Origin of the sequence: Micromonospora sp. KLBMP9576, assembly GCF_050941805.1 — a bacterium.
Taxonomy (GTDB): domain Bacteria; phylum Actinomycetota; class Actinomycetes; order Mycobacteriales; family Micromonosporaceae; genus Micromonospora.
In genome coordinates this window covers 2070845-2301530 of the sequence record NZ_CP194567.1, presented here as the reverse complement: position 1 = coordinate 2301530, position 230686 = coordinate 2070845, and the positions used below count along the sequence as shown (strand labels likewise).

Genomic DNA, 230686 nt, shown 5'->3' with positions numbered 1-230686 from the left:
CAGCGCCGGCTCGGCGCCGAAGGCGCGTACGCCGATCACCGGGTTGGCCGGGTTGGAGTTGACGTCCGCGTCGGGGGCGTAGTTGAGGGTGATGCCGAGCGCGGCGAGGTCGACGCCCAGGTCGCGGGCCACCTCCTCGGTCAGCGCCGGATCGTCCACCGCGCCGAGGGCGAGGTTGCCGGGCCGGGAGCTGCCCCGGGCCGACTCGATCCGGGTCACGTCGCCGGCCTCCTCGTCGATGGCGACGACGACGTCGGGGCGTTCGGCGCGCAGGGTGGCGGTGAGGGCGGCCACCTGCTCCGGGTCGACGACGTTGCGGGCGAAGAGCACCACCGAGCCGAGGCCCTCGCCGAGCCACCGGCAGATCCAGGGCGGCGGGGCGGTGCCGACGAAGCCCGGTTGCAGGACGGCGGCGGCGAGCGCCGGCAGGCTTCCGCCGGGGGCGCTCACGCCGGCACCCCGGTCCGGCGCGCGCAAGCGCGGGGCGGCGTCCCGAGGTGCGCCATGGTCGGCTCGCGCCCGTTCACGCCGGCCGGCCCGGGTGGTGGCTGTGGTGTCGCTCGCTCATGCGGTCGTCGTACCCCCGTCTTCTCCGCGTCCAGCGGCCCGCCAGCGGCGGCGGTGCTGCCATGGTCACACCACCCGCTTAATTAGTCAATAAACCTTACAGTTGCCGTCCGGCCGCGCGCTGGGGAGAGTTCCGAGGATGGAGACCCTGCTGCTTGCCGACGCCACGAGCCCGGCCGACATCCCCGGCGTACGCCTGCTCGGCCTGGTGGCCGGCGGCCTGTTGCTGCTCGTCGCGATCCGCGCGATGTTCCGACGCTGACCGGGGCGGCGCGCGAACCGAGCGACAGAGCCGCCGCTCGACCAGATCGGGACGGCTCACGTGAGCACCCACCGGATCCCGGACCGCTGCCGGGCCGGTGTGCCGGCGGGCGCCCCGACGATCTCCGGTGGGCGTTTCGCCGTGGATCACAGGGGGTACCTCCGGCCCTCGATGAAACTGTCCACGCACTCGACGACGCTGCGCCGCGCGGCCAGGAGCCTTTTCGGCTGGACCGCGCTGCGGCCCCACCAACTGGCCGCCATGCGGGCGGTGATGAAACGCCGCGACGCCCTGGTGGTCCTGCCCACCGGCGCCGGCAAGTCGGCGATCTACCAGATCCCGGCCAGCCTGATCCCCGGACCGACAGTGGTGATCTCGCCGCTGCTCGCCCTCCAGCAGGACCAGATCGCGGCGCTCAACGAGCGGCAGCGACCCGAGCTGCGCGCGGTGCGGATCAGCTCCAACGAGTCGGCCACCCAGCAGGCGCAGGCGATCGCCGAGATCCGCGACGGGCGGGCGGAGTTCCTCTTCATCACCCCCGAGCAGCTCACCAACGCCGACCGGATGGCCGAGGTGAAGGCGCTGAAACCGGCGCTGGTGGCGATCGACGAGGCGCACTGCATCTCCGCCTGGGGGCACGACTTCCGTCCCGACTACCTGGCGCTCGGGCACCTCATCGACGGCATCGGCCGGCCACCGGTGGTGGCGCTGACCGCCACGGCCTCCCCGCCCGTACGCGACGACATCATCGCCCGGCTGCGGCTGCGCGAGCCCGAGGTGGTGGTCTCCGGGCTGGACCGGCCGAACCTCTTCCTCGAGGTGGCGCACTGCCCGACGGAGGACTACCGGTGGCGGCGGCTGCTCACCCTGCTGCGTGACGACACCCGGCCCGGCATCATCTACGTGCCCACCCGGCGTTCCGCCGAGGAACTGGCGACCCAACTCACCGACGCCGGCCACCCGGCGCAGTACTACCACGGCGGGATGGCGGCCGGCGCCCGCGCCGAACTGCACGAGGCGTTCCTCGCCGACCAGGTGCCGATCATGGTCGCCACCTCGGCGTTCGGCATGGGCATCGACAAGCCGAACATCGCCTGGGTGGTGCACATGGCGCTGCCCGACTCGCCGGACAGCTACTTCCAGGAGATCGGGCGGGCCGGCCGGGACGGCGCCCCCGCCCGGGTCCTGCTGCTGTGGCAGGCCGAGGACGTCGGGTTGCAGCGCTTCTTCAGCGGCGGCCTGCCGAACGAGGGCGAGCTGCGCGACCTGTCCGCGCTGCTGCGCACGAAGGCGCGTACCCGCAAGGAGTTGCGCGAGGTCACCGGCCTCGGCCCGCGCAAGCTCGGGCAGTATCTGGCCCTGTTGGAGCAGGTGGGCGCGGCCGAGCCGAGGGCGCGGCAACGCATCGGCGCCCCCCGCTACTCCCCCGCGCCCGTGGACGCCGCCGCGGCGGCCCTCGCCGAGGCCGAACGGCAGCAGACCGTGACCCGCTCGCGTACGGACATGATGCGGGCCTTCGCCGAGACCACCGCCTGCCGGGGGCAGACGTTGCTGGCCTACTTCGGTGAGCAGATGACCGAGGTCTGCGGGCACTGCGACAACTGTCACGCCGGCACCAGCACCCCCGACGACGGCGCGGTCGGGCCGTTCCCGGTGCACAGCCAGGTCCGGCACCCCGAGTGGGGCTCCGGCCTGGTGCTGAGCTACGAGGAGGACCGGATGACGGTTCTCTTCGACGAGGTGGGGTACAAGACGCTGTCGGTCAGCGTGGTGTCCGAACAGGGCCTGCTGACACTCGACTAGCCTGAGCCGGGCACCGCTGGCGGGGCCGTCGACGACGAGCGAAACCAATGCGAGAGGGGCATTCGTGATCGAGGAGCCGGCGTACACCGGATTCGGATTCTCCGACCAGGAGTGGGGGCTGCTGGTCGGCCTGCCGCAGTCGGTGCTGACCGCGGCGAGCGCCGCCGAGTCCGACGGCACCCGGCGCACCATGGCGGAGAACGCGGCCGGTCTCGAGACCATCGCCGCCGGCCGGGGGTCCGCCAACGCCCTGGTCGCGGCCGTCGCCGGCGAGATCGTCTCGCGGGTGGGCGACCCGGAGGCCGGCGAGGAGATGCCCGTCATCGCGCCGTCCGATCCGCGCGCCTACCTGGAGGACGTGCTGGTGCGGGCCAAGCAGGCGGCGGCGTTGCTGGCCGACCGGACGGACGAGGGCGAGGCCGGCGCCTACAAGCTCTGGTTGGTGGACATCGCCGAGCAGGTGGTGGGCGCGGCGTCCAGCGGCGGGATCCTGGGCCTCGGCGGCGACGTCGTCAGCGACTCGGAGCGGCGTTTCCGTGACCGGCTCTCCCAGGTGCTCAACGACTGACGCGAGAACGACGGCGGCGGCACCGGACCTGGTCCGGTGCCGCCGCCGGCTGTCCCCCGCCCACCGTGGACAATGGACGGGCCATGGCGTCGACGACCGGGGAGGGGACTTCATGCTGTCGCGAACCACCCTCGACACCGAGCAGGCGCCCGCAGCCGAACGCTTCGAGTTGTGGCTCGACATGGTGGCGCGGACGGCGTCGCCGCTGCGGATCCGCACCGAACACGCGCACGACTTCGCCGCCCGGGCGGAGATCGTCGAACTCGGCCCGATCCAGGTGGTCAACTACCGGTACCCCTCGCTGGAGGGCGTCCTGACGCCGAGGGTGATGCGCGAGTCGGCCCCGGAGATCTACATGCTGGCGCTCACCGTCGACGGCGACGGCGCGGTCAGCCAGGCCGGCCGCAGCAGCGACCTGGGGCCCGAGGAGTTCATCTTCTACGACGGCTCCCGGCCGCACGGGGTGCGGCACGGCGGCGACGACGGCGGCCACGAGCCCGCCCGGTCCGTCGTGACGATCATCCCGCACGCCGCGCTGCCGCTGCCGCCGGACCGGCTGGCACCCCTGCTCGGTGCCCGGATGTCGGGCACCGAGGGGATCGGCGCGCTGCTCGCCCAGTTCCTGCGCCAGGTGGCCCACCATCCCGAGCAATATCACGCCACCGAGGCCGTCCCACTCGGCACCGTCGCGCTCGACCTGGCGGCCACCATGCTCGGCCGGCACCTGGTGGCGGAGGACGCGATGCCGGCCGAGGTCCGCCGGCGGGCACTCCTGACCCAGATGCGGGCGTACGTCCAGCGGCATCTCGGGGACGCCACGCTGAGCCCTCAGGTGGTGGCCGACGCCCACCACGTCTCGCTGCGCACCCTGCACCGGCTCTTCGCGGCCGAGGAGTCGACGATCGCGTCGTACATCCGCGAGCTACGGCTGGCCCGCTGCCGGCGCGACCTCGCCGACCCCGGCCTGCGCGGCCAGCCGATCCAGGCGATCGCCGCCCGCTGGGGCTTCCCCGACAAGACGCACTTCAGCCGGATCTTCCGCAAGGCGCACGGCGTCGGACCGCAGACCTGGCGGGCCGAGCAGCCAACCGAGCCGGCACGGATCGTCAACCCATCGGCGTCCGTGGACAACCGCGGCGCGGCAGACTGACACCGAGCGGCCCGATACCCACCCGCCCACGGCACCGTGGGGATCGGACCGTCAACGGGGGCCGTGGCGTGGCGTCCGCCGCCTCACCGGCGGCGGGCGACCGCCCGGTGACCACCCCGCCCCGAGCCCCGTCCCCACCGGCGGCGGGCCGCGTCAGGCCTCCTGGAGCAGTTCGAGGACGATCCGTTCGGCCTTCTCCCGGGGCGTCGCCGGGTCCACCGGGGCCACCACCCCGTCGTGGAAGAGGTCGATCACGCGCGGGTCGACGTAGGACGTCCGGGCCACCGTCGCAGTGTTGCCGAGCAGCTCCGCCACGTCGCGCATCACCGCCGCCACCGCCCTGCGGCGCGCCGTGACCGAACGCGGCGTCCCCGTCGTCGCCAGTTCGGTCGCGGCCAGCACCGTGGCGTGCCAGGTCCGGAAGTCCTTCGCCGTCATCTCCCCACCGCTGGCGTCGCGCAGGTACTCGTTGACCTCGTCGCTGCGCACGTCACGCCAGTGGCCGCCCTCGCGGTAGCCGAACAGCCGGTCGGCGTCCCGCCGCTGGCGGCGCAGGCTGGTCAACACCCGGCACAGCTCCGCGTCCTCGATGCGGCGCACCTGCTCGATGCCGCCCTTCGCGGGAAACTCGAAGACCACGCAGCCGCCCCGGGACCGGGCGTGCTCCGGGCGCAGCGTCGACACCCCGAACGTCGGTTCGTCACCGGCCGCGTACTGGTCGCTGCCGACCCGGAACATGCCCATGTCGAGCAGCCGGGTCACCGTCGCCAGCACCCGTTCGCGGTGCAGGCCCCGGCCGGACAGGTCCCGGCCGACCCGCTCGCGCAGCACCGGCAACCGGCGGGCCACCTCCAACACGTGGTCGAACTTCGCCTCGTCGCGCTTCTCCCGCCACCTCGGGTGGTAGACGTACTGCTTGCGCCCGGCCGCGTCGACGCCCGTGGCCTGGATGTGCCCGTTCGGATAGGGGCAGATCCACACGTCCCGCCAGGCGGGCGGGATCACCAGCTCGCGCAGCCGGCCGAGCTGGTCGGGATCGCGGACCGGCTGCCCGGACGGGTCCAGGAAGAGCCAGCCCCGGCCGCGCCGGCGTCGCCGGTAGCCCGGCCCACCCGGGTCACTACGCCGCAACCGCACCGGAGATCCGCACCGCCCGTTCCACCTCGTCCACGGCGGCCAGCACCTCGTCGACCCCGAGGGCCGCCATCGTCGGGTGGCTTCCTACCCCGTCCCACCAGGGACAATCCACCTCGCCCACCCAGAGCGCCCGGTGCCGGGGCCGCTCCGGCGGCGGCCCCCACGCCGCCGGGGAGACCGGGCCGAAGAGCACCACCGACGCCGTGCGGTAGGCGGTCGCCAGATGCGCCACGCCCGTGTCCCCGCTGACCACCAGCCGGGCGTACGCCACCAGCGCCGCCAGCGCGCCCAGGTCCGTGCGGCCGGCCAGCACCGCGGCGGCGGGCAACCCCGCGGCGGACGCGATCCGCTCGGCGGTGGCCCGCTCGTCGGGGCTGCCGGTGAGCACCACCCGGTGCCCCCGCGCGGCCAGTCGCCGGGCCAGCGCCACGAACCGGCCGGGCGGCCAGCGCTTCGCCCGGACCTTGGAGCCCGGGTGCAGCACCGTCACGCCGGTCGGTACGCCATCCGCCGGCGGGCGCCGCAGCTCCAGGTCGGCGCGGTCGGCGCGCACGCCGTACCGGTCGAGCAGCCGGCACCACCTGTCGACCTCGTGTTCGTCGACGCGCCAGGCGGGCCCGTCGTGGTGGCCGGCCTCCGGGTTGGCGTACGCCAACAGGCGGCCCGGGCGTAGGGCGGCGAGCATCCGGTGGGAGTCGGGGCCACGGCCGTGCAGGTTGACGGCGAGCCGTGGGGGCGGGCCACGCCAGGGCAGCGCGCCCAGGCCCGGGGCGTCGAGCAGCCGGTCGACGCCGCCGACGAGGTCGACCAGCGGGGCCAGCCAGCCGGGCGCGACCAGCACCAGTTCCTCACCGGGACACGCGGCCCGCAGGGCACGCAGGGCCGGCACGGCGGTGGCGAGATCGCCGACGCCCAGTGCGCGCAGGACGAGGATCACGGGTAGGAGGTCTCCTGATCGGCGCAGACGACCAGCTCCCGTACGGCGCAGCCCGCCGGCTGGGACAGCGCGAACATGACGGCGGCGGCGGTGTCGGCGGGATCGTTGAGCACGGCATCGGGCCCGGGTCGGTACGCGGCGTCGCGCTCGTCGAAGAAGGCCGTGCGCATGCCGCCGGGAACCAGCAGGGTGACGCCCACCCGGCCGGCGAGTTCGGCGGCGAGGGCCCGGGTGAACCCCACCACCCCGAACTTCGCGGCGCAGTACGCGGTCGCGTCGGCGACCGCCTTGACGCCCAGCGTGGAGGCGACGGTGACGATGCTGCCCCGTGACGTCTCCAGGAAGGGCAGCGCGGCGCGCACCACGGCGGCCGTCGCGAGCAGGTCCACGGCCACGATCCGCTCCCACGTCTCGCCGGGCACGTCCGCCAGCTTGCCGGGCACGTCCATGCCCGCCGCGGTGACGACGGCGTCCAGCCCGCCCGACCGCTCGGCGAGCTGCCGGGTGGCGGCCTCGGCGGCGCGGGTGTCGGCGAGGTCGCACTCCACCCACGGCACCCCGTCGGCGGGTGCCTGCCGGTCCAGCACCAACGGTCGGCCGCCGCCGCGGGCCACGGCCGCGACCACGGCGGCGCCCAGGCCGCTCGATCCGCCGGTGACCAGCACTGTGCGCCCCGCGCCGGACGCCCCGGCGCTCATCGGACCCGCTCCGCGGTGGCGGGCCGGGCGGCGGCGATCAGGCCGGTGGTGGAGCGGCCGTCCAGGTACGGCACCACGACTGTGTTCCCGCCCCACCGGCGCAACACCTCCGCCTCGGGCAGGGCGGGCTCGCCGCCGTCGCCGGCGTAGTCGCCGCCCTTCACCCAGACGTCGGGGCGCAGCCACGACAGCGCCGCGCGCGGAGTGGCCTCGTCGAAGATCATGACGGCGTCGACACAGCCCAGCGCCGCGAGCAGCCGGGCCCGGTCCCCCTGCGGGATCACCGGCCGGTCCGGGCCCTTCAGCCCCGTCACGCTCGCGTCGGAGTTCAGGCAGACCACCAGGCAGTCGCCGAGCCGTCGGGCCGCCTGCAACGTCGCCACGTGCCCGGCGTGCAGCAGGTCGAAGCAGCCGCCGGTGGCCACCACCGTGCCGCCGCCCGCGCGTACCGCCGACACGACGGCGGCGGTCGCGGCCACGCCGACGCGCTCACCGCCGGGGCTGGCGACCGTCGGCGGCAGGGGACGCGCCGGACGCGGCAGCGCTGTCGCCACTCCCCCACCCGCCACGTACGCCGACGCCTCGGTGACCGCCTCCTGCACCGCCTCGGAGACCAGTGCCCCCCGCGCCAGGGCGAGACTGGCGGTGGCCGCGAACCGGTCACCGGCCCCGCAGGTGTCCCCCTCGGCGGTGGCCGGGGCGGGCACCACCATCGGGGTGGCACCGGCGTGGCAGAGCAGCGCGCCGTCCCCACCCAGGGTCACCACGACCGCGCCCGCGCGCCAGCGCTGACGCAACCCCTGCGCGCCCCGCGACGCCGCCGCCAACCGGGTCGCCCCCGGCGCGACCGGCACCAGTTCCCGCACCTCCGACTCGTTGGGGGTCACGAGGTGCACCCCCGGCACCGCCGCCGGCCCCCGGGGGTGCGGGTCCCACACCACCGGCGCCCGGGTCGCGGCGAGGGCCGCCCGCAACGCGGGCTGCCGGGCCACGCCCCGGCCGTAGTCGCTGACCAGCACGGCGGAGGCGCGGGCGATCACCCGCAGCACCGCCTCGGACGGCTCGCCCGGCGTACCGGCCGCGCCGCCCCGGTCGTGGCGCAGCAGCACCCGGCCCCGGGCGCGCAACCGGACCTTCTCCGGCGTGCCGCCGCTCAAGCCGAGGGGATACACCTGCACGCCGGCGTCGGTGAGCAGGCAACTGAGCCGGGCACCCCCGACGTCGTCCGCCAACGCGGTCACCAGCACCACCTCGGCACCCTGCGCGGCCGCGAAGACCGCGGCCAGCCCGGCGCCCCCGGGCCGGTCCACGTGCGCGGTCTCGTCCAGCACCGGCACGGGCGAGTCCGGGCAGAGCCGGTTGACCACCCCCTCGACGTCCCGGTCGAGCAGGGTGTCACCGACCACCACGACGGGTCCCCTCACGCTTCCCCCCTCATCACGCCTGCACCTGCTGACCCGCACCGCCGTCGAGCAGCACCTCGACCCCGGCCCGCACGGGAGCGGCGGGCGTCACCGGCAGCGCCCGCTCGACGTACTCGCAGAGAAGATGGCTGGTCACCAGGTGGAGTTCCTGCACGACCTGGCTGTCGGGCGAGCCGACGGCCAGCACGTCGTGGCAGAGCGCCGCCAGCGGGTTGGGGGCGGGCCCGGTCAGCGCCCAGCAGGTGAGCCCGCTGTCGCGGCCGGCCCGGGCCGCGGCGAGCAGGTTGGCGCTGGCGCCGCTTGTCGACAGCAGCAGCAGGATGTCGCCGTCGCGGCCGTGGGCGCGCACCTGGCGGGCGAAGACCTCGTCGTAGCCGTAGTCGTTGCCGATGGCGGTCATCGCGGAGGTCTCGGCGTGCAGGGCGATGGCCGACAGGGGTTGGCGGTCCTCGCGCAGCTTCCCGACGAGTTCGGCGGTGAGATGCTGGGCCTCGGCGGCGCTGCCGCCGTTGCCGGCCACCAGCAGCCGACCGCCGTCGACCAGCCGGCGCGCGAGGGCCTCCCCCCACCGCGCCAGCAACGTCTCGTGCCGCCGGTACGGCACCAGCGCCGCCGCCAGGTTCGTCAGGTGCGCGTCGAGCGGCGTGCCGCCCGCCATTCAGGCCACCACCCGGGTGGGCCGCCGGACCGCCACGTCGCCGTAGACCTCCACCAGCCGCTCCGCCGTGGCCGCCCACGAGTACCGTCGCCGGGCCCGCTCCCCCGCCGCCGTCGCGTACGCGAAGCGGCGGATCCGGTCGTCGAGCAGCCCCTGGATCGCGTCGCCCAACGCGCGGGGGTCGCGGGCCGGCACCAGGTCACCGGTGACGCCCCCGACCACGGTGTCCTTGATCCCACCGACGGCGGTGCCCACCACCGGCACGCCGCACGCCATCGCCTCCAGCGGGGTGAGCCCGAACGGCTCGTACCAGGGGGCCGCCACCAGGATGTCCGCCGAGCGGTACCAGCGGCCCATCTCCTCGCGCGGCACCGCCCCGACCAGCCGCACCCGCTCGGCCACGCCGCAGCTCACCGCCAGGGCGCGCAGCCGCCGGGCGTACGGGTCGGTCTCCAGCAGGCCGGCGGGCGGCCCGCCCACCACCACGCACTCGGCCTCGGGCACGTACGCCATCGCCCGGACCACGGTCTGGAAGCCCTTGCGCTCGACGAGCCGACCGACGGTCAGGATCCGCGGCCGGCCGTCGACGCGTTCGGCGGCCGGTCCCAGCGGGGCGAACGTGCCCAGGTTGACCCCGGACGGCACGACGGTGATCCGGGACCGGGGCACCCCCATCCGGACCAGCTCACCGACCTCGTCGCGGCACTGGGCGACGACCCGGTCGACGGAGCGGCCCAGCTCCCGTTCGTAGCCGATGCGGCGGGCGGGGCTGGTGTCCTGCACCCCCTGGTGCCGCCGCTTGACCACCCCGAGGGCGTGGTACGTCTGCACGACCGGCACCCCGGTCTGCCGGCTGGCGGCCAGCGCGGCGAGGCCGCTCATCCAGAAGTGCGCGTGGATCACCTCGGGCGCCCAGTCGCCGCCCCGCCACCGGTCGACCAGCCAGCGGCTGAACTCCCGCATGTGCGGCAGCAGGGCGTCCTTGGCGACCGGCTCGGCCGGTCCCGCCGGGACGTGCACCACGTCGTAACCGTCGGCGCTGCGTACCGTGACCGGCAGGTCCACCGCGTCGCGGCGCGTGTAGACCCGCACGTCGTGCCCGGCGGCCGCGAGGGCGGCGGAGAGCTCGGCGACATGCGTGTTCTGGCCGCCGGCGTCCTCGCCGCCCAGGATGGCGAGCGGGCTGGCGTGCTCCGAGATCATCGCGATGCGCATACTTCCTCCTCCAGCAGCCGGTCCCAGTCGGCGAGGAAACGGTCGAGGCCGTAGCGGTCCCGGGCGGCGACGCGCGCCCGCTCTCCCGCCCGGCGGGCCAGTGCCGGCTCGTCGATGTAGCGGCGGGCGGCGTCGAGCAGGGTGCCGAGGCGGGTGGACAGCGCGCCCGCGTCGGGTGGCACCGCCATCGCCGCCTCGGTGGCGGCCAGCGCGACGACCGGCATTCCGATGGACATGGCCTCGATGAGGCTGAGCCCCAGCGAGGTCCACCGGCACAGGTGCAGGTACGCCCGCCGCCGCCCCAGTTCCGCGTGCATCCGGTGCTGGGGGACGTCGTCGTGGCTGACCAGCCGGTCGGCCGGCAGGCCCAGGTGCTCGGCCAGGCCCGCCACCTGCATGCCGAAGACGTCCAGCGGGGCGATCTCGGCGAAGCGGGGCAGCAGGTCGGTGCCGGTGACCCGCCAGCGACGTACCGGCTCGTTGATCACCACCGCGAGCCGGTCGAGCTCGCCCGTGTACGCCGGGGCGGGCGCGACGATGCCGTGGTCGATCACGGTGGTGCGGGTGGCGCCGGTGTCCCAGAACAGCTCGTTGAACCCGGTGACGTGGGCGATGAGCAGGTCGTCGCGGTCGGCCATGGGGTGGCGGCTGTTGGGGACGTCGCCGTCCTTGGGGGTGTTGTGCTCGACGTAGACGGCGGGCACGTCGCGGCCGGGCCGACGGCCGAGCCACCGCTCGGCGAGGTCGATCTCCTCCGGGCGTTGCAGGACGACCAGGTCGACGTCGGCGGTGCGCAGTTGCTCGGGTGTCACCTCGACGGCCGTGTCCGGCCACGGGTAGGTGCGGGCGCGGCCGAGGCCGTAGGGGCCGCGGTCCGGCGTGACGGGCACCAGGTACCGGTGCTTGCCGTGCACGAACGACGTGGTCCACGCGCCGTGCACGTGCCAGAGCAGCAGATTCATCGGCCGCTCCCGCCGACGCTGGCCTCCGCCGGCACGCCTGTCGCCCGGGCGACGGTCGGCGCGGACGGGGCCGGTGGGGTCACCCCGAGCAGCCGCAGCGCGTCGAGGACCTGCCCGGGTCGCACCCCGCTGAGGCAGGGGTGTCCGGGCACCGGGCAGCGGGCGGCCCGGGTGTCCCGGCAGGGTGCCTCCGCGTCGCCGAGCCGCACGGTGGGCACCCGCCAGGGCCCCCACTGCCCGAACGGGACCGTGGGGGCGAAGAGGCTGACCACCGGCACCCCGTGGGCCGCGGCGAGATGGGCCGGGCCGGTGTTGCCGACCACGACCGCGGCGGCGGCGGCGACCGTCGCGGCCAGCCCGGCGAGGGAGGTCCGCCCGCCCAGGTCGACGGCGACGTCGCCGGCCACCCACGCGGTCAGTTCCCGCTCGCCGGGGTCGCCGGTGACCACCACCCGGTGGCCGGCGGCGGCCAGGGCGCGGGCGATCCGGGCGGCCAGTTCGGGCGGGCAGCCCCGGGCCTGTGCCGCCGAGCCGGGGTGCAGGACCACGTATCCCGGCGCGCCGACCTCCGGCGGGGGCGCCGGCGCCGGGCGCAGCCGCAGGACGGGTCCGTCGTCGGCGGCGAGGGCGAAGCCGGCGGCGGCGGCGAGCGAGAGCGCGCGTTCCGGTTCGGGTACGCCGGCCGGCACGCGGTGCCGCACGTCGAGCAGGCTGCCCGGGTAGTCGTCGCTGATGGCGCTGACCCGGCGGACCCCGGCCAGGCGCAGCAACAGAGCCAGGGGCAACGGCGACTGGTGGTAACTGGTGAAGACGACCGCCTCGTCGGCGCCCACGGCGGCGAGGCGCGCGGTCAACGCGGCCAGGTCGACGGGGTCGACGGGGTCGGGTGCGGGGTCGATCCAGGGCAGCCGGTGTTCGATGACCTCGTCGATGCCGGGCAGGAGGTCCGCCGCCGCCCGGCCCCGGGGCCCGCACAGCAGCACCACCCGCTCGGCGTCGGCGGCCACCGCGCGGATGCCGGGGCCGGTGACCAGGACGTCCCCAGCCGAGTCGGCGCGTACCACCAGCACCGTGCCCGCCCGCCCGCCGGGGCGCGTGCGGGCCGGTCGGGCGCCGGGGTCGACCGCGGCCTGGCGGCGCAGGATCGCCGCCACCGCCGCCGGCAGGTCCGGTGCCACCTGCGGTGCGGCGGCCACCTCCTGGGGGCGGGTCACCGGCGTGGGCACCAGGATCGCCGACGCCCCGGCGGCCGACGCCGCGACCATGTCCCGCCCGATGTCGCCCACCAGCACGCACCGCGACGGCACCGTGCCGAGTTCCCGCGCCGCCGCGTGCACCAGCCCCGGCGCCGGCTTGCGGCATCCGCACCCGTCGCCGTCGTCGTGCGGGCACACCAGCCAGGCGTCGAACGTACCGAGCAACTGCTCGACCCGGGCGTGCACCGCCCGCATCTGCGCCTCGGTGAACAGGCCCCGGGCCAGCCCGGACTGGTTCGTCACCACGGCCAGCCGCAGGCCCGCCGCCCGCAGCCGGTCCAGGGCGGCCCGGGCCCCCGGCACCGGCCGCACCTTGTCGGGGTCGCCGTTGTACGGCACGTCCTCGATCAGGGTGCCGTCGCGGTCGAGCAGCACGGCGTCGAACAGGACGGGGCCGGAAGCGATCTCGCCAGCGCCGGCACAAACCCGGGCTGACCTGCGCTGATCCGGCTCCACCTGGTCCTGTCGCACAGCCGGCGGGTTCCCGGCGCCCCCGGGAGTAAACGTGCTCCCGAGCGCCCGACGCCGGTGGCGATACCCGTCGGCCGGGAGAAGCTAACCCGCGCGCCGTTACCCCGTGCGCGCCCGGGGTACGTGAGCTGGGTGGCAATCGTGGAGAAGGTGATCGAGGCTGCCCCGGAGCAGGTCTGGGCGGTTCTGGCGGACGGGTGGACCTACAGCGACTGGGTCGTCGGCACGGTGCACGTGCGCGACGTGGACGACGACTGGCCCCGGGTGGGCAGCCACCTGCACCACAAGGCCGGGCCGTGGCCGGTGTCCCTGCACGACTCCTCGACGGTGCTGGCCTGTGAGCCGCCGCGTCGGCTGGTCATCCGCGCGGGTCTCTGGCCGGCCGGGGAGGCGATCGTGGTCTTCACCCTGGAGGCGGCCGGCGCGGGCGCGACCCGGGTACGCATCGACGAGGACTTCGCCGCCGGACCCCTGCGGTGGGTGCGCAACAAGGTCAACGACCTGGTGCTGCACCAGCGCAACAAGGAGACCCTGAGGCGGCTGGCCGACATCGCGACGCGGCAGAAAGGCGTCGGGTGAGGGGCGGTAGGGGTGGCCTTTCCGACCCGCGTCCGGCAACTGGCTACGCTCACGGGGAGCCCTGTCCGCCGACCTAGGATGTCCGACATGATCGAACCCGTGCAGTTGCCCGTGCCATGGCGGGACGCACGCCTGACCGTCGTGGTTCCCACCTACAACGAGGCGGGCAACCTCCCGGTGCTGGTCGAGCGGCTGCTGGCCCTGCCGCTGCCGGGCCTGCGGATCCTGGTCGCCGACGACAACTCGCCGGACGGGACGGGCGAGGTGGCCGACAAGTTGGCCATCGAGCATCCCGACCGCGTCGAGGTCGCGCACCGGGCCGGCAAGGAGGGCCTCGGCCGGGCGTACGTGGACGGCATCGGGCGCGCCCTCGACGGCGGCGCGGAGTACGTCGCGCAGATGGACGCCGACCTGTCGCACCCGCCGGAGGCCCTGCCGGGCATGCTCGGCGCGCTGCTCTCCACCCAGGCCGGCGTGGTGATCGGCTCCCGGTACGTGCCGGGCGGCGAGTTGGACGAGAACTGGCCGCTCTACCGGCGGGCACTCAGCGGCTGGGCCAACCTCTACGTGCACACGCTGCTGCGGGTGCGGATCCGCGACCTCACGGCCGGCTTCAAGATCTGGCGGGCCGACGCGCTGCGCAACATCGGCCTGGAGCGGGTGCAGTCCAACGGCTACAGCTTCCAGGTGGAGATGCACTACCTGGCCACCAAGCTGGGGCACACCATCCTGGAGGTGCCGATCCGCTTCCAGGAGCGGCACGACGGCGCGTCCAAGATGACCACCGCGACCAAGATCGAGAGCGCGCTGATGCCGTTCAAGCTGCGCAGCAAGCACCGCAACATCGGCTCCTGAGCCGCGCCGCGACTGCGTAGCGTCACCTCACTCTCGGTGGTCGGCGAGCCGGCCCTCGGATCGCCACCGCCCGCCCTTTGCTCTGCACCCAGGGGCGCACCACTTCGCTGAACTGGGGTTTTGCGGCGGTGGCGCGGCACCGCCACTGGCGCACGGTCACGCACAGCAACCGTTGCGTATATGGATGCAGAGCAAAGGGCGGGCAGGACCGCCCACCCCTGCCACCATCCGCTCACGCTCCGTGCCCACAGTTGTCCGGGCCAGGTCCGCCCCGGGCCAGGTCCGCCCCGCCCGGCCAGGTCCACCCGCCAGGCCCGCCCGCCGCACCGCAGCCGGGCAGGGACGCTCAGCCGTAGACCGCGCGGTGCGCGGCGCCGATCCCCGCCGCGTACAGCCCGCCGGTCAGGGCACGGTCGCGGGCCAGGGCGGCGCGGGCGGCGTTCGCGCCCGGGGCGCCGTGCACGCCGCCGCCCGGATGCGCCGACGAGCTGGCCAGGAACAGCCGGTCCACCGGCGTGTCCGCGCGGCCCAGGCCAGGGATCGGGCGCAGGAAGAGCTGCTGGTACGCGGCGGCGGTTCCGCCGCCGAGCGCGCCGCCGACCAGGCTCGGATCGCCCTTCTCCAGGTCGGCCGGGCCGGCCACGTGCCGTCCCACGACGAGGCTGCGGAAGCCCGGTGCGGCCTCCTCCAGCACCCGCTCCATCCGCTCGACGTGCGCGGCGATCTCCTCGGCCCGCCACTGCCGGCGAAACGGCAGATGGGTGTACGACCAGAGCGACTCCGTGCCCGGCGGCGAGTGGCTCGGATCGGCCACCGACATCTGCCCCAACAGCAGGAACGGGTCGCGGGGGATCTCCTTTCGGGCCAGCGCGGCGGCGTAGCTGGTGAGGCCGTCCAGGTCCGCGCCCAGGTGCACCGTGCCGGCGGTCGCGACCGCCCGGTTGGTCCACGGCACCGGGGCCGACAGCGCCCAGTCCACCTTGAGCGTCGAGCCGTCCCAGCGGAAGTGCGCCAGGTCCTCCACCAGCCGCGGCGGCAGCGCCGCCGCACCCACCAGGTCCAGGTAGAGGGCGGGCGCGGGAACGTCGGCGAGCACCGCCCGGCGGGCCCGCCAGAGGGCGCCGCCGGCGCTGCGCACCCCCACCGCCCGGCCGCGTGCGGTCAGCACCCGGTCGACCCGGGCGCCGTAGAGGATCCGGCCGCCGCGCTCGGTCAACCGGGCCACCAGCGCGTCGGTGATCTTCTGGGCGCCGCCGTCCGGCACCGGCCAGCCCACCTGCTGGCCGAGCATCGCGAGCAGCCAGCCGTACACGCCCGAGCCGGCCTCCTCGGGCGACAGGTCGGTGTGCAGGGCGCAACCGGCCAGCAACGCCGGGCCGCCCTCGCCGTCGAAGAGTTCGTCGCCGAGCTTGCGCACCGGTACGACCAGCCGCCGGGCCAGCCGCAGCGCACCGGAGACCCGCAGCCGGCGCAGCAGGGACAGGCCCCCGCGCACCGGCGGGAACGGTGTGGTGATGGCCTCCAGCATGGGCTCGGCGACCTGGCGCCAGTCGTCGTACGCATGCAGCCAGCGCGTGCCGTCGCCCGGCGCGAACGCCTCCAGCGACGCCGCGGTGGCCGCCGGGTCGCGGTTGAGCACCGCCGCCCGCCCGTCGGGTAACAGGTGGGCCAGCACGTCCGGGGAGTGCCGCCAGCGCAGCCCGTATCGCTCGAGCCCCAGATCGCGCAGCACCGGCGAGGCGTAGCCCAGGGGGTAGAAGGAGCTGTAGAGGTCGCTGAGGTAGCCGGGGGCCGTCACCTCGGCCGAGCGCACGGCCCCGCCCGGCGTGGCCGTGGCCTCCAGCACCAGCACCTCCCAGCCGGCGTCGGCCAGCAGGTTCGCGGCGACCAGGCCATTGTGGCCGGCTCCGACGACGACGGCGTCCGCGCTCTCCGCGCCGGTCGAACTCATCCGACCCGCCTACCCGGCCGGCAACCGGGCGAAACGCGTTTGTCGCGCCGGGGCCGGGGCATGCACTGCCATGTACCAGGTTGCGCAGCTCATAGGCGGAGTGTGGGGCGCGGGCGGCGAAGGTGGCGAGCTGGTCGTGCGTGATCCGGCCGACGGATCGCCGGTCAGCTCGGCGCCGGTGGCGACGGCCGACGAGGTCGGCAAGGCGGTGGAGGCGGCGCGCGGCGTCGCGGCACAGTGGGCGGCGACCGCCCCCGCGGACCGCGCGGCGGCCCTGCACCGGGCGGCGGACGCCGTGGCGGCGGCGGTCGACGACCTGGCCCGGGCCACGACGGCCGAGATGGGCAAGCCCCTGCCGGATGCCCGGGGCGGGGTGGAGGCGGGCGTCGGCACGCTACGACAGTACGCGGAACTGGCCCCCGTGCGCGGCGGGCGGACCCTGCACGGCGCCACCGACGCCCTCGACTTCATGACGCCGCAGCCGCGCGGGGTGGTCGCCGCGATCACCCCCTGGAACGACCCGGTGGCGGTCTCCTGCGGGCTGCTCGGCGCGGCCCTCGTCACCGGCAACGTGGTGCTGCACAAGCCGAGTGAGCGCGCCCCGGCGACCGGCTGGCTGCTGGCGAAGGCGCTCGACTCCGCGTTGCCGCCCGGCGTGCTGTCGCTGCTGACGGGAGGCCCGGAGACCGGCGCGGCGCTGGCCGCGCAGGAGGTTGACGTCGTCGCCCACGTCGGCGCCACCGCCACCGGGCGGGCCATCGCGGCGGCGGCGGCGCGGACCGGGGCGAAGGTGCTGCTGGAGAACGGCGGCAGCGACCCGCTCGTCGTGGACGGCGACGTCGACCCGTTGTGGGCGGCCGGGCAGGCGGCCCTCGGCGCGTTCGCCAACGCCGGACAGATCTGCGTCGCGGTGGAACGGATCTACGTGCACCGGGACGTAGCGGAGGACTTCACGCAGGCGCTGGCGGAGCGGGCCGAGGCGCTGCGGGTGGGCCCGGGCGGCGACCCGCGCACCGAGCTGGGGCCGCTGGTGGACCGGCGACACCGCGACCACGTGCACGGGCAGGTGACCGCCGCGGTGGCCCAGGGCGCGCGGCTCCGCACCGGCGGCACGCTGCCCGACGGCCCGGGGGCGTTCTACCCGGCGACGGTGCTGGCCGACTGCCGCCACGACATGACCGTGGTCCGCGAGGAGACCTTCGGTCCGGTCGCCGCGATCGTCACCGTCGACTCGTTCTCCGAGGCGCTGCGGTGCGCCGCCGACTCGCCGTACGGACTGGCCGCGACGGTGCTCACCGCATCGATGAGTCACGCCCAGCGCGCCTGGCGGGAGCTGCCGGTGGGCGCCGTGAAGGTCAACGCGGTGTTCGGCGGGGCGCCCGGCGGTGCCGCCCATCCGCGTCGCGGCAGCGGGCACGGTTACGGCTACGGGCCGGAACTGCTCGACGAGTTCACCGCGACGAAGGCGGTGCACCTGGAGGCGCCCGGCGGCGGCCACTGGTGAGGTACGCGCGGAGGCTGCCCCTGCGCGGCAGCCTCCGGCGTCGCGTACCCCGGGGTGGCTCAGCGGCTGCGGGCCTTGGCGGTCTGGCGGTTGTTCGCCTTCTCGATGGCCTTGACCAGTTCCGCCTTGGTCATCGTCGAGCGGCCGGGCACGTCCAGCTTGCGGGCCACCTTCATCAGGTGGTCCTTGGTGGCGTTGGCGTCCACCCCGCCGGCGGTGGGCGCCCGGCGCCCCGGTCCGCCGCCGGCCGCCTGGCGGTCGCTGGGCCCCTTGCGGCCCTTGGGCTCCCAGTGGTCGCCCACCTTCTCGAACTCGTGCTTCACGGCGGCGAAGGCGGTGCGGTGCGCCCGCTCCCCCTCGCCGTACGTCTCCACGGCCGAGTCGTGCGTCTTCTCCCAGGTGCGCTGCGCCTTCTTCGGGGAGCGTCGCAGCGTGCTGGGCAGTACCTCGCGCCCGGGCATCTCGTCCTCCTCCGCGTCGTTGGGTTCCTGGTGACCGTTCCCCCAGGTACGGGTGACAAACCGGCCGCCGGGTTTGTCGATTTTCCGCCGGGGGTACCGGCGGGCCAGGCGAAGCCGGGTGCACCAGGTCATCCGGCCGCCGGGGCACAGGGGGCGGGCCATGCAGACGACGGAGCCCGACACGGCAGCCACCGGGCGGCGGCGTGCCCGGCTCCCCCGCCAGGTGCGCCAGCTCAGCTGGCGGACGTGGCGGGCGGTGCTGGTGGGCAGCGTGCGCAACTTCGTGAAGGACGAGTGCGTCGACCGGGCGGCCGCCCTGACCTACTACGGGGTGCTGGCGCTCTTCCCCTCCACGATCGTGGTGGTCGCCCTGGTCGGGCTGGTCTCCAACGGCGAGCGGACCGTCGACACCGTGCTGGACCTGGCCCGGGGCATGGGTGCCGGCTCGGTGGTGGCCAACGAGGGCTTCGTCGGCGTGGTCCGGGGCGTGGTCGACCAGAGCGACTCGGCGAGCGTGCTGCTGAGCTTCGGTCTGCTCGGCGCGCTCTGGTCGGCCTCCGGCTTCATCGGGGCGTTCACCCGGGCCTCCAACGCCATCTACGGGGTCGAGGAGGGGCGGCCGGTGTGGAAGCTGCGCCCGCTGCAGATCGGCCTGGCGGCGGTCATGCTGGTGCTGTTGGCGGTCGTCGCCACCGGGCTGATCGTCAGCGGGCCGGTCGCCGACGCGGTGGGCGACCTGGTCAACGCCGGCGGCCTGGCGCGTACGGCGTGGAGCGTCGCCAAGTGGCCCGTGCTCGCGCTGATCACGATGATGCTGCTGAGCCTGCTGTTCTGGATCGCGCCGAACGTGCGGCAGCCGCGCTTTCGCTGGCTCACCCCCGGCGGCGCGGTCGCGTTGCTCGCCTGGGCGCTCGCCTCCTTTGGCTTCGGCCTCTACGTGGCCAACTTCGGCTCGTACGACGCCACCTACGGCAGCCTCGGCGCGGTGATCGCGTTCCTCGTCTGGCTCTACCTCTCCAACTCGGCGCTGATGCTCGGCGTGCAGATCAACGCGGAGATCCAACGCGGCCGGGTGCGCCAGGCCGGCGAGGCGGACCCGGGAGAGCCGGTCCTGTCCCCGAAGACGCCGGCCAGCAGGTGATCCACCGACCCCGTCCGGGCGCCTCCCGCCGGTTTACCGCCGGTGCCACCGGGTAGCGCAGAAGGCATGGAACGTGGCAGCAGCAAGCACGGACCGAGGGTCGACGAGCAGATGAGCCGTGAGGTCAGCGGCCTCGTGCAGGGGCCGGGGACCGGCGGCTCGCGGGTCGACGAGTCCCGGGTGCCGGAGCCGGCGGGCGAGGACCAGCCGGAGGCGACCACGGCCCCGGCGGGCGAACTGCGTACGGGCGCGCCCAAGGGGATGAGTTCCGAGGACGTCGAGCGGCGCAGCCGGCTCGGCCGGTTCATCACGATGAGCGCCCTGCCCGGCGACCGGGCGGCGTTGATCGCCAACGCGCGCGACAACGAGGCGCCGACGGACATCGTCGCCGAACTGGAGCGGCTGCCCGAGGGCACCCGCTACCAGACGATCTCCGAGGTGTGGGCCGCGCTCGGCCACAAGAACGAGACGACCCGCTGGTGACCGGATCCCCGCACGATCCGGCCCGTCACCGGCGGACGAAGGAGGATGCCTGATGAGTGGCGTTACCGAACACGTGGACGTCTCCGTCCCGGTACGCACCGCGTACGACCAGTGGACCCAGTTCGAGGACTTCCCCCACTTCATGGAGGGGGTCCAGGAGGTCCGGCAGCTGACGGACACGATGACCCACTGGACGGTCGAGATCGCCGGGGTGAAGCGGGAGTTCGACGCCGAGATCACCGAGCAGCTCCCGGACGAGCGGGTCGCCTGGCGCTCGACGGGCGGCACCCAGCAGGCCGGCGTGGTGACCTTCCACCGGCTGACCCCGGACACCACCCGGGTCACGTTGCAGCTCGAGTTCGAGCCACACGGCGTGGTCGAGCAGGCCGGCGACAAGCTGGGCATCGTCGACCGGCGCGCGAAGGGCGACCTGGAGCGGTTCAAGAAGTTCATCGAGCGGCGCGGTCAGGAGACCGGCGCCTGGCGCGGCGAGGTCGACCGCCCACAGCCCTGACCCCCGGCCCCCCGGGTGCGAACCTTTCCGATGGCCGCCGGCTCGCCCGGCGGCCATCGTCGTGTCTCCGCGGCCACCCGCGCCGGGTGCGGGCTCGTGGCTCCGGCCACCCGCGCCGGCTCCGGTGCCCGCCGGGCGTCGGGCAGCTCACGACCCACGCGGCGGCCGGGTCCGGGTGCCGTTTGCGGGCACCGCGCCCGGGTACCGCGACAGGTATGACGAACGAGGACAAGGTCTGGCGGGACGAGGAACGGACTTCGCTTCAGGAACTGGACCGGGCGGTGGCGCGGTCGAGCCTGGACGGCCAGGCCGACGACGTGACAGCGAACGACGCCGGCGAGGAGGCGGCCTTCGGGCACGGCCCGGAGCCGGTGGACCGCAACGGGCAGGTCGCCGGCGCGGGCCGGGAGCCGACCGATCCGGAGCGCGCGTACCGACCCTCGACGACCGGCCGGACCGGGCCTGACAACATGTGAGCGCAGCGCGCCGGCCGGCCCCGGGCCGTTCAGCCGGGCGCCGGGGCCGGCCGGCGGGCAGCGGCGGCGTGCAGGGCGATCAGGGCCAGGGCGAGCACGACCAGCGCCGGCCCGAGCAGGTCGACCGAGGTGTTGCCGAGCAGCACCCCGATCCCCGCCGGCACCAACGCCCCGCCCAGTCCGGCGGCGCCGATCTGCAACCCGATGGTCCGGTCGGCGTGCGCCGCACCGACCCGCTCGGCGGTGGTGAGGGTGAGCAGCGGGAAGACCGGGGCGGCGGCGAGGCCGACGACGAACAGCCCGGCGACGGCGACCCACGCGGGGGCGGGCAGCGCGACCAGCACCGCCCCGACCGCCATCCCGAGCAGGCTGCCCCGCAGCACCACCGCCGGCCCCAGCCGCTCGGACACCACGCCCTGCACGACGCGCCCCACGAAGAGGCTCCCCCAGTAGCCTGAGACGCAGACGCCGGCGACAGCCGGCCCGAGGCCGCGCCCCTCGGTCAGCAGCAGGAACGCCCAGAGCCCGGCGGCCACCTCGACGGCCACGTAGAGGGCGAAGGCCGCCGCGCCGAGCCAGACCGCCGGCAGGCGCAGCGTCTCGCGTACGGGCGGGGCTTTCGGTGCCGCGACGGCCGCCGCGCCCGGCGCGGACCCGGCGGGCGCGGGCGCCGGGGTGCGGTCCCGCCAGGCCCGCACGGTCAGCGCGAACGCGGTCGCCAGCGCGACCTGGGCCGCCGCCACCAGCGCGTAGCCCCAGCGCCAGGAGAGCCCGGCGCTCAACGCCCCGGTCATGATCAGCGGTCCGAGCGCCACGCCGAGGCCGAAGAACGCGTGCATCCAGTTCATGTGCCGGGGACCGAAGGCGCCCGCCGCGTACGCGTTCAGGCCCGAGTCGATCGCCCCGGAGCCGAGACCGAGCACCAGCGCGCAGCCCACCAGGAGGACGAGCCCGGGGCTCAGCGCGTAGCCGGTGAGCGCGAGGCTGGCCAGCAGCGTGCTGCCCGCCAGCAACCAGCCGACGCCGAGGCGGGCCAGCGTGAAGCCGGCCAGCACGCTTGAGGTCAGGTAGCCGGCGGTGCCCGCGGTGAGTACGAGGCCGACGGCCCCGGTGGGCACGCCGAAGTCGGCCCGGATCGAGGGCCAGCCGACCCCGATCAGACCGTCGGGCAGGCCGAGGCTGACGAACGCGAGATAGGCCAGTAGGAGCAGCGACGCGCGGGGCGGGGTGGTGGACACGGGGGACCATCCTGCCCGGCGTCGGCGGCGGCGTGATCCGGCCTCCCCGGTAGGACGAAGATTACGGTCCGCACGGTCGGGAAAACGGACAGCTCATCCAGAATCGACCGTTCGGCTGACGGCAAGCCCTCGTTGGCGCGCAAGACTTTCGGAATGCATCAGGGCTCCGGCATCCTCTCCACGCGTCAGCGCCGCCTGGCTTGGCTCGGCTTTCTCCTCGCCGCGCTCCAGGCTCCCGTCTCGGCCAAGCTGAGCTCGGACGACTCCTGGTTGTTCAGCATCTGCGTCGCGCTGATGGTCGCCACCGTAATCATCGCCGACGACGCGGCCCGGCGGCGCCCGGCCGACGCCCGCCCCACAAAGTGACGCGGCGGCCGGGGGTGGCGTCCCGGCGGCGCACCGGCCGGATCAGGCCGGCTTGACGGCGATCGCGCCGTCGACGGTACGCAGGATCAGGCGCAGCACCTCGTGCCGGGAGGCACCGGTCTCGGCGAGGTAGGCCCAACCGGCGTAGAGCTGGGACCAGATCAGGCTCTGCACCCAACCCTCCGGCAGCTCCGGATCGATCGTGCCGTCGCGGTGGCCGCGCGCGACCATCGCGACGAACTCCGGATCGCAGCCGCCGCCGGTCGAGCCGGTGCCGGTCTCCGGCTCGCTGAAGATCAACGACAGCAGGTTGCCGAGGTCGAAGTATTCCTGGCAGAGCCGGCGCACGGCCGACGCGCCGGTGCCGTCGGCCATCCGCGCCTGGGCGGTCGCCCGGGCCAGCCGGGCGCCGGCCTCGGTGCCGATCGCGTTCAGCAGGTCGGCGCGCTCGGCGAAGTAGCGGTGCAACGTCGTACGCCCCACCTCGGCGGCGGCGGCGATGTCGCCGAGGGAGGCGGCGGGGTTGCGCCCCAGCACCTCGATCGCCGCGTCGACGATGGCCTGCCGGGTGCGGGCGCGGCTGCCGGAGACCTGCTGATCACTCACGTCGGCGAGAATAGCAACCCGTCTTTTCGGAATTCCGGTTGACTGCGACGGAACACCGATGTTCCATTCAGGGCATGACTTCTTCCGCCCCGGGTCTCTCCCGGCTGCGTACGCTCGTGTCGTTCCTCGCCCCGCACAGACGGACGATGCTCCTGGGCCTCGGGCTGGGGCTGGCCGCCAACGCGGCCGGGCTCGCGACGCCGATGGTCACCAAGTGGGTCCTGGACACGCTCGGCGCCGGCGAGTCGATGGCCCGCCCGATCGGCGCCCTGCTGGCGCTCGTCGTCGTCGGCGCGGCCGTCTCGCTGTGGCAGTGGCGGCTGCTCGGGACGCTGGCCGAGCACATCGTGCTCGACGCGCGTACCGCGATCGTCCGGCACTACTTCCGGGCCCGCGTCGGCGAGCTGCAGGGCCGACCCACCGGCGAACTCGTCACCCGGGCCACCTCCGACACCCAACTGCTGCGCGAGGCGTCCGGCAGCATCGTCGGCCTGGTCAACGCCGGCATCGCCCTGGCCGGCACGCTCGTGCTGATGGGGGTGCTCGACCTGTACCTGCTGGGCTGCACGCTGGCCGCCGTGCTCGTCGTCGCGGTGGTCATGGGCGCGCTGATGCCCCGCATCGCGAAGGCGCAGGCCTCGGCGCAGGAGTCGATAGGCGCGTTCGGCGGCACGCTGGAGGGCACGCTGCGCGCGATCCGCACCGTCAAGGCCAGCCGGGCGGAGGCCCGGTCGACCGAGCGGATCGTCGCCGACGCCCGGCAGGTGGCCGCGCACAGCGTACGGGCGGCGCGGGTGACCGCGACGGTCTGGACGATCGCCTGGACGGGGATCCAGCTCTCGGTGATCGCGATCCTGGGCATCGGCGCCTGGCGGGCCCAACGGGACCTGCTGGAGATCTCCAGCCTGATCGCCTTCCTGCTCTACACGTTCCAGCTGATGGGGCCGATCACCGAGCTGACCCAGAACACCACGGCGTTGCAGGCCGGGATCGCGGCGGCGGGACGGATCCGCGAGATCGAGACCATCCCCACCGAGTCGGCGGGGCCGGCGCCCGCACCGGCGGCACACGCCGCGACGCCCGACACGCGGCAGCCGGTGCTCGTCTTCCAGGGCGTCACCGCCCGGTACGGGCCGGACGCGCCCCCGGCGGTGCGGGACATCGACCTGACCATCCCCCGGCGGGGCCACACCGCGATCGTCGGGCCGTCGGGGGCCGGCAAGACCACGCTCTTCTCGCTGATCCTGCGCTTCCTCGAGCCCGAGCGGGGAAGGTTGCTGCTCGACGGCCGCCCGTACGCGGCCCACGGGCACGACCAGGTGCGGGCCCGGCTGGCGTACGTCGAACAGGAGACGCCCGTGGTGCCCGGCTCCATCCGCGACAACCTGCGCTTCACCCACCCCGACGCCACCGAGGAGGAGATCAGGGCGGTGCTGCGCGCCGTCCGCCTCGACGACAAGGTCGACTCGCTGCCGGCGGGGCTGGACACGTCCCTGTCGTCCACGGAGGTGTCCGGCGGGCAGCGCCAGCGCATCGCCCTGGCCCGGGCCATGCTGCGCACCCCCGACGTCCTGCTGCTCGACGAGGCGACCGCGCAGGTCGACGGGCTGACCGAGGCGGCGTTGCAGGAGTGCATCCGGCAGCGCGCCGCGGCCGGCGCCGTGCTCACCATCGCGCACCGGCTCTCCACGGTGCTCGACGCCGACCGGATCGTGGTCATGGAGCACGGCCGGATCCGGGCCCAGGGCACCCACAGCGAGCTGCTGGCCGGCGACGACCTCTACCGCCGCCTGGTCAGGGCGCTGCGCATCTCGGCCGAGGAGTCCGTGGTCGCGACGCGCTAGCGCTCCCCGCTCCCGTTCAGTGACCGCCCGGCTGGCCCTTCGCCCCCGGGGCGGGCCTCGTGCCCCGGGCGGCCCCGGCTGCGCCGCCGCTCCTTCATCTCCGCCTCGTAGAGGTGCCGGCGACCACCGACGAGTTCGTCCCGGGCGGCCCGGTCGAGGTCGCGGAAGAGTGCGTAGTAGCCGTCGTCGAAGTCCTCGACGATCTGGAACGTCCACCGCCCGGCGATGACGTTGCGACCGAGCAGCTCGGTGTCGATGCGGTCGGCGATCCGGTCGTGGCCGGCGGCGCGGAACGCCGCCACGGCGTCGTCGAGCATCAGGTCGGCGTGCCCGACCAGCTGGTGCATCGAATAGAGGTGACCGCGGACCCGCTCGACGCACTCCAGCGCCTCGCTGAGCTTGCCGAGCGCCGCCACCGTCTCGTCACCGACCCCGGCGGGTCTGCGGTGCCGCTCGTCCGGCCTGTCCCCGTGTCGTCCCATCCGTCCCTCCAGGTGTCGGCGTCGCCCGTCCGGGCGGTTCTCCTCCTGCCCCGCGCGCGCCGGGTCAATCCCCGCGCGTCCGTTGACCGTTCGGGGGAGGGCCAAAAACCCGCCGAGCGGCCGAGGTCGACCCCGGGGCCGGCCGGATAGCCTCGGTTACCATGCGTGTGCCGTTCAACCGGGTCGAGGCCCGTTCCGCCGCCAGTTCGGCGCGGGCCGCCCTGGCCCTGCTCTCCACTTCGGTCGGCGCCGACGGGCTGGCCGCCGCCGCCGCCCGGCCGGGCCTGCTCGCCCTGGTCGACCAGCACGCCGCGGCGGTGCGGGAGAGCCTGGACGGTGACCGCCGGCCACTGAGCGCCGCCGCGCTCGCCGGCTACGCGGAGGGCGTCCGCGCCGCCGCGCTGGAGCACGGCTGGCAGCTCCCCACGGCACCGGCGGACTGGTCCGCACCGGACTGGCTGCTCACCCGGCTGCTGGCCGTCTGCGCGCTGGCCCGTTCCCTCGGTGCCCCGACACCCGCCCCGCTCCCCCTGGTCTGAGCGGACGGCCCGGACCGGCGGTCCCGCCCGGGAGCGTCCGGCGGCGTCGCCGCGCCCCGCCCGGAGGTGTCCGGCGCCGGCGACACCGCGCCCCGCCCGGGTGGACGCGCCGGAGGGGCGCCCGCACGTCCGCGGACACCCCTCCCGTAACGCCCCACCGGCCGGTCAGCGACGGAACTGCTGCGTCTCGTCGCCCGCGTTGCCCGACTGGTAGGTGCCGCTCCCGCCGGTCGTCGACGCGGGCTGCGGCCCGCGCGGCATGACCTCGGTGCGCTCGGGGGCCGTCCGGTCGGCCATCTGCCGGCCGACGTCGGTCTGTCCGGCGTCCCGGGCCCGGCGGTGCTCCTGCACCGCCCGCGACTCCTCGGCCATCCGGTCCAGCCAGCGGTCCCAGCGGTTCTGCATCGGCCGCACCAGGCCGCCGCCGACGCCGACGATCAGGATGCCGGCCACCGTGGCGAGCACCGCGATCAGCACCCGCGTGGTGACCGTGGTGGCGATGCCGACCTGGTTCAGCGCGGCGATCACACCCAGCGCGATGATGAAGATCGCCGTCAGGTCGGCGAGGATCTTGCCGTACGAGAGCCCGCCCAGCGCACCGGTGACGATGTCGCGGACGGCGTTGGCGATGGCGGCGGCCACGACCACGACGATGATCGCCACGAAGGCGCGTGGCAGCCACGCGACCACGCCACCGATCAGGTCACTGATCGCGTTCGGACCCCACACCCCGAAGGCGAACTGCAGGGTGAACAGCAGCACGGCGTAGTACGCCAGTTTCGCCAGGATGTCGCTGGCGTCGTACTTGGTGCGTTCCAGCGCACGCTTGATGCCGCCCCGTTCCACCGCCCTGTCGAAGTTGACCCGCTCCAGCACGGCGTCCACGATCTTGAGCACGGCTTTGGCGATGAGCCATCCGACCACGAGGATCGCGATGAACGCGATGGCCCGCGGTATGAACAGCAGCACCGACCTCCACATGTCGGCCACGGCGTCGCCGATGTCGACCTGCCTGACCGCGAGGCTTTCCGGCATGATGTCCCTCCTGTCGCATGGACTGCGCCGCGCGCATACCCGGTGACCGACGCGGCACGCCGTACCGGTCACCGAGTTTTTTTCCGACATGTCCCCGCAGAAGGGCCCTGAACTGCCCGAACGTGCTGCCCCGACAACGCGGGGCGCACGATCGAAACCGGCGACGGAGCCTGCGGCTAGGCTGCGGTCATGCCAGGAACGGTCGGACGGGTCCCGAACCCACCAGCCCCGGTCTCGGGAGCACCCACCGCGTCGGGCACGGCGGCCACCGTCCGAGGCCACGACTGGGGCGGCACCGCGCTCGGCCCGTGGCGGGCGTGGGATCCGGCGGTACGCGCCGCCGCCGAACTGCTCCTCGCCTCGCCCATGCCGATGGCGCTCGCCCTCGGCCACGAGCACCTGCTGCTCTACAACGACGCGTACGCGGAGCTGCTCGGTGACCGGCACCCCGCCGCGATGGGCACGCCGGCGGCCGAGGTGTTCCGGGACACCTGGCTGCTGCCCGGCGTCGGCGACGCCCTCGGGCGCACCTACCGCACCGGCGAGCCGTTCCTGGAGAAGGAGGCCACCGTCGCGTTGCACCGCGGTCCCGGCCCCGTCGAGCAGGGCATCTTCACCCGGGCCTACTCGCCGGTGCGGGACGGCTCCGGGCGGACCGGCGGCGTGCTGATCGTGGTCGCGGAGACCGCCCAGGTCACGCAGCAACTACAGAGCCTCAGCGACTTCGCCGCGGCACTCGCCGGCACCCTCACCCTCGACGACGTGGCCCGGGTCGCGCTGCGCTACGCGATCAACGCGTTCGACGCCGACCAGGTGTCGTTCGCCGTCGACGAGGGCGGCGGCGGCTGGCGGATGGTCCGGCGCATCCGCGGTGAGCTGGTGGACGAGGCCGACGAGCGGCTTCCCCCGCTGTGGCGGCGCGTCGGGCCCGACTGGCCGGGTCCGGTGGTGACCGCCGCCCGCGGCGGCGTGCCGCAGTACGTCGACGACGACCGGCCGCTGCGGGACATCGCGGTGGACCGGCACGACCAGAAGGTCCGCTCGCTCGCGGCGGTGCCGCTGCGGGCCTCGGTGGTGCGCGGCGGCCTGACGGTCGGCTACCAGGCCCCCTACGTCTGGTCGGCCGCCCGCCGGGCGCTGTTGTCCGCCTCCGCCGAACTGGTCGGCCAGGCCGCCGAGCGGGCCCGCCGGTTCGAGACCCAGCACGGCACCGCCCAGCTGCTGCAACGCAGCATGCTGCCGGAGCACCTGCCCGACCTGCCCCGGATGCGCATCGCCGCCCGCTACGACCCGGGCGTCGACGGCAACGCCGCCGGTGGCGACTTCTACGACGCGTTCCTGCTGCCCGACGGTGGCCTGGGCATCGTGCTCGGCGACGTCGCCGGCCATGACGTGCAGGCCGCCGCCCGGATGGGACAGGTCCGCGCCGCCCTGCGGGCGCTGGCGCTGAGCGACCCCCGCCCCGACGCCGTGCTGGCCGGGCTCGACCGGCTGGTCACCAGCCTGGGCGCGGAGGGCGACACGTACGAACTCTTCGTGACGGTGGTCTTCGGGGTCGTCGACGTCGACCGGCAGCGGCTCACCCTGGCCAGCGCCGGCCACCCCGCCCCGCTGATCCGCCGGTGCGGGCCCGACGGCGTCGCGGTCGCCGAATACCTGGACGTGCCGGCGGGCGCTCCGCTGGGGCTCGGCTCCCGTCCGCCCACCGTCACGGTGCGCTTCGCCCCCGGCGACACCCTGCTGCTGTTCAGCGACGGCGTGGTGGAGCGGCGCTGGCAGGACCTGAGCACCGGGCTGGACGCCCTGGCCGCTGCCGTCACCGGCGCGGGCAGCGGCGACCCCCGCGCGTTGTGCGGGGTGGCCACCGCGGCGGTGCCCGGCGCCACCGAGGACGACGTGGCCGTGCTGGCGGTGGAGCACGCGCTGCGGCCGTCCCGGTCGACGAGCATGCATGGAGGTGCCGGCCGAGCCGACCGCGCCGAGCCGGGTGCGGCACTGGATGACCGCGCAGCTCACGGAGTGGCAGGTCGCCGAGTCGATCATCGGCGCGGCGGTGCTCTGCACCAGCGAGCTGACCACCAACGCGCTGCTGCACGCGGGCACCGCCGCCCGGGTGGAGATCGACCTCAGCCCGGAGCGGCTGCTGGTGTCGGTCGCCGACTCGGGCACCCGGGGCACGGTGACCCGCGCGCAGACCGACGCGCTCAGCAGCCGGGGCCGTGGGCTCGGGCTCATCGAACAGCTCAGCGACGCGTGGGGGACGGACCCGACGGTACGCGGCTCCACGGTCTGGTTCGAGATCCTCATCCCGCAGCGGTGACTTCGCGGCTCCCGTGACCCCGAAAGAGGAATACGAGAAGTCTTCCGGGGGCAAGGACTTGCACCACCTGCCCGCACGCCGTGGGCGAGGCGAGAGGTGGGGTCGTGGAGCCGGTAGACGTCGCGTTCGCGGTGGTCGGTCTGGGCGCGTTGCTGGCGGGGGTGCTGCCCCGGTTGCTCGAACACCGGCCGCTGTCCATGCCGATCGCCTTCCTCGGGCTGGGCATGCTGGTCTTCCTGCTCCCCGTGGGGCTGCCGGACCCCGACCCGCTCGCCCATCCGGAGGTCGCCACCCATCTCACCGAGATCGGTGTGATCGTGGCGCTGATGGGTGCCGGGCTGAAGATCGACCGACCGTTGAGCTGGGCCCGCTGGTCGTCGACCTGGCGGCTGCTGGCCATCGCCATGCCTTTGTGCATCGCGGCCGTGGCGCTGCTCGGCTGGTGGTGGGCCGGCCTGGTGCCGGCCGCCGCGCTGCTGCTGGGGGCGGCCCTCGCCCCGACCGATCCCGTGCTCGCCGCCGACGTGCAGGTCGGCGAGCCCACCGACGTCGAGGACTCCGAGGACGAGGTCCGCTTCGCCCTGACCTCGGAGGCCGGGCTCAACGACGGGCTGGCCTTCCCCTTCGTGTACGCGGCCATCGCCATCGCCACCACCAGCCTGGCGCCCGGCGAGTGGCTGGGCCGCTGGTTCGGCGTGGACGTGCTCTGGAAGGTCGCGGCCGGGGTGGCGGGCGGCTGGGTCGTCGGCTGGCTGCTCGGCAAGCTCTTCTTCCGGGCTCCGAGCAAGCTGCGGTTGGCCCGGCACTCCGAGGGCTTCCTCGCGCTGGCCGCGACCTTCCTGGCGTACGGGCTGGTGGAACTCGTCAGCGGGTACGGCTTCCTCGCGGTCTTCGTGGCCGCCCGGGCGATCCGGGCCGCCGAACGCACCCACGAGTTCCACTCCGTGCTACACGACTTCGCCGAGCAGGTGGAGCGGCTGCTCACCGTGATGCTGCTGCTGCTCTTCGGCGGCGCGGTCGTCGGTGGCCTGCTGGGGCCGCTGACCTGGCCGGCCGCCGCGCTCGGGCTGGCGCTGATCTTCGTGGTCCGCCCGCTGGCCGGGTGGCTGTCGCTGCGGGGGGCGCCCGGGCGGCCGGCCGAGCACTGGGTGATCGCCCTGTTCGGCATCCGGGGCGTCGGCTCGTTCTACTACGTCGCGTACGCGACCGCGAAGACCGACTTCCCCCAGGCGGACCTGATCTGGGCAACCGTCGGGCTCGTGGTGATCGTCTCGGTGGTGGTGCACGGTGTGGCGGCGACGCCGGTGATGCAGTTGCTGGACCGGGCCGGGCAACGCACCGCCGACCCGAGCGAGCGTGGCCGCGCCGACGAGCCCCTCACCGCCGCAAGCTGATGGTGCGCTGCGCGGGGCAGGGCGCGCCGCGCGGGCTGTTCGCCCCGGCGGTGGTCGGGGCCCTCCTCACGCCGGGATCAGGCGGTTGACCAGGGCGCGACCGAGGTCGCGGCCGGAGAGCCAGGCGCTCTGCACCCTGGGTTCGCCGAAGGCGTCGCCGGCCAGGCCGACGCCGTCGGCGTCGAGGTGGTGCGTCCCGTCCAGGCCGGCGGTCGGCTTCGCGTACGTCCAGCGGTGCACGTGCACGTGCTCGGCCGGTTCGGACAGCCCCAGCAGGTCCTGGACCGCCTCCTCGATGGCCGGGCCGGCCCTGGAGGGCTGGGCTAGGTGGCCGGCGGCGAAGCCGGGCGTGGTGTGCGCGACCAGCACCGGCGCGTCGTCGCCGCGCCGGTCGCCGTCGTCGCAGACGAGGCGCAGCAGCGGGTGGTCGTTGACGAAGGCGCCCCGGAAGGTGGCCCAGCGCCGGGCCGGAAAGCACAGCACCCCGGCCAGCGACGGCGACCAGCGCTGGGCCTGGGTGGCCCGGGTGGCGGCGTCCAGCGCCGGGGCGAGCAGCAGGGCCGCCTGCGGTCCCGGCATGGCCAGCACCACCGCCTCGCAGGGCCGCCCGTCCACCACCGGCCCCGGCTCGACGCCGAGCACGAGCCGGTCCACGGTCACCGGCAACTCCCGGGCCAGGTGCTCCACCAGCGAGCGCAGCCCCCGGGCCGCGGCCCAGCGCATCGGCCCGGGCACCTCGCGCCGGCCGTCGGCGCCGTACGCGACGAAGGTGTCGGTCCACTCGCGGACCAGTCCCGCGGCGCGCCACCCCTCGACCACCTCGGCGAAGTCCGGATCGCTGACGGTGAGGTATGCGGCGCCGAGGTCGACGGGCCGGCCGTCGAAGCGCCGGCTGGCCATCCGCCCGCCGGGCACCCGGGCGCGCTCCCGGATCTCCACGGGGACGCCGGCGCGGACCAGTTCCGTGGCGCAGGCCACCCCGGCGATGCCCGCACCGACCACGACCACACCCGCCCGGCCCTCCGCAATCATCCGGTGATGTTATGCGCACGCGCGGTGCTGGTGTGCCCGCGCCTCGCACGTGGACGAGCAGGGCGGCGCGGGCGCGGCTGCCGGGCGCGGGCGGCGCGCCCGGCGTCCGCCACGCGGGCACCCGCATACAGCGGCGCGACACGGGGTATTGGCACATCCGTTCGAGGAGAGGTGGGAGATCATGACGGACCGCATCAGCAGCGAGCCCCAGCCGCAGGGCGCCATCAAGGACCCGGACGAGTGGGTCACCGGCGAGGAGCCGCCGACCGCCGCCCAGGAGTCGTACCTGGCGACCCTGGCCCGGGAGGCCGGCGAGGAGCCGCCGGAGGGCCTCACCAAGGCGGAGGCCTCGAAGCGGATCGACCAGCTCCAGGAGGAGACCGGTCGCGGTCAGTGACCGGGCGGGCGGCGCGGTGGCAGGCGGTGCAGCTCGACCTCGTCGAGCCGCCCCGCCGCCACCCGCGCCGTCACGTACGTGGCGTACGGCTGGGCCCGGCGGTCGGTGGGCGAGCCAGGATTGAGCAGCCGCGGACCGCCCGGGGCGACCGTGTCCCAGGGAATGTGGGAGTGGCCGAAGACCAGCAGGTCGGTGTCGGGAAAGCGCGCCGCGCAGCGGCTCTCCCGTCCGGCCTTCGGACCGGTCTCGTGCACGACGGCGACGCGTAGCCCGTCGAGGTCCACCCGGGCGACCTCCGGCAGCGGGGCGCGCAGCGCCGCCGGGTCGTTGTTGCCGTACACCCCGACGAGGCGGCGGGCCCGGCGGCTCAGGGCGTCGAGGAGCGCCTCGTCGACCCAGTCGCCCGCATGCAGCACCACGTCGGCGGCGTCGATCGCCGCCCAGAGCGGCGCCGGCAGATCCCTGGCCCGCTTCGGCACGTGGGTGTCGGCGGTGATGACCAGGCGCATGCCGCCATTCTCGCCGATGACCACCCCCGGCGCCCGCGCTGCGGGCCGTCGCGCCGGGAACGGGGCTCGGTATCCGCCCACGGCGGCGTTACCCCGCGGCGGCGGCGGGAACGCGGTCCGTTGACGAAGGAGGAACTCATGACCACACCGTCGAGTCCCACCTCGGCATGGCGGCCCGGAATGTCGGGCGGCGACACGCTTCCGTCCGGCCCGACCGGCCCACCGGCGGCACCCGGCCGGGACGGGCACGGACCGGAGCACGGCCCGCCCACCGTGACGATCGGGTCGTACCCGGATTATCCGTCCGCCCAGCGGGTCGTGGACCATCTGGCGGACAACCGGTTCCCGGTCGAGCACAGCGCCATCATCGGCACGAACCTCGCGCTGGTGGAGACGGTGCTCGGCCGGCTGACCACCGGCCGGGCAGCTCTGGCGGGCGCCGGGACGGGCGCGTGGTTCGGTCTCTTCATCGGGTTGCTGTTCGGCATCTTCACCACCGGCAACTGGCTCGCGGTGATCCTGGTCGGACTGGTCGTCGGCGCGATCTGGGGCGCGGTGTTCGGGGCGGTCGCGCACGCGATGACCGGTGGGCGACGCGACTTCACGTCGGCCAGTTCGCTGCGCGCCGGCCAGTACGCGGTCACCGTCGAGGCGCAGTTCGCCGAGCAGGCCCGTCAGCTGCTCAACTCGATGCACACGATGTCGCCACCGACGTCCCGCTGACCACCCGCCGGCCGGGACCCGCCCGGGTCCCGGCCGGCGTCCGCACCGGTGCGGACGGCCATCGCCGGCGGCGCGGGGACTACCATCGCCGGCGGCGCGGCGCGGCGCGGCCGGCCCGCCCGGCCGGCCCCGGCCCACGGAACGCCCCATGCCGATGCCCGGCCCGGCGATGAGGCCCGACCTGGTGACCAGGCGCACCCGACCTGGCGGTGGCATCCCGACCCGGCGACCGACGCATCCTTCAAACCTGCAATAGTTCTCCCAATCACGAGAGTGGGCCGACAACGGCCCTCTCCCACCCCCCGCCGCGCCCCCCTTTGCTCTGCACCCACGGCCGCACCGGACACGCCGCGTGAGCGGTGCGTATCCGGCTGCAGAGCAAAGGGAGCCCGGAGGTGTCGGGGCGTCCCGGAGGCGCCGCGAAGAAGTGCCTGGCCAGCACCCACCCCGTGCCGCGCAACAGGTCCGGGCGGCTCCGTCGCGGGCTACGCCGGTTACGGGGAGTCAGGCCGGCGGCGTGGCCAGGATCCGGCCGGTAGGCCACGGAGTGACCCGGCGCACCGCAGACTGTTTCAAAATTGAAGAGATGCTACTGTCGGGGGCGTGACCGAGAGCCTGGACAGCGCCCGCCTCGCCGCTTGGCGGGCCTACATCGAGGCGAGCCAGCGGCTCTACACCCGCCTCGAGGACGACCTGCGCGCCGACAGCGCCCTGAGCTTCGCCGACTACCACGTGCTGGTGCTGCTCGCCGAGGCGCCGGGCCAGCGACTGCGGATGGGCGAGCTGGCGAGCCGCCTGGTCTTCTCGCCGAGCCGGCTGACGTACCAGATCTCCACCATGCAGCGGCGCGGCCTGGTGGCCCGGGAGTCCTGCCCGGACGACCGCCGAGGCAGCGAGGCCGTGCTCACCGCCGCCGGGCTGCTGGCCCTGCGCGAGGCCGCGCCGCACCACCTGCGTTCGGTGCGCGAACGCCTGATGGACGACCTCGACGACGCCGAGGTCGCCTGCCTCACCCGGATCTTCGAGCGACTCGGCCGGCGCCTGCGCGCGGACCACGACGCGTCGAGAACCCACCACCACAGCTGAGGAGCCCCCGATGCCCGCCATCACCGCCGACGACGTCCTCGTCCTGCCCCGCCTGCCCCGACTCGCCGAGTCCACCGCGTTCCGTCCGGTCCGCCGGCTCACCACCGCGCCGAGCGGCTACGAGGGTGAGGGGTTCCCGGTCCGGAGGGCGTTCGCCGGGGTGCCGGTCACCGAGCTGGACCCCTTCATCCACCTCGACCAGATGGGCGAGGTGGACTACGCGCCGGGCGAGCCGCGGGGCACCGCCTGGCATCCACACCGTGGTTTCGAGACGGTGACGTACATGATCGACGGAATCATGGACCACCAGGACTCGCAGGGCGGCGGCGGCACCATCACCGACGGCGACACCCAGTGGATGACGGCCGCGAGCGGCCTGCTGCACATCGAGGCGCCGCCGGAGCACCTCGTGCGCAGCGGCGGGCTGTTCCACGGCACCCAGCTCTGGGTCAACCTCCCCCGGGCGGCGAAGATGAGCCCGCCCCGCTACCAGGACATCCGCGGCAGGGAGGCCGCGCTGCTGACGACGCCGGACGGCGGGGCGTTGATCCGGGTGATCGCCGGCGAGATCGCCGGGCACCGGGGGCCGGGCTCCACCCACACCCCGATCACCATCACCCACGTGACCGTGCAGCCGGGCGCCCGTGTCGACCTGCCGTGGCGGCCGGACTTCAACGCCCTGGTCTACGTGCTGGGTGGGCGGGGCACGGTGGGCACCGACGGCCGGCCCGCGCACACCGGCCAGCTCGCCGCGCACGGCCCCGGCGACGCGCTGACCTTCGCCGCGGACGCCCGTCAGGACAGCCACACCCCGGCGCTGGACCTCTACATCATGGGCGGGCGGCCGATCCGGGAGCCGGTGGCGCACTACGGGCCGTTCGTCATGAACACCCGTGACGAGTTGCTCCAGGCGTTCGAGGACTTCCGCGCCGGCCGGCTCGGCGTCGCCCCCGCCGAACGGCTGCCGCACACCGACGACCGGGCCGGCAGGCCCTGAGCCCCACGACGGGCGGGCGCCGCCGGCAGGTGCCGGCGGCGCATCCGACGACGGCGTCAGGAAACGGCGAAGATGCCCGCCACCCCCAGGATCACCATGAGCAACACCGTGACCAGCGCACCCCGCTCACTCTCCACCGCCGGCTCGCGGTACTCGGGCACGGAGTTCGTCGTCTCGCCGGGCATGAAGTTGCCTCCTCGATGCTCGCGTCGTGCTCGGGTGGAGTGTCGGGGTCGTCCGAGCGGTCATCCGATGCCGGTCGGGATGCGGACCCGCGACAGGGGTCCTACCGTGAGGACGTTGTCGACCTCGGGGGGGCTGGAACGGTGGCACCGCGCAATTGGTTCCTCGACGCGGCCGAACGCGCCAACCCGGTGTCAGAGTTACCCGCCTGGACGAGCGGAAACCTTGCCGAGCCGTTAATTCACGGTGCCGCGTACTTCGATCGCCTGGTCGACGAGGTGGCGGCCCTGACGGCCGGCGACCACCTCTTCTTCACCGACTGGCGGGGTGACCCGGACGAGCGGCTGCGCCCCGACGGGCCGACCGTGGCGCAGCTCTTCGCGGACGCCGCGCAGCGGGGCGTGGTGGTCAAGGGCCTGATCTGGCGCTCCCACCTCGACGTCCTGGCCTACAGCGAGGCGGAGAACCGCAACCTCAGCGAGACGGTCTCGGCCGCCGGCGGCGAGGTGCTGCTCGACCAGCGGGTCCGCCGGGGCGGTTCGCACCACCAGAAGATGGTGGTGCTGCGTCACCTGCGGGCACCGGAACGCGACATCGCGTTCGCCGGCGGCATCGACCTGTGCCACAGCCGACGCGACGACGCCGAGCACCGGGGCGACCGGCAGGCGGTGCAGATGTCCACCCGCTACGGCGAGCACCCGCCCTGGCACGACGTGCAGCTCGCCGTGCGGGGGCCCGTGGTCGGGGCGCTGGACACCACCTTCCGGGAGCGGTGGAACGACCCGATGCCGCTGGACTCGGAGAACCCCCTCGCCTACCTGCGGGACCGGCTGCGCGGCGCGGACCTGCGCCCCGACCCGCTGCCGCCGCAGCCGGCCGACCCGCCGCCGTGCGGCCCGCACAACGTGCAGGTGCTGCGCACCTACCCGGCGGTGCGGCCCCGCTACTCCTTCGCCCCCGACGGCGAACGCACCGTGGCCCGCGGTTACACCAAGGCCCTGCGGCGGGCGCGACGGCTGATCTACCTGGAGGACCAGTACCTGTGGTCCGCCGAGGTGGCCGACCTGTTCGCCCGGGCGCTGCGGGAGAATCCCGACCTGCACCTGGTCGCCGTGGTCCCCCGCTATCCCGACGTGGACGGCCGGCTGGCGCTGCCGCCGAACACGGTCGGCCGCGAGCAGGCGCTGTCGCTCTGCGAGCGGGCGGCGCCGGAGCGGGTGCACGTCTTCGACGTGGAGAACCACGCCGGTACCCCGGTGTACGTACACGCCAAGGTGTGCGTGGTCGACGACGTGTGGGCCAGCGTGGGCAGCGACAACCTCAACCGCCGCTCCTGGACGCACGACAGCGAGCTGTCCTGCGCGGTGCTGGACGACACCCACGACGAGCGGGCGCCGGCCGATCCGGCCGGCCTCGGCGACGGCGCCCGCGTCTTCGCCCGGGAGCTTCGGTTGCGGCTGTGGCGTGAGCACCTGGACCGCGACCCCGACGGCGGCGAGGACGCCGACCTGATCGACCCGGCGGACGCCGTGGCGGCCATCACCGCCACCGCCGACGCGCTACGACGGTGGCACGACGGCGGGCGGGCCGGTCCCCGTCCGCCGGGTCGGCTGCTCCCGCACCGGCCGGAGCGGTTGCCCTGGTACACCCGGGCCTGGGCGCTGCCGGCCTACCGGCTGATGTACGACCCCGACGGCCGGCCCCTGCGGGCCCGCCTCTCCGGCACGTGGTGAGGCACCGACCGGATCGCGGGTGAGCTGTCAGGCGGGTAGGAGTGGGCCCGGTCCCGCGGTGCGACGGCGCGGCCCCGGCGAGGCCGGCGGCCCCGGTGTGCGCGCGACCCTTCGCGTAACCCGCCTCACAATCGGAGCCAGAATTGCCCGTTCTGCGGCATGGATGGCGGGAAATCACTTAAGTGCATCGTACTTTCGGCTAGATTTCGTCGCACCGATCGGGCTAAGGTGGCTCCCGAACGGACATCTGAAGTTAAACCTCAGCGTCACATCTTTCGTCCGGCGGACGAGGTGCAGGGAGGACCACCATGACCGCGCCAACGATCAGCGAACCGGCGACCACCACGCCGCCGGACGCCATCCCGAAGCTCGACCCGCGGGCGCTCACCGACAGCGCGGCGGATCTGCTCAACGCGATGGCCGCGCTGCCGGCCAACCACCCGTCGCGCGCCGCCCTGCGCGACCGGGCCATCGAGGCCTGGCTGCCGCTCGCCAACCACCTCGCGCACCGCTACAGCGGCCGGGGCGAGCCCACCGACGACCTGGCCCAGACCGCAGCCGTCGGCCTGATCAAGGCGATCGACAAGTTCGACCCCTCCCGCGGCGTCGACTTCGCCGGCTACGCGATCCCCACCATCATCGGCGAGCTGAAGCGGCACTTCCGCGACCGCACCTGGGACATCCGCGTCCCGCGCCGGCTGCAGGAGCTGCGGCTGGTCATCTCCGACGCCAACAGCACCCTGTTGCAGACCCTCGGCCGCTCGCCCACGGTCGCCGACATCGCCGCCCACCTCAAGCTCACCGAGGAAGAGGTGCTGGAGGGCCTGGAGGGCGCCCGCGCCTACAACGCGGTCTCGCTCTCCACCCCGACCGGCGACGGCGAGCGCGCGACCGAGCTGGGCGACATGCTCGGCGGCGAGGACGGCGAGTTCGAGCTGGCCGAGCTACGCGTCGCCCTCGGCCCGGCGCTGGCCACGCTCGACGAGCGGGAGCAGAAGATCCTCACGCTGCGGTTCTACGGCAACCTGACGCAGTCGCAGATCGCCGAGCAGATCGGCGTCTCGCAGATGCACGTCTCCCGGCTGCTGGCCCGCGCGCTGACCAAGCTGCGGGGGCAGCTCGACGGCACCTACTGAGCGGCGCCGCACGACGCCCGGTTCCCCGCCGACGGGGACCCGGGCGTCGTCGTTCTCAGCGCGCGGGTTCCCGCCACATCGGCCAGAACGGCGTGCCGTCGGGCAGGCGGAACGGCTCGGCGACCCGGTAGCCGTGCCGCGCGTAGAGGTCACGACTGCTCTCGCTGGCCGCCTCCAGGTAACCGGGAATCCCCTCGGCGTCCAGGACGGCATGGTGGTGCCGCAGCAGCGCGGCGCCCAGCCCCTGCCCCTGCCGGCCCGGAGCCACGGCGAGGAACGCCAGGTGGTGGTGGTCGGAGTGCGGGTGGTGGGCCTCGAAGAGCTTGTCCAGGTGCGCGAACCGGTCGGTCCACTCCCCGCAGGCCGCGGCCAGCCGGGCGTCGTAGTCGGCCGGGGGCGGGACCGCGTCGCCGACCGACGGGAACCAGACCGCCACCCCCGCCCGGTCCGCGGTCGCGTGCACCAGGCCGTACCGCATCGCGTGCTCCACCAGGATCGCGAAGTTGCCGGCCAGCACGGACTGCCGTCGCCCGGCGTCCGGCACCAGCCAGCGGGGGGCGTCGAGGGCCATGAAGGCCTCGGCGATCCGGCCGGCCACCAGCGACGTCTCCGCCGGCCCGAGCCGGTCGACCCGCGCCTCGCTCATCGCCGCGCCCCCGTCGGGACCGGCCCGTCGACGGCCCCGGCCGTCGGCAACGTCGCCGCCGTGCTCCCCGCGCCCAGACCGATCCGGGCGTACGTGCGGGGGCGGCTGGCGCGCAGCACCAGCGCCCAGAGCACGCCGAGCAGCGCGGCGACCGGGTAGACCGCCGGGACCGCCCAGCGCAGGGGCGAGTCCGGCGCCACCCCGAGCAGGTTGGCGAAGTTGGCCACCGCCAGGGTGACGATCACGGCGAGGGCCACGGCGGCGAGACCGGGGGCGACCGCGCGACGCCACAGCGTCTCGGCCACCCCGGCGCGGGCGAAGAATGCGATCACCGCGACGGAGGTGGTGGCGATCAGCAGCAGCACCCCGAACCCACCGGCCGTGCCGACCCAGTAGAACAGCTGCACCACCGGATCCCAGCCGTTGACCGCGTAGAGCACGATCACCACCAGCCCGAGCACGCTCTGCGCGAGCGAGGCCGCCCAGGGCGCCGCGGTACGCGGGGAGGTCCGCCCGAACACGGCCGGCAGCACCCGCTCACGGCCGAGCGCGAAGGCGTACCGGGCGGTGGTGTTGTGAAACGAGATCATCGCGGCGAGCACCGAGGTGAGGAAGAGCGCCTGGCCGATGGTGACGGCGGTGCCCCCCAGGTGCGACTCGGCCAGGTTGAAGATCAGACCGACGCTCTGCTCCCCCGCCTCGGCGGCGATCCGGTCCGGTCCGACGGCGACGGTCATGCTCCACGACGAGAGCGCGTAGATGCCCGCGATGATGGCGATGGAGAGGTACGTGGCCAGCCGCACCGTCCGCTGCGGGTCCCGGCTCTCCTCGCTGAACACCACGGCGGACTCGAAGCCGACGAAGCCCAGGATGGCCAGCACCAGCACCGCCCCGGCGCCGGGCACGACGAGGTTCTCCGGCGACAGGGCGGCGAAGCTGACCTCCCCGCCGGCCGGGTGGGTCAACTGCCCGAGGTCGAAGACGATGATCACCACCATCTCGGCGACCAGCAGCGCCGCGAGGATCAGGCCGTTGAGGTCGATCCGGAGCAGGCCGAGCACGCCGACCGTCGCCCAGGCCGCGAGCGCCACGACCCACCACGCCGGGGAAACCCCGAAGAGGCGGCCCAGCACCGGCTCCGCGGCGGCGCCGATGGTGCCGTAGAGCCCCACCTGCAGGGCGTTGTAGGCGATCAGCGCCACCCAGGCGGCGCCGACGCCGGCCGGGCGGCCCAGTCCCCGGGCGACGTAGGCGTAGAACGCGCCGGCGTTGGTCATCCGCCGGGCCATCGCCACGTACCCGATGGAGAAGAGGGCGAGCACCGCGGCCACCGCCAGGAAGGCCACCGGGATGCCGAGCACGCCGACGACCCCGTAGCCGGTGGTGACGACGCCGGCCACCACGGTCAACGGGGCGGCGGCGGAGAGGACGAAGAAGATCACCGACGGGACGCCGAGCCGGCCGCGGGCCAGGGCCTCGGAGACGTTGCTCGGTCGCTCGAGCGTGGGTGTCGACATGCGTGGACTCCGGTTCGAGGGAGGGGTGGGAAGAGGGCGGTCAGCCGCTCAGTACGGCGGCGCCGACCGCGGCCTCGGTGTGCGCCACGAGTTCGCGCAGCGGCGGGGGGAGCGCCGGGATGAGCACGCCCAGCCGGTGGTGCGCCCGGGGACCGGCGCTCCAGAGCACCTCGCGGCTCAGGCCGACGGCGACGACGAGGCCCAGCAGCAGCCCGTCCGGCACGGTCGGCGGGTCCGGCCGGTCGAGCAGGGCGCGCAGCCGGGTGGCCGGCCAGGCCGCCGCGTTGAGGTCGATCGGCCGGTAGCTGACGGTGGTGCGCAGCAGCCGCCGGCCTTCCTGCCGCCGCAGCACGCCGGCCCTGGCCAGCCGCTCCGCCACCGACGCGGTGGCGGTCTGCGCCAGGAAGCTCAGCCAGGTGCGCACGGGATGCTGTTGGGCCTCGCCGATCACCTGGTCGAGCACGGTGTGCGCCAGCGCGTCGCCCGGGGGGCGCCGATCGACCACCGTGACGAGCCCGGCGGAGACGGTGAGGTGCCCGTGCAGGACCAGTTCACCGAGCAGTCCGCCGGCGAGGCCGAGGCCGGTCGCCGTCGGGTGCAGCTTCGCCTTGCCCCGGCTGTCGTTGTGGGTGATCAGGAAGAACTCGTCGGCGATGAGCAACCGGTCCTCCCGCGCTGGTTGTCCACAGTGATCGCAACCGGGCAAGGATGCACCGGCCGTGACTGCAACGCAACTCCCGTTTATGACAGTTGCACTCCGTGCTGATGCGACCTGCGGATCTTGTCGTGACAGACTCGGAGGGTGACCGCGAGCCCCACCGTCCGCCGCCGCCGCATCGCCCGGGAACTCCGCCAGTTGCGCGAGCGCGCCGGCATGACCCTGGACGTCGCCGCCCGGCAACTGGACATGTCGAAGAGCAACCTGTCCCGCATCGAGAACGCCCAGATCGGCATCAAGCCCCGCGACGTGCGGGCCGCGCTGGCGCTGTACGAGGTGACCGGGGCCGACGCCGAGGCGTTGATCGAGATCGCCCGCGGGGCGCAGCAGCGCGGCTGGTGGCAGAGCTACAGCGACGTGCTGCCCGAGTGGTTCGAGTTCTACGTCGGGCTGGAGGCGGAGGCGGCGACCCTGCGCACGTACGAGGTCGAGGCGGTACCGGGGCTGCTGCAGACCGAGGCGTACGCGCGGGAGGTCTTCCGGCGCACCGCGGGCGAGGACGGCATCGAGCGCAAGGTCGCCGCGCGGCTGCGCCGGCAGGACGTGCTGCACCGCGACGATCCGGTCGAGCTGTCCGTGGTGCTCAACGAGGCGGTGCTGAGCCGCCCGGTCGGCGGCCACGCCGTGATGGCCGATCAGATGAGCCACCTCGCGAAGATCTCCCAACTACCGAACGTGACTATTCAGGTACTTCCATTCTCGGCCGGCGGGCACCCGGCGATGAACGCCGCGTACGTCGTGTTGACGTTCGCCGATGCCGCCGACGCAACCGTGGTCTACCTGGAAAACCTCACGATGGGGCTGGCTCTGGAGGAGGTCGGTCAGGTGCGCGGGTATAGCCTTGTGCACGAGGAGCTGTGCCGGATGGCGCTCGGTCCGGAGGCGTCTTTGACGCGCCTGACGGAGGCTTCTCGCTACTTTGCGTGACCGTCACGGCGGCACGCCGCACAGACGGGGGTACCGCGATGACCGCGCTCGACCTGACCCGGGCCCAGTGGCGCACCAGCACCCGCAGCGTGGGCAACGGCAACTGCGTGGAGGTCGCCGCCGCCGGGGACCGGGTCGCCGTCCGGGACAGCAAGGACCGGCCCGGCCCGGTGCTGGCGTTCCCCGCGCCGGCCTGGCGTGCCTTCGTCACCGGCGTGGACGCGGTACGCCCCGACTGAGCCGCGTCGCGGGCGGTGCGAGACTGGGCCGTGCTCTCGGACGTGCCACTGGACCTGCCCGTACGCCCGGTGCTGCCGGAGCTGGTCGCGGCCCTGCGCGCGACCGGCGCCGGGGTGCTGGTCGCCCCGCCGGGCACCGGCAAGACGACCCTCGCCCCGCTGGCCGTGGCCGACGCGGTCGCGGGCCGCGTGCTGGTCGCCCAGCCGCGCCGGATCGCCGCCCGCGCGGCGGCGCGCCGGATGGCCGCGCTGCTGGGCGAGCCGGTCGGCGAGCGCATCGGGTACGCCGTGCGCGGCGAGCGTCGCAGCGGGCCCCGGACCCGGATCGAGGTGGTCACCACCGGGCTGCTGGTCCGGCGGCTGCACCGCGATCCCGAGCTGGACGGCACCGGTGCCGTCCTGCTCGACGAGTGCCACGAACGGCACCTCGACGCCGACCTGGCCCTCGCGTTCGCCGTCGAGGCCCGGGCGGCGCTGCGACCCGACCTCTGGCTGCTGGCGATGTCGGCCACGCCCGAGGCGGACCGCTTCGCGGCGTTGCTCGGCGGCCCGGCGGGCCCCGCGCCGATCGTCCGGGCGTCGGAGGCCCTGCACCCGGTGACCCGGGTCTGGGCGCCGCCGCCCCGGCCGGTGGTCGCGTCCGGTGCCGGCCCGGTCGACCGGGGCCTGCTCGACCACGTCGCGGCGACGGTGCGCCGGGCGCTGCGCGAGCGCGACGGGGACGTGCTGGTCTTCCTGCCCGGGGCCGGCGAGATCGCCGCCGTCGCGCGCCGGCTGGGCGAAATGCGCGACGCGGTCGCGGTCCTGCCGCTGCACGGCCGGCAGCGCGGCGCCGAGCAGGACGCGGCGCTGCGCCCGGCCGACCGGCGGCGCGTGGTGCTGGCGACGGCGGTGGCGGAGAGCAGCCTGACCGTGCCGGGCGTGCGGGTGGTGGTGGACGCCGGGCTGTCCCGGGTGGCCCGGATGGATCTGGCCCGCGGGCTGGGGGCGCTGGTCACCGTCGCGGTGTCCCGGGCGGCGGCCACCCAGCGGGCCGGCCGGGCGGGCCGGGAGGCGCCCGGGTACGTCTACCGCTGCTGGTCGGCGGCCACCCACGAGCGGCTGGCCCCGCAACCGGAGCCGGAGATCGCCACCGCCGACCTGACCGGCTTCGCCCTGGAGCTGGCCGCCTGGGGGTCGCCGGACGGCGTCGGGCTGGCCCTGCCGGATCCGCCTCCGGCGGCGGCGATGACGGTGGCCCGGGACACCCTCACCACCCTCGGCGCGCTCGACGGGGACGGTCGGATCACCGACCGGGGCCGGGCGATCGCCGCCGTCGGCGCGCATCCCCGGCTGGCCCGGGCGCTGCTCGACGGGGCGGCCCGGGTGGGCGCGGACCGGGCGACGGAGGTCGTGGCGGTGCTCGCCGAGGACACCGTCGCCGGTCCGGGCGACGACCTGACCGCCGCCTGGCGTCGGCTGCGCGCGGGCGCGGACCCGGGGGCGACCGCCCGCTGGCGCGCGGAGGTACGCCGGCTGCGGGCCGCCCTGCCCGACGCTCCCGCCGCGCCGGCGGCGCACCCCGGCCGAGCACGCCCGACTCGCGCCCCCGGCGCGGCGCCGACCGGGGACGCGGGCCGGGACCGGCTGACCGACGATCTGGCCGCCGGGCTGCTGGTCGGGCTGGCGCACCCGGAGCGGCTGGCCCGGACGCGGCGCTCGGGCGGCTCGGCGTACCTGATGAGCGGCGGGACCGCGGCGGAGCTGGCGCCCGGGTCGCAGCTGGCGGGCGCCGACTGGCTCGCGGTGGCGGTCGCGGACCGCTCCCCCGGCGCGCCGACCGCCCGGGTTCGGCTGGCCACTCCGCTGGACGAGGCGACCGCCCGGGAGGCGGGCGGGGCGCTGCTGCGCACCGAGCGGCAGGTCGGCTGGTCCGGCGAGGACGTGGTCGCCCGGGAGGTGGTGCGGCTGGGTGCGATCGAGCTGGTCGAGCGGCCGATCGCCCGGCCCGACCCGGCGCAGGTGGCGGCGGCCCTGCTGACCGGGCTGCGCCGCAGCGGCCTCGGGTTGCTGACCTGGAGCCCGGCGGCGCGGGCGCTGCGCGAGCGGCTGGCGTTCTGCCGGCACGCGCTCGGCGGCGACTGGCCCGACGTCAGCGACGAGGCGCTGCTCGCCGACGCGCCCGCCTGGCTGGGCCCGGAGCTGGCCCGCGCCCGCCGCCGCGCCGACCTGGCCCGGGTCGACGTGGTCGCTGCGCTGCGCCGGCTGCTGCCGTGGGCGCTGGCGGCCCGGCTCGACGAGGTGGCCCCGGAGCGGGTCACCGTGCCGAGCGGGTCGCGGATCCGGCTCGACTACGCCGACCCGGCGGCGCCGGTGCTCGCGGTGAAGCTCCAGGAGACCTTCGGCTGGCGCGACGCTCCCCGCGTCGCCGACGGTCGGGTGCCGGTGCTGCTGCACCTGCTCTCGCCGGCCGGGCGTCCGGTGGCGGTCACCGCCGATCTGGCGTCGTTCTGGCGCACGGGCTACCCGCAGGTGCGCGGGGAGCTGCGGGGGCGCTACCCGCGCCACCCGTGGCCGCAGGACCCGGGCACGGCGCCGCCCACCCGGCACGCCACCCCGCGACGCCGCTGACCGGCCCGCCGCCGGGTTCACTCACTCCTGCACGACGTCGGCGACGACCACCGTGACGTTGTCCGGTCCGCCGGCACGCAGCGCCAGGTCGATCAGCCGCCGGGCGCATTCGGCGCGGTCCGGGTGCTCGGCGAGCACCTCGGCGAGGGTTTCCGGGCGGACGACGTTGGACAGCCCGTCGCTGCACAACAGCCAGCGGTCGCCGGCCCACGGCACCATCGTCGCGTATGTCGGGGAGACCTCCTCGCCCTGCAACGCCTGGGTCACCACGGCCCGGCGGGGGTGGCTGCTCGCCTGGTCGGGGGTGATCACCCCCTGGTCGACGAGCATCTGCACGAACGTGTCGTCGCGGGTGATCTGCTTGAGCACGCCTTCGCGGAACAGGTAGGCGCGGGAGTCGCCGACGTGGGCCAGGGCCAGGCAGCTGCCGGTGCGGGCGAAGAGCAGGGCGGTCAGGGTGGTGCCCATGCCCTGCCGCTCCCCGTCCTCGGCGACCGCCTGGCTGATCCGCGCGGTGGCCAGCTGGATGCCGCCCTGCAGCGCGGCCACCAGGGCGTGCTCGGGGGTCTCCACGTCCAGCGGAGCGACCGCGTCGATGGCGATCGCGCTGGCCAGGTCGCCGGCGGCCATCCCGCCCATGCCGTCGGCGACGGCGACGAGCCAGGTGCCGGCGTGCAGGGCGTCCTGGTTCCCACTGCGGATCAGCCCACGGTCGCTCGTTCCCACGGAACGCAGCTTCAGGGTCATGGGTGGCAGCCTGCCAGGCGGAGGGCGCAGTTGTCTCTAGGAGATCGGGACCTCGGCGCGTCGCGCGGCGAATCTCACGTCGCGGACGCGGCCCGGCGCACCCTCGGACCATCCAGCCGGATCGATTGACAGGGCACCGGGGGCACTGCCACCATCGAGACGACCTGGGAGCGCTCCCAGCTTTGTCCCCGTCCCGTCCCCGCAGTCGTCCGGAAGGAACACCCGTGCCGCGACCCCGCCGCCGCCTCGCACTGCTCGCCGCCGCGACCACCATCGCCCTGACCGGAGCCATCGCCGGCACCGCCCACGCCGAACCGCCCCCCGACGCCCCCGAACAGATCGACAACGGCGACTTCGGCGCCGGTGTGTCCCCCTGGTTCTCCTACGGCACCGGGGCCCTCGGGGTCACCGACGGCCGGCTCTGCGCCACGGTGCCCGGTGGCCTGGCCAACCCGTGGGACGCCGGCATCGGCCAGGACGGCGTGCCGCTGGTCGCCGGGGCCGAGTACACCCTCGGCTTCGACGTCTCCGCCACCCCCGGCACCGCCGTGAAGGCCGTGCTGCAACTGGGCAGCGCCCCCTACACGACGTACGCCAGCGTCGACGCCGCCGCCGGCGGCACCGCCCAGCGCTTCGAGAAGACGTTCACGGTCGCCGAGGGCAACCCGGCCGCCCAGCTGATCTTCCAGGTCGGTGGCGGCGCGGCCGAGCAGACCGTCTGCCTGGACGACGTCTCGCTGCGCGGGGGCGACCCGCCCGAGCCGTACGTGCCCGACACCGGGCCACGGGTGCGGGTCAACCAGGTCGGCTACCTGCCCGGCGGGCCCAAGAACGCCACAGTGGTGACCTCGGCGACCGACGCCCTGCCCTGGCAGCTCCGCTCCGCCGCCGGCGCCGTCCTGGCCAGCGGCAGCACCACCCCGCGCGGCGTCGACGCCGCCTCCGGGCAGAACGTGCAGACGCTCGACTTCTCCGCGTACCGGAGCACGGGCGCCGGGCTGACCCTCACCGTCGACGGCGAGACCAGCCACCCCTTCGACATCTCGGGCACCCTCTACGACCGGCTGCGCTCCGACGCCCTCCAGTTCTTCTACGCCCAGCGCAGCGGCATCGCCATCGACGGCGACCTGATCGGCGCCGAGTACGCCCGCCCCGCCGGGCACCTCGACGTGGCACCCAACAAGGGCGACACCAACGTGCCCTGCCAGCCGGGGGTCTGCGACTACAGCCTCGACGTGCGCGGCGGCTGGTACGACGCCGGCGACCACGGCAAGTACGTCGTCAACGGCGGCATCGCCACGTACCAGCTCCTGAACACCTTCGAGCGGACCCGCACGGCCGCCACCGCCGGGCACGGCGCGGCCCTCGGCGACAACACCCTGCGGGTGCCCGAGCGCGGCAACGGCGTGCCGGACGTCCTCGACGAGGCCCGCTGGGAGCTGGAGTTCCTGCTGCGCATGCAGGTGCCGGCCGGCAAGCCGCTCGCCGGGATGGTCCACCACAAGATCCACGACCGGAACTGGACCGGGCTGCCGCTCGCCCCGCACGACGACCCCGAGCAGCGCGAGCTGCACCCGCCGTCCACCGCCGCCACCTTGAACCTGGCCGCCGTCGCCGGGCAGTGCGCGCGGCTCTTCGCCCCCTACGACGCGGCCTTCGCGAAGCGCTGCGGCACGGCGGCGAAGACGGCCTACGCCGCCGCCAGGGCCAACCCGACGCGGTACGCCAGCCCGACCGACAGCACCGGCGGCGGCGCGTACGACGACACGTCCGTCACCGACGAGTTCTACTGGGCCGCCGTCGAGCTCTACCTGAGCACCGGGGAACAGCCGTACCTGGCGGACCTGACCGCGTCACCGCACCACACCGGCGACGTGTTCGACCCGCGCGGGTTCGGCTGGCAGGGCGTCGCCGCCCTGGGCCGCCTCGACCTGGCCACCGTCCCGAACGGGCTGCCCGCCGCCGACCTGACCCGGGTGCGCGCCTCGGTCACCGCCGCCGCCGACGCCCACCTCGCCGAGGCGGGCCGGCAGGCGTACGGGCTGCCGATGCCCGGTGACGCCGCCAGCTACTTCTGGGGCGGCAACGGCAACCTGATCAACAACGCCGTCGTGCTGGCGACCGCCTTCGACCTGACCCGCGACGCGAAGTACCGCGACGGCGCGGTGCAGGCGACGGACTACGTCCTCGGCCGCAACGCGCTGAACATCTCGTACGTGACCGGGTGGGGCGAGCACGCGGCGGAGAACCAGCACAGCCGCATCTTCGGCCACCAGCTCGACCCGGAGCTGCCGAAGCCCCCGGCGGGATCGCTGGCCGGCGGCCCGAACGCCGCCCTGCAGGACCCGTTCGCCGCCAAGCTGCTCGCCGGCTGCAAGCCGATGTTCTGCTACGTCGACGACATCAACTCGTACGCCACCAACGAGGTGGCGATCAACTGGAACTCGGCGCTGACCTGGATCGCCTCGTTCCTGGCCGACCAGGGTGACTCGGCGGCGGTGCCGGCCCCGACCTGCGCGGCCACGTACACCAATTACGGCGCCTGGCAGGGCGGCACCGGGTTCACCGCCCAGGTCACCATCCGCAACACCGGGACCCGCACCGTCGACGGCTGGACGACCCGCTTCGCCTTCACCGGCGACCAGAAGGTACGCGAGGCGTGGCTGGCGAAGACCACCCAGGCCGGGGCCACGGTCACCGCGCGCAACGAGTCGTACAACGCCCGGATCGCTCCCGGCGGCACCGTCACCTTCGGCTTCAACGCGCTGACCGGCGGCGGCGCCAACCCGGAACCGGGCCTGATCACCGTCAACGGCGCGGCCTGCACGCTCTCCTGACCGGCCCGGGGCAGGCCGCGCAGCCGGTCCCCGAGCCCCGGCGGCGCCGGTCCGCTCCGGCGACGCGTCCCCGGTGATGATCGCGCAGTCTCCGAAGTGGTGGCCTCCCCCGCGTGCGGGGGAGGTCACCACTTCGCCGGACGTGTTCGCGCGCGTCCGTGGCAGCGGCGTACGACCGGGTGGGCCTCTCCCCCGTCGCGCCGCTCGGCGGTCACGTCGGTGAGCGAGGCCCTCCGCCACGGCGACGGCGGCCCGACACGGCCCTCAGCCGGCGGGTCGACCGACCCGGCAAGGTTGCCGGCGGCTCATACCATCACGGCCATGGATGGCACGGGCTGGATGCTGATCGGGGTGGCGGGGGCCGTCATCGGGGTCGTTGCGGTCCTGCGGCGGCCTGCGTCGCCGCCCCGCGACCGGGACGCCGCCATGAAGGCGGCACGCAAGGCCATCGGGCAGTCCCGCCGCAGCGGGCGGCGCACCAGGCGGGGCGGCATCCGCGGCCAGGGGTACGGGGACGCCAGCACGAGGGACGCCGCCGGCAGCGACTCCGGCGGGACACCCTGACCTTCGGCGGGCGGCGACCCCGGCCGGCGTCGCCCGTCGACCCGCCGCTCAGCTGGCGCTGCGCAGCTTCGGCAGCACCTCGGCGCCGAACGCGTCGATGAAGTCCCGCTGCTCCTGCCCGACGTGGTGCAGGGCGATCTGGTCGAAGCCCAGCTCCAGGTACTCCTCCAGCCAGCCGACGTGCCGGCCGAGGTCGGCGGAGACGTTCACGACGTCGTGGACCTTCTCCATCGGCACGTCCTGCGAGACCGCGTCGAAGTGCTCCGGGGTCTCCAGGTCCCAGCAGATCGGCGGGGCGAAGACGTTGCTGCGCCACTGGTCGTACGCGAGCCGCTCGGCCTCGGCCTGCTCCGGCGCCCAGCTCACGTGCACCTGTAGGTGCAGCGGCCCGCGCCCGCCGGCCTCCCGGTACGCGTCGATCATCTGCCGCAGGTGGTCGATCGGGGCGTTCACGGTGATCAGCCCGTCCGCCCACTCTGCGCACCAGCGTGCGGTGGCCACGCTGACCGCCGCCCCGATCAGGGCCGGCGGCTGCTCCGGCCGGGTCCACAGCTTCGCCCGGTCCACCCGGACCAGGCCGTCGTGGCTGACCTCCTCGCCGGCCAGTAGCGCGCGGATCACGTCCACGCACTCGCGCAGCCGGGCGGCGCGCACGTCCTTGCGCGGCCAGCCGTCGCCGGTGATGTGCTCGTTGCTGGCCTCGCCGGTGCCCAGGGCGGCCCAGAACCGGCCCGGGTACATCGCCCCCAGGGTGCCGATGGCCTGCGCGATGATCGCCGGGTGGTAGCGCTGCCCGGGGGCGTTGACCACCCCGAACGGCAGGTCGGTGGCCTGCAGCGCGGCCCCCAGCCAGGACCAGGCGAAGCCGGACTGGCCCTGCCGCTCGCTCCAGGGCGCGAAGTGGTCCGAGGACATGGCGGCGTCGAAACCGGCCCGCTCGGCGTGGATCACCGCCTCCAGCAGGGCGCGGGGATGGATCTGCTCGTGGGACGCGTGGAAGCCGAACACCGTCATGGGATCACTTCCTACCCATGACGGTGTCCGGCTACGCCGGGCAACGCGAACCTGTGGGCTACTCCGCGTGCGCCCCGACGCCGGCCGAGGCGGCCCCCTCGCCCACCCAGACGGTCTTGGTGTTGCAGAACTCCCGCATCCCGAGCGCGGAGAGTTCGCGGCCGTAGCCGGAGTTCTTCACCCCGCCGAAGGGCAGCTCGGGGTACGACGTGGTCATCCCGTTGACGAAGACGTTCCCGGCGTCCAGGTCGGCGGCGAAGCGCTCCTGCTCCTGCGGGTCGCGGGTCCACGCGTTGGAGCCCAGGCCGAACGAGGTCCCGTTGGCCACCTCGATCGCCTCGTCGTACGACGACACCCGGTAGAGGCCCGCGACCGGCCCGAAGACCTCCTCGGACCACATCCGCATCTCCGGCCTCAGGTCGGTGACGACGGTCGGCGGGTAGAACCAGCCGGGCCCGGCGGGCGGCTCGCCGCCGCAGAGCACGGTGGCGCCCCTGTCGACCGCGTCGCGCACCTGGGCGTGGACCTCGTCGCGCCCGCCCTCGCTGGCCAGCGGGCCGACGTCGGTGTCGGGATCCATCGGGTCGCCGACCCGCAGGGCCGACATGTTCGCGGCGAGCTTCTCGGCGAAGGCGTCGAAGACGTCGGTGTGCACGATGAACCGCTTGGCGGCGATGCAGGACTGGCCGTTGTTCTGGCAGCGCGCGGTGGTGGCGACCTCGGCGGCCCGCTCCAGGTCGGCCGACGGCATCACCACGAACGGGTCGCTGCCGCCGAGTTCCAGCACGGTCTTCTTCAGTTCCCGGCCGGCGATCTGGGCGATGGAGCGGCCGGCGCCCTCGCTGCCCGTGAGCGTGGCCGCGCGTACCCGGGGGTCGCTGAGCACCCGCTCGACCTCGGCCGAACCGATCAGCAGGGTGGTGAAGGCCCCCTCCGGGAAGCCGGCGCGGCGGAACAGGTCCTCCAGCAGCAGCGCGGTCTGCGGCACGTTGGAGGCGTGCTTGAGCAGGCCGGTGTTGCCGGCCATCAGGGCCGGCGCGGCGAAGCGCAGCACCTGCCAGAGCGGGAAGTTCCACGGCATCACCGCGAGCACCGGCCCGATCGGCTGGTAGCGGACGAACGCGCGGGTGGCCTTGACCGCCTCGGCGTCGGCGGGCTCGTCGGCGAGGAACTCGGCCGCCCTCGCCGCGTAGAAGCGGCACGCCCCGGCGCACTTCGTGACCTCGGCCCTGGCCGACGCGTACGTCTTGCCCATCTCGGTGGTCATCAGCCGGGCGATCTCGTCGCGCTCGGCCTCCAGCAGGTCGGCCGCCGCGTTCAGCCAGCGTCCGCGCTGGGCGATGGTGGTGCCGCGCAGTTGTCGGTACGCCAGGTCGGCCCGCTCGATGGCGGCGTCGATCTGTTCGGCCGACATCGGCTCGTAGCTCTTGAGCGTCCGTCCGGTGGCGGGGTTGGTGGTGGCTATCGGCATCTCGTACTCCTGATCACTCGAAGAGTGAGTGGCGGGCTCCCGGCTCCTCCCGGCGGCGGGCGGCGCGGCGGCGCTGGATGATGATCAGGTCGACCACGGCGACCACCGCGAAGACCGCGCAGAGGACCCCCAGCCAGAGCAGGTCGGCGTTGATGGCCAGCACCGCGAAGACGGTCATCGTGACCAGCCCGAACCCGGCGAGCACGAGCCGCAGGTTGAGCGCGCTGTTGGCGTGACCGACGGTGCCGCGGGCGCGGCGGGGCTGCGATCTCGTCATCGCACCGACCTACCCCCGATCATCGCGCTTAACCCGTCCGGCGGGCGCCCGGACGGGTTGGCGCGGCGCGCGGTGGCGCCCGCCTAGCACGCCCGCCCGTTCGGGGGCAGCCCTCTGCCGCATAGCCGACAGCCCCGGCCACGCGAGCGCCCTTGCGCTTAGAGTTACCGCGCTGTCGCTCTCCGCTGCGGGACTGGGGATGTCATGCCTCGACGCTGGGTCACCGTGGCCGCCTGCCTGCTGGCGTTGGCCGCTCTCGCCTGTGAGGGTGCCGGGGAGCCCGGCTCCCGCCCGCCACGCGAGACGCCGTCGCCCGGCGCCGCCGGTGGGATCGCGGCCCTCGGCGACTCGATCAGCACCGGCTTCGGCTCCTGCCTGGCGCTCGTCTCGTGCGAGCGCAACTCCTGGTCCACCGGCGACGGGCTGCGCGTCGACAGCCTCTACCGGCGGCTGCTCGACCGCAAGCCGGCACTGCGGGGCCGCGCCCACAACCACGCCGGCAACGGGGCCCGCGCGGCGTCGCTGGCGGGCCAGGCCGAGCGGGCGGTACGCGACCGCGTCGACCACGTCACCGTGCTGATCGGCGCCAACGACGTCTGTCGGGGCGGCATCGAGGCGATGACCCCGGTGAAGCAGTTCCGCGCCGACATCGACCGAGGCCTGCGGGTGCTGCGGCAGGGCCGCCCGAAGGCCCGGGTGCTGGTGGTGAGCGTGCCCAACCTGTACCGGCTCTGGGAGGTCGGGCACACCGACCCGCGGGCCGTGCGGGCCTGGAAGCGTGGCGTCTGCCCGGCGCTGCTGGCCGATCCCGCCTCGACGGATCCGCTCGACCGGGCCCGCCGGGCGGCGGTACGGGAGCGCATCGTCGACTACAACGCCCAACTCGCCGCCGCCTGCCGGGCGTACGGCTCGCGCTGCCGCTACGACGGCGGGGCGGCGTACCGGGTGCGCTTCGACCTCGGCCTGGTCAACCCGCTGGACTGGTTCCATCCGAACGCGGCCGGACAGGACCGCCTGGCCGACGTGGCGTGGCGGGCCTGGGGCCTCGGATCCTGATCCCGAACGCGCCGCACCCCGACGCACCGGCCCTGCACCGGGTCGGCGCAGGGCCGTGACGACTCAGGGCCGGCGGGGTTCGGGGACGGCCGGCCCGCCGTGCTGGCGGTAGAGGGCCTGGGAGCGCACGGCGAGGTCCTTGGTGGCCGACGAGTTGGCCCAGGTGCCGAGGACGATCGCCGCGCCGGGCACCACCTTGGCGAAGATCCGCTTCGCCGCCCGCACCCCGGCCATCTGGGCCAGCCGTACGCCGAGGCGCAGCATCACCTTGCCGAGCGGGTTCTGCCCGCCGCCGCCGAAGAGGGCGCCGGCGCGCTCCCGCCCGGCGGCCACCCCGAGCGCGAGCCGGGCGCTCTCGGCGACCTTGTGCACCTTCTGCAACACCAGCAGGTCGGTGGCCCGGTCACCGTGCCCCGGGTCGACGCCGTACGCGGCCGCGACGTGCAGCACCATCCGGGCCTGCGTCCAGGCCAGGATGCCCACGTCGATCACGGCGCCGGGCAGCCCGGCGGCACCCGAGACCGCCCCGGAGAGCCGGGCGTGGTTGACGAACTTGCGTACCGCCTGTTCCGCCAGGGCCTCGGCGGACGCCCCGGGCTGCTCGGCCCGGGCCCGCGCGGCCCACTGCGCCGCCTCCGGGCCCAACCGGCGGACGGCCTCGAGGGCGAGGTGCTCCGGGGCGTACTGCGGGTCCTCCCGCATCCGGTCCCAGAGCTTCAGTGGCGGCGCCTCGGTGGCCTCCCGCGTCGGTGCCGGCGCCACGGCCGGCGGCTGCGGTGCCCCGGTGACGGGCTGGCCGTCGGCGGGCGCGGAATCGGTCACAGGGTCTCCCGGAGGTCGCAGAGGTCGTCGGCGGCGGTCAGCGGCGGTTCTGGAACTTGGCCGCGAGGCCCTTCAGTTTCTGCTGGTTGCCGGGCTTGGCCATCTCGCGTCGGCCCCGGTCGACGAGCTGCTGGCCCTTGGGTGAGCGCAGGAAGGTGGTGATCCGCTGCATCAGTGACATTTCGTCCTCCAGTCGGTGGTGCCTGGTCCATGTGTACCTCGGAGTGACAACCCATGTACCCCGGATGCGCGGACCGCAACCGTCCACTGTGGTTGACCGGAGCCTACTGGGCGACCTTCAGGCATGCCGAGACGACCTCGGTGGCGGGCGACTCGTGCTTGGCGTAGTGCTCCGGGTAGGCGGAGATCTGCACCGCCTGGGCGGCGTCGGTCAACCGCATCTGCTGCCAGCCGGGCACCGCCGCCAGGGCGGCGAGGAACTGGCGGGTGGCGAACTCCGGGTCCATCAGCCGACCCACCGGGCCCCAGCCGCTGCTGGAGCGCTGCTGGAACAGCCCGACCGAGTCGTGGTCCCAGCCGACCCCCTGGTGCGGGTAGTTGCGGGACTCCGGGAGCACCCCGCTGGCGATGTTGTAGAGATTGCTCTCCTGCATCGCGGTGGCGACGGCGATCACCAACGCCCGCCGGGGCATCCCCATCTCGCGTCCGGTCCGCACGATGGCCTCGGCGTTCTTCATCTGGGCCCGGTCGAGCCCGGCCACCGGGACGAGGACCGGCTTGCGCGTGGTCGCCCGCGGCGCGGGGGTGCTCGCGGCCGGCGTCGGGGTCGCCGTCAGGTCCGGGTCGGTGGCGGGGGTGGGGCTGGCGGTGGCGGCGACGGGGACGCGCTGGGAGCCGCGGGAGGCGGGGTCCGGCTCGGCACGCTCGGCGAGCGCGGCGGGGGTCGCGGCGTCGGGTTCGTCCCGCGCGCCCTGGGCGACGGCGGTCAGGCCGAGGCAGCACAGCACCCCGGCGGCGAGGGCGATCCGGGCGCGGGCCGGCCCGCGCGTCAACAGCGCGGCGTACGCCCCGGCCGGGCGGAGGTTGACTGTCCGTTCGTAGGAGGGGGTACCGTCCGAACGGTCGATCGGGTCAGCGGGGGTGAGCTGATGGTCGAGGGTGCGGTCGTCAGGCATCAGCCGAGGCTAGGCAGGCCGACTCGCCGATGGGCGAGGTGATCTCGTGGCCTTCCTCACGATATGGCCGGGATCGGGTGGACGTCGCGGCCCTGGCGGGCACCCCCCGGAACGAACCTCGCGGACCGGGCAGACCTCGGCCTCGCCCCGGGCCGTCCCCGCCCGGCCGTAAGAGCGACAAATCCCCACCGTCCTCGCCATGATCCCCAAACTCCCCCGTTCGACCGATACCCTGACGTCCTGACAGACATCGATCGTCGCCCGACGGCGGGCTCCCGAGCCTCCGTCCACACGTCGGGCGCGTGGGCGGCCCCCGGCGGGGTGCGGCGTGGAATGCACGAGGATGGCGGGTACGTTTCCCGAACCGGGTGCCGTCGCGCGGCGACCCGTACGCACGACCAGGGAGGTCCGCACCGGTGCTCGACCCACACGAGCTCTACGAGCTCACCGACGATCTGCCCGACCTCGGTCAGCCGGTCCTGATCCAGACCCTCACCGGCTTCGTCGACGCCGGCAGCGCCACCCGACTGGCCAGGGAGCAGCTACTCACCTCGCTGGACGCCCGCCCCGTCGCCCGGTTCGACGTCGACCAGCTCTTCGACTACCGCTCGCGCCGACCGGTGATGACCTTCGTCGAGGACCACTGGGAGGCGTACGACGCCCCGGCGCTGGAGCTGCACCTGCTGCACGACGACGACGAGACCCCCTTCCTGCTGCTCACCGGCCCGGAACCGGACCTGCAGTGGGAGCGCTTCGTGGCGGCGGTCGCCGGGATCTCCGCGCGGCTGGATGTCCGGCTCACCGTCGGGCTCAACTCGATCCCGATGGCGGTGCCGCACAGCCGGCCCGCCGGGGTGACCGCCCACGCCACCCGCCCCGAGCTGATCGCCGGCTACGAACCGTGGTTGCAGCGGGTGCAGGTGCCGGGCAGCGTCGGGCACCTGCTGGAATACCGCCTCGGCGAGCAGGGCCGCGACGCGCTCGGATTCTCCGCCCACGTGCCGCACTACGTGGCGCAGACGGAATACCCCGCCTCCGCCGAGGTGCTGCTCGCCTCCGTGTCCCGCAGCACCGGGCTGCTCCTGCCCCGCGACGGGCTGCGCTCGGCGGCCGAGGTGGTGCGGATGGAGATCGACCGGCAGGTCGCCCAGACCGACGACGCCGCCCAGCTTGTCCAGGCCCTGGAGGAGCAGTACGACGCGTTCGCGCGCGGGCGGGGCGAGAAGAACCTGCTCGCCGCCGAGGCCGGACCGCTGCCCACCGCCGACGAGCTGGGTGCCGAGCTGGAGCGGTTCCTGGCCGAGCAGACCCGCCCGGGCGACACCCCGGGCGCCTGAGCGCCGCGCCCGCCGCGACACCCGCGACGGTGACGCGGCGGCGCGGCCCGGGATGGGGCAGGCTGGTCGCATGCGCCTGGCGACCTGGAACGTGAACTCGGTGAAGGCCCGCCTACCCCGGCTGCTGGACTGGCTGGCCGGCACCGCGCCGGACGTCGTCTGCCTCCAGGAGACCAAGTGCCCCGACGGGGCGTTCCCGGTGGCCGAGGTGGGCGAGCTGGGCTACACGGTGGCCAGCCACAGCGACGGCCGGTGGAACGGCGTCGCCGTCCTGTCCCGGGTCGGCCTGGCCGACGTGACGGTCGGGTTCCCCGGCGAACCGGGCTTCCCCGAGCCCGAGGCCCGGGCCATCTCCGCGACCTGCGCCGGGGTCCGGGTCTGGTCGGTGTACGTGCCCAACGGCCGCGCGGTCGACGACCCGCACTACGCGTACAAGCTGGCCTGGCTCGCGGCGCTGCGCGACGCGGTGCAGGCGGAGCTGACCGGCGGCCTGCCGCTGGCGGTCTGCGGTGACTTCAACGTGGCGCCCACCGACGCCGACGTCTGGGACCCGGCGCTGTTCACCCACTCCACGCACGTCACCCCGGCCGAGCGCGCGGCCCTCGCGGCGCTGCGCGACCTCGGCCTCTCGGACGTGGTGCCCACGCCGATGAAGGGCCCGCACCCGTTCACCTACTGGGACTACCGGGCGGGGATGTTCCACCAGGACAAGGGCATGCGGATCGACCTCGTGTACGCCTCGGCGCCGCTGGCCCGGGCGGTCCGCTCGGCGTACGTGGACCGGGAGGCACGCAAGGGCAAGGGCCCCTCCGATCACGCGCCGATCGTCCTCGACGCCGACCTGGTTCCGGCGGTCGAGTCGTTCTGAGCCCCGGCGGCGTCGTTAGGGTGGAGCCATGGCAGTCGTGAAGATCAACGCAATCGACGTCCCCGACGGCGCGGGCGAGGAGCTGGAGAAGCGGTTCGCCGCCCGGGCCGGCGCGGTGGAGGGCTCCCCCGGTTTCCTCGGCTTCGAACTGCTGCGCCCGGTCGCGGGCGAGAAGCGCTACTTCGTCTACACGAGGTGGGAGACCGAGGAGGCGTACCAGGCGTGGGCGGCCGGGCCGTCCCGGGCCGCGCACGCCGGTGGCGAGCAGCGGCGTCCGGTCGCCTCCGGGGCGAGCCTGCTGGAGTTCGAAGTGGCGATGCAGGTCTCGCCCCGGCCCTGATCCCGTTCGGCGGCTCGGCGCGGCCGTCCGGTCGGCTGCGAAGCCGTGCGGCTCCGGCTTGGGGCGGCCGGTGGGGACGCGTGGGTGACCGGTGAAAGACCTTGGAGCGACACGGCCCCCGAGGGGCCGATTCCCGCCAGGATCTCGGGCCGTCTCCCCGCGTGCGGGCCGCGTCGGAGGGCGGGCCGGTGCGTCGCAGCCCTGTCGGTGAGCGATGACGAGATCGCCTCAGGGACGGCGGGTCTGCACCAGGGAAGCGAAGGCGATCACGTTGTCGGCGTAACCCGTCCGCCCGCCCACCCACTGGCCACCGCAGGTGATCAACCGCAGCTCCGGCGGCCCGTCGTCGCCGTACACCCGGTCGGCGGGCAACTCGTCCTTGCCGAAGTACTCCACCGAATCCACCGCGAAGACCACCACGCTCCGGTCGTCCCGGGTCACCTCGATCCGGTCGCCGACCGTCAGCGCCGCCAGCTCGTGGAAGACCGCCGGTCCGCTCCTGGTGTCCACGTGCCCGACGACGACGGCCCGGCCCGGCTCGCCCGGTGTCGGGCCGTGGTCGTACCAGCCGGTCTCGTCCGCCCGGGCCAGCGGCGGCACGTCGATGGAACCGTCGGGGGCCTGCCCGACCGGTTCCACGGGCGCGGCCACCCTGATCGCCGGCACGCTCAACGCGACCGGGCGGCTGGCCGCCAGCGCCGGCCCGTCGGCGGCCGAGGAGGAGGCGGGCCGGTCGGCGGCGTCACCGGCTGACTCGAACGGTCCCCCCGTGCGGCCCAGACCCGCGCCGGTGGCGAAGACGCCGACCAGCACCATGATCACCGCCACCGGCACCGACCAGGGCCGGCGGCCCGGCCCGGCCGGCCGGGCCACCCGCGCCGACGCCACAGCCGACGCAGTCGCGTCCCGCGACGCCACACCCGACGACGCCACGCCCGCAGCCGCCACACCCACAGCCGCCGGGGCGGTACCCCGCGACGCCGCACCCGACGGGGCCACATCCGTCGACGTCACGACCGGCCAGGTGGCGCGGGCGGACGCCACGGCCGGCCGGTTCACCCGCGCGGACGTCACGGCCGGCCTCAGCGGCGGGAGCCGGCGCGGGGCCGACGCCGCGTGAGCACGCCGATCGTCACCCCGGCCACGGCCAGGGCCACGCCTCCGGGCAGGAGCAGCCCGCCGGTGCCGTCCCCGGCGGTGCCGCCGAAGCCCGTGTTCGGCCCCCGGCTCGGGTACCTGCTGTCGGGACGCGGCGGGTACGGGGCCGGCCGGTCCGTCGGCCGGTGGGTGGGCGAGTGCGAGGGCATCTTCTTCACCACCTGCAGCATCGTCGTCGCGGTCTCCCCGTCCCGGCACTCCAGCTTCACCCGGTAGTTGCCGGGCCAGACGCGCTCACGGACCATCGGTGACGCGGTGAGCAGCCCCCGCTGCGGTCGCACGGCGACCCGGCCGAAGGCGTCGGACGCCACGATCGCCGGCACCGAGTTGTCCTGGCAGCTCGCCCGGATGCCGACCAGGTAGCCGGGCTGCACCGTGCCGGGGCTGACCTCGACGAAGACCCGCCAGCCGCCGGCGGGCGGGTCACCGCCGGGCTGCTCGCCACCGGGGGCGCCGGGCTGCTCGGGGGCCGGTGCCAACGCGGGCACCCGGGCGGGCACGAGGGCCGCCCGGCGGCCGGCGGCGGGCGTGACCTCCGACGGTCCCCCGGTCGCAGTCGCGACCCCCGCGAGCGGTCCGGCGAGCGCGGCGCCCACAACCGCCAGCGCGGTGCCGAGGCGTGCGGCTGACCCCATGGCCCCTCCCGGCGCAGTAGCGCTACGCCGGGCAGCGGCCGCCCGGCCTGCCGTACGGGGTGGTTCGTGCCATCCCCGTCGTACATCACATCCACTCCGGCGCGGCCGTCGCGTACGCTCGGGTCGCTGTGACCTCCACCGACTTCCCCGCCGCCGTGTCCACGCCGCCGTCTGCCCGCCCGATCCGGACGTTCCATCCGCGCCGTGGCCGGATGAGCAGCCGCCAGACGGAGGCCCTGGACCGGTTCTGGTCGGTCTACGGCCTGGACGTCCCGGAACGACCCGGCACCCCGGTGGACCAGGCCGCCCTGTTCGGTCGCCGGGCCCCACTGGTCGTGGAGATCGGCTCCGGAATGGGCGACACCACGGCCGAAATGGCCGCCGCCGACCCGGACCGAGACTATCTGGCGGTCGAGGTGCACACGCCGGGAATCGCCAACCTGCTGGACCTGCTGGACCGGCACGGACTGCGCAACGTACGGGTGGCGCAGGGCGACGCCCTGGACCTGGTCGCGGGGCTGCCGGCGGGGGCGCTGGACGCCGTGCACGTCTTCTTTCCCGACCCCTGGCCCAAGTCCCGCCACCACAAGCGGCGGATCATCCAGCCGGCCCACGTGGCGCTGCTGCGCTCCCGGCTGACGCCGGGCGGCACCCTGCACTGCGCCACGGACTGGGCCGAGTACGCGGCGGCGATGCGGGCGACCCTGGACGCGGATCCGGGGCTGGCCAACACCCACGACGGTTTCGCCCCCCGCCCGGCGCACCGCCCGGTGACGAAGTTCGAGCGCCGGGCCCTGCGGGCGGATCGCCCCGTCTTCGACCTGATCTACCGCCGCGCGTGAGCCGAGGGGCCGCTCCCGTCACCTCGACCGCCCCGCCGGTTGGCGCTCGGGGGCCTGCGGCAGGCACCATGGACGCGCTATGACGCTCACCGCCGCGCTGCCGCCAACCGCCGACCCCGACGCCCTCTTCGACGCCTTCGCCGGCTGGGCGAAGGAGCGCGGCCTCGACCTCTACTCCCACCAGGAGGAGGCGGTCATCGAGATCGTCTCCGGCGCGAACGTGATCATGAACACGCCGACCGGCTCCGGCAAGAGCCTGGTGGCGATCGCCGCGCACTTCGCGGCCCTGGCCGACAGCCGGACGACCTTCTACACCGCGCCGATCAAGGCGCTGGTGTCGGAGAAGTTCTTCGCTCTCTGCGAGGTCTTCGGCGCCGACAACGTGGGCATGCTGACCGGCGACGCCAGCGTCAACGCCGACGCGCCGATCATCTGCTGCACCGCCGAGATCCTGGCCAACCTGGCGCTGCGCGAGGGTGAGCGGGCCGACGTCGGCCAAGTGATCATGGACGAGTTCCACTTCTACGCCGAACCGGACCGGGGCTGGGCGTGGCAGGTGCCCCTGATCGAGCTGCCGCAGGCGCAGTTCGTCCTGATGTCCGCCACGCTGGGCGACACCACGCGCTTCGTCGACGACCTGACCCGGCGCAACGGCCGACCCACCGCCGTCGTGCGCTCCGCCGAGCGGCCGGTCCCCCTCATCTTCTCGTACGCCACGACGCCGATGCACGAGACGCTGGAGGAACTGCTCGAGACGAAGCAGGCACCCGTCTACGTCGTGCACTTCACCCAGGCCGCCGCCCTGGAACGCGCACAGGCCCTGATGAGCGTCAACGTCTGCACCCGCGCCGAGAAGGACATGATCGCCACCGCGATCGGCAACTTCCGGTTCACCTCCGGCTTCGGCAAGACCCTCACCCGGCTGGTCCGGCACGGCATCGGCGTGCACCACGCCGGGATGCTGCCCAAATACCGCCGCCTCGTCGAGACCCTGGCCCAGGCCGGCCTGCTGAAGGTCATCTGCGGCACCGACACCCTCGGCGTCGGCATCAACGTGCCGATCCGCACCGTGCTCTTCACCGGCCTGTCGAAGTACGACGGGGTGCGGACCCGGCTGCTCAAGGTCCGCGAGTTCCACCAGATCGCCGGCCGGGCCGGCCGGGCCGGGTTCGACACCGTCGGCCGGGTCGTCGTGCAGGCCCCCGAGCACGTCATCGAGAACGAGAAGGCGCTCGCCAAGGCCGGCGACGACCCGAAGAAGCGGCGCAAGGTGGTGCGCAAGAAGCCGCCGGAGGGTTCGATCGGTTGGGGGCAGCCCACCTTCGACCGGCTGGTCGAGGCCGAGCCGGAGGCCCTGACCTCCAGCTTCCAGGTCAGCCACTCGATGCTGCTCAACGTCATCGGCCGCCCCGGCGACGCGTTCGCCGCGATGCGGCACCTGCTCACCGACAACCACGAGGACGCCGCCGCCCAGCGCCGGCACATCCGCCGCGCCATCGCCATCTACCGGGCGCTGCGCGCGGGCGGCGTCGTCGAGCAGCTCGACGAGCCCGACGAGACCGGCCGGCGGGTCCGCCTCACCGTCGACCTCCAGCTCGACTTCGCCCTCAACCAGCCGCTCTCCCCCCTCGCCCTGGCCGCCATCGAGCTGCTGGACGTCGAGTCCCCCTCGTACGCGCTCGACGTGCTCTCGGTGATCGAGTCGATCCTCGACGACCCGCGCCAGATCCTCTCCGCGCAGCAGTTCAAGGCCCGCGGCGAGGCGGTCGCCGCGATGAAGGCCGAGGGCATCGAGTACGAGGCCCGCCTCGAACTGCTCGACGGGGTGACCCACCCGAAGCCCCTCGCGGAGCTGCTGGAGGCCGCGTACGAGATGTACCGGCAGGGGCACCCGTGGGTCGCCGACCACCAGCTCTCCCCCAAGTCCGTCGTGCGCGACATGTACGAGCGGGCGATGACCTTCACCGAGTACGTGCAGTTCTACGGGCTGACCCGCTCCGAGGGCCTGGTGCTGCGCTACCTCGCCGACGCGTACAAGACGCTGCGGCAGACGGTGCCCGAGGACGCCAAGACCGAGGAGCTGGTCGACCTCATCGAGTGGCTCGGCGAGCTGGTGCGGCAGGTCGACTCCAGCCTCATCGACGAGTGGGAGCGGCTGCGCAACCCCACGGACGCCGCCGAGGCGGCCGAGGCGCTGGACGACCGCGTGCCGGCGGTCACCCGCAACGCCCGCGCGTTCCGGGTGCTGGTGCGCAACGCCCTGTTCCGCAGGGTCGAGCTGGCCGCCCTGCGCCGCTGGTACGACCTCGGCGAGCTGGACGCCGCGTCGGGCTGGGACGCGGACGCCTGGGCCGAGGCGCTGGAGCCCTACTTCGAGGCGTACGGGGAGATCGGGGTGGGGCCGGACGCGCGCGGGCCGGCGCTGATCATGATCGAGCAGGGCCGGGAGCGGTGGACGGTCCGGCAGATCCTCGACGACCCCGACGAGGACCACGACTGGGGCATCAGCGCCGAGGTCGACCTCGCGGCCTCCGACGAGGCGGGCGCGGCGGTCGTGCGGATCACCTCGGTCGGCCAGCTCTAGGAATCACCGAGGCGGCGGGGCGCCCAGAGGCGCTGCGCTTGCGGCGCCGCTGGAAGAGCTCAGTCGCGGCGCAGGCCCCGGTCCAGCAGGTCGACCATCCAGGCGAAGCTCTCGTCGGCGTCCTCCTGCCACTGGAAGCCGTTCGCCTGCTGGAGCGTGGCGAATCCGTGCAGCGCGCTGCGCAGCGTGCGTAGTGCGTGCGTCTGCTCGGCCGGGGCGATCCGGTAGCCGCGCAGGACCGCCGACAGCGACGCGATCACCCGCTCCCCGGCGGCCTCGAACCCGGCGTCGGAGGCCGCGCCCACGGTGGCCGCGTACCGGCCCGGGCGCTGCGTCACGTAGCAGCGGAACACCCGGGCGGCGGCGGCCAGCGCGTCCCGGCCGGCGATGCCCTGCATGGCGTCGCGGAGGGCGTCGCCCAGCTCGGTCATCGCCAGCCTGGCGATGCCCTGCCGCAGCTCGGCGAGGCCGTCCACGTGCTTGTACAGCGAGGGGGTACGCACCCCGAGCCGCTCCGCCACCAGGGCCATGCTCAGCGCGGCGAAGCCCCGCTCGTCGGCGACCGCGGCGGCGGCCGAGATCACCGTGGCCCGGTCGAGGCCGGCCCTAGGCACGGGCGGTGGCGGCGAGGAACGGCAGCACGAGGGCCACCACCTGGTCGGGGAACTGGGTGTGCGGGTAGTGCCCGGCGCCCTCGACGAGCGCCACCGCGCCCAGGCCGGCGGGCAGCGCGGCGGCGATCGCCTCGCCCTCGGCGCGCGGGTCGCCCCAGTCCGGGTCGAGCGTCCCCTCGACGATCAGCACGGGGCAGCGGACGTTGCCGAGCTGCGCCCCGGCGTCGGCAGGGGTGCTCCGGCCCATCTTCTGCAACGCCTTCATCCGGCCGGGCTCGCGCAGCCGGGCCTCGATCCGGGCCAGCTGCGCGGCCCAGTCGGCCGGTCGCTCGCCGGGGAATGCGATGTCCAGGTAGCTCAGCCAGAGCCTGACGTCGCCGAGCAGGCCCGCGCCCAGCAGCCGGCTCATGCCCTGCCGGAAGCGCCTGACCCGCAGGTCGGCGAGGCCGATCGACTGCTTGCGGGTGAACGGCGCGAGTTCGACGACCCCGGTGACCAGCTCGGGCGCGGTGGCCGCGGCGACGGTGGCCGCGCCGCCGGAGATCGAGTGCCCGACCAGCACCGCCGGGCCGCCCAGGTGCCGGACGAGCGCGACCAGGTCGCCGGCGATGTCGGTGCGGGAGTACGACGGCCAGCCGACGCTGGACTCGCCACAGCCCCGCAGGTCGGTGGCGGCGACCCGGTAGCCGGCGGCGACCAACCGGGGAACGACGAAACGGTACGCGTCGCGGCTGTCGCCCATGCCGTGCGCGAGGAGCACGAGCGGGCCCTCGCCGGTCACCTCGTAGGCGATGCGCCCGCCGTCGACGGAGAGGTACTCGGTCATGGCAACCCCCAGGTCTGGCTAACTTCGTTAGCTAAAAGCTAATGGCGTTAGCCAGTCCTGTCAACAAGCAGCTCCCTGGGCACCGGCATGTGCGGGAAGCCCGGCGGCGGGCAGCGGAAGGGTCGGACATCCCGGGCCGTCGACGTGGATGCCGTGGCGCGCCGGGAATTCCGCTGCCAGTTCCGTCACCCACTCACGGTTGGCTGCGGTCAACTCGCGAGCTGGTCGCGGCGGCGGGCGAGGTAGGCCCGCTCCGCGGGGTTGCCGGCGAGATCGATGGCCCGGTCGTACGCCGTCCGCGACTCGCCGCCGCGCCCGAGTCGCCGCAGCAGGTCGGCGCGCGTGGCGTGGAAGGCGTGGTAACCGTCGAGGGCCTCGGCGAGCCGGTCGACCTCGGCCAGCCCGACGCCGGGGCCGTCGACCTCGGCGATCGCGACCGCCCGGTTGAGTCGCACGATGGGCGAGGGGTCGAGCAGCGCCAGGCGGCCGTAGAGGGCGACGATCGTGGACCAGTTGGTGTCCCGGGCGGACGGTGCCTCCGTGTGGACCGCGTTGATCGCGGCCTGGAGCTGGTAGCGCCCGGGTGGGTCGCCGCCGGCCGCCACCGCGGCTATCCGCTCGCGCACCAGGGCGTTGCCCTCGGCGATGAGAGTGCGGTCCCAGGCGCCGCGGTCCTGCTCGGCGAGGGTCACCAGCTCCCCGGTGCGGGACACGCGCGCCGGCCGACGGGCGTCGGTGAGGAGCATCAGGGCCAGCAGGCCGGCCACCTCGCCGTTGTCCGGGAGGAGCCCTCGGAGCAGGCGGCCGAGGCGAATCGCCTCGTCGGTGAGGTCGACGCGCACGGGGTTGTCGTCCTCGCCGGTGAGATAGCCCTCGTTGAAGACGAGGTAGACGACCGCGAGGACACCGGCGAGCCGTTCCTGGATGTCGCCGGCCGACGGCACCCGGTAGGGGATGTGCGCCGCCTTGATCTTCGCCTTGGCGCGGGTGATCCGGCGCGCCATCGTGGTCTCCTGCACCAGGAAGGCGCGGGCGATCTCGGGGACGGTGAGGCCGCCGAGCAGGCGCAGGGTCAGCGCCACCCGGGCCTCCGTCGCGAGCGCGGGGTGGCAGCAGGTGAAGAGCAGCCTGAGCCGGTCGTCCTCGATCGGCCCGGTCGGCTCGGCAGGGGTGTCGTCGGCCACGATCCGGGCCTCCTGATGCTTGGCGTCGCGCTGCGACTCGCGACGGAGCCGGTCGATCGCCTTGCGGACCGCGGTGGTGGCGAGCCAACCGCCAGGATTGGGTGGTACGCCCTCGCACGGCCACCGCTGCACGGCCGCCACGAACGCCTCGGCGGTGGCTTCCTCGGCAACGTCGAGGTCACCGAAACGGCGCGCGAGGCCGGCGACCATCCGCGCCCACTCCGCACGGTGGGCGCGGATGATCGCCTGCTCGGCTCCGGGGTCGGTCCCGGCTGACCCCGCGCACCGGGGCGCGCCCCGACGGGGTGGGTGCCCGGGCAGCCGGTTCACCTACCCCCGGAGCCGTTGCGCCGGGCCTGCCCGGGGCCGGGGAAGCGGTGCACCTCCTGCGGCCAGTCGAGCGCGGTCGCGAGCCGGCCGGCCCAGTATCGGGCCGCCTCGTCGTCGGGCACCTCCACGACGGCGAAGCCGCCGAGGTGCTCCTTGGTCTCGACGTACGGGCCGTCGGTGAATGTGGGTTTGCCGTCGACCGACTCGACACTGCACACCGCGGTGGAGCGGTCGAGCGCGCCGTTGCTGAAGATCAGCACGTCCGCCGCCAGCATGTCCTCCACCACGACCCGGGCGGCGATCGCCTTCGCGCGTATCTGCTCCGGCGTGTGGGCCGGCACCCACTCGTCGTTGAAGGTGATCAGGTATTCCGTCACGGTCGTCTCCTCCCGGTCCCGGGGTGCGGGTCGGTCCCGGCCCCTCGTCCGCAGCGACCGCCCGGCCGCCGCACTGATTCCACGAACGGCCGCGCCCCGATACGACACCGTCGGGGAATTTTCTCCGACGCGGGCCCGTCCTCGCTCTCCGCCACCCCGGCTCCGCCTAAACTTGACGCGTGCCCATATGGGCATATGATTGCGGCCATGGCACGGGCAGCGACGACGTCGGACGCGTTCAACGCGATCGCCGAGCCGCAGCGTCGGGACATCCTGACGCTGCTGCAGGCGGGTGAGCGGCCGGTGACCGAGCTGGCGCAGGAGTTGGGGATGAGCCAGCCGCGGGCGTCCAAGCACCTGCGGGTGCTCCGGGAGGTCGGGCTGGTGCGGGTCCGCGAGGCGGGCCGGCAGCGCCTCTACGGCCTGGACGCCCGCGGGCTGCGGCCGGTGCACGAGTGGGCCGGCGGGTTCGAGCGGTTCTGGAACGACAGCTTCGACCGACTGGACGCGTACGTGCAGGAGCTCAAACAGGAGAGGCAGGAGGAGTAGCTGGTGAGTGATCTGGGACGAGGCGCACCGACGCGGCCCGCGACGGCTGACCGCGAGATCGTGGTCTCGCGGGTCATCGACGCCCCACGGGAGCTGGTGTTCGAGGCGTTCACAGAGGTGGAGCACCTGTCGCGGTGGTGGGGGCCGGATGGATTCACCACGACCACGCGGGCGTTCGACTTCCGCGTCGGCGGGGAGTGGGACTTCGTGATGCACGGGCCGGACGGGACGGACTACCAGGAGTGGATCTCCTGGACCCGGATCGTGCCGCCGGAGGGGATCGCGCTACGGCACGGCGAGTCCCGTGACGACCCGAACGCCTTCGAGTCGGTCCTGACGTTCGAGCCCGACGGTGCCGCGACCCGCATCGTGATGCGCACGGTCTTCCCCACCAGGGAACTGCGCGACGAGGCGGTCGAGAAATACCACGCGGTCGAGGGCGGCGAGCAGACCCTGGGCAACCTGGCCACCTACGTCACCGAGATCGCCCGGCCGGGAGCGCGGGGCTGATGGCCGGCAGGGTGTTCTTCAGCGTGTCGATGTCGCTGGACGGGTTCATCGCGCCCGGGTCCCCCGGCGAGTTGATGGGGCGGCAGTGGATGGAGCTTCAGGCGTGGGTCTTCCCGCAGCGGTTCTTCCGGGAGAACCTGAAGCTCGGTGGGGGCGGCGAGGAGGGGCGCGACAACGACATCCTCCGGGAGACGTTCGAGCGCACCGGCGCGAGCGTGCTGGGCAAGCGCATGTTCGACGCCGGCGAGCAGATGTGGCCGGCGGAGGCGCCGTTCCACACGCCGGTCTTCGTCGTGACGCACGAGAGGCGTGACCCGTGGGTGCGTCCGGGCGGCACGACCTTCCACTTCGTGAACGACGGCATCGAGGCCGCGCTCGAGCAGGCGCGCGAGGCCGCCGGCGACCGGGACGTCCGCATCGGGGGCGGCGGCGCGCCGATCCTCCAGTACGTGAACGCCGGCCTGGTTGACGAGTTCTCGATCTCGCTGTCGCCCGTGCTGTTCGGCTCCGGGGTCCGCCTGTTCGAGGGCGTGGACGCGGACCGCGTGGGCCTGGAGCGCATCCGCGCGGAGTCCTCCCCCAGGGCGACCCACCTGACCTACGCCGTCCGGAGGCGGTAGGCGCACCACGGGCGGACGCCCGCCACACGGCAGCAGCCGGGACGGGACGAAGGAGCGGCCCGCAAACCCTGGGCGATGTCATACCCGTCGATTAGAATGTGTGTACTAATCGAGGTTCTGACCTGGGAGGACGCCCGTGACCACGCACCCCTCCGCGCCGCTCACGCCCTACGCCACCCTGCTCGGCTTCACCCGCTACGTCGACCGCACCGGGCCGACGAAGGCCACGTTCGTCGGGGGCCTGCGTAAGCAGCGGGCCAGCCGCTCCGGCTTCAACCCGCACGGGCAGTTCGTCAAGGCGCTGAAGGCCGACATCGCCTTCCACACCGGGGGCGCCCACCTCGACCAGGTGGTCGACGTGGTCAAGCCCCGCTGGCGCCCGCTCTACCAGGCCCTCGTCCCCGGCGCGACGGCCTGGCTGCACTCCCTCGGCGAGCCGAGGGCCGTCGACCTCGCCCAGACCCGCGCCGCGCTCGCGATGCTCGGCGACCTGCCCGTCAAGATCAACCCCCACTTCGGCGTACGCCACGCCGACGGTCGCGTCGAGGCCGTCCGGCTGCACTTCGACGAGGCCCCGCCCAGCGAGGAGGCGACGCTCGCCACCCTGCACCTGATGGCCCGGCACATGGACGCGGTGCTGCCGCACGCCGAGCCGGTCCTGGTCGACGTGCGGCGGGGCGAAGCCCACCGGACGCCCACCGACGCCCGCCCCGAGCAGATCGAACGCTGGCTCGCCGGCGAGGCGGCGGCCTTCCAGGCCATCTGGGCCACCGCCGCCTGACCCCACCCCTCCCACCAGCGGACCCAGGGGCCCGGCCCGGCCGGATACCGGCCGGGCCGGACCCGATCCACGCGACGCCCCGGCATGTGCCGCCCACGAAACGGCATCGGCCCAGCACGGTTTGTAGCCGTACGGTGGATCGACACGCCAGGGATCATCGTGAATCCTCCACATTCATGACCACCGGTTCCACGGACGCCCAACCGTCCGCCCGGGCCGCCGATCAGGACGATGCCCAGGCACCCGCCAGCGGTCCCGGCCGTGGGTCCCGATGGCGCTGGCTGCGGCACGAATGGACGCTGGCGGCGCTCGGCGGGCTGCTGCTGGCGGTCGTCCTGACCTGGCCGACGATGCGGCATCCGGCGAGCACCGTCCCCGGCGACATCGGCGACCCGACGTTGCAGGCGTGGCAGGTGGCCTGGGCCGGGCACGCCGTGCTCACCGACCCGGCCAACCTCTGGCACTCCAACACCTTCTTTCCCGAGAAGCTCACGTACGTCTACAGCGACACGCTGCTCGGCTACGCCCCGCTCGGGATGCTCGGCTCGGGCTTCGAGGCCGCCCTGATCCGCTACAACGTGCTCTACGTGCTGGTGCACGCGCTGGCGTTCGTCGGGGCGTACGCGTTGGTCCGGCAGCTCGGCGCGGGCCGCCTCGGCGGGGCGGTCGCCGGGGTGGCGTGGGCGTACGCGCCCTGGCGGCTGGCCCACGCCGGGCACCTGAACATCCTCTCCAGCGGCGGCATCGCGCTCTGCCTGGCGATGCTGGCCCGGGGGCACGGCTGGTCGCTGCGGCACGGATACCGCCCGGAACGCCGGCGGCCCGGCTGGGCGCTGGCGGGGTGGCTCGTCGCCGCCTGGCAGGTCAGCCTCGGCTTCGGCATCGGGCTGCCGCTGGTCTACTTCCTGCTGGCCGCCGTGCTGGTCGGGGCGGGCGGCTTCGGCTGGTCGTGGTGGCGGCGCAGGCGACGACCCGAGTTCGGCCGGCGACTGCTGGTCGCCGACCTCGCCGGTGGTGCCGTCTTCGGCGCGGCGACGCTGCTGCTGGGCCTGGTCTACCTGCGGGTGGTCGACCTCAACCCGCAGGCCGAGCGGTCGCTGGCCTGGACGGAGATGTTCTCGCCGCCGCTGATCGGGTTCGCCACGGCCCCGGCCGATTCGTGGCTGTGGGGCGAGCGGCACGCGGCGGCCCGGGAACAACTCACCTGGCCGCCCGAGATGGCCCTGCTGCCCGGGATGGCGCTGCTCGCGCTGGCCGCGGCGGGGTTGTTCGTCTCGGTCTTTCCCGCCCGGCACCGGGTCGCGCTGGGCCTCGGCGTGCTCGGCACGGTGCTGCTCGGCCTGGGCAGTTCCCTCGGCGCCGACGGCGACCCGGGCTACCTGACGCTGTCGAAGCACCTGCCGGGCTGGGACGCGCTGCGCACGCCGGGCCGGATGATGCACTGGACCAGCCTGCTGCTGGCGGTGCTGGCGGCGGGCGCCCTGACGGTCTTCGCCCGGGCGGTGCGGGAGCGCTCCGCAGGCGCGGCCAGGTTCGTGGCGCCGGTGCTGCTGCTGGTGCCGCTGGCCCTCGTCGGGTTGGAGGGGGTGAACCGGACGGCGCATCCGGTGGTGCCGACGCCACCGGCCGCGATGCGTACGGTGGCGGAGCCGACGCTGGTGCTGCCCGCCGGTGGCCTGCCTGACCTGATCTTCATGTTGTGGACGACCGACGGCTTCCCCCGGGTGACGAACGGGCTGGCCGGGTTCGAGCCCGTCACCCAGGCGCAGACCCGCGCCGCGACGGCCGCCTTCCCGGACGCGGCCAGCGTGGCGTACCTGCGGGGCATCGGCGTGCGGTCCGTGCTGGCCCTGCCGGGCTGGGCCGCCGGCACGCCGTGGGACGGCATCGCGCAGCGGCCGTTCGACGGGCTCGGCATCACCCGGGAGGAGATCGACGGTGTGCTGGTCTACCGCCTGTGACCGGGTGCGCGCCCCTCGGCGCGGCCCGGATCGCGGGGTCTCGGGCCCGGGCCGGGCGGGGTGACGGCGTGCGCCTGTCGGTGGTGGTGCCCTGCTTCAACGAGGAAGGCTCGGTCGAGCGGCTGCACACGGCGGTGACCGAGGCGGTCGCCGACCTCACCGACGTCGACATCGAGGTGGTATACGTCGACGACGGCAGCTCCGACGACACCCTCGCGGCGCTGCGCCGGCTCGCCGCCGCCGACCCCCGCGTGCGGTACACGTCGCTGAGCCGTAACTTCGGCAAGGAGGCGGCGATGCTGGCCGGCCTGGAACGGGCCACCGGGGACGCCGTCGTCATCATGGACGCCGACCTGCAACACCCGCCGCGGCTGCTGCCCGAGATGGTGGCGCTCTACCGGCAGGGCTTCGACCAGGTCATCGCCCGGCGGGACCGACGCGGCGACCGGCTGGTCCGGATGCTGGCCTCGCGGTCCTTCTACCGGCTGGTCAACTGGTGGATCGACGTACGGCTGCTGGACGGGGCGGGCGACTTCCGGCTGCTGTCGCGGCTCGCGGTGGACGCGGTGCTCGCGATGCCGGAATACAACCGCTTCTCCAAGGGGCTGTTCTCCTGGATCGGGTTCCGGACGGTGGTGGTCGCCCACCGCAACGAGAGCCGCCAGTCGGGCCACAGCCGGTGGACGTTCGGCAAGCTGTTCAACTACGCCTTCGACGGGCTGCTGTCGTTCAACAACCGGCCGCTGCGGCTGGCGATCTACGGGGGCCTGTTCCTCACCCTGATCGCGGTGGTCTACATGGCCTGGGTGGTCGCGGACGCCATCGACAAGGGCATCGACGTGCCCGGCTACACCACCATCATCGTCAGCGTGATCGGTCTCGGCGGCATCCAGATGACCATCCTGGGCGTGATCGGGGAATACATCGGCCGGATCTACTACGAGGCCAAGCGTCGGCCGCACTACCTGATCCAGGAGACCGAGGGGCCGACCCGCGGGGGCGTCGCCGCGCGGGGCGCTCCGGCCTACCGGGCGTCGGAGCAGCCCGCGCCAGGGCGGGCGGGCAGGCCGGAGGGGGGCGGGACGGCCAGGACCCGCGCCACGTCGGGGCGGGTGCCGGTGCGACGGGTCGTCGAGCGGCGCCTTCGGTGACGGTGCGCGGGTCCTGGGTCGTCGGCGGGGGTCGGGTCAGGCGGTGAGGTACTTCTCCAGGTCGTCGATGATCCTGTTGGCGGCGCCGACACCGATGCCGGTCATCCAGATCTCGTCGGAGACGACGTGGGCCTTGCCCGCCTTGACCGCCGACAGCCCCTTCCAGAGGGTCCCGCCGGTCACCTTGGTCTGCTCGGCGGCGGACTTCTCGCCGTACGCCGTCACGAAGATGACGTCGCCGTCGACCTCGCCGATGCGCTCCGGGCTGACCCGGTCCATCCGGCGGTCCTCCTTGCCGGTGAGCTGCTGCCGCTCAGGGCGGCCCACCCCGGTGTCGCCCAGGACGATGCCGGAGAACGAGTCCGGCCCGTACACCCGGATCTCGGTCGGCATGAAGCGCACGATGGAGACCTCGCGCGTGGCGGCGTCGCCGAGCTTGGTGCCGAACTCCCTGGCCCGCGTCTCGTACGCGGCGAGCATGTCCTTCGCCTGCTGCTCCTTGCCGAGGGCCGCGCCGTCGAAGAGGAAGTTCTCCTTCCAGGTGATGCCGACCTTCTCGGTGAAGACGGTCGGCGCGATGGCGGCCAACTCGTCGTAGAACTTCTCCTGGCGGAACTTGCTGCCCAGGATCAGGTCCGGCTTGAGGGCGTTGATGGCCTCCAGGTCGGGTTCGGTGAGCACCCCGACCTCCTTGATGCCGGCGAGCTTCTCCTCGCCGAAGTAGGTGGGCCAGCTCTTCGCCTCGCCGGCGGTGGCGGCCCCGACCGGTGTGACGCCGAGCGACAGCGCGGTGTCGATCTTGTCGGTGTCGAGCACGACGATCCGCTTCGGTTCCACCGGCACCTTGGTGGTGCCCATGGCGTGGGTGATCTCCCGGGTCTGCCCGGTGGTGGTGTCGGCGACCGGGTCGCTCTCACCGCAGGCGGTGAGCGCGAGACCGAGGGCCAGCGCCGTGGTGAGGGTGGCGGCGAGACGACGCATCAGTTTCCTTTCGAGGGGTACGAGCCGGGAAGCGGCGTCGCCGCCTCCTCGGCACGGGGGCGGGGCGCCGGCGCGGGCGCGCCCGCGGCAGCGGAGCCGACCGGCCGGACCAGCGTGGGGCTGGTGAGTCCGGGCACCACCAGGGGCGCCCCGGTCACCGGGCAGGGCACGACCACGCAGTCGAGGCCGAAGACGTCACGGACCAGGTCGGCGGTGAGGATCTCCCGGGGCGGCCCGGCGGCCACCACGGCGCCGGAGCGCAGCGCGATCAGGTGGTCGGCGTAGCGGGCGGCCTGGTTGAGGTCGTGCAGCACGGCGACGACAGTGCGGCCCCGCTCGACACGCAGCCGGTGCAGCAGGTCCAGCACCTCCACCTGGTGGGCGAGGTCGAGGAAGGTGGTGGGCTCGTCCAGCAGCAGCGCCTCGGTGTCCTGGGCGAGGGTCATGGCGATCCAGACGCGCTGCCGCTGCCCGCCGGAGAGGGTGTCCACCGGCCGGTCGGCCAGCGCGCTCACGTCGGCGAGCGCCATGGCCCGCTCCACGGCGGCCCCGTCGGACTCCGACCACTGCCGCCACCACCGCTGGTACGGCTGCCGCCCCCGGCCCACCAGGTCGGCGACGGTCACCCCCTCCGGCACCAGCGGACTCTGCGGCAGCACGCCGAGGCGGCGGGCGACCTCGCGGGTCGGCAGGTCCCGGATGGCGGTGCCGTCCAGCAGCACGGCGCCGCGCCGGGGGGTGAGCAGCCGGGCCATCGTGCGCAGCAGGGTGGACTTGCCGCAGGCGTTGGGCCCGACGATCACCGTGAACGCGTCGCCGGGCAGCTCCAGATCGAGCCCGTCCAGCACGGTCCGCTCGTCGTAGCCGACGACCAGATCTCGGGTGGAGAGCATCACGCCTCCTTGCCAGGGTCAGACATCACGAGGACCGCCGCCGGCCGCGCAGCAGCAGGAAGATCAGGTACGGGCCGCCGATGGCGGCGGTGAGCACCCCGGCGGGCAGTTGGGTGGGGGCGAACAGGCGCCGGCCACCCAGGTCGGCCAGCACCAGCAGCAGCGCCCCCAGCAACGCGGCGCAGACCAGCGGCGGGCGCTCGGCGCGCACCAGCCGGCGGGCCACCTGCGGGGCGACCAGCGCGACGAAGTCCACGGCGCCGACCTGGGCGGTGACCATCGCGGCGGCCAGCACCCCGGTGCCGGCGAGACCCACCCGGCGGGCCACCGGGCGCAGCCCGATCCCGCGCGCGGTGTCGTCGTCGAGGGCGGTGCTGTTCAGCGCCCAGCCGGCCCAGGCCAGCACCGGCAGGAGCACGAGAATGGTGACGGCGATCCACAGGCTCTCGGTCCAGCCCTTGCCGGCGAGCGTGCCGACCAGCCAGATCTGCGCGCGCAGCCCGTCGATCGGGTCGGCGGTCAGCATGACCACCTCGGTCAGGGCCCGCAACGCGAACGCGACCGCCACGCCGGCGAGCACGAACCGTTGGGCGGCCAGCCCGTGCCGGGCGCCGAGGACGAACAGCAGCACGGCGGCGGCCAGCCCGCCGACCAGCGCCGCCGGCGCCACGAGCACGGCGGCGGCACCGGTGGTCAGGGCGACCGTCGCGGCGAGACCCGCGCCCTGGGTGATGCCGACGACGTCGGGGCTGGCGAGCGGGTTGCGGGCCACGCTCTGGATCAGCGTGCCGGCCACCCCGAAGGCCGCGCCGGCCACCGCGGCCAGCACCAGCCGGGGCAGCCGCAGGTCGAGGACCACCAGGTCGTACGGGGTGCCGGCGCCGGAGAGGGCGCGCAGCGCGTCGGCCGGGGCCACGTAGGGGGTGCCCAGGCAGAGGCTGAGCAGCCCGGCGGCCAGCAGCAACAGCACCAGCGCGGCGGCGACCAGCACCGAGCGGCGGCGGATCTGCACGGCGACCGGGCCGATCCGCAGCAGTGAACGGCCGGGCAGCGCACCGGCGCGGGGGCGGCCGGGGGCGGCGGTCGCGGCGGCGGGGGTCTTCACGCCGTCACCACCTTCGCGCGGCGGACCAGGAAGGCCAACAGCGGGGCGCCGATCAGCGCGGTGACGATGCCCGCGGGCACCTCGCCGGGGGGCGCGACGAGCCGGCCGACGACGTCGGCCCCGAGCAGCAGCGCGGGCCCGAGCAGGGCGGAGACCGCGAGGGTCCAGCGGTGGTCGGCCCCGACCAGGGCGCGGGCCAGGTGCGGCACCGCCAGCCCGACGAAGGCGATCGGCCCGGCGGCGGCGACGGCCGCCCCGGTGAGCAGCACCGCGGCGACGCCGCCGCCGAGGCGGATCAGCCCGATGCGGTGCCCGAGGCCCCGGGCCACGTCGTCGCCGAGGGCGAGCGCGTCCAGGCCCCGGGCGACCAGCGCGGCCAGGAGCAGCCCGGCGAGCACGAACGGCAGCACCTGGACGGCCACGCCGAGGTCCCGGCCGGTCAGCCCGCCGACCACCCAGAACCGGTACTCCTCGAAGGTGCGGGCGTCCATGCTGAGCAGGGCGTACACCATCGAGGCGAGGCTGGCGTCGAGGGCCGCGCCGACCAGCGCGAGGGTGACCGGGCTGGCGCCCTCGCGGGTGCCGGCCGCGACGGCGAACACCAGCAGGCCGGCGAGGAGTGCGCCGCCGATGCCGAACCAGACGTAGCCGGCGAGGGTGCCCACGCCGAAGACGGAGATGGCCAGCACCACGCCGAGCGAGGCGCCGGCGCTGATGCCGAGGATCCGTGGTTCGGCCAGCGGGTTGCGCGTGAGGGCCTGGAAGAGGACCCCGGCGACGGCGAGGGCCAGCCCGACGGCGAGGCCCAGCGCGGTACGCGGCATCCGCAGTTCCCGCACGATGGTGACGGCTTCGCCGCCGTCGGGGGCGACCAGCGCGCGCCACACCTCGTCGACGGCCAGCGGCCGGCTGCCGAGGGCGAAGCTCGCCAGCACTGCCAGCAGCAGCACCAGCGCGGCCGCGACGGTGACCGCGACCCGACGGCCGCCGCGCGCCCGGGGCCGGGCGTCGGCCGGGGCCGACCGGGGGGCGAGGGTGGTCACGAGGCTCCTGCACGTTCGCGGTTAGGGTCGCCTTACCTTAGGCGAAGGCGCTGGCCGGACCTAACTCGCGCACGTCGATCCGATCGGCGCTGACCTGGGCGGACGGCACCCCGGATCCGGTGGCGGCGGCGACGGACGGCCGGCGCTCCGGTCGCCCGGGGCACGGCCGGGACTGTCAGTCGGCGGGTCGGGACGCGGGAACCGCGCCGGGCGGCCCGTCGGTGCGGGCGTACGTCTCCGGCAGCAGCTCGGCGACGTGCACCACGCGCAGCTCGTCCATCGGGCCGACGATGACCCGGATGGTGGGAAAGTAGTCACGCAGCACCTGCCGGCAGCGCCCGCAGGGAGCGACGACCCCGCGCCCCCGGTCGCCCACCGCGACGATCGTCTCCAGCTCGGTGACGCCCTGGGTGGCGGCGGCGCCGATCGCGATCACCTCGGCGCAGGGGCCACCGGTGAAGTGCTCGACGTTCACGCCGGTGAAGACCCGGCCGTCGGTGGTGCGCGCGGCGGCGGCAACCGTGTGGTTGGCGCTGCGGCAGCGCAGCTTGGCGACCGCCGTGGCGGCCTGCACCAGGGCCCGGTCGGTGTCGCGCATCGTCATCTGATCCCCCGTGGCCAAGGTCGCTCGGCGCCCACTCTAAACCGGCGGGACGACGCCGCGCTCCCCCCGCCCGTGGTCCGCGCGGGCGCGGATGGGGCGGTCGGGGGCGGCGTGGCGGTAACCCGGCGGCGGTCCGGCCGCGGGCTGCCTATCCTTGGCGACGACATGCAGAATCCAACCGCACCCGCCGCGACCGATCCCGTCCGCGAGCTGCACCGCCGCCTCCGCCCCCTGATGTTCCGTGACCAGCGGCGCCTGCAACGGCGGCTGGACGGCCTCCGCAGGCTGCGTGACCCGCAGCGTCAGGAGACGGCACTCGGCGAGATCGCCGCCGACGTGGCGCGGGCCGAGGCGGTGCTGGCGACCCGCCGCGCCGCCGTGCCGGTCCTCACCTACCCGGCCCAGCTTCCGGTGAGCGAACGCCGCGAGGACATCGCCGCCGCGATCCGCGACCACCAGGTGGTGATCGTGGCCGGCGAGACCGGCTCCGGCAAGACCACCCAGCTGCCGAAGATCTGCCTGGAGCTGGGGCGCGGCGTCACCGGCCTGATCGGGCACACCCAGCCGCGCCGGCTGGCCGCCCGCACCGTGGCGGACCGCATCGCCGAGGAACTCGGCACCGAGCTGGGCGACGTGGTCGGCTACAAGGTGCGCTTCGCCGACCAGGTGAGCGACCGCAGCCTGGTCAAGCTGATGACCGACGGCATCCTGCTCGCCGAGTTGCAGACCGACCGGATGCTGCGCCAGTACGACACGCTGATCATCGACGAGGCGCACGAGCGCAGCCTGAACATCGACTTCATCCTCGGTTACCTGCGGCAGCTCCTCCCCCGCCGGCCCGACCTCAAGGTGGTCATCACCTCGGCGACCATCGAGACCGACAGGTTCGCCCGGCACTTCGCCGGCCCGCCCACCGCCGACGAGCCGGACGGCGTACCGGCGCCGGTGGTCGAGGTCTCCGGGCGGACGTACCCGGTCGAGGTGCGCTACCGGCCGCTGGTCGAGGTGGCCGAGGGCGAGGACGACGGGGACGACGAGGAGAACGTCCGCGACCAGATCCAGGCGATCGGCGACGCCGTCGAGGAACTCGCCGCCGAGGGCCCCGGCGACGTCCTGGTCTTCCTCAGCGGCGAGCGGGAGATCCGGGACACCGCGGACGCGCTGGCCCGGCTGGTGGAGAAGAAGCCGGCGCTGCGGGGCACCGAGATCCTGCCGCTGTACGCCCGGCTCTCCTCCGCCGAGCAGCACCGGGTCTTCGCCCCGCACGCCGGGCGCCGGGTGGTGCTCGCGACCAACGTCGCGGAGACCTCGCTGACGGTGCCCGGCATCAAGTACGTGGTGGACCCGGGCACGGCCCGCGTCTCCCGCTACAGCAGCCGGCTCAAGGTGCAGCGGCTGCCCATCGAGCCGGTCTCGCAGGCGTCGGCCAACCAGCGCAAGGGCCGCTGCGGACGCACCTCCGACGGCATCTGCGTACGCCTCTACGACGAGCAGGACTTCCTGTCCCGCCCCGAGTTCACCGACCCGGAGATCCTGCGTACCAACCTCGCCTCCGTCATCCTCCAGATGACCTCCATCGGGCTCGGCGACATCGCCGCGTTCCCGTTCCTCGACCCGCCGGACCGGCGCAACGTCACCGACGGGGTCAACCTGCTGCACGAACTGGGCGCGCTGGACCCGGCCGAGGCCGACCCGACGAAGCGGCTCACCCCGCTGGGCCGGCGGCTGGCCCAGCTCCCCGTCGATCCCCGGCTGGCCCGGATGGTCGTCGAGGGCGAACGCAACGGCTGCGGCACCGAGGTGACGGTGATCGCCGCCGCGCTGTCGATCCAGGACCCGCGCGAGCGGCCCGCCGACAAGCAGGCCCAGGCCGACCAGGCGCACGCCCGGTTCACCGACCGCGAGTCGGACTTCGTCACGCTGCTCAACCTGTGGCGGCACCTGCGCGATCAGCAGCGCGAGCTGTCCTCCAGCGCGTTCCGCCGGATGTGCAAGGCCGAATACCTCAACTACCTGCGGGTACGCGAGTGGCAGGACATCGTCAGCCAGCTGCGGCGCAGCACCGAGCAGGGCGCCGGGCGAACGGCCGACGGCGGCGGGCGCCGGGGCGGCGCGGACCTGCCCGACGAGATCGACACCCCGAAGGTGCACCAGTCGCTGCTGACCGGGCTGCTGTCGCACGTCGGGCTCAAGGACGCGCAGAAGCACGAGTATCTCGGCGCCCGGGGCGCGAAGTTCGCGCTCTTCCCCGGCTCGGCGCTGTTCCGCAAGCCGCCGCGCTGGGTGATGGCGGCCGAGCTGGTGGAGACCTCCCGGCTCTGGGGCCGGGTGGCCGGCCGGGTCGAGCCCGAGTGGGTGGAGCCGCTCGCGGGGCACCTGGTCAAGCGCAGCTACAGCGAGCCGCACTGGGAGAAGAAGCAGGCCGCCGTCATGGCCTACGAGAAGGTGACGCTCTACGGCATTCCGCTGGTCACCGCGCGTAAGGTCAACTTCGGTCGGATCGACCCGGCGCTGTCCCGGGAGCTGTTCATCCGGCACGCTCTCGTCGAGGGCGACTGGCAGACGCACCACCGGTTCTGGGCCGACAACAAGCGGCTGCTGACGGAGATCGAGGAGCTGGAGCACCGGGCCCGCCGCCGCGACATCCTCGTCGACGACGAGACCGTCTTCGACTTCTACGACGCGCGGATCCCGGCCGACGTGGTCTCCGGGCGGCACTTCGACTCCTGGTGGAAGCAGGCCCGCCGGGAGCAGCCGGACCTGCTCACCTTCACCCGGGAGCTGCTGGTCAACTCCGGCCGGACCGGGGTCGACGAGGCCGACTACCCCGACGAGTGGTCCGCCGACGGGGTGAACCTGCCGCTGACGTACCGGTTCGAGCCGGGCACCCCGACCGACGGCGTGACAGTCGACATCCCGCTGCCGCTGCTCAACCAGGTGCCGGCGGAGAGCTTCGACTGGCAGGTGCCCGGGCTGCGCGAGGAACTCGTCGTCGCGCTGATCCGCTCGCTGCCCAAGGCGGTGCGTCGCAACTTCGTCCCGGTGCCCGACTACGCCCGCGCGGCGCTGGCCGCGATGCCCGCCGGCGAGGAGCCCCTGCTGGACGCGCTGACCCGGCAGCTACGCCGGATGACCGGCGTGACAGTGCCGCGCGACGCCTGGGACACCGAGCGGCTCCCCGCGCACCTGCGGGTCCGCTTCCGGGTGCTCGACGAGGAGAACAAACCGGTCGCCGAGGGCAAGGACCTGCCGGCCCTGCAACGCCAGCTCAAGGCGGAGGTACGCCAGGTGGTGGCCGCCGCCGCCCCCGACGTGGCCCGCACCGGGCTGCGCGAGTGGAGCCTCGGCACCCTGCCGCGCAGCATCGAGCAGGTCCGCGCCGGGTACGCGGTGACCGCGTACCCGGCCCTGGTCGACGAGGGCGACACGGTCGGGGTGCGGGTCTTCGACTCGCCGGCCGAGCAGGAGGCCGCGCACTGGGCGGGCACCCGGCGGCTGCTGCGGTTGACCGTGCCGTCGCCGGCGAAGTTCCTCCAGGGCCGGCTGAGCAACGAGGCGAAGCTGGCGCTGAGCCGCAACCCGCACGGCGGCGTGCAGGAGCTGATCTCCGACGCGGCCGGGGCGGCGATCGACAAGCTGATCGGCGACGCCGGCGGGCCGGCCTGGGACGCCGAGGGCTTCGCCGCCCTGCGGGAGAGGGTCCGGGCCGACCTGGTGGACACCGTGCTCGAGGTGATGGACCGCGTCCGGAAGGTGCTCGCCGCGGCGTACGCGGTCGAGCAGCGCCTGGGTGCCACCAGGAACCTGGCGGTGGTGGCCGCGTTGGCCGACATCCGGGCGCAGCTCACCGGCCTGGTGCACGCCGGCTTCGTCACCGAGACCGGGTACGCGCGCCTGCCCGACCTGCTGCGCTACCTCACCGCGATCGAGCGGCGGCTGGACCGGCTGGCGGGCAACCCGCAGCGCGACAAGCAGCAGCAGGACCGGGTCGCGGTGGTGCAGAAGGAGTACCAGGACATGCTCGCCGCGCTGCCGCCGAGCCGCCGGCAGTCGGCCGCGGTCCGGCAGGTCCGCTGGATGATCGAGGAGTTGCGGGTGAACGTCTTCGCCCAGGCGCTGGGCACCCCGTACCCGGTGTCGGAGCAACGGATCTACCGGGCGATGGACGAGGCCGAAGGGCGGTAGGACCCGCCGCCCGGTGGCGGGCGCACCCACCGGATGCGCTCTCGGGCGGGCCACCAGCCTCGGCCCGCGGCGGTCCGGGCGGTGGGGTCGCGCGGATGCGGCACTGCCCCCGCGAACCAGGTCTGGTTCGCGGGGGCAGTGGGGTGGGAGACGGCCTACGCGGTGCCGATCAGAAGGTGGCGTTGACCCCGACCGCCTTGCAGGCGGCGCTCAGGTCCTTGCCGACCTTCTCGAAGGCGGGGCTCGCGGCGGCGGTGCCCGGGTCGGCGGCTGCCGCCACCTTCGCGGCCTCCGTGGCGAAGTCCCGCATCAGGCCGGCCACCTTGCCGTCCCCTCCGGCCTTGGCCGCCGTGACCATCTTCTGCTCCAGGCCCTTCATGATCTCCTGGAACACGGCCGGCTCGGGCTCCTTGCCGCTCTGCATGGCAGTGAGGAAGGCCCCCTTCATCTCGTCTCCCGCGGACTTGGCGTTCTGGCAGAGCTCCTTGTCGCTCGCCCCGCCGGTGGCGCCCGTCGACGAGGACGGCGCGGCGGCGGAAGGGGCCGTCGAGGTGGCGGCCGCGGAGGCGGACGGCGCGGAGTCGGCCGTGCTCGTGCTGTCCTCTTCGCCACACCCCGCGAGGGCCAGCAGCGCGGTGGAGAGCACGACGGTGCAGGTAAGCCTAAAACGATTCACGGCGGGCACAGTAGCCGATGCGTCGGGCTTCGATCAATTCAGAACTGGCGATCGGCGGCGGGTGCCGCAGGCGAGGACGCGCCGCCGGCGGCCGACTCCACCACGGGCGGTCAGAGCGGCTCGACGCCCGGCGGCAGGTCGCCGCCGATGCTGGCGTCGCGGACGTAGTCCAGCAGTATCCGGCGCAGTTCCCGGCCGGCGTGGGTGGGCACCACGTCGCGGCGCCGGGCGACGGCGATGGTCCGCCGTACGCCGGGCGGGGCCAGCCGGGTGACGCGCACGCCCGGACGGCGGGCCACCACGATGCCGGGGACGAGCGCGACGCCCAGCCCGGCCTCGACGAAGCTCAGCACGGCGTCCATCTCCCCGCCGTCGACGGCGATGGTCGGTTCGAAGCCGGCCTCCCGGCAGGCCTGGAGGGTGGCGTCGCGCAGGTCGTAGCCCTCGCGGAACATCACCATCGGCTGGTCGCGCAGGTCGGCGACGCGCAACTGGCCGGTGCCGGCGGCCGCCGGCAGCGCCTCGACCGAGGCGACAACCAGGCTCTCGCGCAGGACGGGGTCGGCGCGCAGCCCGGGGTCGGTGCCCTGCGCCGGCATGATGATCAGCGCCAGGTCGAGGTCGCCGCGCAGCAGGCCGCGGACCAGGTCCTGCGAGCCGCTCTCCTCCACCCGCAGGTCGATTGTGGGGTGGGCGTCGCGGAAGCGGCGCAGCACCGGCGGGGCGAGCGAGGTGGCCAGGCTGGGGGTGGCGCCGAGCCGGACCCGGCCCCGGCGCAGGCCGACCAGTTCCTGCACCTCGCGGGTCGCGGTGTCCACGTCGGCCAGGATCCGCCGGGCCAGCGGGAGCAGGGCCTCGCCGGCGGCGGTGAGGGTGATGTTTCCCCGCAGCCGCTCGAACAGGGGGGCGCCGAGGCCGTCTTCCAGGGCGTGAATTTGCTTACTCAACGATGGTTGGGTGATGCCGACGATGTCGGCGGCTTGGGTGAAATGTCGTACTTCCGCCACAGCTACGAAGTACCTCAGCTGATGGAGCTGCATCTACATAGCTTATAGCTATGAAGACTGCGAGGTCGATGCATTGGACGACTGAATCATGTCCTCCTAGCGTCGATCGGGTGGTAATCACGAGAACTCGGTCGCCCATCCGTTCCAGCGTCGGTCTGAAGGCCGTCATGGCGGTGACGGGCATCATCCTGGTGTCGTTCCTCGTCGCGCACATGCTCGGCAACCTGAAGATCTTCACGGGGGCGGCCTCCTTCGAGCACTACGCGCACTGGCTGCGCGAGATCGGCGCCCCGGTGCTGCCCGGCGTGTGGTTCCTGTGGATCATGCGGATCGGCCTGCTGGTCGCGGTGGCCGGTCACATCTGGGCCGCGACCACCCTCGCCCTGCGCGCCCGCGCCGCCCGCCCCGTGCGGTACGCGCACCGCAAGAAGGTCCGGGGCAGCTACGCGGCCCGCACGATGCGCTGGGGCGGCGTGATCATCCTGCTCTTCGTGATCTACCACATCCTGGACCTCACCACCGGCACGCTGAACCCCGTCGGCGACCCCGCCCGGCCGTACGCCAACGTGGTCGCCGACTTCGCCCCGGAGCGCTGGTACGTCACGCTCTTCTACACCCTGGCGGTCGTCAGCCTCGGCTTCCACCTGCGCCACGGCCTGTTCAGCGCGCTGCGCAGCCTGGGCCAGCAGAGCCCCCGCGGCGAGCGGCGGGCCCGGGCCGCGGCCCTCGGCTTCTCCGTGGCGCTCTGCGCCGGCTACCTGGCGGTCCCGTTCGCCGTACTCACCGGATTGGTGTCCTGACATGGATCTCTACACCGAGGGCGACCCGATCGCCGACACCAAGGCTCCCGACGGCCCGATCGAGACCCGCTGGGAACGCCGCCGCTTCGAGGCCAAGCTGGTCAACCCGGCCAACCGCCGCAAGCTGACCGTGATCGTGGTCGGCACCGGCCTGGCCGGCGGCTCGGCCGCCGCCACGCTCGCCGAGCAGGGCTACCGGGTCAGGTCCTACTGCTACCAGGACAGCCCGCGCCGGGCGCACTCCATCGCGGCGCAGGGCGGCATCAACGCCGCCAAGAACTACCGCAACGACGGCGACTCGGTGCACCGGCTCTTCTACGACACCGTCAAGGGCGGCGACTTCCGCTCCCGGGAGTCGAACGTGCACCGACTGGCCGAGGTCTCGGTCAACATCATCGACCAGTGCGTCGCCCAGGGCGTCCCGTTCGCCCGCGAGTACGGCGGCCTGCTGGACACCCGCTCCTTCGGCGGCGCGCAGGTGCAGCGCACCTTCTACGCCCGGGGCCAGACGGGCCAGCAGCTGCTGCTCGGCGCGTACCAGGCGCTGGAGCGGCAGATCGGCCTCGGCAACGTGGAGATGAACACCCGGCACGAGATGCTGGAGCTGATCATCGTCGACGGCCGGGCCCGGGGCATCGTGGTCCGGGACATGGTCACCGGCGAGATCACCTGCGAGTTCGCCGACGCGGTCGTGCTCGCCTCCGGCGGCTACGGCAACGTCTTCTACCTCTCCACCAACGCCAAGGGCTGCAACGTCACCGCCACCTGGCGGGCCCACCGCAAGGGCGCGTACTTCGCCAACCCCTGCTACACGCAGATCCACCCGACCTGCATCCCGGTCTCCGGCGACCACCAGTCGAAGCTGACCCTGATGAGCGAGTCGCTGCGTAACGACGGCCGGGTCTGGGTGCCCAAGGCCAAGGGCGACGCCCGCAGCCCGAAGGACATCGGCGAGGACGAGCGGGACTACTACCTGGAGCGGATCTACCCCTCCTTCGGCAACCTGGTCCCCCGCGACATCGCCTCCCGCGCCGCCAAGAACGTCTGCGACGAGGGGCGCGGCGTCGGCCAGAGCGGGCTCGGCGTCTACCTGGACTTCGCCGACGCGATCAACCGGCTCGGCCGCAAGGCCATCGAGGCCAAGTACGGCAACCTCTTCGAGATGTACGAGCGGATCACCGGCGAGGACCCGTACGAGGTCCCGATGCGCATCTACCCCGCCGTGCACTACACGATGGGCGGCCTCTGGGTCGACTACGACCTCCAGTCGTCCATCCCGGGCCTCTTCGTGATCGGCGAGGCGAACTTCTCCGACCACGGCGCGAACCGCCTCGGCGCCTCGGCGCTGATGCAGGGCCTGGCCGACGGCTACTTCGTGCTGCCGAACACCGTCGCCCACTACCTGGCGTCCCACCCGCTGGAGAAGGTCGACGCCACGCACCCGGCGGCCGTGCGGGCGCGCGCCGACGTCGAGGACCGCATCCAGCGGCTGCTGGCCGTCGACGGGGACCGGACCGTCGACTCGTTCCACCGCGAGCTGGGCCAGATCATGTGGGAACACTGCGGCATGGAGCGCAGCGAGGCCGGGCTGCGCAAGGCGATCGACGAGATCCGCGCCCTGCGCGAGCAGTTCTGGCAGCGGGTCAAGGTGCCCGGCAGCGGCGAGGGGCTCAACCAGTCGCTGGAGAAGGCCGGCCGGGTGGCCGACTTCTTCGAGCTGGCGGAGCTGATGTGCGTCGACGCCCTGCACCGCGAGGAGTCCTGCGGCGGTCACTTCCGCGCCGAGCACCAGACGCCCGAGGGCGAGGCGGAGCGCGACGACGAGCGCTTCGCGTACGTGGCGGCCTGGGAGTTCACCGCCACCGGGGAGCCGGCCGTGCTGCACAAGGAAGACCTGAACTTCGAATACGTCCACCCCACGCAGCGGAGCTACAAGTGAACCTGACCCTGCGCATCTGGCGGCAGTCCGGCCCCGAGGACAAGGGTCGGATGGTGACCTACAAGGTCGACGACGTCTCCCCGGACATGTCCTTCCTGGAGATGCTCGACGTACTCAACGAGCGGCTGATCCTCGCGGGCGACGAGCCGGTCGCGTTCGACCACGACTGCCGCGAGGGCATCTGCGGCATGTGCGGCCTGATGATCAACGGCGACGCGCACGGGCCGCAGCGCGGCACCACCGCCTGCCAGCTGCACATGCGGCAGTTCTCCGACGGCGAGACGATCGACATCGAGCCGTGGCGCGCCCGGGCCTTCCCGGTCATCAAGGACCTGGTGGTCAACCGGGGCGCCTTTGACAAGATCATCGCTGCCGGCGGCTACATCACCGCGCCGACCGGCAGCGCCCCCGAGGCCCACTCCACCCCGGTCGCCAAGGCCAACGCCGACGCCGCCTTCGAGGCGGCCGAGTGCATCGGCTGCGGCGCCTGCGTGGCCGCCTGCCCCAACGGCTCCGGCATGCTCTTCACCGCCGCGAAGGTCACCCAGCTCTCGCTGCTGCCGCAGGGCCAGCCGGAGCGCCACACCCGGGTGATCGGCATGGTGGACGCGCACGACGAGGCCGGCTTCGGCGGCTGCACCAACGCCGGTGAGTGCACCGTGGTCTGCCCGAAGGGCATCCCGCTGAACACCATCGGCCGGCTCAACCGCGACTTCCTGATGGCCACGTCGAAGCGGGGCGACAACACCCCCGGATCCTGACCCGCCGCCGCGCCGGAGAGCAGCCACCAAGGGCCGCCGCGTCCCACCACGGGGTGCGGCGGCCCGTCCGTGCCCGACCCGCCGCCGCGTCAGGTCGACGGGCGGCGTCACCCGCCGCCCCCTGCCGCGGCGACGTCGCCGGTTCAACCCGCCCTGCGCGGGTAGCAGACCGGAGACGGCGACGAGGAGGGACAGCGGGACATGAAGGCACTGACCTGGCAGGGCAAGCGGGACGTACGGGTCGAGGAGGTGCCCGATCCACGGATCGAGGAGCCGACGGACGCGATCGTCCGGATCACCTCGACCGCGATCTGCGGCTCCGACCTGCACCTGTACGAGGTGCTCGGGCCGTACCTGAAGCCCGGTGACGTCCTCGGGCACGAGCCGATGGGCATCGTCGAGGAGGTGGGCGCCGGGGTGACCCGGCTCAGGCCGGGCGACCGGGTGGTGGTGCCGTTCAACATCTCCTGCGGCTCCTGCTGGATGTGCGACCGGCAGCTCTACGCACAGTGCGAGACCACCCAGGTCACCGCCGAGGGCAAGGGCGCCTCGCTGTTCGGCTACACCTCGCTCTACGGCTCGGTGCCCGGCGGGCAGGCGGAGTACCTGCGGGTGCCGCACGCGCAGTTCGGCCCGATCAAGGTTCCCGACGCCGGGCCCGACGAACGCTGGCTCTACCTCTCCGACATCCTGCCGACCGCCTGGCAGGCGGTGAAGTACGCCGACACCCCACCCGGCGGCACCCTCGCCGTCTTCGGGCTCGGGCCGGTGGGACAGCTCTGCGCCCGCATCGGGCGGCACCTCGGCGCGGGCCGGGTGATCGGGCTGGACCTCGTGCCGGAGCGGCTGGCGATGGCCCGCCGGCACGGCATCGAGGTGCTCGACGTCAACGAGCTGGACGACGTGCCGAGCGCCCTCATCGACCTCGTCGACGGGCGCGGCCCCGACGCGGTCATCGACGCCGTCGGCATGGAGGCCCACGGGGCGCCCGTCGGAAAGCTCGCCCAGACCGCCGCCGGGCTGCTGCCCGACAAGCTCGCCGGGACCATGACCGACAAGGCGGGCGTCGACCGGCTGGTCGTGCTCAAGGCCGCCATGAAGGCCGTCCGCCGGGGCGGGACCGTCTCCATCTCCGGCGTCTACGGCGGCGAGGTCGACCCGATGCCCCTGATGGAGATGTTCGACCGGGGCATCCAGCTACGGATGGGGCAGTGCCACGTCCGCCGGTGGACCGACGAGATCATTCCGCTGCTCTCCGGTGACGACGACCCGCTGGGCGTGGAGGACCTGCGCACCCACCGGGTGCCGCTGGCGCAGGCGCCGCAGGCGTACGAGATGTTCCAGAAGAAGGAGGACGGCTGCGTCAAGGTCGTGCTCGCGCCCTGATTTTCGGCGGTGGCCGTGACCAGCGGCAACGGTCCTCGGCGACCGCGGTGGCCCGCGCACGGGGCCACGGGCGCCGATCGTCTCTCCTAGGGTGGTGGGCCGGGGATGACTCCGGCCCACCACGACGGGGAGAACCAATTGACTATCCGGGTGAACCGCAGGACCGCACTGGGACTGGGCACGGTGGCCACGGCCGGCACGGTGCTCGGCGCCGTCTCGCCGGCGTCCGCCGCCCCCGAGGTCGCCGAACCGGCTGCGACGACACCTGCGCGGGCCGCCACCCGGGTGGCCGCGAGGTACGCCGAGCAGACCGCGCTCGCCGGCGGTGACTGGCGGGCGTACGTCAGCGTCGCCGACCCGGCCGGGCCGCCGGTGGTGGCCGTTTCCGACGAGCCGGACGGGCGGATCGAGGCCTACAGCGTCAACAAGATCGCGGTGGCCACGGCGGTGCTCGACAAGGTCGACCGGGGGCTGCTGACGCTCGACCAGCGGGTCGAGGTGACCGCCGCGATCGTGGTGCCCGGCGGCGACGGCATCTTCAGCCTCGACGGGGCGTACCCGAGTTCCGTGACGCTCGGCCACGTGCTGGCCAACCTGCTGACCGTCTCCGACGACACGGCGGTCCGGCTCTGCGGCCTGGTCTGCCCGGCCGCCGAGCTCAACGCGATCCTGCGCGGCAAGGGCTTCCCGAACACGCAGGTCGAGCCGGTGACCAACCCCAACCGGTTCTTCCTCGGCACCAGCACCCCGCGGGAGACGCACGACCTGCTGCGCGCCCTCGTGGGCGGCACGCTGCTCTCGCCGGCCAGCACGGCGTTCGTGCTGCGGCAGCTCCGCGCACCCGTCGCGTACACCGACGGGATCCGGCGGGTGATGTCCTCCACCGAGCGGGCCCGGATCGCCACGAAGGCCGGCTGGTACGCCGACGCCCGCCACGAGGCCGGCGTGATCTTCGACGCCGCCGGCGCGCCCGTGCTGACGTACGCCCTCTTCGCCCACGGGCAGGCTGAGGCGGACGACTACGGTGCGACGCATCCCGCCGTCGAGGCCCGGGCGAAGATGGGCCGGCGCTTCCTCAACGTGGTCGACCGCCTCGCCGGCACCGGCATCACCCACCGGCCGATGACCCAGCGGCCCAGCAACGGCGGCTGAGCCGCCCCACCACCGCAGGGCCCGCCGACACGGCGGGCCCTGCGACCTTCCCCGGCGTCGCCGCGGCCACCGGGCTACCGTGTACGACGGGACACGGCGGAGGGACGGCGGATGGGCGCACCAGCACGACGCGCGGGACTGGACCGGACGCTCGGGCGGCGGCTGCGCGGCGCGGCCGGGCTGGCCGCGCTGGCCGGGCTCGCGTGGGTGGCCCGGGACGTGCCCGCGGCCCTCGGCGGGCGGCTCACCGGCGCCCGCGCACAGCGGGCCGCCCGCTCGCCCCGGTTCCGCGACGGCACCTTCCACAACCCGGGTGGCAGCCGCTCGATGGCCGGCGCTCCCGACCGCAACCTGATCCGTGAGCTGATCTTCGGCAAGCAGCGGCGCCGGCCCGGTCTCGCCGTGCCGCTGGTGCGTCCCGGTGCCGTCCCGGCCGCCGACGCCGCCCGCGAGCTGAACGTCGTCTGGTACGGCCACGCCTCCGCGCTGATCGAGATCGAGGGCCGGCGGATCCTGCTCGACCCGGTGTGGAGCGAGCGGTGCTCGCCGTCGAACCTGGTCGGGCCGCGCCGCCTGCACGAGCCACCGGTAGGCCTCGACGAACTGCCCCCGGTCGACGCGGTCCTGATCTCCCACGATCACTACGACCACCTCGACATGGCGACCGTCCGCGCTCTGCTGAACGGCGGGTCGGCGCCGTTCCTGGTCCCGCTCGGGGTGGGCGCGCACCTGGACCGCTGGGGCGTACCGGCGGAGCGGATCGTCGAGCTGGACTGGTCGGAGAGCCACCGGGTGGCGGGGCTGGAGATCACCGCCACCGCCGCCCAGCACTTCTCCGGCCGGGGGCTGCGCCGCGACGGCACGCTCTGGAGTTCCTGGGTGATCGCCGGGGCGCACCGCAGGGTCTTCTACACCGGCGACTCGGGCTACTTCGACGGCTACGCCGAGATCGGCGAGCGGCACGGGCCCTTCGACGTCACGCTGATGCAGATCGGGGCGTACGACCACGCGTGGCCGAGCATCCACATGTTCCCCGAGGAGGCCGTCGCCGCCCACCTCGACCTGCGTGGCGGGCTGCTCGTGCCGGTGCACTGGGCGACGTTCAACCTGGCCCTGCACGACTGGTCCGAGCCCGTCGACCGGGTCTGGGCCGAGGCGAAGGCCCGCGACGTACGACTCGCCGTGCCCCGTCCCGGCGAGCGCGTCGTGGTGGACGACCCGCCGCCCGTCGACGGCTGGTGGCAGACGGTCGCCTGAGTCACTGGTCGCCTACCCGCCCAACCGATGTGTCCGCTTCCGGACGCCGGCCCGAGCAGGGCACCCCGCCCAGCTCAGCGGGCCGGCACACCCTTCACCACCACGCCCGTCGGGACGTCGCGGACGACACAGGCCCCGGCACCCACCGTCGAGCCCCTGCCCACCGTCACCCACTCCAGCAGCGCCGCGGTCGTCCCGATCAGCACGACCGACTCCAGTCGGCAGTTACCGGAGATCGCCGCCAACGGATTCACCGAGACGAAATCCCCCAGGGTGCAGTCGTGACCGACCGTCACGTTCAGGTTGAGGTGGACGTGCCGGCCCAGCTCGACGTTCGTCGTCACCCGGACGCCGCCGGCGGCGACCAGTCCTTCCTGGTACACGCAGTCCGCGCCGATCTCGGCGGCCGGGTGGACGATGGTGGCCGCTGGCAGCCCGTACCCCCGGATCCTGTCGTCGATCTTCTGGCGAACCGCTGGTTCGCCGACGCCGATGGTGACGTGCGTGGTGGCGGGCTGGCCCACCAGCGAGTCGATCGGGCCGAGGTACGCGGCATCGAGCCGCTGGATTCGCTTGAGGTCGGCCTCACCGGGGCTGTCGTCCACGAAGCCCAGAACGCGCCATCGGACGTCCCGGGACGCCTCGTTGATCGCTCGGACGATACCCAGGACCTCCCGGCCGAAACCGCCGGCACCGATGATCACCAGATCCAGCACCGCGCCCCTTCCCTCCCAGGCAGCGCCACCGTGTCGGCGCCGCTGGTTGACCGTGCCGTGCTGCCGGTCAGGCCACCTCGACACAACGGACAAGCATGAAGGGCTCGGCCGCCTCCCGCCCGACGACCGTGCCCCAGTGCTCGGCGTGCACTCGCAGGGCACGGTCGTTGCGGGGGTGCGGCCAGTCCCGCCACTCGCTCTGGTAGTGCCGGAACGCCTCCAACTTGCGCTCGAGGGTGGCGGTTATGTCGACGAACCAGTTCGGCTGCCACCAGGTCACCGGGGCGGGCGTCCACTCCGTACTGGAGGTGGGTGCGTAGGTGAGGACCCGACGTACCGTCTGGCCGGGGACCGGCCGGGTAGCCACCGCCACCGACTCGAACACCGTCCGGTGATCGAGGTTCACATCGCCCTGCACCGAGTAGACCGTGTCCGGCTGGAACTCGGCGACCTGCCGTTCGACGACCCGGTTGACGTCCACGTGGGGCAGGGTGTCCAGCCGCATGTCGGGAAGATCCAGGTGGACGTAGTCGCTGACTCCGAGGACCTCCGCCGCCTTGCGCGCCTCCTGCTGCTTCTGCCGCAGGATCTCCGGGTTTCCCGCGTACTGCGTGGACGATCCGTCGGTGACGCAGCAGATGCGCACGGCATCACCCCGGTCGGTGTGCCACGCGATGGTGCCGCCCATGCCGAGAATCTCGTCGTCGGGGTGGGCGGCGACGACGAGCACGCGCCGCGCGTTCATCCGAGCACCGTCCCGCAGGGCAGCACCGGATGCAGGTCGGCACCCCGCAGTCCGGGACCGTCGTCGAGCGACGCCTCGCGCACCAGGAGCGCGCCCTCGCCGGCGGCCACCAGGACCCCGTCCGGGCGGTGGGCCAGGACGGTGCCCGCCGGGACCTGCCCGGCTGCCGGCTCGGGGCGGGCGTTCCAGATGACCGCCCGGCGGTCACCGAGCCAGGTGAAGGCGCCCGGATACGGCCGGGTCTGGGCTCTCACCCAGGCGTCGAGGTAGCCAGCCCGGGTGTCCCAGTCGATCAGTCCGTCGGCGGGAACCCGTCGGGGCCACTGGCTGACCCGCTTCGGGTCCTGCCGGATCCGGGGCGCCGACCCCGCGGCGAGTTGCGGGAAGTAGACCCGGACCAGCTCCCGCTCGGCGGCGGCCAGCTTCCCGTACAGGGTGCTCGCGGTCTCATCGGGCGCGACGTCGACGTCGACCTGGCCCACGATGGCGCCGGAGTCCGCGGTGGCGTCCGGGATCTCGAACAGAGTGACGCCGGTGCGGGTGAGCCCGTTCAGAATGGTCCACACGATGGGTGCGCGACCGCGGTGTCTCGGCAGCAGCGTCGGGTGCATGCCGAAGGTGCCCTGCGACGGTACCGCCAGCAGTTCCTCGCGGACGAGCTGGGACCAACCGACCACCCAGATCATGTCCGGTTCGAGCCGACGTACCGCCGCGACGCTCTCGGGGTCGTTCACGTTCCGCGTCTCGATCAGCTGGGCTCCGAACCGGTCGGCCACGTCGTCGAAACGGCACATGCCCGAGACTTCCGGGCGCACCGGCCCCGGAAGGGAGACGATGCCGGCGATCTCTGCCCCCGCCTCCGCCGCCACTTCCAGGCAGGCCTTCGAGGCGGTGTCGAAACTGATCCACACAATCCGTTTCGCCATCCCGGCTCCTCTCGCGTGGCGCCGCCCCGGCGCAGCGGCACGGCAGGGCCGGGTGTCCCGGCGGCTCTCAGCAACAGGGACATCAGATCAGACAAAACGCCAACGACGGGTGTATTTGCGGGTCAAAGTACGAACGCGTCGGTCCAGAGCGCGCCGGAACGGCCGGAGAGGGCGTCCAGCATCGCCACCGCCTGTCCGTCGGTGAGCTGCGCGACGAAGTCGATGATCGCCCGGCCCCGGGCCCGGCCGATCCGGTCGGAGGTGCGCGGGTGCAACTCCGCCTCGGCCAGCTCGACAAGGTCGTGCAGCCGGCGCGGGAGGCGGGACTCCTCCGCCGGATCGAGCAGCCATTCCCAGAGCGCCTCCACCAGGGTGCCCAGCAGCCGGGCCTGCCCCCGCTGGTGCAGGGCGAGGTCCGGCCGGGCCAGCACGAACCGGTGATGGACGAACTTGAGCACCTGCACCTCGTGCCACTGCGCGGGGGCCAGCAGCACATGCCCGGAGCGCACCGACGGGGCGTCGGTGACGGCGATGGCGTCGACGAACCGGGTGGTCCACCGCGCAGAGAACCGGGCCACGTACTGCTCGGCCTCCACCGAGCCGTCGAACGGCATCGCGAGCAGCCCCTCGACCAGTTCCTGCCGAACGTGCTCCACGGCGGCGGCGAACGCCTCGTCGTCGGCGATCCAGCCGTCCTTCCGGTGCAACTGCCGGCGTAGCCGCTCGATCGCCGCGCCGGGCCGCCGCGCGGTCGCGCCGGCCAGTGCCGGTTCGGTGACCGCCCGGAAGTGCCCGCTCTCCCGTTGCCAGGCCGTCAGCTCGGCGGCCACCGCGCCCTGCTGCAGCACCCCGACCCGGTAGAAGTCCTCGACGTCGTGGATGGCGTACGCGATGTCGTCGGCGGTGTCCATCACCGACGCCTCGACAGTCTGCTGCCAGTCGGCGATCTTCCCGGCGAACGGCTCCCGGGCCTGGCGCAGGTCGTCCAGCTCGGTGCGGTACGCGCCGAACTTGGACGAGCCGCTGTCCGGGTCCTCCGGCGGCGCCGACGCGCCCCGGGGCGGCGGGTCGAGGTGCCGGGGGTGCGGGTCGGGGTGGTCCAGCCGGGTCCACGGGTACTTCAGCAGAGCCGCCCGGACCGCTGCGGTCAGGTCCAGCCCGGTGGTCGCCGTCCCCCGGATCTCGGTGCTGGTGACGATCCGGTACGACTGGGCGTTGCCCTCGAACCCGTCCGCCAGGCCGAGCCGCTGCCGGGCCAGCCGGTCGAGCACCCGCTCGCCGAGGTGCCCGAAGGGCGGGTGCCCGAGGTCGTGGGCGAGCGCGGCGGCCTCCACCACGTCCGGGTCGCAACCACCGAGGGAGTCCAGCAGGTCGCGACGGCGCTCGTCGGCGGTGAGCCGCTCGGCGACCGCCCGGGCCACCTGGGCGACCTTCAGGCTGTGGGTGAGCCGGTTGTGCACCAGCAGGCCGGAGCCGCCGGGGCTGATCACCTGGGTGACCCCGCCCAGCCGGGCGAAGAGGGGCGAAGCCACGATCCGGTCCCGGTCCGCCCGGAACGGGCTGCCGGCGAGGTCGCCGAGGGCCCGCGCACTGCCGCCGAACAGCCGCCGAGCCCGCGGGTCAGCGGGAGTTTCCATGATCGCCACGCTAGCGCAGCCTGCGGCGAGTTCCGTCGGGGTGGGGCGGCACAATGCAGAGCGGAACCCACTTTCGAAGGCGGATCAAGATCGTGACCCAGTCTGTGCACCAGCGGATCGCCGACGAGCTCGGCGTCGCCGAGCGTCAGGTCCGGGCGGCCGTGGAACTGCTCGACGGCGGCTCCACCGTGCCGTTCATCGCCCGCTACCGCAAGGAGGCCACCGGCCTGCTCGATGACGCCCAGCTACGCACCCTGGACGAGCGGTTGCGCTACCTGCGTGAGCTGGACGAGCGCCGCGCCGCCGTGCTGGAGTCGATCCGCGCCCAGGGCAGGCTCGACGAGGCCCTGGAGGCACGGATCCTGGCGGCCGACTCGAAGTCCCGGCTGGAGGACATCTACCTGCCCTACAAACCGAAGCGGCGCACCCGGGCGCAGATCGCCCGCGAGGCCGGGCTGGAGCCCCTGGCCGAGACGCTGCTGGCCGACCCGGGGCAGGACCCCCGGGATCGGGCCGTCGCCTTCGTCGACGCCGAGCGGGGGGTGGCCGACGCCGCCGCCGCTCTCGAGGGGGCGCGGGCCATCCTCATCGAACGCTTCGCCGAGGACGCCGACCTCATCGGCACGCTGCGCGAGCAGATGTGGTCACGGGGCCGGCTGGTCTCCCGGGTACGCGACGGCCAGGAGTCCGTCGGCGCCAAGTTCGCCGACTACTTCGACTTCGCCGAGCCGTACCCGAAGCTGCCGTCGCACCGGATCCTGGCGATGCTGCGGGGCGAGAAGGAGGGCGTGCTCGACCTGACGATGGCCCCGGAGTCCGAGGGCGACTCCGACGCCACCCCGGCCGGTCCGAGCCGGTACGAGGCGGTGATCGCCGGGCGGTTCGGTGTCCGCGACGTCGGCCGCCCGGGTGACCGCTGGCTGGCCGACACGGTGCGTTGGGCGTGGCGCACCCGGATCCTCATCCACCTGGCGGCGGACCTGCGGATGCGGCTGTGGCAGGCGGCCGAGGAGGAGGCCGTGCGGGTCTTCGCCACGAACCTGCGCGACCTGCTGCTCGCCGCCCCCGCCGGCGCCCGGCCGACAATGGGGCTGGACCCGGGCCTGCGCACCGGCGTCAAGGTCGCCGTGGTCGACGCCACCGGCAAGGTCGTCGCCACCGACACGATCTACCCGCACGAGCCACGCCGGCAGTGGGACGCCTCGCTCGACACCCTCGCCCGGCTGGCGGGGGCACACGCCGTCGAGCTGATCGCGATCGGCAACGGCACCGCCAGCCGGGAGACCGACAAGCTCGCCGGGGATCTGATCAAGCGGCACCCGGAGCTGAAGCTCACGAAGGTCGTCGTCTCCGAGGCCGGCGCCTCGGTCTACTCCGCCTCCGCGTACGCCTCACAGGAGCTGCCCGGGCTGGACGTGTCGCTGCGCGGCGCGGTCTCCATCGCCCGCCGTCTGCAGGACCCGCTCGCCGAGCTGGTGAAGATCGACCCGCGGTCGATCGGCGTCGGCCAGTACCAGCACGACCTGTCCGAGGTGAAGCTCTCCCGCTCGCTGGACGCCGTGGTCGAGGACTGCGTGAACGCGGTCGGCGTGGACGTGAACACCGCGTCCGCTCCCCTGCTGACCCGGGTCTCCGGCATCGGCGCCGGCCTTGCGGAGAACATCGTGCTGCACCGGGACGCCAACGGCCCGTTCCGCAGCCGTTCGGAGCTGAAGAAGGTGGCCCGGCTCGGCCCCAAGGCGTTCGAGCAGTGCGCCGGCTTCCTGCGCATCCCCGAGGGAGACGATCCGCTGGACTCCTCCAGCGTGCACCCGGAGTCGTACCCGGTGGTGCGCCGGATCCTGGCCAGCACCGGCCAGGACCTGCGCTCCCTGATCGGCCGGAGCACCATCCTGCGCGGGCTGCGGGCCACCGACTTCGTCGACGAGCGGTTCGGCCTGCCCACGGTCACCGACATCCTGGCCGAGCTGGAGAAGCCGGGCCGCGACCCTCGCCCGGAATTCCGCACCGCGACCTTCGCCGACGGCGTGGAGAAGATCGGCGACCTGACCCCGGGGATGCTGCTGGAGGGCGTGGTCACCAACGTGGCCGCCTTTGGCGCGTTCGTCGACGTCGGGGTCCACCAGGACGGCCTCGTGCACGTTTCGGCGATGTCCCACACCTTCGTCAAGGACCCCCGCGAGGTGGTGAAGTCCGGCGACGTGGTCCGGGTCAAGGTGCTCGACGTGGACGTGCCTCGTAAGCGCATCTCACTGACGCTACGTCTGGAGGACGAGCCGGGCGCCGACGGTCAGCGCCGTGGCCCTGGCGACCCCCGGAGCCGTGGCCAGGACGGCGGCGCACACGGCGGGCAGAGCGGCGGCGGGCAACAGCGGCAGGGCGGCGCACGCGGCGGGCAGAGCGGCGGCGGGCAGCAACGGCAGGGCGGCGGGCGCGGCGGGCAGGGCGGGCAGGGCGGCGGGCAGCAACGGCAGGGCCGGGGTGGCGGGACACCGTCGGCCGACACCGCGCTGGCCGATGCCCTCCGACGCGCCGGTCTGGCGTGACCGGGCATCCCGGCTCCGGCCCGTGCCGGCCCGCGCCGGCCCGGCACGCCGGGTAGCACCGACCGCAGCCGGGTCAGAAGCAGTGTCGGGAGACCTACCGGCGGGCGCTCGGCATGGACGACGCCGCGTCGGAGCGGGCGCGGCTGCGCCCCACGTACGCCCGCACGCGCGGTCCCCGACCGAGCGGCCGGGTACCGTCGACCTCGTGGGCGAGCGGGACGGCCGGGGGTGGCTGGAGCAGCAGCGGCAGGCGGTCCGTGCGCACGCCGATGCGGACGCGCGGCAGCGGGCGGCCGAACAGGCCGAGGCCGCCGAGCTGGTGGCCTGGTTCGTGGCCGAGGCGGTTCGGCGAGGGCTGCCCGCCACCCGGCTGACCGCCCGGGGGTACGACGGGCGCGGCGGCTACCGGACCCGGCTCACCGGCTGGTACATCGACCGGGCCGGCACCCGGGCGGTGGACGTGGCCGGCCGGTTCCACCTGCTGACCGTGGCGGGCGGCCTCCGGGCCCGGCTGCTCGGCGTCGACCCGCAGCCGAGCGCGCCGCCGCTGGTGGTCGGGGCGGGCGGCCGGGACGGCGAGTCGATCCCGCTGCGGACCCTGCTCACTCGGCGGCTGGACGACGGTCCCGGCGGTCGGGGTTCCACCACCGCGTCCCCTGCGCCACGAAGGTGAGCAGCCCGGCCAGGACGAGCGCGCACAGGTTGATCACGAGCTGAGGGGCTGGCCCCCTTCGCCTCGTGCCGCCACGCCCCCGCGCGCGACGTTTGCCGCGGCCGGCACCATCGCCACCGAGATCGGCACTCCGACCGGCGCGGCGCCCCGACCGCCTCGCTGACCAGGCCGGCGGCGGTCAGCCCCAGGTGCTCAACATGGCGGCCGGTGGTGGTGACCACGATCAGCACCAGGCGCGGGACAGCGCGGCGCCGAGCGGTCCACCGCGGGCGACCGCCCCGGTGCGGCACCCGTTCTCCCCTCGCCCGACGGACCGTCGCGAGGCGCTACGGCTCGCGCAGCGCATCGGGCGCGGGCAGAGAGCCCGGGGCGACCCGTGTCCACAACCGGAGTTTCGGGGTTGATCGGGGGGAAGGGGCCGACTGTCGCCCTTCAGCCCTGGTGCGGCGATTGTGACTGATCATGGTGCTTCTGTTGCGTGTGGAGGACGAGCGGTGCCCGTTTCCGGTCCACTGACAACCTCCGGAGGTCCGGCCCGGACCGTCGGCCCGGACCGCCTCAAGCGGCTCGTCGACATCGTGGGCGCGGCGCTCCTGCTCCTGGCGACCGCCCCGCTGATGGCGGTCGTGGCGATCATGGTGGCCGGTCGGCTCGGCCGTCCGGTGCTCTTCCGGCAGTGCCGCCCCGGACGACACGGCGCCCCCTTCGAGCTGGTGAAGTTCCGCAGCATGCATCCGCCCGCGCCGAGCGAGGGCCGGGTCGGCGACGGGGATCGACTCACGCCCTTCGGGCGGTGGTTGCGGGCCACCAGCCTCGACGAGCTGCCCACCTTGTGGAACGTGCTGCGCGGAGACATGAGCCTGGTCGGACCACGACCGCTGCTCACCCATTACCTGGACCGGTACTCCCCGACGCAGGCCCGGCGGCACGAGGTGCGGCCGGGCGTCACCGGGCTGGCGCAGGTACGCGGACGCAACAGCCTCAGCTGGGAGGAGAAGCTGGAGCTCGACGTCCGGTACGTGGATGACCGCAATTTCCGGCTCGACCTGTCGATCCTCGCCGCGACCGTGGGCGCGGTGCTGCACCGCCGGGGGATCAACGCGCAGGGGATGGCCACCGCACCGGAGTTCCTTGGCACGCCACATCACCCGACCGCGCCGCCCCAGCGGGACCGGAGCCCGGCATGACGACGATCCCCATGGGAGGTGGCCGATGACCCGGAGCATCCACCTGTCCGCGCCCGACGTCGGGCCGCTGGAGGAGTCGTACGTGATCGCGGCCCTGCGCTCGGGGTGGGTGGCGCCGGCCGGCCCAGACCTCGAGGCGTTCGAACAGGCCATCGCCGAGCGGGCCGGGACCGGCGGCGCGGTCGCGGTCAGCTCGGGCACGGCCGCCCTGCACCTCGCCCTGCTCGGCGTCGGCGTCGAAGCCGGTGACGTGGTCATCGTGCCGACCCTGACCTTCGTCGCCACCGCGAACGCCGTCCGCTACACCGGTGCGCGACCCGTCTTCGTCGACTGTGACCCGCAGACCGGCAACGTCGACGTCGGCCTCCTCGCCGAGCTGATCCGCCGGCTGAGGTCCCGGGGCGAGCGGATCGGCGCGGTCGTCCCGGTGGACATGTTCGGCAGCTGCGTCGACTACACGGCTCTGCTGCCGGTCTGCGCCGACGCCGGCATCCCGGTGGTCGAGGACGCCGCCGAGGCGCTCGGCGCGAGCCATCGGGGGCGGGCCGCCGGCTCCTTCGGGCAGGTCGGCATCCTCTCCTTCAACGGCAACAAGATCATGACCACCTCCGGCGGCGGGATGCTCGTCTCCGATGACGCCGCACTGCTCGCCCGGGCCCGGCACCTCTCCACCCAGGCCCGCGAACCGGCACGGCACTACGAGCACCGCGAGACCGGCTACAACTACCGGTTGAGCAACCTGCTCGCCGCGCTGGGCCGCGCCCAACTGGTCCGGCTGGACGAGATGATCGCCCGTCGCCGGCAGCTGCGCGAGCGGTACGCGAAGCTCTTCGCCCCGGTTCCCGGCGTCCAGCTCATCGGCGGCGAGGACGGCGAGTCGAACTGCTGGCTCACCGGCATCGCGGTGGAGCCGGCCCGGTGTGGCTGGCACGCCGCCGACCTCGGTGCCCACCTGGCCGACGGCGACATCGAGACCCGGCCGGTGTGGAAGCCGATGCATCTGCAACCCGTCTACGCCGGCGCCGAGTGCCTGCTCACCGGCGCCGCGGAGCGGCTGTTCGCCGAAGGGCTCGTCCTGCCCAGCGGGAGCGCGCTGGGCGAGCCGCAGGTGACCCGCGTGCTCCGCGCGATCGACGAGTTCCTGGCGACGCGGCCGGGAGCGCCGACGCGGTGACGACGCAACTGGTGGTCGTCGGCTGCGGCGGGCACGGCCGGGAGGTACTGGCCATCGTCCGGGCGATCAACGACGTCGCGCCCGGGCGACCCCCGTGGCACCCGCTGGGCGTCGTGGACGACCGGCCCACGGAGGAGAACCTGAAGCGGCTGCAGCGGCTCGACGTGCCGTACCTCGGCGACGTCGCCTGGTTGCACGACGCGCCACCCGACGCCCGGCACGTGATCGGCATCGGGGATCCCCGGGTACGGCGGGCAGTCGACCAGCGCATCACCGGCCACCGGCCACCAGCGGCCAGCCTCGTTCACCCGGACGCCACGGTCGGCCCCGAGACGGTGCACGGGCCGGGGTTCGTGGTGTTCGCCGGCGCCCGGGTCACGACGAACGTCGTCATCGGCCGGCACGTCCACCTCAACCAGAACGTCACGGTCGGTCACGACAGCACACTCGACGACTACGTCTCCGTCAATCCGCTGGGCGTGGTGTCCGGCGACTGCCACCTCGCCGAGGGCGCACTGGTCGGCACCGCCGCCGCGGTGCTGGAACAGCTGCGGGTCGGGCGGGACAGCACGGTCGGGGCCTGCGCCTGTGTCGTCCGGGACGTCCCGGACGGACGGGTGGTCAAGGGAGTGCCGGCCCGCTGAATGCGGCGGTCAGAATCTTCGCCCAACCAGCCCCAAACTCCCGCATAACCGCTCTTTGTGCCTGTAATAAGGACAAGGAGCACGAACCCTTCTACCAGCGGTGGAAGCGGCCGGAGACGGGACAGGGAGTCACCACATGCCGCGCGGCATACAGATCACCCCGAGCACTGACCAGCAATCGCGCCGGACCCGCGCACGCCAGCGCACCGCCGGTTTCCTCAGCACCGACACCGTGGCCTGGATCGGCGGGTTCGTCGCCGCCGCGTGGAGCCGGTACGAGTTCGACGTCAGCACCGGGCAACTGGCCCGTCCGGCCGCCTGCGGCGCGGTCGCCGCGGCGGTGCACATCGCGGTGGCGGCGCTGCGCCGGATCTACTCGGGGCGGCACCCGCTCGGCAGCCTTCAGGAGGTACAGGGGGTCGCCGGCACGACGGCGATCACCGCGACGGTCATCCTGGTCGGCCTCCTGCTGGTCGGCGAGCGCCCCGTGCCGGCGAGCACACCGCTGGTCGGCGGCGCGCTGGCGCTGCTGCTCATGCTCACCGCCCGGTTCGCGTACCGGCAGCGACGCGACCTCGCGATGCGCCCGGACGCCCGGTCGTCCTCGCCGGTGCTGTTGTTCGGGATGGGCGACGCCGGGCAGGGGCTGCTGCGCGCCATGCTCGGCGACCCGCGCGGCCGGTACCTCCCGGTCGGCGCGCTCGACGATGCCCCGGAGAAGCGCGACCTGCGCATCGGTGAGGTCCGGGTGCTCGGCGGGCGGCGCGACATCGGCACCGCGGTCCGACGCACCGGCGCCACCACGGTCATCTTCTCGGTGGCGAACGCCGACGCGGCGCTGATCCGCGAGGTTCGCGAGGCGACCCGCGAGGCGGGTGCGGCGTTCAAGGTGCTACCGCCGGTCCGGGACCTGGTCGATCACCGGATCACCGTCACCGACGTCCGGGACGTGCAGATCAGCGACCTCCTCGGACGCCGGCAGGTCGTCGGCGACCTGCCGCTGAGCACCAACAGCCTGACCGGTCGGCGGATCCTGGTGACCGGCGCCGGCGGATCGATCGGTTCGGAACTCTGCCGGCAGGTCATGAAGGCCGACCCGGGCGAACTGATGATGCTGGACCGCGACGAGTCGGCCCTGCACGGCCTGCAGATGTCGCTGGCCGGACGGGCCCTGCTGGACGGGCCGGAGCTGATCCTCGCCGACCTGCGCGACGACGAGGGCATCCGGCGGATCATCCAGGAACGCCGACCGGAGGTCATCTTCCACGCCGCGGCGCTCAAGCACCTGACGCTGCTGCAGCGGCACCCCGGCGAGGCGGTCAAGACGAACGTCTGGGGCACGATGTCGGTGCTGGACGCCTGCCAGGACGTGGCCAAGTTCGTCAACATCTCCACGGACAAGGCGGCGAACCCGATCAGCGCGCTGGGCTACTCCAAGCGGATCACCGAGCGGCTGACGGCGCACGCCGCCACGCGGTTCCCCGGCGCCTTCCTCAGTGTCCGGTTCGGCAACGTGTTGAGCAGCCGTGGTTCGGTCGTGACGGCGTTCCAGCGCCAGATCGAGGCGGGCCGGCCCCTGACCGTCACCGACCCGGACGTGACCCGCTACCTGATGACTCTGCAGGAGGCCGTCCACCTGGTGTTGCAGGCCGCCGGCATCGGCCGCGACGGCGAGGCGCTCGTGCTGGACATGGGCGCTCCCGTGCGCATCGCCGACCTGGCCCGGCAGATGGCCGAGCAGGCGCACAGCACGGTACCGATCGTCTACACCGGCCTGCGGCCGGGCGAGAAGTTGCACGAGGACCTGCTCGGCACCGGTGAGGTCGACACCCGCCCGTTCCATCCCCTGGTGTCGCACGTGGCCGTGCCAGCGCTGGACCCGATGGAGGTGGGTGAGCTCGACCCGTACGGCGACCCGGAAAAGGTGATCGAACAACTCGCGGTGCTCTGCGCCCAACCGCTCGGGGCGACGGTGACCGGCCCGCTCGGCGTACCGCTCGCGCGGCGCTGACCCGACCGGCGGGGTCGAAACGGAGGTCCGGCGGGTCGCCCGCTAGCGGCGGATGCCGGCCCAGTCGTGGTGCCGGCGGACGGTGGAGAGGATGAAGTCGACCACCCGGCGGGAGGTATCCGGCACCTCGTAGTCGGCCGGGCAGGGCACGCCCTGCGCGGCGACCTGGTCCACGGTGACCCGGACGGCCTCGACCACGCCCTGCGGGTCGAGGCCGGTCATGATGATGCCGCCCACGTCCAGCGCCTCCGGGCGTTCCATCGAGTCGCGCAGGGTGACCGCCGCGAAGCCGAGGATCGCCGCCTCCTCACTGATGGTGCCGCTGTCGGAGAGGGTGCACCGGGCCTGGCTCTGCAGGCGGACGTAGTCGAAGAGTCCGAACGGTTCGTGGAAGGTGATGCCGTCGGCGTCGAGGTCGACACCGGTCAGCGCCTCCAACCGCTTTCGGGTGCGGGGGTGGGTGGAGACGAGCACCGGCAGCCCCCATGCCTGCCGGACGGCGCGGAGACAGTCGAGCAGCCGGTGCAGCCGGGCCGGCTGGTCGACGTTCTCCTCCCGGTGGGCGCTGACCACGAAGTAGCCACCGGGCTCGAGGCCGAGCTGGCGCAGGATCCCGGATCCCCGGATGTCCGTGGCGTAGTGGTCCAGCACCTCCCGCATGGGCGAACCGGTGTGCAGGATCCGGCGCGGATGCAGCCCTTCGGCGAGCAGGTTACGTCGAGCGTGCTCGCTGTAGACCAGGTTGAAGTCGGCGATGTGGTCGACCAGACGCCGGTTGGTCTCCTCCGGCACGTTGAGGTCGAAGCAGCGGTTGCCGGCCTCCATGTGATAGACGGGCACCCGCATCCGCCGGGCCATCAGGGCGGCGACGCTGCTGTTCGTGTCGCCGAGGACCAGGAGCGCGTCCGGCCTCAGCTCAGCGATGGCCGCCTCCGTGCCGATCAACACGCCGCCCAGGACCCGCCCCAGCGACGAGGTGTCCACCCGGAGGAACCGGTCCGGCTCGCGCAGCCCCAGTTCCTTGAAGAAGACGTCGGAAAGGGCGGCGTCCCAGTTCTGTCCGGTGTGGACCAGGACGTGCTCCACGGTCTCGTCGAGCCGGGCCATGGTCCGGGACAACCGAATGATCTCCGGTCTGGTCCCTACCACCGTCATCACCCGTGTCATGTCTTCACCCTTCGCCGACGCCTCTGCCGGGCTCCGTCTCGGCCCGGCAGCTCGATCGTTGGACAAACGACCGAGATAGCCCCCGGTATCGCCGTTTTGAATGAATATTCGTCACATACGGAATTTACAGCCTCTCATGAGTTTTAAGCGATATACATCCTCTTTGGGCGGTACGGTCGAATTGATGAGAACTGCGAGCTCCGCTGAACCCGCGGGGAGGACTGGAGGGGACGTGACTTCCTCACTTTCGGACCGACGTTTCCTGATCACCGGCGGGACCGGCTCCTTCGGTCAGACGATGGTCCGTCGGCTGCTGGACGCCGGTGCCTCGGAGGTGCGGGTCCTCAGCCGCGACGAATCGAAACAGGACGCGATGCGACACCGGCTCGGCGACGACCGGGTCCGCTACTACGTCGGCGACGTCCGCGACTACGACTCGGTGGTCAAGGCCAGCCGGGGCATCGAGTTCGTCTTCCACGCCGCGGCCCTCAAGCAGGTTCCCTCCTGCGAGTTCTTCCCGCTGGAGGCGCTGCGGACAAACGTGTTGGGCAGCGCCAACGTGGTCGAGGCCTGCGAGCACAACGGCGTCGAGGCGCTGGTGCTGCTGAGCACCGACAAGGCGGTCTACCCGGTCAACGCGATGGGCATGACCAAGGCGCTCATGGAGAAGGTGGCACAGGCCCACGCGCGCAACAACCCGGCCGCCCGGACCCGCGTCTGCTGCGTGCGCTACGGCAACGTCATGTACTCACGCGGCTCGGTCATCCCACTGTTCATCGAGCAGATCCGCAAGGGGCTGCCGCTGACGGTGACCGAGCCGACGATGACCCGATTCCTGATGTCGCTCGAGCAGTCGGTGGACCTTGTGGAGCACGCCTTCCGGCACGGCCAGCCGGGGGACGTCTTCATCCGCAAGGCTGACGCCTGCACCATCGGCGACCTGGCCACGGCGCTGTGTAACCTGTTCGGGACGTCCGTCAAGCTCAACGTCCTCGGGATCCGGCACGGCGAGAAGCTCTACGAGACCCTTGCCAGCCGGGAGGACCTGTCCCGCGCCGAGGACTTCGGCGACTTCCTCCGGGTGTCGGTGGACAGCCGGGACCTGAACTACGCTCTCTACTTCGACGAGGGCAACGTCGAGCGCGGCATCCAGGACTTCAACTCGCACAACACCCGGCGCCTCGCCGTCCCGGAGATCGAATCGCTGTTGCTGACCCTGTCGGAGGTGCGGGCGCACCTCGACGACGCCTCCGCGTGAGCGCCCCGCCCGGGATCGGCCGACGACCCGACCGGGTCGCACTGGTCAGCCAGTGGTATCCCCCGGAACCGGCACCCTTCGCCGAGGGCATCACTGGCTCCCTGCGCCGGCAGGGTTTCGACGTCGACGTGCTCACCGGGGTGCCGAACTACCCGAGGGGCGTCGTGTACGACGGGTACTCGGCCCGGCGGCGGAGCGTCGAGACCCGCGACGGAGGCCGGGTCCTCCGTACACCGCTGCACCCCAGCCACGACCGGTCCGCGCTCGGGCGGGCGGCCAACTACCTGAGCTGGGCGGCGTCCTCGTCCCTGCTCGGCGCGTCCGTCCTGCGTACCGCCGACGTCGCCCTGGTGTACTCCTCACCGGTGACCGCCACCACCGCCGCCATGGCGGCACGACAACGCTGGGGCACCCCGTACGTGACCATGGTGCTGGATCTGTGGCCGGACTCCGTCTTCGCCACCGGATTCCTCACCGACGGGGCGACCCGCCGGCTCGCCGAGGCGACCCTCGGCTGGTTCACGGACCGGACGTACCGCTGGGCCGATCACGTCACCGTACCCACGCCCGGGCTGCGGGACACGATCATCGCGCGGGGCGTCCCGGCCGGGAAGGTCTCGGTGGTCTACAACTGGGCCGACGAGAAGGTCATGCGACCCAGCGAGCCCGAACCCGGCCTGCGGGCACGGCTGGGCCTGCACGACGAAGACTTCCTGCTGATGTACGCCGGCAACCACGGCCCGGCGCAGCGGCTCGACACGGTGATCGACGCCGTGGCTCGGCTGCACGACCTGCCGGACGTCCACCTGGTCCTGGTGGGCGACGGAATGGAGAAGGACGCGCTGATGGCGCGGGCGGCGCGGAGCCGACCTGGTCACGTGCACTTCCTCGACCCCGTTCCGCCGGACCGGCTGGCAGCCCGGATGGCCGCCGCCGACCTGCACCTCGTGTCCCTGGCGGACGACCCGCTGTTCCGTATCACCCTGCCCAGCAAGGTCCAGTCGATCCTGGCCTGCGGCCAGCCCGTGCTCGCCTGCGCACCCGGCGACGCCGCCCGGGTCGTCCGGCACGCCGGCGCCGGCTTCGACGTCGCACCCGGCGACCCGGCGAGCCTGGCCGCGGTCCTCCGGCAGGCCCGGCAGATGCCGCGGTCCCGGCTACGCGCGATGGGGCGGGTGGGCCGACACCACTACCTCACCCACATGAGTGAAGCGACAAACGTGCGGGTCCTCGCCGACCTGCTCACCGATGCGGCACGGCGGGCCAGGAGCGACACCCGCCGGGACAAGGAGTCACGATGACCCGACGCGTCCTCGTCCTCGGCGCCACCGGGATGCTGGGCCACGCCCTCGTCCGGGAGCTCGGGACGGATCCCGGGCTCGACGTGTACGGCACCGCGCGCAGCATGGAGGGTCGCGCGCACCTCTTCCCGGCCGGCCTGCTCGCCCGGATCACCCCGGCCCTCGACGTCAGCCGGTTCGACCAGGTGCGGCAGGTGCTCGACGACGTCCGACCCGACGTGGTCGTCAACTGCGTCGGCGTCATCAAGCAGCGCCCGGACGTGCAGGACGCCGTACAGACGGTGACGCTCAATGCTCTCCTCCCGCACCTGCTGGCCGAAGCCTGTGCACGGCGCGGCAGCCGTCTCGTCCACGTCAGCACCGACTGCGTGTTCTCCGGTGACCGCGGTGGTTACCTGGAGAGCGACCTACCGGACCCGCCCGACCTCTACGGGCGGTCCAAGTTGCTGGGCGAGACCACCTCGTCACCCGCGCTCACCCTACGGACGTCGATCATCGGGCACGAGTTGACCACGAACCGGTCGCTGCTGGACTGGTTCCTCGCCCAGCGGGGCCCGGTGGGCGGGTTCACCAGGGCGATCTACAGCGGAGTTACGACTGTCGAGTTCGCCCGCCTGCTGCGCGAGGTGGTCTTTCCACGCGAGGACCTGACCGGGCTGTACCACGTCGCCGCGGCACCCATCTCGAAGTACGACCTCCTCCGCCTGGTCGCCGAGGTGTACGGCTGGCAGGGCGAGTTGCTGCCGAACGTCGACCTCGTGCTCGACCGGTCGATGCGCGCCGACGCGTTGGCGCAGGCCACCGGCTACCTGCCACCGGCCTGGCCGGACATGATCCGGCTGATGCACGACGCCCGAGCCGAATGGCGCATGCCGGGGGCCGCGGTGAGCCGGCCCACCAGCCGGGTCTGAAAACGCGCGTGCGCCAGGGTCGTCGCGCGGCGGCCCGGTTCCCGCACTCCACTCCCGGCCGGCGGGCCCGCCCCGTCGACCCACCGACCTGGACCTGAACAATTCGCCGATGCCGACTCAGGCCGGCAGGAGCCGAAGGACAATCACGTGGCGGACCGCCTGGGCCTCACCGCCCTCCTCGTTGGCGCAGTATGTCTCACGGCGGTCGTGACCGCCCTTGCCGTGGACGATCCGTTTGTCGCCATCGGCGTGGCGCTGCTGATCGTCGTGCTCTACCTCATGCGGCGGCTCGACGGCTTCCAACGGATCCTGGTCGTGGCGACGCTCATGCTGATCTGCGCCGCGTCGAACGTGCAGTCGCTTGTCACCTTCAGCTTCTACCCGCGCTACCTCGCGATCGGCGGCCTCATCGCCTGGGCGTTGTTCGGTCCAGGTCGCAGGATCCGGCGGGGCGACCCATGGGCGGGCCTGTTCGTCACCGGGCTCTGGGCGACAGCCGGCCTGGCCATGCTGAGCAGCGCATGGTCCATCACCCCGTTGCACACACTCCAACAGGCCGTCGCGCTCTCACTGCTGGCCGCGCTGGCCCACGTACTGCTGTGGCGCCGTTGGGTCGACCCGGCAGCCGTGGCCGGCGACCTGCGGGTGGTCTACCTGGTGCTCAGCATCTCCCTGCTGGTCAGTCTCGGTTACGGGCTCGCTGGCGGCGCCTCCGCCACCTCCTTCAACGACCGGTTCCAGGGCCTCTACGCCAACCCCAACATGCTGAGCATCATCTGCGCCCTGACGATCCCGCTCGGCTGGGCGCTCTACCGGCAGTCGCGAAAGCGGGCGCAGTTGCTCGGCATCGTGCCGGCGGCCATCGCCCTGCCGATCACCGAGTCCCGCACCGCCCTCGTCGCCGTCCTCGTCGGCGCCCTCTGGGTGGTGCTGCGGCACGGCATCGGGCCGCTGGCACGCCTGGCGGCGGCGGTGGTCGGGGGCGTCGGGCTGGCGTACGTGTTCAACCTGCTCCCCCGCATCGTCGGCTCGCCCGTGGCACAGAGCTTCTCCGCCCGGTTCACCGACCCGGACAACGGCGATTTCTCCAACGGGCGGACCCAGACCTGGCAGGCGACCGTCGAGCTGTGGCAGAGCCGTCCGACGTTCGGCTTCGGGTACGCGTCGGGCAGCCAACTGTTCACGCAGACCCGCGAGGACGGGTTCTTCAACGTCGGCGTCAACCTGGTGCACAACAGCTACCTGCAGTGGCTGCTGGAGTTGGGAATCGGCGGCGTCGTGCCGCTCCTGCTGCTCCTGCTCGCCGCGATCCGGGCGGTGCTGCTGGCTCCCGTGGGCGCCCTCAACTCGGGTCTGGTCTGGCTCATCGTCACCGGCCTGCTGATCCAGGTCACCGAGTCGACGATGTTCGGCATGGGTCAGCCCTACCCGTACGTGTTCTGGCTCGCCGTGGCCGGTGCCCTGGTGCGTACCCGGTCGGGACGCCACAGCTCCGGGGTGCCCGTGAGCGTCTACACCACCCGCGCCGGCGGCAGGCCCGGTCCCCCCGATTCGGCGGACCGGCGGCGTCAGCCGGCCGGGGTGCGCCCCGCGGCCCGGGGGGAGCGGATGTCGGTGCCCAGATAGCGGGCCACCGTCAGGACCCGACGGCCGCCCCTGGGGCGGCCGTCGGTCGCTCGGGCACCTGCCGGTCAGCCCGTGGGGTCGAGGAAGGCGCTCACCCGGGCCTGCCAGGCCCGGTGGTCGAAGGAATCGCGCGCCCTCTCCCGGGCGGCCCGGCTCATTCCCGCCCAGTCCTCGTCCCGCAGGCGCAGCGCGCGCTCGACGCCGCGCCGGACGTCGTCCGGGCCGTTGCCGCCGAGCACGATGCCCTCGATCCCGTCCCGCACGTACGTGGCCAGGTCGCTGGTGTGGTTGAGCAGCACCGGACAACCGGCGGCGAGACTCTCGGGCACCTTGGACGGGAACCCGTGTGCGGCGTATCCGCCGGTGGGGCGCACCAGCAGCGAGAAGTGCGACTCGGAGAGCAGCGTGAGCACCTTGTCGCGGGGCACCCGGCCGAGGAACGTCACCTCGGCCGACACCGAGTCCAGCACGGAGACGTCCAGGTCGGACAGGTCCGTGGCGTCCTCCCGGGTGACGCCGGCGATGGTGAGGCGCACCCGCGCCTGGTCCTGCGGCGCGAGTCGGCCGATGCCGCGGAGAATCACGTCGAGCATGTCCTTGCGCCCGGGGGTCCCGGCGTACAGGAGCCGCAACCCGTCGCTCAGCGACGGCGACTGCGGCTGCGCGAACTCGTCGCAGTCCACCTGCGGCGGCACCACCAGCACGTCGAGGCCGTGCCCCTCCAGGTAGCCGCCGAGGGTGGTCGACACCGCCGTGGCCCGGTGGACGAGGCGGGTGGCCAGGAAGGTCGACCAGCGGTGCCGGACGAAGTACGGTGCCAGCCAGCCCTGCCGAAACTGGCGGCGGTCGTGCCGCTCGCTCGCGTCCACCACCACCGGGCAGCGCAGCACGAGCCGCAGCATGGCCCAGTTGCCAAGGGTCATCATCGCCATCGGCAACAACACCACCGACACGTCACCGCGTACCACGCCGCGACGGCGCATCGCCCGTAGCACCCGCACCGGACGGGCGAGACGGGTGGACATCCGAATGAGCCGGTTCCCTCCCCGGGTGCGCAGCGTGATCAGCTCGATTCCCGCCACCGCGTCCCGCTGTGGGGGGAGGGAGCCGTCGCAGGGCCAGTCGTTGACCACCAGGGTGCGGGTGCCGTGGGGTGCCGCGCACCGGGCCAGCTGCAGCAGACGGTTGGAGGTGGCATCCCCGTGGGGAAAGCTGTAGGCGCCCACCAGCAGCGGACGTGGGAGGTCCACCCGCCGCGTCAGGCCGTCGCGTCCCGCATGCTCGGCACCGAGCGCCGTGGTCTGGTCGTTCATCGTTCTCACCGTTCCGAAGCGGCCGGCAGCCGGCTTCTGTCCTTGACAACATGTGCGGACGGCGTGCCGTCAGCCAGCCGACGCCGGTAGATCGCCAGGTGTGTGGCGACCGCCGCCTCGATCGCGAACGGACTCCGTTGGAAGCGTCTGCCGGCCGTCTCGGGATCCGTCGCCACGGTGTAGCCGGCGGCGGTCCGCACCGCCGCCGCCCAGACCGTCGGTGGCGCGTCGGTGGCGACGATGGTGACTCCGGGCAGGTGTTCGTGGATGAGGCGCACGCCGGGCAGGTCTGCGGCCACCGTGCCGATCCCCAGGGCGACCGGTTCCAGCACGCCCCCCGGCAGCCCTTCCAGGCAGGACGGATGCACGACCACGTCGGCCTGGCGCAGCAGCCCACCCACGTCGTCGCGAGGGCCCAGCAGGTGCACCCGGTCGGCCACACCGTGCTCGGCCGCGGCGGCCCGGACGCCGGCGTCATCCGTCTCGTCCGACGGGCCGACGAGCACGACATGGGCGGAGACGCCCTGGTCGCGCAGTGCGGCGAGGATCGGTGGCAGGAGCCACCGCCGTTTCTCCGGCGAGGCCCGCCCCACGCTGACGCAGAGCAGGTCGTCGGGGCCGGCGCCGGTCACGGAGCGGAGGTGGTGGCCGGTCGGCTGGTGGAGCCGGTCGAGGTCCAGACCGTTGAGGACGACCTGGCACCGCGGGTCGTCGCGCCAGGCGCGGTGGTGGCCGAAGGTCAGAGCGCTGGGCGAGACGCCAAGGATGTCCGTGGCGGACGCCCGCAACAGCCGCGCCCAGAGCCACCGCTGCATCCGCCGGCGCAGGTTCCGGCGCTGGTTGTCGTCGCCGCGGAAGTGGGCGACGCGGATCGGTACGCGGCCGAGCAGGGCGAGGCAGAGCAGCGCACCGGAGAAGTTGGCGCAGTCGACGTGCACCACGTCCGGACGCAGCAGCCGCAGCAGCCGGAGGAAGCGCATCGGGAACCGGACATCGAGCGGGATCGGCGTGACGGATCCACCGTGCCGGACGGCCGCCCCGGCCAGTGGCCCGGGCCCGATCCGGTCGCTGAGCGTCACGAAGTGGACATCCGTTCCGGCGGCGGCGAGACGAGGCAGCAGCTCGGCGGTCCGCATCTCCGTCCCACCGAAGTTCAGCTCGCCGACGACTCGCAGGACCCGACACGGGCCGGCAGGTCCCCGGCTCTCCAAACCGTCGTCGGCGCCGTCGACCGCGCACCCGGGCGTCCCCATCGCCTCCGCTGAGATCCGGTGGGTCGTCACGGACGGACCGCCCGTGCCGTGGCTGCCGGTGACCTGTCCGCCGGGCGGCCCGGACTCGCCCGGTCGAGTCCCAGCAACCGGGTGAAGTACGCGCCCCGCTCGAACGCGTCCGGTTCCGCGACCACCGGCCGGTCGATGTCGTCGAGAGCGTCCGCGAGACTGTCCAGGTCCGACAGGTCGTACGGGACCAGGGCACCGCCGGCGATCTCGCGCGACTGCGGGGTGCCCGGTGCCAGCACCGGCAGGCCGTAGACGCGTGCCTCGGCGAGCGGGTAGCCAAAGGACTCCAGCTCGCACGGGAAGAAGACGGCGCTCGCCCGGCGCCAGTGCTCGGCGAGTTCGTGGTGCGGCAGCTGCCCCAGCAGGTCCAGCCGGGGATGCCGGGCCAGGTCGTCCGGAAGTTCGTGGGGGTGCGCGGTCATCCGGATCCGGGCGGGGTGCCGGCGCCGGTCGAGCGCGGCGAGCAGCACGCGAAGCTCGGCCACCACGTTCTTGAATGGCGACGGCACGACCGGGACGAGGATCGACACCCCGTCCACGGGCAGGCGAGGGCCGACCGGGCTGACCGGGTTCGCGAGCACCAGCAACCGGTCGCGTACCGCCGGCACCCGGTCGGCGACCCGTGCCGCCATCGCCGAGCACGGCACGGCGATCACGTCGGCCCGGTGCAGCAGGTTCCGGACCACGGGAATCTGCGCCCGCAACGACCGGGGCTGCACCTTCAGCAGCCCCTCCTCGGCGGGCGCCAGGAAGTGCAGGGCGTTGTGCACCAGCACCCGCCGCTCGGCGCCACGCCAGGCGAAGGAGACGTTGCTGAGGGCAACGACGACCGGCGCCCCACCGGCGGCGACCTCCCGCCGCACCAGCCACGACGCCGTGAGCCGGCGATCCCGGCCGATGACCCGGACCGGGGCGGTGCCGTCGGCGACGAAGGCGTCGAGTTCGGTCTTGAGGCGGCCGGCCCCGCCGCCCGACCCACCGGCGGCGTCGATCACGATCTGCGTCTGTCTCATCGAAGGACCCCCACATCTGTTGAGGACGACCGGCTGGCCGGCCGGGGCGGCGGACGGTCAAACCGCCGTTCCGGTTGCGCCGCGCGTGGTGGCTCGGTGGGAGTTGGCCAGCGCGCGGCGGTAGCCGAGGACGGCGGCGGGCCACATGGTGAGCAGATAGGCGAGGCAGCCGGCCACCGGCAGGCCCACGAGCCCGAACTGGCGCAGCCCGGCGACCTTCAGCGCGGTCGCGAGCAGCAGGAAGGTGGCCCAGCCGACGAACTGCGGGCGGAGCAGGCCGACGCTGTTCTGCACGAGCAACAGCGGGGAGGCGACCGCCACCAGGAACGACCAGAACGCGAGTCCGGCCAGGACCGCGACCGGCACCACGGCCACGTCGACCCCACCGACCCACGCCTGGACCAACCGATGGCCGCAGAGGACCAACCCGAGCCCGGCCGTTCCCACGATCAAGCCGTTGAGCAGGACCATCCGTCGGGTCGTCCGGCGCACCCAGGCGGTGTCGCCGCGGGCTAGGGCGACACCGTTGGCGGGCCAGACCGCCATCCCGACGAGCGCGACGAACACCGAGAGGACGCCGAAGAGCTTCCCGACGACCGCGTAGTGCGCGGCGACGCTGAGCCCGAGGACGTGGGCGACCAGTGGGTTGTCCACGTTGAGCGCGATCGACGACATCGCGGAGAGCGCGAAGAACCGCAGGCCCAACCGGAGCAGGCCCACCGCCGTGGCCCGGTGCACGAGCCCGGGGCGCGGTCGCGCGGTGGGCTCCTGGAGCCAGAAGTAGACCAGGGTGTTGAGCAGGTTGGTCAGCGGAACGGCCAGCACCGCGCAGGCGATCACCGTCAGCGGGCCGCGTCCGGTGGCGATCGCGGCCAGCACGGCCGCCATGGAGAACAGCGCACCGGTCGCCTGCCAGGCATTGCTCTGGGTGACCTGGGCGCGGGCGTACTGGATCCGCTGGATCAGCGAGAGCGGAACGTTGACGGCGAAGGCCCCGAAGCAGAGCAGGACCAGGGCCGACGCCTCCGTGGCCAGGGCCGGGTCGGTGACGCCGAACAGCCGGGCCCAGGGCACCAGGGGCTCGATCAGGACCAGTCCGGACAGCAGGGCCACCGCGACCACGCCGAGGGTGGTGTAGGCGCTGGAGATCTCGCGCGCCCGCTGGTGGGCGTCGTCGGCGAGATGACTGAGCCGGGTGAGCAGCCCGTTGCCCAACCCCAGGTCGGCGAACCAGGCCATGCCGGTGAGTGCCGTGATCGCCATCCACAGGCCGTAGCGCTGGTCTCCGAGGTAGCGGAAGCACGAGGGGGTGATGACCAGCGGCGCGGCGAGACCGACCCCCTTGGCGGCCAGGGAGCTGGCGATGCCCGCGGTCAGCGTGCGGTCCCGCCCCGCCGGCAGGAACCGCACCGGAGCGCGCCGGGACCGGGCCGGCGGCGTGGCTGATGCGCCGGGTACGAAAGGTGGGGCCTCGGCGACGACCTGCCCCGGCTCTGCCCTGCTCGACGCCTTCTGGGTCACCGCTGTGCGACGTGTTCCACGCGCGGCAGCCCGGCCATCCACTCGATCGTCGCCTGGAGACCGTCGGTGCGGGCGATCGGCACGACGTCCGGAAACAACTCCCGCAGGGTGCTGTCGTCGGCCAACGAGTGCGGGACGTCGCCGGTGCGCGAGGGCGCGTACTCACGGGCGATCGGTCGCCCCAGCAGCTCGGTGAGTTCGCCGAGGACCTGCAACAGGCTCGCCCGTGCCCCGAAGGCGAGGTTGACCGGGTGCGGATGGTGCACGCGGCGGCGGAGCGCGTCGAGGATGACCTGACACACCGTGCCGACGAAGGTGAAGTCGCGCGACTGGGTGCCGTCACCGTGCAGCACGACTGGTTCCCCCCGCAGCGCCGCGTGGACGAATCGGGGGATGACCGCGGCGTAGGCGTGGTCGTGCCGCTGCCCGGGACCGAACACGTTGAAGAACCGGAAGGCCAGCGTGGGCAGACCGAATGATGCCTGGTGGGCGAGGGCGTACGCCTCGGTGGCGAGCTTGCTGGCGGCGTAGGGACTCATCGGCCGGGTCCAGGTGAGCTCCGCCTTCGGCAGCGCCGGGTTCATGCCGTAGACCGACGAGGAGGAGGCGACCAGGACGTGGCCGACGTCGTGCCGTCGGGCCGCTTCGAGGACCATGAGGGTGCCCGTGGCGTTCGCGTGGTGGGAGGCGAGCGGGTCACGCAGCGAGCGGGGCACGCTGGGCAGCGCCGCCAGGTGGACGACCGCTTCCCGCCCGGCCATGGCGGCGTCGAGTGTCGCCGGGTCCAGGATCGACCCCTCGACGAAGTCGACGTCCAGCCCGTCGAGGTTGCCGCGCAGCCCGACCGACAGGTCGTCGAGGACGGCCACCTCCTTCACGGCGGGCTCGGCCAACGCGGCTCGGGCCAGGTTGGACCCGATGAAACCGGCTCCGCCGGTGATCAGAATGCGCATGCGAACCCCTCGGTGGATGGACCGCCCACCTGTACATCGAGCGAGGCCAGGGTGCCGTAACGGGTGACCGCGCAGGGACGAGGTGATCAGGCCGAAGGCCGAGAGCGCCTCGGCACCCAGCTGGCCGGCTCGACGGCCCCGACAACCACGCGGCGGCGAAGCGGCGATCCCGGTGGGCTCCACCAGCCGCTCCCACCACTGTCGGGATCCAATCCGACACCCTGGGTAGTCGTCTTGTCTTTTCCCTGACAGCCGAGCTGACGAGCCGGTGTGAGGATGAGGACCAGGAGGTATCAAACATGACAAATGCTACGACTGTCTATCGGGGCGGCAACCTGCTGTCCATCCGGTTCCGGTTCGACGACACCCGCGACGTGATGATGCCGGCCAATCTCGCCTACCCCCCCGCCACCATGGTCGGCCTGTGGCACGGGGGCCTCCAGCAGGCCACGCTCGTGCCGTCGACCGCGACTGACGCGCAGGTCTGGCCGGTCGTGCCCCCGGCACTCGGCACCAGGATCCACGACATGTCGGACGACAACTGCCCGATCAACACCGGATGGTCGTACGTCGGCGCCAACCACGGCTACGACACGGGCTGCCGGATCGCCCTGGTCGACCACGGCAAGACGACCGCCGACGTGGGCTCGCAATGGACCGACGGGACCCGCATCTACACCCTGTTGGCGGTCCCCGACGCCAACAAGCTGCTGTTCGGCAACCCGTACACCGTCGTCAACGGCATCGCCCAGGGGGTGAAGAACCCACCGTCGGCACCGCTCACCCACGTCTCGGGTGCGACCCACACGGCCACGGTGCCGATCGCGGGCATCCTCACCCCGGCGGTGCAGATCTTCCCGTCGACCCACTCCCACACCGTGGCCGTCGAGCTGGACGGCAAGCCGGTCCCCGACGGCAGGTCCACGGGACAGGCGTTGACGATCTCAGAGTCGTACGTCATCCCGTCGTACCAGGGAATGATCGACACCGCGCGGGCGAACATCGGCACGCCGCTCGCCACGATCATGGCGCAGACAGCGCCCCTGTGCCGTGTCACCAATCTCTACCGCTGGTCGGAGGGCACCCTGATCGTCTCGCAGCGGGTGACCGCCCAGCAGACGTTCACCCTGAACATGGGCGTCACCCAGTGCTTCCCGCTGACCGCGCCGGCGGGCGGCACGCGTCGGCAGTTCATGCCGAACGTCGGGGTGGCCGGCACCCTGGACTGGTCGGGCTGGGCAGACATCAACACCCTTCCCGCGCTCACCGATTTCACCCCGGCGACCCTCAAGGATCCGCTGATGCCGGTGAGCAGCATGACCCAGTGGGCGGTCGACGCACAGGGAACCCCGCAGTGGGGCATCACCATGGGGATGCTGCCGATCGGCGACGGGCTCGCCCAGAACCGAATCAAGTACACGACAGCGAAAGGCTGGTTCATCAGCTCCAGCTTCAAGAAGAACTATCCGCAGCTGGTGTGGGGGCGCACCCTCGAAGCCGGGGTGTCGGTGGCCGGCACCGCCTACCGCCGGTATCTGCCCCCACCCCGGACCGCCACCGAGGTCGTCGTCTCGGACGGCACCCACGACTTCGTCATGATCGAGCGGGTCGGCACCGTCGTCAGCGCTCAGATGCGGGCACCGCAGTTGCTGAACCGGAAGCTGGTCGCGGTCGGATCGACGAACCTCCAGGTCCCGGCGCGGGTCACCGCCGACGGGATCCCGTACCACGTGCCGGTGTCCCCCGGGTACGGCATGTGGCGCGCGGAACCCGACATGGTGCCCGCGGAAGCCCTGCCGGGGGCGACGCGCGGCGTGGGCACCTACTTCCTGCTGATGTCCGGCCCCACCCGCAGCAACACCTACACGGGCACCTACCAGCGTCTTCTGCTGTACCCGATGTACCTGGCCGAGGCCACCCGGGTCGACCGGGCGTGCGTCGAGATGACGGGGATCGGCACGGGGGTGGTGCGGCACGGCGTATACGGCCACGACCCGGCAACCGGCCGGCCCGTGACGGCCCGCCCGATCGCCGACTTCGGCACGGTCGCCGCCGCCGTGGGGGTGCAGGAGTCGATCCTGGCCGTCCCGGTGGTCCTGCCAGCCGGCTGGCACTGGTACGCACACGTGTGGCAGGCCGTCCTCACCACCCCGCCCTCGTTGCGGGCCAGTGTCACCGGCAGCGGGGCAACACTGAACCTCGGTACCAGCTCGGCGGCCATGACCGGCGACCGATTCGGCTACCACGCCGGCGGGGTGGGAGGCGCCCTGGGGGCGATCACGATCGCCGGCGTCCACCAGCTACCGCCGCCCCGGGTGGCCTACCGGCGGGCCTAGCCACGGGCTGCGCCCGCCGCGTCGGACGTCGGCAGCGTCAGACGGTCGTCACGCCGTAGATCCTCTTGATCGCCTCGTGCTTCTCCGGTACCGCGAGGTGGCCGATGCCCAGCGACTTGGCCTGCAACTGCGCCAGATATTCGTCCGTGGTGCGCAGGGGGCGGGCCGGCACCCCGGCCGCCACCGTGTTGTCCGGGATGTCGCGCGTGACGATCGAACCGGCCCCGATCACGCACCTGTTACCGATGTTGACTCCGGCGAGGATCATCGACCGCATGCCGATGTAGACGTCGTCACCGATGGTTATGGGGGCCGTCCAGTCCAGCTCAGGATGATCCTTGCGAAGGATCAGGGTGCCCCCGTCGTGGGTCACGAACTGCACCCCGGCGGTGATGTAGACGTTGTCCCCGATGGTGATCAGCCACGGTTCGGACCCGAACATCGCCCGGTTCACCGCGTAGAACTTGACCCGGCCGTTCAGGTGCACACCCAGTGACCGGACGAACGCCTCAGGATCACGGGAGCCCGCGAGATGGTCCTGGACCCTGCGGATCATGGTGCGAACGCGGCTTGGCACCTGTCAACCTCACTTACGGAACATTCGGCGGCAACGGGCCTGACTTCACCAGACCCAACACCTCCCTAACGATCCGACCGAGCCGAGGTGGCGAAGCTGCGTCCGCAGCGACCGCCACGAACCAGGCGCTTCCGCGCCGTCGACCCCGCCGACGCAGTCGACGCGAGGTTGTCGCCACCCGCGCGGTGTGGCGACAACCTCGCGACAAAGCGGGTCTGGCGGATCAGGCCTGGCCGAGCACCCCGTCGACCAGGGCCCTGGCCTCCTGCTGGATCCGGGCCAGGTGCTCCGGGCCCTGGAAGGACTCGGCGTAGATCTTGTAGACGTCCTCGGTGCCCGACGGCCGGGCGGCGAACCAGCCGGACTCCGTGGTCACCTTGAGCCCACCGATCGGCGCGTCGTTGCCGGGTGCGGTGGTGAGGGTCGCGGTGATCGGCTCACCGGCCAGCTCGGTGGCGGTCACCTGCTCCGGGGAGAGCTTCGCGAGCACGGCCTTCTCCTCCCGGGTGGCCGGCGCGTCGATCCTCGCGTAGGCGGGAGCACCGAAACGCTCGGCCAGCTCCGCCCAGTGCTGGCTGGGGGTGCGGTCGGTGGTGGCGATGATCTCGGCGGCGAGCAGGCAGAGCAGGATGCCGTCCTTGTCGGTGGTCCAGGTGCTGCCGTCGCGGCGCAGGAAGGACGCGCCGGCGCTCTCCTCGCCGCCGAAGCCCACCGCGCCGTCGAGGAGCCCGGGAACGAACCACTTGAAGCCGACCGGCACCTCCAGCAGCGGCCGGCCCAGGTCGGCGGCGACCCGGTCGATCATCGAGGAGGAGACCAGGGTCTTGCCCACGGCGGCGGCCGGCCCCCACTGCGTCCGGGTGCGGAACAGGTGGGCGATCGCCACCGCCAGGTAGTGGTTGGGGTTCATCAGGCCACCGTCGGGGGTGACGATGCCGTGCCGGTCGGCGTCGGCGTCGTTGCCGGTGGAGACCTGGTAGTCGGCGCGGGCGGCGATCAGGGACGCCATCGCGTTCGGCGAGGAGCAGTCCATCCGGATCTTGCCGTCGCCGTCCAGGGTCATGAAACGCCAGGTCGCATCGACCGTCGGGTTGATGACTGTGAGGTCCAGCCGGTGCCGCTCGGCGATCTCACCCCAGTAGCCGACGCTCGCCCCGCCGAGCGGGTCGGCGCCGATCCGCACCCCGGCGGCGCGGATCGCGTCGATGTCGATCGCGGCCGGCAGGTCGTCGACGTAGTGGGCGAGGAAGTCGTACGAGCCGGTGGTGTCGGCGGCGCGGGCCCGCGCGTACGGGATGCGCCGGACCTCCTTCAGCCCGTCGGCGAGGATCGTGTTGGCCCGGTCCTGGATCCACCTCGTGGCGTCGGAATCCGCCGGACCGCCGTGGGTGGGGTTGTACTTGAAGCCGCCGTCGTCGGGTGGGTTGTGCGACGGGGTGATGACGATGCCGTCGGCGAGCCCGCCGGTGCGCCCCCGGTTGTGGGCGAGGATGGCGTGCGACACCGCCGGGGTGGGGGTGTAACCGTCGCGGCTGTCGAGCAGCACGGTGACCTCGTTGGCGGCGAGCACCTCGAGCGCGTCCACCGCGGCCGGGGCGGAGAGCGCGTGGGTGTCCCGGCCGAGGAAGAGCGGGCCGTCCGGGCCACGCTCCCGGCGGTAGTCGCAGAGCGCCTGCGTGATCGCGAGGACGTGGTCGGAGTTGAACGCGTTGCGCAGGCTCGACCCGCGGTGCCCGGACGTGCCGAAGGAGACCTGCTGCGCCGGGTCCTGCGGATCGGGATGCTCGGCGTAGTAGGCCGTCACCAGCCGGGGCACGTCGACCAGGTCGGCGGGCTGGGCGGGCTTGCCGGCCCGGGGATGACTGCTCACGGTTCCACCTTCTGTCCCTTGCCGATGACCACGATGCCGTTCTCGGAGACCGTGTAGCGCTGCCGGTCCTTTTCCAGGTCCACGCCGATCTCCGCGCCCTCCGGCACGACCACGTTCTTGTCGAGGATGGCCCGGCGGACGACGGCGTGCCGGCCGATGTCGACGCCCTCCATCAGCACCGCGCCGTCCACGTGTGCCCACGAGTGGACCTTGACCTTCGGCGAGACGATCGAGTTCTCCACCAGGCCGCCGGAGACCACCGCGCCGGGCGAGACCATGGAACCGACCGCGCGGCCGACCCGCTCGCCCCACTGGTGGACGAACTTCGCCGGCGGGTACGGCGGCTGCGCCGTGTAGATCGGCCACTCGAAGTTGTAGAGGTTGAACACCGGGTGCACGTTGATCAGGTCCATGTGGGCGTCGTAGAAGGAGTCGAGGGTCCCCACGTCGCGCCAGTAGCCGCGGTCCCGGTCGGTGCTGCCCGGCACCTCGTTGTCGCGGAAGTCGTAGACGTTGGCCTCGCCCCGCTCCACCAGCATCGGGATGATGCTGCCGCCCATGTCGTGCTTGCTCGACTTGTCCTCCGCGTCGCGCTCGACCGCCTCGCAGAGCGCCTTCGTGCTGAACACGTAGTTGCCCATGGAGGCGTAGATCTGGTCGGGGGCGTCGGGCAGGCCGACGGCGTCGGTGGGCTTCTCGCGGAACGCCCGGATCCGCCGGCCGTCCTCACCGACCTCGATGACACCGAACTGGTCGGCCATCGACAGCGGCTGCCGGATGCCGGCCACGGTCACCCCGGCGCCGGAGGCGATGTGGTCCTCCACCATCTGCCGGGGGTCCATCCGGTATATGTGGTCGGCACCGAAGACGATCACGTGGTCGGGCTGCTCGTCGTTGATCAGGTTGAAGCTCTGGTAGATCGCGTCGGCCGAACCGGCGAACCACCACGGGCCGCGACGCTGCTGCGCCGGCACCGGGGTGACGTAGTTGCCGAGCAGCGTCGACATCCGCCACGTCTTGGTGATGTGCCGGTCGAGCGAGTGTGACTTGTACTGGGTCAGCACGACGATCTTCAGATAGCCGGCGTTCGCCAGGTTGGACAGGACGAAGTCGACCATGCGGTACATCCCGCCGAACGGGACGGCCGGCTTGGCCCGGTCCGTGGTGAGCGGCATCAGGCGCTTGCCCTCCCCGCCGGCCAGGACGATCGCGAGCACCTTGGCAGCCATGCCCCCGACGCTATCCATCCCCGGGGGAACTCACCACTCGGACGGGCACACTTCTGCACTAGGGTGCGGGGGATGACAGCACCGGCAACGCTTCGCGTCGACCTACTCACCCGGGAGTACCCCCCGGAGGTGTACGGCGGGGCCGGCGTGCACGTCGAGTACCTGGCCCGCGAGCTGCGCCGCCTCGCCGACGTACGGGTGCACTGCTTCGGCGCGCCGCGCACCGGGCCGGGCGTCACCGCGTACGCCGAACCGGCGGGACTGACCGGCGCGAACGCCGCGCTGCGGACGATGGGCGTGGACCTGGAGATGGCGGCGGCGTGCGCCGGCGCCGACGTGGTGCACAGCCACACCTGGTACGCGAACCTGGCGGGGCACGCCGCGAAGCTGCTGCACGGCGTGCCGCACGTGGTGACCGCGCACAGCCTGGAGCCGCTGCGGCCGTGGAAGGCCGAGCAGCTCGGCGGCGGCTACGCGCTCTCCTCCTGGTGCGAGCGCACGGCGTTCGAGGCCGCCGACGCGGTGATCGCGGTCAGCGAGGGGATGCGGCGCGACGTGCTGACCGCCTACCCGGCGGTGCACCCCGACCGGGTCCGGGTGGTGCACAACGGCATCGACACCGCGCAGTACGCCCCGCACCACGGCACGGACGTGTTGGAGCGCCTCGGCATCGATCCGGCCCTGCCCAGCGTGGTGTATGTCGGGCGGATCACCCGGCAGAAGGGCCTGCCCTACCTGCTGCGCGCGGCGCGCGACCTGCCCGCGGACACCCAGTTGGTGCTGCTGGCCGGCGCGCCGGACACCCCGGAGATCGCCGCCGAGGTGCAGGAGTTGGTCGCCGGGTTGCGGGCGAACCGCTCGGGTGTGGTGTGGGTGGCCGAGATGCTGCCCAAGCCCGACGTGATCCAGGTGCTGACCCACGCCACGGTCTTCGTCTGCCCCTCGGTCTACGAGCCGATGGGCATCGTGAACCTGGAGGCGATGGCCTGCGAGACGGCGGTGGTGGCCACCGCCACCGGCGGCATCCCGGAGGTGGTCGCCGACGGCGAGACCGGGCTGCTGGTCCCCATCGAGCAGGCCGGCGACGGCTCCGGCACCCCGCTGGACCCGCAGCGGTTCGTGGCCGACCTGGCGGCGGCGATGAACACCCTCCTCGGCGACCCGGCGAAGACCGCCGAGCTGGGCCGGGCGGGCCGGCGCCGCGCCGTCGCGCACTTCTCCTGGGACGCCATCGCCGACCGCACCCTCGACCTCTACCGCTCGCTCCTGAGGTAGGCAGGGACACCCGTTGGCGTTTCCGTTGGCGGGAGGCCTCCCCACCACCGGCAGCACCCGGCCCGCCCGGGGTGCGGGCCTTCCGCCGCGCACACGGCACCGGCCACGTGGCGATTTGCCGCGATTGTCGAGCCAGGAGGGGCGCGACGTGCCAGCATCCGGCGAGACGGGGCAGCCAGGTGCGCCGGCTGACGGCGAAGTCGAAGGGAACCGACATGGGTACGTACGCGGTGACGGGTGCCGCCTCGGGCATGGGCAGGGCCACGGCCGAGCGGCTGCGTGGCGACGGGCACACCGTCGTCGGCGTGGACCTGCGCGACGCCGACGTCATCGCCGACCTGGCCACGCCGGCGGGGCGCGCGGCGGCGGCGTCCGAGGTGCTGCAACGCGTCGGGGGCCGGCTCGACGGCGCGGTCTGTGCCGCCGGGCTCGGCGGCATCCCGGGACGGGACCGGGTCGTACAGCAGGTCAACTTCTTCGGCGTCGTGGACCTGCTCGAGGCATGGCGGCCCGCGCTGGCCTCGGCCGGCAACAGCAAGGTCGTGGTGTTCGGCTCGAACTCCACCACGCTCACCCCGATGGTGCCGGAGAGCGCCGTGCGGGCCCTGCTCGCGCGCGATCCCGACAAGGCGCTGCGCGTGGTGGGGCGTTTCCGCGGCCGTTCGGCGCCCTTCGCGTACGCCAGCTCGAAGATGGCGGTGACCCGGTGGGCGCGGCGCAGCGCCGTCTCGCCGCAGTGGGCCGGCGCCGGCATCCGGGTCAACGTCCTCGCTCCCGGCATCATCGCCACGCCCCTGCTCGAGGAGCAGATCGCGCGCGGCGAGAAGGACGCCGTCGAGGGGCTCGCCGTGCCGATCGGCGGGCGGGGCGAGCCGAAGGACGTCGGCGAGTGGGTGGCGTTCATGCTGTCACCGGCCGCCGACTTCCTCTGCGGTTCGGTGATCTTCCTCGACGGCGGATCCGACGCCTGGTTCCGCACCGACGACTGGCCCGCCTCCACCGGCCCCGCCGGGGTGCTCCGCTACCTGCGGCGCGCGAAGCAATGGCGGGCCCGGCGCTGACCCGACGGGGCGGCGCAGCCAAAGCAGGGCGCAATCGAGCGCGAAAGGATCTCGCGCAGTAGGTTGGCGGGGTGACTGGACGGTTCCCGATCGAAGACGTCTCCCCCGTCGTCTCCTGCGGTCGCTACCCGGCCAAGGCTGTGGTCGGCGAGGCGGTGCCGGTGTCGGCCCGCGCCTACCGCGAGGGCCACGACGCGCTCGGCTGCAACGTGGTCTGGCTCGGCCCCGACGGGCTGGCCCGGCCGTTCACCCGGATGCGCCCCGGCGAGCCCGGCCAGGACCGGTGGCACGCCACCATCCGCCCCGACGCCGTCGGCGAGTGGGTGTTCGCCGTCGAGGCGTTCGCAGACCCCTACCTGACGTGGCAGAACGCGGTGACCAAGAAGATCGCCGCCGGGCAGGGCGCGACGGAGCTGGCCAACGACCTGGCCGAGGGCGTCCGCGTGCTGACGGCGGCCGTCGACCTCGTGCCGGCCGGCGAGGCCGACCGGGTCCGGTCGGCGGCGGCGGCGCTGGTCGACGAGCGGCGGGAGCTGCCCCGGCGGGTCGAGGCGGCCCTCGGCCTGGCCGAGTTGCTCTGGGCGCACCCGGTGCGCGAGCTGGTCACCACCGGCGAGGAGCACCGGCTCTGGGTGGACCGCCCCAGGGCGCTCTTCTCCGCCTGGTACGAGTTCTTCCCCCGCTCGGAGGGGGCGATCCCGGCCACCGTCGACGCGCCGGCCCGCTCCGGCACGTTCGCCACCGCCGTCGAGCGCCTCCCGGGCGTCGCCGCGATGGGCTTCGACGTGCTCTACCTGCCGCCGATCCACCCGATCGGGCGGGTCAACCGCAAGGGTCCCAACAACGCGCTGACCGCCGGGCCCGACGACGTGGGCTCGCCGTGGGCCATCGGCGCCGCCGAGGGCGGCCACGACGCCATCCACCCCGATCTGGGTACGCCGGAGGACTTCCGCGACTTCGTCGCCGCCGCCGCCGAGCAGGGCCTGGAGGTGGCCCTGGACCTGGCGTTGCAGTGCGCGCCGGACCACCCGTGGGTCACCGAGCACCCGGAGTGGTTCACGACCCGGGCCGACGGCAGCATCGCGTACGCGGAGAACCCGCCGAAGAAGTACCAGGACATCTACCCGGTCAACTTCGACAACGACCCCGACGGCATCCGCGCCGAGGTGCTGCGGGTCGTGCTGCACTGGGTCGGCGAGGGCATCCGGATCTTCCGGGTGGACAACCCGCACACCAAGCCGTTCGACTTCTGGCACTGGCTGATCACCGAGGTGAAGCGGGTCGAGCCGGACGTGCTCTTCCTCGCCGAGGCGTTCACCCGGCCGGCGATCATGCACGGGCTGGGCAAGATCGGCTTCACGCAGTCGTACACCTACTTCACCTGGCGCACGACGGCCGCCGAGATGCGGGCGTACTGCGAGGAGCTGGTCGCCTCCGCCGACCACATGCGGCCGAACTTCTGGCCGAACACACCCGACATCCTGCACTCCTCGTTGCAGCACGGCGGCCCGCCGATGTTCAAGATCCGGGCGGTGCTGGCCGCGCTGCTCTCCCCCTCCTGGGGCATGTACGCCGGCTACGAGCTCTTCGAGCACGTCGCCCGCCCCGGCGCGGAGGAGTACCTCGACAACGAGAAGTACGAGCTGCGCCCCCGCGACTGGGCCGGCGCGCAGGCACACGGCCGCTCGCTGGCCCCGTTCATCGCCACCCTCAACCGGGTACGCCGGGACAACCCCGCCCTGCACCACCTGCGCAACCTGGTCTTCCACGAGATCGACAACCCGGCGCTGCTCTGCTGGTCCAAGCACGACCCGGACACCGGCAACACGGTGCTGGTGGTCTGCTCGTTCGACTCGCAGAGCGTGCAGTGGGGCAACACGACGCTGGACATGCCCGCGCTCGGCCTCGACTGGCACGACCGGTTCACCGTGCGCGACGAGCTGACCGGGGCCAGCTACGACTGGGGGCAGCGCAACGCCGTGCGCCTCGACCCGTACCTGCAACCGGCGCACGTGCTGACCCTGCGTCGGCCCGACGGCGGCACCGGCCCGGCGCCGGCGTCGGCGGCCCCGGACCTGACCGTCGAGAACGTTCCCGACGATCTCTCGGGCGGCACCGCCCCCACCGCTCCCGCCCAGAAGGACGACACCCGATGGACCAGCTGATCGCCGGCGCCACGCACGACCCGCACGCCCTGCTCGGCGCGCACCCGGCCGACGGGCGCACGGTCGTGCGGACGCTGCGGCGGGGCGCCACCGACGTCACCCTCGTCGTCGACGGCGGGCGGCACCCGATGCGGCGGGTACACGACGTCGGGGTGTTCGAGGCGGCGGTCGCGGGCGAGGTGGTCGACTACCGTGTCGAGGTCGACGGCCACCTGCGCGACGACCCGTACCGCTACCCGCCCACCCTCGGCGAGCTGGACCTGCACCTCATCGGCGAGGGCCGCCACGAGCGGCTCTGGGAGGCGCTCGGCGCCCGGGTCTTCGACGAGGGCGTGGCGTTCACCGTCTGGGCGCCGAACGCGCGCGGCGTGCGCGTGGTCGGGGACTTCGCCGGCTGGGCACCCGACGACGGCTGGCCGATGCGCTCGCTCGGCGGCAGCGGCGTGTGGGAGCTGTTCGTCCCCGACGCGCGGGCCGGCGCCCGCTACAAATACCGCGTCCTCGGCGCCGACGGCCACTGGCGGGACAAGGCCGACCCCCTGGCGGCGTACGCGGAGGTGCCGCCGGCCACCGCCTCGGTGGTGCACCACTCGACGTACGAGTGGGGCGACGCCGACTGGTTGGCGCGGCGGGCGCGGCGGCAGCCGCACCAGGAGCCCATGAGCGCGTACGAGGTGCACCTCGGCTCGTGGCGGCCGGGCCTGGGCTACCGGGAACTGGCCGAGCAGCTCACCGCGTACGTGACCGAGCTGGGCTTCACGCACGTCGAGTTCATGCCGGTGATGGAGCACCCGTTCGGCGGCTCCTGGGGCTACCAGGTCACCGGCTACTACGCGCCGACGTCCCGCTTCGGCGACCCCGACGAGTTCCGCCACCTGGTGGACGCCCTGCACGCCGCCGGCATCGGCGTGATCCTGGACTGGGTGCCGGCGCACTTCCCGAAGGACGAGTGGGCCCTGGCCCGCTTCGACGGCACCCCCCTGTACGAGCACCCCGACCCGCGGCGCGGCGAGCACCCCGACTGGGGCACGTACGTCTTCGACTTCGGCCGCCCCGAGGTGCGAAACTTCCTCGTCGCCAACGCCCTCTACTGGTGCGACGAGTTCCACGTCGACGGGCTGCGGGTGGACGCCGTCGCCTCGATGCTCTACCTGGACTACTCCCGACCCGAGGGGCAGTGGGTGCCGAACCGGCACGGCGGCCGGGAGAACCTGGAGGCCATCGCCTTCATGCAGGAGGCCAACGCCACCGTCTACAAGCACCACGCCGGGGTGGTGATGATCGCCGAGGAGTCGACCGCCTGGCCGGGGGTCACCCGCGCCACGGCCGACGGCGGGCTGGGCTTCGGGTTCAAGTGGAACATGGGCTGGATGCACGACACCCTGCTCTACACCTCGAAGGACCCGGTGCACCGGCAGCACCACCACCACCAGCTCACCTTCTCCCTGGCGTACGCCTGGAGCGAGAACTACGTGCTGCCGATCAGCCACGACGAGGTGGTGCACGGCAAGGGCTCCCTCGCGGCCAAGATGCCCGGCGACACCTGGCAGCGGCTGGCGAACGTGCGCGCCCTGCTGGCGTACATGTGGGCGCACCCGGGCAAGCAGTTGCTCTTCATGGGCTGCGAGCTGGCCGACGACCGGGAGTGGAGCGAGGAGCGGGGCCTCGACTGGTACCTGCTGCACGACCCGGCCCGGGCCGGCGTGCAGCGCCTCGTCGCCGACCTGAACCGCGTCTACCGGGACACCCCCGCGCTGTGGGCGCAGGACACCGAGCCGGCCGGCTTCCGCTGGATCGCCGGCGACGACGTCGCCAACAACACCGTCTCGTTCGTCCGGATCGCCCCCGACGGCGCGACCCTGGTCTGCGTGGCGAACTTCTCCGCCCGGCCGCTGGAGGACTACCGGATCGGGCTGCCGGCCGGCGGCACCTGGGCGGAGGTGCTCAACACCGACGCCCACCACTACGGCGGCTCGGGCGTGGGCAACCTCGGCGCCGTGCACGCCGAGGACGCGCCCTGGCACGGTATGCCCGCGTCGGTGGCGCTGCGGGTGCCGCCGCTCGGCGTGCTCTGGCTGCGGCGCGACTGAACCGACCGTTCCCCGGGGCCCGCAACGCCCCGGGGAACGGCGCGCTCAGAGGCGGGTGATCCGGACGGCGTCCGCGACGACGTACCCGGTCGTGCTGGTCCAGCGGCTGACCCCGACGACCTGGCGCGTGCCGGCGGCGAAGTCGTAGGTGCCCAGCACCCGCCACTGCCCGCCGCCGGTGCGCTGGTCGACCTTGGCCGTCACCGTCCCGTTCGCCGTCGCCACCAGGTGGGGCGTGGCGCTGTTGTAGCCGGGGTCGGCCGGGTACCAGACCTCGACCCGGTACGAGCCGGCCGCGGGCAGGGTCGCGGTGAACCATGCCGGGTCGCTGACCGCCTGCGGCTGCGCGAACCGGTAGTTGGCGCCGTACCGGGTCGCGAGGTAGGACGACTGGCCCCAGGTGTCGGCGGCGGTGAAGCCACCGGCGGTGGCGTTGTCCACGATCACGCTGAAGGTGCCGCCGGTGCCGGTGACCGTCCGCGCGTTGCTGGCGGCGCTCTCGTGGTGCAGCCGGTCCAGGCCGGTCACCAGGTAGCGGTACGTCGAGCCGGCCGCGGCGGTGGTGTCGGTGAACGTACCGGTGGTGCCCGAGGCGCGGACCGTGCCGAGCAGGTTGCGGGCGTCGGCCAGGTCACAGGGATCGACCGTGCCGCTGCCGGGCAGCCGGTACACCGCGTACGCGGCCGTGCCGCCGGTCGCGCCGCGCTGCCAGTTCAGGGTCACGCCGCCGGAGCCGCGCACCGCCGAGGTGAGGTTCGGCGCGGCGGGTGCGGCACCGCCCACCCCGGCCGGCGCCAACGCGGGCCGACGGTAGTGGTCGGTCATCACCCGGGAGACCGCGCCGATCCGGTCGGCGCGGACGTCCTTGGCGCTGAAGTGGATGTCGCCGACGACCCGCGGGTAGGCGCGGTTCAACGTCAGGTGGTCGGTCAGCTCGGCCGGGTCCTGCCAGGCGGCGTCCTGCCCGGACGCCCCGGCGCGGTAGGTGGCCTGCCCCACGAGCAACTGCACGTCGGTGCCGGTGACGGTCTCGGACCACCAGCGGACCAGCTCCGCGTAGTCGGCCGAGGGGTGGCCGATGTGCCAGTAGATCTGCGGGGCGATGTAGTCGATCCAGCCCTGCTTGACCCAGCGGCGGGTGTCGGCGTAGATCGCATCGTACGACTGGAGGCCGGTGGTGCGGGAGCCCAGCGGGTCGGTGCCGGCGTTGCGCCAGATGCCGAACGGGCTCACGCCGAGCTTCACCCACGGCTTGACCGCCTGGATCCGGTTGTGCATCTCCTGGACCAGCAGGTTGACGTTGTTGCGCCGCCAGTCGCCGATGGTGCTGAACCCGGCACCGTACTGGGCGAAGGTGGCCTGGTCGGGGAAGCCCCCACCGCTGCCCGGGTAGGGGTAGAAGTAGTCGTCCCAGTGCACCGCGTCGATGTCGTAGCGGCTGACGGCGTCCATCATCGCGTTCTGCACGAAGGCCCGGACGGCGGGGATGCCGGGGTTGTAGTAGAGCTGCCCGTTGTAGGCGAGGGCCCAGCCGGGGTTCTTACGGGCGGGGTGGCTGGCGGCCAGCTTGGTGAGGTCGGTGTGGGTGGCGACCCGGTACGGGTTGAACCAGGCGTGGAACTCCAGGTCGCGGGCGTGCGCCTCGGCCACCATGAAGGCCAGGGGGTCGTAGCCGGGGTTGGCACCCTGGGTGCCGGTGAGCCAGTGCGACCAGGGCTCGTAGGTCGACGGCCAGAACGCGTCGGCGGTCGGGCGGATCTGCACGACGACGGCATTCATGCGCCGCTGCTTGGCCAGGTCGAGCCAGCCCCGGTACTCGGCCTGCTGGGCGGCCGGCGTGAGCCCGGTGCGGCTGGGCCAGTCGATGTTGGCCACGCTCGCCATCCACATGCCCCGGAACTGCCGTTTCGGGGTGGCCGGATCGGTCACGCAGGCCGCCTGCGCGGCGACCGGCACAGTGTCCGGCGTGCTGGGTGGGGAGGCGGGGGCGGCCGTGGGGACGGCCGCGCCGAGCGCCAGCGCCGCTACCAGCGCCAGCCCGGAAATGAATCGACCATAATCTCTGCGCACGAAAATATATTCAACGGCGTCGAGCCATTACGCAAGTATCCTTCACGACTTTCACCGACCGGCGTCAGGTCGTGACAGGCGCCCGGAGACCGCCGCCGTCGCGCAGGGACCACTTGCGGGCCAGGAGCGTGGCGCCGGCCACGGCCGCGACGACGAGTGCCACCTCGCCGGCCACGACGAGGGGGTTGGTGCTGTAGCCGAACACGCCGGCGAGCCCCATGACGATCGGCGTGACGACCGGGCCGGCGAGCGGCAGCAACACCAGCATGGCGTTCGCGGTGTGCCGGATCCTCGGCAGGTCGCCCAGTCGCGTCCGCACCGCGACGACCGCGCCGCCGACGGCTATCGCCGCCGCGGTGCCGTAATAGAGGAGGACCGCCAGCACGAGCGGCATGCGGAATCCGCGTGGCACGTCGAGCCACGCCACCAGGAGTGGGTAGCCGAGCACGAGAACGAGCGCGCCGACGCAGGCGCCGAGCGCCGCACCCGCCAGGGCTGTCTGCACCACGCGGGCGTACTCCGGTGGGACGCGCGACACCGCGGCCTCGTCCGCCAGCCGCCGGGCGAGGCCGCGCAGGTCGGTGCCGAGGAGTTGTTCCGGAGTGACGCCGTCAGCCGCGGCCGACTCCAGTTCCAGTCGGAGATCGGCGGCGAGCACCGCCCGATCCGGGCGGCCGACGCCGTAGGCACGCCACTCCCGCTCGGCCGTCGCCACCGCCTCGTCGATCACGTCCACGCTCAACTCCTTGCGCTGTCGGTGCTGGTGTCCGCCTCGGCCAGGGCGGTGTCGACGGTGTTGACGAACCGCATCCACTGGCACCGCCACGCGCGCAGCCGCTCCTCACCGTTGGTGGTGAGCGCGTAGACCTTGCGCTGTGGCCCCGTCGGGCTGGCCTGCAGTTCGTCCGCGACGAGACCCAGCCGCCGCATCCGGGTCAGCAGCGGGTAGATCGTGCCGTAGCCGACGCCCTCGAAGCCGACGGCTTCGAGCCGACGGACCAGTTCGTAGCCGTGCGTCGCCCGCGTCGCGAGCAGCGCGAGCAGGCACATGTCGAGGGCGCCGCGCAGCAACTGCGTCTGCCTGTCGCCGTCGGCGGAGGCCCCCGGATCGGCCGCTATCATGCGACACACAATACCGGGACTATTGGGTGCCAGCAAGCAGTAACTCATAGTGAAGCTGCCCTGCCCGCGCCCGCCGGGGCGCTCCCTTACCTTGAGTGATCGACCTTTCCCTCGGCAGCCCTCGGGGCCTCGGCTCTTCACCTTCGCGGCGCGCTGAACAGGAACTTTGGGGCCGCCGGCGCGAACCGCCCCACCACCTTCCCGCTCCCTTTGCTCTGCAGCCATATGCGCACCGCACACGCTGCGCAACCGGTGCGTGGGCGGGTGCAGAGCAAAGGGAGCGGGGTGCGGTGTGGTTGCGAGCCGCCACCGAGCACGCTGCGTGACCGAAGGCTGCGATCGCGCGAAAGGACGTGGTGCCGGGGGCGTCGGCGGGGTTGAGCTGCACCCCGCTTCACGTGTCATCCTGCCCGGGCGGCAGCGCCGGGAGTGCGGGCCGCGACACCGGGCCCGAGCGGCCGTCACCGCCGTCGACAGGAGGACACCGGGTGGCCCCGCGGCGGATCCTGGCGTGGCGGGAGGAGAACGAACTGCCGGGTCGCGAACTCATGCGCGACGGCCGCTGGTTGGCCTGAGACCCGAGCAACCGCCGCGGCCGGCGGGATCAGACCGGGCCGGTGGGATCAGACCAGGCCGGCGTCGCGCAGCAGCTTCCACAGCCCCGCGCCGTCCGGGGCGGAGAGCCACTTCTGCCCCACCGGCCCCGCCGACGACTCACCGGCCGCGGCGGGCAGACCGCCGGCCAGTACCGCCTGCGTCGGCGACAACCGGCGGATCGCCACCCCCGCCACGTTCTGCGGATGGGCGGCGGCGAACTCGCGGTAGATTTCCGGGTCGTGCTGGCCGTCGTCGCCGACCAGCAGCCACTTCACGTCGGGAAACTCCCTGGCCAGCCGGGCCAGGGTGACCCGCTTGTGCTCGCGTCCGCTGCGGAACCAGCGGTCGGCGGTCGGCCCCCAGTCGGTCAACAGCAGCGGCCCGGCCGGGTAGAGGTGCCGGGACAGGAACCGGGTCAGCGTCGGCGCCACGTTCCAGGCGCCGGTGGAGAGATAGAAGACCGGGGCGCCGGGATGCGCGGTGACCAGCCGCTCGTAGAGCACCGCCATGCCCGGCACCGCGTTGCGGGCGTGCTCGTCGAGGACGAAGGTGTTCCACGCGGCGAGCATCGGGCGGGGCAGGGCGGTGACCATGACCGTGTCGTCGATGTCGGAGAGGACGCCGAAACGCACCTCCGGGTCGAGGATGCGCACCGGCGCCTCGACCGGCTCCGCGTCCGGCAGGCTGATCCGCACCGAACCCCAACCGGGCGGCAGGTTCGCCTCGACGACGGCGTCGACGAAGCCGCTGCGGTCGGCCCGCGCCTCGTGGCACACCCCGCCGGCCTCGATGCTCACCGTGACATGCTTGGCGGGCAGGGTCGTGAAGCTGCGCCACCCGCGCACCTTCTCCAGCCGGCCCCGCTGGCGGGTGTCCGGCCGCCCCAGCAGCACCCGACACATCACCCGCACCCAGCCGGGCGCCCCGTAGCCGGTGTACGCGATGACGTTCGTCCGCCAGCCGGTGCGCCGCAACCGGCGCTCGACCAGCGAGTGCAGGGCGTCCTCGACCCGCGCGGCCCGGTGCAGGTTCGGTACGGCCAACTGGCCGGCGGGAGTGGGTGACACGTCAGCAACCCTGCCACAACCAGGCCACGTCGGCCACGTGAGGCGATCTTCACCTACGGCGGCTGCGCCGATCCGCCCCGCCCGGCCCACGACACGTGACACACTCCGGTCGGGACGACGACGGGGGCGTTGGTCGTGTCGCAACCAGTGTGCAGGGGTGGGCGGTGGCGCCCACGGCTCGACCGGCCGGCGCTCGTCGCGCTGCTGTTCGGGCTCGCCGGGGTCGGCTACCGGTTGGTGCTGACCCTGCGCACGGTGCCCGTCTCCAACAGCGACGAGGCCACGTTCGGGCTGGCCGCGCTGCACATCGCGCAGGGCCGCGAGCTGCCGGTCTTCCTCTACGGGCAGCGCTACATGGGGGTGCTGGAGTCATACCTGGCCGCGCCGCTGATCGCGGTCGCCGGGCCGAGCTGGCCGCTGCTGCGCCTGCCGCTGCTGCTGCTCTACGCCCTGTTCCTCTGGCTGATCCACCGGCTGACCCGACGCATCTGCTCGCCCTGGTTCGCCGCCGGGATCGTCGGCCTCCTGGCGCTCGGCGGGGAGCGGGTGGTCCGGGACCAGCTCACCGTGGTCGGGGGCCGCCCGGAGGTCAAGGTCGCGGTGCTGCTGATGCTGCTGATCGCGGTGGGACTCGCCCGCGACAGGGTGCGGCACCGCCGCCTGGCCATCGGCGCGTTCGGGCTGCTCGCTGGCGTGGCCGTCTGGTCGGACTGGCTGATCCTGCCGTACCTGGCGGTGGCCGCACTGACGCTGGCGTGGGTGGCCCGCCGGGAGTTGCTCGGCTGGGCCGGGCCGCTGCTGCTGGCCGGGTTCGCCGTCGGGATCGCCCCGATGATCCGGGACAACCTCGTCGCCCCGCCCGGCGAGGACTCGCTGTCGGTGTTCCGTGAGATCAGCACCAAGGCCGGACCGACGCCGTCGTGGTCGCGGCGGCTGGACGGCGGGCTGCTGGAGGGGGTGCCGCTCGCCGCCGGCCTCTGCCCGGTGGACGGCTGCGCCCGCTGGCAGGGCTGGTTCGGGCTGCTCTATCCGGTGCTGCTGCTCCTCGCCGCCGCGCTCGCCGTCCGCGCGTACCGCCGGGCCGGGCCCGTCCCGCGCGGGGAGCGGGTCGCCCCCGTGGTGCACCTCGCCCTCGTCGTCGGCGCGGCGCTGACCCTGCTGTCGTACGTGCGCAGCCCGCTCGCCGCCACCAGCCCCCTCGAGAACGCCCGCTACCTGTCGGTGCTCCAGCTCTCCCTGCCGGCGGTGCTCTGGCCGCTCTGGGTGGCGGCGGTCGCCTGCTGGCGGGGCACGGTGGGTGTCCTCGGCCGGCTGGCCGGCGCGCTGGCCACCGCCGTGCTCGCCGCGCTGGCCGCGACCACGCTGGTGGTCACCGTGCTGTTCGCCGGCACCGGCTCCGAGGCGTCCCGGGTCGAGGAGCGGCAGGCCCGCGAGCTGGCCGAGCGACTGCGCGCGGACGGTCCCCGCGAGGTCTACGGGGACTACTGGACCTGCAACCGGCTGATCTTCAACACCGCCGAGGAGGTGGTGTGCGGGGTGCTCGACGACGGACTGGCCCCCGGGCAGAACCGCTACCGCGCGTACTGGCGTCAGGTGGGGCGGGCCGACCGGCCCGGGTACGTGCTGGAGGCGGGTTCCGCGGCGGAGCGCCGGCTGCGGGCCCTGCTGGGCGACCGGGCCGACGCCGCACTGGTCGCCGAGGTCGGCGGGTATCGCGTGTACCACCCCCGGACGCCGGTGCGGCCGTGGCGGTAGGTGCGGCCCGTACGCTGGCCGGACCGGCGCGCGCCCGCCGCGCCGAGCCCCGTCGAGGAGTCCACCGATGCTCATCCTGCTGCCGCCCTCCGAGGGCAAGGCCGACGCCGGCACCGGCCGGCGGCTGGACCTCGCCCGGCTCTCCCTGCCGGAGCTGACCGGGGCCCGGGACGAGGTGCTGACGGCGCTGGTCGCGCTCGGCGACGACGAGGCGGCCCTGGCGGCGCTGGGGCTCGGCGTGGGCCAGCGCGGCGAGCTGCGGCGCAACGCCCGACTGCGGGCGGCGGCCACGGCACCCGCCGGACGCGTCTACACCGGGGTGCTCTACGAGGCACTGGACCTGGCCTCGCTCCCGGCGACCGCGCAGCGGACCGCGAGCCGGTCGGTGCTGGTCAGCTCGGGGCTCTGGGGCGCGGTACGCCTCACCGACCGGATCCCGCCGTACCGGTGCCCCATCGGGGCGAAGCTGCCGGGCGTGGGCGCGCTGTCGGCGTACTGGCGGCGGGCGCTCGCACCGGCGATGGTCGCCGCGGCCGGCGACGGGCCGGTGCTCGACCTGCGCTCCGGCGCGTACGCGGCCACCTGGGCGCCCCGCGGCGAGGTGGCCGCCCGCACGGTGACCGTCCGGGTGCTGCACGAACGCGACGTCGACGGGGTGCCCGTCCGGTCGGTGGTGAGCCACTTCAACAAGGCCACCAAGGGCCGGCTGGTACGCGACCTGCTGACGGCGGGCGCCCGGCCGCGTACGGCCGACGAACTGCTGAGCGCGCTGCGCGACCTGAAGTATCCGGTGCTGGAGCAGCCCACCCCGCCCGGCCGGCCACGCCAGGTCGACGTGGTCGTCACGCAGCTGTAGGTGCCAGCGCAAGTTTTCCTCAAGGCTGGGGCGGATCGCTTTCCCCGTCGGCGTCGACAGGCCACGGTGGTGGGACCCCCACGCCGACAAGGAGTGCCTGAGTTGGCAACCGAACAGATCCTGCTCGACCGGCCGCGCCTGCCCCCGACCCCGCCGCCGCTGGACTGGTCGACCCTGACCGACGCGTTCGAGGCCGCCTGCCTGCTGCGCTGCACGCCCCTGCCGGCGGGCGCCGGCGCCCGCCGCCTGGTGCCGGAGCACCGTCCCCCGTCGGTGGAGTTCAACCGGGAGGAGGCGGCGCACCGGATGCGGCAACTGCTCGGCCGCCTCGACGTCCCCGCCGAGCACGAGGTGACCGTCGGCGGGCTGCGCCGCCGCTACGAGCTGCACCGGCTCTCCGTTTCGCACCCGCACCGGCCGGCGTACGCGCGGACGCTGGACGCCGGTTGGCGGCAGGGCCGGCGCGAGCTGCTGGGCGGGCCGACCCTGGGCGCGTCGGCCGTACGGCGGGCGGGCCGGCCCCGGCTGGCCGCGGCGGCCTGGCGGGCGGCGCTGCTCGCCGGCGGACGGCACGTCCGCCGGCACATCCTGGGCGTGCGCATCACCGACCGGGAGCTGGCCGCCATCCTGGTGCGCGGGGCCGCCCTGCTCGACGTTCCGGCGCTGCTGCGCCCGGGCACCGGTTGCTACCTGGTCTGCGTCGCCGACGGCCCGCACCGTGAGCGGATCCTGCACAGCACCGCGCTGGGTCCCGCCGGCCGCGTGCCCGACCGGGCGTGATCGTCGGCTGAGGCGGCGGACCGACCGCCGCCGTACCCGGCCCGGCCGCGGCACCACCGCCCACCCGGCCCGACCGGTGGGCGGAGGGTTGCGGCGGCGGCCCGGGCGGCGCAGAGTGCAGCGCGTGAGTCGCACCCGGTTCCGCCGTGTCCGTCCGCGCCCCGCCCGTCCACCGGCGCTGCTGGCGCTGCTGCTGCTTGTGACGTCGCCCGGCCTCGCCGGCTGCCAGGACCCACCCGAACCGCCGGTGCGGATCCGGATCGCGACCGGCAGCCCGACGGCCGTCTACCACGCCTTCGGGCAGTCGCTGGCCACCATCCTCAACCGGGAACTGCCGGACGTACGGGCCAGCGTGGTGGTCACCGCCGCCTCGGCGGAGAACGTCCGGCTGGTCGGCGCCGGCGAGGCCGAGCTGGGATTCACCCAGGCCGACGTGCTGCCGGCGGCGCCGGACGCGCAGCCGTCGGTGGTCGCGGTCGCCCGGGTCTACGACGACCTGCTGCACCTGGTCACCACCGTCGGCGGTCCCGTTCGTACGCTCGCCGACCTGCGCGGACGGCGGGTGTCAGTGGGGGCGCCCGGGTCCGGCACCGAGATCACCGCCGTCCGGCTGCTCGAGGTGGCCCGGCTGGGCGGCCACCAGGTGCACCGGGAACGCCTCGGCCTCGACGACTCGGTCGCGGCGCTGCGGGCCGGCACGATCGACGCGTTCTTCTTCTCCGGCGGGCTGCCCGTCCGCGCGGTGCGGCAGCTCGCGGACCGCAGCGCGACCCGCATCGTCGACCTCGGCGAATGGACCGGGCCGCTGCGCGGCAGCAACTCGGAGGTCTACGTCTCCCGCGACATCCCCCGCTCCGTATACGGCACCGACCCGGTGACCACGGTGGCCAACCCGAACTTCCTGATCGTCCGGGCCGACCTGCCGGCGCCGCTGATCCGGGAGGTGACCCGGCTGCTGATGGAACGCCGCCAGGAGTTGGCCGCCGCGCATCCGGCCGCCGGCCGGATGAGTCCCCGCTCGGCCATCGCCACCGCCCCGCTGCCGCTGCACCCCGGCGCCGCCGACTGGTACCGCGCCGCCAAACCCTGACCTCGCGCGCCCGGCGTCCGCGGACCCGGCGGCCCGCGGTCAGGACGTTGCGGCGGCGGAACCCGCCGACGCCGGCCGGGCGGCGGCACCGGCGTGCGGACCGGCGGGAAACCACAGGTCCGCGACCAGGCCGCGCGGCTCGGCCCCGCGCATCGTGAGCCGCCCGTCCGAGGCGTCGACCAGCACGGCGACGATGGCGAGTCCCAGCCCGGCGCCGTCGACGTTCTGCACCTCGGGGGCCCGCCAGAACCGCTCGGTCGCCTGCCCGAGCTGGCCCGCCGTCATGCCGGGGCCGGTGTCCCGGACCTCCAGGGCGGTGCCGCCGTCGTGGCGCCGGACGGTCACCGTCACCTCCCCACCCGCCTCGCCGAACTTGGTCGCGTTGTCGATCAGCGCGTCCAGGGCCTGGTCGATGGCGGTCGGCACGGTCCGCGCGTACGCCGCGGGGTCCTCGGCCACCAGCCGCAGCGTGCTGCCTCGGTGCCGGGCGAGCGGCTCCCAGGCGGCGACCCGGGACGCGGCGACAGCCACCGCGTCGACGATCACCCGCTGGTTCTCCCGCCGTTCGGCGCGCGCCAGGGTCAGCAGCGCGTCCAGCACCAGGGCCAGCCGGTCCGTCTCCTCCAGGGCGAGCTGGTGCTCGGCACGCCCGTCCGCGTCGGTCAGGCTCGGCCCCAGCTCCTCGACCCGCAGCCGCAGCGCCGTCAGCGGGTTGCGTAGCTGGTGGCTGGCGTGGGCGACGAACGCCCGCTGCCGTTCCAGCACGTCGGAGACCGCGTCGGCCATGTGGTTGAAGCTCGCCGCCAGGCGGCGCAGCTCCGGCGGGCCCAGCCTGTGCTGGACCCGGGCACCCCGGTCCCCCTCGGCGATCTCGTGGGTCACCGCGTCCAGCTCGGTGACCGGGCGCAGCACCCAGCCGGCCAACCCGAACGCGGTCAGCACGCAGGCCAGCACGGCGAGCAGGCCCGCCCCGGCCAGCACCAGCCACCAGACGGTGACCGTGCGCCGCACGGCGTCGGCCGGGGTGGCGATGACCACCGCACCGAGCACCTCGCCGCCGTCGTTGATCGGCACCGCCACCACGATCGGCCCGTCGACCCAGGGCCAGAGCGACTCCGGCCCGCTGGCCTGCTGGCCGGAGAGCGCGGTGTCCAGCGCCGCCCGGGAGCCGGCGCCCGGCCACCAGCTCGGCGACGCCGCCACCGTCCGCCGGTCCCGGTCGACCACCGCCGTACCGATGCCGTAGAGGGCGTCGTAGCTGCGCAGCTCGTTGTCGAGCGAGCCGGGGGTGCCGCCGCGCAGCGCCGGGCCGGCCAGCGAGGCGAACCGGGTGGCGTCGGCGAGCCGGTCGGCGCGTACCCGGTCGGTCTCGCGGGTGGCCAGGGTGACCGCCAGCGGGGTCTCCAACGCGACCAGCACCAGCACCATCAGCAGCAGATAGCTGATCACCAAGCGGCGTCGCACGGGTGTCCCCTCACTCCCCGCGCAGTCGGTAGCCGACCCCACGGACGGTCTCCACCAGGCGCGAGTCGCCCAGCTTGCCGCGCAGCGACCCTACGTGCACCTCGACGGTGTGCCCGTCGCCCCAGGTGCTGCCCCAGGCGTCGAGCAGGATCCGTTCCCGGGCCACCGCCACACCGGGCTGCCGGGCCAGGGAGAGCAGGACGTCGAACTCCTTGCGGGTCAGCGCCACCGCCCGGCCGTCCACTGTGACCGTCCGGGCGGCCACGTCGACGCGTACCGGTCCCACCTCGATGAGGTTGCGCCCCGGCACGGCGTGCGCCGCGCGCCGCAGCACCGCCTCGATGCGGGCCTGCAACTCGGTCATCGAGAACGGCTTGACCACGTAGTCGTCCGCGCCCAGCCGCAGGCCGAGCACCCGGTCGCGTTCCTCGCCCCGGGCGGTCACCGCGATGATGCCGAGTTGGCTGCTGCGCCGGCGCAGCTCCCGGCACACGTCGGTGCCGTCCCCGTCGGGCAGGGTCAGGTCCAGCAGCACCAGGTCGCAGGGGGCGGCGGAGAGCGCCGCGGCGACGGTCGCGGCGTGCTCCACCTCGTAGCCGCGGCGGGTGAGCGCGGAGCTGAGCGCGGCGGCCACCCGGCGGTCGTCCTCGACCAGCAGGATGCGCACCCGGGGCCCCCTTCGTCGGTCCGTCGACCCGAATGGTGGCAGAAGTCCGGCGGCGACGGGAGGGGCGCCGGCCCGGTCCCGCCCCGGCGGGGGCGACGCGGTGGCGGCGTGGCCCGCCCGGACGGCTGGCTATGCTACGCCGAGCCCGTCCCGCCCCCGGCCGTGCCGTACGCGCCGGGCGGGGCGATCCGCACCGCGCGGGCGGAGGCCGGCTGCGTGGCCGCCGACGCGCGGCACCGACGGCGCTCGCCAGGCGCCCCGAACCGAACGAGTAGACACATGACTGAGAGCACTTCCCCGTCCCCCTCCGTCTTCGTCCACCCCAGCGCCGACGTCGAGGAGGGCGCCCGCGTCGGCGCCGGCACCAAGGTCTGGCACCTGGCCCACGTCCGGTCGTCCGCCCAGGTGGGGGCCGGCTGCGTGATCGGCCGCAACGTCTACGTCGACGCGGGCGTGACGGTCGGCGACCTGGTCAAGATCCAGAACAACGTCTCGGTCTACCAGGGCGTCACCATCGAGGACGAGGTCTTCGTCGGCCCGTGCGCGGTCTTCACCAACGACTTCCGGCCCCGCGCGCAGAACCCGGACTGGACCATCACCCCGACCCTGGTCCGCCGGGGCGCCTCCATCGGCGCGAACGCCACCCTCGTCTGCGGCATCGAGGTCGGCGAGTACGCGATGATCGCGGCCGGGTCCGTGGTGACCCGGGACGTGGCGCCGTACCAGCTCGTCGCCGGCAACCCGGCACGCCCGAAGGGCTGGGTCGACGAGCGCGGCGAGGTCGTCTCGCGGGACGTGGACAACCCGCCGCGGCGGGGCTGAACGCGGGCGGGGGCGGCCCCGGCGTCGCCGGACCCCGCCCCCGCTTCGACGCGTCAGCCGCAGAGCCGGTCGACCTCCGCCCGGAACCGGTCCATCGGGTTCGGCTCGTCCGGGCCCAACAGGTACGTCTTCAGCTCCCGGCGCGCCTCGGTCATCGGGTCGTCACCGGCCCGGGTCACCGCGACGATCTTCGCCAGCTCGCCGCAGTCAGCACCGAGCAGGTACGCCGCCCGCGCCGTGGGGTAGACGCGGCGGAACTCGTCCTCGGGCAGCCCGGCCGGGTTCGCCACCACGTACGGCCGCTGGCTCTGCGTGAAGTCCGAGACCACGCTGGAGATGTCGCTGACCAGCAGGTCGGTCTGGTTGAAGCAGTCGAAGAGTCCCGGCGCCCGGCCCGTCACCACCAGGTGCGCGTCGCCGGCCAGCGAGGTGGCGTCGTCCTGCCCGCCGGCGGCCCGGATCCGACGCACGATCCGGTCGTTGGCCGACCGGGCCTTGGCCGATCGGCTGCCGGTGAGCGGGTGCGGCTTGTAGATCACCCGCACCCCGGGGGTGGCCAGCAGACCGGCGACGATCCGCTCGCCCATCAGCACCACGGAGGTGTGGTAGACCTCCTCCTCCAGCCAGCCCTCCCAGGTCGGGGCGTACAGCACGGTGAACGGTCGGCCGGTGGCCGCCGAGCCGAAGGTGTGCACGCCGGCCAGCTGCGGCCGGCCGATCTCGACGATGTCGCGGTCGAGCACGCCGACACCGCTCAGCGCGTACCGCTCCCGGCCGGCGGGGCCGGCCACCCAGACCTCGTCGTAGACCTTGCTGTAGGGGTTGACGCTGGCCTGCTTGTCGCTGTCGCCGTGACCGACGAAGACGTGCTTCATGCCCGGCTCGCGCAGCAGGTGGATGTTGGCGCCCACGTTCGCCACGTAGAGCGCGGCCCGCAGGCTGCCCAGTTCGAGGTTCATGAAGTCGGTGCCGGCGGGTACGCAGACCACCGGCAGGCGGGTGTCGGCGAGCGCCCGGAACGCCTCCTCCTGGCGCATCAGCACCACCGCCCGGCGGCCCGTCGCCTCGACCGGGGCGAGCCACATGTTGGCCTGGTAGACGTCCTTGACCGGGCCGGCGAAGTAGAGCGCCAGCTCCGGCTGTTCGCGGGCGATCCAGCTCTGCACCATCGGCAGTGCCGAGGTGCTCCGGCCGCGCCCGCGCAGCCAGGTCAGCGCGAGCACGGCGGCGACCAGCGCCCCCGCGACCAGGGTGACCGCGGCGGTGAGCACCACCGGCGTCACCGCGTCGGTCAGCACCGCGACCACGGCCGCCGGCACCAGCAGCAGGTTGAGCAGGGGCAGCCGCTCCCCCTCGACGGCGACCGCCCAGGCCGGTGGCCGCGACGCCCCGGAGGACCGCCCGAGATCGATGTTGCGGGCGAAGGCGGAGGCCGCGGCGCCCCGCTCACCGAGACGCGCCACCACTCCCGTGCCGAGGGCGAGCGCCAGTAGCGCCGCGGGCAGCAGCAGGACCAGGACCAGCCCCGTCGGGCCGGGCCGGACCGCCGTCACGATCAGCAGGACGACCGACAGGTCCCGGGCCAGGTGCCGGTGGAGCTGCCCGATCCCGGCCTTGTCCAGCAGGTCCGCGCCGACCGGCCGGCGCAGCAGGGTGAGTTCACCGGCGGCGACGGCCAGGCCGGCGACCGCGAAGGGGATCACCCAGCCGAGGGCCCCGGCCAGGACCATGACGGCGTACGACAGCAGCAGCGCGCCGATGAGGCCGACGTCCGGTTGCCTGCGCAGTTTGCTGAACAAAGACATACTCCCCTATCGATCACCGGCTAATCCGGGCAGGTGCGACCTTAACGTGGCATGTCCTTCGAGTATTGCCGGGGTGTCGCGTGGTCCATCGACAGGCCTCGCGGGCCGATGGGACACGTCCCGGTCAACGCGACGGGGCCCCGGCCGTTTCGGTCGGGGCCCCGCAACGCTGGACGGCGGTCAGCCGCCGATGACCACGCGCCGCACGCCGGTGAGGCGGGCCGGGTCGGTGACCCGCCGGCCGTCCACCAGGACGGTGACGCCGGGCAGGTCGGCGGCGCTCAGAGTGCGGTACTCCGCGTGGTCGGCCTGCACCACGGCCGCGCCGATCGGCTCACCGTCGTACGGCGCCAGGCCGTGCGCGGTGAGTTCCTCGGCGGTGTACATCGGGTCGGAGACGTACGGGCGGGCGCCCCGCCGGCGCAGCGCGTCGACGGTCGGGAAGACACCGGAGAAGGCGGTCTCCTTGACCCCGCCCCGGTAGGCGGCGCCCAGCACCAGCACCCCCACGTCGGTCAGGTCCCCGTACGCGGCGGCCAGCAGGTCCACCGCGTACTCCGGCATGGCCGCGTTGGCCTCGCGGGCCGAGCGGACGACTGTGGCCGCCGGGTCGTTCCACAGGTACATCCGGGGGTAGATCGGGATGCAGTGCCCGCCGACCGCGATGCCCGGCTGGTGGATGTGGCTGTACGGCTGGGTGTTGCACGCCTCGATGACCTTGGTGACGTCCACTCCGGCCGTGTCGGCGAAGCGGGCGAACTGGTTGGCCAGGCCGATGTTGACGTCCCGGTAGGTCGTCTCGGCCAGCTTCGCCAGCTCGGACGCCTCGGCCGAGCCGAGGTCCCAGACGCCGTTGGGGCGCTCCAGGTCGGGCCGCTCGTCGAAGTCGAGCACCGCCTCGTAGAAGCGCACGCCGTGCGCCGCCGACGCCTCGTCGATGCCGCCGACGAGCTTCGGGTAGCGACGCAGGTCGGCGAAGACCCGGCCGGTGAGCACCCGCTCGGGGCTGAAGACCAGGTGGAAGTCCTCGCCAGCGGTCAGTCCGGAGCCCTCCTGGAGCATCGGGGCCCAGCGGTCGCGGGTGGTGCCGACGGGCAGGGTGGTCTCGTAGCTGACGAGGGTGCCCGGCTTCAGGCCGGCGGCGATGGCCCGGGTCGCGTCGTCCATCCAGCCGAAGTCCGGCACACCGTCGGCGTCCACGAAGAGCGGTACGACCACCACGACCGCCTCGGAGTCGGCGACCGCCGCGGCGGTGTCGGTGGTGGCGGTCAGCAGCCCGGCGGACACCGTCTCCTTGAGCTTGACGTCCAGGTCGGTCTCCCCCGGGAAGGGCACCGCCCCGTCGTTGACCAGCCCGACGACCCGCTCGGAGACGTCGGCACCGATCACCCGGTGACCCTTGGTGGCGAACTGCACGGCGAGCGGCAGACCGATCTTCCCCAGCGCGACGACGCAGATGTTCATGAAACTACTTTCCTCCTAGTGGAAGCCTGCGCCGCAGGCGGGCCACCACCCGGCGCAGCGTCACCGGCGAGACGGCGATCACCAGGTGGCCCCTGTGATTCTTGGTCGTGGTGAACACGTACAACTGTCCGCCGTGCCGGTGCAGCACCCGCTGCCGGACCAGCGGACGTGGCCCCCGCAGCGGGGTGGAACCGCTCACCCCGTCCGCCACGGCGGTGACCCGGACGGTCCGGGTCCGGCCGCCCGGCGGCAGGTCGGCGAGCAGGTCCCCGACAGGGAACGAGACCCGGACGGTGCTGCCCAACGGATCCTCGGTGAGGCCGGTGACGGTGCCGGTGGCCGAACCCACCTTGAAGGTGAGCCCGCCGTCGGCGAGATCGGCGAGGTCCGGCCAGGGGCTGCGCGCGGCGACGGTGAACGTCCGTGCCGCGCCCGAATCGGCGGACCAGGTCGCGGAGACGGTCTCCATCCGGGCGAGCCACTTCGGGTCGGACCGGCTGATCTCGAACCACGCCTCGGACAGGGCGGAACGTGGGTCGCCGAAGCCAGGGTACAGGGCGTACCAGCGGTCGTCCTGCACCACCGTGGGCGGCAGACCCTTCTCGACGTCCTGCCTGATCACCGCGCGCAGGTCGCCGAGCGACCCGAGCCAGGCGGCGCCGATCCGGACGCGGGAGGTGACGCCCAGCCGGTCCCGGATGCGGTCCGTGAGGTGCTTGCGGGCCAGGTTCGCCACGCCCGAGCGCACCTGTTCCTGGACGTCGGGCTCCAGCGTCAGGAAGTCGTCCTGGAGCAGCTTGGCGATCTCCCAGGTGAAGTGCCGGTACAGCACGGCGTCGCGCCGCTCGCCGGGCTCGATCAGCTCCGCCACGACGCCGACGATGCGCTCGACGCCACGCAGCCGGGCCAGGTGGTCGCTGCGGTACGTGATGTTGCCGGAGTTCAGCCGCTTGACCGCGAAGTAGTAGTCGTAGTCGGCGAGCACCGAGATGCGCCCGGCCCGCAGGCACGCCTCCAGGGTGAACGGCTGGTCGCTGCCGACCGGCATGTCCTCCGGGTAGCGCAGCGCGTGCTTCTCGATCAGGTCACGCCGGAACAGCTTGGTGTTCGACAGGGCGAACGGCAGCGCCGAGGCGAAGAAGTCCACCTCGGCCCGGGTGCTTTCGAAGATCGCCTGGTGGACGTAGCGCTCGTTGACCCCGACCATCCGGCCGAGCAGCACGTCGGAGCCCCACTCGTCGGCCGCGGCCACCATCCGGGCCAGCGCTTCCGGGCCGAGGTGGTCGTCGGCGCCGATGAACAGGACGTAGCGGCCGGTGGCGTAGTCGAGCGCGAGGTTGCTGGGGGCCGCGGGGCCACCCGAGTTGGCCTGGTGCAGCACCTTTACGGTGCCCGGGTACATCGCCGCGAAGCGGTCGAGCTCGGCGCCGCCGCCGTCGGTGGAGCCGTCGTCGACCGCGACGACCTCCAGCCGCTCCAGCCCGATGGTCTGCTCGACCAGGGAGGTCAGGCACCGGGTCAGGTCCGGCATCGTGTTGTAGACGGCCGTCACGACCGTCACGTCGGGCGTGTTCACGCGCCGACCCGCAGAGCTGGCGGCTCGGCGCCCGGGGTGGTGTCGTCACCGCTGGGGCCGGCCGGCAGCAGGCGGGAGTAGACGCCGTCGAGCACCCGCGCCTGCGCCTCCCACGTCCACGACTCCAACAACCCCGGCCGCTCGTACACCTGCCGATAACGCCCCGGATCCGCCAACACCAACCGCACCACCCGCACGAAATCCGCCACATCCTCCGCCCGGAAGACCTCACCCTGCCCCGTCGACCGCACCGCCTCCGCCATCGTCCGCACATCACTGACCACCAACGGCAACCGCGCATGCGAATACTCAAAGAACTTCGTAATCAACGCGATCTCATGATTCGGCCAATGATGAATCGGAATGACCCCCACCTGAGCCCCCGACAAGAACGGCACCACCTGATGATGCGGCACGTACGACAACACGTGCACCCGCTCCGCGACCCCCAACTCCCCCGCCCGCACCACCAGAGACCTCACGTAGGCGGCTTCGGGCTTGTTGACCACGAAGGCGACGTGCGCGCCGGGCAGTTGCGGTAGCGCCTCGACCATCACGTCGAGGCCCCGCCGCGCGGCGGCCACACCGCTGTAGACCAGCAGCGGCACGTCCGGCCCGATCCCGCAGAGCTGGCGGATGTCCGGCGCCGGCTCGTCACCGGGGCCGGGCAGCTCGGCCAGCGAGGGCGCGTTGAGCACGACCTCCGGCCGTTCGGCGAGGCCGTGTTCCTGCCGCAGCAGGTCGGCCAGCCCGCCGGAGACCGTCGTCGCCGCGTCGGCGTACGGGACGAACTCCCGCTCGTGGGCCATGTTGCCGGGCAGCCACCGGGCGTTGTCCCGCCACGCCTGCACCCCGGGCAGGTATTCGTGGGCGTCCCAGAGCAGCGCGATCCGGCGGCCCTTGGCGGCGGCGCGCACCTTGGCCCGGGCGGCCACCCCGAGCATCCGGAAGTCGTTGGCGTGGATCAGATCCGGGCGCAGCTCGTCGACCGTCGGCCCGTAGGCCAGCTCGTAGTCCCACAGCCCCGGCTCCAGTCGGCGCCAGGCGCCGTCACCCTGCACGGTCTGCCAGAACTTCGTGTACGCCCGGTCCCACGGCCCGTCCAACTTCCGGCCCCGCCGGGAGCGGGTGAGCTGCCGGTGACGCAACGAGACCCAGCGGCGGGTGGCCGCGGCGAACAACTCCTCCGCGCGCAGCGTGTGCCACCGCAGCGGCGACGGGCGCTTCGCGCCACCGTCGCGGGCGGCCACCGTCAGCGCCGCCCGGCGGACGGTCAGGTCCGCCCGCCAGGCCTTCATCGCCTGGCTGCGGTGCGCGGCGACCCCGCTCGGCGGGTACGCCAACGGCCAGCGCAACCAGGGACGGCGGAACTCGTGCCGGCGCTTGGCCAACGGCTCGGGCATCGGCAGCAGGCGCACCTCGGCGGCGCCGAGACGCCAGCTCTGGGGCTGCCCGGCGCTGGTGCGCCCGAGCAGGATGACCTCCCAGCCGGCTTCGGCGGCCGACCGGGCGGCCTTCTGCACCCGGGAGTCACCGGTGACCCCGTTGTCGACCAGCATGACAACGCGCCCCCGGGCGCCGGCGCCGCCGTTGAGCCCCATCGTCTGCTTCTCCGCCTCTGCCCGGTGCCGTCCGGCCGGGTCACCCGGCCCAGATCACGAGCGATTGTACGAGACCGCCGGTCGGCACCCCCGCACCTTGGATGTGGGAAAGCGCGGGTCGGCATCGCCTCCGCGCGCACCGGAGCGTACCCTCCCCGCTGTCCGTTCCGGCACCGGCCGCGTCGTTGCGCCCCGCGCGCGAGGAGACTGCCAGCGGGACACCTGCACTCGGAAACAGGGCGGAATGTTGCGCAACCAAACCTACGACGGCGGGCGGTCCACCGCTCCGGCCGCCCGCCGGGCCCGCGTCCGACTGGTGCTCGGCCTGCTCGCCGCCGCCGCGCTCGGCAGCCTGCTGTGGTGGGGCCGCTGGGAGACCGCGCCCCGACACGCCTACCCGGACACCTACTGGTACGCCCGGCAGGCCGTCACCATGACCGGCACCCCACCGGCCGAGGCGGACCGGTTCGCCGCGCGGCTGGTCTGCCGTCAGGGCATGCCGAGCCCGCGTCCGGGCGTCTCCTGCGTCACCGCCACCCGCGGGTGGGCGGCCGACATGCCCCCGCGATACCAGCGGATCTTCACCACCCGGCCGGGCTACTCGCTGACCCTGGCGCCGTTCGTGCTGGCCTTCGGGGAGCGCGGGATGGTGCTGGCGACCGCCGCGCTCGCCGTGCTGGCCGGCGTGTTGGCGGCCCTGGCGGTCCGGCTGCTCGGCGGCGGCCTGCTCAGTTCGCTCACGGCCACCACGCTGCTCTTCCTGCTGCCCACCGGTTTCTGGCTGAGCCGGCTGCTGGCGGAGGCCGGCGCGACGGCGTTCGCGCTGGCCGCGTTGTGCGCCGCCGTGCCCCTGCTGCGGCCGGGCGGCACGACCCGCGGCCGGCTGCTCCTCGGCGGCACGGTGCTGGCGGGACTGCTCGCCTCCACCGTCACCCGGCCGGCCACCGGCCTGCTGCTGTCGGGCGCGCTGACGGCGGCGATCGGCGTGCTGACCCTCGCCCGCCGCCGCCGGGCCGGCTGGGAGCCGGGGCTGGTCGTGCTCACCGCCGCCTGCGGGGTCGCCACGGCGCTCTGGCTCGGCCTCAGCGCCGCGCTGGACATCCCCGGCGCGGCGGAGACCCTCCAGGACAAGTTCACCGTGCACTTCACCCGGCCGGACGTGCCCGACCCGTGGCCTCGCCTGGTGGAGCTGAACCGGGAGTTCTGGCCGGCCCAGCTCAACGGCTGGTGGAACGGGGGCGCGCCGCTGGCCGCCTCGCCGCTGCTGGCCCTGCTGCTGATCGGTTTCGCCGCCCTGTTCCGGGCCCTGCCCGGTCGGGCCGCGCTGCTCTTCGCGGCCGCCGGAGCGACGGGACTGCTCACGCTGGTAGCCCACCCGAAGCAGTCCGAGGCCGACCGGCTGGTCCTGGTCATCTGGCTGCCGGTGGTCATCGGCCTCGCCATGTTGCTGCGGGGAACGACCCGAGCCGACCCGGCGCCCGGGGCCCCCGGAGCACCGGACCGGGTGGGCGCGGCGTCGTGGGCCGGCGAGCCGGCGGACCGGGCGAGCGGGACCGATCATCCCGGTGCGCGCACGCCACCGGCGCATCCGCGGGGCACCGCGCCCGACCCGTGCTCCGACCCCACGGTCGGCGCACGCCGGCCCCCGGCGTAGGAGGGCGGGGGCGGGCGGGTCACAACACCCGGGCCGTCACCGGGTCAGCGGACGAACGTCCCAGAGCCAGACGTCATCGACGCGCCGGCCCGGACCGAAGCAGGCGTCCAGCACGGTGCGCAGCGCTTCGGCGCGGGGGTGCCGCGGCAGCGCCACGGCGTCCGCCCGCCAGTGCCGGACGTCCGACTCCGCCTGCGCGCGTTCGGCGGCGGTGACGGTGACCGGCGCGGGACGCCGGCCCGCCGCCACCTCCGTCAGCAGGACGGCGGTGGGCCGGGGATCCACCCCCCACCGGCCGGTGTCGTCGGTGGCCGAGACCGGCCCGAGGAAGTAGCCCTGCGGCACGGCGAAGCCGGCACCCGCGGCGGCGCCCCAACGCACCGAGGTCATGTTCTCCACCGGCACCGGCACCAACGTCCGGCCGGGCGCGACGTGGTCCCGCCACCCGCCGGCGGTGACGAACCGGGGCACCTCCGGCCGTCCCACGGCCGGCAACGGGGTCGGCAGCAGCGGCACCAGGGCGACGACCAGCGCCACCGCCACCAACGGCCGGACGGGAACGACGCCCGCCCGCGCCGGGACCCGGCCGGAGAGCAGCCGGTCCGCCAGCACGGCGACGAGCACGCCGAGGGCGGCCGTGGTGATCAGCGCGAACCGGGCCACCACCATCGCGTCGACCACCGGCAGGCCGTTCAACAGGCGGAACGGGCCGGGAACCCCGGCACCCCGGACCGCCCAGTTGATCGTGTTGCCCAGCGAGAAGAGCGCGGCCAGCAGCGCCGTGAACCCCAGCACCCGGACCAGGTGCTCCCGGCGCAGCCAGGCCACCGCGGCGACGGCCACCAGCACCAGCGGCCAGCCGTAGAAGCTGGCCTCCTCGGTGACGTTGGCGGCCAGTCGGCGGTCGCCCTGCGGGCCGCCGCCGAGCGACTCGGTCGCGTAGCTGAAGTAGGAGGCGAGCCGCAGCGCGTACTTGTCCGGGTCGGTGGGGTGCCCGCTGCGGTGCTGCGGGCCGAGGAACTGCATCCAGAGCGGGTACGCCGTCACCAGCAGGGTCACCGCGCCGGCCACGCCCAGCACGGCCAGCGCCCGGCCAGCCACGGCCAGCGCCGCCCGGGGCTGGAACAGCACGTGCCCCAGCAGCGCCATCACGCAGGCCAGGGCGAGGATGAAGAGGATCTCGACGCTGACGAAGAACTGCGCGGAGAGCAGCCCGCCGAGAATGAGCCCGTCCCGCAGCGGGCGCCCGCCCCGGGTCAGGCGGGCCACCCGCCACACGATGAGCGGGACCAGCCACTGCGCGGTCATGTGCGGGTGACCGTTGCTGTGCGAGACCAGGGCCGGCGCGAAGGCGCAGAAGGCGGCGCCGACCAGTGCCGCCGCGCGGTTGCCGACCACGTGCCGGGAGAGCACCCAGTACCAGGCGAGGCCCGTGCCGGCCAGGTTGAGGGTGATCAGCACCAGGTAGGACAGCGAGGCACCGCCGAGCAGGGTGACGGGCGCGAGCAGGACGCCGGGGAGCTGGATGCCCACGTTGGTCATCAGGTTCACGCCGTCCGGCGCGTTCTGCAACCTCGTGAAGAAGGGGTTCTCCAGGTTGGCCACCGCGTGCGCGGCGTGGGCCAGCATCCACTCGTTGAAGTCCTGGTCGGCCGGCTGCGCACCGAGCACCCGACCACGCACGTCGCGCCAGCCCCGGGCCGTCACCCACAGCGCGCCGGCGAGCAGGACGAACACGGCGACGAGGTCCGGGCGGCGCCCGCGGGACTCCCGGGGCGGATCGCCCTGCGCGCGCCCCTCGGCGGCGTCGGTGGACAGGTCACTCGCCCGGGGTTGCGCTGCGGTCACGGTGCCCGATCCTACTCATGGCGACAGGCTCCACAGTGCCCCCGCTCCGAGAGCGGACGCCGCGCACCCCGAGCGGACGCCGCCCGCGCCGGGACCGTCGCCGGCCCGTCGGTCAGACCGTGACCTGCCCGGGCGAGTCGGGGGCGGACCCGGCGGCCGGGCCGTACGCCGGGGCGGATCCGGCGGCCGGGCCGGGCGTCGGGGCGGGCGGGTGGTCGGGCAGCAGGCGGGAGTAGACGCCGTCGAGCACCCGCGCCTGCGCCTCCCACGTCCACGACTCCAACAACCCCGGCCGCTCGTACACCTGCCGATAACGCCCCGGATCCGCCAACACCAACCGCACCACCCGCACGAAATCCGCCACATCCTCCGCCCGGAAGACCTCACCCTGCCCCGTCGACCGCACCGCCTCCGCCATCGTCCGCACATCACTGACCACCAACGGCAACCGCGCATGCGAATACTCAAAGAACTTCGTAATCAACGCGATCTCATGATTCGGCCAATGATGAATCGGAATGACCCCCACCTGAGCCCCCGACAAGAACGGCACCACCTGATGATGCGGCACGTACGACAACACGTGCACCCGCTCCGCGACCCCCAACTCCCCCGCCCGCACCACCAGAGACCTCACGTAGGGGGCGGCCGGCCGGGGCACCACGAGTGCCACGTGCGCGCCGGGCAGTTCGGGCAGCGCCTCGACCATGGTGCCGAGGCCCCGCTGCTCCGCGGCGGCGCCGCTGTAGACCAGCAGCGGCACGTCCGGCCCGATTCCGCAGAGCCGGCGGATGTCCGGTACCCCGTCGCCGCCACCCGCCGCGTCCCCGCTGCTCGGCGCGTTCAGCACGACGGTGGGCTGCGCCGGCAGGTGGTGCCGCTCGCGCAGCAGGTCGGCCAGCCCGTCGGAGACGGTGAGCACCGCGTCCGCGTACGGGGCGTACTCCCGCTCGTGCGCCACGTTGGCCGGCAGCCACCGGGGGCTGTCGTTCCAGCGCCGGATGCCGGGCAGGAACTCGTGGGCGTCCCAGACCAGCGCGACGCGTCGCCCCCGGGCGGCGGCCCGCAGCTTGGCCCGGGCACCCACTCCGAGCATCCGGAAGTCGTTGGCGTGGATCAGATCCGGGCGCAGCTTGTCGAGCACCGGCCCGTAGGCCAGCTCGAAGTCCCACAGGGCCGGGTCCAGGCGCCGCCAGGCGCGGTCGCCGGCCACCGTCTGCCAGAACCGCGTGTAGAGACGGTCCACCGGGGTGGCCAGGCCCTTGCGTACCTCCTGGGCCTGGCTGAGCTGGCGCCGACGCAGCGACACCCAGCGGCGGGACACCTTCGTCGCCAGCAGCTCGCCCCGCAGCAGTTGCAGGCTCAGGGCCGTGCCGGCGGAGGAACGCCCCGTCTCGCGGGTGTGGCTCAGGGCGCCGATGCGCGCCTCCAGGTCGGCGCGGCGGGCCCGCACCTCCTGCTCGCGGCGGGCGGCGATCCCGGTGGGCGGGTACGCCAACGGGCCGCGCACCCAGTGCCGGCGGAACTCGTGCGGCGCCCGGGCGAGCGACGTCGTCATCGGCAACAACCGGACCTCGGCCCCACCGAGCTGCCACGTCTGCACGCGGCCGGTCGCGGAGCGGCCCAGCAGGACCACGTCCCAGCCGGCCTCGGCGGCAGAGGCGGCGCTCTTCTGCACCCGCGAGTCGCCCTCGACGCCGTTGTCCACGAGCATGACCACCCGCCCCCGGGTGGCGGATGCGGCAGGTCCGGTGGCGCCGTCGGTCATGATGCTCCTCGTCGGTACGGGTGGTCGGGCCCCGGCGAGTGTACGGCAGCCACCGCCGCGCGAACGCCACGCTCGGGTGGGTGCGGCAGCCGGTGGCGGGGCCGCCGAGGGCACTAGCATGGTCCGGTGACCGCCTCCCCTCCTGTCAATGTCGTGCCGAGCAGCGGGGCCGGCCCCGCACCGCAGTCGGCCCCGCACCGACCGGACGCGGCCGTCCCGGCCGACCAGCCGGGCCGGGCCGGCGGGCCACCCGCCCGGGAGTACGGGCTGGACGCGCTCCGGGTCGTGGCGATCTGCGGCGTGGTGGCGATCCACGTCTTCGGCGTCGTCGTCGGCCAGGACGACCTGCGCGGCAATCTCGGCTGGTGGGTCGCGACCGCGATCGACATCGGCGCGATCTGGACCGTGCCCGCGTTCATCATGATCAGCGGGGCGTTCACGCTCGATCCCCGGGCGCACCGGGCCGGACCGGCCGCGTTCTACCGCAAGCGGTTCGCCCGGATCCTCCCCGCGATGATCTTCTGGCACGTGCTGTACGTGGTCGTGGTGCGGATGGCGATGCGGGGCGAGGACGTCAGCCTCACCCTGCTCACCCGGCTGCTGATCGACGGCAAGGTCTTCACCGCGCTGTACTTCCTCTGGCTGATCGCCGGGCTCTACGTCCTCGCGCCGGTCCTCGCGCCGTTCCTGCACGCCGGCGGGCGGTACCGTGCGCTGGTCACCGCCGGGGTGGCGCTGGGCTGGACCATGGTCGCTTACATGATCCCGGGCATCGCCCTGATGCTGGGCGACTCCCGGCCGAACATCCTGACCAGCTGGAACCGGTGGTGGCCGTACGTCGGCTTCTTCATCGCCGGCTGGGCCCTGCGCAAGGTGGTGCTCAACCGGCTCTGGACGGTGCTCGCCCTGCTCGGCGCCGGCCTGCTGCTGGCCGAGGCGATCTGGCAGTTCGGGGTGGCGCCCGAGCACCGCCTGCTCCAGGTCACCTTCCCGGTGATGGCAACCGGCACGCTGGTCGCCGCGGCCACCCTGCTGATCTTCATGGCCTCGGTGAGCATCGGGTCCCGGGTCACCTGGCGGCCCGCGGTGGCCCGCCTGGTGACCCGCCTCTCCGACGCCTCGTTCGGGGTGTTCCTGATCCACCTGCTGGTCTTCGAGGTGTTCCGGCAGCTCATCCCGGCGGTCGAGGCCGGCCGGTCGCTGGAGGTCATCGGGCTGACCTACCCGGCCGTGCTGGTGATCTCCTTCGCCGTCTCCATGGTGGCGGCCCGGATCCCGTACGTGCGGGCGGTCTTCTGAGCGACGGCGACGACGGCCCGGACGATCGGAATCGTCCGGGCCGTCGTCTGTCCGGCGTCGCCGCGACGACCGACGGCCGCCTCCCGCGGGTGGCGGGGGCGGCCGTCGCGGCGCTGTCGTCCTAGCGGAGGAACGAGGTCAGCTGACGCGCCGTCCACGTGCCGTCGTGGTAGGTGCGGGCGTACTCGGCGGAGGCGAGGCCGATCTTGGCGGTCGCCTCCCGGTCGTCGAGCAGTGACTCGACGACCGTGGTGAGGTTGTTCGGGGTCGCGTTGACGATCGGCAGGTCGCCGCCGACGGTCTTCGTGACCTGGTCGCTCAGGTAGGCCACCACCGGCTTGCCGGCGGCCATCGCCTCCACGGCGAAGGTGCCGAAGCTGCCAGTGGTGAACTGGTCGAGCACCAGGTCGCAGTCGCGGACCAGCTCGCGCATCTCCGCCCAGGCGACCCCCTCGGCCAGCCGAAGCTCGATGACGCCCCGGTCGTGCAGGGCCTGCATGGCGGGCAGGATCCGGTCGGTGCCCTTGGTCCACCGCTTCGAGGGCGCGTGCAGCACCAACGGGCGGGGGCGTTGCAGCACGGGCCGGTCGCAGGCCCAGGCGTCGACGTCCACCACCAGCGGGGCCCACGTCGCCCAGGGCAGATCCTCGAGCAGGTCCGGCGTGGTGACGAAGGCCGGCAGCCCGGACTCCTCGGCCACCCGACGGTTGCGCTCGGCCTTCTTACGCAGCTTCGCCGCGATGCCGTCGGGGGCGTCCCGGAACAGGGAGAACTCGTGCCGCTGCTGGTGCCGGTCCGGGTGCCGGATCTCGCTGCCGTGCGCCAACAGCGCGACCTTGATCCCGGCCTTGCGCAACGCCGGCAGGTCGCCCTCGATGTTGTCGCCGTTGAGCTGACCGAACAGCGGCATGAACGCGTCCACCAGCACGTGGGTGTACTGGCTGAGCACCCGGTTGAGCTGCTCCAGCTGGAAGTCCAGCTCCGGCTGGCGCAGCGAGTCGAGGTAGACGTCCGCCGGGTAGTCGAACGAACCCGGCAGCTTGTTCATCACCACCTGCGCCGACACGTCGGCGTTGTCCCGGCAGATGGCCCTGGCGAAGGCGGCGCCCTGGCCGGCGTAGTTGGCCGGACCGAGTCCGAGGCGGATCGGCGTGTCACCGAGCTCCCGCCAGCCACCCAGGGGCCGCGCCTCGGCGACCGTCGCCGACGGTGCCGCGACCGGGCGTTCCTGCACCGTCCACGGCACCTCGCGCGGGCCGGCCGGCGCGACGCCGGAGAGATCCCGGTAGAGCTGGAGCAGCTTGGTGCTCTGCCGCTCCCAGGACAGGTCGTCGAGGATCGGCTCGCTGATGTGCGCGGCCAGTTCGGCCCGGCGGGCGGTGGCCCGCCGCACCGCGTCCGCGAAGCCCGCCACGTCGCCCGAGGTGAAGGTCTCCCCGATGTCGTGCCCCTCGACGTACGCCCGGACCACCTGCACGTCGCTCGTGACCAGGGGAAGGCCGGCGTGCAGGTACTCGGAGACCTTCGTCGGCAGGGACAGCTCGCAGTTCGGGGTCCGCTGGAACGGGATCAGACCGAGGTCGGCGGAGCTGAGGTAGTCGGCGACCTCGTACGGGGCGACGTAGGGGACCACGTGCACCCGGTTGCGCGTGCCGGTCGCCTCGGCACGGGCGAGCAGGTCCTCCAGCAGTGGGGTCATCCGGCCACTGACCAACGCGAGGTGGTGCTCCGGGAGCTGCGGCAACGCCGCGATGACGGTGTCCAGCCCGCGTTCCTTGCCGATCCAGCCCGCGTACACCATCAGGGGCACGCCCTCGGCGACGCCGGCGCGCTCGCGCACGGAGGCGGTCACGGCGCCACTGCGGATGCCCTCGCGCACCGGCGAGTTGCCCACCACCATCGGGGTCTTCGGCAGCCCGTACTCGGTCTGCAGCTTCTCCGCGATCTGCTCGGAGACGGTGACCACCGCGTCGGCCCGGCCGATAAACTCCCGCTCGGCGGCGCGCACCCCACTGGCCTGCTGCGGCTTGGGCCAGGCCACGCCCTGCACGTACTCGTGGGCGTCGTAGAGCCAGACGCAGCCGCGCCCGCGCGCCCGCAACCGCGCGGCGCTCATCGCCGCCGTCGGGATGGTGTTGATGTCGTTGGCGTGGATGACGTCCGGTTCCAGCTCCTCCAGCACCGGCCCGAACGCCAGGTCGATGTCGACGAGCGTCGGCCAGTCGGTCCGCCAGTCGCCGGTCGGCTGGAGCGGCTGGGTGCTGTGGAACTGTTCCCAGCCCCAGGCCCGCAGCCGGAACTGGTGGACCGCCTCGTGCGCCCGCAGCCAGGCGCGCGGCGGCGGGTTGCGCTTCGCCGTCTGCGACCGCAGCCAGGCCTGGTGCGAGGCCCGGTAGCGGGCCAGGGCGGACTTGTCCGGGATGCCGAACTGCGTCAACGTCCGGCGGACCCGGTGCTCCCGGGCGGGCCGGCGGGACAGGGTCTGCGGCACCGGCACCCGGATGACCTGGATCGGCCCCATGGCCGACCGCTCCAGCTCGCCCTTCTTGCGGCTGCTACGGCCCACCAGGATCACGTCCCACCCGTCGCGGGCGGCGGCGATGGCGGTCTTCTGTACGCGGGAGTCGCCGGTGATGCCGTTGGCGACCAGTACGACGAGCCGCGGCGCTCGGCGGGACGTTGACATTCGCTGTCCTTACCTGGAGGAGGGCTGGCGGTCGAGGGTGCCCGACCGCGGCCCGCCGGAGGCGGGCCGCGGTCGCCGATGCTCAGCGAGTGGGGACGGCGTCCCCCGCCGGGGACGCGGTGCCCGTACCCACGCTGATCGTGCTGCCGTCGGTCGCGGACCGCAGGACGGCGCCGGCCACCTCGACCGTACGCAGACCCTGGCGCAGGGTCACGATGTCGCTCTCCTTGCCCTCGACCGCGTCGCGGAAGCGTTCGTGCTCGACCAGCAGCGGCTCCCGCTTCGGGATCGCGTAGCGCACCATGTCGCCCTCGGCGACGCCCCGGAACGCGCGCAGCGCCTCCCACTCGGTGTCGATGGCGCCGTTGGCGTAGAAGGTGAGGTCGGCGGTGAGGGTGTCGGCGACGAAGCAGCCCCGGTCGCCGGTGATCACCGTGGAGCGTTCCTTGAGCGGGCTCAGCCAGTTGACCAGGTGGTTGACCATGGTGCCGTCGGCGAGCTGCCCCACCACGGCGACCATGTCCTCGTGCAGCCGGCCGCTGCGGGAGACCGTCCGGGCCGACACCGAGGTGTATTCCTGGCCGGTCACCCAGCTGGTCAGGTCGATGTCGTGGGTGGCCAGGTCCATCACCACGCCGACATCGGCGATGCGGTGCGGGAAGGGACCTTGCCGCCGGGTGACGACCTGGTAGACCTCGCCCAGCTCGCCGGCCTCCAGCCGGGTGCGCAGGTTCTGCAGGGCGGGGTTGTACCGCTCGATGTGCCCCACCCCGGCCACCAGGCCGGCGGCCTCGAACGCCTCCACGAGCCGGACCGCCGCGTCCACGCTCTGCGCGAGGGGCTTCTCGATCAGGGCGCCGACGCCGTTGGCGGCCAACTCCAGGCCGACCTGCTCGTGCAGGGCGGTCGGGCAGGCCACCACGGCGTAGTCGACGCCGAGGGCCAGCAGGTCGCCGAGTTCGGGCACGACCGGTGCGCGCAGCGTGCCCGTGGTGTCGCCCGCCGGGTCCACGATGCCGACCAGCTCGACGCCGTCCAGGTTGGCCAGGACGCGGGCGTGGTTGCGGCCCATCGCGCCGAGGCCGATCAGGCCGGCGCGCAGCTTGCGCCCGGCGCTCACCGGGCACCGCCGGCCAGGTTCGCGCCCTCGGCGATGCGCTCCAGCTCGGCCTCGGTCAGCGAGGGGTGCACCGGCAGGGAGACGACCTCGGCGGCGGCGCGCTCGGTCTCCGGCAGGTCCCAGGGGCCGGGCTTGCCGTCCGCCGTGAGGTAGGGCTTGAGCCGGTGGATCGGGGTCGGGTAGTAGACCGCGTTGCCGATGCCCAGCTCGGTCAGGCGCTGCTGGGCGGCGTCCCGGTTGCCCTGCACCCGCACCGTGTACTGGTGGTAGACGTGCCGGGCGGCGTCGGCGACCGGGGGCGTGACCACGCCGGTGATCTTCGAGTCGAGGAACTTGGCGTTGGCCCGGCGCTGCTCGGTCCACTCGCCGAGCTGGCCGAGCTGCACCCGGCCGATGGCGGCGGCGACGTCGGTCATCCGCATGTTCGCGCCGACGATCTCGTTCGCGTACCGCTGCTCCATGCCCTGGTTGCGCAGCAGCCGCAGGGTGCGGGCCAGCTCGGCGTCGCCGGTGCTGACCATGCCGCCCTCCAGGGCGTGCATGTTCTTGGTGGGGTAGAAGCTGAAGCAGCCGGCGGTGCCGAAGGCGCCGACCGGGGTGCCGTGCAGCGCGGCGCCGTGCGCCTGGGCGGCGTCCTCGACGACGGCCAGGCCGTGCCGCTCGGCGATCGCCATGATCTTGTCCATCGCGGCCGGGTGGCCGTAGAGGTGGACCGGCATGATCGCCACGGTGCGCGGGGTGACGGCGGCGGCGACCGCCTCGGGGTCGAGGCAGAAGCTGGCCGCCTCGATGTCCACGAAGACCGGCTCGGCGCCGACCAGCCGGACGGCGTTCGCGCTGGCCGCGAAGGAGAACGACGGCACGATGACCTCGTCACCCGGGCCGAAGCCGAGGGCCATGAGGGTGAGTTGCAGCGCGGAGGTGCCCGAGTTGACGGCGACGCAGTGCCGCCCGGCCACCAGCGCCCCGAACTCCTCCTCGAAGGCCGCGACCTCGGGACCCTGCACCACCCGGCCGCTGCGCAGCACCCGGACGGCCGCCTCGATCTCGGCGTCGCCGATGATCGGCCGCGCTGGGGGAATGAACTCTGGGTGCGGCCCAGCCATGGGGCATCCTCCTGTGTCAGATGGTGCTCGGGGTGGGTTCGGGCTGCGATACTAGCCCGCGGCCAATTGGGCCGGATTGAGGAGCGCCACGTTCACGCGCCTACCCGCCGGGGTGCGGAAGCGGTCAGGGATCTGGTTTCCCACACCGCTGGCTCGTCGAGGGACGGACCGGTACATGCTACCCGCAGGGCTGCGACGATCGCGGCGGCCATGCGGGTGATCTCCGGCGTGTCAAGTGGTGTCCGGGAAATGGCCAGCCGCCAGTAGACCGGCCCGACGATCAGATCGGCCGCGCCGCGCCGGTCGGCTTCCGCCGGCAGTTCGCCCCGCTCGACCGCCCGGCCGATGACGAGTTCGCCGATCCGGTCCTGATAGCCGCTCAGCGTCCGCTGGAGGGTCTCGGCGATCTGCGGGTTGCGGGCCGCCTCGGCGAGCAGGTCCGGAATGATCTGCGAGGCGAGGGGATGACGGAGCGCCTTGACGGCGACGAGAAGCAGCAGCTCCACGTCGGCGTGCAGGCTCCCCGCGTCCACCACGGGCAGTTTGCGACCGGCGACGGCGGAGACCATGTCCAGCACCAGTTCGAGCTTGGAGCGCCACCGGCGGTAGATTGCCGTCTTGCTGACGCCGGCCCGACGGGCCACCGCCTCGATGGACAGCCGCCCGTAGCCGACCTCCGCCAGCTCCTGCGTGACCGCGCGGCGGATGGCCGTGGTGATGTCGTCGCGGAGCACCGCCGCACCGGCCGGCACCCGCCTCTTGTCGGTCTTCACGTGCAACAATGTAGCGCAGCGACGGTACGGTTGCGTCCCGACGTGTTTTCCACTACGGTTCGCCCGGCGACAAGGCGGCGCTCCGCTCCGGCCATGCTCCCCGTCGTCACGCGCATCCCGTTGGCACGAAAGAGATCGGAGCGCCTAACCATGGCCAACACCACGGTGGCCGACCCGGATGCCGGGCTCACCGGGGCCCAGCTCGCGCAGCGGTACGGGCTCCGGTTCGCCGGTGAGCGTCCGGCCCTCGGCGAATACGCCGGGCAGCTCTGGCACTACCGGCACTTCATCGCCGCGTACGCCAACGCCAAGCTGGTCGCCTCGTTCAGCAACGCCCGGCTCGGGCAGCTGTGGCAGGTACTCACCCCGCTGACCAACGCGGCGGTCTACTACCTGATCTTCGGCGTGGTGCTGGCGCAGAACCGGACCCCGAACTTCATCGCCTACCTCTGCACCGGTCTGTTCATCTTCAACTTCACCCAGACCGCGGTGCAGAACGGCACCCAGTCGATCACCGGCAACCTGGGCCTGATCCGGGCGCTGCACTTCCCCCGGGCCTGCCTGCCACTGGCCGTGACGATCACCCAGTTCCAGCAGCTCCTCGGCTCGATGGCGGTGCTCCTCGTCATCGTGCTGGTGACCGGCGAGCCGATCACCCTGGCCTGGCTGATGCTGCCGCCGGCGATCCTGCTCCAGACGGTCTTCAACGCCGGGCTCACGATGGCGATGGCCCGGATGGGCTCGAAACTCGCGGACCTCAAGCAGGTCATGCCCTTCGTCATGCGCACCTGGATGTACGGCTCCGGGGTGCTCTACAGCGTGACCCTCTTCGAGGAGCAGCTGCCGTCCTGGGCCTCCGGTCTGGTCGAGCTCAACCCGGCGTTGGTCTACATCGAGCTGGCCCGGATCTCGCTGCTGGAGAACACGCCGGTGCTCAGTTCCTCCCTGCTCCAGCTCTGGGTGACGGCGCTGGGTTGGGCGATCGTGATGGGCGTCGGGGGTTTCATCTACTTCTGGCGGGGCGAACAGGAGTACGGCCGTGGTTGAGCAGTTCGAGTCCTCCAACGACGTGACGGTGACGCTGCCCAGGGTGCGCGAGCGCATCCCCACCGTGGTGGTGGACGACGCACACGTCATCTACCGGGTGCACAAGGGCGCGGGCGGGGGCGGTGGCCCGGTCGGCGCGCTCAAGCGGATCATGAGCCGCACCTCGGCGCCGAACATCCGGGAGGTGCACGCGGTCAAGGGGGTCAGCTTCACCGCGTACCGGGGCGAGGCCATCGGGCTGATCGGCAGCAACGGCTCCGGCAAGTCGACCATGCTGCGCGCCATCGCCGGGCTCCTGCCGGTCAACCGTGGCGCGGTCTACACCCAGGGCCAGCCGTCGCTGCTCGGGGTCAACGCGGCCCTGCTCAACGACCTCTCCGGCGAGCGCAACGTCGTGCTGGGCTGCCTCGCCATGGGCATGTCGCCCGCCGAGGTGCAGCGGCGGACCCAGGAGATCATCGACTTCTCGGGGATCAACGACCGGGGCGACTTCGCCTCGCTGCCGATGCGCACCTACTCCTCCGGCATGGGCGCCCGGCTGCGCTTCTCCATCTCCTCGGCGAAGAACCACGACGTGCTGCTCATCGACGAGGCCCTCGCCACCGGCGACAAGATCTTCCGTAAGCGCAGCGAACGGCGGGTGCGGGAGCTGCGGGAGGGCGCCGGCACCGTGTTCCTCGTCAGCCACCAGCTCTCCTCGGTCCGCGACACCTGCGAGCGGACGATCTGGCTGGAGTCGGGCGTCCTGCGCATGGACGGCCCGACCGACGAGGTCATCCGGGAATACGAGGCGTTCACCGGCAAGTAGCGCGCCGGCGCACGTACGGCATCCGCCCGGTGCCGGCCGACCGCGTCGCCCCGTGGGGGCGGCGCGGTCCGCGCGTTAAGGTTCATCCGGTCGCCACGGCGGGCGGGACCCTCTGTTCACGCACCCTGAGAGTGAGGCTTCGGCAATGACGCAGGACCACACCGCTGGCCCGGACGCCGCACCGGAGACCCCGGCACCATGGCGCCCCTCGCGCACGGTGGCGGTGGTGCTGGCCGGCGGCACCGGGACCCGGCTGGGCCTCGGCATCCCGAAGCAGCTACTGAAGATCGCCGGTAAGCCGATCATCGAGCACACGCTGGCGGTCTTCGAGACGGCGCCCGAGATCGACGAGATCATCGTGCTGATGGCCACCGGCCACGTCGCCGACGCCCAGCAGATCGTCGACCGGGCCGGCTTCCGCAAGGTCGCCAAGGTGATCGAGGGCGGGGACACCCGCAACGCCACCACCCGCATCGCGCTCGACGCCGTCGGCGAGGGCGACAGCAACATCCTCTTCCACGACGCCGTGCGACCCCTGGTCAGCGGCCGGATCGTGCGGGAGTGCGTGAACGCGCTCTGGACGTACGCCGCGGTCGACGTCGCCATCCCGTCGGCCGACACCATCGTCCAGGTCGACGAGGACGACTGCATCACCGACATCCCGGTGCGCTCCCGGCTGCGCCGGGGCCAGACCCCGCAGGCCTTCCGCTCGGGCACCATCCGCGAGGCCTACCGGCTCGCCGAGGGCGACCCGCACTTCGCCGCCACCGACGACTGCGGCGTGGTGCTGCGCTACCTGCCCGGCACGCCGATCAAGGTCATCGACGGCTCCGACGAGAACATCAAGGTCACCCACCCGGTCGACGTGCACCTGGCGGACAAGCTCTTCCAGCTCGCCGCCGCGCAGGCCCCCCGGGTGACCGACGAGCGCAGCTACACCGAGGAGCTGACCGGCCGGACCATCGTGATCTTCGGCGGCAGCTACGGCATCGGGCACGACCTGGCCGAGCTGGCCCGCCGCTACGGCGCGCAGGTCTTCCCGTTCAGCCGCTCCAGCACCGGCACCCACGTCGAACGCGCCGAGGACGTCGAGGCGGCGCTGAAGACCGCCTTCGAGGCCACCGGCCGCATCGACCACGTGGTGGTCACCGCCGGCATCCTGGAGAAGGGCGCCCTCGCCGAGATGGACCAGGAGACCATGGACCGGGTGCTCCAGGTCAACTTCGTGGGTCCGGTCATCGTGGCCCGCCAGTCGCTGCCCTACCTCCAGCAGACCAAGGGCCAGCTGCTGCTCTACACCTCCAGCTCCTACACCCGGGGCCGGGCCCGCTACGCGCTCTACTCGTCCACCAAGGCGGCCCTGGTCAACCTCACCCAGGCGCTCTCCGACGAGTGGGCGGAGTTCGGCGTACGGGTCAACTGCGTCAACCCGGAGCGGACCGCGACGCCGATGCGCACCAAGGCGTTCGGCGAGGAACCGGAGCACACCCTGCTCGCCGCGGAGACCGTCGCCCAGGCCTCGCTGGACGTGCTGATCTCGGAGCTGACCGGTCAGGTCATCGACGTGCGCCGCGCGCCCGGCGAGGTGCCGGCCCAGCCGGGACCGTCGCGGGCCGAGCGGATCGCCAGCCCCGCCGACGCCGGCTGACGCGGGTGTCGGGTTACGGCGGGAGACGGAGCCGACATGCGTGGTGACCTGGTTCGGAAGTTGCTCGCCCGCGCGCTGGCCACCGGCCTGGCCGTGCTGGCGTTCCTCGTCGTCGCGCTGACCGGCGCGACCGGCTGGGGGCTGGGGCTGGCCGTGGCCGCGCTCGCGGCGGCGGGTTGGGAACGACGGGTGCGCCCGGGTGCCGACAGCGCGGCGGAGACCGCCCTGGTCGCGGCGGCGGTCCTGGTCGGGTACGCCCGGCGCCTCGACGCCGGGTTCGACCCCGCGCTGGCCGCGACCGCGCTCGTCCTGCTGGGGCTGGTGCTGCTGGTCGGTCCGCTGCGCGACGCCGGCGGGCTGGAGGTGCGGGCCGCGAACCTTCCGGTGCGATCCTGGACGCCGCTGGTCACCGCCGCCCTCGGTGACGCGCTGTCGGTGCTGCTCGCCGTGCTGGCGCTGGCGGCCGTCGCGGGTCTGCCGGCCGGTGTCGCGCTGGCGGCCGTCGCCGTGGTGGCCGCCGGGGCCGCGGCGGTCGGGCTGGACCTGGCCCGGCGCCGGTTCCGGCCGGGCGCCGGCGGCTCGGCGGTGTCCCGTGCCCTGCGCCGGCACCAGCCCGAGTTCCTCCTGCACTTCTCCGCGCCCCCCGGCTCCGAATACCAGGTCACCATGTGGCTGCCGTACCTGGAGCGCATCGGCCGACCGTTCGTGGTGGTGCTGCGCGAGCCGGAGTTCCTGCCCACGGTGGCGGCGGCCACCAGCGCGCCGGTGGTCTACTGCCCGACCACCAGGGCCCTGGACGAGGCGCTGGTGCCGAGCCTGCGGGCGGCGTTCTACGTCAACCACGGCGCGAAGAACAGCCACTGCATCCGCTTCACCCAGCTCACCCACGTCCAACTGCACCACGGCGACAGCGACAAGGCCCCCAGCGCCAACCCCGTCTCGGCGATCTTCGACCGGATCTTCGTCGCCGGCCAGGCCGCCGTCGACCGGTACGCCCGCGCCGGGGTGGACATCCCGGCGGAGAAGTTCGTCGTCGTCGGCCGCCCCCAGGTCGAGTCGATCGAGGTACGCCCCGAGCCGGCGCACGGCCGGCGCAACCCGACCGTGCTCTACACGCCGACCTGGACCGGGCACAACGCGGACGCCGACTACTGCTCCCTGCCGGTGGCCGAGACGCTGCTACGCCGGCTGCTCGACCGGGGCGCGACGGTGATCCTGCGGGCCCACCCGTACACCTCGCAGAATCCGGCCTCGGCCCGGCGGCTGGGCCGGTTGACCGAGCTGCTCGCCGCGGACCGGGCCCGCAGCGGCCGGCAGCACGTCTTCGGTGCCGCCGCCAGCCGTGGGCTGACCCTGACCGAGTGCGTGAACCGCTCGGACGCGCTGGTCTCGGACGTCTCCGGGGTGGTGTCCGACTACCTCTACTCCGGCAAGCCGTACGCGCTGACGGACATGGTCGACTCCGGCGACCGGTTCCCCGAGCAGTTCCCGCTCGCGGGGTCGGGCTACGTGCTGCGCCGGGACATGTCGAACGTCGACGAGGTGCTGACCGCGCTGCTGGACACCGATCCGCTGGCCTCGGCGCGCTGGGCCACCCGCAGCCGCTACCTGGGTGACTTCCCCGCCGAGGCGTACGCCGAGGCGTTCCTGGACGCCGCGCGGCGCGAGCTCGACGCCGGTCGGGCGGTGCCCGCGTCCCGGGCGCCCGGTGGGCCGGGCCCCGTCGCCCTCTCCCCCACGCCCTGAGCCGGGCGCACCGGGCCCGTCCGGTCGCCCGAGTTCAGCGCCCGACGAGGCCCAGGACGGCCTGCGGGTCCTCGACGTGGGCGTTGTGTCCCAGGCCGGGCAGGGTGGCGACCGGCACGCCCAGCCCGTGCAGCTGCGCGTCGGTGACCATGGGGTCGTGTTCGCCGCGGGCCAGCAGCACCGGCACGTCGGTCGCCGCCAGCAGGGCGGGGAGGTCCGGTTCGCCCACGCCGAACGCGGCCGGGTCCATCGCCAGCCGCCAGCGGTCGCCGACCTGACGCAGCCCGGCCAGCACGGCGGGATGGTCCGGGGCGAGGAGCCCGGTCAGGCCGGCCACCCGCAGGTAGCGGCGGCCCGCCTCGTCCCGGCTGTCGAACCAGGTCACCGGCCGGGCGGCCAGGTCGGCCGCCTTCGCCAGCTCCGCCGGCGACCAGACGGCCTTGATCCCGATCCCGACGACGGCGTCGACCGGCAGCCCGCCGCCGCGGGCGGCCAGCGCCAGCCCGACGACACCGCCGAGGGAGTGCCCCAGCACGACGAGCCGGTCGCCCGCCTCGAGCCCCGCGGCGATCCGCGCGGCAAGCGCCGGGAACGAGTACCGCGGCAGCGGTGGGGAGCAGCCGTGACCGGCGAGGTCCGGTGCGAGCCAGCGCCCCGCCCACCGGCGCTCGAGCAGCGGCGCCCAGGGCAGCCACACGTCGCCGGTGGCACCCATGCCGTGCAGCAGCAGGAGCACCCGCCGACCGTCCCGGTCACCCGACTCGTCGGCCATGGGCGCAGTGTGCCACCGCGGGCCGGCCGGGGCGAGGGCCGTGACCCGGACACGACAGCGGGCGCCGGCCCCCGGGTGGGGGGCCGACGCCCGGCGGTGTCGTCGCTCAGGCGGAGTAGCCGCGGGTCGCGGCCCAGTTCGCCAGCGCGATGGTGCTGACCCAGTACGACGCGGCCGCCGGGTCCGCCGAGTCGGCGATCTTCACGGTCCGCCCCTCGTCCCGGTAGCCCACCACGGCAACGTAGTGGCCGCCGGGGAACGAGTGCCAGCCGCCGGCGGTGTCCGTGACGCTGCCGGCGACGTTCACCACGACGCCCCGCCCGGCGGAGATGGCCGCGACCACGTCGGCCTGGAGCCGGTCCATCTGGGCGGGGGTGGCGGCGCCGCCCGGGATCATCCGGGTCCGGTAGGGCTCGCCCTTCACGGTCGCGTTCAGCACCCGGGTGGTGTCCTGCGCGGAGTCGGTGCCCATCTCGTCGGTGCCGAGGCCGGCGCCGAGGGCGTCCTGGCTGCGCGCGATCCCGGCGGCGCTGAGCGCGTGCCGCACGGCCGCCGGACCACAGTTGTAGTACGTGGTCTGGGCCTGGTAGTCGTAGTCGAGGGTCTTCGACGCCGGGGCCTTGGCCGGCTCGGGCTCGCGGGTCGGGTCCGGGGTCGGGGTCGCGCTGGTGGCGCTGGCCGACGGGGTCGCGCTGGCGGTGGACGGGGCGGCGGTGGACGGGGCGGTCTCGACCCGGGCCTGACCGCGCGAGGCGACGGTGTCGTCGCGCAACTCGGCCGCGGCCACCGGGGCCTGCGCGGCGGCGGGGGCCTCGTCGGCTCCGGTCAGCAGCGCGCCGGTGCCCGACGCGAGCACCAACGCCACGGCGGACGCGGCGGCCAGCTGGTACGGACGCTCGGACGCGAGACGACGTAGCTGTCGCTTCAGGGGTTGCTTCACGATTTCCTCCACGGGCTCGGCGGGGGTGAGCGGCTGCCGGTCCGCGCCGAGGGCAGGGCGGACCGACCGCGCGGACGGGTGTCCGGGCGGGTGGTGGACCACTCAGGGAACGCGCCCGGGATGCCGGGCGCGTGACGGTGACCGGTGGGTCAGCTCGTCGCCCGGGGGCGGACGAGCGTGGGCACCGCGGCGCCGTGGAGACGGCGGGACGGCCGAGGGGCGGGTGGGTGCTGCACGAGGGTGGAACTCCTTCCGGCACCGCCGACCGGGTTAGCTGACGGATTCGGGCGGGAAGAGCGCCCTACCACGGGCCTGCGGCCCACGGATTCACCCCACAAGCACTGGGTCCCCGGTTCGTCTTGCACGATTAGGCGGGTCGGCGCGGCGTCACCTCCTGGTGAACGGGTACCGCACCGGACGCGCCGACATTACTGGCCGCCCGGCATCCCCGCCAACCCTCTCCCACCTGGTTAAACCTTGATCGGGAGACATTTTTTGCGGGCACTTCGCCACTGACGCGACTCAATGGGACGACCGTTTCGGGAACCCCTGTCGGGCGACAACGGGACGAGCGGCGGACTTCCGTGCCGAAATCCCGGTGGGAATCGACCGGGGCCGCCCCCGATGACCGTTTCGACCCCCGGGTGACCGGTGTCACGCAACCGGTCGGCGGTTTCCGGCCGCCGACGGCGCCCGGCCGACGTGCGGGGCCTCAGCGCGAGTCGACGTACGCCGACTCGGGGTCGGTGCGCGACCCGGCGGGCCGGGGACGCGGCGTCGCTTCGCCGCGCCGCCCCGCCGTCGCGCGGGTGCCGGGCCCCGCCCCGGGGCCCCCGCCGCCCGGCGGCGCGGGCCGGGCCGGGCGGCGCGGGCCGAGCAGCCGCATCATCGGCGTCTCGACGAAACGGTGCAACAGCCCGGCCAGGATCAGGTTGACCACCAGGAACCCGAGCACCACCAGCAGGCCCCACCAGCCGGGAAAGCCGACGCCCCAGTCGCCGGTGAGCCGCAGCACGCTGATCATCACCAGGACGTGCACCAGGTAGAAGGCGAAGGAGACCTCGCCGAGCCAGATCATCGGCCGGGACCGCCACGGCGAGCGCCGGCCCCGCACGTCCGCGTCCGCCGCCGCCGTGATGATCAGGATGTACGCCACCGAGAGCAGCGCCGCCCACAACTCGGCGCGGACCCACTGCGCGGCGACCACCCAGGTCGCCACGAAGAGCAGGCTGGCCACCGGCAGGCCCGGGCCCCGCCACCGGCCACGGCGCATCAGCTCGGCGGCGGCCACGCCCATCCAGAACTCCAGCGACCGCACGGGCGGGAAGATCTGGGTGAACCACCAGCGGCTCTCCTCCGGCACCAGGGCCTGGGCCGGCCAGAGCGCCAGGATCAGCAGCGGCACCGCGATCACCACGGCCCACAGCGCCCACGGCCGGACCCGGCGGATCAGCGGCAGCGCCAACGGCAGGCACAGATAGAAGAAGAGTTCGCAGGAGAGCGACCAGCTCACCGTGTTGACGCTGTAGAAGTGGCCACCCCGGGGATCCCAGGCCTGCAGGAGGAACAGGTTCTCCAGCGCGACGAACCGGTCCACCGGGTCGGCGAACCAGGCCGCGACCGCCAGGGCCGCCACCCAGAGCACCACGTGGTTCGGCCAGATCTTGGCCACCCGGCGACGCCAGAACGCCCGCCGGGTGTCGCCCGGGCGGGCCGACCAGACCAGCACGAAGCCGCTGAGGATGAAGAAGAACTGCACGCCGGAGAGGCCCAGGGTGAAGACCCAGTTCACCACCGCCTCGTGGCGGGGTTCGGCGATGATGCCCATCGTCCCGGCGTGGAAGCCGAAAACGAGCAGGGCCGCGACCCAGCGCAGCCCGGTCAGCGACGGCAGCCGGCTCGCCGGGGACGCGGGGCGGGCGGCCGGCGCGACGTCCGTCATGCCGGTGTCCCGACGATCGGCAGGGTCACCAGCAGCACGTACGTCTCCTCCTCGGCCGGCCTCGCCGGGCGCCCGAGGGTGCCCCGTGGCGGCCCGCCGGTCGGCGCCGCCCGCCGGGCACCCTACCCGCCGGGCCTGAAGCCCCGTTCCGTCCCGTCCGCGAGTGTCCGTTGTGCCCCATCCGGCGAGCACCGTCTCCCCCGGTGGGTCCGACCCGTTCGTCCCCCTTGCGGGGACCGCGCGGGAGTTTTCCGGTCCGTCCGAAGGCTGGCTAGTATTCCGGGAACCGAGGTGACGAGAGGCGGGCACGGATGCACCAGCGGATCCTCATGCGGGCGAAGAAGGGCCCGTTCGACGTCTACTCGCCCGAGGAGACGTACGAGCGGAACTGGATCGGCGAGAACAACGGCAACCTCGTCTTCAGCCACGCCGCCCACAAGCTCCTACGCACCGCCACCGCCGACATCACCGCCACCGAGTTCCGGGTCGACCCACGCGACGCCGACATGATCAACGAGCGGTACGACGTCTACGTGGTGCCGCTCGCCAACGCCTTCCGGCGCAGCTACGCCCACCGCGTCGCGACCATGACGAAGCTCATCGAGCAGCTCAAGATCCCGGTGGTGGTGCTCGGGGTGGGCGTGCAGACCGACGTCCACGGCAACCGGGACTACCTGCGCCCGATCGACGACGTGGTGACCGGGTTCGTGCGGGCCGTGCTCGACCGCTCGCACAGCATCGGCGTCCGTGGCGAGATCACCCGCGACTACCTGCGCGCCCTGGGCTTCTCCGCCGTCGACGTGATCGGCTGCCCGTCGATGTTCCTGCACGGCGACAGCCTGCGGGTGGAGAAGCGGAAGGCGGCGCTGGCCCCGGACGACCGGCTCGCGCTCACCGTCTCGCCGTACGTCGCGTCGATGGCGGAGATCATCGCCCGGCACCACGCCCGGTACCCGAACCTGCGCTACCTGCCGCAGGATCTCAAGACGCTCGGCACGCTGCTCTACGGCGACCGCCCCGGCGACCGGGGCAAGTCCAGCAAGATCCCGATCCACACCTCGCACCCGCTGTTCACCGAGGACAAGGTGCGGATGTTCGTCGACCCCTGGACCTGGATGGACTACCTCTCCGGCTTCGAGTTCGCGTTCGGCACCCGGATCCACGGCACCATCACCGCACTGGTCTCCGGCACGCCCGGCTACCTCTTCGCGCACGACTCGCGCACCCTCGAACTGGCCCGGTACTTCGACATCCCGCACCGGGTGATGAAGGAGGTGCCCGCCGACATCGACGCCGCGCAACTCTACGAGGAGGCGGACTACACGGCGCTCAACGACGGGCACAAGTCACGCTACGAGACCATGCTGGCCTTCCTCACCAAGCACGACCTCGGCAACGCCTTCGCCGACGGCGACAGCGCGGCCCGGTTCGACGCGCAGGTGCGGGCCACCACCTTCCCGCCCGCCGTGCGCCCGGCCGGCTCGGCCGACCCCGAGACCCTGCTGGAGCGGATCCAGTGGCTGCACGACCGCAACGCCGAGCTGCGCAAGGAGACCGACACCCTGCGCGAGCAGTCCCTGAAGGCCCGGGTCAAGCAGGCGCTCGGCGGCCGGGTACGCCGGGTCCTGAAGCGCTGAGGACGCCGCCGGCACCCCCGTACACCTGTGCCAAAAGCGGCGGTACGCTGGGCGGATGACCGGGGCCGCCGCCTACCAGCCGTCGATGCTCGACGTCACCACCGCCGCGCCGTCGCTCGGCCCGCTGGCCGGCCGGCTGCGCCGGCATCCGCTGCGCCACGGCGCCTGGGTCGACCACCTCCCCGGCTGGGTCACCGGCTCCGACGAGGTCTTCGACGTCCTGCTCCGGGACGTGCCCTGGCGGGCCGAACGCCGCACGATGTACGACGCCCGGGTCGACGTGCCCCGGCTGCTCTGCTGGTACGCCGGGCACCGCCCGCTGCCGCATCCGCTGCTCACCGAGGCGCGGGAGGCCCTCACCCGGCACTACGCCCCCGAGCTCGGCGAGCCCTTCGTCACCGCCGGCATGTGCCTCTACCGCACCGGCCGGGACAGCGTCGCCTGGCACGGCGACACCCAGGGCCGCTCCGCGCACACCGACACCCTGGTCGCCATCGTCTCGTTCGGCTCGCCCCGCCCGCTGCTGCTGCGGCCCCGCGGCGGCGGCGACAGCCTGCGCTTCCCGCTCGGGCACGGCGACCTCGTGGTGATGGGCGGCTCCTGCCAGCGCACGTGGGAGCACGCCGTGCCCAAGACCACCCGGGGCGTCGGACCCCGCGTCAGCGTCCAGTTCCGCCCCGCCGGCGTGGCCTGACAGCGGGCACCGTCACATCCGGCCGGCCCACCGACCGGGCCGTGCCGCGCCTCTGCTAGAAACGACTCCTGGGTCTCACCTGCGCCCCCGTCACCTCTTGACGATGCGAAGGGCGTGCCATGACCCAGTCCCCCACCGAGGCTCGCTCCCGATGGTCCGCGTGGTCCGTCCACGGCGACGGCCGGTCCGTCAGCCCCGGCGACGTGGTCCACCCCGGCGAACGTCTGTCCTGGCCGCGCACCCTCGGCATCGGCGTGCAGCACGTCGTGGCGATGTTCGGTGCCACCTTCACGGTGCCGCTGATCACCGGTTTCCCGCCGGCCACCACGCTCTTCTTCTCCGGGCTCGGCACGCTGCTGTTCCTGCTGATCACCGGCAACCGGCTGCCCTCGTACCTCGGCTCGTCGTTCGCCTTCATCGCGCCGGTGCTGGCCGCCAAGGCCGGCGGGGACATCGGCCCGGCGCTCGGCGGCATCGTCGTCGCCGGCGTGGCGCTGGCCGCCGTCGGGCTGATCGTCCAGCTCGCCGGGTCCCGCTGGATCGACGCGCTGATGCCGCCCGTGGTCACCGGGGCGATCGTCGCGCTGATCGGCCTCAACCTGGCCCCCGTCGCGTGGGACGGCGACGGCAGCGGCACCGGCGTCAAGGCCCAACCGTTGATCGCGGTGGTGACCCTGGCCGCGATCCTGCTCGCCACGGTGGCCTTCCGCGGCTTCCTGGCCCGGCTGTCCATCCTGCTGGGGGTGGTGGTCGGCTGGCTCCTCGCCGCCGCCCTCGGCGACCTGGACCCCAAGGCGGTCGAGGGGCTGCGCGACGCCGCCTGGATCGGCCTGCCCGAGTTCCACGCGCCGAGCTTCAGCCTGCGCGCGGTCGTGCTGGTGATCCCGGTGATCCTGGTGCTGGTCGCCGAGAACGCCGGGCACGTCAAGGCGGTCGCCGCGATGACCGGCCGCAACATGGACCGGGACATGGGCCGGGCGTTCATGGGCGACGGGCTGGCCACGATCCTCGCCGGGTCCGGCGGCGGGTCCGGCACCACCACCTACGCGGAGAACATCGGCGTGATGGCGGCGACCAGGGTCTATTCCACCGCCGCGTACTGGGTGGCCGGCCTGACGGCGGTCCTGCTCGGGCTCAGCCCGAAGTTCGGCGCGCTGATCCTCACCGTGCCGGCCGGCGTGCTCGGCGGCGCCACCACAGCCCTCTACGGTTTGATCGCCATCCTCGGCGCCCGGATCTGGATCGAGAGCCGGGTCGACTTCCACGACCCGGTGAACCTGATGACCGCCGCCGTCGCGGTGATCGTCGGCGCGGCCAACTACACCCTCACCGCCGACGACCTGTCGTTCAACGGCATCGCCCTGGGCACCGCCGCCGCCCTCGCCATCTACCACGGCATGCGCCTGGTGGCCCGCCTGCGCGGCACCACCCACACCCCCGCGCCGTGACACCCGGGGGCGACGGGGCCGGCTCACGCACGCCGGCCCCGTCGCCCCCGGGCGGTCAGTCCCGTTCGATCTGGTGACCGACGACGGTGGGGCCCAGCATCACGGCGAAGCCGGAGCCGTCCCGGCGCGGGTCCGCCGCCGGCAGCTCCACCGGCTCGCCGGTCACGGTGGCGCCCACCGGGCGCGGCCCCACCCAGGCGACCGCCACGTCGGTCTCACCCTTGAGGAAGCGATGGGCGCGCACCCCGCCGGTCGCCCGCCCCTTCGCCGGGTACGCCTGCAACGGCGTCACCTTCACCGTGGCGCCCGTGGAGGTGACCACCATCGGCTCGCCGTGGCCCGGGTCGTCGGTGCGGATCGCGCCGAAGAACACCACCCGGGCACCGGCCGGCACGTTGATGCCCGACATGCCACCGCCCTTGACGCCCTGCGGCCGGACCAGCGCGGCGGAGAACCGCAGCAACGACGCCTCAGAGGTGACGAAGGTGAGCGCCTCCGCGCCGTCGGTGAGCCAGCTCGCCCCGACCACCTCGTCGCCCTCGCGCAGCCCGATCACCTCGAACTCGTCGGAACGCACGGGCCAGTCCGGCGCGCAGACCTTGACCACACCCTGCCGGGTGCCCAGCGCCAGCCCGGGGGAACCCTCGGCCGTCGGCCCCAGCGGCGCCAGCCCGACGACCGTCTCGCCCGGCTCCAACGGCACCAACTCGGCGGCGGCCATCCCGCCGCGCAGCGACACCGTGCCCGCCTGCTGCGGCAGGACCGGCAGCGGCAGCACGTCGACCTTGAACGCCCGGCCGGCGCTGGTCACCAGCAGCACCCGGCCCCGGGCGGTGGTGTGCGCGACGGCGCGTACGGCGTCGTGCTTGACCCGGCCGTGCCGCCGGCGTCCCTCGGACGCCTCCTCCGACTCGGCCGCCGTGCGGGCGACCAGCCCTGTCGCGGAGAGGATCACCTGGCAGGGGTCGTCGGCGACCTCCAGCGGGCCGGCCGGCACGGACGCGGCCAGCACCTCCTTGAGATCGCCGTCGACGAGCGTGGTGCGCCGCTGCGCACCGAACTGCTTCACCACCGCCGCCAACTCGTCGGAGACGACCTTCTTCAGTACCTTCGGGTCGTCCAGGATCGTGGAGAGTTGGGCGATCTCCCCGCGCAGCTTCTCCTGCTCGGCCTCCAGCTCGATCCGGTCGAACTTGGTCAGCCGGCGCAGCGGAGTGTCCAGGATGTAGGTGGCCTGGATGTCCGAGAGGCCGAACTGGTGCATCAGGCCGTCCTTGGCGGCCTGCGCGTCGTCGCTGCCCCGGATCAGCTTGACCACCTTGTCGATGTCGAGCAGGGCGATCAGCAGGCCGTCGACCAGGTGCAGCCGCTCCTGGCGCTTGCGGCGGCGATACGAGCTGCGCCGGGTCACCACCTCGTAGCGGTGGGCCAGGAAGACCTCCAGCAGCGCCTTCAGCCCGAGGGTCTGCGGCTGGCCGTCGACCAGCACCAGGTTGTTGACGCCGAACGACTGCTCCAGCGGGGTGAGCCGGTAGAGGTCCGCGAGCAGCGCCTGCGGGTTGACCCCGACCTTGCACTCGATCACCAGGCGGGTGCCGCTCTCCCGGTCGGTGAGGTCCTTGACGTCGGCGATGCCGGTGAGCCGCTTGGTCTTGTTGACCTCGTTGGTGATGGCCGCGATGACCTTCTCCGCGCCGACGCCGTAGGGCAACTCCACGACGGTGATGGCCTGCCGGCCCCGGCTGCCCTCCAGCGGGCCGATCTCGATCTTGCCCCGCATCCGCACCACGCCGCGCCCGGTCTCGTAGGCCCGGCGCACCTCGTCGAGCCCGAGCAGCAGGCCACCGGTCGGCAGGTCCGGGCCGGGGACGAACTCCATGAGCCGGTCCAGCGTCGCGTCCGGGTGGTTGATCAGCCAGCGGGCGGCGGAGACGACCTCGCCGAGGTTGTGCGGGATCATGTTGGTCGCCATGCCGACCGCGATCCCCGACGCGCCGTTGACCAGCAGGTTCGGGAACGCGGCGGGCAGCACGGTGGGCTGGGTCAGCGAGCCGTCGTAGTTGGGCTCGACGCCGACCGTGTCCTCGCCCAGCTCGCCCACGAGCAGCATCGCCTCGCGCGACATCCGGGCCTCGGTGTAGCGCGACGCCGCCGGCCCGTCGTCCGGGCTGCCGAAGTTGCCGTGCCCGTCGATGAGTGGCGCGTTCAGCGAGAAGTCCTGAGCCAGACGCACCATCGCGTCGTAGATCGCGGTATCGCCGTGCGGATGGTACTTGCCCATTACATCCCCGACGATGCGGGCGGACTTAACGTGCCCCCGGTCGGGGCGGTGGCCCTGCTCGTACATCGACCAGAGGATGCGCCGGTGCACCGGCTTGAGGCCGTCGCGGGCGTCGGGCAGGGCCCGGGAGTGGATCACCGAGAAGGCGTACTCCAGGTAGGAGTCGGAGACCTCGGTGACCAGCGGATTGTCGAAGACCCGCGCGCCGGCCTGGTCGAAGGCGGACAGGTCCGCCTTGGCGCGGTCGTCCTTGCGGCGTGCCATCGTTCAGCTCACTTCCCGGCGGGTGGTGGCGGGTCTGGTCATGCGTCGATCGCCTCGCGGTCGACCCGGTCGGCGGAGTCGATCAGCCAGTTGCGGCGCGGCTCGACCTTCTCCCCCATCAGCAGTTCGAGGATCCGCTCGGCGGCGTCGACGTCGTCGAGGGTGATCCGGCGGACGGCCCGGGTGGCCGGGTTCATCGTGGTCTCCCAGAGCTCGTCGGCGTCCATCTCGCCGAGGCCCTTGAACCGCGGGATCGGGGTGACGATCTGCTTGCCGGCCTTCTCCAGCTTGCGGACCGTCGCCGTCATCTCCGCCTGCGTGTAGGTGTAGATGGTCTGCGGGTTGCGACCCCGAGTGGTGATCTTGTGCAGGGGCGGCATCGCCGCGTAGAGCCGGCCGGCCTCGATCAGCGGTCGCATGTAGCGGGCGAAGAGCGTGATCAGCAGGGTACGGATGTGCGCGCCGTCCACGTCCGCGTCCGCCATGATCAGCACCCGGCCGTAGCGCAGCGCCGACAGGTCGAACGTGCGCCCCGAGCCCGCGCCGAGCACCTGCACGATCGCGGCGCACTCGGCATTGTCCAGCACCTGCTGGAGGTTGGCCTTCTGCACGTTGAGGATCTTGCCCCGGATCGGAAGAAGCGCCTGGTACTCGGCAGATCGGGCAAGTCTACCTGTCCCGAGGGCGCTGTCGCCCTCCACGATGAACAGCTCGCTGCGCTCGATGCCGGTCGCCCGGCAGTCGACCAGCTTGGGCGGCATCGACGCGCCCTCCAGGGCGGTCTTGCGCCGGGCCGCGTCCTTCTGCTGCTTCTGGGTCAGCCGCACCCGGGCCGCGTCGACGATCTTCTGCAGGACCGTACGCGCCTCGGCCTTGGTGCGGCGGTCCTCCAGCCAGGCCTTCAGGTGCTGCTCGACCAGCGTCTGGATCACCTTGGTGATGCCGGCGGTGGAGAGCTCGTCCTTGGTCTGCGAGGTGAACTGCGGCTCCGGAATCCGGACGTGCACGACAGCCGTCATGCCCTCCAGCACGTCGTCCAGGGTCGGCGGATCCTCCTTGGCCTTCAACAGGCCACGGGTGCCGCGGACGGCCTCCGCGAGCGTACGCGCGAGGCCCCGCTCGAAGCCCTTGCGGTGGGTGCCGCCGTGCGCGTTGCGGATGGTGTTGGTGAAGCACTCGACGGTGCGCTCGTAGCCGGTGCCCCAGCGGAAGGCCACCTCGACCTCGGCCCGACGCTGCACGTTGGACTGCATGACCCCGTTGGCGTCGGCGGCGTTCTCCCGGTAGGTGCCCTCGCCGGTGACCACGAGCATGCCGGAGACCGGCCGGTCGCCCGCCGGGGCGAGGAACTCCACCATGTCGGTCAGGCCGTCCGGGTAGTGGAAGCTCTCCTCGCGCGGCTCCTCCCCGGTGTCGTCGCGCAGCGTGTAGCTCACGCCCGGCACCAGGAACGCCGTGTTGCGCAGCTTCATCCGCACGACGTCGGCGTCCAGCCTGGCGCCGGTCTCGAAGTAGCGCGCGTCGTGCCACCAGCGGATCGAGGTCCCGGTGCGCTGCCCGCGCTTCATCGCGCCGACGATCTGCAGGCCGGGGCCCGGGGTGAACGCCGCGTCGGGGCCGGCACCGTCGAAGACCCCCGGCACGCCGTGGCGGAACGACATGGCGTGCACCTTGCCGCCCCGCCGCACCGTGACGTCGAACCGGCGCGACAGCGCGTTGACCGCCGAGGCGCCCACGCCGTGCAGACCGCCGGACGTCTTGTAGCCGGAGCCGCCGAACTTGCCGCCCGCGTGCAGCCGGGTGAGCACCAGCTCGACGCCGGAGATGCCGGACTTGGCGTGCACGTCGGTGGGGATGCCCCGCCCGTCGTCGTCGACCTGGACCGAGCCGTCGGCGTGCAGCCGGACCTCGACCCTCGTGGCGTGGCCGCCGACGCCCTCGTCCGTGGCGTTGTCGAGGATCTCGTTGACGAGGTGACCCACGCCACGGCTGTCGGTGGAGCCGATGTACATGCCGGGCCGCTTACGGACGGCGTCCAGCCCCTCGAGGTGCGTAAGGTCGTCAGCCTCGTACAGGGTCTCAGGATCTGCGGTCAACTGGTCGTACTCCCAGGTCTCGGCGGTGTGGTGCCGCGTCCGACATCGTCGGCCGCCGGAGCGCCGCAGCGAGCCTAACCGGGAGATGCGACACGACGACGGCGCCCCGCGAGGCCCGCACCACATCACGGTGCGGGCCTCCGGCGGCGGGCGCGCGCGGTCTGTCCGGATCCGGCGCCCCTCGGCGCCGTGACCGGTGCGCGGGTCAGCCGGTCACGGGCGGGTTCACCTGGACAACAACCGAGCCGTACCCGACGTTCCCGGCGCTGTCCACGGCCGCCACGTACAGGACGTTCGTGCCGGAGGCGGGGGTGGTCAGCGTCACGGAGACGGTCCGGCCGGGGTAGCCGAGGCTGGTGCCGGCCGCCGCCTCCTCGGTAGGCGGGCTGCTCCAGCCGTAGCGGAAGGTCACCACGTCCGGGTCCGGCGAGCGCAGCTTGAAGGTGTGCAGCTGCTGGGGTGGGAGGGGGTTGGTGACCGGGTCGACGGTCACCGTGGGGGGCTGGTCGTCGACGGTGAACTCGCACCACGGCGACCAGGGGCTGACCAGGCCGTAGACCTCGTCGGTGCCGCGGGTCCGCCACGCGTACGACCTGCCGGTGCCGACGCCGGTCACGGGCGCCGTGGTGGAACGGTCGCCGGCGGTCACCGTCGAGCCGGCCGGCGGGGTCAGCCGTGGCGTGCTGCCGTCGTAGCCGCCCGAGGCGGGGACCTCCAGCAGCTCGTACGTGGTCTGCAGGCTCTGCCCGGCGTCCGCGTCGGGGAAGACGGCCGACAGGGTCGGCGCGGTCGGCAGGGCGACGCGCGAGCCCGCGACGCAGGCCTGCCCGCCGGCCTGCAGGCCGGTCGGCTGGCCGGGCTGCGAGTCGTAGTCGACGATCAGCCGGGCCTCGTCCGGGTAGAACTTCTTGTACCGGTTCTGGTCGCCCTCGCCGGTTCCCGCGGAGTCGCCGCAGGCGCAGAAGCCGAAGGTGATGGCGGCGGCTCCGGTGGCGGCCTGGTTCCGGATGGCCGCCGTGACGTTGCCGCCGGTGAAGTTCATGACGGCGTCGGGCTGCGGACTGGTGGCGCTGGCGCACGCGCTGGCGCTGGCACTGGCCCTCAGCGTGGTCAGGGCCGGCGCCCAGGCCGTGCGGGGCGTGGTGGCGATCGGCCCCGACTGGTACATGTAGGTCGGCGTGGGCAGGCAGCTCCACGAGTGGTCCAGCTTCATGCGCACCGACGCCGACTGGATGTGCCTGCCCGCGAGGGCGGCGGTGGGGAACTCGAAGTACGAGCGGTACGTGCGGCTGCTGTCGGGCAGGTAACCGACGATGGCGCGGGTGGTGTCGCTGTTGGTGGCGTTGTCGCTGGTCGCGTACGCCCAGCGGCTCCTGGTGGCCGACCACGCCGGGTCGACGTAGACCGGGAAGGTGGCCGTGGCCGGGTCGAGCAGGCCGGGTGCCGGTCGCAGCACCAGGTCACCCGCCGCGTCGATCGCGGTGGCGACGGGGGCGGTGCGGGCCGCGGCACCCGGTCCGGCCGGGGAGGATCGCGTGGGGGCGCCCGTGGTCGTCGTCGAGTCCCACATCTCGGCCGGCGCGCCGCGCGCCACCTCGGCCGTCCCGGCGAACGCCCGCAGTGCGCCACCGGCGTCGCGCCGGACCCGGACGTCGCCGCCGAGGTCGAAGCGGATCTCCCGCAGGGCGGGGTTGGCGGCGGCCCGGGGTGTCTTCACCGTGAGGACGTGGGTGAAGCCGGTGTGCGTGGCCCGCAGCACCAGGTCGACACCGGGCAGCACCTCGGGGTAGGTGGCGGCGTCCCCGCTGGGCACGGGCGCGGGCAGCGCGCCCGGCCAGGAGAGGGTCAGGGACTTCCCGCCGCTGGTCAGCGTGGCGACCGGCCCCCGACCGCCGGCCGAGAAGCGCACGTCGGCCGGGGAGGTCGCCGGGCGGAACGCGCCGTCGCCGTCGCGGCGCAGGGTGAGGTCGACGTCGGCCCAGGCCCCGTCGGCCTGGCGGACCCGCTGCGGGACGGCGGCGGTCTCGGCGACGAAGCCGCCGGAGGGCTTGGCGAAGACCTGGGTCAGTTCGGTGCGGGCGGTGACGACCTCCACCCGCCTGCCGGTCCGCGCGGCCGCCGTGGCGGCCCGCTCGGCCTCGGTGACCGCCGTACCGCCGGTCGCGGCCGACGCGGGCGGGACCAGCACGGCGGCGCCGAGCGCCGCCGCGATCGCGCCGACGACGAGGCCCCGTACGGACCGGTGCTGGATTCGGACAGCGTGCATGGAGCGGCCGACGGCCACCGCGACCCCCGTGGAAGTAGAAGACCGGACGCCGGAACTGTAGAGACAGACTTCGACCGGTGTCCATAGCCCACGGGCCGGGGCGGCCGCGCCGAAACGTTCGCCCGCCGCGAGATTTCGGGCCGGGTCATTGACGCCCGTCGCCCCCCGGTGATGTGATCCCGCCTCCAGAGGATCTTTCGCGTGTCGATGATGGGGGCCCTCGATGTCCAGGTTCCGTCGTGCCGCTCTCGCGGCGGCGCTCGCCGTCGCCACCGCCACCCTGTCGACCGCCGTCGGGTCGGGCACCCCGGCCTCGGCGGCCCCGCCCACCGCCGCCGTGGCGCTCGGCGACAGCTTCATCAGCGGCGAGGGGGCCGGGGCGTACGCCGCGGTGGCCGACGCCGGCGGGGTCGCCCGGGGCTTCCCGGGTTGGACCGCCCCGAACGACAACGCGTTCTTCTGCCACCGCTCGGCGAACGCGTCACTGCACCGGGCAAACCTGCCGGGCATCCAGGACCGGTTCAACCTCGCCTGCTCCGGCGGCCAGCCGCAGGATCTCGCCACCGCCTCCTCGGCCCGGGCCGGCGGCCGTCAGGTGGCCGCCCAGCTCGACCAGCTCCGGGCGGTCGGCCGGACCCACGACATCGACCTGGTGCTGCTCGGGCTCGGCTCGAACAACAGCTCGTTCACCTTCGGCAGCGTCGCGGAGAAGTGCGCCAACCGGTTCATCGCCGACGCGTGGACCGGCTGGTGGGAGTTCTGGGCCTACCTGGGCGGGCCGGTGGAGCAGAAGCCCTGCACCGACGCCGACCTGGCCACCGCCGCCCAGTGGAGCGCCGCGACCGCGGAGACCACCTCGGCCGTCCGCCAGTTGCTCACCACGCTGCGCGAGATCGACGCGGACGGCCGGCACCGCATCGTCCTGCAGGACTACACCAACCCGCTACCGCTCGACCTCGCCCCCGGGTTCCACGAGGAGGACAGCCGGGACGACACCCGGGACAAGTTCCGCGCGTTGGGCGCCGAGCGGTACGCGGCGGGCTGCCCGATCCACCGGGCCAGCCTGCTGCCGGGGCACCGCTTCTCGCAGGGGCTGGGCACGCTGGTGCGGTCCACCCGGGACACCCTCGCCGCCGAGTTCCCGGGCGCGGAGCTGGTCTACCTCAACGTGCAGCGGGCCTTCGACGGCGCGCGGCTCTGCGAGTCGGCGGCCAGCCCCGCCGGGAGCCTCGCCACCCCGATCCGGCTCCAGGACAGCCCGCCGAACGGGGCCTTCGTGACCAGCCTCGCCGGCAAGGACAAGATCGCCATCCAGCGGATCGCGAACACCTGCGTGAGCTACTTCCAGACCTGCCAGGAGTCCTGGCATCCGAACGCCAGCGGGCACCAGGTGCTCGGGCAGTGCCTAACCGGTGCGGCCACCACCGGCGCACGCTCGGTGGCCTGCGTCCGCGCCCCGGACGGCTCGGTAGCGGTCTCCTGACCGCGTCGGGGGACCCCGTGCCGCCCGGCGCGGGGTTCCGCCGCGTCGGGGGCCGGGCGTCGACGGGCTGGATCAGTCGCGGGTGGCCGCGCCGAGCACGTGCGGGGCGGCGGGGGCCGGCAGCCGGCTGTCGGGGAAGCGGAACGCGTCCAGCAAGGTGACGGTGAAGCCCGCGGCCCGGATCGCGGCCACCGTGTCGCGGCCGGTGTGGCAGCCGCCGCAGAGCAACGGCCAGACGGTCGCGTCGACCAGCCGCTGCGCGCGGCGCAGTCCCGGCGTCCGCGCGCGTACGTGCTCGAAGAAGCGCAACTGCCCGCCGGGGCGCAGCACCCGACGGGCCTCGCGCAGCGCGGCGGCCTGGTCGGTCACCGAGCAGAGGACCAGGGACAGCACCACCGCGTCGGCGTCGCCGTCGGGCGCCGGCAGCGCCTCGGCGAGGCCGTCGACCACCTCCACGGGTACGGGCGCCGCGCTCGCCGCCGCCCGGGCCGCCGCCCGGAGCCGGGGTTCCGGCTCGACCGCGAGCACCCGCCGCACGGTGCCCGGGTAGTGCGCGAAGGTGCGGCCGTTGCCGGCGCCGACCTCGACGACCCGGCCCGCGAGGCCGGCGACGAGCCGCCGCCGGTGAGCGGCCACGCCGGCGGCGTCCATCGCCACGCTCGCCCGCTCGAACAGCCGGGCGAACACGGGACGGGAGACCGCGCCACGGGACATCGTCAGACCTCGGAGCCGACCGGGCGGCGCAGGTCGGGCGCCGGTGCTCCGGGGGTCGGCCGGGGGGCGGGCGGGCCGAGGGCGAGCAGCATCGGGCCGGTCGGCCCGTCGACGAGCCCGCCGAGGGTCACGCCGTCCAGCACGGCGAGGAAGGCGTCGCGGGCCCGGCGCAGCTCGCCGCGCAGCCGGCAGGCCGTGCGCAGCGTGCAGACCGGCTCGTCGCACGACACCACCTCGTCGTCGCCCTCGAAGGCCCGCAGCACGTGCCCGACCGTGACGGTCGCGCCGCCCGGCGCGAAGGCGACCCCGCCGGACCGGCCCCGGATCGTGACCAGCACCCCGAGGCGCTGCAACCGCTGCACGACCTTCGCGACGTGGTTGCGCGGCAGGTCGAGCTGGCCGGAAAGCTCGTCCACTGTCATCCGGCGCGGGTGCGCGGCGGCGAGCATGGCGATGCGCAGCGCCATGTCGGTGGACCGGTTGAGCTTCACGTCCCGACCCTAGCCACCGCGGTCGAGCCCGCACCACGGCCGAGCGGGCCCGCGATGTGATCCGGACGACCCTCGACCCGGGACCTTCGACCCTAAAAAGGTATTTCAAATACCTGTTCTGCTGTCGGTGCCCGTGCGGTTCAGCACAGAAGGAGACAGTCGTGCTCTCGGAGTCCTCAGCAGCAGTGGTGACGGCGACCCTGCCCGCCGTGCAGGCGCACGGCGAGGCCATCACCGGCCGGTTCTACCAGCGGATGTTCGACGCGCACCCCGAACTGCTCGACATCTTCAACCGCAGCAACCAGGCCACCGGCACCCAGAAGGCCGCCCTCGCCTCCGCCGTGGTCGCGTACGCGGCGCACCTGACCGGCGGCGGCGGCGCCCCGTGGGGGCCGATCCTGGACCGCATCGCGCACAAGCACGCCTCGCTGGGCATCACCCCCACCCAGTACACGATCGTCGGCCGGCACCTGCTCGCCGCCGTGGGCGAGGTGCTCGGCGACGCCGTCACCGACGAGGTCGCGACGGCCTGGGACGAGGTCTACTGGCTGCTGGCCTGCGAGCTGATCGCCCGGGAGGCCCGCCTCTACACCGTGGCCGGGCTGGCCGAGGGAGCACCCGTCTGGCGGGACTGGCGGGTCACCGGACGGGTCGTCGAGGCACTGGACGTCGTGTCGTTCACCCTGGTCCCGGCCGACGGGGGCCCGGTGCCCACCTTCGTACCCGGCCGCTACACCTCGGTCGCCGTCGAGCTGGACGGCGGGCGCGGCCAGCAGATCCGCCAGTACAGCCTCTCCGGCCGCCCGGGAGCCGACCACTGGCGGATCACCGTCAAGCGGGTACGCGGCGTCGGTGACGCCCCCGACGGCATGGTCTCCACCTTCCTGCACGAGCACGTCGGTGTCGGCGACATCCTCCGGCTCAGCCCGCCCTTCGGCGAGGTCAGCTCGGTGGCCGGGCAGGGCCCGCTGCTGCTGGTCAGTGCGGGCATCGGCCTCACCCCGGCGATGGCCGCGCTGGAGCACCTGGCCGCCACCGAGCCCCAGCGCCCGGTGGTGCTGGTGCACGCCGACCGGGCCGGCGCGGCGCACGCGTTCCGCGGTGAGCTGCCGCGCCTGCACGCCGCGCTGCCCAACCTGCGCACGGCGATCTGGTACGAGGACCCCACCGACGGCGAGGTGGCCGGGGTGAACGCCGAGCTGACCGCCGGCCGCATCGACCCGGCGCTGATCCCGCTCTCCCCCGACGCCCACGTGCACCTCTGCGGGCCGCTGCCGTTCATGAACGCGGTCCGGGGCGGCCTGCTGCGCCGGGGAGTGCCGGCGGAGCGCATCGCCTACGAGGTCTTCGGGCCGGGCATGCTCCACGACGACCGTGCCTGATCGTAGGCCATCGGCCGACCACGCAGAGTCAACAGGCTCGCCCGCCCGCCGTTCGGCGCCTCCACAGCCGGCCTGCCGCCCGTGCGGAGAAGCGGGGCGGGCGGTGGTTAGGAGGGGAGGTCAGGGGTAGGGACTTCAGCGGCGGGGTTCGGCGGCGGCGAGGGACGCGCGGGGCCCGACCGGTTCCCGCCGAACGGGCCGGCCGATGGAGGAAACACATGCGCATCGCGATGATCTCGGAGCACGCCAGTCCGCTCGCCGTCGGAGGCGTGGGGGAATCCGGCAGTCAGCACACGCACGTGGCGGAACTCGCCGCCGCGCTTGTCGAGCAGGGGCACGACGTGCGCGTCTACACCCGCCGCGACTCCAGCGCCCAACCGGAATCCGTGACCACCGCCGACGGCTACCGGGTGTGCCACGTGCCGGCCGGTCCGGCGCTGCGGGTGCCGACCGACGAGATGCTGCCGCACCTGGGCGAGATCGGACGCTGGCTGGCCGGTCAGTGGCGCGACGGCGGCTGGACGCCGCACGTGGCGCACGCCCACTTCTGGACGAGCGGGCTGGCCACCGTGCACGCCGGCCGCCGCGCCGGGGTGCCGGTGGTGCTGACGTACCACGGTCTCGGGGTCAGGCAGCTGCCGCCGGGCGCCCGGGAGTCCGGCCCACCGGGGCGGATCGGCTACGAGCGCGCCCTGGGCCGGGCCGCCGACCGGGTCGTCGTGCAGACCCAGGACGAGCTGGGCGAGCTGGTGCGCCTCGGCGTGCCCCGGGCCCGGATGGCGCTGGTCCCCGGCGGGGTCAACCAGGAGCTGTTCCGCCCCGACGGGCCCGTCGCCCCGCGCGACGTGGACCGCCCCCGGATCATCACGGTCGGCCGGCTGGTGGAGCACAAGGGCATCCAGGACGTCGTGCGGGCCCTGCCGGCCGCGCCGGAGGCCGAGTGCGTGGTCGTCGGCGGCCCGCCGGCGCAGCAGCTCCCCGCCGACGGCTTCGCCCGGCGGCTCCGCGCGCTCGCCGAGTCCTGCGGGGTCGCCGACCGGGTGAAACTGCTGGGTGGGCTGCCCCGCGAGGAGCTGGGGCGCTGGTACCGCTCGGCGGACCTGCTGGTGGCCGCCCCCTGGCACGAGCCGTTCGGGCTCACCCCGCTGGAGGGCATGGCGTGCGGGTTGCCGGTCGTCGGCACGAACGTCGGCGGGATCGCCGACAGCGTGGTCGACGGGCTGACCGGCGACCTCGTGCCGGCCCGCGATCCCCGGGCGCTGGGCACCGCGATCCGTCGGCTGCTCGCCGACAAGGTCCGTCGCTTCACGTACGCGACGGCGGCGCTGGACCGCATCCGCAACCAGTACTCGTGGAAGCGCTGCGCCGAGCAGCTCAGCTTCGTCTACTCGGCGGTCAGCACGGCCGGCCGGCCCGCCGCCGCGGTGGTGTGACGCGGGCGGCCGGCGCTGCCGCCGGGGCGGGGCGCCCGCCACCCCCACGGTTACCCGGCGGTAGCCTCGGGTCGTAGCCTGTTGCGGTGAACGCGACGGTGGAATACCGGCAGGAGTACGTCGAGGTCGACGGGGCCCGGCTCGGGCTTCAGGTGTATCCCGAGCCGGACGGCGTCGCCGACGCCCCGGTGGTGCTGATCGTGCCCGCGATGGGCGTCCGGGCGCGCTACTACCGGCCGTTCGCCGGTGCCCTGCGCGCCGCCGGCCTGGCCGTGGCCGTGGCCGACCTGCGCGGCACCGGCGAGAGCACCCCGAGGCCCAGCCGGTCCTGCCGGTACGGCTACCCGGAACTCGCCGCCGACGTGGGCGCCACGCTGGCGGCGCTCAAGGCCCGGCGCGACGGGCGCCGGACCCTGCTGCTCGGGCACTCCCTCGGCGGGCAGGCCGCCCTGCTGCACCTCGCCCTGCACGACGGGCACGACGTCGACGGGCTGGCGCTGGTCGCCGTCGGCGTGCCGTGGTGGCGCGTCTTCCCGGGCCCGCGCGGCTACGGCGTCCTGCCGTACAGCCAGGCGATCGCGGGCATGACCCGGCTGCTGGGCGTCTGGCCCGGCTGGGGCTTCGGCGGCCGGCAGGCGCGCGGGGTCATCCGCGACTGGGCGTACACCGCGCGTACCGGGCGCTTCCCGCACCTGCACACGGTGGACGCCGAGGCGGCCGTGCGGACGCTGCGCACCCCCGTCCTCGCGGTAAGCGTCGACGACGACCAGTACACGCCGCACGAGACGGTCGACCACCTGTGCGCGAAGCTGGGCGTGGCGCCCGTCGAGCGCGAGCGCTACACGCCGGCGCAGGCCGGCGCCCGGATGGACCACTTCACCTGGGTACGCGCGAGCACGCCGCTGGCGGCCCGGGTGGCCCGCTTCGCCGCGGACCTGCCGGCCCGCTGAGCGCCCCTCACTCGTCGGTGTCGAGGGGCACCATCTCGCCGTCGCGCTCCACCAGGATCTCGCCGTGCTCGGCCGGCGGCGGCACCTCGGCGATGGTCTTGGCGGGATCGTTGTCGGGGTGCATGAGCACCTGATCGGTCGTGGCGGTCTTCTCCCGGCTCTCCTCGGGCTGCGACATCCACTTCCCCTCTCGCTCGGCTCGTCCGGAGGGGTCTACCCACGTCCGCCCCGCCGACTCCCCCGCCCGCTGCGGCGGGCCCGCCGTCGCGGTATCCGCACCCCTGCGGCGTATCAGCAGGTGAGGGGCGGGATTAGCCCGTCGGGCGACGGGTATGCCGCACCGCCCGACACGGTGGAAGGGGATCAGATGTCCGAACGGCACACCGCACTGCGCTCGATGCACGACCTGGGCCTGGCGGCCTGGTTCGGAGGCTCCCTGATGGGAGCGTTCGGCGTCAACGGCGCGGCGGCAGAGATGAACGACTCGACCCAGCGGTTGCCGATGGCCTCGGCCGGCTGGGCCCGGTGGACCCCGGTCAACGCGGCGGCGATCGGCGCGCACCTGGTGGGGGCCGTCGGGGAACTCGTGACGGAGAGCCCCCGGGTGGCCGCCCAGTCCGGGGTGGCCCGGGCCAGCACCCTCAAGACGGCCCTGACGGTGAGCGCGCTGGCCGTCACCGCGTACAGCCGGTTGCTCGGCATGAAGCTGGAGAAGGCCGGTGGCCCGCCGGTCGAGGGGGTCACCGAACCGAACTCGCACACGCCGTCGGACGTAGCGGCGTGTCAGCGCAAGATGCGGATGCTCCAGTGGGCGGTTCCCGCGCTGACCGGGGCGCTGATCGTGGTGACCGCGTACATGGGCGAGCAGCAGAAGCCCGGCGAGGTGTTGCGGGGGATGCTTGGACGCGTCGGTGGGATGCGCCACGCGCCGGTGGGGATGGGCGCGCTCATGGCGATGAACGGCAAGAACAAGAAGATGTCCAGGTCCGGTCACTGCTGACCGGACCGCCGCGCGACGGCGTCCCGCCGACTCCTCGGCGGCGGGGCGCCGTCGCGCTGTCCCGCCCCGCGCGCTGACGTCCCGCGCCGGGCCGCCCGCGAGCGTGGGCGCCCGGGGCCGGGACGGGGCTGCGAGGCATGAGCGCGCCGGGGCCGGGGGCTGCCAGGCGTGGGCGCCCCGGGGCGGCGGGCGTCAGTCGCGGCGCGCGGCGCGCAGCAGCCGGAGTTGGCCGATCTCGGCCACGTTCTTCATCAACTCGGCGTTGACCCAGCCGAGCAGGTGCGCCACCGTGTGCCCGTCGTCCTGCCACGGGAAGGTCACGGTGGCGTCGAGGTCGGCGTCGGTGAGGCGGTCGAGTTGCCCGACCCACTCGGCGCGTAGGCCGCGCAGCCAGGCGACCGTGGGCTCGCCCGCACCCGGCCACCCGACGTCGGCGCGCTGCCTCGGGGGTCGTCCCCCGAGGTGGTCGATGGCGACTGTCCACCACCAGCCGAGGTGCCACGAAAGCCAACCGAGCGTCGGGACCGGCACCGGGTCGGGCTCGGTGTCGGCCCAGTCGGGCGTCCAACCGCCGTCGGGGCCAGGACGCAGCGTCCAGCAGAGCGCGGCCGGCTCCCAGAGGAAGTCCGCCGCCTCGACGCGCTCGAGATGGTATTCGAACAGCGACCAGGTCAGGTCGAACTGCCAGCGCAGGAGCGCGCGGGAGGTCATCGGCATCCGGCCATCATGCCGGCGTGCGGTGGGCCGGTCGACGGGATAACGGGCCGCGCTCACCGGGGGCGGCGCTCAGCCGCCGGCGCTGTCCTCGCCGGCGATCTCCGTGGGGTCGGCCGCCACCTGGCGGCCGGTGTCGTCCACCAGGCCCGGCGCCATGCTGCCGCCGTGCGCCTCCTGCGCCTGCCGGGTCTCGCGCGCCGCCGCGTCCCGCGGCACCCCCGGCGTCGCCTCCGCGCGCTCCGGCCGTTGCTCGTCGGTCACTGCCGTCCCCCTTCGTCGCCCACGTCACGGCGGTACCCCGCCGGTCGGCGGGAAAACCTCCCCGTCGGCCGGGCGGGCACCGCTCAGGACGGCGAGCCGGCCCCCGCCCGGTCCCGCACCGACGGCCGCACGCCCAGCAGCTCCGCGAGCCGGGCGGCGTCACGCTGGGCCTGGTCGCCGCAGCAGTTGTTGAACAGCGCGTGCAGCTCCCCCGCCTGTCCGGCCAGCTCGACGAGCAGCTCCGCCCAGCGGCGCAACTCCTCGTCGCCGTACGCGTAGCGGAACTTCTCCTGCTTGTCGCCGGTCGCCCACGCGGCACTGTGCCCGTGGAACCGGACGAGCGCCAACTCCGCCGTGGCGTACAGGATGGGCGGCACCGACGAGGGGTGCCCCTGCGGCATGTCGACGCAGACGAACGACAGCTCGCGCTCCCGCAGGAACGCGAGCGTGTCGAGGGCCGCCGGGCCGTCGAACCACGAGCCGTGGCGCAGCTCGACGGCGACCCGCCACGGCCGGCACCGCTCGGCCAGCTCGGCGATGCGCCGCTCGGCGGCGGCCCCCCTGGCCAGCCACGGCGGGAACTGGAGCAGCACCGCGCCGAGCCGGTCGGCCGCCGCGATCGGCGCGAGCGCGGCGCGGAAGCGGTCCCACAGCTCGTCGTACGCAGCCGCCGTCAGGTCCCGGCGGCGGATCCGGCCCGCCGCGCCGGCCGGGCGCAGGTCGCGGGGCAGCGCCGCCACCGGGGTGGGGTGGCCGGTGAAGAGGCTGAACGCCTTGACGTCGAAGGTGAAGCCCTCGCCGGTGGCGTCGACCCAGCCCTGCGTCGTCTCGGGCGCGGGCACCGCGTAGAAGGACGTGTCCACCTCGACCAGCGGGAACCGGCCGGCGTAGAAACCGAGCCGCCCGGCCGGGGTGTTCGCGGCGCGCGGATACCAGCCCGACCGCAGCAGGAGCTGATCCGCCCAGGACGCCGTGCCGACCCTGATCACACCCATGGGATCCAGTGCACCGCGCACCTGACGAATCGGCAACCGGGGGCGGAAAACGCCGTCCCCGCCCATGGCGCTCGCCCCCGTCCCCGGCGTCCGGGCGAGTCGTTTGGGCTGCCGCTGAACGGGCAGCCGGCGGGCGGAGCGGAAACCGGAGAACAGGAGACGTCACCATGCGCGCACTACGGTTGCCCAACTGGAAGTCGGAGCCCGAGGTGGTCGAGGTCGACGAGCCGAGCCCGGGCCCCGGTCAGGTGGTGGTGAAGATCGGCGGTGCCGGCGCCTGCCACTCCGACCTGCACCTGATGCACGACTTCGAGGCGGGCACGGTGCCGTGGAACCCGCCGTTCACCCTTGGCCACGAGAACGCCGGCTGGGTGCACGCCCTCGGCGACGGCGTGACCGGGCTGACGGTGGGCCAGCCGGTGGCCGTGTACGGGCCCTGGGGCTGCGGCACCTGCGCGCGCTGCCGGGTCGGCGTCGACCCGTACTGCGAGAACGTCGCCGAGGCGCCGGTGCCCGGCGGGGGCGGCGGGCTCGGCCTGGACGGCGGCATGGCCGAGTACATGCTGGTGCCGCAGGCCCGGCAGGTCGTGCCGCTGCCCGACGGGCTCGACCCGGTGCTGGCGGCGCCGCTGACCGACGCGGGGCTCACCCCGTACCACGCGATCCGCCGGTCCTGGGCGAAGCTCGGCCCCACGAGCACCGCCGTGGTGATCGGCGTGGGTGGGCTCGGACACGTCGGCGTGCAGATCCTCAAGGCCACCACCGCGGCCCGGGTGATCGCCGTCGACACCCGCGAGGACGCGCTGAAGCTCGGCGCGGAGTGCGGCGCGGACCTCACCATGCTCTCCGGCGAGAACACCGCCCAGGAGATCCGCCGGGCCACCCCCGGCGGCCGGGGCGCCGACGTGGTCCTGGACTTCGTCGGCGCCGATCCCACCCTCGCGCTCGGGGCAGCCGCCGCCCGCACCGTCGGCGACCTGACCATCGTCGGCATCGGCGGCGGCACCCTGCCGGTGAGCTACTTCTCGGTGCCGTACGAGGTGAGCATCCAGACCACGTACTGGGGCAGTCGGCCGGAACTCGCCGAGGTGCTCGAACTGGGTGCCCGGGGCCTGGTCAGGCCGAAGACCAGCACCTTCCGGCTGGAGGAGGCGGTCGACGCGTACCGGCAGATGAGCGCCGGCACGCTGGAGGGCCGGGCCGTCATCGTGCCGTGACCACCACGGCCCTAGGATGATCATGTGGTCGCGGCCCTTGAGCTCTATCTGGACACCCACGCCACCCGCCGGATCCGGGTGCTCTGGGACGCGCTCGAGTCCGAGGGCGTGCAGAGCATGCGTTCGTTGCTGGAGCAGCGGCACCGACCACACGTCTCGCTCGCCGTCGCGACCCGCTTCGATCCGCTGCGGGTCGCGGCGGCGCTGGACGCCACGGTGGTGGCGCCGCCGCTGCGACTGAGTTTCCAGCATGCCGGGCAGTTCGTCGGCCGGGTGTTGTGGCTGGGCGCGACCCCCACCGCCGAGTTGCTCGCGCATCACGAGCGCGTGCACGGCCGGCTGGCCGAGGCCGGGATCGACCTGGCCGAGCACTACCGGCCGGGGCGCTGGGTGCCGCACTGCACCCTGTCGATGCGGGTGCCGAACGCCCTGATGGCCGCCGCGGTGCGCCGTTGCCTGGAGATGCTGCCGCTGGAGGCGACCGTGGTCGGCGCGGCCCTCACCGACCACGCCCGGGGCATCTCCCACCCGCTGCCCTAGCCGCCGTCCACGCTGGACGGGCGCCGCACGCCGTCACCGACGCGGGGCAGCGCAGCCGGTCCCGGACGCCCCGACCCCCGGCCGCCCGTGCGGCCCGCCGCTTGTCCGTGTCACGCCCCGGGTGGATCCTTAGGGAATCGACAGAGACGAATCCCTGGAGGTTCCATGCGCCGTCTCCCGCTCGCCCTGCTCCCGCTCGTCGCGCTGCTGCTCGGCCTGCCGGCGCCCGCCCACGCCGCCCCGGCCGCTCCCGCCCCCCACACACCGGCCGCCACCGACGCCGGCACCGCCCTCGCGGCCGTCCGCACCGCCGGCACCGCCTGGGGCCTGGACCCCGCCACCGGCCGGATGACCCTGACCGTCGACGACACCGTGCCCGCCCGGGACGTGGCGGCGCTGCGGGCGACCGCCGCCCGGGCCGGTGCGGTACTCCGGCACGAGCCGGGTGTGCTTCGCCTGCTCATCGCCGGCGGGCAGGCGATCTACGGGGGCGGCGGGCGGTGCTCGCTCGGCGCCAACGTGCGCAGCGGCAGCACCTACTACTTCGTCACCGCCGGCCACTGCACCAGGGCCGGCGCGACCTGGTACGCCAACAGCGCGCAGAGCAGCGTCCTCGGCAGCCGGGCGGGCAGCAGCTTCCCCGGCAACGACTACGGGCTGGTCCGCTACACGGGCCTCGTCGCCCACCCCAGCGCCGTCTACACGTACCCCGGCCTGGTCACCATCAACGGCGCCGGCAACGCCTACGTCGGCCAGGCGGTCTGTCGCAGCGGCTCCACGACCGGGGTGCGCTGCGGCACGGTGACCGGGCTCAACGCGACAGTCAACTACGCCGAGGGCAGCGTCGCCGGCCTGATCCGGACCAACATCTGCGCCGAGCCCGGCGACAGCGGCGGGCCGCTCTACGCGGCCGGCACCGGCGTCGTCCTCGGCATCCTCTCCGGCGGCAGCGGCAACTGCACCAGCGGTGGCACCACCTACTACCAGCCGATCCTCGAGATCCTGGCCGCGTACGGCGTGACGATCCCCTGACCCGGCATCCGCCGACCGGTCCGGCCCTCGCGCGCAGGGCCGGACCGGTCGCGACGCTCAGCCCTTGCGGCCGGTCGTGGCGATGCCCTCGACGAAGTGGCGCTGGGCGAGGAAGAACAGCACCAGCATCGGCACGGTCGCGATGACGCTGCCGGCCAGCACGATCTCCCACTGCTGCTCGCCGCCGTAGCCGAAACGGTCCAGCACCACCTTGAGCCCTCGGGGGAGGGTGTACAGCCCCTCGTCGCGCAGATAGATCAACGGCTTCATCAGGTCCGTCCAGCTCGCCTTGAACTCGAAGACGAAGGCCACCAGCAGGGCGGGGCGGATCAGCGGGAAGGCCATCTTCCAGAAAAGCTGGGGGTAGCTCGCCCCGTCGACCCGGGCCGCCTCGAAGTACTCGCGGGGCAGCGAGAGCAGAAACTGCCGCAGCAGGAAGATGTAGAACGCCGAGCCGAACAGGTTGCCGGCCCACAGCGGCACCTGCGTGCCGGTCAGCCGCAGCTCCGACCAGATCAGGTACGTCGGGATCATCGTCACCGCGAACGGCAGCATCATGGTCGCGAGCACCAGACCGAACAGCAGATCGCGCCCCGGGAACCGGAAGTACGCGAAGCCGAACGCCACCCACGCGCTGGACAGCGTCACCGCGAGCGCCGCCGCCGTGCCGACCACCAGGCTGTTGAGCAGCCAGGTGACCATCGGCACCGCCCGCCACGCCTCGGCGTAGTTCTCCGGCGCGAACGGGGTGGGCAGGAAACCGCCGGAGAAGATGTACTCGCGGGGTCGCAGCGAGGCGCCGATGAGCCAGACGAACGGCAGCGTGAACACCACGGCGGCCCCGACGAGCGCGACCACGAACAGCACCCGCTGCCAGCGGGGGCGCCCGCTCTCCCCGGCCGCCTCGCGGCGGCCGGCGTCCCCCGTCGTGCCCGCGGGTACGGGCGCGGTGACGGCCCGCTCGACCGTGGCCGTCACGACCGGCCCCCCTCGGTGCGTCGCCACCCCGCCACGCCGCGCCGGCCGCGGTGTCCCGTCACGACTGGTCCCCCTCGTAGTACACGAACCGGTTACCGAGCTTCACCTGCACCAGCGTGATGATCAGGATGATCGCGAAGAGCAGCCAGGCCATCGCGGAGGCGAAGCCCATGTGCAGGAACTGGAACGCCTCCTGGAACAGGTGGATCACGTAGAACGACGCCGCGTCGCTGTTGAACGAGCCCTGCGTCTGCCGGTTGCCGAAGTACATGGTGTAGACCTCGGTGAACATCTGCAGGGACGCGATGGTGTTGACGATCAGCGTGAAGAACAGCGCCCCGGAGATCATCGGCAGCGTCACGTGCCGGAACCGGGCCCAGCCGCCGGCGCCGTCGATGCTCGCCGCCTCGTAGAGGTCGCGCGGCACGTTCTGCAACGCGGCCAGATAGATGATCACCGTCGAGCCGAGGCTCCACAGGCTCATCAGGACGATGCCGGGCAGCACCCAGTCCGGGTCGGTGGTCCAGCTCGGCCCCTCGATCCCGACCAGGGCGAGGCCGCGGTTGATCAGGCCGTCCTGGGTGTTGAGCAGGAGCAGGAACAGGATGCCCACGGCCACCGCCGGGGTCATCACCGGCAGGTAGAAGACGGTACGGAAGAAGCCCTGCAACCGCCCGACCCGCTTGAGCAGCAGCGCCAACCCCAGCGAGATGGCCATCACCAGCGGCACGTGCAGGACGGTGTAGTACACGGTGTTGCCCAGGCTGCGCGCCACCATCGGATCGGACATCAACTCCCGGTAGTTGTCCAGGCCGCTGTAGCGGGGTGCGCTGATCGCGTCGTACTCGGTGAGGCTGAGCCAGGCGCTGGCGATCATCGGGCCGGCGTTGAAGACCAGGAACCCGACGATCCACGGCGCCAGGAAGAGGTACGCCCAGCGCGCCTCCCGCCGGGCCAGCGGCGTACGACGCCGCCGGCCGGCGGGAGCGGGGACGGTGGTGGTGGCCATCCCCGGGGGCTACTTCGACGCCTTGTCGAGCGCGGCGGTCGCCTCCTGCTGGGCTCGTGCCAGCGCCTGCGCGGGCTGCGTCTGACCCGAGAGGACCCGGTTGACCGCGTCCGTCCAGGCCTTGTCGAACTCGGCGCCGGCGGGCGAGGCCGGCATCGCGAATCCGGCGTCCTGCACCGAACGGATGGTGGCCACCGCGTCGTCGAAGCGCTTGTTGCCGGTCGGCTGGTACAGCTCGTCGAAGATCCGCTGGTCGGCGGCGACGTTTGCCGTGTAGACCCCGGTGAACGGCTGGCCGGCGGCCCGGCGCGCGTCGGCGCGGGCCTTCGCGGCGGCGACCCACGTGTCGGTGGCGGTGACCTTCTTGACGAAGGCGCACGCGGCGTCCGGGTTCTTCGCGCCCTTGGGGATCACCCAGGTCTGGCCGGAGGCGAGCGTCACCGGCCTGCCCTGCCGGTCGACGAAGGGCTTGACGACCAGTTCGGCCTTCGGGCTGTTCTTGGCGGCCTGGTTGAGGAACCACTCCTCCATCGGCCAGGCGACGATCTGGTTCTTCGCGAGCGGGTTCTGCGCCCCGAAGAAGTCGAAGGTGTCCCGGAAGGACTTGAACCTGCCCCAGCCCGCCTGGTCCTGGATCAGCTTCACCCCGGTGGTGAGCGCCTCGACCACCAGCGGGTCGTCGAGGTTGGCCTTCGTGCCGTCGGCGGAGAGCATGTCGGCGCCGTTGGCCTTCGCCCACAGGGGCAGGAACTCGGGGATCTTCGGGTCGATGCCGATGCGGGAGAGCCGGCCCCCGGAGACGGCGGCCAGCCTGGCGTTGAGCGCGGTCAGACCGGCCCAGTCCGAGAGGTCGACGTCGTCGGGGCGCAGGCCCGCCTGCCGTAGCAGCGCCTCGTTGAGGTAGAACACCCGGACGCTGGAGAACTCGGGGATGCCGTAGACGGTGCCACCCAGGGTGACCTGTTCCCTCGCGGCCGGCCGGTACTGGGCCATGTCGATGTCGAGCTTGTCGACGCAGTCGGTCAGCGGCTGGACGGAGCCGCGCCTGGCGTACGTGCCGACCAGCTTGCGGTCCATGTACACCAGGTCGGGCGGGTTGCCGGAGGCGACCGCCGAGAGGAACTGCTGCTCGTCGAAGGCCCCCTCGGTGATCTTCACGTCGACGTTCGGGTTGTCGCGCTTGAAGGCGTCGACGCGCGTGGTCGCGATCTCGTCGGAGAGGCCGAAGCCCATCGTGGACAGGGTGCCCGTGGTCGCCGTGCCGCCGCCCTCGTCGCTGTCGCCGCCGACGCCCCCACAGCCGCTGAGCGCCAGGGCGCACACTGCGACGAGCGCCGCCGCACGCACCATCCTTGTCATGAGTTCCCTCCCGGAGCCGGCGGGCGACGATGCCCGCGAGCAGCACTTCTCCGGTCCGGGAGTTTCTAAACACCGCGCGGCGAATCGATACCCATCCGGGTCCTCGGCCGGCGACGTCCGCCCGGGTCGCCGGCCGCGGCCCCGGGGGACGCCGCGGGCCGGCAGCGCTCAGGCGGCCTGCGGGGTCAGCAGGTAGTCGTCGGCCTCGGGGCTCCAGCTCAGGTCGACGACGCCGCTGGTGGCGGCCGCCTTGCAGAACTGCAGGAAGCTGCGGTAGCCCAGCTTCTTCTCGCTGAAGTCGGGCCGCGCCCGGCGTAGCTGGTTCTTCAGGCCGGAGAGGGCCACCGCCCCGTCGTCGCCCGCCAGGTCCGCCACCACCGAGCCGAGCAGCGCGAACGCGACCTCACGGTCGCCGTGCTCGGGCAGGGAGACCTCGGGGTCGCCCTTGGCGGGCCCCTCGGCCAACTCGACGACGGTGTGCTGGGCGAGGTGCCGCAGCAGCTCGCCGAAGGTGCGGAACCCGTAGTCGGACTCGCTGAACGTGGGGTCCTTGCGCAGCAGGGTGCGCTTCAGCGTCGACGCGGTCACCTCGCCGCTGGAGCTGCCCTGGAGGCCGGCGACGGTCTGGGCCACGAGAACGGCGAGGGTGTCGACGTCCCGGGCGGCCTCCTCCGTCGCCGGCTGCGGCTCGGGTTCCTGCTCCAGGCGCGGCGCCTCCGGGCTGGGCAACCGGGCCGGGCGACCCCGGCGCGCCCGGGCCGGCGGGATGTCGACGCCCTCCAGCCGGTCGTAGTAGAGGAACTCGTCGCAGGCGGGCGGCAGCAGCGCCGAGGTCGACTTCTCCACGCCGACGCCGATGACGCGCTTGTTCAGCTCGCGCAGCTTGTGCACAAGCGGGGTGAAGTCGCTGTCGCCGGTGCAGATCACGAACGTCGAGATGTAGCCCCGCTCGAAGGCCAACTCGACCGCGTCGACGGCCATCTTGATGTCGGCGGCGTTCTTGCGCGAGGCCCCCATCCGCTGGGGAATCTCGATCAGCTCGACGTGCGAGCGGGTGAGCATCCGCCGATCCTCGTCGAAGTACGACCAGTCCGCGTACGCCCGGCGCACCACCACCCGGCCGCGCTCGGCGAGGGCGTCGGCGATGGGACGCAGGTCGAAGGCCGCGCCACCGAGGTGGTCGCGTGCTCCCAGCGCGAGGTTCTCGTAGTCGAGGAACAGGGCGATGCGGTCTTCGTGATCCACGCAGGTCAGCCTACCCCCGGCGAGGCGCCGGGCCGCCCGGGCCCGCCCGGCGCGGTGGCCCCCGGGCCGCCCGGCCGGCCGTCCGCCAGGTTGCCCCGGGTAGTGCTGGCCCTACCCCGGGAACTACGTCCACACGGCTGGGTCGGGGCGGCACCAACCGATTAGCGTCAGACGCATGACGACAGAGCGTCCGCCGTGCCTGGCCGAGGCGCTGCGCCGGCCGGGCTACCTGCTCTCCCCGTGGCCGTGGCGCGCGCTGGCCTACCTGCTCACCACCGTCCCGGTCGCCGGGGTGCTCGCCGTCGGGCTGCTCGTCGTCGGGGCGCCCCTGCTGGCGGCCGCCAACGCCGTACGGCAGGGGCGACCGGTCGAGCTTCCCCTCGTGCTCTTCCTGGCCGTCGGCGCGCTGACGGTGCTGGCTGCCGCCCCCGTCGTGAGCGTCGCGGTAACCGTCGTCGAGCGGCAGCGGCTCGGCCTGGTGGACGGGCGGCCGCTGCCCGCGTACCGGTGGCGGGGCCTGGCCGAGCGTTACACCGACCCCGCCGCGTGGCGGGAGGTCGCCCACGCCTTCTGGCTGGGCGGCGTCGTGCCGCTCGGCTACGCCGTGTTCGCCCTCCTCGTGCTGCTCGACCTCACGCTGCTGGCCAGCCCCTGGCTGGCCGGCGACGCCGACGAGGTCATCGTGGTCCGGACCGTCATCGACACGCCCGGCGAGGCCATCCCGTACGCCGTCCTCGGGATCCTGCTGGTGCCGGTGCTCTGGTACGGGCTCGGCGCGCTCGCCGCGGCCCAGGCCGCCGTGGCGCGGTGGCTGCTCGGTTGGCCCGCCGACAGGGCGGCACTACGCGAGGTGAGCCGCTCCCGGGCCCGACTGGTCGACGCGTACGAGGCCGAACGACGCCGCATCGAACGCGACATGCACGACGGCGCGCAGCCCCGGCTGACCAGCCTCACCCTCCAGTTGGGCCTGGCCAGGCTGGACGTGCCGGCGGACTCCCCCGCCGCCGGGCCGCTCGCCGTCGCGCACGAGCAGGCCAAGGGCCTGATGGGCCTGCTCCGGCAGATCGTGCAGGGCATCCGCCCGCAGAGCCTCGTCGACCTGGGCCTGGCCGGGGCGGTACGTGAGCTGGCGGGCGAGGCGACGGTCCCGGTCACCGTCCACGCCGACCTCGGGCACCCGCTGCCCGAGGTCGTCGAGAGCACCGCCTACTTCGTGGTGTCCGAGTCGCTGGGCAACGTGCTGCGGCACTCCGGGGCGAGCCGGGCCGAGGTCCGGCTCGCCCACACCGACGACGAACTCGTGGTGGAGGTCCGCGACGACGGCCACGGCGGCGCGGACCCGGCGCGGGGCACCGGCCTGACCGGCCTCGCCGACCGGGTCGCCGCGACCGGCGGGCGGCTGCTGCTCGCCAGCCCGCCCGGCGGCCCCACCCTCGTCCGCGTGGAACTGCCGTGCCAGCGGTGACGCGGGTCGTGCTCGCCGAGGACGAGGTCCTCCTGCGCGAGGGCCTCGCCGGCCTGCTGGCCCGCTTCGGTTTCGAGGTGGTCGCCGCCGTCGGCTCGGCTGTGGCGCTGCGCGAGGCGGCCCGGGCACACGAGCCCGACCTGGTGGTGACCGACATCCGGATGCCGCCCGGCCCGCACGACGACGGCCTGCGCGCCGCCGTCGCCCTGCGCGCCGAGCGCCCCGGGCTCGCGGTGATGGTGCTGAGCCAGCACGTGCAGGCCGAGTACGCCGCCGCCCTGCTCGACAGCGGCGACGGCCGGGGCGTCGGCTACCTGCTCAAGGACCGCGTGGCCGAGGTCGCCGAGTTCGCCGGGCACCTGCGCACCGTGGCCGCCGGCGGCACGGTCATCGACCCCGACGTCGTACGGCGGCTGCTGCACCGTCCGCGCGATCCGCTCGCGGCCCTGTCCGCCCGGGAGCGGGAGGTGCTGACGTTGCTCGCCGAGGGCCGCTCGAACGCCTCGATCGCCGCCAGGTTGCACGTCACCGAGGCGGCGGTCGGCAAGCACATCGGCAACGTCCTGGCCAAGCTCGGCCTGCTGCCCAGCGACGACACCAACCGCCGGGTGCTGGCAGCCCTCACCTACCTGCGCGCCGATCCGCCGCAGCGGTGATCACGTCCACTAACATCGCTGTCCATGAATACCAGGAGCAGTACCCGCTCGGGGCCCGGGCGGCTGGCGACGGCGCTGGCGCTTGCCGTCGTACTGGTGGCGTCCGTGGCGGTGACGGCGTCGGCATCGGCCGCCACCGCCCTGACCGTCACCCAGGCGCTCGCCACCCAGGACGGTCGCGGCGCCACCGTGACCGGCTACGTCATCGGCCAGCCGACCGCCGCCACCACGGTGCTCAGGTCCGGCTTCACCTCGGACACCGCGATCGCGATCGCCGACACGGCGGCCGAGACCGGCCCGGCCCGGATGCTCTACGTCCAGGTGAGCGCCGCCTACCGGAGCACCTTCGGGCTGCTCACCAACCCGGGCCTGCGGGGCCAGCGGATCACCACCACCGGCACCCTGACCGCCTACTTCAGCCACGGCGGGCTGAAGAACCCGACGGCGATGACCCTCGGCGGCGGCACGCCCGCACCGAGCCCCTCGCCGACGCCGAGCACCCCGGCGCCGGGCGGGGACCACGACTCCACCTACTACGCCACCGCGATCGGCAAGTCCGGTGCGGCGCTGCGCAGTTCGCTGCACTCGATCATCAAGGTGCAGACGAAGCTCTCCTACGACCAGGTGTGGGAGGCGCTGCGCGACACCGACCAGGACCCGGCCAACAGCAACAACGTCATCCTGCTCAACACGGGTCGCTCGCAGAGCAAGACCGGCAACGGCGGCGGCGTCGACGACTGGAACCGCGAGCACGTCTGGGCCAAGTCGCACGGTGACTTCGGCACCGCGACCGGGCCGGGCACCGACGTGCACCACCTGCGGCCGGAGGACGTCTCGGTCAACTCGACGCGCGGCAACAAGGACTTCGACAACGGGGGCAGCCCGGTCGCGGAGGCCCCGGGCTGCTACACCGACGCCGACTCGTGGGAGCCCCGCAACGCGGTCAAGGGCGACGTGGCGCGCATGATCATGTATATGGCCATCCGGTACGAGGGCACCGACGGCTGGCCCAACCTGGAGCTGAACCAGTCGGTCAGCAACGGCACCGCGCCGTATCACGGCAAGCTGTCGGTGCTGCTGCAGTGGCACCAGGTCGACCCGCCGGACGCCTTCGAGAAGCGCCGCAACCAGCGCATCCACGAACGCTGGCAGGGCAACCGCAACCCGTTCGTCGACCACCCGGAGTGGGCGGGCGCCATCTGGGGCTGATCCGGTGGGCGACGCCGGCCGTGGCCGCGCCCTGGGACGGGTCGCCGCGCCCCAGGGCGTCGGGCGTCGCTCAGCGGCGGCGGGCGTACGCCAGCGGCAGTGGGCTCGGCTGGCCGCGCCACGTGCCGGTCAGCACGGCCCCCTCCGCCGCGGTGGCGCCGTCGAGGCGGCGCACGACGGCCAGTTCCACGGAGTCCGTGACGACGAGGGTGAGGTCGTCCTCCACCACCTGCCGCACGGCGTCGACGGGCGGGAGGTCGGCGCCCCGGGTGCCGCTGCCGGTGATGCTCATCGTCAGCTCGCGGTACTCCCGCTGGCCGTCGACCTCGAAGAACTCCTCCGCCTGGCCGGCGTCGGCGAGCACGGCCGCCGCCAGCGTCGCGGCGTAGACGGGGTCCGCGCAGGCGTCGTACACCCAGCGGCGGCCGAGCGCCGAGTGCTCGCTGGTGCCGACGAGCCAGTCGTCGCCGCCGGCCAGGGGTGCGTCCCGGTAGGTCAGCGGGACCTGGTGGATCGGCCCGTCGCCGGCCCTGACGAGCAGCGTCTCGACGCCGACCGCGCCGGCCGGGTCGTCGAACCGGTAGCCCGCCACGCGCTCGACGTCGGCGCCCGCCGTCCCCTGGAACCATGGCCGGCCGGGCAGCCACGCCATCAGCAGCGCCGCCTTCGTGGGATTCATCGTCGCCCAGTGCATCAGTGCCATACGCCGCATCGTAGGGGCACCGCCGCGCCCCGCGCCGCCCCGACCAGCGGCCAGCCGGCCCGGCCGCCGTGCTCGCCGCGCTGGCCCCGGGCGGCAGGGCGGCGGGGCCACCGACCCACGCTCAGACGGTGGCGTAGCAGCGCAGCCCGTCGACGTCGGCCCGGCTCAGGCGGCCCTGCGCCACCAGCAGGTCCAGGTGCGCCGCCGTCTCGGTGACGGCCAGCATCGCGTTGAACACGTCGAGATCGCCCAGCCGGTGTTCCCGCCTGGTCCACCGCAGCCGCCCGGCCGCCTCGTACGCCGATGCCGCCCCCCGGGCGACGGCCGCCAGCGTCTCGTCGAGCCGCGCGCCGTGGTGCGCGACGAGTTCGTCGACCCGCGCGTGCACGCTCGGGGTGACCGCCCCGTGCGCCGGGAGCAGCCGCGCGTCCGGTCGCTGCCGGACCAGCGCGAGCGAGGCCAGGAAGTCGCCGAGCGGGTTCGCGGAGAGCGCGGCCTCGAACCCGATCGAGGGTGTGATGGTGGGCAGCACGTGGTCGCCGGCGAACAGCAGGCGCGAGCCGGTGTCGTGGAACACGACGTGCCCGCGCGTGTGACCGGGGGTCTCGACGACCTGCAGGGTACGGTCGCCGTGCCTGATCCGCTGACCGTCGTGGAACCAGTCGTCCGGCGGTTCCCAGTCCCCGGTGCCGCGCCGCACGCGGGTCAGCCCCGCCAGGGTGTCGGCCAGCTCACCGGCGCCCAGCAGCCGCAGGCGGTCGAGCTGCTCGACGAGCGGATTCCGGTGCTCCGCCATGGACACCGCCAGGCTCTCGCGTTCGCCGGCGCCGAGGCTCACCCGCATGCCGTACTCGCGGCGCAGGTGCACGGCCTGCGTGTAGTGGTCCCGGTGGACGTGCGTCACGAGGAAGCGGCGTACGTCCCCGAGCGAGCAGTCCAGCTCGTCGAGCGCCGCCTCGAGCGCGGTCCTCGCCCCGGCGACCGCCCAGCCGGAGTCGACGAGCACGAGGCCGTCGTCGTCGCGCAGGACGTACACGTTCACCGCGCGCAGGCCGTCGTCGGGCAGCGGCAGGGGCACGCGGTGCACGCCGGGTGCGACCTCGTACGCGCCGGGTGTGGTCCAGTCCTCGCGGTTGCCGGGTTCCGAGGTCATGACCCGACCATAGTTGCGGCCGGGGCCCGTCCCGCCGACGGTGGCCCGCTCACGCCGACCGGTGCCGGGCCGGGCCGGTCGGCTCGTCGGCGGCCGCGCGGAGAATGGCGACGAAGCGGTCGCACCGGGCCGCCACCGTCGCCCGGTCGAACAGGTCCGTGGAATATTCCACGACGCCCCGCAGGCCGCTCCCGTGCGGGGTGACGACAGTGATGTAGTCGCGGCGCGCGCAGTCGAGCCCCTGGTCGGTCGTGTGCGCCACCAGCCCCGGCAACCGCACCTGCGGCGTCTCGGGATTCCAGCCGAACAGCGTGGTGGCCACCGGTGGCGGCAGACCGGGCCGCCAGTGCGGGTCGAGGGCCGCGTACACCTCGGCCAGGGGTGCCGGCTGGTGCCGGATCGCGTCGAGGAACACCCGGTCCAGGCCGGCCACCAGCTCCGGGAAGGACCCCGCCCGGTCCAGCGGGACCCGCAGCGGCAACGGGCTGGTGAACAGGCCCACGACCGACTCGACCTCGCGGTTGTCGCGGTGGGCGTACGGGCAGGCGAGCACGACGTCGTCAAGGCCGGTGAGTTCTCGCACGAGCAGCGCGTACCCGCTGGCCAGGACCGGGAACATGCTCGTGTCGCAGCGCTCGGCCAGGCCGGCCAGGCGTTCGGTCAGCTCAGCGGGGACGTCGAAGACGTACTCGCTGCCCCGACCGGACAGCCGCGCCGGCCGGGGGCGGTCCGTCGGTAGCGACACCGTGCGGGGCGCCTCGGCGAGGTGGTCGCACCAGTACCGCAGGACAGCCGGCGCGACGACGGCCGCCCGCTGCCGGCGGGCATGCTCGACGTAGCGGGCCGTGGGCGCGGCGGGGGCCGTGCCGACGCCGGTCTCGGCGGCGTAGCCCCGCCCCAACTCGTCGAGCAACTGGAGCATCGACCAGCCGTCACCGCACAGGTGGTGCACGACGAGCATCAGCACCCACGAGTCGTCGCCGAGGCGCGCCAGCCGGGCCCGTACCCATGGACCGAGGTCCTCCGGGAAGGGCTCGCGGCCGGTCCGCACGCACCACCGCCCGACCTCGTCGGCCCGAAGGTCGCGCACCGGCAGCGTGCCCGGCCGGGCCGCGAGCACCTCCTGATGCAGCTCGCCGTCGCGTTCCACCAGCCGGGTACGCAACGACTCGTGCCGCCCGACCAGCCCGTCGACCGCCCGGCGAAGGGCCGGCACGTCGAGTGGACCCGTGAGGTCCACCCGTACCGCCATGTGCACGGACGGCGGGTCGGGGGCCTGGCGCTGCCGGCGCCACATCAGCTCCTGCTGGTGGGTCGCCGGCGCCCGGTCCACGACCTCGGCCCCGCCTTCCACCGCCAGGTCCCGGGCCATCGCCCGGATGCCGGTGCTGCGCAGCACCCGGTGCGCGCCGACCTGCGCGTCGAGCAGGCCCGCCAGGCGGTTGGCGAGCCGTACGGCCGCCAGGGAGTGACCGCCCGCGGCGAAGAAGGGCACGTCGACGGGCAACCGGTCGACCCCGATCTCGGCGCACCAGGCGTCGTGGACGAGCTGCTCCAGCGCGGTGCCCGGCCGTTCGTCGGCGCCGGTCGCCTCGGGCGCCGGCAGCCGGGACCGGTCCACCTTGCCGTTGTCCGTGGTGGGCAGGGCGTCCAGCAGCACCCAGGCCCGGGGCACGAGGTGCGCCGGAAGGCGTTCGGCAAGCGCGGCGGCCAGCCGCTCGGTGCGGGACGCCACCGGTTCGTCGCCGTGGTCGTCCACCACCGCGTACGCGACGAGGTACGGCTCGTGGCCCCGGTCGTGCCGGGCGACGACGGTGCCCTGGCGCACCCCGGGCAGCAGGGTCAGTGCGTCGGCCGCCTCGCCGGGCTCCGTGCGCTGTCCGGCGATCTTGACCTGGTCGTCCACCCGACCGACGAACTCGAGGGTCCCGTCGTTCCGTTCCCGGACCAGGTCTCCGGTGCGGTAGACCCGGGCCCCGGGCAGCGCCGGGTCGGGCAGGAAGGCGGCGGCGGTCGCCCCCGGCCGGCCGTGGTAGCCCCGGGCCACGCCGGCCCCACCGATGTGCAGCTCCCCGACCGCGCCCCGGGGCACCGGCACGCCGGCGGCGTCGAGCAGGTGGAGCCGACGGTTGTCGACCGGGGCGCCGATGTCGACCGGGCCCGCGCCGGCCGCCCGCACGGGGCCCGCCGTGGTGACGATGCTGCCCTCGGTCGGCCCGTAGGCGTTGATCACCTCGGCCGGGAACCCGACGGGCGGTCGACGCCGTAGCTGGCTGCCGCCCACGACGAGGGTACGTGGGGCGCGGGCGGGCATCGGCAGCGCGAAGACGAGTTCGGCGAGCGGCGCCGGCAGGAAGGCCACCGTGACGCCACCGTGCGCCCACTGCGCGACGAGGGCCGCCGGGTCGCTCCGCACCTGCTCCGGTACGAGGTGGACGGTGGCGCCGGCCGCGAGCGCCGGGTGGATCTCGGCGAGGTTCGCGTCGAAGCCGAGCCCGAGCGCGTGGCCGACGGTGTCGGCCCCGGTCAGGGCGAGGGCCCGCACGTGCCAGTTGACGGCGTCCACGGCCGCCCGGTGCGGCACCAGGACGCCCTTCGGCCCGCCGGTCGAACCGGACGTGTACACGCACCAGGCGAGCTGCTCCGCCGCCGGGACCCGGCTCGGCGCCGGCAGGTCCGGGTCACCGGAATCCTCGACGCGCAGGCGGACCGCGTCGATCGGCGGTTCGACGTCGGCCGTGGTGACCAGCAACCGGGCGCCGCTGTCGGCGTACAGGGCGGCGACCCGGGCGGCGGGCAGCCCCGGATCGAGGGGGAGGAAGCCCGCACCGGCGATCAACACGGCGAGCTGGGCGGCGATCAGCTCCGGGCGGCGCGGCAGGAGCACCGCCACGAGGTCGTCGGGCCCGACGCCCGCCGCGGCGATCCGACGGGCCAGCAGGTCCGCCCGCTCGCGCAACTGCCGGTACGTCCACCGGGTCGTCCCGCACACCACCGCGACGGCGTCCGGGGTGCGCTCCGCCTGCCGCAGGAACAGCTCGTGCAGCCGGTCGTCGCCGTGCGGCGTACGCGGCCCGCGCAGGCGGCCGGCGGGGTCCTCCAGGTGCGCCGCCAGGACGGACAACGCCTCGTCGGGCTCCCGGGTCGCCCGGTCGAGCAGCCGCTCGACGTGGTCCAGGAACCGGCGCACCGTCACCCGGTCGAACACGTCGGTCCGGTATTCGACGTGGCAGCGCACCGTGTCGAGGTGCGTCAGGTGCACGACCAGGTCGACGGGCGCCTTGTCCAGGCCCACCGGGATCAGCTCGGCGGTGATACCCGGCAGGTCGAACCGGAACGCCGGGTCGCCGGCCTCGTACTCCACGACCACGTCGAAGAGCGGGTGGCGGCCGGCCGCCCGGTCGGGGGCGAGCGCGCGGACGAGGTCGTCGAAGGGCACCCCCGCGTGACCGTACGCGTCCGCCGTGCGGAGCTGGACGCGGGCGAGCAGTTCCCGGAAGGTCGGATCACCGGTGAGGTCCAGCCGCAGCGGCACGGTGTCGACGAAGAACCCGATCAGGTCCCCGCAATCCTCGTCGCGCCCGTTCATGCCGGTGCCGACCACCAGGTCCGGTTGGCCGCTGAGCCGGAACAACGCCACCCCGATCGCGCTGAGCAGGATGGTGAACGGGGTGACCCGCGCGGCGCGACCCAGCTGGCGGACCCGTCCGGCCAGCTCCGCCGGGAACTGCACGACAAGGCTTTCGCCGGCTGCCGAGACGTCTGCCGGCCGGGGCAGGTCCGAGGGCAGCACGAGGGTCGGCGGCAGCGGGTCGAGCAGGTCGAGCCAGTAGGCCAGGTCCGCGTCCGCGCCGGCCCGGTCCGAGCGGGCGCGGGAGCGGGCCAGCTCCGGGTAGGTGACCGGCAGTGGGGGCAGGGCGGCCCCCGCACCCGTCGACCGGGCCCGGTAGCACAGCCCGACCTCGCGGGTCAGCACGGCGTACGAGCGGCCGTCGGTGGCGAGGTGGTGAAACGACATCACCAGCACGTGGTGCGCCGGGGAGAAGCGCAGCAACTCGAAGGCGAAGACCGGCCCGTCGACGAGGTCGAACACCCGCGCGCTCTCGCGGGCGATCGCCGCCCGCACCACGGCGTCCTCGTCGGCGCCGCGGTGCTCCCGCACCGGAAGCTCCACGGTGGTCGTCGGCCGGACGATCTGTTGCGGTTCCCCGTCGACCTCGCGGTAGGTCGTCCGCAGCGGCGCGTGCCGGTCGACGACGTCCTGCAACGCCAGGCGCAGGGCCGTCGGGTCGAGCGCGCCGCGCAGCCGCACGGCCACCCCGTCCGTGTAGGCGGGGGTGCCCGGGTATGCCTGCTCGATCAACCACAGCCGCCGCTGGCCGGGTGTCAACGGCGCGGTCTCGACGGCCTCGGCGCTGCTCACGCGGCCGTCGTCGCCGCCCTGGTCGGGGCGCTCGCCGACGGCGGGTGGGCCCGGGTCGTCGGCGTCCGGCGTGCCGGCGACCGCCGCCGGCGGCACCGGCCGATCGGCGGCGGCCGGCTCCTCGCCGCCACCACCGCTGCCGGGCTCGGTCCCGCCACCGGTGCCGTAGGCGCGGAGCAGGGCGAGCTGTTCACCCATCAGATCGAGCTGGCGGTGCATGATCGCGACGAGGTCGGCCGGCACGCCCCGGGTGGCGGCGACCGGCGGGGCCGTCCCCTCGAGTGGCGGGGCCGTCCCCTCAACCGGCGGGGCAGCCTTCGGCACCGGCCCGGCCGGCGGGGCGACCGGCGGGGCGACCGGCGGGACCGTGGCGGCCGGGGCGGCGCGGGTCACGGCCTCGGCGAGCCGGCGGGGGGTGTCGAGGGTGGCGAACAGGTCCCGGACCGGCACCCGCACCCCGAACGCCTGGCCGATCTCCCGGGACAGCCCGATCAGGAGCAGCGAGTCTGCGCCGAGGGCGAGGAAGCTCTGGTCCGGCTCGACGTCGGCCACGTCCAGTCCGAGCCGCTCGGCGGTGCGGGCCCGGACGCGCGCCAGCACGGGATCGGCCCCGGTGCCGGTTCCGGCCGGCGACCGCGCCGGCTCCGGCACGGCGGCCCCCGACAACCCGACCACCCCGGCCGGGACGGGCGCGACGGACGCGGACGCGGCACCGGTGGCGGGTGGGGAGGCCCAGAATCGGCGGCGCTGGAACGGATACGCCGGCAGCGGCACCGAGCGCGCACCGTGGCCGGCGGTGAGCGCGGCCCAGTCGACCGGGAACCCGGCCACGTGCAGCTCGGCGACGGCCCGCCACAGCCCGTCGACGGGCGGGCGGTCGCGACCCTGGGACGACACCCACCGCAGGTCGGATCCGGTGGCCTGGGCGATGCCGGTAAGCGTTCCGTCCGCGCCCGCCTCGACGACCGACCTGACGCCCCACCCGGCGAGGGTCGTCTGGGCCGCGGCCCAGGCGACCGGCTCGCGTGCCTGCCTGCACAGGTGACCGGCGTCCGGCAGCCAGCCGGGCGGGCGTACCCGGCCGTCGAGGGTGCTGATCAGGGGCAGCCGCAGGGGCGCGAACTCCACCGCCCCGATCGCCTGGCCGAGCCGGTCGAGGATCGCGTCCAGACCCGTCGAGTGGAACGCCCGGTCGACCGGGAGCAGGCGGGTCGCCACGCCGCGCCCGTGCGCCGCCCGGGCGAGCGCGGCCACGGCGTCGGGAGCGCCGGCGAGCACGTGGTTCTCGGCACCGTTGCGGGCGGCGACCTGCACCGCCGAGCCGCGCAGCAGGTCGTCGACAGTTCCCGCGTCGGCCAGCACCGCGAGCATCGCGCCCGGTGGCAGGGCGTCGCGCATGAGCACGCCCCGGCGGGCGGTGAGCCCGACCGCGTCGGTCAGGGACAGCGCGCCGGCCACGACGAGGGCGGCGTACTCCCCGACGCTGTGCCCGACGACGACGTCCGGGGCGATCCCCCACGAGCGCCACAGCTCGGCGATCGCCACCGCGGTGAGCACCAGCGCCGGCTGCGCCACGTCGGTCGGGAGTCCCGTGCCGTCGGGATGTTCCCGCAGCCGGGCGACGAGGTCGCCACCGGTCTCCCGGTGGTACGCGTCGGCCCCCTCCGCCAGCACGTCGCGCACGAGCGGGAACCGCGCGGCGAGAGCGAGGACGGCGTCGCGACGGTCACCCTGCCCGGGGAAGGCGAACGCGACCGGGCCGGCGCCCGCCGGTTCCGCCCGGCCGGACAGCACGTCGGGCGTCGTGCCCGTCCCGACGTACCGGTCGAGGGCGTCGGCCAGTGCGGCGGTGGAGGCGCCGAGAGCGACCAGGCGGTGCGGGCGGTGGCGTCTGCGCCGCCCCGCGCTCGTGACCAGGTCGGCCAGCGACAGCCCGGGATCCGCGCGGAGCAGGTCGCGTTGGCGGGCGGCCAGCTCCACAAGCGCCGCCGGGTCGGCCGCCGACAGCGGCAGCAGTCCCGGCGCGGGGTGGGCCGGGGGCTGGTCCGGTCGACGTCGGGCCACCGGGGGCGGTTCCTCGACGATGACGTGCGCGTTCGTGCCGCCCACCCCCAGGGCGCTGACCGCCGCGCGGCGCGGTCGCAGCTCCGCCGGCCAGTCGGTGCCACGGGTGGTCACCGTGAAGGGACCGGCGGCGAGGTCGATCGCCGGATGCGGGCGGCGGAAGTTGATCTGTGGGGCGATCCGGCCGGACCGCACGGTCAGGATCGCCTTGACCAGACCGGCCATGCCCGCGCAGCTGTCCAGGTGACCGATGTTCGCCTTCACCGAACCGAGGAACGCCCGGCCGCCGGCGTACACCTGCGCGAGGGCGTGGTGCTCCACCGGGTCGCCCAGGGCGGTGCCCGTGCCGTGCGCCTCGACGTAACCGACCGAGCCCGCCGTGATCCCCGCGGCGGCCAGTGCCCGCCGGGCGACGTCGACCTGACCGGCCACCCCGGGTGCGGTGAAGCCCACCTTGTCGGCGCCGTCGTTGTTGAGGGCCGAGCCGATGATCACCGCGTGCACGCGGTCGCCGTCGGCGAGGGCACGCCCGAGCGGCTTCAGCACCACGGCGGCGACCCCGTTGCCGCCAACGGTTCCGTCGGCGTCGGCGTCGAAGGGGCGGCAGCGACCGTTCGCCGACAGGATCGCTCCCGGCGTGTGCCGGTAGCCCGTCACCTGCGGCACGGCGACGGCGACGGCGCCCGCCACGGCCTGGTCGGCCTCGCCGTCGAGCAGCGCCCGAACGGCCAGGTGCACCGCCACGAGCGAGGTCGAGCAGGCGTTCTGCACGTTGATCGCCGGCCCCGTCAGCCCCAGCCGGTACGCCACCCGGGTGGCCAGGAAGTCCGGCTGGTTGCCGAGCGTGACACCGATGGAGTCGGCCGGATCGGTGGATCCGGCCCGGTGGTCGAGCCGGCGACGGTAGGTGTGCTGCGGGTGGAGGTTCATTCCGCTGCCCGCGTAGAGAGCGGTCCGCACGCCCTGCTCGTCGCCCGGATGTCCGGCGTCCTCCAGCGCGTGGTGGCAGGTCTCCAGGAACAGCCGGTGCTGCGGGTCGAGCAGTTCCGCCTCCCGGGGGCTGATCGAGAAGAAGCCCGCGTCGAAGGCGGCGACGTCGCCGTCGAGAATCCCGCCGGCCGCCACGAAGCCGGGCTCGTCGACGGTGTCCCGTGGGGTTCCCGCGGCGACGAGTTCGTCGGGGGTGAAGGTGCGCACGCTCTCGACGCCGGCGGTCAGGTTCGCCCAGTACTCCTCGACGGTGCCGGCCCCGGGGAACCGGACCGCCATGCCGATGACGGCGATCCGCCGGTCCCGTGCCGGCCCGGCTGTGGGTTCCGCCGTCGGCGTGGCCGCCGGGGCGGCGAGGTGTGCGCTGAGCGCGTCGATCGTCGGGTGGGCGAAGAGCACCGGTTGCGGGACCCCGCGGCCCAGGGCCCGCTCCAGGCCGACCCGGAGGCGGACGATCTCGACCGAGCCGACGCCGAGTTCGTAGAAGGGCCGCGCCGGGTCGACCGGGCCGCCGACCAGGTCGCTGAGGATGCCGGTCAGGACCGCCCGCACCTGCGCGCGGCCCGGCCCCACCGGCCCGCCGGCCGCCGGCGGCTCGTCGCGCGGGCGCGCGGGCGGCTCGTCGGCCAGGAGCCGCCGGGCCAGTTCCGCGCGCCGGATCTTCCCACCGGAGGTACGCGGGAACTGCGCCTCGGCCACCGGCAGCACTCGCGCGGGCGCGACCTGCCAGCGGCGGGCCACCGCCGCGCTGACCGCCCCGGCCACCCCCGCCGGGGGCATGTCGGCGGTGTCGTCGGGCACGTAGAAGATCGCCAGCGACTCGGTGCCGGTGCGCGGGTCCGGTACGCCCACGGCGGCCACCAGGCCGTGCCGTACCCCGTCGACCTCCCCCGCCACCTGCTCGACCTCGTGGCAGGGCAGGTTGTTCCCGTTGAGGATGATCAGGTCCTTCGCCCGGCCGGTGATGGTGATCCGGCCGCCGTGCATGAAGGCCAGGTCGCCGGTCTCCAGCCAGCCGTCGCCGTCGGGGAAGGCCAGCCGGGTCGCCTCCGGGTCGGCCAGGTAGCCGGGCGTGACCCGGGCCGACGAGACCTGGAGCCGGCCGACGCGGCCCTCGGGGAGCACCGCGCCGGCGGGGTCCAGGATCCGCAGGGTGGCGCCGGGCGCGGGCAGCCCGACGGAGACGAACTCGGTGGTGTCGTCGAGGTCGCCGTCCGCTGCGTACGCCAGGTCGCCACCGAGGCTCGCCGTGCGGATCCGCAGCCGGGCGCCGGGCGCCGTGAAGGAGGTGAAGGTGATCGCGGTGCAGGTCTCCGACATGCCCCAGGCCGGTGTCATCGCCGACGCCGGCACCCCGGTGGCGGCGACGAACGCCTCGATGGTCTCCGCCCGGCACTGCTCTCCGCCGGTGAGGACCCGACGCACCCCGCGCAGGTCCCACGGCGGGCCGGGGGTGCGGGCGACCGCGTCGGCCACCAGCCGCAGGCCGAAGTTCGGCGCCCAACTGTGCGTGACCCGGTGCCGCCGCATCAGTTCCAGCCACCGCAGCGGGTCCTCGAGCACCCGCTCGGTGGCGACGTGGACGGACGTGGCGCCGAGGAAGACGCCGCCGAGGTGGTAGAGGAGCAGGCTGGCGGAGTGGTCCAGCGGCAGCCAGTTGAGCAGGACGTCCTGCGGGCCGACGTCGAGCATCGTCCGGGCGCCCACGGCGTACTCCGAGAGCCCCCGGTGCGTCAACGGGATGACCTTTGGTCGCCCGGTGGTGCCCGAGGAGAGCTGCAGCAGCGCCACCGACTCCGGGCTGGTGGTCGCCGGCCCCCGCGCCGCCGCCGCCGGAACATCCGCCGGGCCCGGGTCGGTGCCGTGCGTCGACGTCAGCTCCGGCACCGCGACCACATGGTCGCGCAGCTCCAGCCGGGCCAGCGCGTCGAGGTCCTGCGGCCCGGCCAGGACCACGGGTTCGCCCAGCACCCGCCAGGCGTGCACGAGGGCGGTGGCGCTCGGGTTGTCCGCGTCGTATCCGGTCGGCGCGCCGACGGTGAGCGGCACGACGCCACCGAGCACGCAGCCCCAGAACGTCGGCCAGTACTGCTCACCCGAGGTGATCCGCAGGATGACGTGCGAGCCCCGCCGCAGGCCGCACGCCCGCAGACCGGGCAGCACCGCGCGCGCCCGGGCGAGCAGTTCCACGTGGTCGACGAACTCCTCACGCCCGTCGGGGCCCACGGTGCGGACGCCCTCGCGCGGGAAGGTCCGGGCCGCCCGCAGCAGTGCCTCGTCCAGGGTGCGGGGGTGGTCGGCGGCGTCGGGCAGGTCTCCGCCGTAGCTGACGGCGTCGGGGCGTTCGGCGAACGGTGCGGACGTCACGGTGTCACCTCGGTTGGGCGCGCGGACTGACGGTGCGGTGGGTGGGCCGACGAACCGGCACGGGCGATGAGGAAGACGACGGCGGCGGCGAGCGCCAGACCGTGCGCCAGGGCGACCACCACGAGGGGCGCCAGGCGTTCGAGCGCGAAGGCGCTCACGATCATGCCGATGCCGAAGCCGGCGCTCTGCGCCGCGCTGGCCAGGCCGACGAGTTGCGGCAGCCGGGACGACTCGACGCTCTGCAACCGGGTGGTGTAGCTGATCTCGGCGTAGCCGTCCGCCATGCCGGCCGCCAGCGCCAGGGCGACCATCAGCCAGATCGGGGGCCCCGTGAAGGCGAGCACGAACAGCAGCGACATCGCGCAGGTGGCGAGGCCGAAGGCCGGCGGCGAGCCCGGGCGGGCGCCCCCGGCGGCCCGCCGGGCACACCACCTACCGGCGGCGAGACTGCCGAGCGCCCAGGGCGTGGTGAACAGGGCGGCGTACGCGGCGGGGGCGTCGGGCCAGGCCAGGTTCGCGTACACCGGGAGCCCCACGTTGTGCGACGCGGACCCGAAGGCGTCGACGGACCGCACCGCGATCATGGCCAGGACCACCGGGGCGACCGCGGGCAGGAGGCGACGGATCCCGCCGGGGCGGGGGGCGCCGGCGGCGGGCGGGCCGGCGGGGCGGGTCGCCACCCGCCAGGCGCCCGCCGCGCGGAGCAGCAGTGCGGACAGGACGTACGAGGTCGCGTCGAGCAGGAACACGGCCTGGTAGCCGAGCAGGGTCACGAGGATGCCCGCGCTGGCGAAGCCCAGCAGCATGGCCACCGAGCGGGCCGACACCAGGTGCGCGTTGGCCCGGGCCAGGTTCTCCGGGCCGACCAGCTCGGGCAACCCGCTGCGCAGCGCGACCGCCCACAGGGTCTGGCTCCCGCCGAGGACCACGGCCAGCGCGTGGAGCACCGTCGGCTGCGCGGCGGAGGGCGTCGCGACCAGCAGCACCAGCGCGCCGGCCGCCAGCAGGTCGCCGCCGACCATGAGCCTGGCCCGTGGGTGGCGGCCGACCAGCACCCCGGCGACCGGTCCCATCACGAAGCCGGCGCACAGGCGGACCGCCATGAAGATCCCGGTGTACGCGGCGGAGCCCGTGATCTCCAGCGTGAACAGCCCCAGCGCCACCAGGTTCAGGAAGCTGCCGTACGTGGACACGGCGTGCGCGGCGACGACGAGCCGAAGCCGACGTGCCGAAGGAACACCCGTCGCTGGCACCTGTCGAGACCCGCCCCGGTCATGATCACGCGTTGGAGCGCCGATCATGTCATTCCGCAGACGGGAATTTCAATATGTCGAAATTTCACGGGGCTGGCCGGCGGCGCGCGCGGAGGACCCTGCCGGTCAGGGGCCGCGCGCCGTGGACGTCGCGCGGGGCGGTGGCCCGCCGCCTCAGCGCTGGACGCGCGCGCCCGCGCCCCGCATGAGCGCCTCGACCTCCCGGAGGCTGGCCATCGAGGTGTCGCCGGGCGTGGTCATGGCCAGCGCGCCGTGCGCCGCGCCGTACTCGACGGCCGTGGCCAGGTCGCCCTTCTCCAGCAGCCCGTAGATCAGGCCGGAGGCGAAGCTGTCGCCGCCGCCGACCCGGTCCATGATCTCCAGGCCGGGCCGGTGGGTCGCCTCGGCGAACCGGCCGTCGGCCCAGGCGATCGCGCCCCAGTCGTTGACGGTGGCGGTGCGCACCGTACGCAGGGTGGTGGCGACGACCTTGAAGTTGTCGTACTCCCGGGTGGCCGCCTCGATCATCCGCTGGAAGTTGGCCGTCTCCAGCTCGGACAGCGAGGCGTCGGTGTCGGGCACCTCGAAGCCCAGCGAGGCGGTGAAGTCCTCCTCGTTGCCGATCATCACGTCGACGTAGCGGGCCAGCCTGCGGTTGACCTCCCGCGCGCGGGCCTGCCCGCCGACGGCCTGCCAGAGGCTGGGCCGGTAGTTGAGGTCGTACGACACGACGGTGCCGTGCCGGGCGGCGGCGGCCATGGCGGCCTCCATCGTCTCCGGGGTGGTCTCCGACAGGGCGGCGTAGATGCCGCCGGTGTGTAGCCAGCGCACCCCCAGCGTGCCGAACAGGTGGTCCCAGTCCACCTGGTCGGGCCGGAGCTGGCTGGCGGCGCTGTGGCCCCGGTCGGAGGTGCCGACGGCGCCCCGGACGCCGAAGCCGCGCTCGGTGAAGTTGAGCCCGTTGCGCGCGGCGCGTCCGACCCCGTCGTAGGGCAGCCAGGTCACCAGCGAGGTGTCCACCCCGCCCTGGAGCACGAGGTCCTCCAGCAGCCGGCCCACCTCGTTGTCGGCGAACGCGGTGACCACGGCGGTACGCAGGCCGAAGCAGCGGCGCAGGCCGCGCGCCACGTTGTACTCGCCGCCGCCCTCGAAGGCCCGGAAGGTGCGCGCCGTGCGGACCCGGCCCTCGCCCGGGTCGAGCCGCAGCATGATCTCGCCCAGGGAGACCAGGTCGTACCGGCACTCGCCGGCCGGACGGATCGACAGCACGGCTCAGGCCTCCACGGCGGGTCGGGCGGCCCGGACGGCCGCCGCGGTGCGGGCGGCGACCTCGTCCCAGCGCCCGGCGGCGATCAGGTCGGGGGCGACCATCCAGGTGCCGCCGACGGCCAGCACCGCCGGCAGGGCGAGGTAGTCCGCGAGGTTGGCGGTGTTGACCCCGCCGGTCGGGATGAACCGCACCGAGCGGTACGGCGCGGCGAGCGCCTTGATCATCGCGACCCCGCCGAGCTGCTCGGCGGGGAAGAACTTGACCGTGTCGAGCCCGGCGTCGAGGGCCAGTTGGATCTCGGTGCCGGTGGCGGCGCCCGGGAACACGGGCACGCCCAGCTCCTGGCAGCGCCGGACGACCGTCGGGGAGAACCCGGGTGCGACGACGAACCGGGCGCCGGCCCCGACGGCCAGGTCGACCTGGGCCGGGGTCAGCACGGTGCCGGCGCCGACGAGCAGGTCGGGTCGCTCGGACATGACGCGGATCGCCTCGGCGGCGGCGTCGGTGCGCAACGTCACCTCGGCGCAGCGCAGCCCGCCCCGCAGGAGCGCGTCCGCCAGCGGGGCGGCGTCGCGGGCGGCGTCGAGCACCACCACCGGCAGGATGCGGGCCGCGCCGATGGCCGCGACGACCGCCGCGCCCTGTTCAGCATTCTGTACGTCAGTCACATATGTGACCCTAGCCGTGCCGGGCGGGCTGTCAACCCCGCTACAGTGGCCGGCATGACACTGCCCGGCGGCTTCCCACCGGTGAAGTCGTCCACGCGGACGCTTGAGGTGCTCGAGGCGCTGGCCGCCTCGCCGCAGCGGCGTTCCCTGGTCGACCTGGCCCGCGCGCTGGACATCCCGAAGAGCAGCCTGCACGGCATCCTGCGCACCATGGCCGGGCGCGGCTGGGTGGAGAGCGATCCGACCGGCACCAGGTTCGGGCTCGGGGTACGCGCGCTCCAGGTCGGCGCCGCCTACCTCACCAGCGACGACACCATGGGCCTGCTCGGCGGGGTGCTCGACGACCTGTCGCGGCAGTTCGGCGAGACCGTCCACCTCGGACGCCTGGACGGCGCGCACATCGTCTACCTCGCCAAGCGCGAGTCGGTGCACCCGCTGCGCCTCTACAGCGCCATCGGCCGGCAGTTGCCGGCGCACGCCACCGCCCTGGGCAAGGCGCTGCTCGCCGAGCGCCCGGACGCGGCGCTCGACGAGCTGCTGACCTGGCCGCTGCCCGCACTCACCCCGCACACCGTCACCGACCCCGCCGCGCTGCGCGCCGAGCTCGCCGCCGTCCGCAGGCAGGGGCACGCGGTGGACCGCGAGGAGAACACCGAGGGCATCGTCTGCTTCGCCAGGGCCGTGCCCCTGGCCACGCCGGCGACCGACGCGATCAGCCTGTCCGTGCCGGTGGCCCGGCTCGGCGCCGTCGGCGAGGAGCGCATCGTGGCCGCCCTGTCCCGCGCCGCCGACCAGGTCCGGGCTGCACGCGGCCTGCTCTCCCCCGCCTGACCCGCGCGCCCCCTCGCCCCCGGGCCGACCCGGGCGGCCCCGCCGCGCCCCGGGCCACCCCCGCCACGCCCACCCGCACCCGCGCCGCCCGGTCGCCGCCACCGACGGCGGCCCGGCGACGGGGCCGGCGCCGTGCGCGGGCGTCGCGGATCGGCGCGGCGACCGAATTGGCAACCTTCTTGACAGAAACCCGACACATAGACAGACTTCACCGTGAGAGCGCTCTCTTAGCGCTCCGCCACCCCACCGCATTGGGAGGAACCCTTGTCTCGAAGACTGCGTGTGCTCGGCCCCGTCGCCGTCGCCCTGCTGCTCGTCGGCCTGACGCCCGCGGCGGGGCAGGCGAGCGACAGCGCCCCCGCCGCCCCCGGCCAGGCCGCCGCTTCCGGCGCCAGCCCCGCCCTCGTCGAGGCGATGTCCCGAGACCTCGGGCTCACCGCCGCGCAGGTCGACGAACGCCTGCGCACCGAGGCGGCGGCCCCGGTGGTGGAACGGCGCCTGCGCGCCAGGCTCGGCCCCGGCTTCGCCGGCGCGTGGATCCCGGCCGACGGGCGACGCCTCACCGTCGCCGTCACGGATGCCACCCTCGCCGCGGCCGCACGCGCCGAGGGTGCCGACGTCACGGTCGTCACCCGCAACGAGCGCACCCTCGACTCGGTCAAGCACGCCCTCGACCGACGCTCCGGCACCGCGGACCCCCGCGACATCCACGGATGGCACGTCGACGTCGCCCGCAACAGCGTGGTGCTGACGGTCCGCCCGGGCGCCGCCGCCAAGGCCGCCGCGTACGCGCGGGCCAGCGGCGTACCCGCCGACGCGATCCGGGTGGTCACCTCCCCCGACGCCCCGCGCCCGCTCCACGACATCCGCGGCGGCGACCAGTACGTGATCAACGGCAACACGCTCTGCTCGGTCGGCTTCGCGGTCGTCGGCGGCTTCGTCACCGCCGGCCACTGCGGTGGCGTCGGCAGCCCCACCCTCGGCTTCAACAACGTCTCGCAGGGCACGTTCGCCGGCTCGTCGTTCCCCGGCAACGACTACGGCTGGGTGCGTACCAACGGCTCGTGGACGCCGCAGCCGTGGGTCAACAACCACGCCGGCGGCAACGTGGCCGTGGCCGGCTCGCAGGACGCGGCCATCGGCAGTTCGGTCTGCCGCTCCGGGCGCACCACCGGCTGGCGCTGCGGGACCATCCTCGGGCGCAACGAGACCGTCAACTACCCGCAGGGTGCGGTGTCGGGCATGACCCGCAGCAACGCCTGCGCCGAGGGCGGCGACTCCGGCGGAGCCTGGGTCTCCGGCAACCAGGCCCAAGGCGTCACGTCCGGCGGCTCCGGCAACTGCACCACCGGCGGCACCACCTGGTTCCAGCCGGTCAACGAGATCCTCGGCGTCTACGGGCTGTCGCTGGTCACCACCGGCGGTGGTGGCGGCAGCCGGCTGATCAGCAACTGGAACAACCGCTGCATCGACGTGCCGAACGCCAACTTCTCCGACGGCGTCCCCCTGCGGACCTGGGCCTGCAACGACAGCAACGCGCAGACCTGGAGCTTCACCGGCGGCACCATGCGCACCCAGAACAACAAGTGCATGGACGTGGCGTGGGGCTCCACCGCCAACGGCGCGACGATCCAGATCGCCAACTGCAGCGGCAACCCGGCGCAGCAGTTCGTCCTCTCCGCCGCCGGCGACCTGGTCAACCCCCAGGCCAACAAGTGCGTCGACATCAGCGAGTGGAACAACTCCGACGGCGCCCGCCTACAGCTCTGGGAGTGCGCCGGAACCGCCAACCAGAAGTGGCGTCGCGGCTGACCCGTCGCGGGACGTACGCCGATCGAACCCCGTCCGCCGCGAGAGCCGTCGCGCCGGCGCAGTTGCCAAGGAGGTCCTGCATGTTCAGATTCCGTACCCGCCGCCGGCCGCGGTCGCTCGTCCTCGCCGCGATCGCGATCATCGGTGCCACCACGGCCCTCGCCCTGCCGGTGCGACCCGGGCCCGCCGCGGCCGCCATCGGCGGCATCACCTGGCAGGACGAGTTCAACGCCACGGCCGGCACCCCCGTCGACCAGAGCAGGTGGCGCTTCGACATCGGTGGCGGTGGCTGGGGCAACAACGAGCGCCAGTACTACACCAACAGCACGAGCAACGCGGTGCACGACGGCCAGGGCAACCTGGTGATCACCGCCCGCCGGGAGAACCCCGCCAACTACCAGTGCCACTACGGCCGCTGCGAGTACACCTCCGCCCGGCTGCTCACCGCCGCCACGTTCACCCAGGCGTACGGCCGCTTCGAGGCCCGCATCAAGATCCCGCGCGGTCAGGGCATCTGGCCGGCGTTCTGGATGCTCGGCAACGACATGGGCAGCGTGGGCTGGCCGAACGCGGGCGAGATCGACATCATGGAGAACATCGGCCGGGAGCCGAACACCGTCTACGGCACCATCCACGGTCCCGGCTACTCGGGCGGCGGCGGCATCACCGGCAGCCGCACCCTCGGCCAGCCGCTCGCCGACGCCTTCCACACCTACCGGGTGGACTGGGAGCCCAACTCCATCGTCTGGTACGTCGACGGCGTCGAGTTCCACCGGGTCGACCCGGGTCGGCTCGGCGGCAACCGCTGGGTCTTCGACCACCCGTTCTACATGCTGCTCAACGTGGCGGTGGGCGGCAACTGGCCCGGCTATCCCGACGCCTCCACCCAGTTCCCGCAGCAGATGCTCGTGGACTACGTGCGGGTGTCGGGCCACACCTCCGGCGGCGACCCGCCGACCGGCACCACCCGACTGCGGGGTGCACAGAGCGGCCGCTGCATCGACATCCCCAGCGCCAACCCGGTCGACGGGGCCAAGCTGCAGATCTGGGACTGCAACACCACCGCCGCCCAGTCCTGGACGTTCGCCTCCGACGGCACCGTCCGGGCGATGGGCAAGTGCATGGACCCGGCCTGGGCCGGCACGGCGAACGGCACCGAGGTCAACCTCGTCACCTGCAACGGCAACCCCGCGCAACGCTTCACCCTCAACGCCGCCGGTGACCTGGTCAACCTCAGCGCGAACCGCTGCGTCGACGTGCGCGAACGCAACCCCGACAACGGCGGCAAGCTGCAACTGTGGGACTGCTCCGGCGAGGCCAACCAGAAGTGGTCCCGCGCCTGAGCGGACCAGGCGGGCCGCCGGTCGTCGCCGCGCCGGCGGTGTGACCTCGTCGACCAGCCCGTCAACCGCGGTGGGGCCGCCTCGGGGCAGACAGTCCCGAGGCGGCCCCGCCGGCGGAGCAGGCGTCGCCGACCAGCCCGCCTCCGCGCCGCGCCGTCCGGCGGTCACACCCGGTCGTTTGGTGCCGGATGCGGGCGGGCAACAGGTCGCAGTGGATATCGATGGCGACCCCTGCACCGTCGAGTTCAGCCGGTCGGCGCGCAGGCTGGCCCGCAGGGCGGCCCTCACCCTGCTCGTCCTCGTGGTGGTGAGCGCCGTCGTCAGCCTGGCGCGGGGCCGGCAGTGGTGGGACATGCTGTGGTTGCTCCCCGGCTACTTCTCCGCCTTCTTCGTCTCGGCGTTCTCGGCCCGCACGCCGGCCGCCGGCCTCCGGTCACGGGTGCTGGTGCGGCTCAACCGGCAGGAGTTGGAACTCGCCGGGCCGGAGGACACGACGGTGGCCGTCGACTGGTCGAACGTCGCCCGCGCCGAGATCCACGGACGCCACACGCCGTTCCTGGTCGTCGAGCCGGTCGACCCGGGCCTGACCCGACCGCCGCTGCGGCGCTGGCAGATGGCCGGGCACGGGCAGAGCCGACCGTACGAGGTCCGGGTCCCGCTCGCGGACATGTCGCCCGGCCGGGACGTGCTGCGCCGCGAACTGGCCCGCCGGCTGCCCGGCGACGCCCCTGGCCCGCCACCCGGCGCGTGACCGCCCGCCCGAATCAAGCTTGCCGGCGTACGCGAGGTTCGCCTAGCTTGATCACGCACCTCCCGGTGCGCAGGCAACGGCTACTTCCGCTTCCAACGGGGAGACGCGGGTGCAAATCCCGTCGCCGCCGACCGGCGGTGTCGACCAGCAGCCCAGGTCACCTTCGCCGTCGCCGCTTCTGATCTCGGGAGGCGCCACCACAGCGCGCATCCGGCGCGCGGGCGACGGCTGCCTGCGTTGTCCCCCGTGGGGATCCCGCTCGACCGGGCACCCACGGGTGGGCGGTGGCCGCCCACCCCGCCTGCGGATGCCCGGTGCGGTCGCGTGCCCTTCCGCTTCACCCCACGGGATACCTGATGGCCGAGCACCACCGTAGGCGGGGCCGCGCGACGAAGGTCGTCACCGCGGAGGGAGCGCCCGGCTTCACCCGCGACACGCGCACCGAGCTGTTCCTGCTGGGCGTGTCGAACATGGTCGGTGTGGACACCTTCCACGAGGGCGCCGGCGAGCGCGACGGCCGCTTCCGTGCACTGGTCGCCACCGTCGCTGTCGCCGACCCCGACTGGTTCGCCCGCTTCGTGCGCTGGCTGCGTACGGGGGCGATGCTGCGTTCGGCGTCCGTCGTGGCCGCCCTGGAGGGGGCCCGCGCCCAGGTGGCCGCCGGCATCCCCGGCTCCCGGGCCGTCGTCGACTCCGCGTTGCAGCGCGCCGACGAGCCGGGCGAGGCCCTCGCGTACTGGCTGGGACGCCACGGCCGGACGCTGCCCAAGCCGGTCAAGCGAGGCATCGCCGACGCGGCGGTGCGGCTCTACGACGAGCGGAGCCTGCTGAAGCACGACGTCGACGGCAGCGCGGTCCGGTTCGGCGACATCATCGACCTGACCCACCCCAGGGCGCACGACGAGCGGCAGGGCGACCTCTTCCGGCACGCGTTGGACCGCCGGCACCGGCGCGACAACCCGCTGCCGCCGTCCCTGACGGTGCTGGCGGCCCGGGCCGCACTCATGGCGTTGCCGCTCGAGCGGCGCGCGCGGGTCACCGACCCGGCGGTGCTGGACGCGGCCGGCATGACCTGGGAGGCCCTCGCGGGCTGGCGGCGTAGCGCGATGGACGCCGACGCCTGGGAGGCGGTCGTCCCGACCATGGGCTACCTGGCGCTGCTGCGCAACCTGCGCAACCTCGACCGGGCCGGCGTCAGCGACGACGTCGCCGCGACGGTGGCGGCCAGGCTGACCGATCCGGGCGCGGTCGCCCGGTCGCGCGTGCTGCCGATGCGTTACCTGTCGGCTCACCACGCGGCACCGGGCCCGCGGTGGACGTACCCGTTGGAGCGGGCGTTGCGGCAGTCCCTGGCGAACGTGCCCGCCCTGGACGGGCGGACCCTGATCCTGATCGACACCTCCGGGTCGATGGCGGCCGCGTTCAGCAGGGACGGCACGCTGCGCCACTGGGACGCGGCCGCCGTGTTCGGCCTCGCGCTGGCCGCCCGCGCGCAGGAGGCCACTGTGGTGTCGTTCTCCCACGGCAGCGCGGTGTTCCCGGCCGTCGCCGGCGAGTCGCTGCTGGCGGCGGTGCGCCGGTTCAAGGACCGCCACCTCCACGGCGGCGTGACCGCGACCGAGAAGGCCGTGCGTGAGCACTACGACCGGCACGACCGGGTGGTCCTGCTCACCGACGAGCAGGCGCACCGGCACGACGCGTCGGACGTCACGGCGGCCGTGCCCGCGCGGGTGCCGGTCTACACGTGGAACCTGGCCGGGCACGGGGTCGGGCACGCCCCGACGACCGGCAACCGGCACACGTTCGGTGGCCTGTCCGACGCCGCGTTCGCGATGATCCCGCTCGTCGAGGCGGGGTCGCACGGTCAGTGGCCCTTCTGACCCGCGCCGGCGGCGTTGGTTTTCCACCGGCCGGTGCCGCGGCGGGGCCGGTTGACGACTGCCATTGACGGAGGTCTACGCAGGTTGCAAGATTCGAGCGCACGCCGTCGTGGTGTGCGGATCCGGTGATCCCTGGCGCACCGCGAGCAGGAGGCCCGCCCCCGTGAGTACCGGTCTGTCGCTCGTGCTCTTCCCGGTCGCGTTGGGCATCGTCATGCTCGGCCTCGGCCTCACCCTCACCCTGGCGGACTTCCGTCGCGTCTTCGCGTACCCACGGGCGGTCATCGTCTCCCTGGTCTGTCAGATGCTGGTCCTGCCGGCCATCTGCCTGGGCCTGGTGCTCGCGGCCGACCTGCGCCCCGAACTGGCGGTCGGGATGATGCTGCTGGCCGCCTCCCCCGGCGGCAGCACCGCCAGCCTCTACAGTCACCTGTTCAAGGGCAACGTTGCGCTCAACGTCACCCTGACCGCCATCAACTCGGTGCTCGCCCTGTTGACGTTGCCCCTGATCGTCAACCTCTCCGTCGCCGCGTTCATGGGCTCGGACAGCTCGCTCGGCCTCCAGTTCGACAAGGTGCTCCAGGTCTTCGCCCTCGTGCTCATCCCGATCACGATCGGAATGGCCGTCCGCCAGCGGCGTCCCGGGTTCGCCGTGCGCATGCAGCAACCGGTGAAGGTCCTCTCCATCGTGGTCCTCGTTGTCGTGATCATCGGCGCGGCGCTCGGCGTCAAGGACGAACTCGCCGCCACCATCGGCGCCGTCGGTCTCGTCGCCCTGCTGTTCAACCTGCTCAGCCTCGCCATCGGGTACGCGGCGCCGCGCCTGCTGCGCGTCGGGCACCGGGATGCCGTCGCGTCGTCGTTCGAGATCGGCGTCCACAACGCCACCCTGGCCATCACGATCGCGCTCAGCCCGGCCCTGCTCGACAACACCGACATCGCCATGCCGCCCGCCATCTACGGGATCCTGATGTTCTTCACCGCCGCCGCCTTCGGTGTCGTCGCCGCACGCCGGGGCAGCGCCTCGGCCGAGCCCACCCCCGAACCGACCAGGACGGGCTGAGCGGCGAATCGTCGACGGTGACCATTGGTAGCTGGTCGAGCGCTGTGGGTTAATAAGGCGGGGGCGGGGCGGTTCCGCGCCGACGTCCACGAACCGGGTCCCGACCGACGACCACGTCACCACGCAGGCAGGAGACACGCCCGTGACCGGAGCCGCCACCCGAACCGATCCGGACACCGAGGCAGACCGGCCGGTAGCGGCCCGGACGGAGTCGGTCCTGCCGGAGCTGCGCACGATGTGGTGGGAGACGGGCATGCAGGCGCGGTCCGCGGCGGGCCTGTTCGCCGTGTTCGCCGAGCTGCCCCGGCTGGTCTGGGCGGCCGTGCGGATCAGCTGGCGGGCCGACCGGCTCCGGACCTCGGTGGTGGCCGCCGCGACCCTCGGCGGCGGCGTGATGGCCGCCTTCGGGCTGCTGGCCACCCAACGGGTGCTGGTGGAGCTGTTCGCCGGGGGCCCGACCGCGGACAAGGTGGGCGCCGCGCTGCCCGCGCTCGCCGTGCTGGCGGGGGCGACCGCGTTGCGCGCCGGCCTGGGCATCGCCACCGGGTACGCGCTCAACGGCCTCTCACCGGGGGTCCGCCGGGAGGTGGGGCGCGGCCTGTTCGAGGTCTCCACGGCGGTGCGGCTGGAGGCGTTCGACGCCGACGCGTTCGCCGACGACATGGAACGGGCGTCCCGGGGCACCGAGTCGACGGTGTCGTTGGTCGAGTCGTCGATGAACCTGCTCGCCGGGCTGGCCGGCCTGCTGGCCGTGGCGGTCGCCGTCGTCGTCATCCACCCGCTGCTGCTGCTGGCGCTGCTGGTGGCGACGCTGCCCCGGGCCTGGGCGTCGCTGCGGGCCGGGCACCTGCGGTACCAGACGTACACGGCCGGATCGGTGCGGCGCCGGCGACTGTGGCTGCTGCACCGGCTGATGGCCGAACGCAACTCCGCGCCGGAGCTGCGCTCCTACGGGCTGCGCCGCTTCCTGCTGGACCAGTACGACCGGGTGATGCGGGTGGAGAGCGACATCGAACTCGCCCTCTCCCGGCGGGTCACCACGACCACCACCGTCGGGGCGGTGATCGGCGGAATCGCCACCGGCGTGGTCTACCTCCTGCTCGGGCTGCTGCTCGTCGACGGCCACATTCCGCTCGCGGCGGCGGCGACCTGCGTGGTCGCGGTCCAGTCGGCGCAGCGCTCGCTGGCCGTCGCCACCTTCCAGATCGACCGCGTCTACACCGAGGGCCAGCACTTCAGCGACTACACGGGGTTCATGGCCCGCGCCGCCGCCTACCTGCCCGGGCCGGCCACGGGTGGCGCGGACACCGTACCCGGCCCGCTGCGTGAGCTGAGCGTGCGGGACGTCAGCCTGCGCTATCCCGACCGGGAGGCGCTCGCCGTCGACGGCGTGACGTTGACGATCACGGCGGGCCAGACGGTGGCCTTCGTGGGCGAGAACGGCTCGGGCAAGACCACCCTCGCCGCGATGATCGCCACCCTCCGCGCGCCGACGGAGGGCACGATCTGCTGGAACGGCCGGCCCCTGCCCGAGTGGGACCCCGACGGGCTGCGGGCCCGCGTCGCCGTGATCACGCAGGAGTATCACAAGTGGCCGTTCACCGCCGCCACGAACATCGCCCTCGGTGACGTCGACAGTGAGGCCCGGCAGGACCGGATCGAGGCCGCGGCCACCCGCGCCGTCGCGCACGACATGATCCGGGAGCTGCCACACGGGTACGAGACGCTGCTCGACCGCACCTTCGCGAAGGGCCAGGACCTCTCCGGTGGCCAGTGGCAGCGCATCACCGCCGCCCGTGGTTTCCTGCGCGACGCCGAGCTGCTGGTCATGGACGAGCCGTCCTCCGCCCTCGACCCGCGTGCCGAGGACGCCCTCTTCCAGGCCATCCGGGACCGGCAGGGTCGGGCGACGACGATCCTCATCACCCACCGGCTCGCCAACGTCCGGCACGCCGACCGGATCTTCGTCCTGCACCACGGCGCGCTGGTCGAGGCCGGCAGCCACGCCGAACTCGTCGCCGCCCGGGGTCGGTACGCCGAGCTGTTCGCCCTCCAGGCCGCCGGCTACGACGACACCCACGGGGGGCCCGCCGCCACGCCACGGCAGCGCCCCCACGCCGAGCCCTGACGGATCGAGTGGTCTGAGGGGCGGGAGACACGGACGGCACCCCGACCAGACCGGCCCGGCGCGGCGGCGCCGGACCGTCGGGTCGCCGGGCTTCCCGGCGACCCGACAGGTGCGTCAGTGGATGACGACCGGGGTCCTCGGTTCACCGTCCTGCTGGTCGTCGAGCAGGTGCGAGGGCTCGCGCCGGCGGGACAGGAACGCGACCGGGATGAACGTGGCCAGCACCAGCGCGAACGCCACCCAGAAGGTGGTGGCGAAGGAGTTGGCCGCGTAGTCGAGGCCGCGGGAGAGGAGCGCCGGCTCGACCGGGAACTGTCGGGCCAGTTCCGGCTGCTGTTGGACGGCGATGGCGAGGCCGGCCTCGGTCAACGGCGCACCGCTCGGGTCGGTCGCCCCGGGGATCGGTCGGGAGCCGTTCAGCTCGTTGGTCAGGATCACCGACATCGTCGCGGCGCCGACGGACCCGCCGATCTGCTGGATGATGTTGACCAGGGTGGAGCCGCGGGCCACGTCGTGGGAGCTGAGGGTCTTCAGCGCCGAGGTCATGATCGGCATCATGGTGCCGCCCATGCCCAGGCCCATGACGAACAGCGAACCGCAGAGCAGCACGTACGACGTCTGCGGGTCGACCTGGGTGAAGGTGAAGAACCCCAGGGCGATGAGTGCCAGCGCGAACGGCACCGTACGGCCGACGGGCATCCGGTCGGCCAGCATCCCGGCCACCGGCATGGTCACCATCGCGCCGATCCCCTGCGGCGCCATCAGCAGGCCGGCGGCCAGCGTCGTCTCGCCCCGGATCTGCAGGAAGTAGCTCGGGAACAGCAGGCCCGCGCCCATGAACGCGATGACGAAGACGAACATGGTCACGGTCGCGATGGTGAGGCTGCGGTTGGCGAACAGCCGCAGGTCCAGCAGGGGGTGGCGGGGCCGGAAGGAGTAGCGGACGAAGGCGACGAGCAGCGCGGCGCCCACCAGCATCGGCACCCACACCTCGGTGTCGGCGAACGTGCCGGTCTCGGGCAGCGAGGAGACGCCGTAGAGGAAGAGGGCGAGCCCCGGCGAGAGCATCAGCATGCCGAGGAAGTCGAACGACTCGGAGGGCTCGGGGTTGTCCTTCGGCAGCGCGACGGCGGCGTAGGCGAGCGCGACGGCGCCGACCGGCAGGTTGATCAGGAAGATCCAGTGCCAGCTCGCGATGTCGATCAGCCAACCGCCGAGGATCGGGCCCCCGATGGGACCGAGCAGCATCGGGATGCCGAGCACGGCCATCAGCCGGCCGATCCGGTGCGGCCCGGCCGCCCGGGTCATGATCGTCATGCCCAGCGGCATGAGCATGCCGCCGCCGAGCCCCTGGAGCACGCGGTAGCCGATCAACTGCCCGATCGTGTCGGCGGTGGCGCACAGCCCCGACCCGATCGTGAACAGCGCCAGGGCCACCATGTAGAGCCGCTTGGTGCCGAACCGGTCGGCGGCCCAGCCGCTGAGCGGGATCACCGTGGCCAGCGCCAGGGTGTAGGCGGTCATCGTCCAGGCGACCTCGGCGTAGGACGCGTCGAACTCGCGTTGGAAGGTGGGCAGGGCGACGCTGACGACCGTCACGTCGAGGATCGACATGATCGCGCCGATGACGACGACCCCGGCGATCTTGAGCACCGAGGCGTCGAGCCTGTCCGAGGTCGCCATGGATTGGTGTGTCACGAAATCTCCTGAAATCCCCGTTGTAGCGCGGCCGGGCCGCGCCTCGACCTGCCGCGTCCCGGGCGGTCTCCGCAGGCAGACTAACGGCGATCACCGACATTCGGCCCCGGATTTCCCGCCGACAGGAGGCGGATACCCGTCACCGCCGAACCGCCGCCGTCCTCGGCGGAGACAGTTCCCGTTTCGTGCGGCGGCCCTCGGTACGGGGCCGGCCACCCGACGGACGGCGGTGACGCCGCCACGATCAGCGGCCTCCCAGGTTGCGCTGCTACCTTGCCGCCGGACCCCAGTCCACCATGGAGTCTCGCCGAAACGCGTTGCGGGGCAACGGCTTCCGGGCGCGACTCCCAGCGGAGCGCGTCCGGCCGCCGACGAGGAGACGTGGCGCCGGAGGCCCCCCCGGCGACCGCGCCGCCCACCGACCACTGTGGACCCTTCGCCGCTTTGGTGATCTAATTCGTGAGATTCGCCCGCATCTGGTCGGAATTCCCGATCTCGATTTCGAAGGAGCGCGCATGCCCGTCACCGCCGACCTCACCAAGCTGGTCGACAAGTCGTACCAGGACAAGACCCTCACCGAGCTGGTCGACGCCCCGGTGGCCGCCCTCGCCGGGGTCAGCGCCGGCGACGCCAAGCTGCTGAAGGAGGCCTTCAACATCACCACCGTCGGTGACCTGGGCCGCAACCCGTACTTCCGCACCGCCAGCGCCCTGGTCGCCCTCAGCGGGCAGTAGCACCACGGGCGGGGCCCGGCGATCCGAAACGTCTTCGGCCGCCGGGTCCCGCCCGCGTCGGACCTGCCCACACCGCACCCTCGAGGGCTTGCGCACAGTTGGTTTCGCCAGCAGCACGTCAGGGGAATGACCAGGACCGACGACGAATCTCTGGAGGACGACTCTCGTGGAAGTTACCGGCTTCTTCACCGCCATCATCATCGGCCTGATCATCGGCGCACTGGGCCGGCTGGTCGTCCCGGGCAAGCAGACCATCCCGATCTGGCTCACCCTGCTCATCGGCGTGGTCGCCGCGATCCTCGGCACCCTCGTCGCCGCCGCCGTCGGCGTCGACGACACCGCCGGCGTCGACTGGATCGAGCTGATCATCCAGGTCGTCTTCGCCGCCATCGGCGTGGTGATCGCCGCCGGCGCGTACGGGCGTCGCCGCACCCACTGACCCGTGTCCCCTGACGCCGGCCGGCCCCTCGGGGCGGCCGGCGTCACCGCGTGCCCGACACCTCGCCGGCGCACCCTTGACCCGGCGGAGGCGCGGGCCGGCCTATCCGGTGAACGAACCGGCGAGTTCGAGGCGGCTGCGCACGCCGAGCTTGTGGTAGGAACGCTGAAGGTGGTTCTCCACCGTACGCACCGACAGCCGCAGCCGGCGGGCGATCGCGCTGTTGTCCAGCCCGGTGGCGGCCAGCGCGCAGATCTCGCGTTCCCGGCCGGTCAGCGGGGTCGGCGCGGAGTCGACCTGCCCGCACCACGCCGGCCAGTACGCGTCGCAGTGCCGCCGCAGCTTCTCGGCGCGCGTGGCGTGCGCGTTGGCGGCGCGATGCTCGCCACGCCCGCGCCGCGCCGCCCCGGCGGCGATGGTCGCCTCCAGTTCCAGCGTGGCGTAGCCCCGTTCACCGAACGTCGTCGCCAGCCGCTCGAGCGCCTCCGGATCCGGCCGGGCCAACGCGGCGGCCAGGTCGGCGTACAGGTCGAACAGCGGGCTGTCGCAGGCGTCGGCGACGCGGCGGAGCTCCACGGCGACCGAGCGGGACGGCGCCACCCGGGACAGCAGGTGCAGGGCCTGCACGGCGACGGTGAGCGCGCCGTTCTCCCGGGCCCGCCCGGCCAGCGCGGTGAGCTGCCCGGCCGCCACGGCGGTCCGCCCCGCACCGGCGTGGGTCCAGGCTTCGGCCAGGCCCCAGAAGTCGGCCGGACCGCTACGCCCGGGCGGGCGCCCACCCGGCTCGTCGCCGTCGCGCGCCTCGCCGGCCTGCGCGGCGAACCACGCGCCCAGCGACAGGACGTAGCCCCGGATGGGAAACGGCGTCCGCCCGTCGACCAGGGCGCGGGCCTCACGCAGCCAGCGCAGCGCGTCCCGCCGGCGCCCCCGGTGGTAGCGGCAGTTGCCCACCATCAGGGCGAGCAGGGCGACGCCGTCGGCCGAGCCGCCCTCGACCGCGTCCAGGTAGTAGGCCTCCGCCGACTCCGTGGCCCGGGTCAGCTCCCCCGCCATCACCAGCGCCTGCACGTGCAGCGCCTGCGTGGCGGCGCGCATCGCGGGCCAGGCCTGCGGAAAGGTGACCTCGGCGGCGTCGAACAGGGCCGCGGCGCGGGCCGGCTCGCCGGCGAAGACCAGCAGGTGGGGCAGGAGCGGGGTGGCGGCCATGCCCAGCAACGCGTCGCGCGGCGGGTGTTGGGCGAGGCGGGCGACGGCCGCACGTCCCTGCGCGGTCCGGCCGTCGAAGACGGCCATCGCGGCGAGGGCCGTCAACAGCCCGTCGTGGACGGCGGCGGGCAGCGCCGCCACCGCCTCGGCGAGCACGGCGCCGGCGGCTTCGGGCAGGCGCAGCCCCCAGAACAGGTTCACCGCCCGCAGCGCCGCCGTCTCGGCGCGGTCGCGCGGGTCGTCCAGCGACTCGTACGCCCGGCGCAGGTGCTCGTCGGCCTCCTCGCCGCGCCCCTGCGCGACCAGGGCCCGGCCGAGCTGTCGCGCGCCCCGGGGATGCTCGACCCGGCGGGCGAGCCGTTCGGCGAGGCGGGCCCCGCGTCGCAGCAGCGCCGACTCGGAGGCGGCCAGCAGGTCCGCGTCGTCGACCGCGAGGTCGGCGTCGCAGCGCCACGACACCACCCGCAGGCGGTCCTCGTGCCGCGCCGTCGAGGTGGCCTCCAGCGCGTCCGCCAGCTCGCGCAGGATGCGTCGGGTGCGCAGCGCGCCGGTGCGCGCCCGGGCCGCCTCCGCGTAGAGCGGGTGCGCCACCCGGACCAGGCCGCGCTGCTCCCCCGTGGTCAGTTCGATGAGCCCCCGCTCCTCCAGCCGCTCGGCGACCGGCGCGGCGACGAGCCGCTCGATGACGGGCAGGGGCGCGGGCCCGCCGTGCGCGACGTACTGCAACGCCTCGACCTCCTCGGGGTCGAGCAGGTTGAGCGTCTCGGCGACGAGGTCGCCCAGGTGCGGGTGTTCCGACGGGGCGCCGCGCCAGGTCCACACGCCGCTACGCCGGGCGAGGGCGCCGCTCTGCCGCCCGCCGCGCAGCATCTCCCGCAGGAACAGCGGGTTGCCGCGGACCGCCTGCCAGACCGTGGCGAGGGTGAGACCGTCGGTGGGCCCGCCCAGCATCGCCTCGATCAGCTCGCCCGTCTCCGGCCGGGTCAGCGCCGCCAGCTCCACGCGCTCGACGGGGCCGAGGCGGCGCAGGGCGGTGACGGCGGGGCTGGCGACCGCGTCGCTGCGGGCGCTGGCGAGTACGCGTACCGCCTCGCCGGCCACGAGCCGTTCGAGCAGCGCCGACGACGCGTCGTCGAGCCAGTTCACGTCGTCGACGACGACGAGCACCGGCCGGCCCGCGGCGGCGGCCCGCAGCCTGGCCGTGAGGTCCCGGAACGCCGCGGCGACCGAGGGGCCCACCGGCCGCGTGACGAGCTGGGAGAGCACGCCGAAGGGCACGCTCTGCCAGCCCGGCGTCGCGGTCACCCGCAGCGCCAGGAACCCCCGCCGCGCCGCCGCGCCGCGCACCTCGGCGGCGAGGCGGCTCTTGCCGATCCCGGCTTCCCCGGTGACGAGCGTGCAGCGGGTCACGCCGCCGGTCAGGCTGTCGGTCAGTCGGTCGAGTTCCCGCCGCCGCCCGACGAGTGGCCATGGTGTGGACAACGCATCCCTCCCCACAAGACGGTCTGCCGTGACAGACGCTGTCGGCCGCGCGCGAGGTTGTCGGCACGGCCGGCCGCGGTGCGACCGCGACCGCTGAGTACCGGCACTTCCCGGGCCTGAGTAGCCCCCGCGGCGGCGCGGCACGCGCGCCGACCTGCGCCTGTAGCTATTTTTCAGCCGGAGGGCCACCTCGCGGCGTCAGGTTTCAGACACCGTCGCCCGGGCCGCGGCCCGCGCCCGGCGGTGACCGCTTCGCGACTGCGATGGAGTACCCGCTACTCACGCCCCGGCCCCCGCGCCGGACCAGTCTCAAGGGCACGGACCGCGGCACCCGGCCGCCGGTCGCCACCAAGGAGGAATCAGATGTCGATCACCGACGTCGTCCGCGCCTGGAAGGACGAGTACCACCGGGGCGAGACCACGCCCGACCACCCCGTCGGGCTGGTCGAGCTGAGCCGCGAGGAGCTGGAGACCGTCGCCGGCGGCATGCCGCCGATCAACGGGCACACCGAGATGTGCTGCCACTGCATGTCGCCCTGCTGACGAGCCCCTGTCCACCACGGCGACGCGCCGGAGCCCGGCCACGGCCGGGCTCCGGCCCACCGCCCGCACCCGAGGATCGGCCATGACCACTGGGTTCCTACCCGCCCTCTCGCTCACCGAGCGCGTACCGGTCGACCCGGCCGGCCCGTACCCCGTCTCCGACCGCGCCCGCTGGCGGCTCTCCCGGTGGCGCGACTCACCGGCCTTCGCCACCGCCGGGGCCTGGCAGCGCCGCCTCGCCGCCGACGGGTGCGACGAGGACGTCCTGCTGCGCCTGCTCGACGAGCCCGCCGCGCGGATCGCGGCCCGGCTCGCGCACCCCCCGCCGTGGTCGCACCGCCTGCGGCTGCTGTACGGCGCAGCGGCCCCCGAGGACTGGCGCCCCGCACGGCTGCCGGGACGGCCGCTCGACGACGCCCTGGTCATCGCCGCCCCGATCCTCGCCGACGCCCGCCGCCGGGTCCGCGAGACGGCCACCGAACTGGCCGGTGCCGCCGATCCGCACACCGTCGACACGCTCGGCCTCGCCGAACTGCTCGACGAGCTGGTGCGGCTGCTCAGCCGCGCGAGCGTGCTCGAGCTGAACGTCGCCCGTGTACGCGGCGAGCTGACCGGGCGGACGCCGGCGCAGCGCTTCGCCGCCTTCTTCGCCCGGCTGGCGCAGCCCCCCGCCGCGCTGGGCTTCCTCACCGAGTATCCCGTGCTGGCCCGCCAACTGCTGGCCGTCGTCGACGCCTGGGCGTCGTCCACCGTCGAGTTCCTGCGGCGGCTGCACGCCGACCGGGACGCGCTCGCGGCGACCCTCGGCGTGGCCCCGCACGCACGGCTCACCGGCCTCACGCCCGCCGGCGACGCGCACCGGGGCGGGCGCAGGGTCTGCCTGGTCAGCTTCGACGACGGGTCGCGGGTGGTCTACAAACCCCGCGACCTCGACGTCGACGCCCACTTCCAGCAGCTGCTCAGCTGGCTCAACGGCCACGACGCCGACCTGGGGCTGCGCACCATCACCGTGCTGGCGCGCGACGGCTACGGCTGGGCGGAGTTCGTCCCCGCCGCCCGACCGGCGTCGGTCGCCCGCTACGCCCGCCGCTACGGCAGCCTGCTCGCCCTGCTGCACACGCTGGGCGCCAGCGACTGCCACCCCGGCAACATGGTCGGCGCCGGCGACGACCCGGTGCTCGTCGACCTGGAGACCCTGTTCACCCCGGCACTGGGGCGCGGGCGCGCCGACGCCGGCGAGGCCGTCGCCGCCTGCGTACTCGCCGTCGGCCTGCTGCCCACCGCCGAGCAACCGGCGGGCGAGGCGACGGCGTGCAACTGCGCCGAGTGGCTCGGCGCGGGCACCGACGAGATGCAGCTACACGTACCGGGCGTACACGTGGGGCACGGGGAACCAGCCGTCGCCGAGGGCGCCCGCCCCGCCGACCTGCGCGGGCACGAGGCCGACGTCGTCGCCGGCTTCCGCCACGCGTACGACCTGCTGCACCGCCACGCCACGGCGCTCGCCGACCGGGTACGCGCCTTCGCCGGCGACGAGATCCGGGTGGTGCTGCGCCCGACGCGCACCTACGCCCGGCTGCGGGAGGCGCTGCTGCACACCGACCACCTGCGCGACGCGCTCGACCGCGACCGGCTGCTGGACTGGCTCTGGGTCGGCGTGGAGGAGCTGCCGGTCCTCGCCGCCACGATCCCCGCCGAGCGCGCCGACCTGGCCGCCGGGGACATCCCGCTGTTCACCTCCAGGGTCGGCTCCCGCGCGCTGTGCGCGGGCGACGCCCGGCGGCTGCCCGGCGTGCTGGCCCGCTCCGCGCTGGACGAGGCGCTGCGCCGCGTCGCCGGCCTCGGCGAGCCCGACCGGGAGCGTCAGGTCTGGCTCATCCGCGCCACGTTCGCGTCCCTGGCCCCGATGCCCGACGCACCGCACGCCCGGGTGCGCTGGCGTCCCGGCCCGGCGCAGGCGGCACCCCCCGGTCCGGGGGCGCTGCTGGCGCACGCCGCCGAGATCGGCGAGCGGGTCGCGGCGATGGCCCACGACGGGACCTGGTTCACGTTCGGTCCCGCCCCGGGATCGCGCTGGACGCCGGTACCGATGGGGCCCGCTCTCTACGACGGCGTGTCGGGCCTGGCCCTGTTCTACGGATACCTGGGTGCGGTCACCGGGCACGGCGACTTCACCGACCTGGCCGCCGGGATCGCGCGGCGGCTGGGCGACCGGCTGCGCGCCGACGGGTGG

General features: G+C 73.8%; 191 protein-coding genes, 1 pseudogene and 1 riboswitch (2 of these 193 cut by a window edge). Of the genes and pseudogenes, 98 read left to right on the top strand and 94 right to left on the bottom strand.

Going from position 1 to position 230686, the window contains the following annotated elements; genetic code table 11:
- Window positions 1-450 carry the 5' end (the start) of a glycoside hydrolase family 3 protein gene (locus ACQ452_RS10275; protein WP_433392596.1) on the bottom strand. 1047 nt of this gene lie to the left of the window's left edge, so the window shows 450 of its 1497 coding nt (coding positions 1-450); it begins with the start codon at window positions 448-450; the stop codon falls past the left edge of the window.
- Window positions 451-706: 256 nt separating this feature from the next.
- Here ACQ452_RS10275 and ACQ452_RS10270 point away from each other — a divergent pair, with 256 nt between their 5' ends.
- From ACQ452_RS10270 to ACQ452_RS10255, 4 genes are all read left to right on the top strand, one after another.
- The gene (locus ACQ452_RS10270) at window positions 707-829 is read left to right on the top strand and encodes a hypothetical protein (protein ID WP_433392594.1); all 123 of its coding nucleotides are present in this window, start codon (window positions 707-709) and stop codon (window positions 827-829) included.
- Between the two features lie 171 nt (window positions 830-1000).
- Window positions 1001-2632 (top strand): RecQ family ATP-dependent DNA helicase, encoded by a 1632-nt coding sequence (locus ACQ452_RS10265; RefSeq protein ID WP_433392592.1) that lies wholly within the window; start codon window positions 1001-1003, stop codon window positions 2630-2632.
- Between the two features lie 64 nt (window positions 2633-2696).
- The gene (locus ACQ452_RS10260; RefSeq protein ID WP_433392590.1) at window positions 2697-3200 is read left to right on the top strand and encodes a hypothetical protein; all 504 of its coding nucleotides are present in this window, start codon (window positions 2697-2699) and stop codon (window positions 3198-3200) included.
- 112 nt (window positions 3201-3312) lie between these two features.
- Window positions 3313-4350, top strand: coding sequence for a helix-turn-helix domain-containing protein (locus ACQ452_RS10255; RefSeq protein WP_433392588.1), 1038 nt, complete (start codon window positions 3313-3315; stop codon window positions 4348-4350).
- A 153-nt stretch (window positions 4351-4503) separates the two neighbouring features.
- Here ACQ452_RS10255 and ACQ452_RS10250 read toward each other — a convergent pair whose 3' ends face one another.
- Genes ACQ452_RS10250 through ACQ452_RS10215 form a run of 8 tightly spaced genes read right to left on the bottom strand, consistent with a single transcriptional unit; the run spans window position 4504 to window position 13108 of the window.
- Window positions 4504-5487: a DNA topoisomerase IB gene (locus ACQ452_RS10250; protein ID WP_433392586.1), complete on the bottom strand. Its 984-nt coding sequence runs from the start codon at window positions 5485-5487 to the stop codon at window positions 4504-4506.
- Window positions 5471-6424 (bottom strand): glycosyltransferase family 9 protein, encoded by a 954-nt coding sequence (locus ACQ452_RS10245; protein WP_433392585.1) that lies wholly within the window; start codon window positions 6422-6424, stop codon window positions 5471-5473. Before ACQ452_RS10245 ends, ACQ452_RS10250 begins: the two co-directional genes overlap by 17 nt.
- Window positions 6421-7122 carry an SDR family oxidoreductase gene (locus ACQ452_RS10240; RefSeq protein WP_433392583.1) on the bottom strand — a complete coding sequence of 234 codons (702 nt, stop codon included), beginning with the start codon at window positions 7120-7122 and terminating at the stop codon, window positions 6421-6423. The genes ACQ452_RS10245 and ACQ452_RS10240 overlap by 4 nt, the downstream gene beginning before the upstream one ends.
- The gene (locus tag ACQ452_RS10235; protein ID WP_433392581.1) at window positions 7119-8546 is read right to left on the bottom strand and encodes a PfkB family carbohydrate kinase; all 1428 of its coding nucleotides are present in this window, start codon (window positions 8544-8546) and stop codon (window positions 7119-7121) included. The genes ACQ452_RS10240 and ACQ452_RS10235 overlap by 4 nt, the downstream gene beginning before the upstream one ends.
- 13 nt (window positions 8547-8559) lie before the next feature.
- Window positions 8560-9204 carry a D-sedoheptulose-7-phosphate isomerase gene (locus tag ACQ452_RS10230; protein ID WP_433392579.1) on the bottom strand — a complete coding sequence of 215 codons (645 nt, stop codon included), beginning with the start codon at window positions 9202-9204 and terminating at the stop codon, window positions 8560-8562.
- Window positions 9205-10419 (bottom strand): glycosyltransferase, encoded by a 1215-nt coding sequence (locus tag ACQ452_RS10225; protein ID WP_433392577.1) that lies wholly within the window; start codon window positions 10417-10419, stop codon window positions 9205-9207. It lies immediately after the preceding gene.
- Window positions 10404-11381 (bottom strand): glycosyltransferase, encoded by a 978-nt coding sequence (locus ACQ452_RS10220; RefSeq protein ID WP_433392575.1) that lies wholly within the window; start codon window positions 11379-11381, stop codon window positions 10404-10406. Before ACQ452_RS10220 ends, ACQ452_RS10225 begins: the two co-directional genes overlap by 16 nt.
- Window positions 11378-13108, bottom strand: coding sequence for an HAD-IIIA family hydrolase (locus tag ACQ452_RS10215; protein WP_433392573.1), 1731 nt, complete (start codon window positions 13106-13108; stop codon window positions 11378-11380). The genes ACQ452_RS10220 and ACQ452_RS10215 overlap by 4 nt, the downstream gene beginning before the upstream one ends.
- Window positions 13109-13240: 132 nt before the next feature.
- Here ACQ452_RS10215 and ACQ452_RS10210 point away from each other — a divergent pair, with 132 nt between their 5' ends.
- Both ACQ452_RS10210 and ACQ452_RS10205 read left to right on the top strand, forming a co-directional pair.
- Complete coding sequence (locus ACQ452_RS10210) at window positions 13241-13687, top strand: SRPBCC family protein (RefSeq protein WP_433392572.1); 447 nt, start codon at window positions 13241-13243, stop codon at window positions 13685-13687.
- An 87-nt stretch (window positions 13688-13774) separates the two neighbouring features.
- Entirely contained in the window at window positions 13775-14542 is a 768-nt protein-coding gene (locus ACQ452_RS10205) for a polyprenol monophosphomannose synthase (protein ID WP_433392570.1), read from the top strand.
- A 346-nt stretch (window positions 14543-14888) separates the two neighbouring features.
- On the opposite strand, the gene ACQ452_RS10200 is transcribed toward ACQ452_RS10205, so the two are convergent.
- Window positions 14889-16493, bottom strand: coding sequence for a phytoene desaturase family protein (locus tag ACQ452_RS10200; RefSeq protein WP_433392568.1), 1605 nt, complete (start codon window positions 16491-16493; stop codon window positions 14889-14891).
- Between the two features lie 70 nt (window positions 16494-16563).
- Here ACQ452_RS10200 and ACQ452_RS10195 point away from each other — a divergent pair, with 70 nt between their 5' ends.
- A complete protein-coding gene (locus tag ACQ452_RS10195) occupies window positions 16564-17997 on the top strand; it encodes an aldehyde dehydrogenase family protein (protein ID WP_433392567.1) in 1434 nt (477 codons plus the stop codon).
- A 59-nt stretch (window positions 17998-18056) separates the two neighbouring features.
- Here the strand turns inward: ACQ452_RS10195 and ACQ452_RS10190 are convergent, their stop codons facing one another.
- Complete coding sequence (locus ACQ452_RS10190; protein ID WP_433392565.1) at window positions 18057-18458, bottom strand: ChaB family protein; 402 nt, start codon at window positions 18456-18458, stop codon at window positions 18057-18059.
- A 160-nt stretch (window positions 18459-18618) separates the two neighbouring features.
- On the opposite strand from ACQ452_RS10190, the gene ACQ452_RS10185 reads away from it, so the two are divergent.
- From ACQ452_RS10185 to ACQ452_RS10170, 4 genes are all read left to right on the top strand, one after another.
- Entirely contained in the window at window positions 18619-19599 is a 981-nt protein-coding gene (locus tag ACQ452_RS10185) for a YihY/virulence factor BrkB family protein (RefSeq protein WP_433392563.1), read from the top strand.
- Between the two features lie 66 nt (window positions 19600-19665).
- The gene (locus ACQ452_RS10180; protein ID WP_433392561.1) at window positions 19666-20082 is read left to right on the top strand and encodes a DUF2795 domain-containing protein; all 417 of its coding nucleotides are present in this window, start codon (window positions 19666-19668) and stop codon (window positions 20080-20082) included.
- Window positions 20083-20134: 52 nt separating this feature from the next.
- Window positions 20135-20596: an SRPBCC family protein gene (locus tag ACQ452_RS10175; RefSeq protein WP_433392560.1), complete on the top strand. Its 462-nt coding sequence runs from the start codon at window positions 20135-20137 to the stop codon at window positions 20594-20596.
- A gap of 215 nt (window positions 20597-20811) precedes the next feature.
- Window positions 20812-21072, top strand: a complete 261-nt coding sequence (locus ACQ452_RS10170; RefSeq protein WP_433392558.1) for a hypothetical protein — start codon at window positions 20812-20814, stop codon at window positions 21070-21072.
- A gap of 29 nt (window positions 21073-21101) precedes the next feature.
- On the opposite strand, the gene ACQ452_RS10165 is transcribed toward ACQ452_RS10170, so the two are convergent.
- Window positions 21102-22310 (bottom strand): MFS transporter, encoded by a 1209-nt coding sequence (locus ACQ452_RS10165; RefSeq protein WP_433392556.1) that lies wholly within the window; start codon window positions 22308-22310, stop codon window positions 21102-21104.
- Between the two features lie 153 nt (window positions 22311-22463).
- On the opposite strand from ACQ452_RS10165, the gene ACQ452_RS10160 reads away from it, so the two are divergent.
- Complete coding sequence (locus ACQ452_RS10160; RefSeq protein WP_433392554.1) at window positions 22464-22676, top strand: hypothetical protein; 213 nt, start codon at window positions 22464-22466, stop codon at window positions 22674-22676.
- 42 nt (window positions 22677-22718) lie between these two features.
- On the opposite strand, the gene ACQ452_RS10155 is transcribed toward ACQ452_RS10160, so the two are convergent.
- Entirely contained in the window at window positions 22719-23282 is a 564-nt protein-coding gene (locus tag ACQ452_RS10155; RefSeq protein WP_433392553.1) for a TetR/AcrR family transcriptional regulator, read from the bottom strand.
- Window positions 23283-23356: 74 nt separating this feature from the next.
- On the opposite strand from ACQ452_RS10155, the gene ACQ452_RS10150 reads away from it, so the two are divergent.
- Entirely contained in the window at window positions 23357-25126 is a 1770-nt protein-coding gene (locus tag ACQ452_RS10150; RefSeq protein ID WP_433392551.1) for an ABC transporter ATP-binding protein, read from the top strand.
- On the opposite strand, the gene ACQ452_RS10145 is transcribed toward ACQ452_RS10150, so the two are convergent.
- Window positions 25123-25608 carry a hypothetical protein gene (locus ACQ452_RS10145; RefSeq protein WP_433392549.1) on the bottom strand — a complete coding sequence of 162 codons (486 nt, stop codon included), beginning with the start codon at window positions 25606-25608 and terminating at the stop codon, window positions 25123-25125. The two genes, ACQ452_RS10150 and ACQ452_RS10145, sit on opposite strands and share 4 nt — an antisense overlap.
- Window positions 25609-25769: 161 nt before the next feature.
- Here ACQ452_RS10145 and ACQ452_RS10140 point away from each other — a divergent pair, with 161 nt between their 5' ends.
- Window positions 25770-26147 carry a DUF6401 family natural product biosynthesis protein gene (locus ACQ452_RS10140; RefSeq protein ID WP_433392547.1) on the top strand — a complete coding sequence of 126 codons (378 nt, stop codon included), beginning with the start codon at window positions 25770-25772 and terminating at the stop codon, window positions 26145-26147.
- Between the two features lie 165 nt (window positions 26148-26312).
- On the opposite strand, the gene ACQ452_RS10135 is transcribed toward ACQ452_RS10140, so the two are convergent.
- Window positions 26313-27182 (bottom strand): mechanosensitive ion channel family protein, encoded by an 870-nt coding sequence (locus ACQ452_RS10135; RefSeq protein WP_433392545.1) that lies wholly within the window; start codon window positions 27180-27182, stop codon window positions 26313-26315.
- 189 nt (window positions 27183-27371) lie between these two features.
- Between ACQ452_RS10135 and ACQ452_RS10130 the strand changes: the two are divergent.
- Window positions 27372-29502: pseudogene (locus ACQ452_RS10130) on the top strand (SpoIIE family protein phosphatase).
- A gap of 104 nt (window positions 29503-29606) precedes the next feature.
- A complete protein-coding gene (locus tag ACQ452_RS10125; RefSeq protein WP_433392543.1) occupies window positions 29607-30896 on the top strand; it encodes a cation:proton antiporter in 1290 nt (429 codons plus the stop codon).
- A gap of 66 nt (window positions 30897-30962) precedes the next feature.
- Here ACQ452_RS10125 and ACQ452_RS10120 read toward each other — a convergent pair whose 3' ends face one another.
- Window positions 30963-31904, bottom strand: coding sequence for an NAD(P)/FAD-dependent oxidoreductase (locus tag ACQ452_RS10120; RefSeq protein ID WP_433394080.1), 942 nt, complete (start codon window positions 31902-31904; stop codon window positions 30963-30965).
- Window positions 31905-32109: 205 nt separating this feature from the next.
- Between ACQ452_RS10120 and ACQ452_RS10115 the strand changes: the two genes are divergently transcribed.
- Window positions 32110-32325: a DUF3072 domain-containing protein gene (locus tag ACQ452_RS10115; protein ID WP_433392541.1), complete on the top strand. Its 216-nt coding sequence runs from the start codon at window positions 32110-32112 to the stop codon at window positions 32323-32325.
- Here ACQ452_RS10115 and ACQ452_RS10110 read toward each other — a convergent pair.
- The gene (locus ACQ452_RS10110; protein ID WP_433392539.1) at window positions 32319-32834 is read right to left on the bottom strand and encodes a metallophosphoesterase family protein; all 516 of its coding nucleotides are present in this window, start codon (window positions 32832-32834) and stop codon (window positions 32319-32321) included. The two genes, ACQ452_RS10115 and ACQ452_RS10110, sit on opposite strands and share 7 nt — an antisense overlap.
- Before the next feature lie 138 nt (window positions 32835-32972).
- On the opposite strand from ACQ452_RS10110, the gene ACQ452_RS10105 reads away from it, so the two are divergent.
- The 3 genes from ACQ452_RS10105 to ACQ452_RS10095 all read left to right on the top strand — a co-directional run bounded on the left by ACQ452_RS10105 (window position 32973) and on the right by ACQ452_RS10095 (window position 35640).
- Entirely contained in the window at window positions 32973-33557 is a 585-nt protein-coding gene (locus ACQ452_RS10105) for a general stress protein (RefSeq protein ID WP_433392537.1), read from the top strand.
- Window positions 33558-34160: 603 nt separating this feature from the next.
- Window positions 34161-34643 (top strand): MarR family winged helix-turn-helix transcriptional regulator, encoded by a 483-nt coding sequence (locus ACQ452_RS10100; protein ID WP_433392535.1) that lies wholly within the window; start codon window positions 34161-34163, stop codon window positions 34641-34643.
- Window positions 34644-34653: 10 nt separating this feature from the next.
- Window positions 34654-35640 (top strand): pirin family protein, encoded by a 987-nt coding sequence (locus ACQ452_RS10095; RefSeq protein ID WP_433392533.1) that lies wholly within the window; start codon window positions 34654-34656, stop codon window positions 35638-35640.
- A 56-nt stretch (window positions 35641-35696) separates the two neighbouring features.
- Here the strand turns inward: ACQ452_RS10095 and ACQ452_RS10090 are convergent, their stop codons facing one another.
- A complete protein-coding gene (locus tag ACQ452_RS10090; RefSeq protein WP_433392531.1) occupies window positions 35697-35825 on the bottom strand; it encodes a hypothetical protein in 129 nt (42 codons plus the stop codon).
- Between the two features lie 141 nt (window positions 35826-35966).
- Between ACQ452_RS10090 and ACQ452_RS10085 the strand changes: the two genes are divergently transcribed.
- A complete protein-coding gene (locus ACQ452_RS10085) occupies window positions 35967-37556 on the top strand; it encodes a phospholipase D family protein (protein ID WP_433392529.1) in 1590 nt (529 codons plus the stop codon).
- A 308-nt stretch (window positions 37557-37864) separates the two neighbouring features.
- Window positions 37865-38692 carry a SigB/SigF/SigG family RNA polymerase sigma factor gene (locus tag ACQ452_RS10080; protein WP_433392527.1) on the top strand — a complete coding sequence of 276 codons (828 nt, stop codon included), beginning with the start codon at window positions 37865-37867 and terminating at the stop codon, window positions 38690-38692.
- A gap of 55 nt (window positions 38693-38747) precedes the next feature.
- Here the strand turns inward: ACQ452_RS10080 and ACQ452_RS10075 are convergent, their stop codons facing one another.
- The 3 genes from ACQ452_RS10075 to ACQ452_RS10065 are packed head-to-tail and all read right to left on the bottom strand — an operon-like array spanning window position 38748 to window position 41516.
- Window positions 38748-39338, bottom strand: a complete 591-nt coding sequence (locus ACQ452_RS10075) for a GNAT family N-acetyltransferase (protein WP_433392525.1) — start codon at window positions 39336-39338, stop codon at window positions 38748-38750.
- Complete coding sequence (locus ACQ452_RS10070; RefSeq protein WP_433392524.1) at window positions 39335-40855, bottom strand: APC family permease; 1521 nt, start codon at window positions 40853-40855, stop codon at window positions 39335-39337. Before ACQ452_RS10070 ends, ACQ452_RS10075 begins: the two co-directional genes overlap by 4 nt.
- Before the next feature lie 40 nt (window positions 40856-40895).
- A complete protein-coding gene (locus ACQ452_RS10065; RefSeq protein ID WP_433392522.1) occupies window positions 40896-41516 on the bottom strand; it encodes a GOLPH3/VPS74 family protein in 621 nt (206 codons plus the stop codon).
- A gap of 141 nt (window positions 41517-41657) precedes the next feature.
- Between ACQ452_RS10065 and ACQ452_RS10060 the strand changes: the two genes are divergently transcribed.
- From ACQ452_RS10060 to hrpB, 3 genes are read left to right on the top strand one after another with little or no spacing between them, the layout of a single operon-like run.
- Entirely contained in the window at window positions 41658-42500 is an 843-nt protein-coding gene (locus tag ACQ452_RS10060) for a helix-turn-helix domain-containing protein (RefSeq protein WP_433392520.1), read from the top strand.
- 38 nt (window positions 42501-42538) lie between these two features.
- Window positions 42539-42739, top strand: coding sequence for a DUF397 domain-containing protein (locus ACQ452_RS10055; RefSeq protein ID WP_433392518.1), 201 nt, complete (start codon window positions 42539-42541; stop codon window positions 42737-42739).
- 30 nt (window positions 42740-42769) lie between these two features.
- Entirely contained in the window at window positions 42770-45349 is a 2580-nt protein-coding gene (gene hrpB / locus ACQ452_RS10050) for an ATP-dependent helicase HrpB (protein ID WP_433394079.1), read from the top strand.
- Between the two features lie 21 nt (window positions 45350-45370).
- On the opposite strand, the gene ACQ452_RS10045 is transcribed toward hrpB, so the two are convergent.
- Entirely contained in the window at window positions 45371-46096 is a 726-nt protein-coding gene (locus ACQ452_RS10045) for a PP2C family protein-serine/threonine phosphatase (protein ID WP_433392516.1), read from the bottom strand.
- A gap of 224 nt (window positions 46097-46320) precedes the next feature.
- Between ACQ452_RS10045 and ACQ452_RS10040 the strand changes: the two genes are divergently transcribed.
- On the top strand, window positions 46321-48933 hold the full coding sequence (locus ACQ452_RS10040) for a glycoside hydrolase family 9 protein (protein ID WP_433392515.1): 2613 nt from the start codon (window positions 46321-46323) through the stop codon (window positions 48931-48933).
- 321 nt (window positions 48934-49254) lie between these two features.
- A complete protein-coding gene (locus ACQ452_RS10035; protein ID WP_433392513.1) occupies window positions 49255-49497 on the top strand; it encodes a hypothetical protein in 243 nt (80 codons plus the stop codon).
- Window positions 49498-49545: 48 nt separating this feature from the next.
- Here the strand turns inward: ACQ452_RS10035 and ACQ452_RS10030 are convergent, their stop codons facing one another.
- From ACQ452_RS10030 to ACQ452_RS10020, 3 genes are read right to left on the bottom strand one after another with little or no spacing between them, the layout of a single operon-like run.
- Window positions 49546-50511, bottom strand: coding sequence for a TIGR03885 family FMN-dependent LLM class oxidoreductase (locus ACQ452_RS10030; protein WP_433392511.1), 966 nt, complete (start codon window positions 50509-50511; stop codon window positions 49546-49548).
- Between the two features lie 58 nt (window positions 50512-50569).
- On the bottom strand, window positions 50570-51982 hold the full coding sequence (locus ACQ452_RS10025) for an NADP-dependent succinic semialdehyde dehydrogenase (protein ID WP_433392509.1): 1413 nt from the start codon (window positions 51980-51982) through the stop codon (window positions 50570-50572).
- 13 nt (window positions 51983-51995) lie between these two features.
- A complete protein-coding gene (locus ACQ452_RS10020) occupies window positions 51996-52259 on the bottom strand; it encodes a DUF6343 family protein (protein WP_433392507.1) in 264 nt (87 codons plus the stop codon).
- A gap of 204 nt (window positions 52260-52463) precedes the next feature.
- On the opposite strand from ACQ452_RS10020, the gene ACQ452_RS10015 reads away from it, so the two are divergent.
- Window positions 52464-53315: a GDSL-type esterase/lipase family protein gene (locus tag ACQ452_RS10015; protein ID WP_433392505.1), complete on the top strand. Its 852-nt coding sequence runs from the start codon at window positions 52464-52466 to the stop codon at window positions 53313-53315.
- 63 nt (window positions 53316-53378) lie between these two features.
- Here ACQ452_RS10015 and ACQ452_RS10010 read toward each other — a convergent pair whose 3' ends face one another.
- The 3 genes from ACQ452_RS10010 to ACQ452_RS10000 form a co-directional block, all read right to left on the bottom strand.
- Window positions 53379-54137, bottom strand: coding sequence for a hypothetical protein (locus ACQ452_RS10010; RefSeq protein ID WP_433392503.1), 759 nt, complete (start codon window positions 54135-54137; stop codon window positions 53379-53381).
- A 37-nt stretch (window positions 54138-54174) separates the two neighbouring features.
- Window positions 54175-54318 (bottom strand): hypothetical protein, encoded by a 144-nt coding sequence (locus ACQ452_RS10005; protein ID WP_433392501.1) that lies wholly within the window; start codon window positions 54316-54318, stop codon window positions 54175-54177.
- 103 nt (window positions 54319-54421) lie between these two features.
- Complete coding sequence (locus ACQ452_RS10000; RefSeq protein ID WP_433392499.1) at window positions 54422-55273, bottom strand: peptidase M23; 852 nt, start codon at window positions 55271-55273, stop codon at window positions 54422-54424.
- A gap of 416 nt (window positions 55274-55689) precedes the next feature.
- Here ACQ452_RS10000 and ACQ452_RS09995 point away from each other — a divergent pair, with 416 nt between their 5' ends.
- From ACQ452_RS09995 to ACQ452_RS09985, 3 genes are all read left to right on the top strand, one after another.
- Complete coding sequence (locus ACQ452_RS09995; protein WP_433392498.1) at window positions 55690-56610, top strand: proteasome assembly chaperone family protein; 921 nt, start codon at window positions 55690-55692, stop codon at window positions 56608-56610.
- Window positions 56611-56680: 70 nt separating this feature from the next.
- Window positions 56681-57478 carry an exodeoxyribonuclease III gene (locus tag ACQ452_RS09990; protein WP_433392496.1) on the top strand — a complete coding sequence of 266 codons (798 nt, stop codon included), beginning with the start codon at window positions 56681-56683 and terminating at the stop codon, window positions 57476-57478.
- Window positions 57479-57506: 28 nt separating this feature from the next.
- Window positions 57507-57818: an antibiotic biosynthesis monooxygenase family protein gene (locus ACQ452_RS09985; protein ID WP_433392494.1), complete on the top strand. Its 312-nt coding sequence runs from the start codon at window positions 57507-57509 to the stop codon at window positions 57816-57818.
- 228 nt (window positions 57819-58046) lie between these two features.
- On the opposite strand, the gene ACQ452_RS09980 is transcribed toward ACQ452_RS09985, so the two are convergent.
- A complete protein-coding gene (locus ACQ452_RS09980) occupies window positions 58047-58706 on the bottom strand; it encodes a class F sortase (protein WP_433392492.1) in 660 nt (219 codons plus the stop codon).
- Between ACQ452_RS09980 and ACQ452_RS09975 the strand changes: the two genes are divergently transcribed.
- Window positions 58609-58938: a hypothetical protein gene (locus tag ACQ452_RS09975; RefSeq protein ID WP_433394502.1), complete on the top strand. Its 330-nt coding sequence runs from the start codon at window positions 58609-58611 to the stop codon at window positions 58936-58938. The genes ACQ452_RS09980 and ACQ452_RS09975 overlap by 98 nt on opposite strands.
- Here ACQ452_RS09975 and ACQ452_RS09970 read toward each other — a convergent pair.
- A complete protein-coding gene (locus ACQ452_RS09970; RefSeq protein ID WP_433392490.1) occupies window positions 58901-59611 on the bottom strand; it encodes a hypothetical protein in 711 nt (236 codons plus the stop codon). The genes ACQ452_RS09975 and ACQ452_RS09970 overlap by 38 nt on opposite strands.
- A 128-nt stretch (window positions 59612-59739) precedes the next feature.
- On the opposite strand from ACQ452_RS09970, the gene trmB reads away from it, so the two are divergent.
- Window positions 59740-60453 (top strand): tRNA (guanosine(46)-N7)-methyltransferase TrmB, encoded by a 714-nt coding sequence (trmB, locus tag ACQ452_RS09965; protein WP_433392488.1) that lies wholly within the window; start codon window positions 59740-59742, stop codon window positions 60451-60453.
- Between the two features lie 79 nt (window positions 60454-60532).
- Complete coding sequence (locus ACQ452_RS09960; protein WP_433392486.1) at window positions 60533-63037, top strand: DEAD/DEAH box helicase; 2505 nt, start codon at window positions 60533-60535, stop codon at window positions 63035-63037.
- 59 nt (window positions 63038-63096) lie between these two features.
- On the opposite strand, the gene ACQ452_RS09955 is transcribed toward ACQ452_RS09960, so the two are convergent.
- From ACQ452_RS09955 to ACQ452_RS09940, 4 genes are all read right to left on the bottom strand, one after another.
- Entirely contained in the window at window positions 63097-63651 is a 555-nt protein-coding gene (locus ACQ452_RS09955; RefSeq protein WP_433392484.1) for a TetR/AcrR family transcriptional regulator, read from the bottom strand.
- Window positions 63644-64477, bottom strand: coding sequence for an alpha/beta fold hydrolase (locus ACQ452_RS09950; protein WP_433392482.1), 834 nt, complete (start codon window positions 64475-64477; stop codon window positions 63644-63646). The genes ACQ452_RS09955 and ACQ452_RS09950 overlap by 8 nt, the downstream gene beginning before the upstream one ends.
- Window positions 64478-64686: 209 nt before the next feature.
- The gene (locus ACQ452_RS09945) at window positions 64687-65871 is read right to left on the bottom strand and encodes an RNA polymerase sigma factor (RefSeq protein WP_433392480.1); all 1185 of its coding nucleotides are present in this window, start codon (window positions 65869-65871) and stop codon (window positions 64687-64689) included.
- 116 nt (window positions 65872-65987) lie between these two features.
- A complete protein-coding gene (locus ACQ452_RS09940) occupies window positions 65988-66368 on the bottom strand; it encodes a YciI family protein (RefSeq protein ID WP_433392479.1) in 381 nt (126 codons plus the stop codon).
- Between the two features lie 207 nt (window positions 66369-66575).
- On the opposite strand from ACQ452_RS09940, the gene ACQ452_RS09935 reads away from it, so the two are divergent.
- The 6 genes from ACQ452_RS09935 (at window position 66576) to ACQ452_RS09910 (ending at window position 71940) form a co-directional block, all read left to right on the top strand.
- Window positions 66576-66917 carry an ArsR/SmtB family transcription factor gene (locus ACQ452_RS09935; protein ID WP_433392477.1) on the top strand — a complete coding sequence of 114 codons (342 nt, stop codon included), beginning with the start codon at window positions 66576-66578 and terminating at the stop codon, window positions 66915-66917.
- A 12-nt stretch (window positions 66918-66929) separates the two neighbouring features.
- Window positions 66930-67427, top strand: coding sequence for an SRPBCC family protein (locus ACQ452_RS09930; RefSeq protein WP_433394077.1), 498 nt, complete (start codon window positions 66930-66932; stop codon window positions 67425-67427).
- A gap of 29 nt (window positions 67428-67456) precedes the next feature.
- On the top strand, window positions 67457-68047 hold the full coding sequence (locus ACQ452_RS09925) for a dihydrofolate reductase family protein (RefSeq protein ID WP_433394075.1): 591 nt from the start codon (window positions 67457-67459) through the stop codon (window positions 68045-68047).
- A 136-nt stretch (window positions 68048-68183) separates the two neighbouring features.
- Window positions 68184-68828 carry a hypothetical protein gene (locus ACQ452_RS09920; RefSeq protein WP_433392476.1) on the top strand — a complete coding sequence of 215 codons (645 nt, stop codon included), beginning with the start codon at window positions 68184-68186 and terminating at the stop codon, window positions 68826-68828.
- 176 nt (window positions 68829-69004) lie between these two features.
- Window positions 69005-70789 carry a hypothetical protein gene (locus tag ACQ452_RS09915; RefSeq protein WP_433392474.1) on the top strand — a complete coding sequence of 595 codons (1785 nt, stop codon included), beginning with the start codon at window positions 69005-69007 and terminating at the stop codon, window positions 70787-70789.
- A 68-nt stretch (window positions 70790-70857) separates the two neighbouring features.
- Window positions 70858-71940: a glycosyltransferase family 2 protein gene (locus tag ACQ452_RS09910; protein WP_433392473.1), complete on the top strand. Its 1083-nt coding sequence runs from the start codon at window positions 70858-70860 to the stop codon at window positions 71938-71940.
- 36 nt (window positions 71941-71976) lie between these two features.
- On the opposite strand, the gene ACQ452_RS09905 is transcribed toward ACQ452_RS09910, so the two are convergent.
- The 5 genes from ACQ452_RS09905 to ACQ452_RS09885 all read right to left on the bottom strand — a co-directional run bounded on the left by ACQ452_RS09905 (window position 71977) and on the right by ACQ452_RS09885 (window position 76566).
- Window positions 71977-72921 carry an ABC transporter substrate-binding protein gene (locus ACQ452_RS09905; protein WP_433392472.1) on the bottom strand — a complete coding sequence of 315 codons (945 nt, stop codon included), beginning with the start codon at window positions 72919-72921 and terminating at the stop codon, window positions 71977-71979.
- Entirely contained in the window at window positions 72921-73814 is an 894-nt protein-coding gene (locus ACQ452_RS09900; protein ID WP_433392471.1) for an ABC transporter ATP-binding protein, read from the bottom strand. The genes ACQ452_RS09905 and ACQ452_RS09900 overlap by 1 nt, the downstream gene beginning before the upstream one ends.
- 25 nt (window positions 73815-73839) lie before the next feature.
- Complete coding sequence (locus tag ACQ452_RS09895) at window positions 73840-74919, bottom strand: FecCD family ABC transporter permease (protein ID WP_433392469.1); 1080 nt, start codon at window positions 74917-74919, stop codon at window positions 73840-73842.
- Window positions 74916-75962 (bottom strand): FecCD family ABC transporter permease, encoded by a 1047-nt coding sequence (locus tag ACQ452_RS09890; RefSeq protein ID WP_433392468.1) that lies wholly within the window; start codon window positions 75960-75962, stop codon window positions 74916-74918. Before ACQ452_RS09890 ends, ACQ452_RS09895 begins: the two co-directional genes overlap by 4 nt.
- A gap of 175 nt (window positions 75963-76137) precedes the next feature.
- A complete protein-coding gene (locus ACQ452_RS09885) occupies window positions 76138-76566 on the bottom strand; it encodes a cytidine deaminase (protein WP_433392467.1) in 429 nt (142 codons plus the stop codon).
- Between the two features lie 165 nt (window positions 76567-76731).
- Here ACQ452_RS09885 and hrpA point away from each other — a divergent pair, with 165 nt between their 5' ends.
- Window positions 76732-80751 (top strand): ATP-dependent RNA helicase HrpA, encoded by a 4020-nt coding sequence (gene hrpA, locus ACQ452_RS09880; protein WP_433392465.1) that lies wholly within the window; start codon window positions 76732-76734, stop codon window positions 80749-80751.
- Window positions 80752-80920: 169 nt separating this feature from the next.
- Here the strand turns inward: hrpA and ACQ452_RS09875 are convergent, their stop codons facing one another.
- Together ACQ452_RS09875 and ACQ452_RS09870 are read right to left on the bottom strand one after the other, a co-directional pair.
- Complete coding sequence (locus ACQ452_RS09875; RefSeq protein WP_433392464.1) at window positions 80921-81427, bottom strand: hypothetical protein; 507 nt, start codon at window positions 81425-81427, stop codon at window positions 80921-80923.
- 110 nt (window positions 81428-81537) lie between these two features.
- On the bottom strand, window positions 81538-82467 hold the full coding sequence (locus ACQ452_RS09870; RefSeq protein WP_433392463.1) for a LysR family transcriptional regulator: 930 nt from the start codon (window positions 82465-82467) through the stop codon (window positions 81538-81540).
- A gap of 134 nt (window positions 82468-82601) precedes the next feature.
- Between ACQ452_RS09870 and ACQ452_RS09865 the strand changes: the two genes are divergently transcribed.
- The 6 genes from ACQ452_RS09865 to ACQ452_RS09840 all read left to right on the top strand — a co-directional run bounded on the left by ACQ452_RS09865 (window position 82602) and on the right by ACQ452_RS09840 (window position 89729).
- Window positions 82602-83234 carry a succinate dehydrogenase cytochrome b subunit gene (locus ACQ452_RS09865; protein WP_433394073.1) on the top strand — a complete coding sequence of 211 codons (633 nt, stop codon included), beginning with the start codon at window positions 82602-82604 and terminating at the stop codon, window positions 83232-83234.
- Between the two features lies 1 nt (window position 83235).
- The gene (locus tag ACQ452_RS09860; RefSeq protein WP_433392462.1) at window positions 83236-85173 is read left to right on the top strand and encodes a fumarate reductase/succinate dehydrogenase flavoprotein subunit; all 1938 of its coding nucleotides are present in this window, start codon (window positions 83236-83238) and stop codon (window positions 85171-85173) included.
- On the top strand, window positions 85170-85934 hold the full coding sequence (locus tag ACQ452_RS09855; RefSeq protein ID WP_433392460.1) for a succinate dehydrogenase/fumarate reductase iron-sulfur subunit: 765 nt from the start codon (window positions 85170-85172) through the stop codon (window positions 85932-85934). Before ACQ452_RS09860 ends, ACQ452_RS09855 begins: the two co-directional genes overlap by 4 nt.
- 201 nt (window positions 85935-86135) lie before the next feature.
- Window positions 86136-87320, top strand: a complete 1185-nt coding sequence (locus tag ACQ452_RS09850) for a zinc-dependent alcohol dehydrogenase (protein ID WP_433392458.1) — start codon at window positions 86136-86138, stop codon at window positions 87318-87320.
- 150 nt (window positions 87321-87470) lie between these two features.
- On the top strand, window positions 87471-88472 hold the full coding sequence (locus ACQ452_RS09845) for a serine hydrolase (protein WP_433392456.1): 1002 nt from the start codon (window positions 87471-87473) through the stop codon (window positions 88470-88472).
- 111 nt (window positions 88473-88583) lie between these two features.
- Entirely contained in the window at window positions 88584-89729 is a 1146-nt protein-coding gene (locus ACQ452_RS09840; protein ID WP_433392455.1) for an MBL fold metallo-hydrolase, read from the top strand.
- Window positions 89730-89803: 74 nt separating this feature from the next.
- On the opposite strand, the gene ACQ452_RS09835 is transcribed toward ACQ452_RS09840, so the two are convergent.
- The 4 genes from ACQ452_RS09835 to ACQ452_RS09820 all read right to left on the bottom strand — a co-directional run bounded on the left by ACQ452_RS09835 (window position 89804) and on the right by ACQ452_RS09820 (window position 93753).
- Complete coding sequence (locus tag ACQ452_RS09835; protein ID WP_433392454.1) at window positions 89804-90445, bottom strand: NeuD/PglB/VioB family sugar acetyltransferase; 642 nt, start codon at window positions 90443-90445, stop codon at window positions 89804-89806.
- A gap of 67 nt (window positions 90446-90512) precedes the next feature.
- Window positions 90513-91190, bottom strand: a complete 678-nt coding sequence (locus ACQ452_RS09830; RefSeq protein ID WP_433392452.1) for a PIG-L deacetylase family protein — start codon at window positions 91188-91190, stop codon at window positions 90513-90515.
- Window positions 91187-92116 carry a methionyl-tRNA formyltransferase gene (locus ACQ452_RS09825; RefSeq protein ID WP_433392450.1) on the bottom strand — a complete coding sequence of 310 codons (930 nt, stop codon included), beginning with the start codon at window positions 92114-92116 and terminating at the stop codon, window positions 91187-91189. The genes ACQ452_RS09830 and ACQ452_RS09825 overlap by 4 nt, the downstream gene beginning before the upstream one ends.
- A gap of 122 nt (window positions 92117-92238) precedes the next feature.
- Window positions 92239-93753, bottom strand: coding sequence for a deoxyguanosinetriphosphate triphosphohydrolase family protein (locus ACQ452_RS09820; RefSeq protein WP_433392448.1), 1515 nt, complete (start codon window positions 93751-93753; stop codon window positions 92239-92241).
- Window positions 93754-93806: 53 nt separating this feature from the next.
- Here ACQ452_RS09820 and ACQ452_RS09815 point away from each other — a divergent pair, with 53 nt between their 5' ends.
- The 6 genes from ACQ452_RS09815 (at window position 93807) to ACQ452_RS09790 (ending at window position 101988) form a co-directional block, all read left to right on the top strand.
- Window positions 93807-96299 carry a Tex family protein gene (locus tag ACQ452_RS09815; RefSeq protein ID WP_433392447.1) on the top strand — a complete coding sequence of 831 codons (2493 nt, stop codon included), beginning with the start codon at window positions 93807-93809 and terminating at the stop codon, window positions 96297-96299.
- A 205-nt stretch (window positions 96300-96504) separates the two neighbouring features.
- Entirely contained in the window at window positions 96505-96972 is a 468-nt protein-coding gene (locus ACQ452_RS09810) for a hypothetical protein (RefSeq protein ID WP_433392445.1), read from the top strand.
- Between the two features lie 494 nt (window positions 96973-97466).
- Window positions 97467-98159 carry a sugar transferase gene (locus ACQ452_RS09805; protein ID WP_433392444.1) on the top strand — a complete coding sequence of 231 codons (693 nt, stop codon included), beginning with the start codon at window positions 97467-97469 and terminating at the stop codon, window positions 98157-98159.
- 25 nt (window positions 98160-98184) lie between these two features.
- Window positions 98185-99333: a DegT/DnrJ/EryC1/StrS family aminotransferase gene (locus ACQ452_RS09800; RefSeq protein WP_433392443.1), complete on the top strand. Its 1149-nt coding sequence runs from the start codon at window positions 98185-98187 to the stop codon at window positions 99331-99333.
- Window positions 99330-99977, top strand: coding sequence for an acetyltransferase (locus ACQ452_RS09795; protein WP_433392441.1), 648 nt, complete (start codon window positions 99330-99332; stop codon window positions 99975-99977). The genes ACQ452_RS09800 and ACQ452_RS09795 overlap by 4 nt, the downstream gene beginning before the upstream one ends.
- Window positions 99978-100113: 136 nt before the next feature.
- A complete protein-coding gene (locus tag ACQ452_RS09790) occupies window positions 100114-101988 on the top strand; it encodes a polysaccharide biosynthesis protein (RefSeq protein ID WP_433392439.1) in 1875 nt (624 codons plus the stop codon).
- 42 nt (window positions 101989-102030) lie between these two features.
- Here ACQ452_RS09790 and wecB read toward each other — a convergent pair whose 3' ends face one another.
- Window positions 102031-103155, bottom strand: coding sequence for a non-hydrolyzing UDP-N-acetylglucosamine 2-epimerase (gene wecB / locus ACQ452_RS09785; protein ID WP_433392438.1), 1125 nt, complete (start codon window positions 103153-103155; stop codon window positions 102031-102033).
- A 232-nt stretch (window positions 103156-103387) separates the two neighbouring features.
- On the opposite strand from wecB, the gene ACQ452_RS09780 reads away from it, so the two are divergent.
- From ACQ452_RS09780 to ACQ452_RS09765, 4 genes are all read left to right on the top strand, one after another.
- Window positions 103388-104413: a polysaccharide biosynthesis protein gene (locus ACQ452_RS09780; RefSeq protein ID WP_433392436.1), complete on the top strand. Its 1026-nt coding sequence runs from the start codon at window positions 103388-103390 to the stop codon at window positions 104411-104413.
- A complete protein-coding gene (locus ACQ452_RS09775; RefSeq protein ID WP_433392434.1) occupies window positions 104410-105714 on the top strand; it encodes a glycosyltransferase family 4 protein in 1305 nt (434 codons plus the stop codon). Before ACQ452_RS09780 ends, ACQ452_RS09775 begins: the two co-directional genes overlap by 4 nt.
- Entirely contained in the window at window positions 105711-106625 is a 915-nt protein-coding gene (locus tag ACQ452_RS09770; RefSeq protein ID WP_433392432.1) for a dTDP-4-dehydrorhamnose reductase family protein, read from the top strand. The genes ACQ452_RS09775 and ACQ452_RS09770 overlap by 4 nt, the downstream gene beginning before the upstream one ends.
- A 222-nt stretch (window positions 106626-106847) precedes the next feature.
- Window positions 106848-108251: an O-antigen ligase family protein gene (locus ACQ452_RS09765; protein WP_433392430.1), complete on the top strand. Its 1404-nt coding sequence runs from the start codon at window positions 106848-106850 to the stop codon at window positions 108249-108251.
- A 65-nt stretch (window positions 108252-108316) separates the two neighbouring features.
- On the opposite strand, the gene ACQ452_RS09760 is transcribed toward ACQ452_RS09765, so the two are convergent.
- The 5 genes from ACQ452_RS09760 to ACQ452_RS09740 all read right to left on the bottom strand — a co-directional run bounded on the left by ACQ452_RS09760 (window position 108317) and on the right by ACQ452_RS09740 (window position 114334).
- A complete protein-coding gene (locus ACQ452_RS09760; RefSeq protein ID WP_433392428.1) occupies window positions 108317-109564 on the bottom strand; it encodes a glycosyltransferase in 1248 nt (415 codons plus the stop codon).
- A 5-nt stretch (window positions 109565-109569) separates the two neighbouring features.
- Window positions 109570-110700 (bottom strand): glycosyltransferase family 4 protein, encoded by a 1131-nt coding sequence (locus ACQ452_RS09755; protein WP_433392426.1) that lies wholly within the window; start codon window positions 110698-110700, stop codon window positions 109570-109572.
- Between the two features lie 143 nt (window positions 110701-110843).
- Window positions 110844-111860, bottom strand: coding sequence for a glycosyltransferase (locus tag ACQ452_RS09750; protein ID WP_433392424.1), 1017 nt, complete (start codon window positions 111858-111860; stop codon window positions 110844-110846).
- 57 nt (window positions 111861-111917) lie between these two features.
- The gene (locus tag ACQ452_RS09745) at window positions 111918-113270 is read right to left on the bottom strand and encodes a lipopolysaccharide biosynthesis protein (protein ID WP_433392423.1); all 1353 of its coding nucleotides are present in this window, start codon (window positions 113268-113270) and stop codon (window positions 111918-111920) included.
- Between the two features lie 107 nt (window positions 113271-113377).
- Window positions 113378-114334: an NAD-dependent epimerase/dehydratase family protein gene (locus ACQ452_RS09740; protein ID WP_433392421.1), complete on the bottom strand. Its 957-nt coding sequence runs from the start codon at window positions 114332-114334 to the stop codon at window positions 113378-113380.
- Between the two features lie 299 nt (window positions 114335-114633).
- Between ACQ452_RS09740 and ACQ452_RS09735 the strand changes: the two genes are divergently transcribed.
- On the top strand, window positions 114634-116670 hold the full coding sequence (locus ACQ452_RS09735; RefSeq protein ID WP_433392420.1) for a hypothetical protein: 2037 nt from the start codon (window positions 114634-114636) through the stop codon (window positions 116668-116670).
- 37 nt (window positions 116671-116707) lie between these two features.
- Here ACQ452_RS09735 and ACQ452_RS09730 read toward each other — a convergent pair whose 3' ends face one another.
- From ACQ452_RS09730 to glgC, 3 genes are all read right to left on the bottom strand, one after another.
- A complete protein-coding gene (locus ACQ452_RS09730; protein WP_433392419.1) occupies window positions 116708-117226 on the bottom strand; it encodes a DapH/DapD/GlmU-related protein in 519 nt (172 codons plus the stop codon).
- 244 nt (window positions 117227-117470) lie between these two features.
- Window positions 117471-119117, bottom strand: coding sequence for a phosphoglucomutase (alpha-D-glucose-1,6-bisphosphate-dependent) (pgm, locus tag ACQ452_RS09725; protein WP_433392418.1), 1647 nt, complete (start codon window positions 119115-119117; stop codon window positions 117471-117473).
- Window positions 119114-120346: a glucose-1-phosphate adenylyltransferase gene (glgC, locus tag ACQ452_RS09720; RefSeq protein WP_433392417.1), complete on the bottom strand. Its 1233-nt coding sequence runs from the start codon at window positions 120344-120346 to the stop codon at window positions 119114-119116. The genes pgm and glgC overlap by 4 nt, the downstream gene beginning before the upstream one ends.
- A 72-nt stretch (window positions 120347-120418) precedes the next feature.
- Between glgC and glgA the strand changes: the two genes are divergently transcribed.
- The 4 genes from glgA (at window position 120419) to glgB (ending at window position 126937) form a co-directional block, all read left to right on the top strand.
- Entirely contained in the window at window positions 120419-121621 is a 1203-nt protein-coding gene (gene glgA, locus ACQ452_RS09715; RefSeq protein WP_433392413.1) for a glycogen synthase, read from the top strand.
- A gap of 215 nt (window positions 121622-121836) precedes the next feature.
- A complete protein-coding gene (locus ACQ452_RS09710; RefSeq protein WP_433392411.1) occupies window positions 121837-122682 on the top strand; it encodes an SDR family oxidoreductase in 846 nt (281 codons plus the stop codon).
- Window positions 122683-122753: 71 nt separating this feature from the next.
- Window positions 122754-124847: a maltotransferase domain-containing protein gene (locus ACQ452_RS09705; RefSeq protein ID WP_433392409.1), complete on the top strand. Its 2094-nt coding sequence runs from the start codon at window positions 122754-122756 to the stop codon at window positions 124845-124847.
- On the top strand, window positions 124835-126937 hold the full coding sequence (gene glgB, locus ACQ452_RS09700; RefSeq protein ID WP_433392408.1) for a 1,4-alpha-glucan branching protein GlgB: 2103 nt from the start codon (window positions 124835-124837) through the stop codon (window positions 126935-126937). Before ACQ452_RS09705 ends, glgB begins: the two co-directional genes overlap by 13 nt.
- A 45-nt stretch (window positions 126938-126982) precedes the next feature.
- Here the strand turns inward: glgB and ACQ452_RS09695 are convergent, their stop codons facing one another.
- The 4 genes from ACQ452_RS09695 to ACQ452_RS09680 form a co-directional block, all read right to left on the bottom strand.
- Window positions 126983-129007, bottom strand: coding sequence for a family 10 glycosylhydrolase (locus ACQ452_RS09695; RefSeq protein ID WP_433392407.1), 2025 nt, complete (start codon window positions 129005-129007; stop codon window positions 126983-126985).
- 64 nt (window positions 129008-129071) lie between these two features.
- Complete coding sequence (locus ACQ452_RS09690) at window positions 129072-129743, bottom strand: hypothetical protein (protein WP_433392405.1); 672 nt, start codon at window positions 129741-129743, stop codon at window positions 129072-129074.
- A gap of 2 nt (window positions 129744-129745) precedes the next feature.
- Entirely contained in the window at window positions 129746-130129 is a 384-nt protein-coding gene (locus ACQ452_RS09685) for a PadR family transcriptional regulator (RefSeq protein ID WP_433392403.1), read from the bottom strand.
- Between the two features lie 623 nt (window positions 130130-130752).
- A complete protein-coding gene (locus tag ACQ452_RS09680; protein WP_433392402.1) occupies window positions 130753-131793 on the bottom strand; it encodes an App1 family protein in 1041 nt (346 codons plus the stop codon).
- A gap of 135 nt (window positions 131794-131928) precedes the next feature.
- On the opposite strand from ACQ452_RS09680, the gene ACQ452_RS09675 reads away from it, so the two are divergent.
- The 4 genes from ACQ452_RS09675 (at window position 131929) to ACQ452_RS09660 (ending at window position 136274) form a co-directional block, all read left to right on the top strand.
- Window positions 131929-133548, top strand: coding sequence for a hypothetical protein (locus ACQ452_RS09675; protein WP_433392400.1), 1620 nt, complete (start codon window positions 131929-131931; stop codon window positions 133546-133548).
- A gap of 67 nt (window positions 133549-133615) precedes the next feature.
- A complete protein-coding gene (gene yaaA / locus ACQ452_RS09670; protein ID WP_433392399.1) occupies window positions 133616-134404 on the top strand; it encodes a peroxide stress protein YaaA in 789 nt (262 codons plus the stop codon).
- A 102-nt stretch (window positions 134405-134506) separates the two neighbouring features.
- Window positions 134507-135184: a hypothetical protein gene (locus tag ACQ452_RS09665; protein ID WP_433392397.1), complete on the top strand. Its 678-nt coding sequence runs from the start codon at window positions 134507-134509 to the stop codon at window positions 135182-135184.
- Between the two features lie 115 nt (window positions 135185-135299).
- Window positions 135300-136274 carry a TAXI family TRAP transporter solute-binding subunit gene (locus tag ACQ452_RS09660; RefSeq protein WP_433392395.1) on the top strand — a complete coding sequence of 325 codons (975 nt, stop codon included), beginning with the start codon at window positions 135300-135302 and terminating at the stop codon, window positions 136272-136274.
- Window positions 136275-136313: 39 nt separating this feature from the next.
- Here ACQ452_RS09660 and ACQ452_RS09655 read toward each other — a convergent pair whose 3' ends face one another.
- The gene (locus ACQ452_RS09655; RefSeq protein WP_433392393.1) at window positions 136314-137738 is read right to left on the bottom strand and encodes a sensor histidine kinase; all 1425 of its coding nucleotides are present in this window, start codon (window positions 137736-137738) and stop codon (window positions 136314-136316) included.
- Between the two features lie 10 nt (window positions 137739-137748).
- Window positions 137749-138405 carry a response regulator transcription factor gene (locus ACQ452_RS09650; protein WP_433392392.1) on the bottom strand — a complete coding sequence of 219 codons (657 nt, stop codon included), beginning with the start codon at window positions 138403-138405 and terminating at the stop codon, window positions 137749-137751.
- A 279-nt stretch (window positions 138406-138684) separates the two neighbouring features.
- Here ACQ452_RS09650 and ACQ452_RS09645 point away from each other — a divergent pair, with 279 nt between their 5' ends.
- Window positions 138685-139227, top strand: coding sequence for an acyltransferase (locus ACQ452_RS09645; protein ID WP_433392390.1), 543 nt, complete (start codon window positions 138685-138687; stop codon window positions 139225-139227).
- Between the two features lie 53 nt (window positions 139228-139280).
- On the opposite strand, the gene ACQ452_RS09640 is transcribed toward ACQ452_RS09645, so the two are convergent.
- The 4 genes from ACQ452_RS09640 to ACQ452_RS09625 form a co-directional block, all read right to left on the bottom strand.
- Window positions 139281-141026: a CDP-glycerol glycerophosphotransferase family protein gene (locus ACQ452_RS09640; RefSeq protein WP_433392389.1), complete on the bottom strand. Its 1746-nt coding sequence runs from the start codon at window positions 141024-141026 to the stop codon at window positions 139281-139283.
- A gap of 186 nt (window positions 141027-141212) precedes the next feature.
- Window positions 141213-142496 carry a nucleotide sugar dehydrogenase gene (locus tag ACQ452_RS09635; RefSeq protein ID WP_433392388.1) on the bottom strand — a complete coding sequence of 428 codons (1284 nt, stop codon included), beginning with the start codon at window positions 142494-142496 and terminating at the stop codon, window positions 141213-141215.
- Between the two features lie 4 nt (window positions 142497-142500).
- Entirely contained in the window at window positions 142501-144072 is a 1572-nt protein-coding gene (locus tag ACQ452_RS09630; RefSeq protein WP_433392386.1) for a glycosyltransferase family 2 protein, read from the bottom strand.
- Window positions 144069-145631, bottom strand: coding sequence for a glycosyltransferase family 4 protein (locus tag ACQ452_RS09625; protein WP_433394071.1), 1563 nt, complete (start codon window positions 145629-145631; stop codon window positions 144069-144071). The genes ACQ452_RS09630 and ACQ452_RS09625 overlap by 4 nt, the downstream gene beginning before the upstream one ends.
- A 286-nt stretch (window positions 145632-145917) precedes the next feature.
- Here ACQ452_RS09625 and ACQ452_RS09620 point away from each other — a divergent pair, with 286 nt between their 5' ends.
- Window positions 145918-147327, top strand: coding sequence for a hypothetical protein (locus ACQ452_RS09620; protein ID WP_433392384.1), 1410 nt, complete (start codon window positions 145918-145920; stop codon window positions 147325-147327).
- 36 nt (window positions 147328-147363) lie between these two features.
- Here the strand turns inward: ACQ452_RS09620 and ACQ452_RS09615 are convergent, their stop codons facing one another.
- The gene (locus ACQ452_RS09615; RefSeq protein ID WP_433392382.1) at window positions 147364-149175 is read right to left on the bottom strand and encodes a hypothetical protein; all 1812 of its coding nucleotides are present in this window, start codon (window positions 149173-149175) and stop codon (window positions 147364-147366) included.
- A gap of 112 nt (window positions 149176-149287) precedes the next feature.
- Entirely contained in the window at window positions 149288-150889 is a 1602-nt protein-coding gene (locus ACQ452_RS09610) for a glycosyltransferase family 4 protein (protein WP_433394069.1), read from the bottom strand.
- Window positions 150890-151069: 180 nt separating this feature from the next.
- On the opposite strand from ACQ452_RS09610, the gene ACQ452_RS09605 reads away from it, so the two are divergent.
- The gene (locus ACQ452_RS09605; RefSeq protein ID WP_433392380.1) at window positions 151070-152242 is read left to right on the top strand and encodes an acyltransferase; all 1173 of its coding nucleotides are present in this window, start codon (window positions 151070-151072) and stop codon (window positions 152240-152242) included.
- A 121-nt stretch (window positions 152243-152363) separates the two neighbouring features.
- Here ACQ452_RS09605 and ACQ452_RS09600 read toward each other — a convergent pair whose 3' ends face one another.
- The 4 genes from ACQ452_RS09600 to ACQ452_RS09585 all read right to left on the bottom strand — a co-directional run bounded on the left by ACQ452_RS09600 (window position 152364) and on the right by ACQ452_RS09585 (window position 157927).
- Window positions 152364-154928, bottom strand: coding sequence for a glycosyltransferase (locus ACQ452_RS09600; protein ID WP_433392378.1), 2565 nt, complete (start codon window positions 154926-154928; stop codon window positions 152364-152366).
- Between the two features lie 82 nt (window positions 154929-155010).
- On the bottom strand, window positions 155011-156000 hold the full coding sequence (locus ACQ452_RS09595; RefSeq protein WP_433394067.1) for a Gfo/Idh/MocA family protein: 990 nt from the start codon (window positions 155998-156000) through the stop codon (window positions 155011-155013).
- A gap of 44 nt (window positions 156001-156044) precedes the next feature.
- Window positions 156045-157154 (bottom strand): DegT/DnrJ/EryC1/StrS family aminotransferase, encoded by a 1110-nt coding sequence (locus tag ACQ452_RS09590; protein WP_433392376.1) that lies wholly within the window; start codon window positions 157152-157154, stop codon window positions 156045-156047.
- A 92-nt stretch (window positions 157155-157246) separates the two neighbouring features.
- Window positions 157247-157927, bottom strand: coding sequence for a TetR/AcrR family transcriptional regulator (locus tag ACQ452_RS09585; RefSeq protein WP_433392374.1), 681 nt, complete (start codon window positions 157925-157927; stop codon window positions 157247-157249).
- Between the two features lie 150 nt (window positions 157928-158077).
- Between ACQ452_RS09585 and ACQ452_RS09580 the strand changes: the two genes are divergently transcribed.
- The 4 genes from ACQ452_RS09580 to ACQ452_RS09565 all read left to right on the top strand — a co-directional run bounded on the left by ACQ452_RS09580 (window position 158078) and on the right by ACQ452_RS09565 (window position 163176).
- Window positions 158078-158974 carry an ABC transporter permease gene (locus tag ACQ452_RS09580; protein ID WP_433392372.1) on the top strand — a complete coding sequence of 299 codons (897 nt, stop codon included), beginning with the start codon at window positions 158078-158080 and terminating at the stop codon, window positions 158972-158974.
- Window positions 158967-159782 carry an ABC transporter ATP-binding protein gene (locus ACQ452_RS09575; RefSeq protein WP_433392370.1) on the top strand — a complete coding sequence of 272 codons (816 nt, stop codon included), beginning with the start codon at window positions 158967-158969 and terminating at the stop codon, window positions 159780-159782. Before ACQ452_RS09580 ends, ACQ452_RS09575 begins: the two co-directional genes overlap by 8 nt.
- A gap of 145 nt (window positions 159783-159927) precedes the next feature.
- Entirely contained in the window at window positions 159928-161430 is a 1503-nt protein-coding gene (locus ACQ452_RS09570) for a D-ribitol-5-phosphate cytidylyltransferase (protein ID WP_433392369.1), read from the top strand.
- Window positions 161431-161466: 36 nt separating this feature from the next.
- A complete protein-coding gene (locus tag ACQ452_RS09565; protein WP_433392367.1) occupies window positions 161467-163176 on the top strand; it encodes a CDP-glycerol glycerophosphotransferase family protein in 1710 nt (569 codons plus the stop codon).
- A gap of 34 nt (window positions 163177-163210) precedes the next feature.
- Here ACQ452_RS09565 and ACQ452_RS09560 read toward each other — a convergent pair whose 3' ends face one another.
- The 3 genes from ACQ452_RS09560 to ACQ452_RS09550 all read right to left on the bottom strand — a co-directional run bounded on the left by ACQ452_RS09560 (window position 163211) and on the right by ACQ452_RS09550 (window position 166830).
- A complete protein-coding gene (locus ACQ452_RS09560; protein WP_433392365.1) occupies window positions 163211-163948 on the bottom strand; it encodes an alpha/beta fold hydrolase in 738 nt (245 codons plus the stop codon).
- 106 nt (window positions 163949-164054) lie between these two features.
- Complete coding sequence (locus ACQ452_RS09555) at window positions 164055-164900, bottom strand: C39 family peptidase (protein ID WP_433392363.1); 846 nt, start codon at window positions 164898-164900, stop codon at window positions 164055-164057.
- A 232-nt stretch (window positions 164901-165132) separates the two neighbouring features.
- Window positions 165133-165272, bottom strand: a riboswitch (cyclic di-AMP (ydaO/yuaA leader).
- A 328-nt stretch (window positions 165273-165600) separates the two neighbouring features.
- A complete protein-coding gene (locus ACQ452_RS09550; RefSeq protein ID WP_433392362.1) occupies window positions 165601-166830 on the bottom strand; it encodes an acyltransferase family protein in 1230 nt (409 codons plus the stop codon).
- Window positions 166831-167141: 311 nt separating this feature from the next.
- Here ACQ452_RS09550 and ACQ452_RS09545 point away from each other — a divergent pair, with 311 nt between their 5' ends.
- The 3 genes from ACQ452_RS09545 to ACQ452_RS09535 all read left to right on the top strand — a co-directional run bounded on the left by ACQ452_RS09545 (window position 167142) and on the right by ACQ452_RS09535 (window position 170609).
- Entirely contained in the window at window positions 167142-168467 is a 1326-nt protein-coding gene (locus tag ACQ452_RS09545) for a polysaccharide pyruvyl transferase family protein (protein ID WP_433392360.1), read from the top strand.
- A gap of 55 nt (window positions 168468-168522) precedes the next feature.
- A complete protein-coding gene (locus ACQ452_RS09540; RefSeq protein WP_433392358.1) occupies window positions 168523-169161 on the top strand; it encodes an alpha-ketoglutarate-dependent dioxygenase AlkB in 639 nt (212 codons plus the stop codon).
- Between the two features lie 119 nt (window positions 169162-169280).
- The gene (locus ACQ452_RS09535) at window positions 169281-170609 is read left to right on the top strand and encodes a uracil-xanthine permease family protein (protein WP_433392356.1); all 1329 of its coding nucleotides are present in this window, start codon (window positions 169281-169283) and stop codon (window positions 170607-170609) included.
- 55 nt (window positions 170610-170664) lie between these two features.
- Here the strand turns inward: ACQ452_RS09535 and ACQ452_RS09530 are convergent, their stop codons facing one another.
- The 3 genes from ACQ452_RS09530 to ACQ452_RS09520 form a co-directional block, all read right to left on the bottom strand.
- The gene (locus ACQ452_RS09530) at window positions 170665-173154 is read right to left on the bottom strand and encodes a DNA gyrase/topoisomerase IV subunit A (RefSeq protein WP_433392355.1); all 2490 of its coding nucleotides are present in this window, start codon (window positions 173152-173154) and stop codon (window positions 170665-170667) included.
- 38 nt (window positions 173155-173192) lie between these two features.
- Window positions 173193-175250, bottom strand: coding sequence for a DNA gyrase/topoisomerase IV subunit B (locus ACQ452_RS09525; RefSeq protein WP_433392353.1), 2058 nt, complete (start codon window positions 175248-175250; stop codon window positions 173193-173195).
- A gap of 205 nt (window positions 175251-175455) precedes the next feature.
- The gene (locus ACQ452_RS09520; RefSeq protein ID WP_433392351.1) at window positions 175456-177516 is read right to left on the bottom strand and encodes a hypothetical protein; all 2061 of its coding nucleotides are present in this window, start codon (window positions 177514-177516) and stop codon (window positions 175456-175458) included.
- 223 nt (window positions 177517-177739) lie between these two features.
- On the opposite strand from ACQ452_RS09520, the gene ACQ452_RS09515 reads away from it, so the two are divergent.
- A complete protein-coding gene (locus ACQ452_RS09515; RefSeq protein ID WP_433392349.1) occupies window positions 177740-178999 on the top strand; it encodes a hypothetical protein in 1260 nt (419 codons plus the stop codon).
- Window positions 179000-179071: 72 nt separating this feature from the next.
- Here the strand turns inward: ACQ452_RS09515 and ACQ452_RS09510 are convergent, their stop codons facing one another.
- Complete coding sequence (locus ACQ452_RS09510) at window positions 179072-179713, bottom strand: class I SAM-dependent methyltransferase (RefSeq protein ID WP_433392347.1); 642 nt, start codon at window positions 179711-179713, stop codon at window positions 179072-179074.
- Between the two features lie 2 nt (window positions 179714-179715).
- A complete protein-coding gene (locus tag ACQ452_RS09505) occupies window positions 179716-180204 on the bottom strand; it encodes an RrF2 family transcriptional regulator (RefSeq protein WP_433392345.1) in 489 nt (162 codons plus the stop codon).
- Between the two features lie 161 nt (window positions 180205-180365).
- On the opposite strand from ACQ452_RS09505, the gene ACQ452_RS09500 reads away from it, so the two are divergent.
- The 3 genes from ACQ452_RS09500 (at window position 180366) to ACQ452_RS09490 (ending at window position 183969) form a co-directional block, all read left to right on the top strand.
- Entirely contained in the window at window positions 180366-181586 is a 1221-nt protein-coding gene (locus tag ACQ452_RS09500; RefSeq protein ID WP_433392343.1) for a globin domain-containing protein, read from the top strand.
- Window positions 181587-181804: 218 nt separating this feature from the next.
- On the top strand, window positions 181805-183019 hold the full coding sequence (locus ACQ452_RS09495; RefSeq protein WP_433392342.1) for a glycosyltransferase: 1215 nt from the start codon (window positions 181805-181807) through the stop codon (window positions 183017-183019).
- Between the two features lie 86 nt (window positions 183020-183105).
- Entirely contained in the window at window positions 183106-183969 is an 864-nt protein-coding gene (locus ACQ452_RS09490; RefSeq protein WP_433392341.1) for an alpha/beta hydrolase family protein, read from the top strand.
- 7 nt (window positions 183970-183976) lie between these two features.
- Here the strand turns inward: ACQ452_RS09490 and ACQ452_RS09485 are convergent, their stop codons facing one another.
- Window positions 183977-184147: a hypothetical protein gene (locus tag ACQ452_RS09485; protein WP_433392340.1), complete on the bottom strand. Its 171-nt coding sequence runs from the start codon at window positions 184145-184147 to the stop codon at window positions 183977-183979.
- A 189-nt stretch (window positions 184148-184336) separates the two neighbouring features.
- Here ACQ452_RS09485 and ACQ452_RS09480 point away from each other — a divergent pair, with 189 nt between their 5' ends.
- A complete protein-coding gene (locus tag ACQ452_RS09480) occupies window positions 184337-184969 on the top strand; it encodes a hypothetical protein (protein ID WP_433392338.1) in 633 nt (210 codons plus the stop codon).
- Between the two features lie 192 nt (window positions 184970-185161).
- Here the strand turns inward: ACQ452_RS09480 and ACQ452_RS09475 are convergent, their stop codons facing one another.
- The 3 genes from ACQ452_RS09475 to ACQ452_RS09465 all read right to left on the bottom strand — a co-directional run bounded on the left by ACQ452_RS09475 (window position 185162) and on the right by ACQ452_RS09465 (window position 186942).
- Window positions 185162-185686 (bottom strand): DinB family protein, encoded by a 525-nt coding sequence (locus ACQ452_RS09475; protein WP_433392336.1) that lies wholly within the window; start codon window positions 185684-185686, stop codon window positions 185162-185164.
- A gap of 69 nt (window positions 185687-185755) precedes the next feature.
- On the bottom strand, window positions 185756-185947 hold the full coding sequence (locus ACQ452_RS09470) for a hypothetical protein (protein ID WP_433392334.1): 192 nt from the start codon (window positions 185945-185947) through the stop codon (window positions 185756-185758).
- An 83-nt stretch (window positions 185948-186030) separates the two neighbouring features.
- On the bottom strand, window positions 186031-186942 hold the full coding sequence (locus ACQ452_RS09465) for a DUF72 domain-containing protein (RefSeq protein WP_433392333.1): 912 nt from the start codon (window positions 186940-186942) through the stop codon (window positions 186031-186033).
- A 167-nt stretch (window positions 186943-187109) separates the two neighbouring features.
- Here ACQ452_RS09465 and ACQ452_RS09460 point away from each other — a divergent pair, with 167 nt between their 5' ends.
- The 3 genes from ACQ452_RS09460 (at window position 187110) to ACQ452_RS09450 (ending at window position 189731) form a co-directional block, all read left to right on the top strand.
- On the top strand, window positions 187110-188159 hold the full coding sequence (locus tag ACQ452_RS09460; protein ID WP_433392331.1) for an NAD(P)-dependent alcohol dehydrogenase: 1050 nt from the start codon (window positions 187110-187112) through the stop codon (window positions 188157-188159).
- 24 nt (window positions 188160-188183) lie between these two features.
- A complete protein-coding gene (locus ACQ452_RS09455) occupies window positions 188184-188699 on the top strand; it encodes a 2'-5' RNA ligase family protein (protein ID WP_433392329.1) in 516 nt (171 codons plus the stop codon).
- 165 nt (window positions 188700-188864) lie between these two features.
- Complete coding sequence (locus ACQ452_RS09450) at window positions 188865-189731, top strand: S1 family peptidase (protein WP_433392327.1); 867 nt, start codon at window positions 188865-188867, stop codon at window positions 189729-189731.
- A gap of 57 nt (window positions 189732-189788) precedes the next feature.
- Here ACQ452_RS09450 and ACQ452_RS09445 read toward each other — a convergent pair whose 3' ends face one another.
- From ACQ452_RS09445 to ACQ452_RS09430, 4 genes are all read right to left on the bottom strand, one after another.
- Window positions 189789-190709, bottom strand: coding sequence for a carbohydrate ABC transporter permease (locus ACQ452_RS09445; RefSeq protein WP_433392325.1), 921 nt, complete (start codon window positions 190707-190709; stop codon window positions 189789-189791).
- Between the two features lie 58 nt (window positions 190710-190767).
- Window positions 190768-191718 carry a carbohydrate ABC transporter permease gene (locus ACQ452_RS09440; RefSeq protein WP_433392323.1) on the bottom strand — a complete coding sequence of 317 codons (951 nt, stop codon included), beginning with the start codon at window positions 191716-191718 and terminating at the stop codon, window positions 190768-190770.
- A 9-nt stretch (window positions 191719-191727) separates the two neighbouring features.
- Window positions 191728-193077: an extracellular solute-binding protein gene (locus tag ACQ452_RS09435; protein ID WP_433392322.1), complete on the bottom strand. Its 1350-nt coding sequence runs from the start codon at window positions 193075-193077 to the stop codon at window positions 191728-191730.
- Window positions 193078-193245: 168 nt separating this feature from the next.
- Complete coding sequence (locus tag ACQ452_RS09430) at window positions 193246-194322, bottom strand: NYN domain-containing protein (protein ID WP_433392320.1); 1077 nt, start codon at window positions 194320-194322, stop codon at window positions 193246-193248.
- Window positions 194323-194497: 175 nt separating this feature from the next.
- On the opposite strand from ACQ452_RS09430, the gene ACQ452_RS09425 reads away from it, so the two are divergent.
- Genes ACQ452_RS09425 through ACQ452_RS09415 form a run of 3 tightly spaced genes read left to right on the top strand, consistent with a single transcriptional unit; the run spans window position 194498 to window position 197652 of the window.
- Complete coding sequence (locus tag ACQ452_RS09425; protein WP_433392318.1) at window positions 194498-195787, top strand: sensor domain-containing protein; 1290 nt, start codon at window positions 194498-194500, stop codon at window positions 195785-195787.
- Window positions 195775-196443: a response regulator gene (locus tag ACQ452_RS09420; protein ID WP_433392316.1), complete on the top strand. Its 669-nt coding sequence runs from the start codon at window positions 195775-195777 to the stop codon at window positions 196441-196443. The genes ACQ452_RS09425 and ACQ452_RS09420 overlap by 13 nt, the downstream gene beginning before the upstream one ends.
- A gap of 24 nt (window positions 196444-196467) precedes the next feature.
- Window positions 196468-197652: an endonuclease gene (locus ACQ452_RS09415; RefSeq protein WP_433392314.1), complete on the top strand. Its 1185-nt coding sequence runs from the start codon at window positions 196468-196470 to the stop codon at window positions 197650-197652.
- Between the two features lie 70 nt (window positions 197653-197722).
- Here ACQ452_RS09415 and ACQ452_RS09410 read toward each other — a convergent pair whose 3' ends face one another.
- The 6 genes from ACQ452_RS09410 to eda all read right to left on the bottom strand — a co-directional run bounded on the left by ACQ452_RS09410 (window position 197723) and on the right by eda (window position 212543).
- The gene (locus ACQ452_RS09410; RefSeq protein ID WP_433392312.1) at window positions 197723-198355 is read right to left on the bottom strand and encodes a CG0192-related protein; all 633 of its coding nucleotides are present in this window, start codon (window positions 198353-198355) and stop codon (window positions 197723-197725) included.
- 121 nt (window positions 198356-198476) lie between these two features.
- Window positions 198477-199508 (bottom strand): MBL fold metallo-hydrolase, encoded by a 1032-nt coding sequence (locus ACQ452_RS09405; protein ID WP_433392310.1) that lies wholly within the window; start codon window positions 199506-199508, stop codon window positions 198477-198479.
- A 49-nt stretch (window positions 199509-199557) separates the two neighbouring features.
- Entirely contained in the window at window positions 199558-209352 is a 9795-nt protein-coding gene (locus ACQ452_RS09400) for an amino acid adenylation domain-containing protein (protein ID WP_433392308.1), read from the bottom strand.
- A complete protein-coding gene (locus ACQ452_RS09395) occupies window positions 209349-210545 on the bottom strand; it encodes an MFS transporter (protein ID WP_433392306.1) in 1197 nt (398 codons plus the stop codon). Before ACQ452_RS09395 ends, ACQ452_RS09400 begins: the two co-directional genes overlap by 4 nt.
- Window positions 210546-210779: 234 nt before the next feature.
- On the bottom strand, window positions 210780-211874 hold the full coding sequence (locus tag ACQ452_RS09390) for a sugar kinase (RefSeq protein ID WP_433392304.1): 1095 nt from the start codon (window positions 211872-211874) through the stop codon (window positions 210780-210782).
- Between the two features lie 3 nt (window positions 211875-211877).
- On the bottom strand, window positions 211878-212543 hold the full coding sequence (eda, locus tag ACQ452_RS09385) for a bifunctional 4-hydroxy-2-oxoglutarate aldolase/2-dehydro-3-deoxy-phosphogluconate aldolase (RefSeq protein WP_433392302.1): 666 nt from the start codon (window positions 212541-212543) through the stop codon (window positions 211878-211880).
- 54 nt (window positions 212544-212597) lie between these two features.
- Between eda and ACQ452_RS09380 the strand changes: the two genes are divergently transcribed.
- The 7 genes from ACQ452_RS09380 (at window position 212598) to ACQ452_RS09350 (ending at window position 222351) form a co-directional block, all read left to right on the top strand.
- Window positions 212598-213374 carry an IclR family transcriptional regulator gene (locus ACQ452_RS09380; protein ID WP_433392300.1) on the top strand — a complete coding sequence of 259 codons (777 nt, stop codon included), beginning with the start codon at window positions 212598-212600 and terminating at the stop codon, window positions 213372-213374.
- 264 nt (window positions 213375-213638) lie between these two features.
- Window positions 213639-215186, top strand: a complete 1548-nt coding sequence (locus ACQ452_RS09375) for a ricin-type beta-trefoil lectin domain protein (protein ID WP_433392298.1) — start codon at window positions 213639-213641, stop codon at window positions 215184-215186.
- 80 nt (window positions 215187-215266) lie between these two features.
- Window positions 215267-216529: a family 16 glycosylhydrolase gene (locus ACQ452_RS09370; protein WP_433392296.1), complete on the top strand. Its 1263-nt coding sequence runs from the start codon at window positions 215267-215269 to the stop codon at window positions 216527-216529.
- 211 nt (window positions 216530-216740) lie between these two features.
- Window positions 216741-217280, top strand: a complete 540-nt coding sequence (locus tag ACQ452_RS09365) for a hypothetical protein (RefSeq protein WP_433392293.1) — start codon at window positions 216741-216743, stop codon at window positions 217278-217280.
- Between the two features lie 356 nt (window positions 217281-217636).
- Entirely contained in the window at window positions 217637-219160 is a 1524-nt protein-coding gene (locus ACQ452_RS09360) for a TROVE domain-containing protein (protein WP_433392290.1), read from the top strand.
- Between the two features lie 163 nt (window positions 219161-219323).
- Complete coding sequence (locus ACQ452_RS09355) at window positions 219324-220223, top strand: bile acid:sodium symporter family protein (protein WP_433392287.1); 900 nt, start codon at window positions 219324-219326, stop codon at window positions 220221-220223.
- A gap of 142 nt (window positions 220224-220365) precedes the next feature.
- Window positions 220366-222351, top strand: a complete 1986-nt coding sequence (locus tag ACQ452_RS09350) for an ABC transporter ATP-binding protein (RefSeq protein ID WP_433392285.1) — start codon at window positions 220366-220368, stop codon at window positions 222349-222351.
- Between the two features lie 114 nt (window positions 222352-222465).
- Here the strand turns inward: ACQ452_RS09350 and ACQ452_RS09345 are convergent, their stop codons facing one another.
- A complete protein-coding gene (locus ACQ452_RS09345) occupies window positions 222466-224034 on the bottom strand; it encodes a DHA2 family efflux MFS transporter permease subunit (RefSeq protein ID WP_433394065.1) in 1569 nt (522 codons plus the stop codon).
- A 530-nt stretch (window positions 224035-224564) separates the two neighbouring features.
- On the opposite strand from ACQ452_RS09345, the gene ACQ452_RS09340 reads away from it, so the two are divergent.
- On the top strand, window positions 224565-224783 hold the full coding sequence (locus ACQ452_RS09340) for a hypothetical protein (RefSeq protein ID WP_433392282.1): 219 nt from the start codon (window positions 224565-224567) through the stop codon (window positions 224781-224783).
- 166 nt (window positions 224784-224949) lie between these two features.
- Window positions 224950-225222: a GlsB/YeaQ/YmgE family stress response membrane protein gene (locus ACQ452_RS09335; protein WP_433392279.1), complete on the top strand. Its 273-nt coding sequence runs from the start codon at window positions 224950-224952 to the stop codon at window positions 225220-225222.
- 102 nt (window positions 225223-225324) lie between these two features.
- Here ACQ452_RS09335 and ACQ452_RS09330 read toward each other — a convergent pair whose 3' ends face one another.
- The gene (locus ACQ452_RS09330; protein ID WP_433392276.1) at window positions 225325-227910 is read right to left on the bottom strand and encodes an AAA family ATPase; all 2586 of its coding nucleotides are present in this window, start codon (window positions 227908-227910) and stop codon (window positions 225325-225327) included.
- A gap of 363 nt (window positions 227911-228273) precedes the next feature.
- Between ACQ452_RS09330 and ACQ452_RS09325 the strand changes: the two genes are divergently transcribed.
- The gene (locus tag ACQ452_RS09325; protein ID WP_433392273.1) at window positions 228274-228453 is read left to right on the top strand and encodes a mersacidin/lichenicidin family type 2 lantibiotic; all 180 of its coding nucleotides are present in this window, start codon (window positions 228274-228276) and stop codon (window positions 228451-228453) included.
- An 82-nt stretch (window positions 228454-228535) separates the two neighbouring features.
- Window positions 228536-230686, top strand: partial view of a type 2 lanthipeptide synthetase LanM family protein gene (locus ACQ452_RS09320; protein WP_433392270.1) — the 5' portion only. It continues 864 nt past the right edge of the window; the window shows 2151 of its 3015 coding nt (coding positions 1-2151); its start codon is at window positions 228536-228538; its stop codon lies off the right edge, out of view.

Coding starts and splice junctions, on each gene's coding strand:
- ACQ452_RS10270 (WP_433392594.1), top strand. CDS start 707: ATGGAGACCCTGCTGCTTGCCGACGCCACGAGCCCGGCCGACATCCCC.
- ACQ452_RS10265 (WP_433392592.1), top strand. CDS start 1,001: ATGAAACTGTCCACGCACTCGACGACGCTGCGCCGCGCGGCCAGGAGC.
- ACQ452_RS10255 (WP_433392588.1), top strand. CDS start 3,313: ATGCTGTCGCGAACCACCCTCGACACCGAGCAGGCGCCCGCAGCCGAA.
- ACQ452_RS10240 (WP_433392583.1), bottom strand. CDS start 7,122: ATGAGCGCCGGGGCGTCCGGCGCGGGGCGCACAGTGCTGGTCACCGGC.
- ACQ452_RS10230 (WP_433392579.1), bottom strand. CDS start 9,204: ATGGCGGGCGGCACGCCGCTCGACGCGCACCTGACGAACCTGGCGGCG.
- ACQ452_RS10225 (WP_433392577.1), bottom strand. CDS start 10,419: ATGCGCATCGCGATGATCTCGGAGCACGCCAGCCCGCTCGCCATCCTG.
- ACQ452_RS10220 (WP_433392575.1), bottom strand. CDS start 11,381: ATGAATCTGCTGCTCTGGCACGTGCACGGCGCGTGGACCACGTCGTTC.
- ACQ452_RS10205 (WP_433392570.1), top strand. CDS start 13,775: ATGATCGAACCCGTGCAGTTGCCCGTGCCATGGCGGGACGCACGCCTG.
- ACQ452_RS10200 (WP_433392568.1), bottom strand. CDS start 16,493: ATGAGTTCGACCGGCGCGGAGAGCGCGGACGCCGTCGTCGTCGGAGCC.
- ACQ452_RS10195 (WP_433392567.1), top strand. CDS start 16,564: ATGTACCAGGTTGCGCAGCTCATAGGCGGAGTGTGGGGCGCGGGCGGC.
- ACQ452_RS10190 (WP_433392565.1), bottom strand. CDS start 18,458: ATGCCCGGGCGCGAGGTACTGCCCAGCACGCTGCGACGCTCCCCGAAG.
- ACQ452_RS10185 (WP_433392563.1), top strand. CDS start 18,619: ATGCAGACGACGGAGCCCGACACGGCAGCCACCGGGCGGCGGCGTGCC.
- ACQ452_RS10180 (WP_433392561.1), top strand. CDS start 19,666: ATGGAACGTGGCAGCAGCAAGCACGGACCGAGGGTCGACGAGCAGATG.
- ACQ452_RS10175 (WP_433392560.1), top strand. CDS start 20,135: ATGAGTGGCGTTACCGAACACGTGGACGTCTCCGTCCCGGTACGCACC.
- ACQ452_RS10170 (WP_433392558.1), top strand. CDS start 20,812: ATGACGAACGAGGACAAGGTCTGGCGGGACGAGGAACGGACTTCGCTT.
- ACQ452_RS10160 (WP_433392554.1), top strand. CDS start 22,464: ATGCATCAGGGCTCCGGCATCCTCTCCACGCGTCAGCGCCGCCTGGCT.
- ACQ452_RS10150 (WP_433392551.1), top strand. CDS start 23,357: ATGACTTCTTCCGCCCCGGGTCTCTCCCGGCTGCGTACGCTCGTGTCG.
- ACQ452_RS10145 (WP_433392549.1), bottom strand. CDS start 25,608: ATGGGACGACACGGGGACAGGCCGGACGAGCGGCACCGCAGACCCGCC.
- ACQ452_RS10140 (WP_433392547.1), top strand. CDS start 25,770: ATGCGTGTGCCGTTCAACCGGGTCGAGGCCCGTTCCGCCGCCAGTTCG.
- ACQ452_RS10135 (WP_433392545.1), bottom strand. CDS start 27,182: ATGCCGGAAAGCCTCGCGGTCAGGCAGGTCGACATCGGCGACGCCGTG.
- ACQ452_RS10115 (WP_433392541.1), top strand. CDS start 32,110: ATGACGGACCGCATCAGCAGCGAGCCCCAGCCGCAGGGCGCCATCAAG.
- ACQ452_RS10110 (WP_433392539.1), bottom strand. CDS start 32,834: ATGCGCCTGGTCATCACCGCCGACACCCACGTGCCGAAGCGGGCCAGG.
- ACQ452_RS10105 (WP_433392537.1), top strand. CDS start 32,973: ATGACCACACCGTCGAGTCCCACCTCGGCATGGCGGCCCGGAATGTCG.
- ACQ452_RS10095 (WP_433392533.1), top strand. CDS start 34,654: ATGCCCGCCATCACCGCCGACGACGTCCTCGTCCTGCCCCGCCTGCCC.
- ACQ452_RS10090 (WP_433392531.1), bottom strand. CDS start 35,825: ATGCCCGGCGAGACGACGAACTCCGTGCCCGAGTACCGCGAGCCGGCG.
- ACQ452_RS10080 (WP_433392527.1), top strand. CDS start 37,865: ATGACCGCGCCAACGATCAGCGAACCGGCGACCACCACGCCGCCGGAC.
- ACQ452_RS10075 (WP_433392525.1), bottom strand. CDS start 39,338: ATGAGCGAGGCGCGGGTCGACCGGCTCGGGCCGGCGGAGACGTCGCTG.
- ACQ452_RS10070 (WP_433392524.1), bottom strand. CDS start 40,855: ATGTCGACACCCACGCTCGAGCGACCGAGCAACGTCTCCGAGGCCCTG.
- ACQ452_RS10055 (WP_433392518.1), top strand. CDS start 42,539: ATGACCGCGCTCGACCTGACCCGGGCCCAGTGGCGCACCAGCACCCGC.
- ACQ452_RS10045 (WP_433392516.1), bottom strand. CDS start 46,096: ATGACCCTGAAGCTGCGTTCCGTGGGAACGAGCGACCGTGGGCTGATC.
- ACQ452_RS10035 (WP_433392513.1), top strand. CDS start 49,255: ATGGATGGCACGGGCTGGATGCTGATCGGGGTGGCGGGGGCCGTCATC.
- ACQ452_RS10030 (WP_433392511.1), bottom strand. CDS start 50,511: ATGACGGTGTTCGGCTTCCACGCGTCCCACGAGCAGATCCATCCCCGC.
- ACQ452_RS10025 (WP_433392509.1), bottom strand. CDS start 51,982: ATGCCGATAGCCACCACCAACCCCGCCACCGGACGGACGCTCAAGAGC.
- ACQ452_RS10020 (WP_433392507.1), bottom strand. CDS start 52,259: ATGACGAGATCGCAGCCCCGCCGCGCCCGCGGCACCGTCGGTCACGCC.
- ACQ452_RS10015 (WP_433392505.1), top strand. CDS start 52,464: ATGCCTCGACGCTGGGTCACCGTGGCCGCCTGCCTGCTGGCGTTGGCC.
- ACQ452_RS10005 (WP_433392501.1), bottom strand. CDS start 54,318: ATGTCACTGATGCAGCGGATCACCACCTTCCTGCGCTCACCCAAGGGC.
- ACQ452_RS10000 (WP_433392499.1), bottom strand. CDS start 55,273: ATGCCTGACGACCGCACCCTCGACCATCAGCTCACCCCCGCTGACCCG.
- ACQ452_RS09990 (WP_433392496.1), top strand. CDS start 56,681: ATGCGCCTGGCGACCTGGAACGTGAACTCGGTGAAGGCCCGCCTACCC.
- ACQ452_RS09985 (WP_433392494.1), top strand. CDS start 57,507: ATGGCAGTCGTGAAGATCAACGCAATCGACGTCCCCGACGGCGCGGGC.
- ACQ452_RS09970 (WP_433392490.1), bottom strand. CDS start 59,611: ATGGGGTCAGCCGCACGCCTCGGCACCGCGCTGGCGGTTGTGGGCGCC.
- ACQ452_RS09960 (WP_433392486.1), top strand. CDS start 60,533: ATGACGCTCACCGCCGCGCTGCCGCCAACCGCCGACCCCGACGCCCTC.
- ACQ452_RS09950 (WP_433392482.1), bottom strand. CDS start 64,477: ATGACCGAGTACCTCTCCGTCGACGGCGGGCGCATCGCCTACGAGGTG.
- ACQ452_RS09945 (WP_433392480.1), bottom strand. CDS start 65,871: ATGGTCGCCGGCCTCGCGCGCCGTTTCGGTGACCTCGACGTTGCCGAG.
- ACQ452_RS09935 (WP_433392477.1), top strand. CDS start 66,576: ATGGCACGGGCAGCGACGACGTCGGACGCGTTCAACGCGATCGCCGAG.
- ACQ452_RS09925 (WP_433394075.1), top strand. CDS start 67,457: ATGTCGCTGGACGGGTTCATCGCGCCCGGGTCCCCCGGCGAGTTGATG.
- ACQ452_RS09915 (WP_433392474.1), top strand. CDS start 69,005: ATGACCACCGGTTCCACGGACGCCCAACCGTCCGCCCGGGCCGCCGAT.
- ACQ452_RS09905 (WP_433392472.1), bottom strand. CDS start 72,921: ATGCGTCGTCTCGCCGCCACCCTCACCACGGCGCTGGCCCTCGGTCTC.
- ACQ452_RS09900 (WP_433392471.1), bottom strand. CDS start 73,814: ATGCTCTCCACCCGAGATCTGGTCGTCGGCTACGACGAGCGGACCGTG.
- ACQ452_RS09885 (WP_433392467.1), bottom strand. CDS start 76,566: ATGACGATGCGCGACACCGACCGGGCCCTGGTGCAGGCCGCCACGGCG.
- hrpA (WP_433392465.1), top strand. CDS start 76,732: ATGCAGAATCCAACCGCACCCGCCGCGACCGATCCCGTCCGCGAGCTG.
- ACQ452_RS09870 (WP_433392463.1), bottom strand. CDS start 82,467: ATGCAGCTCCATCAGCTGAGGTACTTCGTAGCTGTGGCGGAAGTACGA.
- ACQ452_RS09865 (WP_433394073.1), top strand. CDS start 82,602: ATGGCGGTGACGGGCATCATCCTGGTGTCGTTCCTCGTCGCGCACATG.
- ACQ452_RS09860 (WP_433392462.1), top strand. CDS start 83,236: ATGGATCTCTACACCGAGGGCGACCCGATCGCCGACACCAAGGCTCCC.
- ACQ452_RS09850 (WP_433392458.1), top strand. CDS start 86,136: ATGAAGGCACTGACCTGGCAGGGCAAGCGGGACGTACGGGTCGAGGAG.
- ACQ452_RS09840 (WP_433392455.1), top strand. CDS start 88,584: ATGGGCGCACCAGCACGACGCGCGGGACTGGACCGGACGCTCGGGCGG.
- ACQ452_RS09830 (WP_433392452.1), bottom strand. CDS start 91,190: ATGAACGCGCGGCGCGTGCTCGTCGTCGCCGCCCACCCCGACGACGAG.
- ACQ452_RS09825 (WP_433392450.1), bottom strand. CDS start 92,116: ATGGCGAAACGGATTGTGTGGATCAGTTTCGACACCGCCTCGAAGGCC.
- ACQ452_RS09820 (WP_433392448.1), bottom strand. CDS start 93,753: ATGGAAACTCCCGCTGACCCGCGGGCTCGGCGGCTGTTCGGCGGCAGT.
- ACQ452_RS09815 (WP_433392447.1), top strand. CDS start 93,807: ATGCAGAGCGGAACCCACTTTCGAAGGCGGATCAAGATCGTGACCCAG.
- ACQ452_RS09800 (WP_433392443.1), top strand. CDS start 98,185: ATGACCCGGAGCATCCACCTGTCCGCGCCCGACGTCGGGCCGCTGGAG.
- ACQ452_RS09790 (WP_433392439.1), top strand. CDS start 100,114: ATGCCGCGCGGCATACAGATCACCCCGAGCACTGACCAGCAATCGCGC.
- wecB (WP_433392438.1), bottom strand. CDS start 103,155: ATGACACGGGTGATGACGGTGGTAGGGACCAGACCGGAGATCATTCGG.
- ACQ452_RS09770 (WP_433392432.1), top strand. CDS start 105,711: ATGACCCGACGCGTCCTCGTCCTCGGCGCCACCGGGATGCTGGGCCAC.
- ACQ452_RS09760 (WP_433392428.1), bottom strand. CDS start 109,564: ATGAACGACCAGACCACGGCGCTCGGTGCCGAGCATGCGGGACGCGAC.
- ACQ452_RS09755 (WP_433392426.1), bottom strand. CDS start 110,700: ATGCGGACCGCCGAGCTGCTGCCTCGTCTCGCCGCCGCCGGAACGGAT.
- ACQ452_RS09750 (WP_433392424.1), bottom strand. CDS start 111,860: ATGAGACAGACGCAGATCGTGATCGACGCCGCCGGTGGGTCGGGCGGC.
- ACQ452_RS09740 (WP_433392421.1), bottom strand. CDS start 114,334: ATGCGCATTCTGATCACCGGCGGAGCCGGTTTCATCGGGTCCAACCTG.
- ACQ452_RS09735 (WP_433392420.1), top strand. CDS start 114,634: ATGACAAATGCTACGACTGTCTATCGGGGCGGCAACCTGCTGTCCATC.
- ACQ452_RS09730 (WP_433392419.1), bottom strand. CDS start 117,226: ATGATCCGCAGGGTCCAGGACCATCTCGCGGGCTCCCGTGATCCTGAG.
- glgC (WP_433392417.1), bottom strand. CDS start 120,346: ATGGCTGCCAAGGTGCTCGCGATCGTCCTGGCCGGCGGGGAGGGCAAG.
- glgA (WP_433392413.1), top strand. CDS start 120,419: ATGACAGCACCGGCAACGCTTCGCGTCGACCTACTCACCCGGGAGTAC.
- ACQ452_RS09710 (WP_433392411.1), top strand. CDS start 121,837: ATGGGTACGTACGCGGTGACGGGTGCCGCCTCGGGCATGGGCAGGGCC.
- glgB (WP_433392408.1), top strand. CDS start 124,835: ATGGACCAGCTGATCGCCGGCGCCACGCACGACCCGCACGCCCTGCTC.
- ACQ452_RS09685 (WP_433392403.1), bottom strand. CDS start 130,129: ATGATAGCGGCCGATCCGGGGGCCTCCGCCGACGGCGACAGGCAGACG.
- yaaA (WP_433392399.1), top strand. CDS start 133,616: ATGCTCATCCTGCTGCCGCCCTCCGAGGGCAAGGCCGACGCCGGCACC.
- ACQ452_RS09645 (WP_433392390.1), top strand. CDS start 138,685: ATGACTGAGAGCACTTCCCCGTCCCCCTCCGTCTTCGTCCACCCCAGC.
- ACQ452_RS09635 (WP_433392388.1), bottom strand. CDS start 142,496: ATGAACATCTGCGTCGTCGCGCTGGGGAAGATCGGTCTGCCGCTCGCC.
- ACQ452_RS09625 (WP_433394071.1), bottom strand. CDS start 145,631: ATGCTGGTCGACAACGGGGTCACCGGTGACTCCCGGGTGCAGAAGGCC.
- ACQ452_RS09620 (WP_433392384.1), top strand. CDS start 145,918: ATGTTGCGCAACCAAACCTACGACGGCGGGCGGTCCACCGCTCCGGCC.
- ACQ452_RS09610 (WP_433394069.1), bottom strand. CDS start 150,889: ATGCTCGTGGACAACGGCGTCGAGGGCGACTCGCGGGTGCAGAAGAGC.
- ACQ452_RS09600 (WP_433392378.1), bottom strand. CDS start 154,928: ATGTCAACGTCCCGCCGAGCGCCGCGGCTCGTCGTACTGGTCGCCAAC.
- ACQ452_RS09595 (WP_433394067.1), bottom strand. CDS start 156,000: ATGGGCCGCAACCACGCCCGCGTCCTGGCCAACCTGGACGGCGTCGAG.
- ACQ452_RS09590 (WP_433392376.1), bottom strand. CDS start 157,154: ATGGCTGGGCCGCACCCAGAGTTCATTCCCCCAGCGCGGCCGATCATC.
- ACQ452_RS09580 (WP_433392372.1), top strand. CDS start 158,078: ATGGCCAACACCACGGTGGCCGACCCGGATGCCGGGCTCACCGGGGCC.
- ACQ452_RS09570 (WP_433392369.1), top strand. CDS start 159,928: ATGACGCAGGACCACACCGCTGGCCCGGACGCCGCACCGGAGACCCCG.
- ACQ452_RS09565 (WP_433392367.1), top strand. CDS start 161,467: ATGCGTGGTGACCTGGTTCGGAAGTTGCTCGCCCGCGCGCTGGCCACC.
- ACQ452_RS09560 (WP_433392365.1), bottom strand. CDS start 163,948: ATGGCCGACGAGTCGGGTGACCGGGACGGTCGGCGGGTGCTCCTGCTG.
- ACQ452_RS09550 (WP_433392362.1), bottom strand. CDS start 166,830: ATGACGGACGTCGCGCCGGCCGCCCGCCCCGCGTCCCCGGCGAGCCGG.
- ACQ452_RS09545 (WP_433392360.1), top strand. CDS start 167,142: ATGCACCAGCGGATCCTCATGCGGGCGAAGAAGGGCCCGTTCGACGTC.
- ACQ452_RS09540 (WP_433392358.1), top strand. CDS start 168,523: ATGACCGGGGCCGCCGCCTACCAGCCGTCGATGCTCGACGTCACCACC.
- ACQ452_RS09535 (WP_433392356.1), top strand. CDS start 169,281: ATGACCCAGTCCCCCACCGAGGCTCGCTCCCGATGGTCCGCGTGGTCC.
- ACQ452_RS09530 (WP_433392355.1), bottom strand. CDS start 173,154: ATGGCACGCCGCAAGGACGACCGCGCCAAGGCGGACCTGTCCGCCTTC.
- ACQ452_RS09520 (WP_433392351.1), bottom strand. CDS start 177,516: ATGCACGCTGTCCGAATCCAGCACCGGTCCGTACGGGGCCTCGTCGTC.
- ACQ452_RS09515 (WP_433392349.1), top strand. CDS start 177,740: ATGTCCAGGTTCCGTCGTGCCGCTCTCGCGGCGGCGCTCGCCGTCGCC.
- ACQ452_RS09510 (WP_433392347.1), bottom strand. CDS start 179,713: ATGTCCCGTGGCGCGGTCTCCCGTCCCGTGTTCGCCCGGCTGTTCGAG.
- ACQ452_RS09495 (WP_433392342.1), top strand. CDS start 181,805: ATGCGCATCGCGATGATCTCGGAGCACGCCAGTCCGCTCGCCGTCGGA.
- ACQ452_RS09485 (WP_433392340.1), bottom strand. CDS start 184,147: ATGTCGCAGCCCGAGGAGAGCCGGGAGAAGACCGCCACGACCGATCAG.
- ACQ452_RS09480 (WP_433392338.1), top strand. CDS start 184,337: ATGTCCGAACGGCACACCGCACTGCGCTCGATGCACGACCTGGGCCTG.
- ACQ452_RS09475 (WP_433392336.1), bottom strand. CDS start 185,686: ATGCCGATGACCTCCCGCGCGCTCCTGCGCTGGCAGTTCGACCTGACC.
- ACQ452_RS09465 (WP_433392333.1), bottom strand. CDS start 186,942: ATGGGTGTGATCAGGGTCGGCACGGCGTCCTGGGCGGATCAGCTCCTG.
- ACQ452_RS09460 (WP_433392331.1), top strand. CDS start 187,110: ATGCGCGCACTACGGTTGCCCAACTGGAAGTCGGAGCCCGAGGTGGTC.
- ACQ452_RS09450 (WP_433392327.1), top strand. CDS start 188,865: ATGCGCCGTCTCCCGCTCGCCCTGCTCCCGCTCGTCGCGCTGCTGCTC.
- ACQ452_RS09440 (WP_433392323.1), bottom strand. CDS start 191,718: ATGGCCACCACCACCGTCCCCGCTCCCGCCGGCCGGCGGCGTCGTACG.
- ACQ452_RS09435 (WP_433392322.1), bottom strand. CDS start 193,077: ATGACAAGGATGGTGCGTGCGGCGGCGCTCGTCGCAGTGTGCGCCCTG.
- ACQ452_RS09425 (WP_433392318.1), top strand. CDS start 194,498: ATGACGACAGAGCGTCCGCCGTGCCTGGCCGAGGCGCTGCGCCGGCCG.
- ACQ452_RS09415 (WP_433392314.1), top strand. CDS start 196,468: ATGAATACCAGGAGCAGTACCCGCTCGGGGCCCGGGCGGCTGGCGACG.
- ACQ452_RS09410 (WP_433392312.1), bottom strand. CDS start 198,355: ATGGCACTGATGCACTGGGCGACGATGAATCCCACGAAGGCGGCGCTG.
- ACQ452_RS09405 (WP_433392310.1), bottom strand. CDS start 199,508: ATGACCTCGGAACCCGGCAACCGCGAGGACTGGACCACACCCGGCGCG.
- ACQ452_RS09380 (WP_433392300.1), top strand. CDS start 212,598: ATGACACTGCCCGGCGGCTTCCCACCGGTGAAGTCGTCCACGCGGACG.
- ACQ452_RS09370 (WP_433392296.1), top strand. CDS start 215,267: ATGTTCAGATTCCGTACCCGCCGCCGGCCGCGGTCGCTCGTCCTCGCC.
- ACQ452_RS09360 (WP_433392290.1), top strand. CDS start 217,637: ATGGCCGAGCACCACCGTAGGCGGGGCCGCGCGACGAAGGTCGTCACC.
- ACQ452_RS09345 (WP_433394065.1), bottom strand. CDS start 224,034: ATGGCGACCTCGGACAGGCTCGACGCCTCGGTGCTCAAGATCGCCGGG.
- ACQ452_RS09340 (WP_433392282.1), top strand. CDS start 224,565: ATGCCCGTCACCGCCGACCTCACCAAGCTGGTCGACAAGTCGTACCAG.
- ACQ452_RS09325 (WP_433392273.1), top strand. CDS start 228,274: ATGTCGATCACCGACGTCGTCCGCGCCTGGAAGGACGAGTACCACCGG.